The organism is Pseudomonas sp. 58 R 12, assembly GCF_900005865.1.
Classification (GTDB): domain Bacteria; phylum Pseudomonadota; class Gammaproteobacteria; order Pseudomonadales; family Pseudomonadaceae; genus Aquipseudomonas; species Aquipseudomonas tritici.
The window spans coordinates 53,471-284,156 of record NZ_CVTP01000024.1; the positions used below are offsets into that span (position 1 = coordinate 53,471).

Consider the following 230,686-nt stretch of genomic DNA (forward strand, 5'->3'; position numbering starts at 1 on the left):
GTGACCCGCCGTAAGGGCGAAACCAATATCAGCCGTTACCGCAGCAATGGATATGTACCCCAACCAAAAACCCTCTAGCGCCTAACACATAGCCTTCGCAGGCAACCCAGCGCCCACCGCAGACCGAGAAACGCCAAAAAAAAGGGGCGATCATTGATCGCCCCGAACGGTACATCGAGAGGTCCTTTCCAAAGCCTTACAAACTGATCTGCTTGCGCTCCTCATCCGTCAACCGCGCCCGCGCCTGTTCGCTCAGCGGCCCCGCGCCCAGCACTTGCACCGGGCTGTTGGGGTTGTAGGCGGAATTTTTCTGCTGCGGTTCCGGTTCACGCGGCAACGGCTCGCTGCCCAGGCTCAACACTTCCACCGTCATGATCGAAGGCCGGCCCTGCTTGGCCGCCGCCTGCTGGCTGCGCGCCGCGTCTTCCGCCGCCTGGGATGCCGCAGCACCCGCCGCGCTGGCCGAGCTCATGGCCCCCGTGTTGACCGTGGCCGACACCGGCACCCCGGACGACTTGCCCTGACTCTGGATATTCGCCGCGTTCACCACGTGCAACGCGGCGATGTTGACGTTGCCGGATACACGAATCCCCGCCTCCCCTGCGTCGATGGTGCCCAACGGTGCGATCAGGTCGATGTCCCCCGCCGGCACTTCCGGAATCGGGTTCAAGGTCGCGATCCCCGCGCCCGTGCTCGGCACCGACGGCGACAGGCCGACGTTGCCCCAGTTGTCATAGACACGCTTGGGCGGCGTGTACACCACGGTGGTCTTGGAGCCGCGACCGGCGTTGATGTCGCCCTCGCTGGTCCACCCCATGATCGAACCGCCAAAGGTGGTCATGATGCGGCTCTGGCCAAGCAGGATGCTGCCCATGGAGTACAGCTGGATATCACCGGCACCTTGGGTAATCACACCCGCCGTCGACGGTGGCGCCGCGCCTTCGATGCCGAAGGTCTGGCTGCCGCCTGGGGTGAACATCTGAATCGAGCCACCGAAGTTGGTGTGCACGCCAGCGCCGCCGAACATCGTGATGTCGCCTTTGTAGGTGATCGGGTTGCCGGACACGTCCTTGTCCGGGAACAGTGCGGCGATGGCTGAGCGGCCACGCAGGTAACTGCCCTGGCGCACACTGCCGACCTGGTTGTACTCGCGGCCGGCGGCCTTGAGTTCAGCGAAGTACACGTCGCGGGCGAAGACCCGTTGTTGTTCGGCCGGCAGTGCCGCGTAATAGGTGCGGGCCTGGTCGGGGCTGCCGATAAAACCGAAGCGCGCGGCGAGCCAACCGACCAGTTCATTTTCGTAGGTCTTGGCGACCTTGCCGCCCTGGATCGATTCGCCCGGTTGCGCCAGGTTGACGGGGTTCAGGTAGGCCTCGACGAAGCGCAAGTAATCCGGGCCGTTGGGGCCTACACCGGCTTGCATCGTGATGCTTGCGCCGGGGCGGTTGTCGCCTGCGGCCACGGCGCCCAGGCTGGTGATGCCGACCTTGTCATCCATCAGGATATTGCGGCCGGCGGTCACTTCGAGGTTGCCGGGGCCGGCGACGTTGAAGCTGCTGTAGAGGATGTCGCGGCCGGCACTGACAATAGAGATATCGGTGGGGCTGTTGTGGACGAACAGATTGCCGGCGATGGTGTATTCCCCACTCCCACCGTCACCGCCGCTGGCACCACTCAAGGTTGTGCCGCTGCTGACGACATCTCGCCCAGCCAACATCCACACCGCGCCTGCGCCTTCATGATAGGTCTGCCCAAAGCGCGGGTCGGTAGCGGTGGTAATAGTGATCGAACGCCCGCTGTTGACGCCCAGCAGATCGCCGGTTACAGCATAGAAACGCGCGGGGTCCAAGGCATCGCCCCATGACGTGCTGGCGGTATTCGGACCGAAGGCAAACAGGGGAGAGACGCGGCCCAGATCGGCCCGAACGGAATCCGTGGAAGTATTACTGCCAACCAGTTGATAATTTCCGCTCGTGGGGTCTTTGACATACCCTTGGAACGCTGGGCGCAGGATCGTCGCCAGGGTATCCGGTGCTGCGCTGGAGCGGCTGATGGTCAAGTCACCGCCATAGATCGAGTCCGCCGCCAGCAATTGCAACTGACCGTTGGCCGACGGCGCCAGCACCAGCGCTTTGAGCGGCGGTGGCGGGCTGTTGTTAAGTGCCGAAGCACGCCCGTAATACAGACTGCCGTTGGCCGCGACCGCACGTAATGTCGCGGGATATACCGCCGCCATATCCGACTCTGTGGTGTCTGTCAGTGGCGTGAGGTTGCCGCCGGCGGAGAACAGATCGATCGCAGTGCGTTCGGTCCACAAACTGAACCAGCTCTGACCAAAACCAAGATCCGCGCCTTTCACATAGGCCGAGGCATTCATTTGCGGCGCGCGGCCCGGATCGGCCACATCTTGCAATACCAGGTCCCCACGGGTGGCCACACTGAAGGTTGCGTCCCCAGGTAACAGGCTCCAGCCCCCGGCCGCCGTCGCGGAAGTCGAGCGCATCGAATCGTAGGCGCGGACTTCGCCAGGGCTCTGATCCGTTGACCGGTTGCCATAACGCAAGGTCAAGCTACCCAGGGCGCCGCCCGTCAATTGAACATGCCCGCGAAGATCTACCACCGCACCATTAAGGTGACCCGACGTGATTTGACTGCCAGGGTTAACCGCCCCGCCGACCCGCACATTCATATCGCCGCCGCCCGTGAGTTGCAGGCTGCCATCGGCCCCAACCCGACCGGTGCTGCCCACTGCCAACACCAGGCCTTGGCTACGGGCGTTAACGCTCGCAGGTAAGGCCCCGTTCAATGTCAGTGGCCTCAGGATCCCGGCATCCCCGCCGACGTCAACATTCAGGTTACCCCCGCCCAGCGTGCCAAAGCCGGTAAAGCCAACCATCTGGTCAGGTGCATTTTTTATTAAATAGTTAGGGGTATAGGCGCCAAAGTTGATCCACCAACTGGTCGCCTGGGCCTGGCTACCAGACAGGCCATTGCCTTGACGCCACAACCAAGCGCCTACGTTGGCGGAGTCATTACCCACGTCACCCGCGACCGGCCGATCATCAATGTCCGGGGCTTCACTGGTGATGTTCCCAGTCAGGTTGCCACCCGCCTTAACCAGCAAATTACCGCCGCCTTCCGGGAACCATTCGCCAGACGCGCTCGCGGCGGAGCTGCCGGCGGTATAGACGCCATAGAGCGAATCCATGCTCAAGTCGCCCCCGGCCAGCAGCTCGAGGTCTGCCGCACCGGTGCGGATCACGCTGAAACGCGGACTGCCCGCCCTAATATCATTGGCGGAGATAATCTTGACCGAGGAGTGGCTGTCCGCCAAACGGAGATTACCCGCCTCTGGATGCGGCTGCAGCAAGCGACTGTCGGCCGCCTGTGTGTCGGCCCCGGCCACCAAACGCATCGACCAGGACTGCGAGCCCTCGGCCAGCATCGGCGCCACAGCCCAGAGCTTGCCCTCGCCCCCCGTACGCAGGTTCACCCACGGCACGCCACCCTGCAGCTTGACGTCGGTGCCCACCGGCAACAAGGCCCCGCGCAGCAGCAGCTTGGGACCATTGAGGGTCACTATCGCGGTGCTGCCCAGTTTCCCAGGTAACGGCACGCCCGCCGGCCAGGTCATGGCCTTCACACTGGTGAGGCTCACCAACACCGTACCGGCATCCAGGATGCTGTCTTTCGGTAAGCTCACGCGCGCAGTCAATATCGTGCCTGCCGGGTACAACACGGTACCCGAGGCATTACGCACCGCACCCGCCAGGACCGTACCGGCCGGCAATGCCAAGGTCGAATTGAGGGTCACCGCCACCGGCAATCGCGTACCGGCAGTCAGGCTGCGGGCCTTGATCGGCAGGTCGAAATTGAGAATCGTGCCGCCAGGGAACGTGGTGCCGTCCGCCAGGGTCACGCCGTCACCGGGCACCGTTATCGTGCCGCCGGTGTAGTCAATGCCAGCGCGCAGCACCCAGCCGGTATCATCCGGGGTCGCCGCCGGCTCTGCAAAACCATCGTTGATGCTGCCGTAGATATTCAGATCACCACCGGCACGCAGGATCAGGCTGCCGGCCTCGGTCACCGCTTGGGTCGGCGATTTCAGGCTCGCGTAGCGATAGCCGGACAGGTCCAGGTCTCCCTGCACCACCAAGTCGCCATCCGGGGTTTTGCTGATGATTTCCACGCCAGGGCGCAGGTGAAAGGTATCACCGTAGGTCGCGTTGTTCAGGCCGGCCAGCTTGTTCTGCACCAGGTTGGTATTTTTCAAGGCCGCATTGATGAACGTCGTGCTCAGGTCGTGCTTCTCTTTCAGGTAATCCTGGGTGATTTCCTGATACGGCCTGCCGCTGGCCGTCGGGCTGGTCCCGATCGGCGCGTCGTCGTAGGTGATCATCCCGTTCAGGGCGATCGATCGCGCGCCGTCGATGGTCAGGTGCCCACTGGCGTCGATGGCAATGTCATCCGCGCCCAACCGCGGCGCATTCAGCTCCAACGTGCCACGGTTGCGCCCGTCATTGCCAGTCGCAGTATCGGTGCCATGACGCAGGTCGATACGCGCACCGCCAGCCAGGGTCAACTGGCCGGTGCCGGAGCCGAGCACTACCACGGCGCGGTTCGGCGAATCAATGATCTTGCCGTAGCTGTCCACGCGCAATTGCGTGCCATGGGCGTCGAGTACAGCGCTGCCGTCCAGGGTCAGGCCGTTCTTGCCGGCCAGGTTGATACTGCCGACGCGCTCGCCGCTGGCGTCCACCAGGCCGGTCACGCGCAAGCTGCCGTTGTCCACCGAAACATTCACGGTGTTGGCTTTGACACCATTGCCGATGACCAGGTCGCCCTGTTTCAGTTGGAAGCTGCGCGTGCCATACACCTGGCCCTGGTTGAGGCGCTGGTTGAGCGCGGCAAACTGGTCGCTCAAGGTGCCGTTGCCGCCCAAGTGCTGCGCCTGGACCTCCACCGCACCTGCCAGGTACGGCACCAGGGTGCCGCCGGCATCGTAGTAGCCGCTGCTGCCGGCGAGAATCTTGCCCGCCAGGTCGACGGTGCCGGCCGCGCCGCCCACCGCCACGGCGCGCAGCTTGCCCGCCTGGTTGTAGTTGGCCGACAGGTCGATGGTCGAGCCCGCCCCCTGCAGTACATTGCCTGCGCGGCTTTCCAGCAGCACTTCACCGCCCGCGCTGTATTTGGTCAGGTCATTGAACACGATGGCGCGACCGGACACATCAATCGATGCGTTGTCGGTCAGCACCACGTCACCACGGGCGCCCAGGGTCACCTTGCCGCTGGGCAGTACCATCGCGCTGGCCAGGCGAATGCTGTCGCCCTGCAGCGACAACTCGCCGCCCAGGCCCTCCACCTTGCCCACCGGGCCGGCCGACGCACTGATATCAATCGCACCCCCGGCGGTGATTTTGTTCACTGAGCCCGCCGCGCCGGTCATCAACGGTGTCAGGATATTCAGGTTGCCGCCACTGTAGGCAAAACCCTTGACCGGGTCATAGGCGCCCTGGTTCTGGTACACCGAGAGGCTGCCCTTATGGTTGGCGGTGATGCGGTCGCTGGCCTTGAGGTTGACGTTGGCAAAGCCCAGGGCCAGGCGGTTCAAGGTCGCTGTGGTGCTGGCCTGGGCAAACTCGCCGTAGCCGAACTCAATGCGCTCGGCATTGATATCCAGGCGCCCGCCGCCGGTGCCCGCGCCACCCGCCACCACCGTGCCAGGCGCCGCCTCGGCGCCCTGCCAGATCAGGTTGGCGGTGTGGATAGTCGCCACATCATTCGCACCGCCGGAACCGTAGATGGCCGGGGTGGAGAGCATCAGGTTGTTCAACAGAGACTTGCCGGTCACCGCATCGTAGGTGTCCAGGGTCGCGGTGCCGTAGAAGTTGAAGCTGTCGCGTGCCGACAGTTGCAGGGTTTCCAGGGCCGGTGCGCCGAACTGGGTATCGCCGCGCAGCAGGCGGTCGAGCACTGCCTGGGTGAGGGTCAGGCCCGCCGGCAGGCGATTGGCCGCCGCCGCATCGGTCAGGGCTTGCGGGCTGCCGACGTTGATGCTGGCCAGCCCCAGGTTGAGGTGGCGGGTGCCGTAGCGCACCTGATCGCTCATCTGCAAGGTGTTGTCAGTCAAGGCGACGATGCTGCCTTCTGAATACAGAGCAGTTTGCCCACTGCATGGCGCACTGTTGCAGACCCCTATCTGGATACCTTTACCCGCCTGCGGTAGCGTCTGGGCGACCACATTGAGCAAGCCATTAGACACTGCCAATACGTTGGCCAAGTTGTAGACAAAGCCATCGCGCGCATCATAACTGGCCTTGCCGCGCCCGATGGTATTGATGGAGGCGCCCTGTTCAACCACGATGGAGCCGGTCGAGGCCACCAGGAATACTTCCGGCGCGGCCAGAGTCGCGCCATCGCGCAGGGTGAGGACCCCCGTATTACCGCCACTGAGGGTGACGTAGTTGCCACCCTGACCATAATTGACCACCATCGTCCCGCCAATCACCAGGCGTGCAGCGCCCAGTGCATTGAGGTTTTGTGCCCCTACGGTAATACCGGCAAACCCACTGGTGGCGCCCTTGCCCGCCGCAATAATTTCGATGTCTCGCCCGGCGCCTCCACCTGAACTGTTCAGCGAAACGGTGCCGGCGTAACCGCCGTCGGCTGCCTCAAAGCGACCGATACCCTGGAACGAAAAGGAGTCCTCCCCTGCGCCTGCTCGCAGTATCAATTGCAGGGTTTTAGCGTCCACCGGCAGCAATGCGCGTGGCACACCCAGCCTGGCGGCGTCGGCTACGGCGAACTGTGCATAGCCAGTTTCGTTGTACTGCGAATAGCGGCGCAGGGTATCGGCAGAGGTCAGAATCACCTGGCTTGCAATGCTGTTGCCAATCTCGGTATTGGCGATGGACAGGCGCCCCGACGTGGACCACGAGCCATTGCGCATGGCCTGGGTCGTGCTGTCGCTGCCAAGGCCGGCCAGGCCATTGATTTCCACCCGGAAAGCGCCCGGCATCAAGGCATAGGTGGACGGCATCAAGGTATAGGTGCCCGCCGCAAGCCCCGGTACGCCGGCGCCAATCGTGATTTGCTGGCCAATCAACGGATCGACTGCACCCCCTTCCGGCGCCACGGGGGCATAACCCGGTTGCGCACCCGGCACGATCGCATAGATCGGGTTGGTGCCCAGCCCCGGCAGCACAAACCCGCCATTCGCCCCGAATTGTACCAACGGGTTGTAGCGCGCATCCGTAGAACCACCGCGCCCGGAAATAAACCCGGCGCCGAGCAGTTCGCCGCCGCCGGACAGTTCCACCGTAGCGTCAGGCAGCACCGCAACCGACTGCCCCCCTAACGTCAACCCGACACTCAGGCCGTTGTTGTCTCGTCCGCCCAGACCGATAAACGTCACGGTCTTACCGTTGTATTTGTAGACTTGACCATCAACCGTGCCGCCGTATGGCAGCACCAGGCCCTTGCCGCTCACCGAGGTCAGGCTGCCGGGCAGCAACTCGACCCTGTTGCCTCCCATAACGCCAACCTCAATCAGCCCCAGGGGCGCGCGTATCACGCCGCCCTGCTTGATGGTGGCGGCTCCCAGTTGAAAGCGGCCGAACGCCGAGTAGGGCATCTGGGCATTGCTGTTGCCGGTGCGGGCGATAGTCAGGGTGCGGTCTGGATCGTAGTTGAAGCTGGTGCCATCACGTTCGCTCAGAAAGCCAGCCAGTACCCGCGCCCCAACCTCGGTCCCCGGATACAACTGCACCGCACGCAGGGTCATGTCCCCCCGGGTCATCAGTTGCGTACTGATACCCGTGGCGATCGCATCCGCCCCCGCCCCGGCCAGAAAGCGCAGGTCGCCCTGGCTGGTCAGTTGCACATCATCGAACCCTCGGCGGTCGACATTTACCAGGCTGGTGTCGCTCAGCGGCAGGTTGCTGTTATTGCCGAACTGCACGCTGCCGCGCACATCAATCAGGTGAGCGTTGGCTGCAAACAGCGCCTGGCTGGCGCGTTGAGACGTGCCGTTGGTCAATACCGGATGCAGGTACTGGTCCTTGGCTTCCAACGGTTCAAGGATGCCCGCCAGCAGCAGGTACGGCGCCGACAGGTTGATACGTGAATTGTCCGCAGCCTGCTCTGTAAGCCCCATGGCGCCGCTGTACAGGCGCAGGCTTTGGCCCATTTTCAGCGATACGTCACCGTCGAAACCCAGCACGCCGTCGCTCAACAAAGCGAGGTTGTCGAACCCGCCAGCGCTGACCTGGTCCACCCCAAGGCGACCATGACCATATTCCAGGCTGGCGGCCGCCGCGTCGGCGGTGTCCGGCAATGTGCTGCCCTGGTGGGTTTGACTCAGTACCAGTTCGCGAAGGTTGAGTACGCGGTCAGTGACGGCATTCTTGGCGTAGTAAGGACTTTCCAGGGCCACGGACAAACTGCCGCCCGCCGCGCCGACGCCACCGGCCCTGGCGACGAAGCTACCATCCAGGTACAGACCGTTGTTGGACGCGAAGCTGATGCTGCCGCCATTGCTGGCCACCTGCACCCGGCCCTGGCCCGGAATATCCAGGCCCGCCTGGGCGCCGGAAGCATCCAGGCGGGCGCCGTCGCGTACGACCACAAACAGGTCGCTGGCCTTGGCAATGCCGGTGGCCAGGTCGATGTCGCCACCGATGCTGATCTTGCCGCCATTACGCACCTGGCCGTAGACATCGCCACGGCTGCTCACCGCCGTGACCGCACGCGCAGCAACATCGATCAGCGCGTTCTCGCCCACCCAGATCGAGCGGCCATGGCCGGCGGCGTTAGCCTGTTCTGAAACCGTCACTGTCAAACCACCCAGGCTGACATTCCCGCCCCAGGCATTGAGGGTGCCGTTCAGGGTCAACTGACCAACGCTGCGCAGGTTGATGCCCTGGCCAGGGTCGACGTTGATCACTGCGCCCCGGCCTACGGTCAACGCCGTGGTGGCCAGTTCGGCGGCCGTGGACTCCTGGTGGCCGGCGGTCAAGGTCAGGCTGGCGCCACGGCGCTGGGTCAGCACGCCTTTGGTCGCGTCTTCCTGATACAACGCTGGCGTCCAACGCTCCAGGGCCGTGGCCGGGTCGCTGCCACTGGGCGCAGCGGAGGTCTGGTCGCCCAAGCGATAGACCGGCGTGGTGACATTTACCTGGGTGCCGTCCGTGACCAGCAGCCCTTCGTTGCCGGTGACGTCATAGGCCGAGAAGCCCTTGTTGAAGAAATCTGCGGCCAACTGCACGGTGCCCGCGTCAGGCACGGTGGCGCTGTCGCCGATCTGCACCTTGCGTGCCTGCAACGCCAGGGTTCCGCCACCGCTGACGCCATAGCCGCGAATCTCGCCGTCCAGCGCCAGGCTACTGAGGGAAGCCAAGGTCACATCGCCACCCTTGCCGCCGGTGAGTTTGCCATCCAGGCCGAGAATGCCGCCAGAGGAAGCATCCACCACACTGCCGGCCGCCAGGCTCACGTTGCCGGTGCTGCGCAGCGATACCTTGCCGCCGTTCACATAGGCCACGCCGCTGTTGTTCGTCGGTTCCAGCAACAGGTTATTCCAGCGCCCCGTGGTGTCCAGCTTGACCCCGGAGGCAACATTGACACCGCCATTCCCCGGCACAATCGCATCAAGGACTGTGCCTTTAAGCGGATCGACCTGGTAAAGAATGTTGCCTGCATTAATGCTTCCGCCGTGGGCGGTGAGGTTGGCATTAATATTCACACCCGGCCCGAACAGGGTGATATCGCCACCGTCCGCCACCTTGAGCGCGCCGTTGACGGTAATCTGCTGCGTGGCACCGACCTTGATCGCGCCAAGTTGGTAGCCATTGAGCTGATCACTGTCGAGCACCATCTTGCCTTGGCGATCCGCCGGCAAGGCGGTGGTGAGGTCCAGGCCATCGGCGATTTTCTGTGTATTGCTGTCGATCAGTACCTGATCGGTGGTGCCCGTCAGGGCATAGCGCAGGGTGCCGGTGGTCTTGTTGTAGACCGGCGTGTACCCGCCAATGATCAACTGCGCGCGCTGGGCCATCGCCTTCTGCGATTGCTGGTAACCGTCGAGGTTGATGTTCGGCGCCTGGGTCTGGCGATCGCCCTGGAACACGTCGCTGATCACCTGACCTTCGAGCACCGCGCTGGTGGTGCCGATCACCAGCTTTCCGGCATCACGGCCCACGGTATAGCCGCTCTCGTAACGGCGTTGCTTGGCGATCATCGGGTTGTAGTAATAATCGGTCTGGCCCCAGCGCTTGCTGGTGTCCTCATAACCTTTGTAGAACCCGGAATAGAGAATGTCGCCCGGCGCGTTGGAGACCTCATACAAACGCCCATCCGGGCCCTTGAGCCAGGTCTGCTGGATATACCCGGCCTGCACATCCACGGTGCCGCCCGACAGGTTGATCTGCGCGCCCTTTTGGGTCACCACATCCTTGCCGGTAAAGGTCACGGTGCCGCCCTGGGCCATCCATTCGCCTACCGAGTGGCCTTGGGTACCGAGGTAACCGCCCACCTCCAGCAAGCCGCCGGCGGTGTACCAGCGATCCGTCGCGTAACCGTTGGTACCGGCCGGCACAAACACCAGCTCACGCAGGTCGACCCACACATCATTGTTGATCAACTGGCCGCCGTCACGGTTGACCGGCGCATCGCGCTGCTCGTTGCCCTGTACGTTGATCTTGATGTTGTTGGATTCCATCGACACCTTGACGCCGACAGCCCCGGATACATCAATCATCGCCCCATCACGCACCAGGCTGCGGCCGGCCGCGCTGACCGCCACCTGCCCGCCAGTGGCCAGGGTGATCGAGCCTTTCTGGAAGTCCACGGTGCCGCCGCTGACGATCTCGATACGCGACTGGTCGGTGCGGTCAGCCACGGCACTGAGGTTGTTGAACTGGCCGGTGATCAGGTTGGCAGGGGTGCCGTCGAGGTTGACCAGCCCGTTGCCCTTTTGGCTGTTCAGCGCGGTACTGCCGCTGCTGTCCAGCAGGATCGCAGTGGTGCTGCCTTCGCCCAGGGTCACGCTGCCGGTGGCGTCGGTGGCGGAGTTGAGCAAGTGGATGGTGCCGCGGGTGTCCACCGAGGTACTGGCCAGCGCAACACCATTTTGCTGCACCTGATGCCCGGTCAGGGTGATGTCGCCGGTAGAGGCCATGATCAGGCCGCTGTTGGTGACCTTGCCGGCGCTGCTGCCGGCGTTGAGGCTAGTTGCCACTTCGTTACCACGGGTGGTGGAACGATCGTTGCCGGTGGTGCCCACGCCCTTGCGGATGTAGAAGCTGTCGCCGGCTGCGAGGGTGGTCTGGCCCTTGGCGGTGATGATTGTACCGGCGTTCTCGACTTCCGAGCCGAGCAGCAAGGCATAGCCGCCGCCGTCGGTGGAGGTGGCGGGGTTGTGGGTCTGGATCAATGCACCGCGCTGCACCACGACCTTGCCCGCAGCGTCAGTGAAAGTCGGTTGGGAGCCGGTGGAGTCGACGTAGATACCGCGCTGCGTGAACTGCTCGTCGGTGATATTCCCTGCCGCTGCGACCAGGTTGCGCACATTGACCTGGCTGGTGCCACTGAAGACCACACCGTTGCGGTTCACGATCATCACCGTACCGGCGCCATTGATCTGGCCCTGGATCTCACTGGGCCGCGCGTTGGGGTCGTTGACGCGGTTGAGCACGGCCCAGCTGGACTGCTGCTGGAAATCCACCGTGGTGTTGCGCCCGACGTTGAAGGTCTCCCAGTTGAGGATCGCCTTGTCGGCGGTCTGTTCGATGGTCACCGTGGTCTTGCCGCCCGACTGGCTTTGCTTAGGCCCGTTGGCGTTGAGCCAACCCTGGGTGAGGCTGTTATCCACCTGCAGGCCGCCCTTGCCCAGTCCGTCGGGAATGTTCGAAACCTGGCCAAACGCCGCTTGCCGCCCCGCCGCCTGCGCCGCCTGCTGCGCTGCAATCGCCGCGACACTGGTGTTCAGCGTGCTGATGGAGCGCGCCAGTTGCTGATTGACCCGCGCCTGCTGATTCAGCGTCGGAATCCCCGGCACCTGCCCTGCACTGAGCCGTGCAGCAGTCGCCGCCTGGGTCGCGCCTTTGTCGGCAAACCAGCTGGAACTGAACGCTGTAGCCGCCTGCGCATTGCCTGCCACCATCAACAAGGCAATGGCGTGGGCCAGAGGCTTGAGGCGCAGCACGGTATCTTGGGCTTTCAGGTTAACCGGTGATTTGCAGCGGACCATCGGGAATCTTCCTTCTTTGTTATTACGCAGGGAGCAAGACAGGCTCACGTATGAGGGTTAGGCGGTTGGCGAGGGGCGCGACTGAACTTCTGTCATGGAAAGTTCACATGGGGCTGGTACGCAAAAAAAATCAGCAACGGCACAGGCCGTTGCTGATCAGGTGTTGCGGGTCGTTGAAAGCCTGGGTTACAGCGGACGACCTTTGCCGTTACAAATGTTGGTTTTGCCGATGCTCAGATCGCTGCCGGAAGTCACGAACGTTTCGGTGATGGCAGTTTTCCAGCTAGTTGGCAGTGGCACGAAACGGTTGGCCGAAATGGCGGCGTCGTTGTTGGCAGTTGCGCCGAAGTGCTTGGTGAAGAAACCACGTACTTGGTTGGTCTGGTCAGCGTTGATATAGCACTGGCTGAAGATCAGGTTGGTGAAGCCGAGGATTGGGTAGCCCGAGGTTGGGTAAGGTTGAACACCGGCTACACCATTCTTGCCGAATACAGGTACCCAGTTGTCCTGGTTGGCGCGGATGCTGGCAGGGGTGGCTGCAGGAACCGGTACCTGGCCGATAGCAGCGGAAACGTTGCCCGGAGCTGGCGACTTACCTTCAGCACCGGTCTCTTCATTCTTACCTACACGCGCAACCTTGGTAGCGTCGTCCAGACCTTCCAGGGTGGAAGCAGCGAAGTCAGGGCTCATGTAAGTGATGCGGCCGTCGCCAGCTGCCAGGGCAGTCATCACACCTTGGCTGCCAGTGGCCGGTACAGCACCTGCAGGCAGACCACCGGCGAAGCTGGAACCGAACGAAGTGGTGATAGCGAACTCGCCGTTTTCGGTGCACTTGGCGTTGAGGAAACGGGTGAACAGCTCGGTAGTGCCGCTGCTGTCAGTGCGGTAAACCACAGTGATCGGGCCGGTACGGTCGGCGCCAGAGATTTCGCTCCAATCGACGATACGGCCGGAGAACACGCCGCACAGCTCTTGAACGCTCAGGTCAACGTTTGCATCGCCAGCCTTGTTGAACGGAATGGCAACCGAAGTAGCGACTGAAGGCACCTGGATCAGCTTGCCCCAGGCAGGTTGTTTGGCGGAAGCGTAGGTCGACAGTTCAGACGAGCTCAGCTTCGAGTCGCTGCCAGCCCAGTGCACGTTCTTGGTGCCAGTGCCGAACTGGCTGTAGTCGTTGTTCAGGAACGCCAGTTTACCTTTGCCGCTGCCCACGCCGATGTAAGGGGCGAAACCGGTAGTGAGTACGCCGGCAGTCTGATACAGCGGTTGTGGCAGGGTTGCACCGCCGCCGTTTACGTCAGCGAATGCAGCCTGTGCCGAGCACAGTGAAGCGAGGGTCATGGATACCGCGAGAACGTTGCGCTTAAACATGAAGAAGCTCCTTTCGTCGTGTTTGTACGTTGGGTAGATGGCTCTTGCATGACGCCATGGCTTCGGTCCCAAGCCATGTTGCGGGGGTGGCCGGGGGTGAAAACCATGGAGAGAAAGTCGCAGTTTCCGATGACGGTTATGGGAAAAAACCTCGGGAGGAACGCCTTGATTTTAAAAAGATTCTCGGGTGTTTTGGTCATGGTTTTGAGCGGTTTCGGGGCAGGTGACAGCGAGGTTTCAGTGCGGGGTTGCTGGAGGCGGTGTGGCGTGTGTCGAGGGGGGTGGGATGTGACGGAATGAGGAACCCGAGGTTGGGCGTGGCGGCCAGGATGTCGGCAAACCAACTGAATGGGCGCAGTTCAAATGTGGGTTTCGTCAGTCAGGTGACCAACTGGTTGATCTCGATGATCGGCAACAGCACCGCCATGACGATCACCAGTACCACGGCGCCCATCACCACGATCATCAGCGGTTCCAGCAACGCAGTCATGCCCATGGCGCGGCGTTCGATATCCCGCGACAGGGTCTGCGCCGCGCGTTCGAGCATCGGCGGCAGCGAGCCGGTTTTTTCGCCGCTGGCGATCAGGTGGATCAGCACCGGCGGGAACACCTTTTCCACCGCCAGCGCCGGGGCCAGGTTGACGCCTTCGCGCACTTTGGCGGTGGCGTCGTTGACGCACTGGCTCAAGCGGTCATTGGACAGGGTTTGCCGCGCCGCTTCCAAGGCGCGTAGCAGCGGCACACCGGCACCGCCGAGAATCGCCAATGTCGAGGCAAACCGTGCGGTGTTCAGGCCCAGCACAAAACGCCCGATCAGCGGGAGGCGCAAGACACGGCTGTGCCAATTCAAACGCGCCACCGGGTTGCGCAGATACAGGCGCCAGCTCCAGAAACCACCAACGATCCCGGCAAAACACAACCAACCCCAGGCACGGATAAAGTCACTGGCGTTGAGCATCGCCAGGGTCAGCCCGGGCAGGTCCTGGCGCGCCTGGGAAAACGCGCTGACCACCTGGGGCACCACGTAGCTCAGCAAAAAAATCACGATGCCTATGGACACCAACCCCACCACGCCAGGGTAGATGAACGCAGTGAGGATCTTGCCGCGCAGGTTGTTGCGCTCCTCGATGTAATCAGCCAGGCGCTCCATCACCTGGGCCAGGTCGCCGGACTCCTCCCCCGCCGCGATCAACGCGCGGTAGATCGACGGAAAATCCCGTGGCCGCGCCGCCAACGCCTCCGCCAGGCGCATGCCGCCACGCACATCGGCGCGCACACCGGCGAGGGTCTGGGCGATGTGTTTTTTCTCGGCCTGCTCCACCGTGGCGCTCAACGCCGCCTCCAACGGCAGGCTGGCGCCCAACAGGCTTGCCAGTTGCCGCGTGGCCCAGGCCAAATCATTGTCTGAGAGTTTGGCAGTGAACAGGCTGCTGCCTGCCGCTGCTGGTTGACCGCCTTCGATCTGCACCAGCAACGCGGTCAAACCGCGCCCTCGCAAATTGGCAAAGGCCGCACTCTGGCTGTCGGCCTCCACATGCCCGGCCTCGACTTTGCCGCTGGCATCGGCAGCCTCGTAGCGATAGCGATTCATCAGGCGTCCCGTGTCACGCGCAGGATTTCTTCGGGCGCGGTGGCGCCGCTGCGCACCCAACGTTCGCCGTCTTCACGCATGCTGAACATCCCGGCACGGCGCGCGGCCAGGCGCAGGTCCTGTTCGTTGGCGCCCTGGTGGATCAGGCTGCGCACGTCGTCATCGACGCAAAACAATTCATGGATACCGGTGCGGCCGCTGTAGCCGATCTGGTTGCACTGCGCGCAGCCCACCGGGCGCCACGTGCCGGGCGCGGCAAAGTCTTCCTGCTTGCAATGCGGGCACAGGCGCCGCACCAGGCGCTGGGCCAACACGCCGAGCAACGACGACGCCAACAGGAACGGTTCAACCCCCATATCGATCAAACGATTGACCGCCGACACCGCGTCGTTGGTGTGCAAGGTGGCGAGCACCAAGTGGCCGGTAAGCGAAGCCTGCACGGCGATTTGTGCGGTTTCCAGGTCACGAATTTCGCCGATCATGATGATGTCCGGGTCCTGACGCAGAATCGCGCGCAAGGCCAGGCCAAAGGTCATGTCGATCTTGGCGTTGACCTGGATCTGGCTGATGCCCGGCAGGTCATATTCCACCGGATCCTCCACGGTGAGGATATTGCTGGTGCTCGCATCCAGCCGCGCCAGCGCGGCGTACAGGCTGGTGGTCTTGCCGCTGCCGGTGGGCCCGGTGACCAGCACAATGCCATGGGGCTGACGGATCAACGTGTCCAGGCGGGCGAGCAATTGTGGCTCCATGCCCAGGGTTTCCAACTGCAAACGCCCGGCCTGCTTGTCCAACAGCCGCATCACCACCCTCTCGCCATGCCCGGTGGGCACCGTGGACACCCGAATATCAATCGGCCGCCCCGCCACACGCAGCGCGATGCGGCCATCCTGGGGCAGGCGTTTCTCGGCGATATCGAGCTGGGCCATGATCTTGATGCGCGACACCAGCGCGCCATGCAACGCCTTGCGTGGCGACACCACATCACGCAGGGTGCCGTCGACGCGGTAGCGCACCACGGAATGGGTCTCGTAAGGTTCGATATGAATATCACTGGCCTCGTCGCGCGCGGCCTGGGTGAGCAAGGCGTTGATCATGCGAATCACCGGCGCGCCGTCCTGGGTGTCGAGCAGGTCGGTGATTTCGGGCATGTCTTGCATCAGACGGTCGAGGTCGACCTCGTTTTCGGCGGCGCCCACTACAGCGGCGGCGCTGCCGGTGTCGGCGTAGGCGCTGGTGAGCAGGCCGTCGAGTTCGTCGTCGCGCACCTGTTCGAGGAGGGCCTGGCCGAACTGGCGGTGGACTTCGCTGATGGACCAGCCTGGGGTCGAGGGGCACACCGTCAGTAGCATGCCTTGCTCGCCGGGGCGCAGGAGGATGCGTTGGGATTTGGCCCAGGCGTAGGGCAGAAGGCTCATGGGGTTGGCCCTTTTTGAAGGTGTACATATCCGTTGCTGCGGTAACGGCTGATTATGGTTCCGCCCTTACGGCGGCTCACTTTGGAAAAGCCCCAAAGTAAGCAAAGGGCTCTTGCCCCAACACTCGGCACCTCGCCTAGGCTCGGTGTGCCCGTAATCCGACAGGACGCCGGGTTACCCGCGCTGGGCCAAGGATGGCCCAGCGCGGCGGCCCACGCTCCAAAGCCGGAGTGAGGGCACACCGAGCCTAGGCGAGGTGCCGAGTGGTGGGGCGAAGACCTTTTGGTTACTTTTGGGGCGTTTGCCAAAAGTGACCCGCTGTAAGAGCGGAACCCTAAGCGGCCGTGACCGCAGCAACGGATATGTACACTCACTTAGGCACCGCCCGAATCACCGCCCGAGGCCCCTGCTGCCCAGGAATCGCCTTCTCCACCGAAGGCAACTGCGGCGCCTGCACATCCGGCATCGCCCAACTATGCTCCGGCTGCCCCCCCCCCTGCGCCCGGCGCATAAACTCATACCGGTTCAACGTAATACTGCGCCCCGCCCCACTGTCCCGAATAATGTAAGGCCGCAAAAACACCATCAGGTTGGTCTTGTTCACACTGCGTTTCTCATTGCGAAACAACGCCCCCAACCCCGGAATATCCGACAACCACGGCACCGCATCATTGCTCTGGCTATACCCATCCTGCAGCAACCCGCCGAGCACCATGATCTGCCCGTCATCCAACAAAATACTGGTATCGATCGCGCGCTTATTGGTCACCGTCCCCGCCGTCACCGAAGCCCGCTCATCCACGGTGCTGACTTCCTGGTAAATATCCAGCTTCACCGTGCCGCCCTCGGAAATCTGCGGCCGTACATTCAACTTGAGCCCCACCTCTTCACGCTGCACGGTTTGGAACGGGTTGTTGCTGGTGCCCCCACCCCCGGTCACATAACTGCCGGTGACAAACGGAATGGTCTGGCCCACAAAAATGCTCGCGGCTTCGTTATCCAGGGTCAGCAGGTTCGGCGTGGACAGCACATTGGTGCCGCCCTTGCTCTTCAATGCGCGGGCCAACACCTTGAGGTCGAGCACCTTGCCAATGCCGGGGATATCCACAGTACCGTTGACCAACCCGATATTCAGGCCTTTGGGCAGCACATCAATACTGGTCGGGCTGGTGGGCGTGCCAATCACGCCGCTGCCGCCGAGATTCACGCCACCAAAAGCGCCCTTGCCCGCCAGGTTACCGGCCTGCCATTGCACGCCAAACTCAGTGGCGTCGTCCTCGTTCACTTCCACGATCAGGCTTTCGATCACCACCTGGGCGCGGCGCTGGTCGAGCATGTCGATCACTTCGCGCAGGTTGCGGTACAGCGGGTCCGGCGCGGAGATCAGCAAGGTGTTGGTGGTGGCGTCCGCCTGGATGGTCACGCCGCCGGCGCTGAACGCGCTGTCTGCATCGCCGGAGATGCCGCCATTAGCGGTGCTGCTGGTCGAACCGGCCGTTTGGCCATAGCCCGACTGCACACCACTGCCAGTGGGTGTGCCGCTGCTGTTTTGCGCGTTACTCGCACCTTCGGTGTTCTTGCCATTGCCGCCCATGGCGCTGAGCTTGCCACGGGCATCGTCACTGACGCCGGAGTCGCTTTCACCGGTGAGCAACCCGCGCAGCGACTGCGCCAGCTTGCCCGCCTGGGCGTTGCGCAGGTACACCACGTGCATGTTGCTGGGGTTACTTTGTGCATTGTCGAGTTTGTAGATCAGGTTGCGCGCCAGCTCGGTACGCTCCGGGCTGCCGGAGCGGATGATGATCGAGTTGGAGCGCGGGTCACCGATCACGTTGATCTTCTGGGTCTGGTCGGCGCCCTGGGTTTCCAGCAGCTCGGCGACCATGGCGGCGATGTCCACGGCAATGCCGTTCTGCACCTTCACCACGTCGGTGTCGATGGCGCTGGGGGTGTCGATGCCGTTAATGATCTGCGCGACACGCGCGAGGTTTTCCGCGTAGTCGGTGATGACAATGCTGTTGTTGCCGGGGTAGGCATTGATCGGGTTGTTCGGCGACACGATGGGGCGCAGCACAGGGATCAGGTTCACCGCGTTTTCATATTGCAGACGGAAGGTGCGGGTTTGCATGCCGCTGCTGCCGGCCGTGTAGATCGGCCCGCCGAGTAACTTGGCATCGGCCTCGGGCACCACTTGGGCGACGCCGCCCACATCGACCACGCTGAAGCCCTGCATGCGCAGCGCCGCCAATAGCATGTCGTAGGCCTGATGCGCCGGCACCTGGCCTTCGCTGACCAGGGTGAGGTTGCCCTTTACACGTGGGTCGACCAGGAACTGCTGGCCGGTCGCACGGGACAGCGCGCGCACTACCGCCTGGATATCGGCGTCGACAAAGTTCAGCTGCACCGGCTGGTCGCCCAGTGGGTTGCGGGCCTTGACCACCGCCGGGGCGTGGCTGCGAGCGCTGTTGGTAACCCGATGCTGGACGGGCGGTTGGGATGCGGGTTCACGTTGGCGATCCAACACCGTCTCACCGCTGCGGCGGGTGTCGGCCAAGGGTTGGCCAAGTTCACTGTCCACCAGCAATGGCGTGGTTGACTGACTGCTGCACGCACTCAGGGCCAGCACCAGCAGCGGCGCGACCATGCGAAAAGGGGGGACTGACCACTTCATGAAGCTTCCTTAGCGCCAAGCGCCTGATCCATGCGAACGGTCCCGGACACAGTGCCGGCCGAGTTATCGACGGTGTCGAGGGTGCGCTGCAAACGCGCCTCGGACACCTCCAGAGAAAACGCGCGGGCATTGCCCAGCAGCCACCCCACCACCGCATCGGCCGGGGCGTTGTCGAAGGTCAGGCGCCAGCCGCCGGGTTCCAGCGCCTGCAACTGGTAATGACCTTGCAGGCCGGCGCCATCGAGGGCTTGGCGCAACGCGGTTTCATCGCCCTGGCGAGGCGCAGCGACGTCCTGCAACAACACCTGCAAAGCGGCGGCCTGGGCACGTAACTTGGGGGTTTCGGCCTGCCAGTAGTCGATCTTCTTCAACGCGGGCTGCACCAGTACCAGCCAGGTCAGCAGGCTCGCCAGGACCAGGCCGGCGCCGCCGAGCATGCGTTTTTCGCGCAGGGCCAGGCCGCGCCAGAACACCTGGGCCTGGCTGCGCAGTCGCTGTACTTTATTCATCGCTGGCCCCTGGCTTTTCCGCTGCCGGCGCCGGGCCAATGGTCCAGGCATGGTCATCGCGGGTGGCCGTAAAGCCGGCCTGGGCCAACGCCGCCTGCCATTCACCCTCAGCCGTCGGGTTACGACTGTCGGCGAGTAATTCCACGTGCAAGCGGCCTTGTTCAAAGGTCAGGTTGTCGACGCTGCCGACCATGAACGGCAGGCTGCTGCCCGCCAGTTGCAGGAGGCTGGTGAAGCGTTGCCCTGGGTCTGCGGCCGCGCCGGTCTGTCGCGCAGCCAATTGCTGACGGGCCTGTTGCAAGGGGTTGAGCACCACCGGCAATTCGGGAAACGCCTGGCGCACCTGCTGGCTCATCAAGGCCTTGAGTCGCTGACCTTCATCCACTTGGCGCGCGGCGTACAGGTTGAGCCCAACGGTCCAGATGGCCGTCGCCAGCGCCACACACGCCAGCGCCCTGCCCCATCCGGCAGTCGAGGGTTGGCGCAGGCGACCGTGCAACCCCCATGTGGGCACTGGCCCACTCCAACGTTGCTGCGCATCCACCCGCTGCACGCCCAGCGCCTGCAAGCCCAACGGGTGCACCGCGCCTTGTTGCAGGCTGTCACGCGTCAACAGATAACCTTCGTCCAGCGCCGCAGTGCCCACCGGCAAGGCATAGGGCGCCGGGTACACGCCGCGCAGCTTGAGTGGCACCTGCGCCAACCGCTCCAAAGCAGCCTTGGGCACCCAAGCCACCTGCACGCGCCCATCGCTTTCACGCGGGCCGTGGGCCACCTGCATCTGTTCCACCGGGCCCAGGATCAACGCCTGCGCGGCGCAGGCTACGGCGGCCGCCGTTTTCGCGGCCGGCAACGGTGGCAGCTCCAGGCTGGTGAGCAAGCTGTCGCGCGGGTGCAGGAAACACTCCACGGCCTGGCGGGCCTTGCCCAACTGCGCCAGGCTTGCGTAGCCCTCTTCAATGACCACGCCACGGTCCAGCCAGGCAAATTTTACCTGGCTCTCAAGGGTCAGCTGATCCAGCGGCGGCAAGCCAATGCGCAAGCGTTTCATACACCCACCCGCGACCAGATCACCCGTGGCTCGCGGTCTTCGGGGCGATGCAACAACGCATCAATCGTCACGCGCCGCTGTTCACGGCGAGCCTGGCCCTGCAAGCGGAACCACTCACTGGTAATGCCCACCTGCACCGAATCCACCTCGATTTGGGGCAAGCGCAGGCGGTTGACGAAATCCCCGCGGTTGATAAACCAGTGCCCACCGTCACGCTCGGCCACCAGCCCATGGGCCTGGGACACGCTGAGCTGTGGCACCACCGCGCTGAGCACTTCGGCGCTGGCGGTATTGCCGTTGACCCAGGTAGGACCCGGCAACACGCTGATATACGCCTGCATGCGCTGCAACACGATAGGGTCGAGACCTTCGATCCCGCTCAAGTCATCCAGGCTGCGCAGCATCGGGTATTTGGCGGGGGGGACATAAGAGGCGATCACTCGCTGGCTGATACGCCGACTCACCGCCGGGTCGACGCCGATCAGGCGACACAGCCGCTCGAAGCTCTGCAACTGCTCGGTGTCCACCTGCTGGCGATTGACCAGGTTACGCAGGTTGAACTTGCCCTGCTCGTCCACAATCCGCCCCTCAAACACGCCACCTTGGGCACGGGCCCAGGGTTGATCGAGGCGGGTCAGCACGTCTTTTTGGCGCGCGTCCCAGAGCATCTGCCGGCTGCGCTCAAGGCCACCTTGCAACAGCCATTGGCCCTGGATGCGCAACTGCTCGGCTTCCAGGCTGCGGGTGAACACGGTCTGGCGCGTGAGCATGGCGCCGGCCAGTACCGCCACCACCGCGGCGATCAGCAACGCGCTGATAATCGCCATGCCGCGCTGCTTCGCCGCTGCGGGCGAATACCGTTTCATGGCGCGCCTTACAACTGCCAGGAGCCGATATCGGCATTCACGCCGTCACCATCCGGCTGGCCGTCGGCGCCGAGGGAGAACACGTCCACCTCGCCATTGGCGCCCGGGTTGAGGTAGTGATAAGGGTGGCCCCAAGGGTCGTTGGGCAGGCGTTCCAGGTAGGCGCGCCAGTTGTTGTTCTTCGCATCCGCCGGGCGTTCCACCAGAACTTTCAAACCCTGGTTCATGCTCGGATAAGTGCCATGGTCCAGGCGATAGAGTTTCAACGCCTGCATCAACCCGCCGATGTCCTGCTTCGCTGCGGTGGCCCGTGCCTGGTCCGGCCGATCGAGGACCTTGGGCACCACCATCGCGGCCAGGATCCCGAGGATGACCACCACCACCATGATCTCGATCAACGTGAAGCCACGCTGCCCGCGAGGGCCTGGCAATGGGGACGTTAGGCGCGCGATATCCATCTCGACATTCCTTGGCTTGAGTGCAATTCGTGGCGCAGTGTTGCAAGAACACATGTCAGTCGTATTGAAAATCCTCGGGAGGTTCGGTCGCCAATCGGTCAACTGCCGGCGCTAGTCTGCGGGCCTGTTTCCCGGCTTTGAGAGCGCCATGTACGGCCGACGCAAGGAGCAAGGTTTTACCCTGATCGAGGTGCTGGTGGCGCTGGCAATCATCGCCGTGGCCATGGCCGCCGCCGTGCGCGTGGCCGGGCTGATGACCCAGAGCAACGGCTTGTTGCGCGACAAGTCGATCGCGTTGCTGGCGGCGCAAAGTCGCCTGGCGGAGTTGCGCCTGGAGGGGCACCTGCGCAGCGGCAAGAAAAACTTCGAGTGCGACCAGGGCCGCTTGAAACTGCGCTGCGAGCAAACCATCAACGCCGATGGGCGCCTGTTTCAGGTCAACCTGCAGGTGCTCGACGCCAGCCGCGAAGCGCCGCCCCTGGCCCGCCTGGACACCCAGGTCATGGCCGAGTGAGCATGGGCAACGCAGGCCCCTGCGGCAGCTTGTCGAGGTTGACGCGTAGTTTCTCGCCACCGCGCTCTATCTCCACACCATCGCCTTCGATGGCCGTCAGCCGCACGCCGGGGCTGAGGCGCTCACCCAACAGAAAACTGCGCGGCGGGCCGTCATTCAGACTGAGGATCGCCACCGCACCACGGGCGCCCGCCAGCACGCCGGTAACCTTTACCTGCAGCGCCGTCGGCGCATTGGAAAACCATTGCAGCGCCGGGTTATCGCTGCGCGCCGCCAATGCCTGGGGCGTGGCTTGGGGCGTATGGGATTCGGCACTGGTGAGCAGCAGCGGCGTCCAGACCGCCAGGCCAGCCAGTGCGGCCAACACACCCAGCGCCTGCACGCCATGGGCCAGGGTGAAACGATGGGCAAATGCCATGGGGTGGACCTCCTGTTTGTCCGTCGCACCAGCCTACAGGTCAATTCGCACGCTTTTATTTCACACACTCCCCAGTTTTCCAGGAAGCGCGCGATGAAACAGCAAGGCTTCACCCTGATCGAACTGATGGTCGTGCTGGTGATCATCGGCATCGCCAGCGCCGCCATCAGCCTCACGATCAAACCCGACCCACTGCACCTGCTGCGCAAAGACGCCGAGCGCCTGAGCCAACTGCTGCAAGTCGCCCAGGCCGAAGCCCACGCCGACGGCCGCCCCATCACCTGGCGGGCCGATGCCAAGGGCTTTCGCTTCAATCGTCAAAGGGATGATGGGACAGGTATCGAGACGTTTAAAAACGACGACCAACTGCGCCCACGGCTATGGGAAAGCACGCCAATGCAAATCAACATCGAACCCCGGCAAACCCTGGTGCTGAATGCCGAATGGATCAACCCACCGCTGCGGGTGGTGCTGTCCGATGGGCAACACAGCCTCAGCCTGCAACGCGACGCCGCCGGCTTGATGCGCGTGGTGAACCAGCCATGAACAACGCCCAGCAAGGCTTCACCCTGATCGAAGTGATGGTGGCGATCATGCTGATGGCGTTGGTCAGCGTGATCGCCTGGCGCGGCCTCGACAGCGTGACCCGCGCTGATCAGCATTTGCAGGCGAGCACCGAGCAAACAGAGGTGCTGCTGAGAGCGTTGAATCAGATGCAGCGGGATATCAGCTTGCGGGCCAGTGTTGAACTCGCCGTCCCCAGCGCGCCGGAAGATGGGGCGGCTAAAACAGAGGGGCTGGCTGCGGTGACGGTGCGCAGTTCCGACAGCAAGGGCTTTCGCCTGGACGTGATCCGCAGCGCCCCGGTGGCAGGTGACGGGCTGCAACGGGTTCGCTGGTGGCTCAAAGGCGACTCGTTGTATCGGGCAGCGGCGCCCGCGCGGGACCGCTATCCGCTGCCGGCAGCGAAGGATGGCGTGGTGGTGTTGACCGGCGTGAGCGATTTGCAGGTGCGGGTGTGGGAGGCGGATAAGGGATGGCGGCAGTTGAGTGGTAATCGCCGCGAGGACCCGCTGGGGCTGGAAATCAGCCTGGTGCGGCAGACGCCGCTAGGCGTGGAAAAATATCGCCAGGTGGTGGGGCCGTTGAGGTCGTTGAACTAACTCAACAACACCACTCCACCCGGCAATTCCGTACATTTGGCCCCATACGCATCGCGAATCAACAACGCCACCCCTGCCAACTGCTGCAAGCTGAACCGCGCCTGCACCCGGCGTTGGCCGAGTTCTCTGTTCAGCAACACCAGCATCCCCGGTCGATAGCGGTTGATCTCATCCACCACCGTCGCCAGCGTGGCGTTGTTGAACACCAGGACCTGTTCACGCCAGGCAACCACCGCCTGGGTGTCTACCGTGGTCACTTCGCTGACCCCGACGTTGCCATAGGTCAGTTGCCGGCCACCGTCCAGGCGCACGCTGCGCCCGGCGATGTCCACCATGAGCGAGCCCTCGATACAGGTCACGCACACGTTGTGGTCGGTGTTGCGCACATTGAAGCGGGCCTGCGCCGCACTGACCCAGCCTTCGCCGGCCTGGACCTTGAGCGGCTGCGCAATGTGGGCGAGCACCTCGACTTCACCCTCAAGCAATTCAATGCCCTGCCCCACTCGGCTGATGCGCGTCTGGGTATTGAGTTCCAGGCTTATTCCTTCGCTCAACATCACCTGGCGCTGCTCGCCGACTTCGGTGCGGTAGTCCGCCGTGAGTCCGGCGAAACCGCCCGGTACGCCGGCACGGACCATCACCACGGCCGCCGAGGCAGCAATCGCACCGCCCAGGAAGGCACGACGGCCAAAGCTGCGCGGTTGCGACACCTGTTCAAGGGCCGGGGCCAAGTCGCGCCATAACGCCTTGGCCTGTTCGAACGCTTGGGCATGTTCCGTGCTCTGCGCGCACCAGGCCTGCAGGGCCTTGGCGTCGGCCACGGTGGCGCGGCCCGAGGTCAGCAGGAGCAGCCAGTCGCGGGCTTCATCGTGCAGGGGGCTGGCGGCGGATTGCCGGGCAGTGGAGAGGCTAAAAATATTCAAGCGCGCACGTACTCACGGATTTATCAGGGACTCGACACTAAGACGGTTTTCCGGCCCCGGGACCGAACCGCTGAATCACTTTTCTTTCCAGGCGCTTGGCACAGTGGCCCAGGGCTGCCTTGATTTCCTTCTCGACCATGCGCGTGGAGATGCCGAAACGCTGGGAAATTTCCAGGTGCGGGGCTTCTTCCAGTCGCGCGGCGATGAGGATCTTGCGGCGGCGTGCCGGCAGTTCGTAGAGGGCCTTGACCAAGGATTGGATTTCTTTCTGGCCACCCACCACCCGCGACGGGTCCTGGGCTTCGTCGGCGCTTTGCAACAGTTCCTCCACTTCGCTGCCGGTGAGCAGACGCGCGTCGGCCTGGCGGCGGTCGGCGGCGATGTTCAAGGCCATGCGGTACAGGTAGGCGTTGGGTTGTTGCAGGTTCGGCGGCACGTCCATGCGGTCGACCCGCAGGTAGGTTTCGTGCAGCACGTCGTTGGCCAGGTCCTCCGAGCCCAGGCGCTTGCGCAAACGCACCTTGAAGTCTTCGTAGGAGGCCAGGAACAAGCTGACCATCGGACTGTGCCCGGTATTTTTCATCCGCCCCAGGTTCCTTTCGCTACTGTGCATTCCATGCGCGTTCCTGTTGTGTCGGGCATCAAAAGTAAAGTCACCGGTTGGCGCATTGAGCTCGGCGCCGGGCGTTCGACCCGGGCCGCACTCAGGCTGCGCACCAGTGCTTCATCGCGTTGTTCATCGCCGGTGGAACTGACCAGCCGACTGTGTTCAATCACCCCGTCCGGGTTGACCCATACCTGCACCAGCGCGCGAAAACTACCGGGCCGGGTCAGCGGCGAACGGCACAGGCTGGTTTCTATGGCGTGTTGCAACGCCGTCGCGTAGCTGTTGTTGATCCGCGCGACGCTGCGTGCAGCCGCACCCTGGGTGGGCGGCGGCTGGCTGACCTGCGGTGTCTGCAAGGTAAACGCATCGTTGCGTGCATAACGTGCCATCAGGCCACTCCCTGTCAGCAACATCGCCAGTGCCTCTTGCGCCGTAAAGCGCCCGCGCACCCCAATCGAGCGCCGGCCCCGCGTCAACTCGCGGTCCACCAGCACCGCCATCCCGGTGGCGCGGCTGTAGGCTTGCAGTGCGTGCTCCAGGTCCTGCGCCGGCAGGTCCAACGACAGCAGGGGTGACGCTGCCAGTGCCGTACGACCACCGGCCAGCAGCAACAGCAAGACCAGGGCGCACATGACGCGCCTCCAGACTCCCTGTTCACCCCCTGCTCTGCATCGCTGCACGGCCGACGCGCCCTAGAAAACCGTCATCCTGAGGCCAGTTTATGAACCTGATGTTACGGTGATAGCAAAAAAAACATCACAGTGACGTAAGGCCTGCTGCACTAGACTTGCTAGCCATAACGGCCCACCTCCCGGGCCTGCCAGGAGGCCCTGAATGAACGTGTTACCGTCCCTTGTCAGCCTGTTGCTGTGCGTCGCCCTGCCCTTGAGTGCCCATGCCGACAATTGCGCAGAGGTCACGGTGGATGGGTATAAGGCGCCCGACTACGGTTGTTTGAGCCAGCAGATGGGCAATGACACGAATGCGGCACAGGCGGCGAAGAAGAACCAGGAGGCACAGAACATTTCCGTCGAAAAGCGGCAGCCCAATAAAGTGGGTCTAGCCACTCCGGCGGTGACCAGTGTGCGTATGGGCAACACGTTTGGTACGTCGGTGAAGCCGCAGCGGCCTTGAGCCGTTAGAAATTGTCTGAGTACACATGTGACAAATGTGGGAGCGGGCTTGCTCGCGAATGTGGTGGATCAGTCAAATCATCAGTGACTGACACTCTGCATTCGCGAGCAAGTCGAAGCGTCGAACCGCCGCTCCCACAGTTTGGACTTGCAGCGTATCTCAAGCCGCGTGGCTTTCCTTTTTCAAGCTGTCCATATCAATCACAAACCGGTACTTCACATCGCCCTTGAGCATCCGCTCATACGCCTCGTTGATGCCTTGGATATCGATCATTTCCACGTCCGAGACAATCCCGTGCTTAGCGCAGAAGTCCAGCATGTCCTGGGTCTCCTGGATACCACCGATCAACGAACCGGCCAGGCTGCGGCGCTTGAAGATCAGGTTGAACACGGTGGGCGACGGGTGCGGGCTGTCGGGTGCACCGACCAGGGTCATGGTGCCGTCGCGCTTGAGCAGGTTGAGGAAGGCGTCTAGGTCGTGCGGTGCGGCGACGGTGTTGAGGATGAAATCCAGGCTGTTGGCGACCTTGGCCATTTCGTCCGGGTTTTTCGATACCACCACTTGGTCTGCGCCCAGGCGCAGGCCGTCTTCGCGTTTGTTGGGTGAGGTGGTGAACAGCGTGACGTGCGCGCCCATGGCGTGGGCGATCTTCACCGCCATATGGCCCAGGCCACCGAGACCGACTACACCGACCTTCTTGCCGGGGCCAACCTTCCAGTGGTGCAGCGGCGAATAGGTGGTGATGCCCGCGCACAGCAGCGGCGCGACGGCGGCCAGGTTGGAAGCGTCGTGGGAGATGCGCAGCACGAACTTCTCCTTGACCACGATGCTGTCGGAGTAGCCGCCAAAGGTGTTTTCGCCGCCGAATACCGGGCCGTTGTAGGTGCCGGTAAAGCCGCTCTCGCAGTACTGCTCCTCGCCCTCGGCACAGGACGCACAGTGCTGGCAGCTGTCGACCATGCAGCCGACACCCGCCAAATCACCGACGTTGAACTGGCTGACATTGGCGCCTACTGCCGTGACGCGGCCGACGATTTCATGGCCGGGTACGGAGGGGTACAGGGTGTTATTCCATTCGTTGCGCGCGGTGTGCAGGTCGGAGTGGCAGACCCCGCAATAGAGAATGTCGATCTGTACATCATCCGCCCCCGGCGAGCGGCGCTCGAAGGTAAAGGGCTTGAGGGAATCCTTGGCGTTCTGGGCGGCGTAGCTGTAAGTCTTGGCCATTTCGTTCACCTGTGTGATCGGATGCTGGAAGTCAGATGACCCGCATAGACGCTGAATCGTTCAACCGAGCACGTCCATACAATCCGCGTTACTGCGCGGCCCCTAAGCTCCTGACTTTCTCAAGACGCTGGAGAGTGGGCATGTGTAAAAAAGTGAGGACGGTATCGCTGGCTGTCACGTTGCTGGCCGGGGCCATGATGGGCAGTGCCTTTGCGGCAACACCCGCGGTAGCGGTGGCCCCGCAATATGACACCAGCCACGTCTATGTGGCGCCGGCCGATGTCGACCGTTTTGCCCAGAGTTTCCTGGCCACCTTCGGCGGCAAAAGCACGGCCCAGGTGGTGGTGAACGTGCTGCCGGTGCCGAGCAGCACCACCTCGCAATTGCTGCAGACCCCGGCGGGCACGGTGTCGTTGTTTGGCTTCACCACGCCGATCCCGCACCCGTTCGGCCAGGAGCGCAACGGTTACCTGGTCAAGGACATGGACGCAGCGCTCAAGGCCGCCCGGGAAAACGGTGCGGCGGTGATCGTCAGCGACTTCCCCGACCCGATCGGGCGTGACGCCGTGGTGCAGTGGCCAGGCGGCGTGAATATGCAGCTCTATTGGCACACCAAGACCCCGGATTACGCCGCGTTCCAGACCGTGCCGGAAAACCGCGTGTACCTCAGCGCCGACCGTGCCGACAGCTTTATCAAGTCGTTCCTGGGCTTCTCCCACGGCAAAGTCCTGGCCGATGACAGGCACGCACCGGGCGTGGATATCGGTCAAGCCAGCGGCACTTATCGCCGCGTCGACATCGAGTCGCCGTTCGGCCGCATGGCGGTGCTGGTCACCAACGGTCAACTGCCCTACCCGTTCGGCCATGAAACCACCGGCTATCAGGTGGCTGACCTGGCGGCGACCCTGGGCAAGGCCACTGGCTCCGGCGCCACAGTGCTGGTGCCTGCCTTTGACAGCAAAGGCCGTCGCAGCGCTTTGGTCGAGTTCCCGGGCGGCTATGTCGCGGAGATTCACCAACTCAACGCGGCAAAATGAAGCGTCGCACAGGCTGGGGCCTGGCCGTGCTGTGGCCGCTGCTCGCCGGCGGCGTCCACGCCGACGAGCAAGCGACACGCCCGACCATCAAGGCCAACCGCTGGCAGGAAGACTGGTCGGTACTGCAAAACCCGGCGCTGCGCACGCAGCCGTTGGACAATTTGAAGTACATCCCATTGTCAGCTGCCAACCCGTTCACCTACTTGTCCCTGGGCGCCACGTTGCGCGAGCGCTTCGAGATGAACGATGCCAGTGGTTTTGGCGTGCGCGATGTGAAGCGTGATCGCTACCTGATCCAACGCTTCCAGGTGCATGCCGACCTGCACCTGAACGAAAACTGGCGGGTGTTCACCCAGCTTGAAGACGTGCGCGCGTATGACAAGACGACGATCGGCGGCGCCGACCAGAACCGCGTCGACCTGCGCCTGGCCTTTGCCGAATACGTCAATGCCTTCAGCAGCGGCACGCTGAAAGCACGTGTCGGGCGCCAGGATTTCGCTTTCGACTTGCAGCGCTTCATCTCATCGCGGGATGGCCCGAACGTGCGGCAATCCTTCGATGCGCTGTGGGCGGACTGGGAGACGTCGAACTGGCGCTTTATCGGAATTGCCAGCCAGCCGGTGCAGTATCAGGACGGGCGCCACTTCGACGACAAATCCAATAGTGACGCACGCTTCCACATGGTGCGGGTCGAGCGGCTGGTGGGCGGTAAAAACGAACTGTCGGCCTACTACGGCGTGTATGAACGCAGCGCGGCGCACTACCTTGACGCGGACGGCGACGAAACCCGCCACCTGTTCGACGCCCGCCTGGGCGGCGCGGCCATGGGCTTTGACTGGGACATCGAAGCGATGCTGCAAAGTGGCTCGGTGGGCAACAAGGATATCCGCGCCTGGGCCGGTGGCAGTCGCACGGGCTACACCTTTGACAGCCTGGCCTGGAAGCCGCGCCTCGGCCTGCAATTGGACATTGCCTCGGGCGACCGCAAGACCGGGGATGGCACTGTCGGCACATTCAACCCGCTGTTTCCCAACGGCTACTACTTTTCCCTCGCAGGCTACACGGGCTACAGCAACCTGATCCACTTCAAGCCGTCGATCACCGTCAAGCCGATCGACAAGCTCAGCGTGCAAACCGCCATCGGCCTGCTCTGGCGGCAAACCACCAGCGATGCGGTGTACACCCAGCCCAACCTGCCGGTGGCCGGCACCGCTGGCAGCGGTGATCGCTGGACCGGCGCCTACGCACAACTGCGCACTGACTATGTGTTCAACGCCAACCTCACCGGCGCCGTCGAAGCCGTGCACTACGACGTCGGCCAGACCCTGCGCGATGCGGGCGGTGATGACAGCAATTACCTGGGGGTCGAGCTCAAGTTCAGTTGGTAACACCAAGCAAGCACACCCGTACAAGCCCTCGAAACGCTTAAGGGCAATAGTGATCCTGAGTTTTCCAGCCTATTCACCAAGGAGTTTTCCATGAGCACATTCGTTGCCAAAGACGGTACCCAGATCTACTTCAAGGATTGGGGCAGCGGTAAGCCCGTGCTGTTCAGCCACGGCTGGCCACTGGATGCCGACATGTGGGAATACCAGATGGAATACCTGAGCAGCCGTGGTTTTCGCACCATCGCGTTTGACCGCCGTGGCTTCGGGCGCTCGGACCAGCCGTGGACGGGTAACGACTACAACACCTTCGCCGACGATATCGCGCAGTTGATCGAACACCTGGACCTCAAGGACGTGACCCTGGTGGGCTTCTCCATGGGCGGCGGCGACGTGGCGCGCTACATCGCCCGCCACGGCAGCGCCCGCGTCGCCGGCCTGGTACTGCTGGGTGCGGTGACGCCTCTGTTCGGCCAGAAACCGGATTACCCGCAGGGCGTGCCGACTGAAGTGTTCGATGGCATCAAGGCCGGGCTGCTGAAGGATCGCGCGCAATTCATCAGCGATTTCAACACGCCGTTCTTTGGTATCAACAAGGGCCAGACAGTCTCCGAAGGCGTGCTGACGCAGACCCTGCAGGTGGCAATGCTGGCGTCACTGAAATCGACCGTGGATTGCGTCACCGCCTTCTCCGAAACCGACTTCCGCCCGGACATGGCCAAGATTGACGTGCCGACCCTGGTCATCCACGGTGACGGCGACCAGATCGTACCGTTCGAAACCACCGGCAAAGCCGCCGCGGCTTCGATCAAAGGCGCCGAGCTGAAGGTCTACAAGGACGCACCACACGGTTTCGCCGTGACCCATGCCCAGGCCTTGAATGAAGACCTGCTGGCGTTCCTGAACCGCTGAAACACCTGAACCACCCTCTCCTTATTTCGGCCGGGCTTGCCCGGCCTTTTTTTGCTCAGGAGAAACGTTGGCTCACGACCAGACGCCCCGGCCCGGCGACCAACACGCTGCTGAAAATGATCAACAGCAGCCAGCCGAATTGCCCTTCCAGCAACGTCCACTCCGGGTGCACCACCAGCATGGCGATCAACAGCACCGCCAGGATCGGCAGGCACACCAGGCGCACCAGCACCCCGGCAATGATCAGCAGCGGGCACAGCACCTCGGCAAATATCGCCAGCAGCAGCGTGATGTGAGCGCCCAAGTGAAACGGGTCCTCGATCAGCTGCAGCTGTTCGCTGTAGTTCAACAGTTTCGGCAAACCGTGCACCCACAGCAGGAACAGCGCCCCGCTGCCCCGTAGAAACAACAACCCCAGGTCGTGTTGTTTTGATTCGTTCATACGTGCTCTCTGTTGGTCGAGACAAACGTCGATTGTGTCAACGGCGCCATCCGCCTGCTTGCAAGCCTGTGCTGACCTCACTCCCCCGTACCGGCAAATGCCGCGACAATTTCATCAATCACCACCCGCACTCGCGCGGTGTGGCGCAGATCGGCGTGGGTCACCAGCCACACGTCGTACGGCAACGGCCGCGTGCGCTCGGGCCACAGACGTACCAGCCCGTCACGTTCGCCGGTGTACACCGGGATTTCGCCGATGCCGATGCCCGCAGCAATAGAGCGGCGCACCAACAGGCTTGAACTCAGGGCCGCAACAATGCGCCCGCGCCCCAGCGGTTCGGAGACCAGGGTCAGGTCTTTCTGGCTTTGCAGGTAGGGCTGATAAACGACCAAGTCATGGCCTTCGAACAGGCTGCCCGGCTCCGGCACGCCGTGGCGGTCGATGTAGGCCTGCGAGGCAAACAGCCCCAGCGGCCAACGCGCGATGCGCCGGGCGATCAGGTCAGGATTGTCGGGGCGGGTGTTGCGCACAGCGATATCGGCTTCGCGCTTGGCCAGGCTGAGGATCTGGGTGGAGGCGTCCAGCTGCACGCGCACGTCGGGGTGTTTGTCGTGCAGGCAGGCGATGGCCGGAATCAGGAAGTCGATGGCCAGGGAGTCCGTGGTGCTGACCCGCACAGTGCCGGTCAGGCGGTCGTCCAGGCCTTGGATCTGGCGTTCCAGGTCGAGGGCCGAACGCTCCATTTTCTCCACTGAACGCAAGGCGGCCTCGCCCACGGCCGTCAGCGCATAGCCCTCGGACGTGCGCAGGAACAAGGTGGCGCTCAGGGACTTTTCCAGGGCGTTGACTCGTCGACCCACCGTGGCCTGATCCACGCCCAACACCCGTGCGGCGCCGCGCAGCGTTGATTCGCGGCAGACCGCCAGAAAGACCCGTGCATCATCCCAATTCATGCCTGCCCCTTATGATGCATATATGCATCGCTGCGCCGTGTATTCGCAGCATTATTGCATCAACAAACCTGGCTATGCTGGGCGCCAGAGAAAAATACCCAGGACCGCCATCATGCTCGACACTCACGCCCCACCCCGCAGCTCAGTCTGGCTCCCCATCTTCGCCGGCCTCTGCGCCAGCCTGGTCAGCATCGGCTTGGCGCGGTTTGCCTATACGCCTTTGATTCCAAGCCTGATCCAGGCCCAATGGTTTTCCGCCAATGACGTGGTCTACCTCGGCGCCGCCAACCTGGTGGGTTACCTGATTGGCGCGCTGATCGGCCGCCCCCTCGCCCAGCGCACCTCCAACAAGACCGCCCTGCGCATCATGATGGTGGCGGTGACCCTGGCGTTTTTCGCCTGTGGCTTTGCGCTGTCGGTGGTGTGGTTTTTCGCCTGGCGCTTGTTGTCGGGGATTGCCGGTGGCGCAATCATGGTGCTGGTAGCGGCAACCGTATTGCCCCATGTACCGGCGGCACGCCGTGGCTTGGCCAGCGGTGCGATCTTCCTGGGGATCGGCCTGGGCATTGCTGGCTCCGGCACTATCGTGCCGCCGCTGTTGAGCCTGGGTTTGCAGCAGACCTGGTTTGGCCTCGGCCTGTTGGCGCTGGTGTTGACGGTTGCGAGCTGGTTCGCCTGGCCCAGCGGTACGCTGCATGAGGCACCGGCACGAGCAGACACTTGCGCACCGACACCTTCTGGCGTGTACCTGTTGTTCGCCCAGTACGCTTTTATGGCGGCGGGCTTGGTGCCGGCGATGGTGTTCCTGGTGGATTACGTGGCCCGTGGCTTGGGTGACGGCGCCCATATCGGCGCGATGATCTGGGTAATGTACGGCCTGGGCGCGATTGTGGGGCCGGTGACTTACGGGTTCCTCGCCGATAAACTCGGGGCCCGCTTGAGTATTCGCGTGGTGCTGGTGGTGCAGGCGATTGCGGTCGGCCTGTTACCGTTTGCCGGTTCGTTTACCGCCCTGGCGGTGCTGGCAGTGATCCTCGGTTCATTCCCGCCGGGCATCGTGCCGCTGGCACTGGCGCGGGTGCATGAGTTGCTGCCCAACCATCACCAGCAACAAGTGGCATGGAGCCGCGCCACAGTGTCCTTCGCGACGTTCCAGGCGCTGTCCGGGTTTGCTTATTCGGCACTGTTCAACAGCAGTGGCGGGCAACATGCGCTGTTGTTCATGATCGCAGCCGGCGCCATCGTCGTTGCCCTGGCACTGGAACTGGGCATGTTCCTGCTGAACCGTCGGCCGCTCGACACGGTCCCAACCCATACGCTCATCGCTGCAGGTAATCTGAAATGACGCTTCCTCAAGAAATGACCCTGATCGAAATCACCACCCCTGGCGGGCCTGAAGTGCTGCAACCGCGCCGCGCCGAGGTTCCTGTCGCAGGCCCCGGCGAGATCCTGATCCGCGTGCATGCCGCCGGGGTCAACCGGCCTGACGCCCTGCAACGTGCCGGCAAGTACCCGATGAAACCCGGCTTCAGCCCGATCCCCGGGTTGGAAGTAGCCGGTGAAGTGGTGGCGCTGGGTGAAGGCGTGAACGCATACCAGGTGGGCGACAAGGTCTGCGCCTTGACCAATGGCGGTGGTTACGCACAGTTTTGCAGCGTGCCGGCCAGCCAGGCCCTGCCGATCCCTGAGGGCATGGACTGGATTCAAGCCGCCGCCGTGCCGGAAACGTTCTTCACCGTGTGGGCCAACCTGTTCGGCCTTGGCGATGCACACACCGGTCAGCGCGTGTTGATTCACGGCGGTACCAGCGGCATCGGCACAACCGCCTTGATGCTGTGCCGCGAGTTTGGCATCCAGGCGTTTGCCACCGCTGGCAGCGCCGACAAATGTGCCGCAATTGCCAAGCTGGGCGCTGAACCTATCAATTATCGCGAGCAGGATTTTGCCGAAGTCATTGCGCAGCAGACCGACAACCAGGGCGTCGATGTGATCCTCGACATCATGGGAGCCTCCTACCTCAACAACAACCTCAAGGCCTTGGCCATGGACGGTCACTTGGTGATGCTGGGCTTCCTCGGCGGCGCCAAGGCCAATGATGTCGATCTGCTGAGCATTCTCGGCAAACGCGCGGTGATTACCGGCTCACTCCTGCGAGCACGCAGCAAAGACGAAAAAGCCGCCATTGCCGAACAACTGCGCGAATACATTTGGCCGGTACTGGCCGCCGGGCGGTGCTTGCCGATCATCGACAAGGTGTACGCCTACACCGACGCCGCCCAGGCGCATGCGCGGATGGAGGGTGGGGACCATATTGGGAAGATTGTGTTGCGGGTGGAGTGACGCTGATCCAGGCCTTGTGAAGATCCAGTGTGGGAGCTGGCTTGCCTGCGATGCAGACACCTCGGTCATTCAGTTGAACCGAGGTGACGCTATCGCAGGCAAGCCAGCGCCCACATGGATCAGCGTCGCAGGGCTATTTGGCGTACACCGGGTAATCGATGTACCCCGCTTCCGTCCCGCCATACAACCCCTCGGCCTTCAACGGGTTCAACGGCCATCCGTTGAAAATCCGCTGCGGCAGGTCCGGGTTGGCAATGAATGGCCGCCCGAACGCAATCAAGTCCGCCAACCCCGCTTGTACCAGACCAGCGCCGCGTTCAGCGGTATAGCGACCGGCGTAGATGATGCGGCCACTGAAGGTTTCGCGCACCGCGCGGCGGAACGATTCCGGCAAGACTGGGGCGTTGTCCCAGTCGGCTTCAGCGATGGACACATAGGCGATGCCTGACTCTTCCAACACCTTGATCGCTTCGATATAGGTGCGATGCGGGTCTTCTTCTACCAGGCCGATGTACACGCGATCCTGATCAGTGCCACTGAACAAGGGCGAGAATCGCACACCCAGGCGCTCCGGCCCGACCACGGCACTCACGGCCTCAACGATTTCACGCAGAAAGCGCAGGCGATTGTGCAGTGACCCGCCGTACTCATCGTCACGCTGATTGGCATGGGCCGAGATGAACTGGTTGACCAAGTACCCATTCGCCGAATGGATTTCCACCCCGTCAAACCCGGCATCCAGTGCATTGCGTGCGGCCTGGGCGTAGTGCCCGACCAACTCTTCGATCTCAAGAGCGCTCAATGCACGCGGTACCGGCGGCTGCTTGAGCTCGCCCACGCCAGGACCGGTTTCGATAAAGGCCTTGGCCTGCTGCGCCTGGATCGCCGAGGGCGCGACGGGTGCGGCGCCGTCTGGCTGCAACGCGTTATGCGAGACCCGGCCAACGTGCCACAACTGGGCAAAGATCACCCCGCCTTCGGCGTGCACCGCGTCGGTGACTTTGCGCCAGCCGTCGATCTGCGCCGGGGTGTAAATGCCCGGCGTCCACGCATAACCCTGGCCACGCGGCTCGATCTGCGTGCCTTCGCTGACCATGAAACCAGCCGTGGCACGCTGGCGGTAATACTCGGCCATCAGGTCGGTCGCGATATCGCCAGGCTGAGCGCTGCGCTGGCGCGTCAACGGCGGCAGGACGATACGGTTGTTTAACGTGTGGTGACCCAGTTTTACCGGCGTACTCAGAACATTGTCAGTCATGTAAAGTTTTCCAAATTGCGGACGTGCTAAAGCATTGGCGACTTATAAAAGTCGCCAATGAATACAGCGTTTTTTTAGATTAAGCGGTGAGTGTCAGCAGGGCTTTGGCCACATCGCTGGAACTGCCAGGGTTTTGCCCAGTGACCAACAGGCCATCTGTGATGACAAAGGATTGCCAATCGGCGCCCTTCTCGTAATGGCCGCCGAGTTTCTTGAACTCATCTTCAATCAGGAACGGCACCACGTCGGTCAACTCCACCGCCGCTTCTTCCGAGTTGGAGAACCCGGTGACGCGACGGCCCTTGATCAACGGGTCGCCATTGACCGCCTTGACGTGACGCAGTGCGCCCGGTGCGTGGCAGACAAAACCGATCGGTTTGCCAGCGCGTTCGAAGGACTCGATCAGGGCAATCGAGACCGGTGACTCCGCCAGGTCCCACAGCGGGCCGTGGCCGCCTGGGTAAAACACGGTGTCGAAGGCGTCGGCGTTGACGGTTTCCAGTTTCAGTGTGGTGGCCAGGGCCTGCTGTGCAGCCGGGTCGGCGGCGAAGCGGTGGGTCTGTTCGGTCTGGAAGTCCGGCTGGTCGCTCACCGGGTCCAGCGGCGGTTGACCGCCCGCCGGGGAGGCCAGCACCACCTCGGCGCCGGCGTCCTTGAACGCGTAATAGGGTGCGGCAAATTCTTCGAGCCAGAAGCCGGTCTTGCGCCCGGTATCGCCAAGCTGGTCGTGAGAGGTCAGTACCATTAATACTTTCATTTTCCAGTGCCTCGATAGGTGTGAGTGTCAGTGTGTTCAGGGCAGCCCAACAGGTGTCGGGTCAGCCACAGTGCCTCGTCGAACGGCGCGCAAGTACGGGTGATCTTGCTCATGACGCTGGTCCCCAGCCACAACGCATACAGGCGCTGGGCCAGGCTTTCAGGGTGTTGCGCAACCTTCAGCGAGCCGTCTTCGATGCCGCGTTGCAAGGCCACGGCGAGCAACGCGATGGTGCGTGCGGTGCCGCGTTGCAGGGCCAGGCGCATCGGCTCTGAAAGGTCTGACACCTCTGCACCCAGTTTGACGGCAAGGCATTTGCCCGCGTCGGTGCAACTGGTCTGGTTGTCGATCCAGCGGTGCCAATAGCGCATCAACTTGGCGTGCTGGGATAAGCCCGGCTGATTGAACAGCTGTTCCATACCGCTCAAGTAATTGTCGAAATAGGTATCGAGCAATACCACCCCGAACGCATCTTTAGAGTTGAAGTAGTGATAGAACGAGCCTTTAGGCACATCGGCGGCTTGAAGTATTTCGTTCAACCCCACCGCAGAAAATCCCTTGGCGCCCACAATCGGCTGCGCACTTTCCAGAATCGTCTGCCTTGCACTTTTAGTTTCGCGGCTCATTTTTCATCCCATCCGATTAGACCAGTCGTCTAGTTCGTTGAGTGAATGTTAGGGGCCGGGTAAAACGCGCACAATGTCAGATCCGCAAGGATTCCGGACATGCGGCAAAGTCGGTTGCCGTTTTTCCGGCAGCCACCGACAATCCCCCCTCCCACGCTTCTGGAGACATGCGATGCACAGCGTTGCGCTGATGGTTTACCCGAACTTCCAATCCTTGAGCCTCAGCCTGGGCTCGGTGTTCGAGTGTGCAAACCTGCTGCGCGGCGAGCCGGCCTATGAGTTTCACCTGGTGTCGGAAAGTGGCGGCGCGGTGATGACCTCCCAGGGGTTCTCGGTGAACACCATGCCGATACGGCCGCAGGGCTACGACACGCTGATCGTCAGCGGCTACCTGGAGTTTCGCCTGCCGGAAGCGAACCTGCTAGAACTGGTCAAGGCCGCCTCAGCCCAATCGCGACGCGTCGCCTCGTTGTGCATGGGCATCTTCGTGCTGGCAGAAGCCGGCTTGCTGGAGGGCAAGCGCACCACCACCCATTGGATTCACGCGCCGGCCTTTCGCAAGCGCTACCCGGATATCCACCTGGAAGAAGACAAGCTGTTCGTCGTCGACGGCCAGGTATGGACTGGCGCCGGCATGAGCGCCGGGGTGGACTTGGCGTTGGCGATGGTGGAGAACGACCTGGGCAGCGACCTCGCGCGGCGCATTGCACGCAAGCTGGTGATCGCCCAACGTCGGGGCAGTGAACAATCGCAGTTGTCGGCGCTGTTGGAACTGGACCCCAAGTCAGACCGCGTACAACTGGCCCTGGCCTATGCCCGTGAGAACCTGACCCATGATCTCTCGGTGGAAGCCCTGGCCGATGTTGCCCGGCTGAGCCCACGCCAGTTCAGCCGGGTGTTTCGCGAAGAAACCGGGCAAACGCCGGCCAAGGCCATCGAGTCCCTGCGGGTAGAGGCCGCACGGGCGATGATGGAAACCAGTCGTCATCCCGTGGAAGTGGTGGCCCGTGAGACCGGGTTTGGTGACCGCGAACGCATGCGCCAGGCGTTTCTCAGGGCGTTCGGGCAGCCGCCGCAGGCGATGCAGCAGGCGTTGTTCAGGAGCTAGAGCGTCTAGCGGCAGTGGTAAGGGCTTTCGCTGCTGAGTTCTTCCCCGGTGTTCAGGTCGCGGATGGTCACCGTGCCCTTGGGGTAGTTCAGGCAGAACGCGTTACGCACGGAGTAGATGCCGCTGCCACGGGTGGTGAAAACCATTTTGACCGGGGCGCCGTTGGCGTCCACTGCGGTGACCTTGTAATCGCCCGACATCGTCAGGCAACCGCCCAAGGCCAGCAGCACCGCAGCGCCAAGCAGGTGTTTGAACAGAGAAGACGTGTTCATTTCGCATCCTTGTGAAATTCAGGGCCCCAGCGGCCGACAAGCCTCTGAGGCGCCCCCCTGCGTTAAGTTCAACCTCGCGCTTAGTGCAACACCGCGCGTGTCACCAGGTAACTCACCAACTGCGGATCATCCGCCAACTCAATCGCCTGTACCGGGCGCGGCAGGTTGTCCAGCACCGTGCGCCAGAACGCCTGGGACACTTCATCCTGGTCGTAAAAGCGCACCAGCCAATCCGCCTCGCCGCTGCACAGCACCTGGCTGGCGATGGCGCGGCCGATGCCTTTGCGCCGATAGCGCTTGAGGATGAACAGGTCAGCCAGTTCCAGAGCGTCGATACCCGGCAGTTCGCTGCCTTCGATCAGCAGGAAGCCGGCTATGTAGCCATCGACCAGCAGCAGGTTGGCGCTCCATTGCGGGTCTTGCCAATAGCGGGCCAGGTGTTCGTCGTGAATGTAGAAACGGCCGTCCGCCTCGACATCTTCCTGTTCCCAGTCCGAGGACTCATAGGCGTAATACTGGTAGAGATTGCGGATCAGCTCGGCTTCTTCAGGGCCGGTCTGGATCAATTCGACGGTGGTTTCAGGCATGGGACCCTCAGTGAAAAAACGCAGGGCGCCATTGTTCACAAAACCTGGGCACAGGTCCAATAGCGTGGCCAACCTTTCTACTTGCTGAACCGAATGCAAAAAGGTGTTGCCCCTTCCGAAACCTTGAAACATTTCGAATAAACTCCGCGAAATTGCCGCTCTTTTTCAAGGACATGTATTTTGACAAACGTCTGTACCGCCGGCCTGGATGTAGGTTTTGCCTCCCTGGACTACCTGCAGATCTTCATCCTGGGCGTGATCCAGGGCATTACTGAACTGCTGCCGGTGTCGTCCACCGCCCATATGCGCGTAGTACCCGCCCTGCTCGGCTGGCAAGACCCCGGCTCGGCGTTTTCCGCAGCCATGCAGTTGGCGGCACTGGCCGCGGTGGTCAGTTATTTCTGGCGCGATGTACGCCAAGTGACCACCGGCAGCATCAGCGCGGTGCGCCGGGGTGACTACAACGACCGGTGGTTCAAGCTGGCGGTGGCAATAGTGCTGGCGACCCTTCCTATCGGCATCGCCGGCCTGGCGCTGTCTTCGACCTTGAATGCCTGCAACTCGCCGTTGCGTGGGCTGATGGTGATCGGGATTTCCTGTGTGGTCATGGCGATTCTGATGGCGGTGGCGGAAGTCCGTGCACGCCACACCCGGGAGGTGAGTGAAATGCGCCTGCGGGATGCGTTGATCGTGGGAGTGGCGCAGATTGGCGCGTTGATTCCAGGGGTGTCGCGCTCCGGCTCCACGCTGACGGCGGCACTGTTTCTCAACTTCAAACGTGAGGAAGCGGCGCGCTTTTCTTTCCTGTTGGGCCTGCCCGCCATCGCCCTCGCCGGTTTGAAAGAACTGTGGGTGCTGCTGCACGCCGATATGCCGGCCCATGCCTGGCCGCATTTGATCTTTGGTTTGGTGGTGGCGAGCGTCTCGGCGTTTTTTGCGATCTGGGGCCTGATGAAGTTTTTGGAGCGATTCTCCACCTGGCCGTTCGTGATTTATCGCGCGCTGCTGGGGATGTTCCTGATTGTGGCGGTGAGTACCGGGTTGTTGAGTTGAACTGACGCTATCTTAAAACCAACACAAATCTAATCTGGGAGCTGCTTTGTCTTGAACACCGGGTCCAAGGTCATCACTGACAGCTCTGCCACACCTGCCGAATCAGCGCCTGCAGCTTCAGCGCTTCCGCCCAGCGATCACTGATCTCACGCCCATCCGCGCCGGTGATCGCATAGGGCGGCGGGCCCAATTCGCAGGTGAAGCTCAGGCTTTGCGGCGTATCGGGCCGGGCCAGCCAGTCTTCGATCCCGTAGCGCCACCACTGGGTAAAACGCTGTACCCAGCCTTGATGCTGGGGAAAGTCCAGCGACACCTGCACCTGTTCACTGCTGGCCACGCGACCATGGAAGCCCCAGCTGTGGCGCAATATCGTGCGGATCTGTTCATCATCTTCATCGGCCCCTGGCTCCGGCAACTCACGCCCAACCACGTAGTGGGACAGGTCGGCCAGCAGCTTCAAATCGGGCATCTGTGCCAGCAGGTCGAGGGTGAACAACAGATCATTGGTGAGCCGATAACGATGGGTTTCCAGCAGCACAGGAAAGTCCACCTGCTCGGCCAAGCGCTGCCAGCCTTCGACCAACCGCGCGGCCTCGGCTTGGGTGCGCGGGCGCACGTCGGCTTGCAGGGTGAGGTGGTGGCAGCCGTAGCGGCTGATTACGTCCAGTGCCGCCGCCAGATCATCCACCGATTGCGGAAACAGCTGGCCTTCGATCTGCAAGCCCCTGGCCGTGGCGGCGGCGTGCAGGCGTGAGACGTCGGCGGGCTTGAAGTAATGGTCGGTGATGCCGTCGAAACCGGCGGCTTTGATGCGCTCGAGCTGGGCTTCGAGGGGGCCGGGCTCGGTTTGCATGGCCCACAGGGATTGGAACACCAGGAATTGGCGCATATCAGCCTCGCAGGATGTGTTTGAGGGACAGTTCGGGGTCGGCCAGGCTGGTCGTATTGAGCGCAACGCGTGCTGTGATCAGGCGTTCGCACAGCTTGATGTCCTTGGCCACGCTGTTGCCCGGCGCCCAACCGCACGCACCGTGCAGATGATGCTCGGCATCCAGGTAGAACAGCAGCAAGCCGCCGCCCGGCAATGGCCGACTGACCGTAAGCGGTGTGATCACACCCACGGTCTGCACACCCCAATCGTACTGATCGGACCAGAAACCGGGGAGCGCCTCGAACGGCACTTCGCGGCCCAGCAGGTTCAGCGCCGCATGCCGCCCCTGGGCGTCGGCGTTGCGCCAGGTTTCTTGACGCTGATAAAGGCCGTCGCGCTCAAACTCACACACGTCGCCGGCTGCATAAATGTTCGGCGCGCTGGTGCGCAGGTACGCATCGACACGAATGCCCTGCCCTACTTCCAACCCTGCCAATACGGCCAGTTCGATATTGGGCTGCATGCCGATCCCGACCACCACCCAGTCGCAGGGCAACCGCTGCCCGTCCACCAACAGCACGGCGTCGGCCTGGATGGATTCCAGCGCCATGTTCAAACGCACATCCACCCCTTGGCGACGATGCAAATCCAGCAACGCTTGGGAGATAACCGCCGGCAACACCCGGCCCGCCAGGCGCGGTCCGGCTTCCAGCACCGTCACCTCACAACCCAGGCCGCGTGCTGTCGCCGCCACTTCCAGCCCGATAAACCCGCCACCCACCACCACCAGCCGCGTGCCGGGGTTCAGGACACTGCGCAAGGCCAGCGCCTCATCGTGGGTGCGCAGGTAAAGCACATTGGCCTGCGCCTGAGGCAATCGTCGTGCCCTGCCGCCAGTGGCCAACAGCAGACCGGCATACGGCAGCCACTGGCCGTCGGCGAGTTGCAGGCGATGGTGTTGCGGCTCCAAGCGAGTCACCGGATTGCCGGCGATATGCTCAATATCCAGTTCGGCCAGCCGCGCGCTGTCGCACAGGCTGCACCCGGCCAAATCCGCTGTGCCCTGCAACAGGCCTTTGGACAGCGGCGGCCGCTCGTAGGGCACGTGCGGCTCATCGCCGATCAGTATCAGCCGCCCGGTATAACCTTCTTCGCGCAAGGTCAGCGCCGCACGGCCACCGGCATGGCCGGCGCCGACGATAATCAGAGCCTCGTGCATCATCAAGCCGTGACGGCGAGCAATACCCGCCCCGCTTCGACCCGCACCGGGTAGGTCTTGAGGTTGACGCACACCGGCGCGCCCATGGCCTTGCCGGTGCGGTAATCGAAGCGCCCGTTGTGCTTGGGGCACTCGATGATGTGGTCCATCACCAGGCCGTCGGCCAGGTGAATTTTTTCGTGGGTGCACAGACCCGCGGTGGCGAAAAATTCATTGTCGGCCGAGCGGTACACCGCGTAGGTGTGCGGCCCGTGGTCGAAGCGCAGCACGTCTTCTTCGTCTATTTCGCCCACGGCGCAGACGTCGATCCATTGATCGTTCATGGCGTTTTCTCTTGTTCTTGGAGGGAGTTCAGCCGGCAGCGGCTTCTGCATGCACCGGGGCATTGGCCGCCGGTTCGGTTCGCGGGTGTATCGGGCGCTGGATGAAATAGTTTGGATCACTGCGCTGCTTCCAGATGGTCGGCAGGATTTCCTTGTACGCCTCGAAAATATTCGCGTACGCCGGCGGGCAGTCGCCGCGTATTTCTTCGTGCAATTGCGCCAGGGCGTGATACGGCACCATCGGGTACATGTGGTGTTCGAGGTGGTAGTTCATGTCCATGTAGATAAAGCGCAGCACACGGTTCATATAAATGGTGCGGCAGTTGCTGCGGTGGTCGAGCACGTCCTCGGCCAGGCCCACGTGTTGAGTGAGGCCGAAAACATAGCCCAGCCAGGCACCGTAGATACTCGGCAGGCCAATCAGCATCAGCGGCAGCCAGCTGTGCAGGTACAAGGCGGTGCCGATCACCACGGCGTAGATGCCGACCCAGATTCGCGCCGCGCGGAACACCTTGGGCCATTCGGATTCGGGGATAAAGTCTGCCTCCTGGGCACTCATCCGGCCAATGGCATGGCGCGCCACGCCGCTGAATGTCTTCCAGGCCAGGGGCAAATTGAACAGGCTCAAGAACATCATCGAGAAGCGCGGTGGGCGCGGCTCGACAATCTCCGGATCGCGGCCGACGACGATGGTGTCGGTGTGGTGACGGGCATGGCTCCAGCGCCACACATGGGGCTCGAAGATGCACATGAAGCTTGCAACCTGGTACAGCACGTCGTTCATCCAACGGGTTTTGAACGCCGTGCCATGGCCGGTTTCGTGCCAGCGCGGGTTAGACGCGGTGCCGTACAGCACGCCATAGGCCAGGAAAAATGGCACGCAGGCCCAAGTGCCCCAGAACCAATAGCCGCCAAAGCCAGTGGCGAACAGCGCGGTCATCCAGATGGCGGTGTCGAGCAAGGCCGGGCCGTCGCGGCGCTGCATCAGTTCTTTCATGCGTTTACGCGAGACGGGCGACTGGTACCAACTGGCCGAGACCAGGCCTTTATCAAAGGCGCGGGCGGCTTCGGGGCCGGTAAGGCTGTAGTCGCGCCGGGCGGGATGAGCGGTGTGTTCAGGCATTGTTATTGTTCTCCGCAAGCGGGTGGTTTCAGGTGCTTTGTGAAACCCACGATAGAGAACGCCTAAATCACCCTCAAGGCCTTGAATCCATTCCCTATCAAGCTATCATCCAGGCCCAGCGGAGCTTGATAGTTTTCTATCAAGACGCTCAAGGGGCTTGTCATGAACAACAATAAACGCCCAACCATTGCCACCGTCGCCGCCCAGGCCGGGCTGAGTGTGGCCACCGTCGACCGGGTATTGAATGCCCGTGCGCCGGTCAATCCTGACACAGCCGAACAGGTGTTCCAGGCCGCCGAAGCCGTGGGTTACTTTGCCGCGCGGCTGATTGGCCAGCGCATTCGCGAACGGCGCCCGACCTACCGCCTAGGCATCCTGTTGCTGGGCACCGCCCAGGCGTTCTACGCCAACCTGGCCCGTGCCATCAGCGATGCAGCCGAGCAGCACGCCGGCGCCAACCTCACGTGCCAGTTCGAATACATCATCGATCGCACCCCCAGCGCCATCGTCGCGCAAATCGAACAGTTGGCCGTGCAGTGCGACGGCCTCGCGGTGGTCAGTTTTGCCCACCCACTGATCAACGCCTGCCTGGCGCAGATCCGCGCAGCCGGCGTGCCGGTGGTCGCCCTGCTTTCGGATATCCACGAACACGCCGATGAGCCCTATGTGGGCCAGGACAACCACGTGGTCGGCCGCACCATGGGCTGGTTGCTCGCCCGCACCTGCGGCGCACGCAAAGGCAGCGTGGGGATCTTGCTCGGCGGCCATCGTTTTCTCGGCCACCAGGCGCGGGTCGAAGGCCTGCACAGCTACCTGGCCGAGCACGCGCCGGGGCTCAAGCCGTTGGAGCCGCTGATCAACCTGGATAACTGCGACATCACCGAAGAAGCCACCCTCGACCTGATCAGCCGTCACAGTGACCTGCGCGGGCTGTGCGTGGTGGGCGGCGGCGGTGATGGCATCATCAGCGCCCTGGCCCAACTGCCCAAACGGCCGACGTTGTGTTGCATTTTGCAGGAATCGACCGAGCTGTCGCGCCAAGCGCTGAGCCAGGGTTTGATTGATGTGGTGATGGACTCGCAGCCGGGGCGGACGGCCGTGGCATTGGTGGCGTTGATGGTGGAATTGCAGAGCGCCGAGGGGTTCGATCCGGTGCGGCATCGGGTGCATATACCGCCGCAGATTGTGACGTCGGAGAATCTCTAGCGCGCTCGGCACTCGACCTTCAAGCCGCCCGCCTCCAGAATGTGACTCTCGATCACCACGGGCAGGAAGCGCTGGATCACCAGCATGTTGCTGTGCAAATGCTCGCTCATGTGCGACGTGGTGAAATGGCCACCACCCGCCAGTGCCATTGGCAACAGCAACTGATCGGCCAGGTGTTCGCCTACTGCCGTGTCGGTGCCTCGCCACTCACTGGCCTGGTCGATAGCCTGGTCGGCCACCGTTTCGGCGCGCACCTTGGCCATGCCAAAGGCACTGAATAGTTCGGTGACATGCTCGTGGACGAACTCCAGCATCAGCACGTTGCCTGGGCCCTGTTCCGGGTCAATCTCGACCGGGAACAGTTGCGTGTCCGCAAACGATAGACGCTGGCGCACGCGCTTGAACTGGCGCTCGCTCACTTGGGCGGGCAACCCTGCGTTAAGGGTTACCGCGCGGGCTGCGAGCAGTTTTCCGCACTGCATCAACTGCAGCGGCATCAGCTCGCTGGGTTGGATAAACGCCTCTAACTCACCACCGCCAGCCGGTACAAACCCGTAGCGGTTCAGGCTCAATTCGATGCGCGCGCCCATACGCTGCAACAATGGAAGCCAGGCGCGCTGCAGAAAGTCCACCGGCGGTGCCAGCGGGTTATGGGTGCCGCCGCAGATCGTCACGCGGCTGGCCGTGGGGGCACGCAGCAATGCCGGCAACAAGGTCTGCAGCACCAGGGTGCAACTGCCGGCCGTGCCAATGGAAAACCGGTATTCGCCCCCTTGAATCGGCCCGGGTTCGAACACCAGTGTTTGCGAGCCCAGTTCAGCACCTTGCACCTTGGCACCACAGACCTGCGCCGCCGCCAGCACGGCGGTCAGGTGTTGACGCATCAAGCCTGGCCGACTGCGCTTGGCGCGGATGTTTTTGATGCGCAGGGTCAACCCGGTCACCATCGACAGGCTGAGTCCGCTGCGCAGTACCTGGCCACCGCCGATGGCGCCGTCGAGTTCAATGAGGTCCTGTTTCATATCTATCCTTAAGCAAAGCGTTTGACCGTGTCCCGCAGGTAGTGGTCCAGTTGTTGGGAGTCTTCATGGGTGCGTGGCAATACCGGCACTTCGCGTTCCAGTTCACGCTGTATGTAGGCGTGCAATGCCGGGCGCCGTGGCCCGTAGGCCGCTTCCCCGGCATTGCGTTTCAACACCAGCAGGGTTGCGACCTCATCGAGCAGTTGTGCGTCATCCACTGTGCTCAACAAATCGGCGAAGGTCATCGGCGGCCGCCCCAGCCCCAGGTCGATCCAACGCACTGCCAACAACGGTCGCAGTACGTAGAAGTACTTCTTGAACCGCACCGTGTCGCCTTGCAGATAGCCGCGAAAGTTCTTCTTGGCCATCGACAGGTAATGATTGCGCGCCGCCGGCGGGCTGTAGAACGCCTCGGCCAGGGCACGCAATTGCGCCGTGGCCTCGGTCTCCTGGCGATACACCAGCGGCGAATCAAGCCATTCCAGCAGCGTGGGGTTGGATTTGCGCAACAGGCCCAAGGTCTTGCGCAACTCCCAGCCGCTCACGTCCAACTCGTCATCCAACGGCCGTTCGATCACGTCGCGCGGCGTATCCACCTGCATGAACCAATCAGGTTTTTCCACGTAGACAAAACGCACGTCGTAGTCGCTGTCGGTGGAGGCAAAACCCCAGGCCCGGCTGCCGGATTCGCAGGCATACAGCACCGTCACATTGCGCTCGCGCTCTATGCGCTCCAACTCCTGAAGCACCCGCGCGCGCATGGCGTCGCTCAATGGGTGGCGTTCTTCCCTTTCCATCTCTATTCCCCTCTTATCCTTTGACGCACACCACTTGACGCAAGGTGTGCAGCACTTCCACCAGCTCGCGCTGGGCGTGCATGACTTGGTCGATGTCCTTGTAGGCCATCGGAATTTCATCGATCACATCGGCGTCCTTGCGGCACTCCACATGGGCTGTTGCGCGGATCTGGTCGGCCAGGGTGAAGGTGTTCTTCGCCTTGGTACGGCTCATGGTGCGGCCGGCGCCGTGGCTGCACGAGCAGAACGACTCTTCGTTGCCCAGTCCACGCACGATGAAGCTTTTGGCGCCCATGGAGCCCGGAATAATCCCCAGCTCGCCCTTCTTCGCCGACACCGCGCCCTTGCGCGTCACCAGGATGTCTTCGCCAAAATGCCGCTCTTTTTGCACGTAGTTGTGATGACAGTTCACCGCTTCCAGCGCCACTTCAAACGGTTTGCTGATCACTTGGCGTGTGGCCTGGACCACCGCGCGCATCATCAACTCGCGGTTCTGCCGGGCGAAATCCTGAGCCCAGCCCACCGCTTCCACGTAGTCATCGAAGTGCTGGCTGCCCTCTTCGAAATACGCCAGGTCGCGGTCCGGCAAATTCGCCAGGTGTTGCTGCATATCCGCCTGGGCCAACTGGATAAACAGGTTGCCGATGGCGTTACCCACGCCACGCGAACCGCTGTGCAACATGAACCAGACACGGTTGGCTTCATCCAGGCACACCTCGACAAAGTGGTTGCCGCCGCCCAGGGTGCCGAGGTGCTGGCGGTTGTTACTGCGTTCCAGTTGCGGGTACTTGTCAGTGATCGCCTTGAAGCGCGGATGCAACGCCGTCCATGCCTGATCGGCCTGGGCCGGCACGTCTTCCCATGCCCCTTTGTCGCGGCCTTTACGGCTGCGAGTGCGGCCATGGGGTACGGCGGCCTCGATGGCGCAACGCAGGCCGTGGAGGTTGTCGGGCAAGTCGCTGGCGGTCAGCGTGGTACGCGCGGCGATCATGCCGCAGCCAATATCCACGCCCACCGCTGCCGGGATGATTGCGCCCACGGTAGGGATCACGCTGCCGATGGTCGAACCCTTGCCCAAGTGCACATCCGGCATCACCGCGAGGTGCTTGAAGATAAACGGCATCTTGGCGGTATTCATCAGTTGCTGGCGGGCCTCGGGCTCGACGGGCACGCCCTGGGTCCAGAGTTTGATCGGCTTGCCGTCGGCGACTTCCAGCAGTTGGTAGGTTTTCTCTTGCATGATCTCGATTCTTTTTTTGAAAGCCGGCGCTGCGGCGTTGATAGAGACATAGCAGCGGGCGTGCCAGTTTTTTAAAAGCCGCTCTAAAAATACTTATCTAATTGTTTTATATCGTTATTTTTAACAAATGATAACTCACACCTAAAAAAACCATGACAAGCCGATCGTCAACTTCATATCCTCACATATCGTTACTTATATTTTGGTCTACCCATGAAACACAAGCGCACCGTCGCCATCGGGTTTATCGGCTCCAAACTGGATCGCGTCGGCAAAGGTGCCAACCGCTGGAACCACTGGCGCCCCAGCGTCGGCCTGTGCCAGCAGGACACCCTGCAGATTGATCGCCTGGAGCTGATCCACGACATCGACGCCCGGGACGTCAGCCTCGCCGAGCGGCTGCGCGCCGATGTCCAGCAGATCTCGCCCCACACCGAGGTGCGCCTGCACCCCATGCCGCTGAACAACCCCTGGGATTTCGAAGAGGTCTACGGCGCGCTACACGACTTCACCACCGACTACCGCTTCGACACCGAACACGAGGACTACCTGGTCCACATCACGACCGGTACGCACGTGGCGCAGATTTGCTGGTTCCTGCTGACCGAGGCGCGCAACCTGCCCGCTCGGTTGATCCAGACCGCGCCCAGCCGCCGCCTTGACGACACCGCGCCCGCCACGGGCACACACACCCTGATCGATCTCGACCTGTCACGCTACGACCGCATCGCCTCACGCTTCGCCCACCAGCGCCTGGAAGGCCTGGCGTTTCTCAAGTCGGGGATCGCCACACGCAACAGCGCGTTCAATGCCTCCATCGAGCAGATCGAACGCGTGGCCGTGCGCTCCACGGCGCCGATGCTGCTGATCGGCCCCACGGGCGCGGGCAAGTCGTTCCTCGCCCGCCGCATCTACGAACTCAAGCGCAGCCGCCATCAAGTGCAAGGGCGCTTCGTGGAAGTCAACTGCGCCACGCTGCGCGGCGATGGTGCTATGTCGGCGTTGTTCGGGCATACCAAGGGCGCCTTCACCGGCGCACAAAACGCGCGCGACGGCCTGCTGCGCGCGGCGGATGGCGGCATGTTGTTCCTTGATGAAATCGGCGAACTGGGCCCTGATGAACAAGCGATGCTGCTTAAAGCCATCGAAGAAAAGCGCTTCTACCCCATGGGCGCCGACCGCGAAGTGGCCAGTGACTTCCTGATCATCGCCGGCACCCATCGCGACCTGCGCGGGCGCGTGGCCGAAGGGCTGTTCCGCGAAGACCTGTACGCGCGCATCAACCTGTGGACCTTTAATCTGCCGGGCTTGGCGGGGAGGCGCGAAGACATCGAGCCCAATATCGATTTCGAGCTGGAGCGCCACGCCCGCGAGCAAGGCCGCCGCGTGCGCTTCAACCTCGAAGCGCGCCGCCGCTACCTGGCGTTCGCCTGTTCCAGCGAAGCGGCGTGGCTGGGTAACTTTCGCGAGCTGTCTGCGTCGATCACGCGCATGGCGACCCTGGCCGACAGCGGACGTATCGATGAGGCCCAGGCCGAAGAAGAAATCCAACGCCTGCGCTACGCCTGGGGGCTGTCCGAGCCACACACCCTGCTGCCCGCCGACCTGGACCTGTTCGACCAGTTGCAACTCAAGGCCGTCATCGAGGTGTGCCTGCAATCCGATAGCCTATCCGACGCCGGCCGCCGCTTGTTCGGTGTATCCCGCCAGGCCAAGGCCCAGCCCAACGATGCGGATCGCCTGCGTAAATACCTGGCGCGCTTTGCGATTGACTGGAAGCAGTTGAAGCCCTAGCCCTGCGACGCGGTTAGCCGCCACGAAAATCCGTGGCATTCAGGCCGAACCGGCTCATCTTGTTATACAACCCGCCCCGCGACACGTTTAGCTGCCGGGCGGCCAGGCGGATGTTGCCGCGGGTGCTTTCGAGCGCGGCGACGATGGCGTGCATTTCATGGCTGCTCAGGTCCTGGGGCGGTTGCGCTTCGTCAGTGCGCAGCGTTGCGCGCGGCTTGCTTTCCAAGGGCAGGTCGACAGGCTGGATCAGTTCACCCGTCGCCAGGTTGGTTGCCCGTTCAATGCTGTTTTCCAGCTCCCGCACATTGCCCGGCCAGCCGTAGGCCGAGAGCAGCGCCATGGCGTCCGGGGAAAAACCCTGCACCGATTTACGCAGTGAACGCGCGCAGCGGGCAAGAAAGTGCCGCGCCAGCAGCGGTATATCGTCGCGGCGCATGCGCAGTGGCGGCACGGTCAGGTTCAACACGTTGAGGCGGTAGTAGAGGTCTTCTCGAAACGCGCCCTCTGCCACCGCCTGGCTCAAATTGCGATGGGTGGCGGCGATGATGCGCACATTCACTTGGCGCGAACTCTTCGCCCCCACGCGGGTGATTTCACCCTCCTGCAACACCCGCAGCAGGCTGACCTGGGCATCGAAAGACATGTCGCCAATCTCATCCAGGAAGATAGTGCCGCCCTCCGCCAGTTCGAACTTGCCCGCTGAGCCGCCACGGGCTGAGCCGGTGAACGCGCCTTCGACATGCCCGAATAGCTCGCTTTGCACCAGGTCTCGCGGGATGGCGCCGCAGTTGACCGCCACAAAGGGCCCAGTGCAACGGTCGCTGCCGTTATGGATCGCTTGGGCAAACAGCTCTTTGCCGGTACCGCTTTCGCCGAGGATCAAGGTGGTGGACTCACTGCGACTGGCGATGCGGCCCAGGTGCAGCGCGTCCTGGATAGCGCGCGAGTGGCCCTGGATGGTTTCAAAGGTGTAGCGGGCCTGGGTGCCGATAATGCGCCGGGTAATTTCGCGGATACGGCGGTTCTCGCGCACCGATACGATCACCCCGCCCTGCTCCAGCGGGCAGACTGAAACCAGGCAAGCGAGCTGGCTGCGGTCGTGCAGATGAAAGGTGCAATCCAGGTCGCGCACAGGCTCCCCCGTCGCATCACCCAACTCACTGCGGCCCAGGTGCTGGAACGGGCGACCGATCAGCTCCAGCCCCACCCGGAACAATTGCCGGGCATAGCGGTTGAGCGCCTTGATGCAGCCGCGCTCGTCCAGCACCACCAGGCCTTCGTTGAGCACTTCGAGGACGGTTTGCTGTTCTTCCAGCAGGCCTTGCAGGGCCATCTGCCGTGATACGGCTTCGGCCGCCGCCTGCACGGTGCCGAGGGTATGAAAGTGAAACCAGCCGGGCTCGGCGGTGAGTGTCAGCATCGCCAGGGTTTCACCCTGGGCATTCTTGATCGGCGCGGCGGCGCAGTGCATGCGGCGCTGGCGCAGGCCACGACCAAAATTTTCCTCGGCCAGCACATACACCAGGCGATCTTCGGCCAGGGCCAACCCGGTGCAGTTGGTGCCTTGCACGGATTCCAGCAGGCGGCTGCCCACCGGGGTGATGTCCAGCCCGCAGAAATACAGGGTGGTGCCGTCGGCATCAGTGAGGTTGATATGGCCGCGCGGGTTGTAGGCCAGCAAGCCGTGCATGACTTGCGCGGCGGTAGCGATCAGCACGCGGTGAGTTGCCAGGGTGGCATCAAGGTCGCGGGGCGCCACGAAGCGATACCCGCTGTCATCGGGATCGATACCGGCCTCGACGCTGCGCCGCCAGGAATCCCAGATGACTTGCCGGACGTCGCCAGGGCGCTCGACCCGGCCGGCCAGGCACTCCCGCCACGCCTGCTCCAGCGCGGACACAGGTCCGTCATTCAGCGCGGCAGGCCCCAAGGCCGTCAGGTAGTCGAGGTCTTGCACGCTGAACGTCATGGTCATTGGGGGCATCCGTGTTCATGTTTTTGACATGTCAGTATAGACATGTCATCAAAATGAACACTTTTTGTTTATATGTATTTATAAATTCATAAATATCAGCAAGTTATGAATTGGCACAGCCCTTGCTCCTACCTCTTCGCCCATCAGGACTGTCCTGAGGCCAATAATAAAAAGGGGTTTATTTCATGAGTACACAGAACATCCGCCTGGGCTTGATCGGGGCTGGTCGCATGGGCAGCTTCCACGGACTCACGGCTGCGCGACACATCCCCGGTGCCAGCCTGGCCGCCATTGCCGACCCGACTCCGGGCCAAGCCGCCCGCCTTGCCGCTGAACTGGGGGTAGCCAAGGTCTACACCGACCCGCAACAACTGCTCGACGACCCGGATATCGACGGCGTACTCATCGCCGCCCCCGCGCGCAGCCACGCCGAACTGGTGATCAGCGCCGCGCGCGCCGGCAAAGGCATCTTCTGCGAAAAACCGATGGCCATCACCCTGGACGAAGCCGACCGCGCCATCGCCGCCGCAGCCGATGCGCGGGTGCCCTTGCAGGTCGGCTTCAACCGGCGTTTCGCCAAAAGCTTCCGTACTGCCCACCTCGACGTCGTCGCCGGCCGTATCGGCACGCCGCAACTGTTGCGCTCGCTGACCCGCGACCCGGCATTGAACAACCCGGCCGCTTCACCGCAATGGGTGATTTTCCTGGAAACCCTGATCCACGACTTCGACACCCTGCGCTACCTCAACCCCGGCGCCGAAGCGGTACAGGTGTACGTAATGGCCGACGCGCTGATCGCTCCGGAATACAAAAGCAAAGGTTTCCTCGACACCGCCGTGGTCACGATCCGCTTCGACAATGGCGCGATTGCCACCGCCGAGGCCAACTTCCAGGCCGTGTATGGCTACGATGTGCGCGGCGAAGTGTTCGGCAGCGCAGGCATGCTGAGCATGGGCAGCGTCACTGAATCCGACCTGGTGCGCTACCTGGCCCAAGGCATCCAGGCCGACACTCTACGCCTGGACACTGACCTGCTGCGCGACGCCTACATTGCCGAGCTCAACCACTTCGTCGACTGCCTGCGCAGCGGCGCCAAGCCCCTGGCCAGCGGCGAAGATGCGCGCGCGGCCCTGGCGATTGCGCGCGCCTGCATCGAGTCGTTCGAAACGGGCAAGGCCGTCGCCGTGCAGGGAGCCCAGCGATGATCCCGTTCACACTGGCGGTCAGTGCCGAGATGGTGTTTCTCGACCTGCCCTTTATCGAGCGCGTACAGCGTATTCACGCGCTGGGGTTCAGCGCCGAGATCTGGAACTGGACCGACAAGGACATCAATGCCCTCGCCGCCACCGGTGCCGATTTCACCTCGATGACCGGCTACATCACCGGCACCCTCACCGACCCCGACGGCATCCGCCAATTGCTCGACAGCGCCCGCGAATCCTTGAGGGTAGCCGAGCAATTGAACTGCCCCAGCCTCAACCTGCACGGCACCGGCCTGGGTGACGGCGGCCTGCCCGTGCAGCCGGTGTCCCGGACCACCGCGCGCATGTGGCTGAGCGCCTGCAAAACCCTGGAAAAAATCGCCCGCCTGGGCGAAGACGCCGGCCGCGTGTTCCTGCTGGAAAACCTCAACACCGACGTCGATCACCCCGGCACCCCATTCGCCCGCGCCGACGACACCCTGGCGCTGATCGAAGCCGTGGGCAGCCCACACCTGAAGATGAACCTGGACCTGTACCACGCGCAGATCGGCGAAGGAAACCTGATCGAATTGATCCAGCGCGCCGGTAGCGCCATCGGTGAAATCCAGGTCGCCGACGTGCCGGGCCGCCAGGAACCCGGCACGGGAGAAATCCACTACCCGGCCATTGCCAGGGCGTTGCACGCCATGGGCTACAGCGGCGTGGTCGGACTGGAAGGCTGGGCCAGCGGCGACAGCGAACTGGCCTTGGAGCGTTTCCGCCAAGCATTCACCCTATAACAATAAAAGGATCACCCTTATGAACCGCTATTCGTTGTTCGTTGCCACGCTGTTACTGCTGTTCAGCCAATGGACGTTCGCCGCTTACCGTATCGGCGTGAGCATTGCCCGGGTCGACGACAACTTCATGACCTACGTACGCACCGGCCTCGAAACCGCCGCCCAACAGCAGGACGTGCAGATCCAGTTCGAAGACGCCCAGGGCGACGTGGTGCGCCAGCTCAACCAGGTCGAAGGCTTTCTCAACCAGAAAGTCGACGCGGTGATCGTGCTGCCGGTGGATACCGCCGCCACCGCCAACATCACCCGCGCAGCCACCGCCGCGAAGACGCCACTGGTGTACGTCAACCGCCACCCGGATGAACGCACGCTGCCCAAGGGCGTCGTCACCGTGGCCTCCAACGACATCGAGGCCGGGCAATTGCAGATGCGCTACCTCGCGGAAAAACTTGGCGGCAAGGGCAACGTGGCGATTATCATGGGTGACCTTGCGCAAAACGCCACCCATGACCGCACCGAGGGCGCCAAACAGGTGCTCAAGGACTTTCCCGGCATCAAGGTGGTGGAGCAGCAAAGCGCCGAATGGCAACGCAGCAAGGGCATGGACTTGACCAGCAACTGGTTACTGGCGGGTACACAGTTCGATGCGATCGTCGCCAACAACGATGAAATGGCGATTGGCGCGGCCATGGCGTTGCAGCAAGCCGGGAAAGCCAAGGGCGAAGTGGCGATTATCGGCATCGACGGCTTGCCCGATGGCCTGGCGGCGATCAAGCGTGGCTTGCTGACGGCGTCGGTGTTTCAGGACCCGAAAGCCCAGGCAACCCAAGCGGTGCAGGCGGCGGTCCGGATGATCAAGGGCGAGCCGATTGAATCGGAAGTGTGGGTGCCGTTTGAGCTGATCAAGCCGGAACAGGTGGCGGTGTTTGAGCAGCGCTACAAATAAACTTGGGTACACAAATCCAAATGTGGGAGCGGGCTTGCTCGCGAATGCGGTGGATCAGCCAATGAATCTGTTGACTGACACACCGCATTCGCGAGCAAGCCCGCTCCCACAGTTTTAGTCCAGGTCGCTTGCAGAGTGGCGCTCGGCCAATTGCTCCGCAGGCTCGCCGGATACCCGGTTCACCCTACGCCCCCGCTGCACCGCCGGCCGCGCTTCAATCGCATCCGCCCAGCGCAACACATGCGTGTACTCATGCACCGCCAAAAACTCCGCCGCGCCATACAAACGGCCTTTTACCAACCCGCCATACCAAGGCCAGATCGCGATATCGGCGATGGTGTACTCATCCCCGGCAATGTATTCACTCACCGCCAGGCGCTGATCCAATACATCCAGCTGTCGCTTGGTCTCCATGGCAAACCGATTGATCGCGTACTCCATTTTGCTTGGCGCGTACGCATAGAAATGCCCGAAACCACCGCCCAGGTAAGGCGCACTGCCCATCTGCCAGAACAACCACGACAAGCATTCCGCACGCGCCGCAGGCTCAGTCGGGAAGAATGCGCCGAACTTTTCCGCCAGGTACTGCAAAATCGCACCAGATTCAAACACACGAATCGGCGTGGCGCCGCTACGGTCCAGCAATGCCGGGATCTTGGAGTTGGGATTGACCCCGACAAAGCCGCTGCCGAACTGGTCGCCGTCGCCGATCTTGATCAGCCAGGCATCGTATTCTGCCCCGCTGTGCCCCAGGGCCAGTAATTCTTCGAGCAGGATGGTGACCTTCTGACCGTTAGGCGTGGCCAGGGAGTACACCTGCAGCGGGTGCTCTCCCACCGGCAGTTGCTGATCATGGGTCGCGCCGGCGATGGGTCGGTTGATGCTGGCGAAGGTGCCGCCATTTTCGGTGTCCCAGGTCCAGACTTTCGGGGGTACGTAATCGGTCATGCTTACTGCTCCAGAGGCGTTTGCGATCAGCGAAGCGCCCCAGACTAAACCAAAGGTTGATGGCGCGTCACACCGTGAATGCCGGCCAATCTGCAAGGCCGGTTTAAAGATGCAACGGTACGCCAGCGGCGCCATCGCGCGGCACGTGTACCCGCAGCGCAATCAACAAGGCTGCCAACAACATCAGCACACCGGCACCGAGAAACACACCGGCAATGCCGCTGACACTGAACATCGCACCCCCACCGGCCGCCCCCGCCGCGATGGCTGACTGCACCGAAGCCACTACCATGCCACCCGCACTTTCAGCTTGATCCGGCACGGCGCGAGCCACCCAGTTCGACCACGCCACGGGCACCCCGCCAAAGGCCATGCCCCACAGCGCCAGCAGCAGCGCCTGGCCTGGCAGAGAGGCAGGCAACAGCACCAGGGCGAGCGCCGCGACGCCGACCAATACCGGCATCAGCACCAATGTGCCGAGCGGATAGCGCACCAGCAGCCAACCGGCCAGCAGCGTGCCGATGAAGTTTGCGGCGCCGAACCCCAGCAGCATCAAGGCCAGCCCTTGAGTCTGCACGCCCGTGGTGCTTTCCAGGAATGGCCGAATGTAAGTGAACAGCGCGAAGTGCGCGGTGTGTACCAATACGCAGGCAAACATGCCGATGGCGATGCCAGGGCGCAGCAGCACATCCAATACCGTGCGCAGGCGTGCACTGCCAGTGGGGGCCAGGCGTGGCAGCGTGAACAGCTGGAACGCCAGCGTCACCACGCCAACGGCGGCCGCAGCCACAAACGCACTGCGCCAGCCATACACATCGCCGAGGTAGCTGCCCAGCGGCACGGCAACCACCGTGCCCACCGCAATGCCACTGAAGATGATCGACAGCGCACGGGGCAGCAACGCCGCCGGCACCAGGCGCATCGCCACTGCTGCCGCCATACTCCAGAAACCGCCCAGGGCGACGCCCAGCAGGATGCGCATCAACAGCAGCACCGCCAGGCTCGAAGAAAGCGCCACCAACAGGTTGGACGCAATCATCAGCATGGAAAACCCCAGCAGCACCACGCGCCGGTCGATCCCGCGCGTCAGGCCGGGCACCAGCAAGCCAGCGAACAACGCCACCACCGCCGTCACGGTTACTGCCTGACCAGCCAGGGCCTCCGACACCCCAAGGTCCATCGCCATCGGCGTCAACAGGCTGGCCGGCAGGTATTCTGCCGTCAACAACCCGAATACCCCCATGGCCAGGGAAAACACCGCCATCCAGGCCGGGGCAGCGGGCTCCGCCTTGGAACAGATAGAGGCTTGAGCTACACAATCATTCATTACACGACATCCTCAGGAAATTAGCGCGACCGCCAGTCTAGGTTCGCCAACCCGGATGATCTATGATGCAAACCCTTGAGTTTTTGACCGAAACCCCGAACATGACTGCACCGGCCCCGTTCAATCTGTCCTCCGACCTTATCGATGAGCTGCTGCGCGGCATGCGCCTGCGCGGGGTGCAGTACCAGCGCATCCAAGCCGGACCCCGCTTCGGCATGGGCTTCAACGCCAAACCCGGGCACGCCTACTTCCACTTCCTCGCCGCAGGTGTGGCCACCCTGCGCACCGACGACGGCAACCTGTTTGAATTGTCGGCGGGCAATGCCGTGTTCATCTCCCACGGCGGCGCACATGCGCTGTTGTCCACGGCGGATGTCGCTGTGCAGGACATCAATGGATTTGACGCCACCCCGCTGGGCGATACCGTCTGCGCCGTGGATGCATCGCCCGACACGCCCCCCAGCACGTTGCTGTTCAGCGCCTGCATGGAATTCGAACTCGGCAGTATCCAGGGGCTCGGCAGCCTCATGCCGGCCTTGATGCTGATCGACACCAAGGGCCAGCGTTACCCCGGCCTGATGCCGATCCTGGCGGTGATGGAGCGCGAAGTCGCCAGTGCTCGCGTTGGCTATTCGGGCATCCTCGCGCGCCTGGCCGATGTGGTGGCCGCCATGATCGTGCGGGGTTGGGTGGAATGCGCCTGCGGCAATGCATCGGGGCTGGTGGCAGCGTTGCGCGACGCACGGCTGGCCGGTGCCTTGCTTGCCCTGCATCAGCAACCAGGCCGCGATTGGAGCGTGGCCGAGTTGGCCGCGCGCAGTCATACCTCCCGCTCGGTGTTCGCCGAACGCTTCCAGGCCACCCTGGGTCTTCCGCCGCTGCGCTACGTGACGCAATTGCGCATGCGCCTGGCCAGCCAATGGTTGACGCTTGAGCGATTGCCCATCGAAGAAGTGGCGCTGCGCCTGGGCTATACCTCCCAGGCAGCTTTCAGTCGCGCATTCAAGCGCATCACCGGCCAGCCGCCTGGCGCCAGCCGCCAGGGCGCCCGAAGCCCGGCATAAACCAGCGCCAAGCCATTGCGCAGGCTGATCCCGCGCCCTTACTCTCTTGAGCTCACCACCTAGCAAGCAATGGAGGCTTCATGAAACTGATCGGCATGCTGGACTCGCCTTACGTACGCCGCGTGGCGATTTCCCTGGAGCTGTACGGCGTGGATTTCGTGCATGAACCGCTGTCGGTGTTTCGCACCTTCAACGAATTCGCGCAGATCAACCCGGTGGTCAAGGCCCCGACCCTGGTGCTGGACGATGGCACGGTGCTGATGGATTCCAGCCTGATCCTGGACTATCTGGAAACCCTCGCCCCGGCTGACAAGAAGCTGCTGCCCCAGCAGCCCGCCGCGCGCGCCCATGACTTGCATGTACTTGGGCTGGCGCTGGCGGCCTGTGAGAAGAGCGTGCAGATCGTGTATGAGCACAACCTGCGCCCGGCCGAGAAGCTGCATGAGCCTTGGCTTGAGCGTGTCAGCGGGCAATTGCTGGCGGCTTATTCGCTGCTGGACAAGCAACTGGCCGACAGCGAGGCGCTGACTCAGGCTTCGATTACAGCGGCGGTGGCCTGGTCGTTCAGCCAGTTCACCGTGGCGTCGGTGGTTGAGGCGGATGCGTTTCCCAACTTGAAGCGCCACGCCGAGCGCCTGGAGCAGCACCCGGTTTTCAAGAAGTACCCGATCGAATAAACACCGCCGTTCAACTGTGGGAGCTGGCTTGCCTGAGATAGCAGTGTGTCATTCAGCGCTGTAGTCGCTGACACACCGCCTTCGCAGGCAAGCCAGCTCCCACATTGCTCTCCTTCGTCCCCAGGTCCGTGTGCCTAGACCCAGCCGCCATCCACAATAAAGTTCTGTGCCGAACACATCGCCGACGCATCGGAAGCAAGAAACAACGCCATATTGGCGATGTGTTCAGGCAGCACACTGCCCGGCAAGCATTGGCTGCGGCTGATCAGTTCCCTGGCGGCATCGTCGACCCACATCGCCAGTTGTTTCTCTGTCATCACCCAACCCGGCACCAGCGTATTCACGCGGATGCGACTCGGCCCCAGTTCGCGAGCCAACGCGCGGGTCATGCCGTGGGCGGCGGCCTTGCTGGCGGCGTACACCGGGTAGCCGGCGGACGCCATCATCCAGCCGACCGAGCCGAGGTTGATGATCGAGCCGCTACCGGCGCTTTTCATCATGGGCACCACAGCCTTGGCTGCGAAGAAAGCGTGTTTGAGGTTGACGGAGATCAGCCTGTCGAACATTTCCGAGTCGACTTCTTCCAGGGTGTGACGCACGTCATTGGCGGCGTTGTTTACCAGCACGGTGATCGGCCCCAGCGAGTGTTCGAAACGAGCGATGGCGGCTTTGTAGGCAATCTCGTCGGTGATGTCGCAGTTCACGAACTCCACCGTGTGCCCGCGGGAACTGAGCAGCGCCGCGAGGCGTTCGCCCTGGCTTTGCGCGCGGTCGACAAAGCCCACCTTGGCGCCCTGGGCGGCGAAGGCCCGCACCATGAATTCGCCGATCCCTGAGGCCCCTCCGGAGATCAGGACGGTTTTGCCTTCAAGGTCGGGATACACGGCGTGTTGAGTACTCATAACATCTTGCCTCGCTCAATTAGTCTTATTTTATTTTGCAAAAACGGCTTTTAAGGCTATAAATTCGCTGTCCTACCGACAAAATATCGCTATTAGTAGAACTATTCCACTCAAAACAACAAAAGGAAGTTCGACCATGAAGCACCCTCGTTATCTGCTGTCAGGTCTCGCCATGTCCGTATTGATCGCCAGTGGCGGCGCCCACGCCGCAGGCCTCTCCAGTGAACACAAGCCTTTCGGTAAAACCAACGACGGCACCGCCGTCGAGCAGTACATCTTGCGCAACAGCCATGGCATGCAAGCCACGGTGATCACCTACGGCGGCGTGTTGCAGTCGCTGAAAGTGCCGGACAAAACCGGCAAGATCGACGACGTGGTGCTGGGCTTTGACGACGTGCAAGGCTACCAGGCCGGCACGGCGTTTTTCGGCGCGACCATCGGGCGCTTCGGCAACCGCTTGGCCGGCGGTGCCTTTGAGCTCGACGGCAAGCGCTTCCAGGTGCCGCTCAACGATGGTCCCAACTCACTGCATGGCGGCGCCCAGGGCTTCGACAAACAGGTGTGGAAGGCCGCACAGGTCAAGGGCAAGGACTCGGTCGGCGTGACCCTCACCTACCTGTCCAAGGACGGTGAAATGGGCTTTCCCGGCAACCTGAAAACCGAGGTCACCTACAGCCTCAACGAGAAAAACGAACTGCACATCGACTACAAGGCCACCACCGACAAACCCACGGTGCTCAACCTTACCAACCACAGCTATTTCAACCTCGCCGGTGCGGGGAATGGTGACATTCTCAAGCAGGTGGCGACCTTGCATGCCAGCCATTACACGCCGGTGAACGCCACCTTGATTCCAACCGGCGAAGTCGCGCCGGTGAAAGGCACGCCGATGGACTTCCTGAAACCGACGCCGATCGGTCAGCACATCAAGGAGGATCATCCACAGCTCAAATTCGCCGAGCCGAAACAGGGCGGGTTTGACTTCAACTGGGCACTCGATACCAAGGGTGACGTGAAGCAGTTGGCGGCCGAGGTGCATGATCCTGAGTCGGGGCGGCGGTTGCAGCTCTACACCACGGAGCCCGGTGTGCAGTTCTATACCAGCAACTTCCTCGATGGTTCGGTGAAGGGCAAGGCTGGGAAGACGTATCTGCACTGGAGCGGTTTCACGTTGGAGACCCAGCATTTTCCGGATGCGCCTAATCAGCCGAAGTTTGCATCAACCCGCCTGAATCCAGGGCAGACCTACACCCAGAACACCGTCTTCAAGTTCTCCGCCGATTAAAACTGTGGGAGCTGGCTTACCGCTATCGCAGCCAAGCCAGCTCCCACATTTGGATCTTCACATGGCAAGGGTTCAGCGTTGCTTCATGCGGTCGATGACCACGGCCAGCAGCAGGATCGAGCCGCGAATCACGTACTGATAAAACGTGTCGATGTTCTTCAGGTTCATCGCATTCTCAATGATCGCCAAAATCAACACGCCGGCAATCACATGGCGAATCATGCCAACCCCACCACTCAACGACACCCCGCCCAACACACACGCCGAGATCACCGTCAGCTCAAAACCTTGGCCGATCATCGGCTGGCCGGAGGTCATGCGCGACGCCAGGATCACCCCGGCCAGGGCGCCGATCACACCGTGCACGGCAAATATCAGGATCTTGGTGCGATCAACGTTCACACCCGCCAGCAACGCCGCTTCCGGGTTGCCGCCGATGGCCATGGTGTTACGCCCATAGGTGGTGTAATTGAGCAGCCAGCCGAAAAACACGAAGCACAAAATGGTGATCAGGATCGGCACCGGTACGCCCAGCAGTTGGCCGTTACCGAAGATAAAGAACTGCTCCTCGGACACGCCCACCGCCTTGCCGTTGGCGAAGATATACGCCAGCCCGCGCACGATCTGCATGGTCGCCAAGGTGGTAATCAGCGCATTGACCCGCAGCTTGGCGATCACGATGCCATTGATCAGCCCCACCACCAGGCCCATCAGCAAGGCGGCGCCGATACCGAGCATGACGCTGTCGGTGTCGCGCATCACAATCGCCGCCACCACCCCGGCGCAGGCAATCACCGAGCCCACCGACAAGTCGAAGTGCCCCGACGCCAGGCAGAACAGCATGGTGCACGCGGCGATGCCCACGGTGGAAATCGCCAGGCCCAGGCCGCGCATGTTCAGCGGCGAGAGGAAGTTGTCGATGAGCAAGGCGCACAGCAGGAAGATGCTCACCGCGGCCAGCAGCATCGCCCAGTTGTCGAGCAGTGCGCGCATGTCCAGGGGTTTGCGTGCCGAGGGCAACGCGTTGTCTTGGGTTGTCATAGTCGTCTCTCAGTTCGCCAGGCTGCGCGGCAAAGCCAGTTGCAGCAGGTTGGATTCAGTCGCGTGCTCGCGGGTTTGTTCACCCCGCAGTGCGCCTTCGCACAGCACCAGGATGCGGTCGGAGATGCCCATCACTTCCATCAGGTCGCTGGACACCACAATGACTGCAATGCCTTGGGCGGCGAGGTTATGGATGATCTGGTAGATCTCGGCCTTGGCGCCGATGTCGATGCCACGGGTCGGCTCGTCCAGCAGCAGGACTTTCATCGGCATCGACAGCCAGCGACCCAGGATCGCCTTCTGCTGATTGCCGCCGGACAGGTACATGATCTTCTGCGCCGCGTTGGGCGTTTTGACCTTCATCGCCTTGATCTGCTGGTCGGCGTTGCCCTTCTCCCACCCCTCGCGCAACAGCCAGCCGAATCGGGAGTGGGTGCCGCGCGCGCTGATGTTGATGTTCTCGGCGACGCTGGACAGCGGGATGATGCCTTCCTTCTTGCGGTCTTCCGGGCACAGCAGCACGCCCGCGGCGATGGCATCGCGCGGTGAGCGCAGTTGCAGTGCTTGACCGCAGAGCTCCAGTTGACCGGCGCTCGCACGCTCCAAGCCGCTGAGCAAGCGGAACAACTCGGTACGCCCAGCCCCCACCAACCCGAACAGGCCGAGAATCTCGCCCTTGCGCACGTTGAAACTGATCGGCTCACGCAGGCCGGGACCGAGCAGGCTATCGACCTTGAGCGCGACCTCGCCGTGCTCACGCGGGCGGTAGTCGTAAATGTCCTGGATATCGCGCCCGACCATGCAGGTCACCAACTGGTCATGGGTCAGCGCGCTCATGTCCTCGAAGGTGCGCACGTAGCGACCGTCCTTGAATACCGTGACCGCGTTGCAGATGCGGAACACTTCCTCCATGCGGTGCGATACGTAGAGCACCACTTTGCCCTCATCGCGCAGCCGCGTGATGATCGCCATCAAGCGGTCGATCTCGCGCGCCGACAGGCTGCTGGTGGGTTCATCAAACGCGATCACATGGGCGCCACGGGACAGCGCCTTGGCGATTTCCACCAGTTGCCGTTGGCCCAGGGACAGGCGGCCGAGCTTCTCGGCAGGGTCGATTTCATCCGCCAGGCCCTTGAGGCAAGCCAAGGCCTGCTTGCGCAACAGTCCCCGATTGACCACCCCGAAACGCGACGGCAAATGCCCGAGGAACAAGTTCTCGGCCACCGTCATTTCGGGCACCAGGTGCAATTCCTGGTGGATCACCGCCACGCCGCTGGCAATGCTGTCCGCCGCGTTCTTGAACGCCATGGTCTGCTCGCCGATCTGCAGCGTGCCGCTGTTGGGAATGTAGGCGCCGCCGAGGATCTTCAGCAGCGTCGACTTGCCCGCGCCGTTCTCGCCCATCAAGGCGTGCACCTGCCCAGGGTGGGCGGTGAAGCTGATGCCATCCAGCGCCTTGACCCCGGGAAAGGTTTTGCCGATGCCGTCAAAACGCAGACTGGCCCCGGCAGTGTGTTGTTGTTCATTGACTTGCGCGTGCATAACCACCTCATCACACCGATCAGGCAGCCCCGTTGCCGGGGCTGCCGAGGAAAGCGAACTGCCTTATTTCCACAGGCCGATCTTTTCCAGTTCCTGCTTGAAGTTGTCGCGGGTGATCAGGGTCACTTCGTCCATGGCGGTGTACTTCGGCGGCTCGGTGCCTTTGGTGACCCACTCGTACATCATCAGCGCAGTGTTGTAACCCTCGATGTGCGGGCTAGGCAGCATCGAACCGAAGAAGCCGCTGTTGGCTTTCTTCAGTTCACCGATAGCGTCGGTGCCATTGATGCCGATGCCGATTACATTGGCGGCTTTGAAGCCCGCGCTTTCGGTCGCACGTACGCCGCCGAGTACGGTGTTGTCGTTCATGCCACCGATGATCAGGTTTTTCGCGCCGCTGGGCAGCTTGACCAGCGCCGAGTTGGTGGCGTCCATGCTGCCGGGTACGTCGAGGGTTTTAAGCGCAGCGGTGAGAATATGGTCGTCAGGAATGCCGGCCTCTTTCAGGGACTGGATCGATCCGTCGGTGCGTTTTTTACCGGTGTCGAGCTCGTTGAAGGTGTTGATCACCGCATAGGTGTCCTTCCAGTCCCAGCCGCGTTTTTTAGCTTCGGCGGCCATGGCGGCGCCTTGCTTTTGGCCGACTTCAAACGCGGCCATGCCCAGGTACGGCACGTCCTCCATAAAGGCGCCTTTGGCGTCGACGAAGCGGTCATCCACGGCAATCACTTTCAAGCCGTTGGCCTTGGCCTTGGCGACAATGGCCGGGCCCAGGGACACGTCCGGCGGGCAGATCACAAAGCCCTTGGCACCGTTGGCCGCCAGGCTGTCGATGGCCGAAAGGGTTTTTTCGCCGTCGGGCACGGCGATCTTGATCACGGTGAAGCCATGCTCCTTGCCGGCTTTTTCGGCAAAGGCCCATTCGGTCTGGAACCAAGGCTCTTCAGCCTGCTTGACCAGAAAACCGATCTTCACTTCCTCAGCGGCCAGCAGCAGCCCGCTCAGGCTCATGGCCGAGACCGCCACAGCGGCGCAGCACAGGGAACGCAAACCTCGACGACGATTCATACGGGTGACTCCTTGTTGTTGTTTTTAAAATCGGGATTTAGCCGGCAAAGCGGTGACAGGGTTTGCCTGGCACGTCGACCTCAATGGCCAATACCGCGCCGTCCAAAGGGTGATCCAATGGGCTGGCGGCACTGGTGATATAGAGGGTGGTGAGGTTCGGGCCACCAAATACGCAACTGGTGGGGCGGCTCACGGGCAACTCGATGATGCGGTCCACTTCACCTTCGGGCGTGAGGCGCAGCAGGCAACTGCCGTCCCAGCGCGCATTCCAGATACAGCCTTCGACGTCCATGGCCGAGCCGTCCGGCCCGCCACGTTCATGTGGGCCGAACCAGACGTGTGCGGGCTCGAGTTGGCCGTTCGGCAGAATCCCATGCCGGTACAGCGTGCCCTCCATGCTGTCGCCAAAATGCACATGGCGGCCGTCATCACTCCACAGCAAGGTGTTGGGAATGCCCAGGCCACTCAGCAACGGCGTGACCTGCGCATCGGCATCAATGCGAAACAGGCCGCCGGAGCGTCGGGTGATGGGCAGGTCTTCGCCCTGCTCGCCAATGTTGTTCTGCATAGTGCCCAGCCACAGGCGGCCCTGGGCATCGCAGCGCGCTTCATTGCCACGGTTGCCCGATTGCGGGTCGGCCACACACAGCAAGGTCAAGGCTTCGGTGACCAGGTCCAGGCGGTACACGCCGCTGCTCAAGGTCACCACGGCATCGCCGCTTTCACACGGGATAAACGCCGAGACATGCTCGGGCAATTGCCAGACCTGTAACTGCCCGTCCATCAGGCGCAATGCCTGTTTGCCGGCAATGTTGACCCAGTACAGGGCCTGGGTGGGCACGTCCCAGAACGGGCCCTCCCCCAATTGCGCACGGTGCGCGGTGACGGCGCTCAGCGACATGAAACCTCCTGGTTCATTGTTGTTTACAGCGCGTCGCGCGAAGGCGTGCCATCCACGAGCCGCTGGATACGCAACGGGTTAGCGTTTTTCAACGCGTCGGGCAGCAGGCTATCAGGGTAATTCTGGAAGCACACCGGGCGCAGGAAACGGTCGATGGCCAGGGTGCCGACCGAGGTGCCACGCGCATCGGACGTCGCGGGGTACGGTCCGCCGTGCACCATCGAATCGCAGACTTCCACACCGGTCGGGTAGCCGTTGAGCAGGATGCGCCCGACTTTCTGTTCGAGCAGTGGCGTGAGTTCGGCGAACTGTTGCAGGTCTGCCGGCTCGCCAATGATCGTCGCCGTCAATTGACCGTGCAGGCCATGTAAGGCAGCGCTGAGTTGGGCCTGGTCGGCGACCTCGACAAATACCGTGGTGGGACCGAACACTTCTTCTTGCAGCACTTCATCGCCGTCGATCAACAGGCGCACATCGGCCTTGAACAATTGCGGGTGTGCCTGGTTACCGGCCTGGGCACTGCCCGCCAGGTGCTGGATGCCGGGGTGCGCCAGCAGTTTTTCCAGGCCTTTGCCGTAGCTGCCCAGGGTGCCGGCGTTGAGCATGGTCTGCGTCGGTTGTTCACCGATTAGTTGCGCAACCTGTTGAGTAAACGCCGTGAATGCAGGCGAAGCGATACCGATCACCAGGCCTGGGTTGGTGCAGAACTGGCCGCAGCCTTGCACCACCGAGGCGGTCAGGTCACGCGCAACACTTTCAGCCCGTGCTGTGAGAGCCTGGGGCAGCACGATCACCGGGTTGATGCTCGACATCTCGGCAAACACCGGGATCGGCTGCGCACGTGCCGCTGCCATGTCGCACAAGGCGCGCCCGCCCTTGAGCGAACCCGTGAAGCCTACGGCCTGGATCGCCGGGTGCTTGACCAGCGCTTCACCGACGCCACCGCCGAAGATCATATTGAACACGCCGGCCGGCATCTCGGTGGTTTCGGCCGCCCGAATTATCGCATCGGCCACCCGCTCGGCGGTCGCCATATGCCCACTATGCGCCTTGAAGACGACCGGGCAGCCCGCCGCCAGTGCGGCTGCGGTGTCGCCGCCCGCCGTGGAAAAGGCCAGGGGAAAGTTGCTAGCGCCGAACACAGCAACCGGCCCGAGGCCGATGCGGTATTGGCGCAAATCCGGGCGTGGCATCGGCTGGCGATCCGGCAGCGCCTTGTCGATGCGTGCGCCGTAGAAATCACCGCGACGCAGCACGGTCGCGAACAGGCGCATCTGGCCGCTGGTGCGCCCACGCTCGCCCTTGATACGCGCAGCCGGCAGCGCGGTTTCGCGGCAGACCAGCTCGACAAAGTCATCGCCCAACGCATCCAGCTCATCGGCAATCGCATCGAGGAACTGCGCGCGGCGCGCCGCACTCAAGGCACGGTACGCAGGGTAAGCCTGCGCGGCAGCCTTGGCGGCGGCGTCGACTTCTTCCGGGGTCGCCTGGTAGAAATCCTGGGGCAAGGCTTCGCCAGTGGCAGCATCGACGCTTTGCAGTTTGACGCTGCCGTTGGCGCTGCGCTGGCCGCCGATGTAGTTGTGGCCGAGGAACTGGGTCATGGGGTTCTCCATTAAAGGGTGATGACGTGGCCGGGTTCGAATGCCGCATCGCTGCTGCCGACGCTGTTGATCAATGGCGCGCCGAACTCGGCTTGGCTGATCTCAAACACATCGCCCGGTTGAGTACGTATACCGTCGGCGAATGACAAGGTGGCGGTGCCGAAAAAGTGGATATGCACATCGCCGGGCTTGAGGAACTGACGGTATTTGAAGTGGTGATACTCGAGATTTTCCAGGCTGTGGCACATATTGGCCTCGCCGCTGAGGAATTCGTTCCGCCAGATTTCCTCACCGTTACGCAGGAGGCGACTGGTGCCCGCCAGGTGCTGGGGCAACTCGCCCACGCGCAACTCGGGGCCGTAGCTGCAACTGCGCAGCTTGGAGTGGGCCAGGTACAGGTAATTCTTGCGCTCCATGATGTGGTCGGAGAATTCGTTGCCCACCGCAAAACCCACACGGTAGGGCTTGCTGTCCGGACCGATCACGTACAGACCGCCGATCTCCGGTTCTTCGCCGGCATCTTCGGCAAACGGTGGCACCGGGAAGGCGGCGCCTGGGCGCACGACGATGCTGCCGTCACCTTTATAGAACCACTCCGGTTGCACGCCCGCCTGACCCGCTGCTGGCTTGCCGCCCTCCACGCCCCATTTGAAGATGCGCATGGTGTCGGTCAGTGCCGTGTCATCGCCGGCCTGGTGCATTTTGTCCCGCGCCGAGGCGCTGCCCAAGTGGGTCAGGCCGGTACCGCTGATCAACATGTGCGCCGGGTCCTGGTGATCCAGCGGCGGCAGGATTTTCAGCTCGGCCAGCAGTGCGACGTAGTCGTGGCTGTCGCCCAGACCGAGGCTGTTCACCTGTTGTGCCAGGCCGACGCCCGCTTCGATGGCGGCCAGGGCCAATTCGCGCACACTGCGCGCCGTCTGGACTTCGCGCAGGCTGTCGCCCTCTACAACGCCGACCCGACGCTCGCCATTGCTTAACTCGAACTGAACTAAACGCATGAAACTTCTCCCAGATTAAGTACGTGTCGCGCCACGGGCACTGGCGGCGAATTGGTCGGCAGGCAGCACATGCTTGCGCTCCAGCAAGCGGTAGACCACAAAGGTCAAGACCAGCCCGAACAGCATCACCCCGGACAAAAAGTACAGGCCCGATGCCAGGTTGCCGGTGTATTCCTTGAGCGCGCCAATCACGAACGGGCCGATGTAGCCGCCGAGGTTGCCAACCGAGTTGATCAACGCAATGCCCGCCGCTGCACTGGCGCCGGCAAAAAACCGACCCGGCAAGGTCCAGAACACCGCCGTGCAAGAAAACATCGCGAACGCCGCCAGGCACAGCGCCGCCATTTGCAGCACCGGCACACTCAGCCAGGCGCTGAAGAACAGGCCGATGGCACCGAGTACATAAAGCACCGCCAGGTGGCCATAGCGATCGTTCAAACGGTCGGAACTGCGCGGGATGATCAGCAGGCCGATGATGCCGAAGATATACGGCACGGCGGAGATGAAGCCGGTGGTCAAATCACTGCCGCCGAATTGTTTGATCAACGTCGGCAACCACAGGCCCAGGCCATAAATGCTCAGGGTCACCGGCAGATAGAACAGCGCCAGCAGCAACACCCGCTTGTCTTTCAAGGCATGCAGCGGGTTGCCGTGGCGGGTCTGGCCGTAGGCTTGCAAGTCTTTGTTCAACTCGCCGGCGAGCCAGGCTTTTTCCTCGTCACTCATCCATTTGACGTGCTTGGGGCCGTCCGGCAAGTAGCGCAGCACCGGCCAGGTGAGCAGAATCGCCGGGCTGCCGATCACGATAAACAGCCACTGCCAGCCGTGCAGGCCAAGGATGCCGTCCATGCCCAGCAGGCCACCGGACACCGGGCCGGTGATCATCATTGCGATGGGTTGCGACAGAATGAACAGCCCGAGGATCTTGCCGCGATGGCGCACCGGGAACCATTGGGTGATGTAGTAGAGAACGCCCGGAAAGAACCCCGCTTCCGCCGCGCCAAGCAGAAAGCGCATCACATAGAAGCTGTGTGGGCCCTGCACAAAGGCCATGCCGATGGTGATGGCGCCCCAGGTGATCATGATCCGCGCAAACCAGCGCCGCGCGCCGAAGCGGTCGAGCATCAGGTTGCTGGGGATCTCGAAAAGGAAGTAGCCAATAAAGAACAACCCCGCGCCCAGGCCATAGGCGGCGTCGCCAATACCGACGTCGGCGCCCATGTGCAATTTGGCAAAGCCCACGGCGGAGCGGTCTACGTAGGCGATCAGGTACAGCAGGATCAGGAAGGGAATCAGTTTCAGCGTAATGCGCCGAATAAGCCGCAGTTCCTGGCTCATGGGGGTCGATCTCCGATTGTTGTTTTTATAGAAGCTCGGGGGACGCCTCTCGCGAAATTCCGCCAGGGTCATACCTCAGTTAAGCCAAACTATATAGTAGGACTATTTACAAAACAACTCTTCCAAAGCATCGATTTTGCGCTTATGTTTAGGCACAGATAGAACATATAGTCATACAATAAGAGAATCGATCATGTCTGATAAAAAGCCCGGCCTACGCTCCGCCCAGTGGTTTGGTACTGCCGACAAAAACGGCTTTATGTACCGCAGCTGGATGAAGAACCAGGGCATTGCCGACCATCAGTTCCATGGCAAGCCAATCATCGGCATCTGCAACACGTGGTCGGAGCTGACGCCGTGCAACGCGCATTTCCGCCAGATCGCCGACCACGTCAAACGCGGCGTGATCGAGGCCGGTGGCTTCCCCGTGGAATTCCCGGTGTTCTCCAACGGCGAATCCAACCTGCGCCCCACCGCGATGCTCACCCGCAACCTGGCGAGCATGGACGTGGAAGAAGCCATTCGCGGCAACCCGATTGACGGTGTGGTGCTGCTGACCGGCTGCGACAAAACCACCCCAGCCTTGCTGATGGGCGCCGCCAGTTGCGACGTGCCGGCCATCGTGGTCACCGGTGGGCCGATGCTCAATGGCAAGCACAAGGGCCAGGACATTGGCTCGGGCACGGTGGTGTGGCAGCTCAGCGAACAGGTGAAAGCCGGCACCATTACGCTGGATGATTTCCTCGCGGCCGAGGGCGGCATGTCACGTTCGGCGGGCACCTGTAACACCATGGGCACCGCGTCGACCATGGCCTGTATGGCCGAGGCACTCGGTACTTCCCTGCCCCACAACGCGGCAATCCCGGCGGTGGATGCGCGGCGTTATGTATTGGCGCACATGTCGGGCATGCGCGCGGTAGAGATGGTGCGCGAAGACTTGAAGCTGTCGAAGATCCTCACCAAAGAAGCGTTTGAAAATGCGATCCGCGTGAATGCCGCCATCGGCGGTTCGACCAACGCGGTGATTCACTTGAAAGCCATCGCCGGGCGCATCGGCGTTGAATTGGACCTGGATGACTGGACCCGCATGGGCCGTGGCATGCCGACCATCGTCGACCTGCAACCGTCCGGGCGCTTCCTGATGGAAGAGTTCTACTACGCCGGTGGCCTGCCCGCCGTGCTGCGTCGCCTCGGTGAAGCCAACCTGATCCCGCACCCGAACGCCCTGACCGTGAACGGCAAGTCCCTGGGCGAGAACACCAAGGACTCGCCGATCTACGGCCAGGATGAAGTGATCCGCACCCTCGACAACCCGATCCGCGCTGACGGCGGCATCTGCGTATTGCGCGGTAACCTGGCGCCACTCGGCGCGGTCCTCAAGCCGTCCGCCGCCAGCCCGGCGTTGATGCAGCACCGTGGCCGCGCCGTGGTGTTCGAAAACTTCGACATGTACAAGGCACGCATCAACGACCCCGAGCTGGACGTGGACGCCAACTCGATCCTGGTCATGAAAAACTGCGGCCCCAAGGGTTACCCAGGCATGGCCGAGGTCGGCAACATGGGCCTGCCGGCCAAGCTGCTGGCCCAGGGTGTGACGGATATGGTGCGGATTTCCGACGCGCGCATGAGCGGCACGGCCTACGGCACGGTGGTGTTGCACGTGGCCCCGGAAGCCGCTGCCGGCGGACCGTTAGCCACCGTGAAGGAAGGCGACTGGATCGAACTCGACTGCGCCAATGGCCGTTTGCACCTGGACATCCCCGACGCAGAGCTGGCGGCGCGCATGGCAGACCTTGCGCCACCTGAAAAGCTCATCGTCGGCGGCTATCGCCAGCTGTACATCGACCATGTGCTGCAGGCCGACCAGGGTTGCGACTTTGACTTCCTGGTAGGTTGCCGAGGCGCGGAAGTCCCACGGCATTCCCACTAAGTGGGATGCTATGATGCCGCGAATTTAAGTCAGAGCATCTCTCCCGTTATGGATCACCAGCCGCCCAAGCCGCGCAAGAGCCAGCATGCCCAGATCGTTCAAGACTTGGGCATGCACATCGTTTCCGGTCGCTTCAAGCCCGAAGAACGGCTGCCCATGGAGGCCACGCTCTGCGAGGAGTACAAGGTCAGCCGCTCGGTGTTGCGTGAGGCTACGCGGGTACTCAGCGCCAAGGGCCTGGTGTATTCCAAGCCACGGGTGGGCGCGGTGGTGCGACCACGGTTGAAATGGCACCTGCTCGACCCGGACGTGTTGTCCTGGTTGATGCAGTCCACGCCCCACAGCGAGTTCTTCAACACGTTGGCCGGTGTGCGGCGCATCCTTGAACCGGAAATCGCGGCCATGGCCGCGACTACCGCCACCGATGAAGACATCGCCACCATCGAAAAAGCCTACGCAGGCATGGAAACCGCGAAGACCCACGAAGACCTGTTGCAGGCCGACCTGGACTTCCACCGCGCCATTGCCGACGCCACCCGCAACGACCTGCTCGCGTATATGTGCAACATGCTGTCGTTGCCGCTGCGCGAGTCGATCAACATCACCAACCGCCGCCCGGATATCCAGGGTTTGAGCCTGCCCCGGCACAAGGCGATCCTCACCGCGATCCAGAACCGCGACGCCCTTGGGGCGCGGCATGCGTCGCTGGTGCAGTTGGATGACACGCGGGTGGCGTTGGATACGGTGATGAATGTATTGACCCCGCTTTAAAGCGGGGCCGTTGCTCAGGAGTTACAAGGTGTAGGCGATGCCCACCTGCACCGTGCGTGGCGCGCCTGGGTAGGCGTAGAAGTTACCGAACGCACCCTCTTCAAAGTCGCGATTGAACAAGTTCTTCACATCCAGGTTGAGCCGGACTTTTTCGTTGACCTTGTAGTAACCGAGCAGATCGACCACGGTGTAGGCGTCCATCGTAAACGGGGTGTTGGAGGTCTGGCCGACACGCTCATCGACGTATTTCGCTCCCGCGCCCAGCCCAAGTCCTTTGAGACTGCCATCCTGGAATTCGTAGACGTTCAGCAGACTGAAGCTGTTGCGCGGGATGTTGGCCAGGTGCGAGCCAACACGGAGGGTGTTGTCCTTGGTCACTGCTGCGTCCACATAGGCATAGCCACCGATCACGCGCCACTCTGGAGTAAGGTTGCCGGCGACGTTCAAGTCGAAACCACGGCTGCGTACTTGGCCCGCTGCGACCTTGAAGGTGGCGGTGGGGTCCGCAGGATCGGTGGTCAGCACATTCTTTTTGTCGATCTGGTAAATCGCAGCGTCGACACTCAACTGGTGATCCAGCGCTTCCCACTTAATGCCCATTTCATACGACTTGCCTTTCTCCGGTTCAAAGCCTTCACCTGTGCGGGCGGCGCCAGTATTGGGCTTGAATGAACGCGCTGCATCGGCGTACACGGCAAGCGAGTCGGTCAGGTCGTAGATCACTCCAACCCGTGGTGTTACGGCGTTATCGCTGGCTTCCCAGTTTTTTGTACCCGGCACATAGCTCTCGTACTGGTGCTCAAAACGCTCGAAACGCGCGCCAGCCAATACTTTCAGACGCTCGGTCAGGGCGACTTGATCCTGAACAAAGGCTGCGTAGGTCTTGAGGTTTTCCTTGTCATGGGTAGGCGTGCTGGTGAGCGCAGGACGCGGCTTTCCATAGACTGGGTTGAAAATATCACTGGTGTAGGAAGCGGACGAACGCTGGATGATCGACTTGTAGTCGTAATCTTCAAACTCGACGCCCGTGAGCAAAGTGTGATCGAACCCACCCGTGGAAAAATGCCCGGTGAGGTTGAGCTGGGTGTCCTTGTCCGTCCACTCCAGCTTGCGGTAGTTAAAATTGCGGTTGAGCGTGTGCCCGTCAGCAGCCAAGCTATTGGCTTCAATCGCGTTGCCTTGCAACGTACCGTCGAGCCATTGGAAACCGCCGCCCAGGGTCCAGTTTTCATTGAGCAGATGCTCGAAACGCAGCTGTGCCATGCTGTTGTCGTTGTGCAATTTACCAACGTCTTTATCACCCCAGAAGGTATCGCGGGACGCCGTGCCTTTCTGAGTGGCGAAGCGGGTCAAGCCACGATCCAGCGGGTGGTTGTTGCGCATGAAGTCACCTTCGAAGATCAGCTTAGTGTCATCGGTGGCTTGCCAGGTGATCACCGGGGTCACGCCGTAGCGCTCGGTTTCCACATGGTCACGGAAGGTGTCACCGCCCTCACCCACCACGTTCAGGCGATAGGCCAGGCGGCCCTCCTCATCCAACGGGCCGGAGGCATCCAGGGTGCCGCGCTTCATGCCTTGATCATCCAACTGGCTGCCTAATGTGACCGTGCGTTCGGCCAGCGGTTGCTTGGAGACCACGTTGAAGGTGCCGCCAGGATCGCCACGGCCGTAGAGCATGGTCGCCGGACCGCGCAGCACTTCCAGGCGCTCGATGGTGTTGGCGTCTGGCATATTTGGGTAGCCACGGTTGATCGGGAAACCATTGCGGTAGAACTCGCCGGTGGTAAAGCCGCGCACGGTAAACGTGGTCAGGCCCTGCCCGCCGAAGTTGTTGGCGCGGCCGACACCGCCGGCGTAGTCCAGCGCGTCCTGCAAACGGGTGGCGCCGATGTCCTCGACCACATCTTTGGACACCACGGTGATGGACTGCGGCGTTTCATGAATCGAGGTATCCGTACGCGTCGCGCTCGCCGAGCGGGTGGCGTGGTAGCCCTGCACCGGCCCCTGGGCGGTTTCATAGTCGGCAGTGCCGGTGATGCTGGTGGTTTGCAGCTCGATGCCGGTTTTTTCAACCGGCTCGACCGCTGCCCAACTCAACGGGGAAAACGCCTGAAGCACACACATTGAAAGCAGGGTACGACGCATGGGAATGACCTAGTAAATGAGCCAGATGGAGCGGCATATTTGCCAATTATTTTGGCGCGCATGTTATAGCAACCCATTAACGATTGACATGTATTCTCATTCGTTACTTTTCGACAGATGAAAAAAAGCCACTCCTGGGAGTGGCTTTCGATGTTTGACGCTGGGCTATTTCGACTCAGCGATAGCGTTCCAACCAATGCGCATACGGTGCAGGCAAGGTCCAGGACGACTTCTCGACGCCCAGTTCCTTGGCTGCAAAGTACGCCCAATGTGGATCAGCCAGGTGCGCACGACCCACCGAGACCACGTCCAGATGCCCGGCTTGCAACGCACCTTCTGCCAGTTGTGGCGTGCCAAAGCCCCAAGCCGAAGTGACCGGAATGCCGGCTTCGCGACGCACGCGCTCGGCGATAGGCCCCATGAACGCCGGGCCCCACGGAATGTTGGTGTCGGGAATGGTGAAACCAACGCTGACGCTCAGCAGATCCAGGCCGCCACCCTTGAAGCGGCGGGCCAGTTCGATGGATTCGGTGAGGGTCTGCTCGTCACGGCCATCGTATTCGATCACGCCGAAACGTGCGGTCAGTGGCAGGTTTTCCGGCCAGACCTCACGCACAGCGGCCAGGGTTTCCAGGAGGAAGCGGCTACGGTTGTCGAAGCTGCCGCCGTAGGCGTCGGTCCGTTGGTTGGAGTGTTCAGAGAAAAAGCTCTGGCCCAGGTAGCCGTGGGCGAAGTGCAATTCGATCCATTCGAAACCGGCGTCACGCGCACGGCGGGCAGCGTCGACGAAGTCCTGGCGCACCCGAGCGATGTCGTCCAGGGTCATGGCGCGCGGCACTTGCGGCAGGTTGGCACCGAAGGCGATGGCAGACGGTGCGATGGTTTCCCAGCTGCGCGCGTCGGAAGCCGGCATATGATCGTCACCTTCCCACGGGCGGTTGGCGCTGGCTTTGCGGCCAGCGTGACCGATCTGGATGCCCGGCACTGAACCGGCAGCCTTGATGGCCTTGACCATCGGCACGAAGGCCTCGGCGTGGGCATCGCTCCAGAGGCCGGCGCAGCCTGGGGTGATACGGCCTTCCGGCGCGACCGCAGTGGCCTCGACCACCAGGAGGCCGGCACCGCCACGGGCCATGCTGGCCAGGTGCACGAGGTGCCAGTCGTTGACGATGCCGTCCTCGGCCATGTACTGGCACATTGGCGGGATGGCGATGCGATTGCGCAGGGTGACGTCTTTGAGTTTGAACGGTTCGAACAAAGCGGACATTAGAGAGCTCCAGGGAGTGAATGGCTGATTCGATTGTTCGATGGTAATCGAACTATAGTATTCAGCGATACCCCCCTGTTATGATTCGTTTCATGCGAGCCTTTAAACACCCACTTCTTCAAGACCTGACTCTTGAGCGCCTGCTGTACGCGCTGAGTGATCCGGTGCGCCTGGAAATCGTGCGCTGCCTGGCGGGTGTGCCCGAAGCCACCTGTGGCGAGCTGGACGGCGGGCGGCCCAAGTCGAGCATGTCCCATCACTTTCGCGTGTTGCGCGATGCCGGGCTGGTGCAGACGCGCAGTGCCGGCACCACTCATCTGAATTCGTTGCGCGCCGATCTGCTCGAGGAGCGCTTCCCGGGATTGCTGCAAAGCATTCTTGCGCAGCGGTAAGACCCGACTCAGTCCAGCAGCGCAATCAAGCGCGGCTCGATGGACGTCTCCAACACCTCCAGCACCACCAACGTCACCGGCAACTTGAAGCGCCGCCGTCCTGCGCTGCCGGGGTTCACGTACAACGTTGCGCCGCGCCATTCGATCAGGGGCTTGTGCGAATGGCCGGTGATCACCAGCCGCGTAGACGTGTCGATTAATGCAGGTACGTCGGCGATGTCATGCACCAGCAACGTTTGCCATCCGTCCACATCAAGCATCAGATAATCAGGCACCTGCCGTGCCCACGGCGCCTGTAGGTCATTGTTGCCACGCACCGCGTGCAGCGGCGCGATCTGTGACAATTGCTCAAGAATTTCAGAGGTGCCGATATCGCCGGCATGAATGATCTGCTCACATCCCTGCAAAGCTGCGACCGCTTCAGGTCGCAGCAGGCCATGGGTATCGGAAATCACGCCAACTTTCATAGGGCCTCCGGGGTGGAAATCGAACCGTGAGACACTAGCGCGCCATCTAGATACACGCGGTCCTTGCCGTTGCCCTTGGCGGTGTAGAGGTTGCGGTCGGCACGCTTGAGGACCGCCGACATATCGGCCCCGAGCGCAAAATGCGTCATGCCCGCACTGCAGGTGTAGTCATGGGGCGGCGCCACACTGCTGCGGATCGCTTGCAGCAGGCGCAGCGCGTAATCGGTGGCGAGACAAGGGTCATCGCCCACCAGCAGCACCCCGAATTCTTCGCCGCCAATCCTGCCGAAACTGTGGCTGCCTGGGGTGGATTTAAGGCACGCGGCCATGGCGCAGAGAATCCTGTCGCCGACGTCATGACCGAACTGGTCATTCTTTAATTTGAAACTGTCGATATCCAGCATCATGAAGTAGCCGGTATCGCCGGCCGCAATCAGTTTGGCGAAGCTCTCCATGAAGGCCCGCCGGTTCAGGATGGAGGTCAAGTAATCGGTCTCGGCCAACTCTCGAAACTCACTCTCCACCATTAACACCGAACGCAGGTTCTTCAGGTAGTAGACATTCAAGATAAAACCGATCGCCACCGACGCGGCACAAAAGATAAACACGTAGATATCGACGCCTTCGTAAAGGCTCATCTGAATGCTGGGCCACGTCAGTAACCAGACCAAGGCGGCGCAGACCAGAAAATCCTGAACCACGATAAACAGGATTGCACTGCTCAGCACCAAGGTCACGGCCAGCGGCAAGGCAAACACCTGCAGCGCGGGATGGACGTGAACCACATAGGCAAAACCCGCAGACAGCAGCACCATGTAGGCCACCCCCAGCGCCCGCCACAGCACATAATGAGTCACCACTCGGTGAACCCCATACACCCCGCACAGCCCCATCGTGACCAGCGCGACCGGCCAGCCAAACATCGCCCAGCGGTCCACCAGCAACACCGCCAGCCAGGCAAAAATCCCGATCAGTTCAGCCTTGGCGATCGCGGGCGACAACAGTCTTTGCATCCGTGGCCTGAGCTTCACATTAGCCGGCATCCCGTCACTCCCTGTGCATGAGTGGCCGGTGTGCTATCGGCATGACTCAGTTGAAGACTGTGGAGGCAGGTCGCAAACGAGTAAGCCATAAACCGCCTGACCAACACCATAAAAGGTGGCAGGACTTCAAGCAATGTCTTGGAATGAATCTTGAAATAACCCCGGTCGGCCCCCTCTTGAACCAGACGAATAACGTGGGTCTTGGACACCGAGAGTTGCTCAGCGATGGAAAGGTAGGATGAAGACCTGAAACTTGCCCCTTGATTATCGAGCGCACACGCATCGTTATAGATCGCCAGCATCAACATATGCCCGGCATCGCGTTTTACCAGCCAATAACAATCAGGCATCAACAGGTCGATGGTCACGTTATGGGAGAAAAGGACCGAAAACCCTTTGAAATAACGTGCCAGATAGGCGCGATCATCCAACCCGCCCATTGACCCGCACACCGCCGTTTCCGAGCACATCACACCCAGCGGCTCGACCACGGAGGTGAGCATCCGCCGGATCTCCTCGCAGGCTTGGGATGACGGGCTGAATACCCGCAAACGGCTGTCATCCGGATGCCTGGATACCGTCATGAACCCCAGCGCCCTGAACAGCAGGAAGATCGACTCCAGGCTGTTTCTGGAACAGAACCCGCGCGTCACACAAAACGCCTTCACCTCGGACAGTAAGGGAACGGGCTTGGAGAAATACGTGCTCAATAAGGTATAGGACACCATCAAGCGACTGAACTTGAGTGCGGTCTTATAGAAAAACGGTCTTTTTGAATAGGACTCCAACAAAATCGAATAATGGGAACGAATACACGCTTCAAAATCCACATGGCGCTCAAACGCCCGCGCCGACTGTTCCATCGCCAACTTCAACGAACCACCGCACATGAGAAAGAGCCCTGATCAAACAACTTGGATTCACTGATCTCAATTGCAGCACCGATAATGGCGTTTCGCCTTGAGCGCAATCTATCGTGATTAGCGCAGAGGACACCGTCGCTACCAAAATTGTTCCAAAAAGACCTCGATGGCTTAACCGTTTCAGTCGCCGCAGCGAACCTTCCCCGCAAGCCGACGTCCGAGTTAGGCACTGTTGCTTACTGCTCGCCGCGAGGGCCTCGTTTGAAAGCCGCTATCATTAAAAAGTACCGCCTGATCATCAAGACCATGGGCTACGTGGGCTGGGCCCTGTTCTGGCTGTTGCTGTGGGATGTCGCCGTCACCGTGGACTTCATGCTGTTTCTCACCGCCAAGATCAATTTGCCGCTGATGCCCCTCACTCTGTTGGGTTCGGCCCTGGTGGTGCTGATCAGCTTTCGTAACAGCAGCGCCTACAACCGTTGGTGGGAAGCCCGCACGCTGTGGGGCGCGATGGTCAACAACTCACGCAGCTTTGCGCGTCAGGTGCTGACCCTGCTCGACGACCCTGACCATGAAGTGAACCCGGTCAAATCCACCCTGCTGCGCCGCCACGTGGCCTACGTGAACTGCCTGGCCGCTCACCTCAAGGGCGAGCCGTGCCCCGAAGAAGTGCGCGCGTTTATTCCCGCCGAGGAATTCGCCCGCAATGGCGCCACCAATAACTTCGCCAACGACATCCTCACCGGCTCGGCCGCGCTGCTGGCCAAGGAATACAAGGCCGGTCACCTGGACAGCATCCGCCTGGCGCGGCTGGAGTCGACGCTGGTGGACTTGTCCAACGCCCAGGGCGGCATGGAGCGTATCGCCAACACGCCACTGCCCTACCCCTACGTGTATTTCCCGCGCCTGTTTATCTCTTTGTTCTGCCTGATCGTGCCGGTGGGCCTGGTGGAATCCCTTGGCTGGTTCACTCCGCTGGCCTCGACGGTAGTCGGTTTTATGCTACTGGCCATCGAACGGATCGGCACCGACCTGCAAAGCCCGTTCAGCTCCAGCGAGCATCAGATCCAGATGGAAAGCATCTGCGAAACCATCGAGAAAAACCTGCAGTCGATGCAGCGTGATGCGCAGGGTGGCGAGCGCATCGGTTAAACACTCCCTTCGGCCTCAAGTGCGTGCCCCCGCAGTCGATATACAGGGGGTACGCATGGTCCACACCTTCCGTCATAACAACACATGCGACGCTCGACGCTACTGTTTTCTCCTTGCCAAAATTATAAATACCCGCGGGTGAAGTCATGAATATCAAGCAAAAGCTGACCTGGGCGTTTGCCGCCATCGCGTGCGTGCCGGTCATTTTGGTCGCTGTGTTGGTGGTACTGAATCTGCGCGAGGGGGCCCTGGCCAATTTCCTCGACAGCAGCGGCCGCGAGATCCGCCAGATCGACAATGGCATGAAGCAGTTCTTCGACGGCATCAGCCAGAACGTCGATTTTGTGGCCAAGGACCCGCGCGTTGTCGCGGCCAAGGACCTCAAGAGCTACGCCGGTGCCGACGCCGCACAAATCCCGCTGACCCCGACCAACAAAGAGCTGCTGGAGATTTTCGACCAGTTTGCCAAAAGCCATCCGAGCACGGCCTACCTGTCCCTGGGTTTGAAAGACGGCGGCTACGCCAGTTGGCCCGACGACACCAAACTGAATAACTACGACCCGCGCGTACGTCCCTGGTACCAGGCGGCCATCGCCGCGCCGGGTAAAACCGTGCGCACCGGTGCCTACTACTGGGCGCCCGACGATGTGACGCTGATCGGTACCGTACACACCGTCGCCGATGCCAGCGGCAATATCCTCGGCGTGGTGGGCCTGGACGTATCGCTCAAGCAACTCACCGAACTGGTGCGCAACATCAAGCTCGGTGACAGTGGTTACTTGATGCTGGTGGAAGGCAACGGCAACGTGCTGGTCGATCCCAGCGATGCCAAGCACAACTTCAAACCCCTGGCCGACCTGGGCCCCAACTACGCCGAACTGGCCAAGCGCGGCGACGGCGTGACCCAGATCGACATTGATGGCGTGGCCTATATGGCCAACATGGTCAGCTCCAAAGACCTGGGCTGGCGCTTTATCGGCCTGATCAAGCGTGATGAAGTGATGGCTGGCGCTACCCGCCTGACGTGGTTAATCGCGGCCATCGCAGCGGTATTGGCGTTGGTCTTCGCGGTTGTCGGCGCCAGTTTCGCCAGCATGATCGTGCGCCCGATTCGCGGCGTGGCTGATGGCCTGCAAGAAATCGCCGAAGGTGAAGGCGACCTGACCCGCCAGCTCAAGGTACAAGGCAAGGACGAAACCGCCAGTTTGGCCGGTTGGTTCAACCAGTTCCTCGGCATGATCGCCCAGTTGGTGCAGCGCATTGGCAATGCGTCTTCCGACCTGCAGACCGCCGCCGCCGACACTAGCGAAGTCGCCAACAACATGAACCAGGCTGCCGGCCGTCAGCGTGAAGCCGTGGAACTGGTGAGCACCGCGTTCAACGAAATGGTGGCCACTGCCAACGAAGTCGCCCGCTCCTGCAGCGCTGCCGCCACCAGTGCCGACGAAGGCTACCGCGACGTGCACGATGGCCAGCAGCACATCGGCGAAGCCACCGGCAGCGTGCTCAAGTTGAGTGAAGACCTGCAAAAGTCCACCCAGACCATGCAATTGCTGGAGCAGGACAGCAAAAACATCAACACCATCCTCGACACCATCCGCTCGATTGCCGAACAGACCAACCTGCTGGCGCTCAACGCGGCAATCGAGGCCGCACGGGCCGGTGACCAGGGCCGAGGTTTTGCGGTAGTCGCCGACGAAGTCCGCGCCCTGGCGCGCCGCACCGCCGACTCCACCGGCGAAATCGACAGCCTGCTCGGCAACCTCGCCCGCCGCACCCAGGAAGTGACGCAGCAGATGCAAGGCAGCCTGCTGGTGTCCCACACCAGCGTGGAACGCATCCAGCAGGCCCGCGACAGCTTTGACAAGATCCGGGGCTCGGTGGACTCGATCCGCGACCAGAATACCCAGATCGCCACGGCCGCCGAAGAACAGCACCAGGTTGCCGAAGAGATCAACCGGCATATCGCGCAGATCCATGCCGATGCGCAATTGGTCGAAGAGTTTGCCCACTCGGCGCAGACCGGATCAGGGCGACTGACGGATATTTCGGGTCAGCTCAAGGGGTTGGTGGGCCGGTTCAAGTTCTAACAGGCCGGCGAGTGCGCAGAGCAACAATTTATGGCGAGCGGGCGTGCTGTGGTGAGCGGGCTTGCCCCGCGCTGGGCTGCGAAGCAGCCCCCTATAAATCCACCGAGTTAATCAAGATAGATCTCGGTGCCCGGATTGGGGCTGCTTCGCAGCCCAGCGCGGGGCAAGCCCGCTCACTACACGTTGCGTGCACCTTATAAGTATCACATCAGATCCTGGGCGACATTTAGCCACACGCCATCATCGCACCACCTGTAATAGTCTATTGCAGGACTCTAATGTACTAACTAGTTACTTATGTTGCTAAAATCGCGTCTTTGCCCTCTCACATTCGAGTCCTTTCGACATGAAACGAGCATCGCGCGCCGCTGGCGCCTCTAGATTTTTACTGCTGGGCCTGGGCGTAATCATCGCCCTGCTCGGCCTCGCGCTAGCCATCGGCGGCGTCAAACTGGTCAGCCTGGGAGGTTCCTGGTACTTCCTGATCGGCGGCCTGGCCATGGCGATTGCCGGCTTGCTGATTGCCCGGCGCAAACCGGCGGGCGCGTGGCTGTTTGCGGCTTTCCTGGTCGGCACAGCCATCTGGGCGGTGGCGGATGTGGGCCTGGTGTTCTGGCCGCTGTTCTCGCGTGTATTCATGTTTGCGGCCATCGGCATGGTGGTAGCGCTGGTCTACCCGCTGCTCGTCAATAAGCCTGCACGCGGTGCCTATGGCGTTGCCGCGGTATTGGCGGTCGGCGTGGCCGTGGCGGCGGGCAATATGTTTGTCGCCCACCCCAGCGTGGCTCCGACCGGTACCGGCCCTGGCATCACGCCGGTAGCCCCCGCCGATGCTCAGAAAGACTGGGCGCACTACGGCAACACCGAAGGCGGCAGCCGCTTCGCCGCGTTGGACCAGATCAACCGTGACACCGTCAACCAGCTCAAAGTGGCGTGGACCTACCACACCGGCGACGTGGCAATCAGCGACGGCAACGGCGCCGAAGACCAACTGACGCCCTTGCAGATCGGCAACAAAGTGTTCATCTGCACGCCGCACAACAACCTGATCGCCCTCGACGCCGACACCGGCAAAGAGCTGTGGAAGAACGAGGTCAACGCCAAATCCGCGGTGTGGCAACGTTGCCGTGGCATGGCGTATTTCGACGCCACCGCGCCGATTGCCCAGCCAAGCCAGCCCAACAGCTCGCCGATCATCGCCGCCAGCGTTCCGGCCGGTGCGCAATGCCAGCGTCGCTTGCTGACCAACACTATCGATGCGCGCCTGATCGCGGTGGATGCCGACACCGGCAAATTCTGCGAAGACTTCGGCAGCCACGGCCAAGTCGACTTGAAAGCCGGCCTGGGTAACGTGCCGGACAGCTACTACCAACTGTCCTCCGCTCCGTTGATCGCCGGTACCACTGTAGTGGTGGGTGGCCGCGTGGCCGACAACGTACAGACCGACATGCCGGGCGGCGTGATCCGTGGTTTCGACGTGATCACCGGCCAGATGCGCTGGGCTTTCGACCCGGGCAACCCGCAAGACAAGCAGGCCCCGGCCGACGGCAGCACCTATGTGCGCAGCACCCCGAACAGCTGGGCACCCATGTCCTATGACCCGCTGATGAACACGGTTTTCCTGCCGATGGGCAGTTCGTCCACCGACATCTATGGTGTGGAGCGCACCGAGCTTAACCATAAATACGGTGCTTCAGTATTGGCGCTGGACGCCTCCACCGGCGCGGAAAAATGGGTCTACCAGACCGTCCACAATGACCTGTGGGACTTCGACCTGCCGATGCAGCCAAGCCTGATCGACTTCACCCCGCCCGGCAGCGACAAGGCTGTGCCAGCGGTGGTGATCGGCACCAAGGCCGGGCAGATCTACGTGCTCGACCGCGCCACCGGCAAGCCACTGACCGAGGTTAAAGAAGTACCGGTCAAGGCCGCGAACATCCCTAACGAGCCCTACTCGCCCACCCAGCCAAAATCCGTCGGCATGCCGCAGATCGGCGCGCAAACCCTGACCGAATCGGACATGTGGGGTGCCACGCCGTTTGACCAATTGCTGTGCCGCATTGACTTCAAAGGCATGCGCTACGACGGCCTGTACACCGCGCCGGGCACGGACAAATCGCTGAGTTTCCCGGGATCGCTGGGCGGCATGAACTGGGGCAGTCTTTCCACCGACCCGGTACACGGCTTTATCTTCGTCAACGACATGCGCCTGGGCCTGTGGATCCAGATGATACCGTCGCAGAACAAGGCCCTGGCCGCGTCCGGTGGCGAAGCGCTGAACACCGGGATGGGCGCCGTGCCGCTCAAGGGCACGCCGTATGCCGTGAACAAAAACCGCTTCCTGTCGGTGGCCGGCATTCCGTGCCAGGCGCCGCCCTTCGGCACCCTGACCGCGATCGACATGAAGACCCAGAAAGTCGCCTGGCAAGTGCCGGTCGGCACCGTGGAGGACACCGGCCCGCTGGGTATCCGCATGCACCTGCCGATCAAGATCGGCTTGCCGACCCTTGGCGGCACCCTGTCGACCCAGGGCGGCCTGATCTTCATCGCCGGCACCCAGGACTTCTACCTGCGCGCCTTTAACAGCGGCAATGGCGAGGAAGTCTGGAAAGCCCGCCTGCCGGTAGGCAGCCAGGGTGGGCCGATGACCTACGTCTCGCCGAAAACCGGCAAGCAGTACGTGGTCGTCACCGCTGGCGGCGCACGCCAGTCCACTGACCGTGGCGACTACGTGATCGCTTACGCCCTGCCATAACCTCCTTCAAGCGCGGTGCGCTTTGCACCGCGCCTTCTGCTTTGGAAGAACCCGCATGACCCCCGTTTCTCATCTTTCCCTTGGGCGCCTGTTGCTCGGCCTGGCCTTTGGCGCCGCCCTGCCCGTTCAAGCCAGTGATACCACCCTGACCGGCGACTGGGGCGGCCTGCGCCGTGAACTCGACGAACAAGGCATCCGCTTCACCGGCGACTACAGCGGCGAAACCGCCTACAACGCCCACGGCGGCCAACACCGCTCGGCGCGTTATTCGCAAAACCTCAAGCTCGGCGTGCAGTTCGACCTGGGCAAGCTCTACGGTTTCAACCATGGCGACCGCATTCAGGTCACGATCAATGACCGGCGCGGCAACAGTGCTTCCGAGGATTTGGTCGGCAACCGCCTGCCGATCCAGGAAAACTACGGTGGCCTCTACACCCGCCTGACCGAGCTGAGTTACGAACGCACCCTCTTCACCCCGGCACTGAACGTCAAGCTCGGCTACATGGCCATGGGCAATGACCTCGGCGGCCTGGACAGCGGCATCCTGTGCAACTTCATGAACGCCGGTTTCTGCGGGCACCCGCTGAACATGTCCGGCGGCAGCGGCTGGACCAACTACCCGAACGCGCGCCTGGGTGCGCGGGTGAAATATGACTTCTCGCCGTCCTGGCAACTGCGCGTCGCCGCGTTCAATGTGGACCCCGACAGCAATGGCGATTCCAGCCGCGCCTGGCACTTGAGCCCCAAGCACACCACCGGCACCGTGGTGCCGATAGAGCTGGTGTACAAACACGCGGGCACGCTGCCGGGCGAATACAAACTGGGCTATTACTACGACAGCTCCGACGTGAAACGCATCGGCAGCAACAAGGAGGTCAGCGGACGCGGCGGTCACTACCTGCTGATCGACCAGGCGGTGTGGGCGTCGGACTCGTCCGCCGGCCGCGTGCTACACGCCTTCGGCCAATACTCCGCTGCCAGCGCAGCGGCGTCGCCGTTCAGCAAGTGGTACGGCGCAGGCGTGGTGCTGTACAAACCGTTCGAAGGCCGGCCGCGTGACACCCTGGCCCTGGGTTATGGTCGCGCCGTACCGAACCCGCGCAGCCGTGACGTGCAGGAACTGGCCGCCGTCAACGCCGGCACGGATTATCCCAACCTGAACAATGCCGAACAGTTGATCGAACTGAGCTATGGCTACCAGGCTACGCCATGGCTGACTCTGCGCCCGGATGTGCAATACATCATCGAGCCGGGAGCGTTTTCCGGTGACAACATCGACAACGCTTTGGTGCTGGGCCTGCAGGTCAAAGCAGTCTTCTGACCCGGCTCAGTCGTCTGACGGCAACGCCCTGTTCGCCCGTTCGAGCGCAGTGATGCGCTCGACTTTCGCCCCGGAGCGCTCCGCTTCGAATTCTGACTCGAGAAACACCTTCACGATGCTCTTGGCCAGCTCGGGCCCGATCACCCGTGCACCGATCGACAGGATCTGCGCATCGTTGCTTTTGCGCGCCCGCTCGGCGGAATACGTGTCATGGGCTTGGGCCGCTCGTACCCCCTTGATCTTGTTGGCTGAAATCGCCATGCCGATGCCCGTGCCGCAAATCAACACACCCAGGCGCTGCTCACCGGCACCGACCGCCATCGCTACCGCCGCCGCGATATCCGGATAGAGCACCGGGCTGGACGAATGGCAGCCAAAGTCCTCAACCCCGTACCCCAGGCTTTCGATAAAGCGCTTGAGCAATTCCTTGAGCTCGAAGCCCGCCTCGTCGCATCCGACGGCCACCGAAAACGTCGTTTGTGCACCCATTACTGTTTCTCCACCAGACCGATCAAATGATCACTCACTGAAATTATGCACAATCATTAGCGGGCGACTGACAGGCTGCTGTCAAGGCTTATTTTGGTGAGCAAAGCGTTTAAAACTGCCATGCCACCGGAAGACGTTACGCCAGACCATTGACAAAACCGACCCAAGCGGTTTAAACATATGATCACTATCCGATCATATGATCAGGCTACTGGATAAAACACCTAATAAGAAAATCAGCAAGAGGACACACCAATGGCCCCGCCATTACTGCTCCACGCTGAACACGTTTCCAAAGCCTACGCGGGGGTTCCGGCCCTGCGCGACGGGCGCCTCTCCCTGCGTGCCGGCAGCGTGCACGCGCTGTGCGGCGGCAATGGTGCCGGCAAATCGACTTTTCTCAGTATCTTGATGGGCATCACCGGGCGCGACGCCGGCAGCATCCTGCTCAACGGCCAGCCGGTGCAGTTCGATCGCCCCAGCGCGGCACTCGCCGCCGGCGTGGCGATGATCACCCAGGAGCTGGAACCGATTCCCTACATGACCGTCGCCGAGAACATCTGGCTGGGTCGCGAGCCGCGGCGCGCCGGCTGCATTGTCGACAGCAAGGCGCTCAACCGGCGCACCCGCGAACTCCTGCAAAGCCTCGAATTCGACGTGGATGCCACCAGCCCGATGCACCGCTTGAGCGTGGCGCAGATCCAACTGGTGGAAATTGCCAAAGCCTTCAGCCATGACTGCCAGGTGATGATCATGGACGAGCCCACTTCGGCCATCGGCGAACACGAGGCGCAAACCCTGTTCAAGGCCATCCGCCGCCTCACCGAGCGCGGTGCCGGCATCATTTATGTGTCTCACCGCCTCAGCGAACTGGCGCAGATCGCCGACGACTACAGCATCTTTCGCGACGGCGCCTTTGTCGAAAGCGGGCGCATGGCCGATATCGACCGCGCTCATCTGGTACGCGGTATCGTCGGCCAGGAGCTGCAACGCATCGACCACAAAGCCGGCCGCGAATGCGCCGCCGCCACCTGCCTGGACGTCAACGGCCTGAGCCGCAACGGCGAATTCCAGGACATCAGCCTGCAACTGCGCCAAGGCGAAATCCTCGGTATCTACGGGCTGATGGGCTCGGGCCGCAGTGAGTTCCTCAACTGCCTGTATGGCCTCACCGTGCCCGACGCCGGCAGTGCCACCCTGCAAGGCCAACCCCTGCCCACCGGCACCCCGGCCGCGACGATTCGCGCCGGCATGTCACTGGTCACCGAAGACCGCAAAGACAGTGGCCTGGTGCTCAGCGCCAGCATCCTCGCGAATATCGCGCTGTCGGCCTACAAGCAGCTGTCGAGCTGGTCGGTGATCAACGCACGCAAGGAGCAAGCCCTGGCGCAAAGCATGGTCAAGCGCCTGCAGATCAAGGTCTCGTCCCTGGACCTGCCGGTGGAATCCATGAGCGGCGGCAACCAGCAAAAGGTGGTGCTCGCCAAATGCCTGTCGACCCAGCCGATCTGCCTGCTTTGCGATGAACCCACGCGCGGCATCGACGAGGGCGCCAAGCAGGAGATCTATCACCTGCTCGATGAATTTGTGCGTGCCGGCGGCGCGGCCATCGTGGTCTCGTCCGAAGCGCCGGAGCTGCTGCATCTGAGTGATCGCATCGCGGTATTCAAGGGCGGCCGCCTGGTGACCGTCAGCACCGACACCGCCCTCTCCCAGGAAGCCTTGTTGAGTCTTGCCTCATGAATAGCAAAGTCCTTGCTGCACCCGTGACCGCCGCGCCACGCAATCGCCTGCGCCTATCCCTGGACCGCTTCGGCCTGCCGCTGGTGTTTATCCTGTTGTGCGTGGTGATGGCGTTTTCCAGCGAATACTTCATGACCTGGCGCAACTGGATGGACATCCTGCGCCAGACCTCAATCAACGGCATCCTCGCCGTGGGCATGACCTACGTGATCCTGACCAAGGGCATCGACCTGTCGGTGGGTTCGATCCTGGCGTTTGCCGGCTTGTGCAGCGCGCTGGTCGCCACCCAGGGCTATGGCCTGCTGGCAGCGGTGAGTGCGGGGATGTTTGCCGGGGCCATGCTGGGTGTGGTCAATGGCTTTATGGTCGCCAACCTGAGCATCCCGCCGTTTGTCGCCACGCTTGGCATGCTCAGCGTGGCGCGGGGCATGACCTTTATTCTGAACGACGGCAGTCCCGTCACCGACCTGCCCGACAGCTTCCTCGCCCTGGGTATCGGCAAGCTCGGCCCCATTGGCGTACCGATCATTATCTTTGCCGTGGTCGCGCTGATTTTCTGGATGGTGCTGCGCTACACCACCTATGGCCGCTACGTGTACGCCGTGGGCGGCAATGAAAAAAGCGCACGCACCTCCGGCATCGGCGTGCGCAAGGTGACGTTCTCGGTGTATGTGATTTCCGGCCTGCTGGCGGGCCTGGCGGGTGTGGTGCTGGCTGCGCGCACCACCTCGGCGTTGCCCCAGGCAGGCGTGTCGTATGAGCTGGACGCGATTGCCGCCGTGGTGATCGGCGGTACCAGCCTGTCCGGCGGCACCGGCAGTATCGTCGGCACGCTGTTCGGCGCGCTGTTGATCGGCGTGATCAACAACGGCTTGAACCTGCTCGGGGTGTCGTCGTATTACCAACAAGTGGCCAAGGGGTTGATCATCGTGCTCGCCGTGTTGATCGATGTCTGGCGCAAGAAAAAACGCTAAGGGGAGTGTGTGCAATGTCCAATTTCTGGAACCAGGCGTTCGACCTCACCGGCCGTTGCGCCGTGATCACCGGGGGCGCGGCCGGTATCGGCCTGGCCTGTGCCAACTTATTGGTGGAACGAGGTGCCAGGGTGGCCCTGCTGGATCGCGACCCGGCGGTGGTGGATGTCGCCGCCAGCCTCGGCGCCGGCCACCTGGGCCTGGTGGTCGACCTGCGCCAGCTCGACTCGGTACAGGCCACCGTCGACCAGGCTGCCGCCGCGCTCGGGCGTATCGATTACCTGGTCAACAGCGCCGGCGTTGCGCTGCTGGACAAGGCGCTGGAGGTCAGCGAAAACGCCTGGGACACCACCCTCGATATCAACCTCAAGGCCAGCTTCTTCGTGGCCCAGGCCTGTGCCCGGCATATGATCGAAAGCGGCGGCGGGCGCATCGTCAACCTCGCTTCACAGGCCGCCGTGATCGGGCTGGATCGCCATGTGGCCTACTGCGCCAGCAAGGCCGCCGTGGTCGGCATGACCAAGGTGTTAGCCATGGAATGGGCGCCCCACGGCATCAACGTCAACGCCGTGTCGCCAACCATCGTCGAAACAGCCTTGGGCAAGAAGGCCTGGGCCGGTGAACTGGGCGAGCGCGCCAAATTGCAGATCCCGGTGGGGCGCTTCGCTCAGCCGGAAGAAATCGCCGGCCTGGTGCTCTACCTGGTCAGCGACGCAGCCAAGATGATCACCGGCGAGAACGTGGTGATCGACGGCGGCTACAGCATTCAGTAATCCGCTTGCTCACGAATAAGAATAAGGAAACAGCGCATGAATCGAGTGATAAACGACCCAGACCTGGTGGTCGAGGACATGCTCGCGGGCATTCTCGTGGCGCACCCGGAGCTGGTGCAGTACGAGAGCAATCCACGGGTCATCCGCAAACGTAAAACGTCACCGGCCGGCCAGGTGGGCATTGTTACCGGCGGCGGCTCGGGCCATGAGCCGGCGTTTCTCGGCTATGTCGGCCCTGGCCTGGTGGATGCGGTGGCGGTCGGCGAGATTTTCTCCTCACCCACCGCCAAAAGCTTCTTCGATGCCTTCCGCGCCGCGGACCAGGGCGCGGGCGTGGCCTGCCTGTACGGCAACTATGCCGGCGACAATATGAACGTGAAGCTGGCGATGAAAATGGCCGCCAGCAAAGAGATGAACATCCGCACCGTGGTCGCCAACGATGACGTGGCCTCTGCCCCTGCGGCGGATATCGCCAAGCGGCGCGGCGTGGCCGGTGAGATTTTCATGTGGAAGATCGGCGGAGCCGCCGCTGCCCAGGGCTACGACCTCGACGGCGTGATCCGCGTGGCCCAGAAAGCCGTGGACCGGTGCCGCTCCATCGGCGTGGGCCTTACGCCCTGCACCATTGCGGCAGTCGGCAAACCCAACTTCCAGATCGAAAGCGGCAAAATGGAACTGGGCATAGGCCACCACGGCGAACCCGGCATCGAAGTGGTGCCGGTGGAATCCGCGGCCGCCATGGCTAAACGCATGCTCGCGCCGATCCTGGCCGACCGCGACTTCAGCGCAGACGACAGCGTCGTGGTGCTGGTCTCGGGCCTGGGCGCCACGCCAGTGATGGAGTTGTACATTTTCTACGCCGAGGTCGCGCAGCAACTGCGTGCCAAAGGCCTGCGCATTCACCGCTGCTACGTGGGCAATTACTTCACGTCGCTGGAAATGATGGGCGTGACCCTGACCCTGCTCGGCCTCGATGCCGAGCTGACCACCCTGATCGACCAACCCTGCCGCTCCATCGGCATGACACAGTCGGAGTGAAGCATGAGCGAGCATTTCCCGAGCAACACCGGTAGCGCCATCGTCTCCAACCTGGTGTCGATCATCGTTGCCAACCGCGAATACCTCAGCGAAGTGGACGGCGCCATCGGCGACGGCGACCACGGCATCAACATGGCCAAGGGGTTCTCGCGCTGCGGCAAGACCCTGGAAGGGCGCGAGCTGTCGCTGGCCGAGGCGCTGGACGAACTGACTTTGGCGCTGATGGAGGGCATCGGCGGCTCCATGGGCCCGCTCTACGGCAGCCTGTTTATCGGCATGGCCGACGAAGTGCGCGGCCGCGACAGCATTGACGCGGCGAGTTTCGCCAGGCTGCTGCGCGGCGGCCTCACGTCACTGCAAGACATCAGCGATGCGGGGGTGGGCGACAAGTGTTTGATGGACACGTTGATTCCGGCCGTGGAGGCCTTTGAACGGGCCGAAGCCAGCGGCGCTTCGTTTGCCGAAGCCTTGCGCCAGATGAAAAATGCGGCCTCCCAGGGCCGCGATTCTACCCGCGACCTGGTGGCAAAAATCGGCCGCGCCAGCCGTCTGGGCGAACGTTCGCTGGGAGTATTGGACGCAGGCGCGGTGTCTTGCTGCCTGATCCTCACCAACCTCGCCGATTCGGTGGAGGCGCGACTGGTGGTGTAATTGTGGGAGCGGGCTTGCTCGCGAAGGCGGTGTGTCAGTTGGCATAAATGCTGGCTGCCCCATCGCTATCGCAGGCAAGCCAGATCCCACATTGGGTTCTGCGCCTGGCCGGTCAACTGAGCACACCCCCCATCCTTGTGGGAGCGAAGATCCGACGCACCCGCCAAGGCTGCGCTCCTATGCACCTAACGGCGCGTCGCATCATCCAGGGCGAGGATCGTGTAGGCATTCGACACGGTCGTCGCCAGGGTGTTGATCACCCCGGAACGCAACGCGCCGAGGGTCGCCGCCGCCTTGGTGTTCTCGCTGGCAATCGCCACTACATCCGGAATACGCACCAGTTCCTGCACCGACAAGCCAATCACCCTGCCCTGCATGGCGTTGACCGCCGGCTGGCCGTGGATGTCGATGAAGTCGTAGCCCATCATGTCGCCGACCGTACCGGATACGCGGGCCTGGGCAATTTCCTGGGGCGAGAACCAGCCCATGCGCACCATGTTGCTGTTCTCGCTCATGTCACCGATGCCAATCAAGGCGATATCGGCGCGGCGCGCGCGGTCGAGGGTCGAGCGTACGGTGTCGTTGTTGATCAGCGCACTGCGCAGTTCCGGGTTGGCCACCAGGGCCGGTGCGTACAGGGTTTCGCTCTCGGCGCCGAAGCGCAGGGCCAGGCGCCGGCAGATATGGTCGGGGTTCATGTATTCGCCGGCCTTGAGCGAGCCGCCAATCGCACACACAAAGGTGCAGTTGCGCGTCACCGGCAGGAACACATTGTCGGCCACCGCGCCGACATTGCGGCCCATGCCGACGGCGATGATCATGCCGTCACTGAGGGTTTTATTCAGGTAGTTGGCGACCAGGCTGGCGACGGCCGAACGCTGGGTGTCGGGGTCGCCGTGGTCGACCGCGATCAACGCGCGGTCCAGCTGGAAGCGCTCGACCAGCGCCTGCTCCAGCTCAGTGTTCAGCGCCGGGTGTTGCAACACCCGCACCTCCACCACCCCTTCATCACGGGCGCGCTTGAGCAACCGGCTGACCTTGACCCGAGACAGGTCGAAGCGCTTGGCAATGGCTTCCTGAGTGATGTTGTCGAGGTAATAAAGCATGGCCACTTCGGTCATCAGGTCGATGTCGCTGGCGGCACGCTGGGCACTGTCGGTCATGGGAGCTTCCATTTACGCCACAAAAAACCATTCTCCCTAGTCTGTACGGTGCAAGTCCAGCAGCGAATAGGCCTGGCCGGCAAAGTTTCTAATGACTCTGCTGGTATTCGCGTGGCGTACAGCCGAACTCGCGACGGAACACGGTGTGCAGGTACTGCGCGGATTTGAAGCCGCATTGCTGGGCGATATCGGCAATCGCCAGGTGGTTGCCCTGCAGGCCCTTGGCGGCGTTGGCGAGCTTGAAGCGCAGGATCTCGTCATGCACGCTGCAGCCGCGCGCCTTGCGAAAGTGCGACTCCAACGATGAACGCGACACGCCGACATAGGCCGCTACCTGGGCAGTCTTGATGCCCTGGCAGGCGTATTGGCGGATAAACAGCAGCGCCTGCATCACGTAGGGATTCCCCAACGGCTGATGCAGGCTGGATGCCTGCACGTTGATCGCATCCGGCGGCACCAGCACCTGCGTGCCCTCGCAGGGCTTGCCGTGCAGCATCTGATGCAACAGGGCAGCGGCGGTGCGGCCCATGGTTTCGGTGCCCTGGATCACCGAACTCAATGGTACGCGTGTGAGGGTGCGGGTCAGCGGGTCGTTGTCGATGCCGATCAGTGCCACTTCTTCCGGCACCGCGATGCCGGCGGTGAGACAGGCTTGCAGCAGTTGCCGGGCGCGGGCGTCGGTGACAGCGATGATACCGATGGGCTTGGGCAGGCTTTGCAGCCAGGCGATTTGCTGCTCAACCGCGCTGTCCCACAGTGGCGCGCTGGTGCCCAGGCCGCGATAGATCTGCACCGGCAAACCATCCCGTTGCATCAAACGCTTGAAAGCTTTTTCCCGTTCCTGGGCCCAGCGATTGGCCTGGGCTTCGGGCAGGCTGAAACAGGCAAAGCGGGTCAGGCCAGCCTCGATCAGGTGCGCGTACGCCATCTTCATCAAGGCATCGTTGTCCGTGGCCACGTAGGGAATGCCCTTGGGGTAGGCGCGCGCATCCTCATAGGAGCCTCCCACCGCCACCACCGGCACCTTGCTCCCGGCCAGCGCTTCGCCGATCAGCGGGTCGTCGAAGTCGGCAATGATGCCGTCGCCCTGCCAGCGCTCAATGCCTTTGAGGCGGCACAGAAAGTCTTCTTCGAGGAACAAATCCCAGGACGCGCGGGTGCTGCTCAGGTAGTTGCCAATGCCGGCGATGATGCCGCGGTCATAGATTTTGCTGCCGTTGAAGAGCAAGGCGATGCGGTGCACGGGCGGTAGGGTTTTCATTGTTTTTATCCTGGGGCCGGTGGACACAGACTAGCCCCTGCCACTCAAAATCGCACCCTCCCTTGGTGATTTTCATAATCGGCAGCCCCACCGCCGTTGCTAGTATCGGGACACCGCCAAGAACAATAAGGAAAACGCCATGCCGTACTTCCCCGGTGTCGAGAAGGTTCGCTTCGAAGGCCCCAGCAGCGATGCCCCCCTCGCCTTTCGCCATTACGACGCCAACAAAATCATCCTCGGTAAACCCATGCGCGAGCACCTGCGCATGGCTGCGTGCTATTGGCACACCTTCGTGTGGCCAGGGGCGGACATGTTTGGCGTCGGCACCTTCAAACGGCCATGGCAGCGCAACGGCGACCCAATGGAACTGGCCATCGGCAAGGCGGACGCAGCGTTTGAGTTTTTCTCCAAGCTGGGCATCGACTACTACAGCTTTCACGACACGGACGTCGCCCCCGAAGGCAGTTCGCTCAAGGAATACCGCCACCACTTTGCGCAGATGGTCGATCACTTGGAGCGTCACCAGGAACAGACAGGGATCAAGCTGCTGTGGGGCACCGCCAATTGCTTCAGCAACCCACGCTTTGCCGCCGGCGCTGCCAGTAACCCGGATCCGGAGGTGTTTGCCTACGCCGCCGCCCAAGTGTTCAGCGCCATGAATGCGACCTTGCGGCTCAAGGGTTCCAACTATGTGCTGTGGGGCGGCCGTGAAGGTTACGAAACACTGCTCAATACCGACCTGAAACGTGAGCGCGAGCAGCTTGGACGCTTTATGCGCATGGTCGTGGAGCACAAGCACAAGATCGGCTTCAAAGGCGACCTGCTGATCGAGCCCAAGCCCCAGGAGCCAACCAAGCACCAATACGATTACGACAGCGCCACCGTGTTCGGCTTCCTGCATGAATACGGGCTGGAGCATGAGATCAAGGTGAATATCGAGGCCAACCACGCGACCCTGGCCGGGCACAGCTTTCACCATGAAATTGCCACCGCCGTGTCCCTGGGCATCTTCGGCAGCATCGACGCCAACCGCGGCGACCCGCAGAACGGCTGGGACACCGACCAGTTCCCCAACAGCGTCGAGGAGATGACCCTCGCCACCTATGAAATCCTCAAGGCTGGCGGGTTCAAGAACGGCGGCTATAACTTTGACTCCAAAGTGCGCCGCCAGAGCCTGGACGATGTGGACCTGTTCCATGGGCATGTAGCCGCCATAGATGTATTGGCCCTGGCCCTGGAACGCGCGGCGGCTATGGTCGAGAACGATCGATTGCAGCAGTTCAAGGACCAGCGCTACGCCGGTTGGCAGCAACCGTTGGGCCAGGCCGTGCTGGCGGGAGAATTCAGCCTGGAGTCGCTGGCTGAACATGCGTTTGCCCATGAACTGAACCCACAGGCCGTGAGTGGTCGCCAGGAGATGCTTGAAGGTGTCGTGAATCGCTTTATCTACCGGTGACATTTGCGCGACAAATCTCTGCACAGAGCGTCGAAGGACGCTCTACAGTTTTACCCGCATCACGCTGTGTCTTTCCAACAACAATAAAAGGACGCACCACCATGAAGTCATTCAAACGTACCCTGCTCGCCACTGCCCTGGCCCTGCTCGCCCTGCCGGTCATGGCCGACTCGGCCCACCCGAAAATCGGTTTTTCCATCGATGACCTGCGCCTGGAGCGCTGGTCCCGTGACCGTGATTACTTCGTCGCGGCGGCAGAAAAACTCGATGCCAAGGTCTTCGTCCAGTCCGCCGATGCCAACGAGCAGAAGCAGATTTCCCAGATCGAAAACCTGATCTCCCGGGGTGTCGACGTGATCGTCATCGTGCCCTTCAACGCTACCGTCCTCACCAACGCCGTCGCCGAAGCCAAGAAGGCCGGGATCAAAGTGGTGTCGTATGACCGCCTGATCCTTAACGCTGACATCGACGCCTACATCTCCTTCGATAACGAAAAGGTCGGCGAAATGCAGGCCAGCGGCGTGTTGCAAGCGGCGCCCAAGGGCAACTACTTCCTGCTCGGCGGAGCGCCCACCGACAACAACGCCAAAGTGCTGCGCGAAGGCCAGATGAAGGTGCTGCAACCGGCCATCGACAAGGGCGACATCAAGATTGTCGGGCAGCAGTGGGTGAAAGAATGGAACCCCACTGAAGCCCTGAGCATCGTCGAAAACGCCCTGACCCGGAACAACAACAAGATCGACGCCATCGTGGCTTCCAACGACGCCACCGCCGGCGGTGCAATCCAGGCCCTGGCCGCGCAGAAACTGGCAGGCAAGGTGCCGATCTCCGGGCAAGACGCCGACCTGGCCGCGATCAAGCGTGTGATCGACGGCACCCAAACCATGACTGTGTACAAGCCGCTCAAGCTGATCGCCACCGAAGCCGCCAAGCTCTCGGTGCAACTGGCGCGTAACGAGAAGCCGACCTACAGCTCGCAGTACGACAACGGCAGCAAGAAGGTCGACACCATCCTGCTCACGCCTACCCCGCTGACCAAAGCCAATATCGATCTGTTGGAGAAAGACGGGTTCTATACCAAAGAGCAGATTGCCGGGCAGTGACCGCCATGTCCGACTACCTGCTGCAAATGAACGGCATCGTCAAAACCTTTGGCGGTGTCAACGCCCTCAACGGCATCGACATCAAGGTACGGCCGGGGGAATGCGTCGGCCTGTGCGGCGAGAACGGCGCCGGTAAATCAACCCTGATGAAGGTGCTGTCGGCGGTTTATCCGTACGGCACCTGGGACGGTGAAATCCTCTGGGACGGGCAGCCGCTCGAGGCTCAGTCAATCAGCGAGACCGAGGCGGCGGGGATCGTGATCATTCACCAGGAACTGACCCTGGTGCCTGACTTGTCGGTGGCCGAAAACATCTTCATGGGCCACGAAATGACCTTGCCGGGTGGGCGCATGAACTACCCGGCGATGATCCACCGCGCCGAAGCCTTGATGCGTGAGCTCAAGGTACCGGACATGAACGTCGCGCTGCCGGTATCGCAGTACGGCGGCGGCTACCAGCAACTGGTGGAAATCGCCAAGGCCCTGAATAAACAGGCGCGCCTGTTGATTCTCGATGAGCCCTCCTCGGCCCTGACGCGCTCTGAAATCGAAGTACTGCTGGACATCATCCGCGGCCTCAAGGCCAAGGGCGTGGCCTGCGTGTACATCTCCCACAAGCTCGATGAAGTGGCGGCGGTGTGCGACACCATTGCGGTGATCCGCGATGGCAAGCACATCGCGACCACGGCCATGGCCGACATGGACATCGCGCAGATCATCACCCAGATGGTCGGCCGCGAGATGAGCAACCTCTACCCCACCGAGCCGCATGACGTAGGCGAGGTGATTTTCGAGGCGCGCAACGTCACCTGCTATGACGTCGACAACCCCAAGCGCAAGCGTGTGGACGACATTTCCTTCGTGCTCAAACGCGGGGAAATCCTCGGCATTGCCGGGTTGGTGGGCGCCGGGCGTACGGAACTGGTGTCGGCACTGTTCGGCGCCTACCCAGGGCGCTATAGCGCCGAGGTGTGGTTGGACGGCCAGGTGATCGACACACGCACGCCGCTCAAATCCATCCGCGCCGGGCTGTGCATGGTGCCCGAGGACCGTAAGCGCCAGGGCATCATTCCCGACCTGGGCGTGGGCCAGAACATCACCCTGGCGGTGCTCGATACCTATGCGCACATGACGCGTATCGATGCCGAAGCCGAACTGGGCAGCATCGACCAGCAGATCGCACGCATGCACCTGAAGACCTCCAGCCCGTTTTTGCCGATCACCAGCCTGTCCGGGGGTAATCAGCAAAAGGCCGTGCTGGCGAAAATGCTGATGGCCAAGCCCAAGGTGTTGATCCTCGACGAACCCACGCGCGGCGTGGACGTGGGCGCCAAATATGAGATCTACAAGTTGATGAACTCCCTGGCGGCCGAAGGGGTGTCAATCATCATGGTGTCCTCGGAGCTGGCCGAAGTACTCGGGGTCTCCGACCGCGTGCTGGTGATCGGCGAAGGCCAGCTGCGCGGTGACTTCGTCAACAACGGCCTCACCCAGGAACAGGTGCTCGCGGCTGCGCTCAGCCATAACAATAATGATCGGAAGACCGCGTAGATGAATCAGCTCAAACAGCTGTTTACCCGCTACAAAATGCTCGCCCTGGTGATCGCCGTGGCGGTGATCTGGCTGTTTTTCAGCTGGCAGACCGAGGGCGGGTTTCTCACACCACGTAACCTGTCCAACCTGCTGCGGCAGATGTCGATCACCGGGATATTGGCGTGCGGCATGGTGCTGGTGATCATCAGCGGCGAGATCGATTTGTCAGTGGGGTCATTGCTCGGGTTGCTGGGCGGGTTGGCGGCGATCCTCGATGTGGTTTATCACGTGCCGCTGCTGGCCAACCTGAGCCTGGTGGCGTTGTGTGGGCTGATGATCGGCCTGGCGAACGGCTACATGACCGCGTACCTGCGGATTCCTTCGTTTATCGTTGGCTTGGGTGGGATGCTGGCATTTCGCGGGATTCTGCTGGGGATCACGGGCGGTACCACCATTGCGCCGGTTTCGCCGTCGCTGGTGTATGTGGGCCAGGGGTATCTGCCGCATTCGGTGGGTATTGGGCTCGGCGTCTTGTTGTTTGCACTGACGCTGTTCCTCACGTGGAAACAACGACGCAATCGCGCGCTGCATGGTCTTGCGGCACATTCCCTCGTGCGTGATCTGGTGCGCGTGGTACTTATCGGCGCCGTGCTGGCCGGGTTTGTCACCACGCTCAACAGTTACGACGGCATTCCCGTCCCCGTCTTGCTTCTGCTCGTGCTTCTGGGCGTATTCAGCTACGTCACCAGCCAGACCGTGTTCGGCCGCCGCGTCTACGCGGTGGGCAGCAACATGGAAGCCACGCGCCTGTCGGGCATCAACGTACAGGCGGTGAAGCTGTGGATCTTCGGCATCATGGGCGTGATGTGCGCCCTCGCCGGCCTGGTCAACACCGCCCGCCTCGCTGCCGGTTCGCCGTCGGCGGGGAATATGGGCGAGCTGGATGCCATCGCTGCGTGCTTTATCGGCGGCACGTCCATGCGTGGCGGCTCGGGCACGGTGTACGGCGCGTTGTTGGGCGCGCTGGTGATTACCAGCCTGGACAATGGCATGTCGATGCTGGATGTGGACAGTTACTGGCAGATGATTGTGAAGGGCAGCATTCTGGTGTTGGCGGTGTGGGTGGATGTGAGTACGCGGACAGGTCGTCGGTAACGGTCCGGAAAAACACCGAAGCTCCCACATTTGAGAGGTGGCGTTAGCGGCATTTGGTCATGGTTTGAGAAGCGCCAGCAAGGCGTGTCGCGTTTAATTGCAGGACGTTTCCTAGACAATCTTTGTCGCCTTGTGCCTGCAGGAATCAATGGCGAGCCTGCGATCCACCCTCGCGCGCCTGAAGCCATCAACAGCGCAGGCATAAAAAACAGGCGTAAAAAAGCCACTCCGAAGAGTGGCTTTTTAGTCAGTTACTGGCTCAACACAACATCGCGCATCGCCGGGATGTAACCGTAGTCGTAAGCCTCCTGCACAAACGAGCGATCGCCTTTCAATACAATCCTCACGGTGGGTGCTTCGGTGCCGCCGATGCGGTAGTCATCGCCGCTGGTGGGCACGCTGTCGATAAACGAGGTCACCAGGCCATTGGGCATCACGCAATGGGAATACGTCTGGAATGGCTGCGAAGGCGGATTGCCAAGCACCAGACCGGAAGCGTTCATCAGCGTATAGGGACCAAACAGGTGATCACTGACAAACCCATAAACGCCATCCGGGCCGGTCACGCCGTCCGCGTAAGTGAATTTGTGGCTGATGGTGAACAGGTAATACTTGTCGTCCTGGAACACATAGTGCGGACGCTCGGTCTGGTCGTTGACCCCCACGGCAGTGACCAGGGGCGGCAGAATTTCCCACTCGTCACCGTTAAGGTCTTTGGCCACGGCGATGCCGATGCAGCCAACCTGATAACGTGCCCCGCCGACATCTTCATGCCCTGGCGGCACCAGGCCTATTTCATTCGGGCCCACTTCGTGAGTCCCGCGCTCGCCGGCAACGTTGCCTTCAAACACCATGTACAACTTGCCATCTTTGGGATCGATAAAGGGGCTGGGATCGCGAAAGTTCCAGGTCGAATTTTGCGCTTCGGTTTGGTAATAGGTGCCGTCGGCATCAAACAGTGATTTGACCTGATCAAAGCCCTGCAAGGTGACACCGTTGTCGGAAGTGACCACCTGGCCCCTGACTTTAGCAATGGTGGCACCCGGCGTTACACAGGTGTAATACAAATCAATGTCACCGTTATTGTTGAGCAGGATAGGTGTGCCCGCCCATTCACGCGTGGTCGGCGAAACCCCTTCGGCCATGACCCGGCCGCCGAAGATCCAGTCCTTGCCGGTGCGCGAGTACCAATAGCAGATACGCGCATGGCCATGGCGGTCTTCCCAATCGCGCTTGATGTCGTAGCGGCCATCGGCGTTGATGAATTGTGGATCATGGGGGCGACGGTCGGCGGTCAGGGTGAAGATCACCGACCAGCCATTGACCGATACCACCGTGCCATCCAGTTCACGCAAGGGCATGGTGTCCCAGATAAAGACCGTGTCACTCATGACAGGAAAGTCAGGACTCACTAACGGCTGTGTCGTCGTCGGGTCATTCTCATTAACTTTCAGCGCATCGGCCCGTGTCCAGCGAGTGGGTGTGTGATTCGCGTGTTTCATGATGATGTCCTTTTGCTGACGCTTAAGTGACAAGCGAAGATTAAATAGCACATGACAACCAACAACTTAATAGTGGCTGAAAGAGCAAGAGATAGTTGGCTCTGCAAGTGCGAAATAAGGTTTAACATGGAAGCCTACCTGTCGCAACATGAAGAATTATTTAGATTACAAAGGCCATCACTGTATTTATATCCTTGATATAAATACAGTGGCACCCGTATTAAATGATCGTTAAGTAGAAAGCTAGCTAATCAACTACCAAAGATCAGGGCTACCGACTGGGCGCCGGCATTCTTCTGGGTAAAGTCCTTGGCTTGTGCGGCGGTCTTCAAGGTATAGCCATAGTTGGAAAGGGCCGTCCATTGCGCTTTAGGCGACTTCTGGTTGGTGATCGGCGGGACACTGTTGGTATCGGTGAACGTGCCAGTGCCTTTGTCGTCCAACATGCCTTTATTTTGGCTGCCTTCGCCAAAGTAGTTACTTTCAGAAAGGATATTGGCGTTTTGTGCCAGGGTAAAACCGAGGTGGAAGTTATTGATGTAGTTGTTGTACACATGAAAATAACCGTAACGCATCAAGCCAGGCGCACGCACTTCCATGTTGTCGAAGCGGTTATGGCACAGCGTCAGGCGCGGATAACCATTGAACTCTGCTTTATTATCATCCGCCGGGTGGCCGAAGATCAGGCCATACTTGTGGCTGCCAAAGAAGCAGTTGCTGATGGTGGCATAATCGGCCTTTTCACCGATATACAGCAGTTTATCTTCACTGCCGTCAGTGGTGGACCAGCTGTGCCCGACGAAAGAGCAATGGTCAATCCAATACTTGCTGCCGTAGTTCAAGTAGACCTGAATATCGTCATTGGCCTTGATATTTGCCGAATGCTTGAAGATAAGATTCTGCAGAATAATGTTCTGCGACTGCGCCGTTGCACGCAGGTGAATATTCTCCAGCGTGCGGTTCTGGAACGAGCCAATCAGGGTCTTGTTGGCGCCCATGTTGACTTTGGTCAGGCTCGACGCCGAGATATTACTGTTGATCACCAGTACCCGTGGGGTGGTATCGCCGATATTAGCCTTGAGTTGATCGAGTGTGGTGATACTGACCACAGGGCCGGACCAGCCACCTGTCACTTTTGCCGCTTGGGCGAAACCGGTCAAACCGGTGAGTTTGCTTTCTGGATAGGACATGAGTTCCCTCTCTATCAATAAAATGGCTCGGTAAGACGAGCTTGTGCATCAAGTTAATCCGTTAACTTGCACACAGTGTTTGGCAGGACTGAGGTTGCCGGGTGTTGGTCGATCAGCGCTTAAACACTGTGTTTATGTACAGTATTCTCGATTCACTGGATCGTCAACCCTTACGCAGCCAAAAAATGTGGGAGGGGGCAAGCCCCCTCCCACATTTGCCCTGCTGTGTTCTTTTGGCCGTCACTTGGACACAGGCATCGCAAACTCCGCGCCCTGCTCGATGCTCTCCGACCAGCGCTGCATGATCGACTTCTGCTTGGTGTAGAAGCGCACGCCCTCAGTGCCGTAGGCATGCATGTCGCCGAACAGACTCTTCTTCCAGCCGCCGAACCCGTGCCATGCCATCGGCACCGGGATCGGTACGTTGATGCCGACCATGCCCACTTCAATCCGTCGTGCAAACTCGCGGGCGATATTGCCGTCGCGGGTGAAGCAGCTCACGCCATTGCCGAACTCGTGGTCGTTGACCAGTTTGATCGCTTCGGCGAAGTCATTTACGCGCACGCACGCCAGCACCGGGCCGAAGATTTCTTCGCGGTAGATGCTCATCTCTTTGGTCACGTGGTCGAACAAGGTCGCGCCGAGCCAGAAGCCATTTTCCAGGCCCGCTTCGGTGGGCACGTAGTCGCGCCCGTCGAGCAGCAGTTGCGCGCCGGCCTGTACGCCTTGTTCGATGTAGCCGCTGATACGCTCCAGCGCCGCGCGGGATACGATCGGGCCCATTTCGGCCTTGAGGTCGCGTCCGTCGGTGATGCGCAGTTGCTTGGCACGCTCGGTCAAGGCGGCGATGACTTTGTCACCCACATCACCCACCAGCACGGCGACGGAGATGGCCATGCAGCGTTCGCCGGCACTGCCGTAGGCGGCACCCATCAGGGCGTCGACGGTTTTTTCGATATCCGCGTCGGGCATCACCACCATGTGGTTTTTGGCGCCGCCCAGGCCTTGCACGCGCTTGCCATTACGCGCGCCGGTCTCGTAGATGTATTGGGCAATCGGGGTAGAGCCAACGAAGCTCACGGCCTTGACGTCCGGGTGTTCGATCAGCGCATCAACCGATTCCTTGTCACCCTGCACCACGTTGAACACGCCTTTGGGCAAGCCGGCTTCGCGCAGCAGTTCGGCCATGAAAAGCGACGCGCTTGGGTCGGTCGGGCTTGGCTTGAGGATGAAGGTATTGCCCGCCGCGATGGCGATCGGGTACATCCACATTGGCACCATCACCGGGAAGTTGAACGGTGTAACACCGGCCACAACGCCGAGCGGTTGGCGCATCGTCCAGTTGTCCATGCCACGGGAAACCTGGTCGGAGTGTTCGCCCTTGAGCAGGTTGGGAATGCCGCAGGCAAATTCGAGAATGTCGATGCCACGGTCGACTTCACCCTGGGCGTCGGTAAAGACCTTGCCGTGCTCGGCGACGATGATGCGCGCCAGGTCATCCTTGCGTGCACGCAGCAGGTGCAGGTATTCGAACAACACGCGGGCGCGGCGGATGGGCGGAGTGTCGGCCCAATCGGCGAAGGCAGCCTGGGCAGCGGCAACGGCTTCGGAGACAGTTTGGCGGCTGGCCAAGGCGACGCGGCCAGTCTTTTCGCCGGTGGCCGGGTTGTAGACGTCCTGATAGCGATCATCGCGGCTCACGCGCTGGTCGTTGATGTAGTGCTCGATTGTGGTTGTCATGGCAGTAAATCCCAGGTGGGTAGCGTTGGGACACACGATAGGCTTCCGATTTGTTCCAAACCAGAGCAGAATCCAGAACTTATTGTCCATTAATGCGAACAATACAATTATGGAAAAAGCTGAGATCGAAGGGCTGTGGACCCATATTCACTGGCTGTCGGTGCTGGAAGAACAAGGCACCTACACCGCCGCTGCCGCGCGTCTGGGCGTCAGTAAGTCCGCCGTGAGCCAGCGCATTTCTGACCTGGAAAAGGCTACCGGGACGCGGCTGGTAACGCGGACCACACGCAGCGTCAGGCTGACCGATGCGGGGTTGTCGCTGACCCGTGAAGTGCGCAGCGCCTACGAGCAAATCGCCCGCAGCTTCTCGTCTGTGCGCGACTCGGTCGGAGAGATTCGCGGGCTGGTGCGGCTGACGGCGCCCGTGGCGTTTGCCCGTCAGCAATTGGTGCCGCATCTGTCGGAGTTTTTGCAGCAGTACCCGCAGGTGCGCATCCAACTGGATGTGTCGGACGCCCTGAGTTCTCTGGCCGCCGAAGGGTACGACCTGGCCGTGCGCCACGGTTTCCAGGTGCCGGAAACCCATGTGGCATGGAAATTGTGCGATACCGGCTCGGTGCTGGTGGCCACCCAGGATTACCTGCAACGCCACGGTGAACCCCGCGAGCCCGGCGACCTGTCCGCGCACAACTGCCTGTTCTACCCGCGCGGCACCGACCAGCCCGCCTGGACCTTCGAGCGCGGCACTAAAAACGTCGAACGCCTCACCGTGCCGATCTCCGGCAGCTTCGCCACCAATAACAGCGAAGCCTTGCGCGACTCGGCGCTCAACCACCTGGGCATCGCCCTGCTCCCGGATTTCAGCGCTCACGCCGCGCTGGCCAGCGGCAAATTGGTGCAGGTGCTCAAAGGCTGGGTGCTCAAGGGCGCGTTTGCTGATGAGATCTACCTGATCCGGCCGTATTCGCCGCATGTGCCGAAGGCGGTGAGTGTGTTGGTCGGCTACCTGAAGGACAAACTGTCGAGTGGATTTCGATTTACGAGGTGAGGTTTACCTCTTGCTCAGCAGAACCAAAAGTCCATAATGGACAAATTAGTTTACCTGCGGAGACACTCATGCCCAGCACACCTCACGTGATCCACCAGGCCCAGGCCCGCGAACTGCTCGCCCAAGTCGATGTGCCGCAGATCCTGCGCAAGCTGTTCCATGACCTGGCGGCCGGGCAAGCAGTACAGCCGGCGCAGCAACTGGTGGAGTTCCCGCAAGCGGCTGGCGACTTCATCAATTACCTGGGCGTGCTGGCCGAGGATGGGGTGTACGGGGTCAAGACCTCGCCGTATATCGTGCGTGAGCAGGGGCCACTGGTGACCGCATGGACCTTGTTGATGTCAATGCAGACCGGCCAGCCACTGCTGCTGTGCGATGCCGCCGAGCTGACCACGGCACGTACGGCCGCTACGACTGCACTGGCGGTGGATGCGTTGGCGCCTTTAGCCGCGCGGCGTTTGGCGATTATTGGCAGTGGCAAGGTGGCGCAAGCGCATTTGCACTATGTGAAGGATTTCAGGGATTGGCAGACCATCAGCGTGTATTCGCCAAGCCTGGCCAAGGCGCCCGCCGAGACCATCGAGCAGCTCAAAAGCCTGGACCCACGTGTGGTCATCGCCAAGAGCTGTGATGAGGCGGTAGAAGACGCCGACGTGATCCTGCTGTGCACCTCGTCAGCCGGGCCGGTGCTCGACCCGACGCGCCTGAGCAAACCGGCGTTGATTACTTCCATCAGCACCAACGCCCCGCGCGCCCATGAAGTACCGCCGCAGTCCCTCAATGGCATGCAGGTTTTCTGCGATTATCGCCAGACCACCCCAGGCTCAGCCGGTGAAATGCTGATCGCCGCTGAACAACACGGTTGGGACCCGCGCGCTGTGGTCGGCGACCTGCCCGAACTGCTCAGCGACCACGTCCAGCGCCCGTCCTACGACCGCCACGTATTTTTCCGTTCCATCGGCCTGGGCCTGGAAGACATCGCACTGGCCAATGCCCTCTGGAGACACCTATGAGCCACGCAGACTTCATCATCATCGGCGGCGGCATTGCCGGAGCTTCCACGGGGTTCTGGCTGTCGCAGCACGGCAAGGTGATTGTGCTGGAACGCGAAAGCCACCCGGCCTATCACTCCACCGGGCGTTCTGCAGCCCTGTATACCGCCGCTTATGGCACACCGCAGGTGCGCGCGTTGACCCTGGCCAGCCGCGAGTTTTTCGACAACCCGCCGCCGGGCTTTTGCGAACATCCATTGCTTACGCCACGCGGCGAAATGACGGTGGATTTCATTGGCGATGCAGCCGAGTTGAACGCCCAGTACCTCAGCGCCAAGGCCACCGTGTCGCAGGTTGAACTGCTCAGCGCCGACGAAGCCTGCGCGAAGCTGCCGATCCTGCGCCGCGAAAAAGTCCGCGGTGCGCTGTATGACCCGACTGCCAGCGACATCGACACCGACGCCCTGCACCAGGGCTACCTGCGCGGTATCCGCCGCAACGGCGGCGAAGTGCGCACCGACAGCCACGTGCTCGGTTTGAGTCGCGACGCCGCCGGCGTTTGGCAGGTGCAGACCCAGGACACGACCTATACCGCGCCGATCATCATCAACGCCGCCGGCGCCTGGGCTGATCACATCGGCGGGCTTGCCGGGGCCGCGTCCATCGGGCTGCAACCCAAGCGCCGCTCGGCGTTTATCTTCGCCGGCCCCGAAGGCGTCGACAGCCATCACTGGCCGATGCTGGTGGCGCTGGACGAGTCGTTCTATATGAAACCCGACGCTGGCATGTTCCTCGGTTCACCGGCCAACGCCGACCCGGTCGAACCCCAGGATATCCAGCCCGAAGAGCTCGACATCGCCATGGGCATCTACCAGATCGAGGAAGCCACCACGCTGACCATTCGCCGCCCGACGCGCACTTGGGCCGGTCTGCGCAGTTTTGTGCACGACGGTGATTTGATTTCGGGTTATGACCCTCGGATAGCGGGCTTGTTTTGGGTGGCGGCACAGGGCGGCTATGGCATCCAGACCTCTCCCGCCATGGGCCAGGCCAGTGCGGCACTGGTGCGCGGCGCACCGCTGCCAGAGGGATTGACGCGGTTCGGCCTCGACGCTGGTATGCTCTCCCCCGCCCGCCTGGAGCCGCATTGATGAACACCGCTGAACAAGACACGGTCATGCAGAACTTCCGTGCGATGGCCGACGCCATCGCCACCCTGTTCTTCCCCCACGCCGAAGCGGTGTTGCATGACCTGCGCTCGCAAAAAGTCGATTACATCGCCAACAACCTGTCCAAGCGCAGCATCGGCGATGACTCGGCGCTGGAGGACATGCTCAGTGATGACGTCAGCGAAGTGAACATCGGCCCGTACGAAAAGCTCAACTGGGACGGTCAGAAAATCCGCAGCCTGAGCACGGTGCTGCATGACCATAAAGGTCGTCGGCTGGCGGTACTGTGCATCAATCTGAATATTTCACTGTTTGAAAACGCCAAGGCGGCGCTGGACCTGTTCCTGTCGCCGAGCAAACTGATCCCGCAACCGGACTCGCTGTTTCGCGATGACTGGCAGGAGCGCATCAATACCTTTCTGCATGCCTGGATGCGCGAGCGTCAGTTGAGCCTGAACCTGCTGAACCGTGACCACAAGCGTGAGCTGGTGCTGGCGCTGCATGCCGAAGGGGCGTTCAAGGGCAAGAGCGCGTCGAACTATGTGGCCAATGTGCTGGGCATGGGGCGGGCGACGGTCTACAAGCATTTGAAGGAATTGAAGGGCTGAACAAAGTAACTGGGGGGCTGGTTTGCTGCCTGTAGTGAGCGGGCTTGCCCCGCGCTGGGTGGCGGAGCCGCCCCAATAAAGACAACGCCGAGCTCCAGATAAAACCAAGTCGCCTGATTTGGGGCGGCTTCGCCACCCAGCGCGGGGCAAGCCCGCTCACTACAGTTGCCCCGTGCCCTCGGAAGATTCCGTGCTCACAATCAATCGCCGTAGATATCGGATTTGAAGTACTGCTGCGAAAGCTTCTGGTACTCGCCACTGGCCCGAATGCCATCGATGGCCGCGTTCAACTCGCTGACCAACGCGCTGTTACCCTTGCGCACCGCAATCCCGGCGCCCTCGCCCACGTATTTCGGGTCCTTGAGTTCGGGTCCGACAAACGCGTAGCCCTTGCCACGCGGCATCTGCAGGAAGTCGTTCAACGGGATGGTGTCGGCGAAAATCGCATCCAGCCGCCCTGCCGCCAAGTCCATGTAGATCTCTTCGTTATTGCTGTAGCGCTTGACGTTGATGCCCTTGGGTTCAAATACCTCGGTGGCATAACGATCAGTGGTGGTAGCGCGCTGCACACCCACCGTCTTGCCTTTAAGGCTGGCGTACTGGTCATCCACCACCGCCCCCTCCTTCATCACCAGCCGAGACGAGGTGAAGTAGTACTTGTGGGTGAAATCCACCGACTTCTTGCGGTCTTCGTTGATAGTCATGGACGACAGGGCCATGTCGATTTTCTTCACCTTGAGGGAAGGAATCAGACCGTCGAACTCACCTTCAACCCACACACACTTGACCTTCATCTGCGCGCACAGCGCATTGCCGATGTCGTAGTCGAACCCGACGATCTTGCCTTCCTCGGTCTTGGACGCGAACGGCGGGTAAGCCGCCTCGATGCCAATGCGCAGGGTTTTCTCGGCGGCCAGTAGATGGCTGGAGGCGATCAGGCCGAGGGCCAGGGCGGTGATGAGGGGAAGTTTCTTCATGAGGGTTTCTCGCAAGTTGTTGTTGGTTTGGCAAGATTGAAGAAAAAGATGAGTCACTTTTTTGTACTTATAATTCCATACTGGACTTTTATGTATTAATCGTCAATCACATCGACTCCCAGGCTGTCAGGCAAATCTTCTCCCGAATCAAATAAAAAATGTCCACGCCCTGCAAAGGGCGTGGACATTTTTGCTCAAGCGTTTATTGCTTGGCGTGTTTCGCCTGGGCTTCAGGCATCGCCGAAGAATGATGATTGAGAATCTTCCACTGGCCACCGACCTGCTCGTAGACAAAGGTGTAGCGCGCTTGCACATGACGGACCTTGCCGCCCGCTTCAGTCAGGGTGAAGGTGTAGACCCCACTGTCCATGGCCACGTTGCTGCCCAGTTGGCGGATCTCACGGTAGTTGATCTGGCCGACGGGCTTGAGCGCCAGGAAGTGATCAAAGTAGTCCTTGATCTGATCCGGGGTGGTGCGCACTTGGTTGGACACAGTGGGCTGCAACACCGCGCCCGGCGCATACAAGTCGACCACCGTTTGCACGTTACCGGTCTGCAAAGCGCTGTTCCAACGGTCAAACAAACCGGCAATCTCGCGGTCTTTGACATTGGCCGGTGCCTGAGCCACGTCGCGGTACACGTACGGGACTGTTTGAGCCGCTTGGACAAACGGGGCGCTCAAGGCGAACATCAGGGCAAGCGTGGCGGTGTTGAACTTCATGGCGATACTCCAGTGGTGGTCCGTGAGCACACTTTGCCAACCCGCCGGCCACCGGACATCGGCCAACCGGGGCCGTTTATCTATGCCATTTGGCAGATGGCGCCCCGTGCGGTTAACGCGGTTTAATAACCGCGCCTGCGCCCGCAGCGTGTGCCCGTACCGGAGCCGAAACATGCAAAACCCGCCACACGACGCCACGCCCCCTGATCCCAACAGCGCCTTGGCTATTCGCGCGCACTATCGGCAATCCGAGAGCCGCACTGCGCGCCTGCGACTGTTGGTCGAGACCGGCCAGGAATTAACCCAACTGAGCCCACACGCCATGCGCGAGAGGGTGCTGGCGCGGGCGTGCGCATTTCTCGCGATGGACCATGGCGTGCTGCAGGAGTGGGACGCCGAGGGCAACGTCAGCACCACCGCCAGCCACGGCAGCCAGGCGCGCTTGGGCAGCCTGACCGGCATTGCTGACCGCCGCTTACGCACGCCCTGCTGGCAGGAGTTGCCGGACGGCGCCCTGCCCAGTGTGTTGCAAGTGCCGTTGCGCGGGGGTGACGGCAATGCCTTCGGCGCCTTGATCCTGGCCAACAGCGTCAGCCTGCGGGCGCCGGATAATGAAGACAGCGAGTCCCTGCAATTGCTCGCCACGCTGCTGGCCGCGCACCTGGAAAACGACCGGCTGCTGACCACCCTCAAGACCCGCGACCGGACCCTATCGGACCTGGTCAACCAACTGCTGCGTGCCCAGGAAGACGAGCGCAAGCGCGTGGCCTACGACCTGCACGACGGCCTGGCGCAAACCCTCGCCGGCTTGCATCAGCGCCTGCAAGGGTTTGCCGGCCGTTGTCCGACACTGCCAGGCACCTTGGACGCGGACCTGCAGGCGATCCTGGCCCTGGCCCAGCACTCGGTCGGTGAAGGCCGGCAACTGATCGCCGGCCTGCGCCCCACCGTGCTGGATGACTTCGGCTTGTTCAAAGCGCTCGACAAAGAGGCCGACCGCCTGCGCGACGCCGCCATCAGCGTGCAGTGGAGCGCAGGTTACACGGGGCGCTTGCCCAGCCAGGTGGAAATCGCCTTGTTCAGGATCGGCCAGGAAGCGATTAACAACGTCCTCAAGCATTCGCAGGCAAGCCACGTGCAACTGGCCCTGGGACTGCACGAGCACGCTGTCTCATTGCGCGTGAGCGATAACGGCAAAGGCTTTGCCTTCGACCAACCGCTCGACACCCAGGACGCTCAGCATCTGGGCCTGGCCACCATGCAGGAACGCGCGAGCCTGCTGGGTGGCCAGCTCACGTGCACCAGTGCAATCGACTGCGGTACCCAACTGCACGCCCGCGTGCCGGCTCAACTGAATGGAGCGCCGCAATGACCCACGTATTACGCCTGGTACTGGCGGACGATCATGAAGTCACGCGCACGGGGTTCGTCGCGCTGCTGGCCGGTCATCCGCAATTCGAAGTGGTCGGCCAGGCGCGTGACGGCCAGCAAGCGGTAGACCTGTGCGAGCAGTTGCTGCCCGACATCGTCATCCTCGATATTCGTATGCCGGTGCTCAATGGCCTCGGTGCCGCGCGCCTGCTGCAACAACGGCTGCCGGCGCTGAAGGTGGTGATGTTTACCATGGACGACAGCGTTGATCACTTGGAAGCGGCGATGAACGCCGGCGCCGTGGGCTACCTGCTCAAAGACGCCAGCCGTGATGAAGTGATCCATGCACTGCAACAGGTCGCAGCGGGCGAAGAAGCGCTCAATAGCGCCGTCAGCGCACGCTTGCTGCGGCGCATGACCGAGCGCAGCGCAGCAGGCGCCACCCCCACGGAAAACCTCACGCCACGCGAACGCCAGGTGCTGGGGCTGGTGGCGAACGGCAAGAGCAACCGCGAGATAGGTGAACAGCTGGGCATTACCACCGGCACCGCCAAAGCCCATGTGGAACGGGTCATCGGCAAGCTCGGTGCGGCAGATCGCACCCAGGCGGCCGTGCGGGGCATCGCGTTGGGCCTGGTGACACACGCATGAAGGTCTTCTACGCCAGGCGTTGGGCTGACCTGCCGCTACGGGGCAAGGCCCTCGTGGTGATTTCGCTGCCCTTGGTGGTGTTGCTGTTGTCGCTGGTACTGATCTACATCACCGAGCGCCAGACCGCCCGCGCCGAAGAAGACGTGCGCCGTGTACTGCGGGTGCAAGGCGACATCCGCGCCGTGCATACCCTGCTGGCAGAAGCGGCCGCCAGCGTGCGAGGTTACCTGCTGACCCGCCGCGAGGATTTCCTGCCGAGTTACCGCAACGCCAAGCCGCAGATCGAATCGGCCCTGCGCCGGCTCGACGGCAACGTTCGTGATCAACGGGTGCGTGAACAGCTCGCGGCGATCACGCCGCTGATCAACAGCAAAATCGACGGCCTGGAGGACATGCTCGGCGACCCGACCACCAACCAGGCATCGATCACCACGATTCTGGTCAGCAACAAGCACATCCTGGATGCCTTGCGTCAGCACATCGGCACCATGCTCACCCTTGAGGACTCGTTGCTCGCCGAGCGCACCGCAGCCGCGGCCGAAACGCGCCAGCGGCTACTGCTGTCGACCTGGCTGGCCGCCATCTGTGGGCTGTTCGGGGCCATCGTTGCGGTGCTGTTTCTGTCCAAGGGCATTGTCGCGCGGGTGCAGAATGTTCAAGGCAATGCGCAACGCCTGGCATTGGGTCAGCCCCTGCTGCCGCAACCCCCGGAAAACGATGAAATTGGCCAACTGGGCACGCGCCTGGTGGAAGCCGGGATGCTGCTGGCCGAGCGCGAACGCGCGTTGCGCGAGAACGAAGAGCGCCTGCGGCTGATCATCGACGGGGTCAAGGACTACGGGATTTTCGCCCTCGACACGGCGGGCCACGTCACCAGTTGGAATGCCGGTGCCGAGCGGATCAAGGGCTACACCGAGGAGGAAATCCTCGGCCAGCACTTCTCGGTGTTCTACCTGCCGCAGGAATGCCCGCAACACCCGGCGATGGCGTTGGCCGAAGCCACTCGCAACGGCGACTACATGGAAGAAGGCTGGCGCTGCCGCCAGGATGGCACGCGCTTCTGGGCCAGCGTGGTGATCACTGCGCAGTTCGACGCGACCGGCGCCTTGCGCGGTTTCTCGAAGATCACCCGCGACATTACCGACCGCCGCGCGGCCGAGATTGCGCTGGGCACCGCCCGTGAGGAAGCCGAACGCGCCAGCCGGGCCAAAAGCGAGTTTCTGTCGCGTATGAGCCACGAGCTGCGCACCCCGCTCAACGCGATCCTGGGCTTTGCGCAACTGCTGGACATGGACGCACCGAGCGGCCAGAAGGCACAGATCGGCCACATCCTGCGTGCCGGTCAACACCTGCTGACGCTGATCAACGAAGTGTTGGACATTGCCAAGATCGAAGCCGGGCGCTTGCCGTTGAACATCGAATCGATCCCGTTGGCGATCACACTGCACGAGGCGCTGACACTGGTCTCGCCCATGGCCGCTGACGCGGGAATCCAGTTGAAAGCGGTACCCGCCCTTGCTGCCGACCTCGGGATTGTTGCTGATCGGCAGCGCCTGACCCAGGTGCTGCTGAACCTGCTGTCCAACGCGATCAAGTACAACCGGCCGCAGGGCCAGGTCAGCATTGAGGTAGAGGTTGAGCCGCCGCACATCCGCGTATCGGTGTGCGACACGGGCAACGGCATTGCCGTGGATCGCCAGGGCCAGTTGTTCAAGCCGTTCGAACGCCTGGGGGCCGACCCCAATGTGGAAGGCAGCGGCCTTGGCCTGGCGCTGAGTAAAAGCTTGCTGGAGATGATGCAAGGCAGCCTGAGCGTGCAAAGCCAGGTTGGTAGCGGCTCGCGCTTTACCCTGGCGTTACCGTATGCGCGGTTGCCGGAGCCTCAAGGCATGACCGTCGCCGTCATCGAGAGCCAGACACCGGCGCCGGCCCTCGCCTCCCCGCCCATCCAGGGCAAGGTGCTGTGTATCGAAGACAACCTCTCCAGCCTGGCGCTGATCGAAACCTTGCTGCAACGTCGTCCGGGGATAAAGCTGCTCTCCAGCATGCAAGGCCAACTGGGGCTGGACCTGGCTGCGCAGCACGCGCCGCAGTTGATCGTGCTGGACGTGTCGCTGCCGGACATCGATGGTTTGAGCGTGCTCAGGCGCCTGCGTCAGTCCGCGATCACACGCAACACGCCAGTACTGATGATTACCGCCGACGCCAGCACCCTCACCCGCCTGGCCTTGCACGACGCTGGCGCGACGGCGGTGCTGAGCAAGCCGATCAACGTGCCGTCGTTTCTCGCCCACCTTGACCACTGCTTCCCGGAGCCCGTGTGACCACCGACCTGCGTATCCTGATCATAGACGACCAACGCCCCAATCTCGACCTGGTCGAGCAACTGCTCGCGCGCGAGGGTTTGACCAACGTGCTGAGCAGCACCGAGCCGCTGCGCACCCTGGACCTGTTCAACAGCTTCGAGCCGGACCTGGTGATTCTCGACCTGCACATGCCGCAGTTCGACGGGTTCGCGGTGCTGGAACAGCTCAACCGGCGCATCCCGAGCGGCGAATACCTGCCGATCCTAGTGTTGACCGCCGACGCTACCCGCGACACGCGCCTGCGCGCCTTGGCGTTGGGCGCCAGGGACTTCATCAGTAAACCGTTGGACGCGCTGGAAACCATGCTGCGGGTGTGGAACCTGCTGGAAACCCGCATGCTCTACAAGCGGCTGCGCACCTTGGTGCCGGCGGACCAGATTGAATTGCTGCAACGGCGCGACTCGACATCTACCGCACCGAACATCCGCCGCTGCTAGGTCACAAGGTCAGGTCTACAACTGGTCACGCGAGACACCGTTGCTCACGCGAACGATATCCGACATGACCGCAAGGGCAATCTCTGCCGGGGTCTTGCTGCCAAGTTTCAGGCCAATCGGTGCATGAATGCGGTCAAGGTCCTGCTGCCCTATTCCACCAATACGCTGGACACGCTCCATACGCTTTTCGCTAGTGCGCCTGGAACCCATGGCGCCGATGTAAAACGCCGGAGTCCTGACCGCCACCAACAACGTCAGATCGTCCATGCGCGGGTCATGCGTCAGGGCCACGATGGCCGTGGCGGCGTGGCAACCCCCTTGAGCAATATAGGTGGCTGGAAACAGCTTGACCAACTCAACGCCCGCCATCGTGAAACCGTCCGTCAACTCGGGTCGCGGGTCGCACACAATCACTTCAAAACCCAACGCCGCTGCAAAACCGGCACAGAACTCCGCCACTGGCGACAGACCGGCAATCAGCAGGCGCAGGGCAGCGCCAATGACGGCGCGAGCCCTCCCTCGCCATACGCTATGGCCTTGCTCGAACCATGCCAGTGCTTGCTGGATTACCTGAAGGTCTAGATTTTTCATGCGTTGCGAACCGGCCCTCTCAACTCGGACTGTATTGACTTGAGTATGTGGGGTGAAGCGCTGGGGCAATTGCCTGATCGAGGGATTTTGTTGCCCAATCCAACGACAAGCGTGAACACGCGGCCTCATATGAGGAATGCCACAGGCATGACTTTTTTGCACAACGCTCTGGTGTTTTTGGGCGTTCTGCTCTGATTTATGCGTGCCTATACTCGGCCCAGCCTCTCGGTTCGGCCGAGGGCCAGTCCCACAACAATAATTAAGGACAGCCACCATGACCCAGCCCTTCCTGGCCGCTCGGGATTTTCTACTCGCTCACCGCACCGACTACGCCACCGCCGTACGGGATTTCCGCTGGCCGCAACTGGGCGAATTCAACTGGGCCCTGGACTATTTCGACGCCATGGCGGAGGGCAATGCGGCCAATGCGCTGTGGATCGTCGAGGAAGACGGCAGCGAGCAGCGCTACAGCTTCGAGCAACTGGCCGCACGTTCGAACCAAGTGGCCAACCACCTGCGCGCCCACGGGGTTGGGCGCGGTGATCGCGTACTGCTGATGCTCGGCAATGATGTGGCGCTTTGGGAAACCATGCTCGCCGCCTTCAAGCTCGGTGCAGTGGTCATCCCCGCCACCGCCCTGCTGAATGCCGACGACCTGCGTGACCGTATTGAGCGCGGGCAGGTTCGTCACTTGGTGGTCGGCGAGGCACATGTGAGCAAATTCGCCGGGCTGGCTGAAGGCTGCAGCCGCATCTGCGTGGGTTCGGCGCCTGCCGGCTGGGTCGCACACAGCGCCGCCTATGAATATCCCGAGCAGTTCGAAGCCGAAGGCCGCACCCTGGCCACCGACCCGATGCTGCTGTATTTCACCTCGGGCACCACATCAAAACCGAAGATGGTGTTGCACAGCCACCAGAGCTACCCGGTGGGCCATCTGTCGACGATGTACTGGATCGGCCTGCAGCCGGGCGACCTGCACCTAAATATTTCCTCACCGGGGTGGGCCAAGCATGCTTGGAGCTGCCTGTTTGCGCCGTGGAACGCCGGCGCCTGCATTTTTATCCATAACGTCGCGCGGTTTAGCGCGCCGGCCTTGCTCAGTGCATTGGAACGTTACGGCGTAACCAGCCTGTGCGCGCCGCCCACCGTGTGGCGCATGCTGATCCAGGAAGATCTGGCCAGCTACAAATCGCGCCTGAACCTGCGCGAACTGGTCGGCGCCGGTGAGCCACTGAACCCGGAAATCATCGAGCAGATCCAGCAGGCCTGGGGGTTGCCGCTGCGTGATGGTTTCGGTCAGTCGGAAACCACGGCGCTGGTGGGCAACACTCCTGGGCAGTTGCTCAAGCCAGGCTCCATGGGCCGCCCGCTGCCGGGCTATCACGTGGCCCTGCTCGACCCGGATGGCAACCCCGCCAATGAAGGCGAAGTCGCCCTGCCCCTGGACGTGCGCCCGCTCGGGCTGATGCTGGGCTACGAAGACAGCCCGGAAAAAACTGCAGAAGTCATGCGTGACGGCTATTACCGCACCGGCGACACCGCGCAAATCGACGCCGACGGCTACATCACCTTTGTCGGTCGCGCCGACGATGTGTTCAAGGCCTCCGACTACCGCATCAGCCCATTCGAGCTGGAAAGCGCGCTGATCGAGCACCCGGCAGTGATGGAGGTGGCCGTGGTGCCCAGCCCCGATCCATTGCGCCTGGCCGTGCCCAAGGCATTCCTGATCCTGGCCCATGATGCCCCCGGCAGCGCCGAGCTGGCCCGGCATATCCTTGCCTTTGCCCGCGAACACCTAGCGCCCTACAAGCGGGTGCGACGTATCGAGTTCGTCACCGAGCTGCCCAAGACCATTTCCGGCAAGATCCGCCGCGTTGAACTGCGCCAGATGGAGGTACTGCGTCGTCAGAGCGATACACGCGGCGAGCAGGAACACTTCGAGGAAGATTTCGCATAAAAAAGCCCGGTGACACACGCGGATGTGTCACCGGGAAAAGCGAAGCGACCAAGCTTCAGAAACGCGGTTTCACAGTCTTCCAATCCGGCTGGTAACGCTGCATCTGTTTTACGTCGTCGCGCTGGCGAATGCCGCAACTGAGGTACTGGTCATGCAGCTTGCCCAGTTGGTCATGGTCAAGTTCCAGGCCCAGCCCCGGTGCACGGGTAATCGTCACGCAGCCATCGACAATCGGCACCTTGCCGCCCTTGATGACTTCCTCGTCCGGCTCCTGCCAGGGGTAATGGGTGTCGCAAGCGTAATCAAGGTTGGGCACCGACGCGGCCACATGGGCCATCGCCATCAGGCTGATGCCCAGGTGTGAATTGGAGTGCATCGACACGCCCAGGCCGAAGGTCTGGCACATCTTGGCCAACACCTGGGTGTCGCGCAGGCCGCCCCAGTAGTGGTGATCGGCGAGGACGATCTGCACGCTGTTCAGTGCTACGCTGCGGCGGAACTCGTCGAAATCGGTGACCACCATATTGGTCGCCAGCGGGAGGCCGGTGCGTTTGTGCAGCTCGGCCATGCCGTCCAGGCCCGGGGTCGGGTCTTCGTAATACTGCAGGTCATCGCCCAGCAGTTCAGCCATGCGAATCGAGGTTTCCAGCGACCAATTGCCATTCGGGTCGATGCGCAGCGGCACGCCGGGGAAAGCTTTTTTCAGCGCCTTGATGCAGCGCACCTCATGTTCCGGTTCCAGCGCGCCGGCCTTGAGCTTGATGCTTTTGAAGCCGTAGGCTTCGATCATCCGCCGGGCCTGGGCGACGATCTGCTCTTCGTTGAGTGCTTCGCCCCAGCTGTCGGGCTTGTAGGGCGAATCGATGTGTTCGGCGTACTTGAAAAACAAGTAGGCACTGAACGGGATCCGGTCGCGGATCGCCCCACCGAGCAAGTCCACCAGCGGCACGTTCAAGGCGTGGGCCTGGAGGTCGAGCAAGGCCACTTCGAACGCCGAATAGGCATTGCTCACGGCCTTGCTGGCGTGGGAGCCCGGCGCCAGTTCTGCGCCGCTGAGGCTCACGGGCTTGTGCGCGGCCACCGTGGCCTGGACGATTGCACGCAGCCCGTTCAGGTTGAAGGGATCGAGGCCGATCAGTTGCGGCTGCACCTGTTGCTGGATCGCCAGCGCCGGGGCATCGCCGTAGCTTTCGCCAAGGCCGATGTAGCCGGTGTCGCTCTCGACCTCGATGATCGAGCGCAGCGCGAAGGCTTCGTGGATACCGCTGGCGTTAAGCAGCGGCGGGTCGCGAAAGGCAATGGGCGTGACGGTAACGCGGACGATTTTCAAGAGGCTGCTCCCTGTGGGCCTGGACGCGAAGCGTGCTGATGTGTAGTCGGTGTGGGGGGCACGGTGCCCCTTGGTGCGGTGCGCACAAAAAACACCACCACCGCCGCCACCAGGGAGGTAGCGGCCAGGCCATACAGCCCGCCTTCGATGGAGCCGGTGGTCTGTTCCAGCAAACCAAAGGTGGTGGGGGCGACAAAGCCTCCCAGGTTGCCGACCGAATTGATCAAGGCAATCACCGCCGCGGCGATCCGGGCATCCAGATAACCCTGGGGAATTGGCCAGAACAAGGCAGAGGCGGCCTTGAAGCCAATCGCGGCAAAACAGATGGCGACAAAGGCGAACACCGGCCCGCCGGTGGTAGACATGAACATACCGAACGCGGCAATCACCAGCATCAGCGCAACCCATGCCTGCTGGTGCTTCCATTTGCTGGCGAGGGCGGCGAAACCGTACATGGCGACGATGGAAATCAACCAGGGAATCGAATTGAACAAGCCCACCTGGAAGTCGCCCAGGTTGCCCATTTTCTTGATCATGCTGGGCAGCCAGAAGGTGGCGCCATAGATGGTCAGGGCGATGGAAAAGTAAATAAAGCAAAACAGCGCGATTTGTCTGTCGGCGAGCAGCTTGAACATCGAGGGTCGGACAGTCCGGACGGCTTCACGCGCTAGCTGTTCCGCCTCGATGGCACTCACCAACGCGTGTTTTTCCTCTGCACTGAGCCATGTCGCCTGATCGGGACGGGACTGCAACCAGAACCATACAAAGCCACAGAGCACGATCGAGGCAAACCCTTCAATCAGAAACATCCACTGCCAGCCATGCAGGCTAAAACCATTGATGTGCAGCAAGGCCCCCGACACCGGGCCGGAAATCACCGAGGCAATGGCAGAGCCGCTGAGGAAAATCGCCATGGCCTTGCCGCGCTCGGAGGCTGGCAGCCACTGCGTGAAGTAGTAGATGACACCGGGAAAAAAACCCGCCTCGGCGGCGCCGAGGACAAAACGCAGGACATAAAAACTGGTTTCACCTTTGACGAAGGCCATGGCCATCGCGGCCGCGCCCCAGGTGAACATGATGCGCGTCAGCCAGGCCCTTGCGCCGTAGCGCTGCAGGAGCAGGTTGGACGGCACTTCAAAGATCGCGTAGCCAATGAAGAACAAACCGGCACCGAGGCCGTAGGCGGCCGCGCCAATGCCCAGGTCGATCTCCAAATGGCTGCGCACAAAGCCAATGTTGACCCGGTCGATGTAGTTGACGATGAACATCACCACAAATAATGGCAGTACATGACGCTTGACCTTGGTGGCCGCACGGGCGAGCACGGTCGGGTCTGGCGGATTCTGAACAGTGTCCAAGGGCAACTCCCAATCATTGTTTTTTTAGGGACGCGTTGATCATGGACGTCGGGCATTGATCCCGTCTAATCTAACTTGGCATCCGATTGATACCTGGATTAGATCAATGTTCGAGCTCACTCAACTGCGTTGCTTCACCACTGTGGCCACCGAGCTGAATTTTCGGCGCGCGGCCGAACGGCTGAACATGACCCAGCCGCCGCTCAGCCGACAGATCCAATTGCTGGAACATCACTTGGGGGTCGAACTGTTTGCCCGCACCACCCGCAGCGTTGCCCTCACCGCCGCCGGCCGCGCCTTTTTTATCGAGGCGCAGAACTTGCTGGAACGTGCCCAGCAAGCGGCGGTGACGGCGCGTCGCTTCGCTGAGGGCGATATCGGCACGGTCAATATCAGCTTCGTCGGCAGCGCGGTGTACGAGTTTTTGCCACGCGTGATCGCCGAGGCGCGGCTCCGGCAGCCCCAGGTGAAGATCGACCTGTCAGAGATGAACACCTACCAGCAATATGAAGCGCTGCGCGCCCGCCGGATCGACCTGGGGATTGTCCGCGCGCCGCTGCTGGAGCCGGGCTACGCCACCGAATGCCTGGTGCGCGAGCCCTTCGTGCTGGCAGTTCCCAGCAGCCATCGGTTGGCCAATGCCGAGACGGTCAGCGTGCACGACTTGGACGCCCAGCCCTTCCTGATGTACGCCCACTCGGCCTACCCGCCGTTCAACGAACTGCTCACCGGCCTGCTGCGCTCAGCGCGCGTTGCTCCGGAGTTTGTGCAGTGGCTGGGGTCATCCCTGACCATCCTGGCGCTGGTCAATGCCGGTATGGGCCTGGCACTGGTGCCGCGTTGCGCCAGCAGTGTGGTGTTCAAGAACGTGGTGTTCCGCGATATCGACTTGGGCGAAGGGGCGCAAAGTGAGCTGCATTTGATCTGGCGCGAGAACAACGACAACCCGGCGTTTGCAATGTTGCTGGACGGGATTCGCAGTGCGGTACGTCAAGAATGGGATCAGGCACGCTAGCTCAATCCTCTTGAATACTTGCCTGATCCTCCGACTTCTCGGATTTCGGATAGATAGCCCTTGCACCGTGGTCTAGAGTTCGACAATGAGCGGCCGCCGCAACCTCATACTAAAAATGGCCGCATACACCGATGATCAGCAGGTGAGCCATGGAATTACGAATCAACCAGAAAACCTATCAGGTCGAAGCCGACGCCGACACGCCACTGCTGTGGGTGATCCGCGACGACCTGGGCCTGACCGGCACCAAATACGGCTGCGGCCTGGCCCAGTGCGGGGCCTGCTCGGTGCTGGTGGACGGTAATGTGGTGCGCTCGTGTGTCACGCCAGTGGCCGGCGTGGTCGGGCGTGAAATCACCACCATCGAAGCGATTGAAGACGATGAGGTGGGCAAGCGTGTGGTCGCGACCTGGGTCGAGCATCAGGTGGCGCAATGCGGGTATTGCCAGTCCGGGCAGGTAATGGCCGCGACTGCGCTGCTCAAGCACACCCCCGCCCCTAGCAAGGCGCAGATCGACGCGGCGATGATCAACCTGTGTCGCTGCGGCACCTATAACGCCATCCATGCGGCGGTCGACGCACTGGCCAAGCAGGAGAGCGTCTGATGAGCATCCTCAATGAACTGCTCGAAGCACCGGTAAACCTGTCGCGCCGCCGCTTCCTGGCGAGCACGGCGGTGGGCGCGCTGGTGATCGGTTTCGGCCTGCCGCTTGGCGCGTCGAGGGTGCAGGCGGCCACGGCCAACGCGGCAGAACGTGGCACTCAGGTGCCGGCGTTTCTTGAAATTCGCCCGGACGGCACGGTGCGCCTGCTCAGTCCGTTCATGGAAGGCGGACAAGGCACCCACACCGCCATGGCGCAGATTGTCGGCGAAGAGCTGGATGCCGACCCCGCTACGTTTATCGTCGAAGCCGCGCCACCCGGCGAAGCGTATGTGGTGATGGACAACGGCCTGCGCATCACCGGCGGCAGCATGTCGGTGCGCATGAGCTACCCGACCATGCGCCGCCTGGGCGCCCTCGCCCGCGCGATGCTGCTGCAAGCCGGTGCCGCGCAGTTGGGTGTACCGGTTGCCGAACTGACCACCCAGCCTGGCCGGGTGGTACATACGGCTTCCGGCCGTTCGTTGGGCTACGGCGAATTGGCCAGTCGCGCCCTGGACATGCCGGTGCCCGACCCGGCCAGCATCACGCTGCGCGACCCAAGCCAGTTCCGCTGGATCGGCAAGCCGGTCAAACGCCTGGATGCCTACGACAAATCCACCGGCAAGGCGCAATACAGCATCGACCTGAAAGTCGACGGCATGCTTCACGCGGCTGTGCAGCATGCGCCACGCCTGGGCATGACCGTGGGCAGCCTGCGTAACCAGTCACACGTGCAAGCCATGAAAGGCGTGCATTCGGTGCACGTGCTCCCCGGCGCAGTGGCGGTGGTGGCTGAACGTTGGTGGCACGCCAAGCGTGCGGTTGAAGCGGTCCAGGTCGACTGGCAAGAAGCGGCTGCCGACTCGACACTGCGCGTCATGCCGGCGGACTTCTCCAGCGACAAGCACCGCGACTTCCTCGCCGCTCAGCAAGGCCCGGCCCGTGACGACGAAAATGAAGGTGACGTGGCGGCCGCACTGTCAGGCGCCAAGACCAAAATCGAAGCGACGTATCACAACCAGTACCTCAACCACGCCCAGTTGGAACCGCCATCCGCCCTCGCACGCTTCAACCCCGATGGCACCCTGGAGATCTGGCTGCCTAACCAGGCGCCGGACATGTTCCGCGCCGACATCGCCAAGCGCACCGGCCTCGACCTCGACAAAATCACCCTGCACTCGCCATTGCTGGGGGGCTTTTTTGGGCGGCACTTCTTGTATGACTCGGCCAACCCCTACCCGCAGGCCATTGCGCTGGCCAAGGCAGTGGGGCGTCCGATCAAGCTGATCTGGAGCCGTGAAGAAGAATTCCTGCGCGACGTGCTGCGCCCGGTGGCCGTGGTCAAGTTCCGTGCCGCACTGGATGACAAAGGCTTCCCGGTGGCCATCGAAGCGGTCAGCGCGACCGAAGGCCCGACCGAAGCGCTTGCCGGCAAACAGGGCGATAAAATCGACCCCACGGCCCTCGAAGGGTTGTCGGGCAAGTCCTACACCATTCCCAACAAACGCATCGCGCAGATCTACGTCAAAGGCGCGCCCATGCTCGGCTATTGGCGTTCGGTGGGCAACTCGCTCAACGACTTCTTCTATGAGTCGTTTCTCGACGAGCTGGCGGACAAAGGCGGACATGATCCCTATGAGCTGCGCTTGCATTTGCTGCGCGACAACCCACGGCTGACCACGTTGCTGCAAGTGGCGGGTGAATTGTCCGGTGGCTGGAAGCGTGGCCCCTTCACCGCCGAGGACGGCACCCGACGCGCTCGCGGCGTGGCCATGGCCTCGCCGTTCGGCTCCCACACGGCAGCGATCGCCGAAGTGTCCATCGAGAATGGGAAGGTCAAGGTGCACGATATCTGGCAGGCCATCGACCCGGGCAGCATCGTCAACCCGGCGATTGTCGAGGCGCAGGTCAATGGTGCCGTGGCGTTGGGCTTGTCCCAGACCTTGCTGGAAGAAGCGGTGTACGTGGATGGAAAACCACGGGCGCGCAACTACGACCTGTACCCGATCCTGGCGCCCGCACAGATGGCGCGGGTGCATGTACGGGTGGTCGAGAGTGGCGAAAAAATGGGCGGTATCGGCGAGCCGCCGTTGCCCGCCGTGGCACCGGCCGTGGCCAATGCGGTGGCGCAGTTGACGGGCCAGCGCGTGCGCAGCCTGCCTTTGAGCCGACACACTTTCAGCTGACCCTCAGGAAACGCCCATGAACAACCGTCGATTCGCAAGAACCGCAGGCTGGCTGGCGCTGCCCTGCCTGGTCGCCGCAGGCCTGCTGGCCTGGTATGTCACCCGTGAACCTGCTACTGCGTTCGAACAGGAACAGGCGGGTGCCAGCTTCGAACCCGCCTTGGTCAGCCGTGGCGAGTATGTCGCCCGCCTCAGCGATTGCGTGGCCTGCCACAGTTTGGCAGGCAAGGCGCCGTTCGCCGGAGGGCTGGAAATGGCCACGCCGTTGGGGGCGATTCACGCCACCAACATCACGCCGGACAAAAACACCGGGATCGGCACTTACAGCCTGGCTGACTTCGACCGCGCAGTGCGCCATGGCGTGGCGCCGGGTGGGCGACGGCTGTACCCGGCCATGCCCTACCCGTCCTACGTAAAACTCAGCGATGACGACATAAAAGCGCTGTACGCGTTCTTCATGCAGGGCATACAGCCGGCCAACCAACCGAATATCCCCAGCGATATTCCCTGGCCGTTGAATATGCGCTGGCCCATCGCACTGTGGAACGGCGTGTTCGCCCCAACCGCTACCTATGCAGCCAAGCCAGACCAGGACGCGCTGTGGAACCGCGGCGCCTATATCGTCCAGGGCCCCGGCCACTGCGGCAGCTGCCACACACCACGCGGCCTGGCCTTTAACGAAAAAGCCCTGGATGAATCCGGCAAGCCGTTCCTCGCCGGCGCCCTGCTCGACGGCTGGTACGCACCGAGCCTGCGCCAGGACCCCAACACCGGGCTGGGACGCTGGACTGAGCCGCAGATCGTGCAGTTCCTCAAGACCGGGCGTAACGCGCATGCAGTGGTCTATGGCTCAATGACCGAAGCCTTCAACAATTCCACGCAGTTCATGCAGGACGACGACTTGGCCGCCATCGCGCGCTATCTCAAGTCGCTGCCTGGCGACCCGCAGCGCGACGGCACGCCCTGGCAGTATCAGGCGGTGAGCACGAACCAGGACGTCCCCGGCGCCCGCACTTACGCGACCCGTTGCGCCTCGTGCCATGGCCTGGACGGCAAGGGCCAGCCCGAGTGGATGCCGCCCCTGGCCGGCGCCACGTCGGCACTGGCCAAGGAAAGCGCCTCCGCGATCAACATCACCCTCAACGGCTCGCAACGCGTGGTCGCCGCCGGCGTACCCGACGCCTACCGCATGCCGGCGTTTCGCGAGCAATTGTCCGACCAGGAAATTGCTGAGGTGCTGAGCTACGTGCGCGGCACCTGGGGTAATAACGGCGGTGCGGTTGAGGCGAAGGCGGTGGGCAAGTTGCGCGGGCATACCGACCCGGCGAGCAGCAGCCCGATCATCCTGCATATGCGCTGAATTCAGGACTTCAGGTTCTTCACGCTGGCAAACGTTGCCTCGCCCCGCGCCTGCTCCAACACGTTCATGGGCGCGGGCGCAGGCAACGCGTGCAGCACCGGCTTGAGCACGACGGATCGCTCGCTGTCCGTGACTGAACGCTCATCGCTGGGCGGTACGCCGAAGTATTCGCGGTAGCACTTGGAAAAGTGCGGCGTGGACACAAAGCCACAAAGCACGGCCAATTCCACGATTGAAATGGGTGTCTGCTTGAGCAACTGCCGCGCACGGATCAGCCGCAGCCTGAGGTAATAGCGCGAAGGCGAACAGTGCAGGTACTTCTGGAACATGCGCTCAAGTTGGCGACGCGACAACGCGACATACGCGGCCAGCTCGTCCAAGTTGATCGGTTCCTCCAAGTTCGCCTCCATCAAGGCCACGATTTCCTGCAACTTGGGTTGCTGGGTGCCCAGCATATGCTTGAGGGGCACGCGCTGATGGTCCTGCTCGTTGCGGATCCGCTCGTACACAAACATGTCGGAAATGGCCGCCGACAGCTCATGCCCGTGATCCCGACCGATCAAGTGCAGCATCATGTCCAAGGGCGCGGTACCGCCCGAGCTGGTGAGACGGTCCCGGTCGAGGCTGAACAGGCTGGAACTGACAGTCACCCGTGGGAAGGCCTCCTGCATGGCGGCCAACCACTCCCAATGCACGCTGCATTCATAGCCATCCAGCAAGCCGGCCCGCGCCAACACAAAGCTACCGGTACAAATACCGCCCAGTCGCTTGGCGTAACGCGCCTGGCTGCGCAACCACTTGACCAGCTCGCCAGTCACGGTGCCCTGGATGCCGATGCCGCCACAGACAATCACAATGTCGGCGGGCGGCACGCCGAGTATCGAACCGTCAGGCGTGATGGGCACGCCGTCACTGGCCCACACAGGGTTGCCGTCCGGGCTCGCGGTATGCCACTTGTAAAGCTCCTGGCCGGACAGCTGATTGGCCATGCGCAACGGCTCGACTGCAGCCGCCAGTGACATCAAGGTGAACTGGTCCAGCAACACGAAAACGATGCTGCTGACAGGACGGGCACTCATGGCTGCGAAGCTGCGGCCACTGTTTTTTGCGCGCGTTCAGGCTGCCGCGCGGTGAGCAAGCCGATCAGGGAAATTATCAAGGCCAGGCCGATTGTCGAGGACACTTCAGAACGGTGCTCGGGGGTCACCAGCATCACCGTCAATGCGGTACAGATGAACGCAATGACCAACCAGGTCAGCCACGGAAACAGCCACATCTGGAAGGTCAGCGTGACGTTGCGCTGCCGTAGGATCTTGCGCATGCGCAACTGGGAAATGGCGATCACCAGGTACACCAGCAAGGCGATGGCGCCCGAACTGGCCAGCAGGAACTGGAACAGCCCGGCCGGCGCGAAGTAGCTGAACAGAGTCACTCCCGCGCCCAGGATCGTGCTGGCAATCACCGCCGCCCTCGGCACGCTCGCCGCCGAAGTCTTCCTCATCAGCTTGGGTGCGTCGCCCCGCTTGCCCAGGGAAAACAGCATGCGCGAGGCGATGTAGATCGAGGAATTCATGCAACTGGCCACGGCGATCAACACCACCCCATCCACCAGCAGTTTGGCGTGGGGAATGTTCATCAGCTCCAGCGCCCGTTGATACGAGCCTACAGACGCCAACAGCGGGTCATTCCATGGCACCACGGAAATCACCACGAAAATCGACAACAGGTAGAACACGCCGATGCGCCACATCACCGAGCGCGTGGCCCGGGCGATGTTCTGCGCCGGGTTGCTGGATTCGGCCGCTGCGATGGTGACCGCTTCGGTGCCGATGAAACTGAACATGATCGTGATGAAAGCCCCGACCACTGCCGACAGCCCGTTAGGCGCAAAACCGCCATGGTCCTCCATCAATCGGCTCAAGCCACTGGCCTCCCGCTCGGGAATCCAGCCCATCAACACCGCGAAGCCCAGACCGATGAAGCCGATGATCGCAATCACTTTCGCCATGGCGAACCAAAACTCGAACTCACCGTACTTGGACACGCTGAACAGATTGGTGACCACCAACAAAAAGATCGACAGCAAGGCAAACAGCCAAGCGTCGATCTGTGGGAACCACTGGTTGAGAATATGCCCGGCGGCCAGGGCTTCGATGGGGATCACCAGCACCCAGAACCACCAGTACAACCAACCGATGGTGAACCCGGCCCAGCGGCCGATGGCCTGGTCGGCATAGGTCGAGAATGACCCTGTATCGGGGTTGGCCACCGCCATCTCCCCCAACATGCGCATGACCAGCACCACCAGCGTGCCGGAGAACAGATAGGCCAGCAGCACTGCCGGCCCAGCCGCGGCGATCGCGTGTCCGGAACCGACGAACAACCCCGCGCCGATGATGCCCGCAATGGAAAGCATGGTGACATGACGCGGCTTGAAGCCCTGCGCCAACTGGCCGTTCGAATCGTTGGAATTCAGGCTATTCATTGTTTTTGTTGTTCTCGGTGATCGACGTCAGGGCGTACTGACTGAAGGGTCAGGCGATCATCATTTCTTAATGATGGGTCACCTTACGCGGCCTGACTTTCCTGAAAACAGCCTGAAAGCGGCAGGGATTGGTCTGATATCGACATCGGTGCGGGGCCTGCGTTTATACCGCTCTGTTATGGGCAGACTCTCGCGGAGCCCCGGCGTGTTCGCCTTGCTGATTGTCGACAACGTTCATGACCACGTGGTGCTCCCTGCTCCACACCACTCACCTTGATGAGCAGACGTTTACACCCCGCCACAAAAAGTCATCTCTTGGACCTTTCATCGCATCACTGCGTCCTCGGTTTATTTCTGACTCTTGCGCTTCTGGTATTATGGTATACCATCATACGCAAACCAATCGCATCCCGTTGGAGCAGCCATGAGTTTCGAAATCCGCAAGATCGTCAGCTACGTAGAAGAAACCTTCATCGAAGGCGGCAAAGCCTCCGACACCCCCGTGAAAATGGTCGGCCTGGCCGTTGTGCTGAAAAACCCCTGGCTGGGCCGTGGTTTTGTCGAAGACCTGAAGCCGGAGATCCGTGCCAATTGCTCCGACCTCGGCGCGTTGATGGTCGAGCGCCTGGTGGGCATCATCGGCGGTGCCGAGAACATTGAGGCCTACGGTAAAGCGGCTGTGGTCGGTGCCGACGGCGAGATCGAACATGCCAGCGCGATCATCCATACCCTGCGTTTCGGCAACCACTACCGCGAAGCGGTCAAAGCCAAAAGCTACCTGAGCTTCACCAACAAGCGCGGCGGCCCGGGCACCTCGATCCAGATCCCGATGATGCACAAGGACGACGAAGGCCTGCGCTCGCACTACATCACCCTGGAAATGCAGATCGAAGACGCGCCGCGGGCCGACGAAATCGTCGTGGTGCTGGGTTGCGCCGATGGCGGCCGCCTGCACCCGCGCATCGGCAACCGGTATATCGACCTGGAAGAACTGGCCGCCGAAAAGGCCCAGTAAGCCAGGCAAGCCCCCCAATAAAAAAAGGCATGCAGGAGCGCTCCATGATTCGGCTCACCGCTGAACGCACCCCGGCTGGCACCAGTTATCTGGCGACCGGCCAAGGCCAGCCTGTGGTTTTGATCCACGGCGTGGGCCTGAACAAAGAAATGTGGGGCGGGCAAGTCGTTGGCCTGGCCACACACTACCGCGTGATCACCTACGACATGCTCGGCCATGGCGCCAGCCCGCGCCCGGCCGCCGGCACGCCGCTGCTGGGTTATGCCGACCAACTGCTGGAGCTGCTCGACCACCTGCAACTGCCCCAGGCCACTGTGATCGGGTTTTCCATGGGCGGTTTGGTGGCGCGAGCGTTTGCCCTGCACTACCCCGACCGCCTCAAAAGCCTGGTGGTGCTCAACAGTGTGTTCAACCGCAGCCCCGAGCAGCGTGCCGGCGTGATCGAACGCACCGCCCAGGCCGCCGAACACGGGCCGGATGCGAATGCCGAAGCGGCGCTGTCGCGTTGGTTCAGCCGCGAATACCAGGCGGCCAACCCGGCGCAGATCGCCGCGCTGCGTCAGACCCTGGCGGGCAACGACCCCCAAGGCTACCTGACCACGTATGAGCTGTTTGCAACCCAGGACATGTACCGCGCCGATGACCTCAAGGGTCTGCGCGCCCCCACCCTGGTCGCCACCGGCGAACTGGACCCCGGCTCGACGCCGGAAATGGCCCGGCAACTCGCCGATCGTATTCCGGGGGCCACGGTTGCGGTGCTGGCTGAGCAACGGCATATGATGCCGGTGGAATCGCCGCGCCTGGTCAATCAGTTGCTGCTGGGGTTTCTTGACACCGTATACGCCCAAAATAATCCAATAAAGGGGATCGTTGCATGACGCTTGAACGCTTCCAGATGTGCATCGGCGGTGAATGGGTCGATGCCCTTTCCGGCAAGACCTTCGACAGCCTTAACCCGGCCCTGGCCGAGCCCTGGGCGCAACTGCCCGACGCCGACGAAGCGGATGTGGAGCGCGCCGTACAGGCGGCCCAAACGGCCTTTGACAGCCCGGCCTGGCGTGGCCTCACCGCCACCGCGCGGGGTAAACTGCTGCGCCGCCTCGGTGACCTGATCGCCGAGAACAAAGAGCAACTGGCCCAGCTGGAAAGCCGCGACAACGGCAAGCTGATCCGCGAAACCCGTGGCCAGGTCACCTACCTGCCGGAGTTCTTCCACTACACCGCAGGCCTGGCCGACAAGCTCGAAGGCGGCACCCTGCCCCTCGACAAGCCCGACCTCTTCGCCTACACCGTGCACGAAGCCATGGGCGTGGTCGCCGCGATCATTCCATGGAACAGCCCGCTGTACCTGACCGCGATCAAACTCGCGCCGGCCCTGGCAGCAGGCAATACCATCGTAATCAAACCCTCCGAGCATGCCTCGGCGACCATCCTCGAACTGGCGCGCCTGGCCCTGGAAGCGGGCATCCCACCTGGCGTGGTCAACGTGGTCACAGGGTATGGCCCCAGTACCGGCGCCGCCCTCACCCGCCACCCGCTGGTGCGCAAGATCGCCTTTACCGGCGGCGCGGCCACGGCGCGGCATGTGGTGCGCAGCAGCGCGGAGAACTTCGCCAAGTTATCCCTGGAATTGGGCGGCAAGTCACCGAATATCATCTTTGCCGACGCGGACCTGGACAGCGCCATCAATGGTGCGATTGCCGGCATTTATGCTGCGTCCGGCCAGAGTTGCGTCTCCGGTTCGCGCCTGCTGGTGCAGGATGAAATCTACGACGAGTTCGTCGAGCGCCTGGTGGCGCGCGCCCAGCGTATCCGCATCGGCAACCCTCAGGACGACGCCAGTGAAATGGGCCCCATGGCCACCGCACAGCAACTGGCCGTGGTCGAAGGCCTGGTGGCGGATGCCATCGCTGAAGGTGCACGCCTGCGTACCGGCGGCAAGCGCCCGCAGAACCTTGGCGAAGGCTGGTTCTACGAACCGACGTTGTTCGAGTGCGACCGCAACTCGATGAAGATCATGCAGGAAGAAGTGTTCGGTCCGGTGGCGTCGGTCATCCGTTTCAAGGACGAGGCCGAAGCGCTGGCCATCGCCAACGACTCGCAGTTCGGCCTTGCCGCCGGCATCTGGACCCGTGACCTGGGCCGCGCCCATCGCCTGGCCCGCGACGTGCGTTCGGGCATCATCTGGGTCAACACCTACCGTGCCGTCTCGGCCATGGCGCCCATCGGCGGCTTCAAGAACAGCGGCTACGGACGTGAAAGCGGCATCGATTCGGTGCTGGCCTACACCGAGCTGAAGACGGTGTGGATCAACCTCTCCCAGGCGCCCATGCCTGATCCTTTTGTGATGCGTTAAGAGTCCACCACCATGATCGAACCCGGCATTTACAAAGACGTCATGAGCTCCTTCCCTTCCGGCGTCACGGTGGTTACCACCCTTGACCCGGACGGCGGCATCGTCGGCATTACCGCCAGTGCGTTCAGCGCGCTGTCGATCGACCCGGCGCTGGTGCTGTTCTGCCCCAACTACGCCTCCGACACCTACCCGATCCTGCGCGACAGCAAGCGCTTTGCGATTCACTTACTGTCAGCCGACCAGACCGCCGAAGCCTATGCCTTTGCCAGCAAGGGCAAGGAAAAAGCCAAAGGTATCGAGTGGCACTTGAGCGAACTGGGCAACCCGCTGCTGGCCAAGGCCACCGCGATCATCGAGTGCGAACTGTGGCGCGAATACGACGGCGGCGATCACGCGATCATCGTCGGCGCGGTGAAGAACCTGATCCTGCCCGAGCAGCCGGTCACACCGATGATCTATCACAAAGGCAAGCTGGGCCCGCTGCCCACCCTGGCCTGAGGAGTGCTGAAGCATGCGTAACGACAAATATGAGCAGGGCCTGAAGATTCGTACTCAGGTCCTGGGTGAAGCCTACGTGCAGCGCTCGATCGAGAATGCCGACGACTTTACCCGGCCGCTGCAGGAGATGGTCACCGAGTACTGCTGGGGCCACGTGTGGGGCCGGGAGGGCTTGTCGCTTAAAGAACGCAGCATGATAAACTTGGCAATGATTTCGGCCCTCAATCGGCCCCACGAACTCAAGCTGCATGTACGCGGCGCCTTGCGTAACGGGCTGAGTCGTGAACAAATACGCGAAATTTTGCTTCAAGTCGGTATTTATTGCGGGGTTCCCGCCGCCGTGGACAGCTTCCGGCTGGCCCGAGAAGCCTTCGCCGAAGCCGATGCCGAGGCCTCCAGTTAACCGTTACATTCAGAGCAGACCCCATGAAACGCGCGCCCCTCGACGACAGCTTCAAGGTCAATCACAACCCGGTCACCCTGCGCGAAATCGTGCTGGAGAAACTGCGCAGCGCCATCATGAACTTCCAACTGCTGCCCGGTGACCGCCTGGTGGAACGCGACCTGTGCGACCGCCTCGGCGTCAGCCGCACCTCGGTGCGCGAAGCCTTGCGCCATCTGGAGTCGGAAGGTCTGGTGGAGTTCGCCGATGCCAAGGGTCCGCAGGTGGCGATCATTACCCTCGCCGATGCCGTCGATATTTATGAACTGCGTTGCGTGCTTGAAGGCTTGATCGTGCAGTTATTCACCCTGCGCGCCAAGGCCAAGGACATCAAGGCCCTGGAAAAAGCCCTCGAGGAAAACCGCAAGGCCCTCAAGGAAGGCGAATTGCAGCAAGTGATCGATTCGGTGCAGGGTTTCTACGACGTGCTGCTCGAAGGCTCCGGCAACCATGTGGCCGCCACCCAGCTGCGCCAGTTGCAGGCGCGTATCAGCTACTTGCGAGCGACCTCGGTGTCCCAGGAAAACCGCCGTGGCGCCAGCAACCAGGAAATGGAACGCATGGTCCAGGCGATCAAGAGCGGTGACCCCCTCGCCGCCCACCAGGCCTGTGTCGATCACGTGCGCGCCGCCGCCGCCGTGGCCCTGGATTACCTCAAGCGTAAACAGGAAGAGACCGGCAAACTCCCCGAGATCACCCTGCCCATCGCGCTCAAAGAACCGCGCATAGGTCACTGACCATGCCCAGCCCCAGCTTTTGCCCGACATGCGGCGGCAGTGACCTCGGTCACCAGCTGCCACCGGGCGATACCCATGAGCGCCTGATGTGCCGGGGCTGCGGCTATATCCATTACATCAACCCCAAGATCATCGCTGGCTGCATCATTGAGCAGGACGGCAAATACCTGCTGTGCCAACGCGCGATTCCACCGCGCCCCGGCACCTGGACCCTGCCCGCCGGCTTCATGGAAGGTGGCGAAACCACCGAACAGGCCGCATTGCGCGAAGTCTGGGAAGAAAGCGGTGTACGCGCGGAGATCCTCTCGCCCTACTCGATCTTCAGCGTGCCCAGGATCAGCGAGGTGTACATCATCTTCCGCGCCATTGCGCTGGAGATCACCGGGGAGTTCGGGCCGGAGACCATGGACTATAAGTTCTTCGCGCCTGAGGATATTCCCTGGGACAGTATCTACTACCCGGCGATCAGGCAGATTCTCGAGCGGTATATCGAAGAGCGGCAGGCTGGGGTGTATGGCATTTATATCGGGAATGACGACAGCGGAAAAATCCACTTCATCCGCTAACCTCCAGGCCGAACCGGTTACAAATGTGGGAGCGGCGGTTCGACTTGCTCGCGAAGGCGGAGTTTCAGTCGATTCATTCGGTATCTGACATACCGCTTTCGCGAGCAAGCCCGCTCCCACATTTAAATCGGCTTACACCCGAAAAATCTAAGGTGCCAGGCCTTCCACAATAATAATCTGCGCCTGTCCCACGCCCTCTCGGTGCGCCTTCGCCGCCTGATACTCCGCCGACTCATAACAAGCCACCGCCTGCTCGTAGCTGTCGAACTCGATCACCACATTCCGCTGGCGTGCCGGCCCGCCTTCCAGCGCCTCGCTGCGCCCGCCCCTGGCCAGGAATCGTCCGCCATACAAGGCAAACGCCGCCGGCGCGCGTTGGGTGTATTGCGTGTACTGCTCTGCATCAGACACATCCACATGAGCAATCCAGTAGGCCTTCATCGTGACATCCTCTTGCTGTATTTTTGTGGTATACCATAATACATACAACCAACTGACCGAGCATCCTACATGTCCTTCAACAGCATCGAAGACATCATTGAAGACTACCGCCAGGGCAAGATGGTGCTCCTGGTGGACGACGAAGACCGAGAAAACGAAGGCGACCTGTTGCTGCCCGCAGCGTGCTGCACCGCCGAGACTATCAGCTTCATGGCCTGCGAAGCCCGTGGCCTGATCTGCCTGACCCTCACCGATGAACATTGCCAGCGCCTGGGCCTGGAACAGATGGTGCCGAGCAACGGCAGCGTGTTCAGCACGGCGTTTACCGTGTCCATCGAGGCCGCCACCGGCGTGACGACCGGCATCTCAGCCGCCGATCGCGCGCGCACCGTCGCGGCCGCAGTCGATATTAATGCCGGGCCTGCCGATATCGTGCAGCCGGGGCATATCTTCCCGTTGCGCGCTAAAGACGGCGGTGTACTGACCCGCGCCGGCCATACCGAGGCCGGTTGCGACCTGGCGCGCCTGGCCGGGCACACGCCCGCCTCAGTGATCGTAGAAGTCATGAATGACGACGGCACCATGGCGCGGCGTCCCGAACTGGAAATTTTCGCGCGCAAACACGGGATCAAGATCGGCACCATCGCCGACCTGATCCACTACCGCCTCAGCACCGAACGCACCGTGGTGCGCATCGGCGAACGCGACCTACCCACGGTGCACGGCACGTTCCGCCTGATCACCTTTGAAGACCGCATCGACGGCGGCGTGCACATGGCGATGGTGATGGGCCAGTTGCGCCGCGATGAACCTGCGCTGGTGCGCGTGCACGTGATCGACCCGCTGCGCGACCTGGTCGGCGCCGACTACAGCGGCCCGTCCAACTGGACGCTGTGGGCGGCTTTGCAACGTGTCGCCGCTGAAGGCAGCGGCGTGGTGGTGGTGCTGGCTAACCATGAGTCGTCCCAGGCGCTGCTGGAACGCGTGCCGCAACTGACCCAGGCGCCGCGCCAGTTCAACCGTTCGCAGTCGCGCATCTATTCTGAAGTGGGCACCGGGGCGCAGATCTTGCAGGACCTCGGCGTCGGCAAGCTGCGTCACCTCGGCCCGCCCCTCAAATACGCCGGGCTGACCGGCTACGACCTGGAGGTGATCGAGAGCATTCCCTTCACCGAATGACGGATAACCGGTAAGGCAAAATGCTTGCACAAAGTTTGGAATACCATAATATGATATTCCATAGGCCGAACGCTTCTGCCAAGTGCGCCCGCCAGGGAGAGCACCAATAAAAGCCCTTGGCACGGTCGCCTTTTGGGGTCTCGATTAGAGGCTCCCGATGGACCTACTGCTCCCGATAGGCGGGCATTACCAAGCCCGCTCAATAACAAAACAAATGAGGGCGTGAAAATGGTGTTGAACAAACGTGCAACCGCGGTGCTGTTCGCGGGTTTATTGGCTACGGCCACTCACGCGGCCCTGGCAGCCGAAAGCGTCAATTTCGTGAGCTGGGGCGGTAGCACCCAGGATGCGCAGAAGCAGGCCTGGGCCGACCCGTTCAGCAAGGCCAGCGGCATTACCGTGGTCCAGGATGGCCCCACCGACTACGGCAAACTCAAGGCCATGGTCGAAAGCGGCAACGTGCAGTGGGACGTGGTGGATGTCGAAGCCGACTTCGCCTTGCGCGCCGCTGCCGAAGGCCTGCTCGAACCCCTCGACTTCTCGGTGATCCAGCGCGACAAGATCGACCCGCGGTTTGTCTCCGACCATGGTGTGGGCTCGTTCTTCTTCTCCTTCGTGCTCGGCTACAACGAAGGCAAGCTCGGCGCTGGCAAGCCTCAGGATTGGTCCGCGCTGTTTGACACCAAGACCTACCCTGGCAAACGCGCCCTCTACAAATGGCCAAGCCCTGGCGTGCTTGAACTGGCGCTGCTGGCCGACGGCGTAGCCGCCGACAAGCTCTACCCGCTGGACCTGGACCGCGCCTTCAAGAAACTCGACACCATCAAGAAAGACATCGTCTGGTGGGGCGGCGGCGCGCAATCGCAACAGCTGCTGGCCTCCGGCGAAGTCAGCATGGGCCAGTTCTGGAACGGCCGCATTCACGCCCTGCAGGAAGACGGCGCGCCGGTTGGCGTGAGCTGGAAGCAGAACCTGGTGATGGCCGACATCCTCGTCGTGCCTAAAGGCAGCAAGAACAAAGCCGCCGCGATGAAATTCCTGGCCAACGCCAGCAGCGCCAAGGGCCAGGCTGACTTCTCCAACCTGACCGCCTACGCACCGGTGAATATCGACAGTGTGCAGCGCCTGGATTCGGTACTCGCGCCGAACCTGCCGACCGCCTACGTCAAGGATCAGATCACCCTCGATTTCGCCTACTGGGCCAAGAACGGCCCGGCCATTGCGACACGGTGGAATGAATGGCTAGTCAAATGAAAATGACGGCAACCACACCGACCGGGAGCGCCCTCGGCGCTGCCGGCGCGGTTTCGGCCAAGGCCGGGGCGCCGTCCCTGGCGCAGCGCTGGCGGGGGTCGAGCAACCTGATCCCGGCCCTGCTGTTCCTCGGCCTGTTCTTCCTGGCGCCGCTGATCGGCCTGTTGCTGCGCGGCGTGCTGGAGCCGGTGCCGGGCCTGGGCAACTATGAACAACTGTTCGCCAACTCGGCCTACGCCCGAGTGCTGCTCAACACGTTCTCGGTGGCGGGCCTGGTGACCTTGTTCAGCCTGCTGCTGGGCTTTCCGCTGGCCTGGGCGATCACCCTGGTGCCACGCGGCTGGGGACGCTGGATCCTCAACATCGTGCTGCTGTCGATGTGGACCAGCCTGCTCGCCCGCACCTACTCCTGGCTGGTCTTGCTGCAAGCCTCCGGGGTGATCAACAAGGCGCTGATGGCCATGGGCATCATCGATGTGCCCCTGGAGATGGTGCACAACCTCACGGGCGTAGTGATCGGCATGAGCTACATCATGATCCCGTTCATCGTGCTGCCGTTGCAGGCGACCATGCAGGCCATCGACCCGATGATCCTGCAGGCCGGCTCGATCTGCGGCGCCAGCCCGTGGACCAACTTCTTCCGCGTCTTCCTGCCGCTGTGCCGGCCGGGCTTGTTTTCCGGCGGCCTGATGGTGTTCGTGATGTCCCTCGGTTACTACGTCACCCCGGCGCTACTCGGCGGTGCGCAGAACATGATGCTGCCGGAGTTCATCATCCAGCAGGTGCAATCGTTCCTTAATTGGGGCCTGGCCAGTGCCGGCGCCGCGTTGCTGATCTTCATCACGCTGGTGCTGTTCTACTTCTACCTGAAGCTCCAGCCGGAATCCCCGGTTGGCGCCAGCAACGCGAGGTAAGCCGTCATGCTTCTGACCCCCAATGCCATGAGTCGCAGGATGCGCTTGGGCCTCTACACCACCACCGGGTTGATTGGCCTGTTCCTGCTGCTGCCGATTGTGTTTATCGTGCTGCTGTCGTTCGGTTCATCGCAATGGCTGGTGTTCCCGCCGCCCGGCTGGACGCTCAAATGGTACGGCCAGTTCTTCTCCAACGCGGATTGGATGAACGCTGCGATGGCCAGTCTCAAGGTGGCGGTGCTGACCACGATCTTCGCGGTGGCGCTGGGTTTGCCCACCGCCTTTGCCCTGGTGCGTGGCCGTTTCCCCGGCCGCGAGCTGCTCTACGGCCTGTTCACCCTGCCGATGATCGTGCCCTTGGTGATCATCGCCGTGGCGGTGTACGCGCTGTTCCTCAAGCTCGGCTACACCGGCACGATGTTCGCGTTTGTGGTCAGCCATGTGATCGTTGCGCTGCCGTTCACCATCATCTCGATCATCAACTCGCTGAAGCTGTTCGACCAGTCGATTGAAGACGCGGCGGTGATCTGCGGCGCCTCGCGCTTGCAGGCGGTGTTCAAGGTGACCTTCCCGGCGATCCGCCCGGGGATGGTGGCCGGCGCATTGTTCGCCTTTCTGGTCTCGTGGGACGAAGTGGTGCTCAGCGTGATGATGGCCAGCCCGACCCTGCAAACCCTTCCCGTAAAAATGTGGACCACCCTGCGCCAGGACCTGACGCCTGTGATCGCCGTCGCGTCGACGCTGCTGATCGGCCTGTCGGTACTGGTCATGGTGATTGCCGCCGCCGTTCGCCGGCGTACCGAAACCCGCGCCTGAGCGCCGAGGAGAAGAACATGAGTGCAGTGATCAACGATGTCGCACAGAGCCACGGCCACCCCCTGGTCAGCCTGCGCAACCTGAACAAGCACTACGGTGAATTCGCTGCCGTGGACAACATCTCGCTGGACATCCAGGACGGCGAATTCCTCACCTTCCTCGGCTCCAGCGGCTCGGGCAAAAGCACCACGCTGTCGATGCTGGCCGGCTTCGAAACGCCGAGCAGCGGCGAGATCCTGGTCAGCGGTCAATCCCTGGTCAACGTGCCGCCGCACAAGCGCGACATCGGCATGGTGTTCCAGCGTTACTCGCTGTTCCCGCATTTGTCGGTGCGCGACAACATCGCCTTCCCCCTGGCGATTCGCAAACTGGCCAGCGCCGAACGCGAAAAGCGCGTCGACGCCATGCTCAAGCTGGTGCAGCTGGAACAGTTCGCCCATCGCCGCCCATCGCAACTGTCCGGCGGCCAGCAGCAACGGGTCGCCATCGCCCGCGCGCTGGTGTACGAGCCACGCATCCTGCTGATGGACGAACCCCTCGGCGCCCTCGACAAGAAGCTGCGTGAAGACCTGCAAGACGAACTGCGCCAACTGCACCGGCGCCTGGGCATCACCATCGTCTACGTGACCCACGACCAGGAAGAAGCCATGCGCCTGTCCCAGCGCATCGCGATTTTCAGCCACGGCAAGATCGTCGGCCTGGGCAGCGGCTTCGACCTCTACCAGAACCCGCCGAACGCGTTTGTCGCCTCGTTCCTCGGCAACTCCAACTTCCTCAAGCTCAAGGCCCAGGGCAACGCAGTGGCGTCGTTCGAAGGCCAGGCGCTGTCGATCCGCCTGACCATCGGGCTGCACACCGAGCAGGATGTGCTGTTGATGGTGCGCCCGGAAAAAGCCCTGGCGCTGAATGTCGAACAGGCCGCCGAGCAGCCGTTGGCGGCGGGCTGGAATGAAGTATCGGCGATCGTGGGTGAAGTGCTGTTCCTCGGTGAAAGCCAGACCTGCACGGTGAAAACCCTCGGTGGCACGTCGATGACGGTCAAGGCGTTGTCCGCTGCGGGCATGCCGCTCAAGGCCGGCGACCCGGTACGTGTGCGCTGGGCGACGGCGGATGCGTGTGTGTATACGGAGTGGGCCGAAAGCGACCTGAACAAGGCGGCTGGCGCGCATTGAGTCACCCTTGGGTCCCTCTTTTAAAGTTGCACGGGGCGGTTGATACACCTCGATCCAAAATGTGGGAGCAAGCCCGCTCCCACATTTTGAACTGCGTTTGCCCGTTAAAGCGTGCGTTCGAAAATCGCCCCCTCGATCCCCAGCACCTCACGGGTATCGGCATAAATCCCCACGCCTTTCTCCCACACCTGCTTGATCGACTGATCAGCACAGCGAATCCGGTAACTGAGTTCGAACGGCTCCTGACGCGACAACGCATTTTGCACCTCACGCCAGACGTAGTCGGCATCCTGCGCGAGAATCAGGCTGTTGTAGGTGAACTCATGGTTGTCCACCAGGCGCTCGGCGGGGTAGCCGGTGAGTTGCAGGCAGCCGGCGCTGACGAATTCCATAGTCCAGTCGCGGTTGTTGCGGCCGCGATAGATCAGGCCCGGCATGCTGTCGAGCAAGCTCATGCTGCTGCGCTGGCTGGCCTGCAAGGCGGTTTCGCGGCGTTTGTGGGCCGTAACGTCCCCGGCCACCAGGTAGAAGCCTTGGGGGCCGCGCTTGAGGCTGATCTCGAACCAGCGCAATTCGCCGCTGGGGTGCACAAAACGCAGGCGCTGGTTGAATGAGGTGTCGGGGCGGCGGCGCAGTTCATTCAAGGCCTGGCGCCATAGCGGGCGGTCTTCCTGGTGCACGTAGTCCATCAGGTTACGCTCCGCGCCGTGCGGGCCCATCAACGCGGCCCAGGCCAGGTTGGAGTGGGCGATCTGGCCGTTGTCGCGCAGTTGCACTAAGGCGGCGGGAAAGCAATCCATCACGTCCATGGGCGGCGGCGCAAACGCTTCGGGGCTGTCCCTCATCTAGTGGCGCTCCTCGTGTTTCATCAAGGCGCCGCTGTGCACCCAGGCCGCCAGCTCCAGGCGCGAATGCAGGCCGAGTTTCTGCAGCAGGCTGCGCACGTAGATCTTCACCGTGCCGTCGCTGATTCCCAGTTCGCGGCCGATCTGTTTATTGCTCATGCCGGCGGCGATCAGCGCCAGGGTCTGGCCTTCGCGCTCGGTGAGGTTGCCGCTGTCGATGGGGTCGCACGACGGCGACGGCTCAGCCTGGTCGGCGAGCAAGGCAATCAGGGTCGAGTCCAGTACGATCGCGCCCTTGTGACAGTTGCGCATATACGCCAGCAATGCATCCGGCTCGGTTTCCTTGAGCACATAACCGCTGGCGCCCAGGCGCAAGGCCGTGAGCAACTCGGCGCGGTCCATGGAGGCGGTGAGCACCACCACCTGGCAATCCAGGCGCAACTGGCGCAGTTCGTCCAGTACCTGCAAACCGCTGAGGCCGGGCATGTGCAAATCCAGCAGCACCTGTTGCGGCGTCAGGCTCACGGCTAGGTTGATGCCCTCTCGGCCGCTGGCCGCCTGCCCCACCACTTCGAAGTCGCCGCTGGCATCGAATAACTGCGCCAGGCCCTTGCGAAACAACGGGTGATCATCGATCAGTAATAAGGTCGTGCAGTCCATCGAGACTCCCCTGTGGCAGATCGTGATGGCGACGCAGGCCAAGGTGCACACGCACCCCGTGCGGACGGATCGCCTCTATGCTCAGCCGTGCGCCGATGCTGGCGGCGCGCTCGCGGATAATCGCCAGGCCGAAATGGTTGTGCTCGTCGCAGGCCGGGATCAAGCCGATGCCATCGTCTTCCACCGACACCGAGGCGTCGCCCTCCTGGGTCTGGCGCAGTTCGATCCGCACGTGGCGCGCGTGGGAATGCCGCACTGCGTTGGTCAGGGCCTCGCGGATGATCTGCAGGATCTGCAATTCGGTTTCCGGGCTCAGGGCGTCGTCGGCCAGGCGGTTGTCGAGTTCGAAGACAATGATGCAACGCCGCGAGAACTCCGCGACCGAATCGGCCAGGGCCTGGCGCAGCGAGCGCCCGTCCATGGTCAGGCGCGCACTGGTGATCAGCTCGCGCACCTGGCGTTGCAGTTGGCTCAGGCCGGTGCACAGGTCCTGCAGGGCCGGCTCGCCCAGTTGCGACTGCAAGCCATGGGCCTGGAACGACAGGTAGCCCAACTGCTGCGCCACCGAATCGTGCAGCTCACGGGCCAGGGCGCCGTGGCGGGAAGTCGCCTGTTTGCGCTGCTGCTCACGGTTGTGGCAGCGCAGGCGTACGGTCACGCCCACCGCCTGCGCCGCCTCTTCCAGTATCCGGCGCCAACTGGCACCGGCCCGCCGAGGGGTGTCGAGCAGCAATGCGCCCTTTTCACCCTCGGGCAAGGCGCACACCAGACGGTGCACGCCCCTTTGCCGGCAAGGTCCGCAGGCTTGGGGAGCGTCCGTCACGCTGGCGTCGCGCCAGGGGCAGCGCGCGACGGCCTGGCAGCCGTCGACCGCCCCTCGCCGCGTCGGGCCCAGGTCTTCGCCGCCGAGGATCAGGTTAAGCCTGGCAGGCGGCAGCAGTGCGTCGAAACGGTCCAGGAAACCCGACAAGGCACCGTCAGCGTGCAGGGGCAACCCGGCCAACAACCTGCGCACGCTGCGCGCCTGTTCGGGTCGTACAGGCCCCAACCAGAGCGGCCAGCCTTTTGGTCGTGTCAGCACTCTTTGATAACTCCCCGTCCGGTTGCTCTGCGTGGTCAAGAAGCCCAGCAACTTCCATGCCCCGAATGGCCGGCGCACAAGGCTTATCTCCAAAGGCATAGCCCTTTTTCCAGATTGAGAACATTTTCCCCATAGGAAAGTATCTCTCCCAACAGGAAACAAAAACGCACCGTGGAGAGCCCGCATGACGTTCACCCGCAGCCGCCCCATCGTGGTGATGCAATCCGCCACCGCCCGCGCAGCGTTCATCAGTGAACTGCACATGCCCGTGTTGTTGAACGGCGAACACCCTGACTTTGCGCGGCGCCTGCAACACGCGTTGGCCAGCGCCACCGTGGGGTGCCGGCTCTACCTGTTGGGCGACGAAGCCTTTATCTGGCGTGTGCACGGCGAGGCCCGCGCCGCGGGCCTGGAAGACGACGAGATCGACATGACCTGCACCACGCCGGGCCTGCGCCAAGTGTATTGCGCGCACTGCGGCCTGACCCAGGCGGCCGGGCCGGCCCCGCTGTTGAACTGCATTGGCTGCCACGTCGGGCTGGAGGTCCGCACGCATTTTTCCCGGCGCCTGGGGGCGTACCTCGGCGTGTGCATCAACCCTGACCAGCCCTACGCGGGGTTCCAGCCATGAGCGCGGCCCTCAACGTCCAAGTCAGCGCAGCACGCATGCTCACGCCCGTAGTTCGCGAATTCACCCTGACGCCCGCCACGGGCAGCCTGCCCGGCTTCTCGCCCGGCAGCCATGTGCAGGTGCATCTGCCGCTGGCCGAAGGCACGGTGCGCAACGCCTATTCACTCACCAGCGACCCGGCGTACCCCCAGCACTACCGCATCGCAGTGCGCCTGCAAGACGCCTCGCGCGGTGGCTCGCAGTACCTGCACAGGCAGGTGCAGGTCGGCGACACCTTGCAAATTTCGCCGCCGGCCAATCTGTTCGCGCCCTATGGCACCGCGCGCCTGCATATCCTCATCGCCGCCGGGATCGGGATCACGCCGTTCATGGCCTATATCGCCGCAATGGAACAACAGCAGGCCGACTTCGAACTGCATTACCTGTTCCGCCGGGGCCTCAGCGACGCCTATCTCGACGAGCTGCAACAGCGCCTCGGCCCGCGCCTGCACACCTACGACCGGCGCCCGGACCTGAACCCAATCCTCGACAACCGGCCGCTGGGCAGCCACGTCTACACCTGTGGTCCGCAGCCCTTGCTCGAGGCGGTTGAGCAACACGCCGCACGCCTCGGTTGGCCGAGTAAGCGTGTGCATTCGGAAGCCTTCAAGGGCGCACAACCCGGCCAGCCGTTCGACCTGCAGCTGCTGCGCAGCGGCCGACGACTGCGGGTCGAAGCCGAGCAAAGCCTGCTCGAAGCCTTGGAGCAGGCCGGCCTGCAAGTGCCCAACCTGTGCCGTGGCGGGGTCTGCGGGCAATGCATCACGCGCCACCAAGGCGGCGCCATCGAACACCGTGACAGCTTCCTCAGCCCGGCCGAGCAGGCCGACTTTCTGATGCCCTGCGTCTCGCGCGGCAGCGGCCCCTGCGTTTCGCTGGACCTATAGGAGTGAGTGCCATGCCTCTGCAAACGAGCCCCGTGCTGAGCTATCGCGACGATTTCAGTTTTCGCAACAGCCCGGCAGCGATCCGCCGTTTTCCCTTTCCCTTTATCGAGGACAGCTACCTGTACTCGGTGAACATCGAACCGGCCATCTCCCGCGACCCCGGCTCGATCTATGAGCACGCCTTCGACATCGACGAGCACTACCGCTCGGAAATGGCCGAGCGCGCCCTGGTGCTGGACAAGGACCCGCGCCGCTACCTGGTGATGCCACACATGCAAGTGGCCGCCTGGGATGCACTGCAGATGATCATGGAGCACCTGGCTACCGACTACCCGCAGTGGTTCAGCCTGGTGCAAGACGGCGAGCGCTGGCAGTGGCGCAACCACCTGCTGGACATCGACCAGCCGTTCATCTTCGGCGATACCACCAGCCTGCCCTGCGCGCCGCTGGAGTACATCGGCCGCCAGGTGCAGGGGGATTTCGCCCTGCTCGACCAGCGCGACGGCGACCTGTACATGGACGCCGGCCTGGTCACCAGCCCGGCCGACTGGTCGTTGGCGTTCGACGCCGGCATGAGTTTCAAGCAATGGCACGCACCGGTGCCCATGGCCCATCAGATGGGTGTGTTCGAGCGGGCACTGAAGTACCTGCTCAACTTGCAGGTCGGCCAACCGGTACGGCGCTTGAACTGGACCCTGACCATCAACCCGCGCCTGGATTCGTCGCCGGAAACCTTCCATGAATGGGGCGCCGATCGCGGCCAGATCACCGCGCAAAACGTCGGGCAGCAGGTACACCTGCGGGTCGAGCTGCAAGTGATGGCGCGCCTGCCGCGCAGCCACGCGGTGATGTTCAGCATCCGTACCTACCTGATCAGCCTGGACGAGTTGGTCACGCAACCCGGCTGGGGCTGCCGCCTGCACCGTGTGCTGCGCGACCTGCCCGACCCCATCGCCGACTACAAGGGCATGACCCGCTACCGCCACACGCTGGTCGAGTGGCTGAGCCAGTTCGACCCACAGGCCTGACGCCCCCTCTTCTACGACAAGGAACCTCACATGACCCACTCATGGCGTATTTCTGCATTGGCCGAACGGCACCGCGCCCTCGGCTCGAATCTCGAAGACTGGAACGGCATGGGCACTGCCTGGACCTACAGCAGCGACCTCGCCGACCACCACCAGGCGATCCGCACCCGCGCCGGACTGATGGACGTGTCGGGGCTGAAAAAAGTCCACTACGTGGGACCCCACGCCGAGAGCCTGTTGCAGTGGGCCACCACCCGCGACATTGCCAAGCTCTACCCCGGCAAATCGGTGTATGCCTCGATGCTCGACGAGGACGGCAAGTTCGTCGATGACTGCATCGTCTATCGCACCGGTCCGAATGCGTTCATGGTGGTGCATGGCGCTGGCACCGGGCATGAAATGCTCGTGCGCTCGGCCCAGGGCCGGCAAGTGGCGGTGCTGTTCGATGACGACCTGCACGACCTGTCGCTGCAAGGTCCTTTGGCGGTGGATTTCCTCGCCGAACACGTGCCCGGCATCCGCCAACTGGCGTACTTCCATCACCTGCAAACCCGCCTGTTCGACCGCCCGGTGATGATCTCCCGCACCGGCTACACCGGCGAGCGCGGCTACGAGATTTTCTGCAAGGCCGCCGATGCGCCGTTCCTGTGGGACAGCATTCTTGAACAAGGGGCGAGCCTGGGGATCATCCCCTGCGCCTTCACCGCCCTGGACTGGCTGCGGGTGGAAAGCTCGCTGATGTTCTTCCCTTACGACAACTCGCAGATGTACCCCTTCGCCGACCAGAAGGCCGGCGACACCCTCTGGGAAATGGGCCTGGACTTCACCGTTTCCCCTGGCAAGCACGCCTTCCGTGGTGCCGAAGAACACCTGCGCCTGCGCGGCCAGGAGCGTTTCAAGATCACCGGCGTGCTGCTTGAGGGCGTCCGCGCCGCCGAGGCTGGCGACACCTTGTGGCAAGGCAACCAGCAAGTCGGCGTGATCACCTGCGGCATGTATTCGCGCCTGAGCAAACGCTCGATGGCCATCGCGCGCATGAGCGTCGCCTGTTCCGAACCCGGTATTGCCTTGCAGGTTCGCGGCAGCCTTGAGGCCAGCGCCAGCACCCACGCCCTGCCCTTCGACGACCCGCAAAAAACCAAGCGCACGGCCAAGGGCTGAGCCTTCCTTCACCGAATTCAGGAGCCTTCGATGGACGCCTCACGCGAACATTACATCCTCAAGATCACCTGCCCGGCGGCGTCCGGGATTGTCGCCGCGATCAGCGCGTGCCTGGCCCAACAGCAGTGCTACATCAGCGAGCTGGCGCAGTTCGACGACGAGTTCACCGGGCAGTTTTTCATGCGCGCGGTGTTCCGTTTCAACACCGGCGTGAGCGGCGACATCGGTGCCCTGCGCAACGGCCTCGGCGACCTCGCCGGTGGCTTCGACATGCACTGGCAGTTGTTCAGCTCACGCCAACCGACCCGCGTGCTGCTGATGGTCAGCAAGTTCGACCACTGCCTCACCGACCTGCTCTACCGCCACAGCAAGGGCGAGATGGACATGCACATCACCGCCGTGGTCTCCAACCACCTGGACCTGCGGGCGATGGCCGAGCGCGAAGGCATTCGTTTCATCTACCTGCCGATCACCCAGGACACCAAGGCCAGCCAGGAAGCCGAGCTGATGCGCATCGTCGAAGACACCCAGACCGACCTGGTGGTGCTCGCGCGCTACATGCAGATCCTGTCCGACGGCCTCTGCCAGCAACTGTCGGGCCGGGCGATCAATATCCACCACTCGTTCCTGCCCGGTTTCAAGGGCGCCAAGCCCTACCACCAGGCCTATGACCGAGGCGTCAAGCTGATCGGCGCCACCGCCCACTACGTCACCAGCGACTTGGATGAGGGCCCGATCATCGAGCAGGAAATCCAGCGCGTCGACCATACCCACTTGCCCGACTCGCTGGTCGCCATCGGCCGTGACACTGAAACCGTAGCCCTTTCCAAAGCCCTGAAATACCACCTGGAACACCGGGTGTTCATCAACCAGGACAAGACAGTGATCTTTCGCTGAACCCTTCAGGAGGCACGCTCATGACCCTACGTGTTGCAATCATCGGCGCCGGCCCGTGCGGCCTGGCGCAACTTCGCGCCTTCCAGTCGGCCCGCGACAAAGGCGCCGCCATCCCCGAACTGGTGTGCTTCGAGAAACAGCAGGACTGGGGCGGTATGTGGAACTACACCTGGCGCACCGGCCTCGACGAGAACGGCGAGCCGGTGCACGGCAGCATGTACCGCTACCTGTGGTCCAACGGCCCCAAGGAATGCCTGGAGTTTGCCGACTACACCTTCGAAGAGCACTTCGGCCGGCCCATCGGTTCCTACCCGCCGCGTGAAGTGCTGTGGGACTACATTAAGGGCCGCGTGGAAAAGGCCGGCGTGCGCGACTACATCCGCTTCAACAACGTGGTGCGCCAAGTCACCTTCGACGAACAGAGCCAGCGCTTCACCGTCTACGCCCACGACTACACCAGCGACACCTTGACCTGCGAAGCATTCGACTACGTGATCAACGCCTGCGGCCACTTCTCCACGCCCAAGGTGCCGTACTTCGAAGGCTTCGAACAGTTCGCCGGGCGCATCCTGCATGCCCACGATTTTCGCGAGGCGCTGGAGTTCAAGGACAAGGACCTGCTGATTATCGGCAGCAGCTATTCGGCCGAGGACATCGGCTCGCAATGCTACAAGTACGGCGCGCGCAGCATCACCAGTTGCTACCGCAGCGCGCCCATGGGCTATGCCTGGCCGGATAACTGGGAAGAAAAACCGCTGCTCCAGCGCCTGGAAAACAACCGCGCCTACTTTGTGGATGGCAGCAGCAAGCACATCGACGCGGTGATCCTGTGCACCGGCTACAAGCACCACTTCCCGTTCCTGCCGGACGAACTGAGCCTCAAGACCGACAACCGCCTGTGGCCGATGAACCTCTACAAGGGCGTGTTCTGGGAACCCAACCCCCGCCTGATCTACTTGGGCATGCAGGACCAGTGGTACTCCTTCAACATGTTCGACGCCCAGGCCTGGTATGCCCGCGATGTGATCCTCGGGCGCATACCACTGCCCGGCCACGCTGACATGGTCGCCGACAGCCAAGCGTGGCACGCACGGGAACAGGCCCTGGAAACCAACCAGCAGATGTTCGAGTACCAGGGCGCCTACATCCAGCAACTGGTGGACGCCACCGACTACCCGAGTTTCGACATCGCCGCCGTCAACGAAACCTTTCTGCACTGGAAGCACGACAAGGCGGAAAACATCATGGGCTATCGCGACAAGTCCTATCGCTCGCTGATGACCGGCACCCAGTCGCCGCCGCACCACACGCCGTGGTTGCAGGCCCTGGATGACTCGATGGCGGCCTACTTGGGAGAGCCCACGACCCCCATCAAGTCGGTCGGCTGATGATGAATGCACCCCGTGTTTCCCATCCCCGAGAGCCCGGGCTGTTTGCCCGCGCGCCGAACCTGGAACGCTACCGCGTGGCCGCCGGCGGTGTGACCCTGGTCGACTTGCAACCCGGCGACGGCCTGCAAGTGATCGACGTCGAAGGCCGGCAAACCTGCACACTGCTGGCCCTCGACGCTGGCGGTCGCAGCGCCCTGGCAAGCTGGGGGCTGAACGCGTCAACGGCTTGCCGTGTGCCTGGGCGTATCGGCCAGGCGCTCCAGCGGCGCGGCATCGACGCACAGGCATTGCCGCTGGCCGCCTCGCTATGGGACGCCAACAGCCCGCCCGGCCACAGCCGACAGTTTGTCGCCGAGGACGCGCTGCTGGTGATTGTCGCCGCACCCGCCGAGGCTACGGCCGTCGACCGGCAATACCGGCCCAGCGAGCTGCGCCTGATAGTGACGCGGGCCAACCCGTCGCCGCTGCTGGTGCCCGCCCTGCCCGAGCCGTTGGGCGATGTACTCGACGAATTCACCCTGTGCGCGGGCACGGCCCACAGCTACACCGTCGCCAAGGGGCAGTACATCCAGGTGCTGGACGTCGCGGGCCGCCAGTGTTCGGACTTCGTCGCCCTCGACCGTCGCGCCCTGGATCGCGGCGTGGAGCTGGACCTGGACCAGACCGTCACACGTACGCTCAACGGCAGCGCCTACCCGGCACCGGGGCTGTTCTCGAAGTTTTTCGACCGCCATATGCAACCGATGCTGGAGGTGGTGCAAGACACAGTCGGGCGCCACGATTCATTCGCCCTGGCCTGCGCGGCGCGCTACTACGAAACCCATGGCTATTTCGGGCACGACAACTGCAGCGACAACCTCAGCCGCGTCCTTGCGCCCCATGGCGTGCAGGCGCGCAACGGCTGGCCGGCGATCAATTTCTTCTTCAACACCGGCATCGATGCGCACCAGCAGATGACCCTGGATGAGCCCTGGTCGCGGCCCGGCGATTACGTGCTGCTGCGGGCAATGAACGACCTGCTGTGCGGCAGTACCTCGTGCCCGGATGACATTGACCCGGCCAACGGCTGGAACCCGACCGATATCCATGTCCGCATCTACAGCGAGAAGGAGCGTTTTTCCATCGCCATGAGCACTCGAAGCACGGCGGATGCCGACCCGATCCTCACCCGTGAGTCCGCGTTCCACTCACGCACCCGCGCCCTCACCGGCAGCTTCACCGACTACCGCAATTGGTGGCTGCCGCTGCGCTACGACGGTTACGGCGTGACTGAGGAATACCTCGGTTGCCGCGAACGGGTGGCGGTGATGGACCTGACCGCCCTGCGCAAATTCGAAATCATCGGCCCCGACGCAGAAGCCCTGTTGCAGTACTGCCTGACCCGCGACGTACGGCGCCTGGCGGTGGGCCAGGTGGTGTATTCGGCGATGTGTCACGCCCACGGCGGCATGCTCGACGACGGCACCCTGCTGCGCCTGGGCCCGGACAACTTCCGCTGGATCTGCGGCGAAGACTACGCCGGCGTGTGGTTGCGCGAGCAGGCACAGAAACTGGGCATGAAGGTGTGGGTCAAGTCGGCCAGTGAGCACATTCACAACCTGGCGGTGCAAGGGCCGCTGAGTCGCGAGCTGCTCAAGCAGATGGTCTGGACGCCGCCCACGCAACCGAGTGTGGAGACCCTCGGCTGGTTTCGCTTCCTGGTCGGTCGGCTGGACGGTTTCGACGGCTGCCCGTTGATGATTTCGCGCACCGGCTACACCGGCGAACTGGGCTTTGAGGTGTGGTGCCAGCCCGAAGACGCCGTACAGGTCTGGGACCGCATCTGGCAACTAGGCCAACCCTTGGGCCTGGTGCCCCTGGGCCTGGAAGCGCTGGACCTGCTGCGCATCGAAGCCGGGCTGATTTTCGCCGGCTACGAGTTCAGCGACCAGACCGATCCGTTCGAGGCCGGTATCGGTTTCAGCGTGCCGCTCAAGAGCAAGACGGATGACTTTATCGGTCGCGACGCCCTGCTACGGCGCAGCGCCCACCCCAGCCACAAACTGGTCGGCCTGCAGCTGAGCGGCAATGAGGTCGCCCACCACGGCGACCCGGTGTACCAGGGCCGCGCCCAGGTCGGGGTAATCACCAGTGCCTGCCGCTCACCGCTGCTGGCCAGCAATATCGCGCTGTGCCGGGTCGACGTGAGCTGCGCCGAACCCGGCACTGAACTTGAGATCGGCAAAGTCGATGGCCTGCAGAAGCGCATCAGCGCCACGGTCAGCGCCGCGATTTTCTACGACCCGGACAAAAGCCGGGTGCGCAGCTGATCGTCCCGAAACGGGAGTGCCAGCGCATTTTGACTGCCCCAACCTAACCGCTATTCAGACATGGGAATACGAAGATGGAAGCGACGACGTTCGAGGCTGTACCGCAGGCTGCCGGCTCGGTGGGCAGCCTGCACCGCAAGATCGATTGGCGCGGGGCATTCTGGGTCGCCAGTGGCGTACCCGCGCTGGTGCTGTTCTCCATCGGTGCGATTGCCGCCACGGTGGGCAAACCGGCGTGGATCGTGTGGATCGTGTCGATCCTGTTCGGGTTTATCCAGGCCTTCACCTACGCCGAGATCGCGGGGCTGTTCCCGCACAAATCCGGCGGCGCCTCGGTGTACGGCGCGGTGGCGTGGGTGCGCTACAGCAAGCTGATCGCCCCGGTGTCGGTGTGGTGCAACTGGCTGGCTTGGTCACCGGTGCTGTCCATCGGTTCGGGGCTGGCGGCGGGGTATATCCTCACGGCGCTGTTTCCCGCCGATGCGTTGATCAACACCTGGCAACTGACCCTGCTGGACCTGGGCTGGGTGAAAAGCGGTCTGTCGTTGCGCATCAACGCGACGTTCGGTATTGGCCTGCTGATTCTGCTCACGGTGTTTGCCGTGCAGCATGGCGGCATCCTGCGCTCGGCGCGCCTGACCTTGGTGCTCGGCGTGACCTCGCTGATTCCGCTGCTGCTGGTGGGCGTGGTGCCGTTGTTCACCGGGGATGCGACCCAGGCCAACTTCCTGCCGCTGTTCCCCTTGGCCCATGACGCAGCCGGGCAAGTCATCGATGGGCCATGGGATATGTCCGGCTGGTCATTGATGGCCGGCGGGCTGTTCATGGCGGCGTGGTCCACCTACGGGTTTGAAACGGCGGTGTGCTACACCCGCGAATTCAAGGACCCCAAGCGCGACACCTTCAAGGCGATCTTCTACGCCGGCCTGCTGTGCATCCTGGTGTTCACCCTGGTGCCGCTGGCGTTTCAAGGCAGCCTCGGGCTGGGGCAACTGGTGACGCCAGCGGTGCTCGATGGCAGCGGCGCAGTCGTCACGCCCGCGGTGTACAGCGGCCTGCTTTCGCCGGCGATCTACAGCGGCATGGGCGTTGGCCAGGTGATGGCCGACAGCATTGGCGGCGGCAAGGTGGTGGCCAATATCGTATTGATCATGCTGGTGCTGGCGACGTTGCTGGCGATCATGACCTCGATGTCCGGCTCGTCGCGAACGTTGTACCAGGCGTCGGTGGACGGTTGGCTGCCCAAGTACCTGGGGCGCACCAACGAACATGGCGCGCCGACGGCGGCGATGTGGACCGACCTGTCGTTCAACCTGCTGCTGTTGCTGATGTCGGACTATGTATTCGTGCTTGCGGCTTCAAACGTCAGCTACATCATCTTCAACTTCCTCAACCTCAATGCCGGCTGGATCCACCGCCTTGACCGTCCCGACTGGGTGCGCCCGTACAAGGCCCCCACCGTGCTGCTGGCGGCCGGCGGCGTGCTGAGTTTCGTCAACCTGGCCTGCATGGGCCTGGGCGCGGACATCTGGGGCGCGGGCACGCTGGTCACCGGTTTGTTGCTGGCGCTGCTGATCCTGCCGGTGTTCTGCTACCGCCACTATGTGCAGGACAAGGGCCGCTTCCCCGCCGCCATGCTCACTGACCTGTATATCCAGGCCGATGACGGGCAACGCCGCGCCGGCTGGCTGCCCTATGCCACGCTGGTCGCCGGTGTGCTGGTGGTGTATGCCTGCCATCAACTGGTAGCCTGAGCCTTCTGGCCTGCCTATGGCTGAGGGATTCTTATCCCTCAGCGCCTTGATTCCCCAGACAACGGTGACGCTTTTGACCAGTTCTCTCCCCACGCTTGCCCGCGATATTGACGGCAAGGCCATCTCTGCCCTGGTGCTCGACGAGGTTCGCGAAGAGGTCCTGCTGCTTGCCTCACAGCAGATCTACCCGGCCCTGGCAGTATTGCTGGTGGGCGACGACCCGGCCAGCCACGTCTACGTGCGCAATAAACTGCTGCGGGCCAAGGACGTCGGGATTCGCTCCCTGGAATACCGGCTGCCGGAGGATGCCAGCCACGCGCAGGTGCTGGACCTGCTTGCCCAGTTGAATGCCGACACATCGGTCAACGGCATCCTGGTGCAATTGCCGCTGCCGGCGCAGATCGACGAAGCGGCGGTGATCCACGCGATCGACCCGATCAAGGATGTGGATGGCTTCCACCGCGAAAACGTCGGCGGCCTGGTGCAAGGCATCGAGGTGCTCACGCCCTGCACACCCAGCGGCTGCATGCGCCTGCTGCACGAAACCTGCGGCGACTTGAGCGGCTTGCACGCGGTGGTGATCGGTCGTTCGAACATTGTCGGCAAGCCCATGGCGACCTTGCTGTTGCAAGCCAACTGCTCGGTCAGCGTGGTGCACTCGCGCAGCGTCGATGCACCGGCGTTGTGCCGCTTGGCCGACATCGTCGTCGCCGCCGTGGGCCGACCGCAGTTGATCAATGCCCGTTGGCTCAAGCCCGGCGCGGTGGTGATCGACGTGGGGATCAACCGCATCACGACCGAGACCGGCACGCGGTTGGTGGGAGATGTGGATTACGCCAGCGCACGCACCATTGCCAGCGCGATCACGCCGGTGCCCGGCGGTGTGGGGCCGATGACGATTGCCTACTTGCTGAAGAACACCCTGGTGGCGAGCCAGCTGCAACGCAGCAAGGCAAATGCGGGAGGGGACTTGCCCCCGATGGCCGTGGCTCAGCTACAACCAAGCTGACTGACAGACCGCTGTCGGCGCATAGGTATCCACAACGGTAACCACGATGCGAAGCGAGCCGCTCTTGATCTTGCTTTAGATCTTGATCTTGATCTCAGGCGCCCCGTCAACCACGCTGGCCGGAATTCGACATTGATTTGGGGGGTAAACCGGCAGGGATGCCGGTTTAGCCGCCCCGCGCCATGGATGGCGCGTGGCGGCGGCCCCCCAAATCAATGTCGGATTACGGGCACACCGAGCCTGGGCGAGGTGCCGAGTGGTGGGGCGAGGACCTTTTGGTTACTTTTGGGTCCGTCCAAAAGTGACCCGCTGTAAGAGCGGAACCCTAAGTCGCCGTTACCGCAGCAATGGATATGTACTCATTCCACTCCAACATCCTGGTCGGCTGTCAGGCCGCCATCGGCGGCAAGTCGAATCGTCGCACCGCCCCCCACGTTTAGGTAGCGGGGCATCAGTTAGATAGTCGTCGGCTCCTGAGCCGTCACGGGAGCAAGCTCCCTCGCCACAGGTACAGTGCTCGCCCTTAACTGACTGGCATAAGGGCAAGCCCCCTCCCACATTTTGAGCTGCGTTAACTCTGGGGGAATGATCAGTGGTTGTAAGCCCGCTCGTTATGCTCGGCGAGGTCCAGCCCCATCTCTTCCACCGATTCATGGGCACGCAGACCGACCAGCGCATTGACCACCTTGAGGATGATCCAACTGATCACAAAGCAGTACACCGTGGTCAGCAGCACGCCCTTGAGCTGGGCGACTACCTGGCCGCCCATGGTCACGCCTTCCACCAGGCCGCCCATGGACGGTACGCAGAACACCCCGGTCAACACCGCGCCGATCATGCCGCCGATGCCGTGCAGGCCGAACACATCGAGGCTGTCGTCGTAGCCGAAGCGGCGCTTCAACACGGTCACGCTCAGGTAGCAGAACACCCCGCACAGCAAGCCGATGGCCAATGCACCGCCGACACCGACATAAGCGCACGCCGGGGTAATCCCCACCAACCCCGCCAATGCACCGCTGGCCAGGCCAAGGGCGCTGGGCTTGCCGACCTTGAACCACTCAGTGAACATCCAGCCGAGAATCCCGGCGCAGGCGCCCAACTGAGTGTTGAGCATGACGATGCCCGAGGTGCCGCTGAGGCCGCCACCGGAGCCGATATTGAAGCCGAACCAACCGACCCAGAGCATCGCCGCGCCGGCCATGGTCAGGCTGAGGTTATGCGCAGGCATCGGCGTGTTCTGGTAGCCCTTGCGCTTGCCGAGGATCAGGCACGCGGCCAGCGCGGCCACACCCGCATTGATGTGCACGGCAGTACCGCCGGCAAAATCAAGCACGCCCCAGTTATGCATCAAGGCCCCCGAACCGCCCCAGACCATATGCGCCACCGGGGCATAGACCAGGGTGAACCAGATGGCCATGAACAGCAGCGCCGCCGAGAACTTCATGCGTTCGGCAAAGGCGCCGGCGATCAGGGCCGGGGTGATGATGGCGAACGTCATCTGGAAGGTCACGAACACCCCTTCCGGGATATCCCCCACCAGGCTCTCCGGGGTCATGCCTGCCAGGAAGGCCCGGCTGAGGCCGCCGACAAAACTGTTAAAGGTCACCTGCCCTTCGACCATGCCGGTGGTGTCGACCACCATGCTATAGCCGTAGATCACCCACAGCACGCCCACCAACCCAGCGATGCCGAAGCACTGGGTGAACAGCGAAAGCATGTTTTTCGCACGGACGAGGCCACCGTAGAACAGCGCAAGCCCCGGCAAGCACATGAACAGCACCAGCACGGCGGCGGTGACCATCCAGGCGGTGCTGCCGGTGTTCAAAGTGGGTGCATCAGCGGCGTACGCCAAGGGTGCAAAGGCACCGGCCACTAATAAACCGAAGAGGGATTTGCCGAGAAGACGATTGACCATGTTCAAAGCTCCTGCAAAAGAAATGTGTAGGAGCGACCGTGCTCGCGAAAAACGCGCAGGCAACGTGGGCATCCAGAATGCCTGCGTTATCGTTGACGACCTTCGCGAGCAAGCTCGCTCCTACAGGGGGGTAAACTCAGTAGCCGGAACCGGGTACCCAACGGGTCCCCGCCAGCGGTACCCGGGCCATGGCGGCCGACTCCACGGTCAGCGCCACCAGGTCCTCGGGGTCGAGGTTGTGCAGGTGCGATTTGCCGCACGCACGCGCCATGGTCTGTGCCTCCAACACCATCACCCGAAGGTAGTTGGCCAACCGCCGCCCGCCTTCCACCGGGTCAAGGCGCTTGGACAGCTCCGGGTCCTGAGTGGTGATGCCCGCCGGATCGCGGCCGTTCTGCCAGTCGTCGTAGAAGCCGGCGGCCGAGCCGATCTTTTTCAGCTCCGCGTCCAGCCGTGGGTGGTTGTCGCCCAGGGCAATCAGCGCCGCCGTGCCGATGGCCACCGCGTCCGCGCCCATCGCCATGGCCTTGGCCACATCGGCACCATTACGAATCCCGCCCGACACGATCAACTGGACCTTGCGGTGCATGCCCATCTCTTGCAAAGCCTGTACCGCTTGCGGGATGGCCGACAAAATCGGGATGCCCACATGCTCGATAAACACTTCCTGCGTCGCGGCGGTGCCGCCTTGCATGCCGTCGAGCACGATCACATCGGCACCGGCCTTGACCGCCAGCTTCACGTCGTAATACGGCCGGCTCGCGCCGATTTTCACGTAGATCGGTTTTTCCCAATCGGTGATTTCACGCAGCTCGGCAATCTTGATCGCCAGGTCATCCGGGCCGGTCCAGTCCGGGTGGCGGCAGGCGCTGCGCTGGTCCACGCCGATGGGCAAGGTGCGCATGCCGGCCACACGCTCGGTGACCTTCATGCCGAGCAACATGCCGCCGCCGCCGGGCTTGGCGCCCTGGCCGAGGACGATCTCGATGGCGTCGGCCTTGCGCAGATCATCCGGGTTCATGCCGTAGCGCGACGGCAGGTACTGATACACCAAGTGCTGGGACTGGCCGCGCTCTTCCGGGGTCATGCCGCCGTCACCGGTGGTGGTGCTGGTGCCGGCGATGGTCGCGCCACGGCCCAGGGCTTCCTTGGCGTTGGCCGACAACGCACCGAAACTCATGCCAGCGATGGTCACCGGGATCTTCAGGTGGATAGGCTTCTTGGCGAAGCGATTGCCGAGGATCACATCGGTGCCGCACTTCTCGCGATAGCCTTCCAGCGGGTAGCGCGACACGCTGGCGCCGAGCAGCAGCAAGTCATCGAAGTGCGGCAGCTTGCGCTTGGTGCCGCCGCCGCGAATATCGTAGATGCCAGTTTCGGCGGCACGCTGGATTTCCTGGATGGTCAGGCGGTCGAAGGTGGCCGACTCGCGCAGGACCGGAGGGGTTTGTTCAGTCATGGTGGAGCTCCTGATCAGTACGCGGAGGCGTTATCGACTTTGAAGTTGTAGAGTTGACGGGCCGAGCCGTAGCGCTTGAAATCTGCCGCCTGGTGGGCGAAACCGGCGCGGTCGAGCAGTTCCTGCAGCTCGTGCAGGTGTTCGCTGCGCATCTCTTTTTCGACGCAGTCCGAGCCCAGGGACTCCACCGTGCCTTTCACGTAGATGTGGGTTTCGTAGAGCGAATCGCCCAGCGCATCGCCGGCGTCGCCGCACACCACCAGACGCCCGGCCTGGCCCATGAAGCAGCTCATATGGCCGATGCTGCCGCCGACGACGATGTCGATGCCCTTCATGGAAATCCCGCAACGCGCGCCCGCGTCGCCCTCGATCACCAGCAGACCGCCATGGGCCGTGGCCCCGGCAGCCTGGGACGCGCTGCCTTTGACGCGCACAAAGCCGGACATCATGTTCTCGGCGCAGCCCACGCCGACATTGCCGTGCACGGTGATCGAGGCCTGTTGGTTCATGCCTGCGCAGTAATAACCGGCGTGGCCCTCGATATCGATGGACACGGCCTGGTTCACGCCCACGGCGAGATTGTGCTTGCCGTTGGAATGGGTCACGCGCCACTCGTTGTCGATGGCCTGGGCGTGCAACGCCTGGTTGAGGTCACGCACGGTGGCGGTGGAAAGATCGATGGTTTTCATGTGTGCGCTCCTTAAGCTGCTGACTCGCGTTCCCAGATGTACAACGTGGCCGGTGCCGGCTCCCAGATCCGCGCGTTCTCGATGCCCGGCAGGCTCGACAGCGCCTGGTACTCGGAGGCCATGGCGACGTAATCGTCGGTCTCGGCGAGGATCGCCGGCTTGCACGCAATCGGGTCGCGGATCACCGCAAAGCCGTTGCGCGTGCCGATGGCGAAGGTGAAGAAGCCGTCGAGGTCTTCCAGGGAATGGTCCAGCGCCTCTTTGAGCGAATCACCCTGTTGCAGACGCCAGGTCAGGTAGCCGGCGGCGACTTCGGTGTCGTTGTCGGTTTCAAAATGGATGCCTTCGCGCTTGAGTTCCTGGCGCAGGCGGAAGTGGTTGGACAGCGAGCCGTTGTGCACCAGGCACAGGTCGGCGCCGGTGGAAAACGGGTGGCTGCCTTCCATGGTCACCGCGCTTTCCGTGGCCATGCGCGTATGGCCGATGATGTGGCTGCCCTGCATGTTTGCCAGGCCGAAGCGCTGGGAAATCTCCTGGGGCAGGCCCATGCCCTTGAGGATCTCGATACTCTGCCCGGCGCTCATGATGCGCACGCTCGGCGCCAGTTCGGCCAGGGCCAGGCGTACCGGGGCTTCGTCGGCGTGGATCTTAAGTACAGCGGCGCTGGCGTTCTGGAACCAATCCAGGGAACAGCCGAGGCGCCCTTCCAGCTCGCCCATCAAGCCTTTCCAGTCGAAGGCTTCGGTGGTGGCTTGCAGGGTCAGCTTGACCCAGCCATCGGCGACTTCATCGCCGTAGATGGCGAAACCGGCGCTGTCCGGGCCACGGTCGGTCATGGCTTGCAGCATGGGTTCAAACAGCTTGCCGAGCTGGGGTTCCAGCTGCGGATTCTTCAGGTACAGGCCTACGATTCCACACATAACAAGTCTCCGTCACACGGTGTCAGAAAAATTCGGTGTAGCGCTGGATTTCCCAGTCGCTCACATGGCGGCTGTACTCCACCCACTCCATACGCTTGAGCTTGATGAACTCACCCACAATCTGCGGGCCGAGCACTTCGGCGAACAGCGCGTCGGCTTCCAGCGCGTCGCAGGCTTCCTTGAGGGACTGCGGCAGGGTATTGATGCCGCGCTCGGCGATCTGCTCGAGGCTCAGGCTGTAGAGGTTTTCGTTGCAGACGTGGTCGATTTCCAGCTGGCGATCGATACCGTCCAGGCCCGCGGCGATGATCGCGGCGCTGACCAGATAGGGGTTGCAGCCGGCATCCGGCAGGCGAAATTCCAGGCGACCGTACGGCACGCGCACCATGGCCGAGCGATTGTTGGCGCCAAACGCGATAAAGGCCGGGGCCCAGGTGGCGCCGGACAACGAGTTGCCGACCACCAGGCGCTTGTACGAGTTGACGGTGGGCGCAGCGAACGCACACAGCGCCGGGCCGTGGGCGAGCAAGCCGGCGGCGAAGTGATAGGCGAGTTTCGACAAGCCCATGCCGCTCGGGTCGCTGGCGTCATGGAACAGGTTTTTGTTCTCGGCGCTGCTGATCGACAGGTGAAAGTGCATACCATTGCCGGCGCGTTTCGGGTCGGGCTTGGGCATGAAGGAGCAGATCATGCCCAGGTCATTGGCGATCTCGCCGGCGGCCATGCGGAAGAAGGTGAAACGGTCGGCGGACGTCAGGGCGTCGCTGTAGGTGTAGTTGATCTCGAACTGGCCGTTGGCGTCTTCGTGGTCGATTTGATAGACCTCGAAATCCACCGCCTGCAAGGCTTCGGTCAGGCGCTCGAGGAACACCCGCGAACGCGACAGGCCCTTGTAGTCGTAGCAAGGCTTGTCGAGGTTGTCGCTGGGGTCGACCAATTGCAACGTGCCCTGCTCGTCACGGCGCATCAGATTGAACTCGGGTTCGAGGCCGGTGTTCAGCGTCCAGCCCTTGTCCTGCAGGCGCTGCACTTGTTGCTGCAACACGTAGCGGCTGTCGTAGGGGTGGGGTTTGCCGTCGACATGGCCGACGCACACCACGCGCCCATAACCTGGCTGCCAGGGTACCGGGGTCAATGTCGACAGATCGCCGCGCGCCATGAAGTCCGGACCGTGGGGCTCCATGCCCATGCCGCTGATGGCAAACCCGGCAAACCCCGCGCCCTCTTCGGCCACCGTCTTGAGCCCGCAGATGGGCACCGACTTGGTCTTGGCCGCACCGTGTATATCCACAAACTGCGCAAGCACGTACTTGATCCCGTGCTTGTCGATGATGCGCTGGGTTTCTGCTGGCAACATTGCGTGTCACTCCTCGCGAAAGGCAAAACCGTGTGGGTGGGCCTAGGCTGTCTTTTTATTCCTAAAAAGAAAGTTAGTTTCCCTACAGGAATGCAATACCCTTGCCAGATTCGCGGACGGCTGTTTGACGTGCCGGTGAAAGCGCTTTTGTGCTGTATATATGGGAAAATTCTTTTCCCTGCAGGAATACGTACAGCAGGGTGGCCTTTAAGCGCCAGACGTTGCACTTTCCCAGTGCGAAAATAATATTACTGAACGGAAACCGTGCAGGAGCCGATGATCATGTCCACCGAAACCGCCCCGCGCCTCAAGCTCGAGCAATACCTGGGGCTGCAGATCAAACGCCAGCGCCAGGCCCAAGACCTGAAGCTGTCTGACGTGGCAAAAATTGCCGATATCAGCCAGGGCATGTTGAGCAAGATCGAGAACGCCCAGGTCTCCACCAGCCTCGATACCTTGAGCCGCCTGTGCGATGTGCTCGGGCTGCCGCTCTCGAAATTATTCAGCGAATACGACCAGCAGGATGGCAGCGCCTTGCTGGTCAAGGCCGACCAAGGCATGGAAGTGGTGCGCCGGGGGACCGAGAAGGGGCATACCTATCACCTGCTCAACCATACGCGCGGGCCGAAGAAGAGCTTCGAGGCGTACATGGTCAGCATGGATGACGCCAGTGAGGAGTTTCCTACGTTTGCGCACCCAGGGACCGAGTTTCTGCACCTGCTTGAAGGGGAGCTGATTTATCGCCACGGCAACCAGTTGTATCGCATGGAGGCCGGGGACAGCCTGACGTTTGAGGGCGAGATTCCCCATGGGCCTGAGGAGTTGGTGCGGGTGCCGATTCGGTTGTTGTCGATCATGAACTACGGTAACGACAAAGAGTGATGAACGAACCGAGAGCGGCTCTGCTGTGGGAGCCTGATGGGTATCTGCACATCTTTTAAAGGCACATGAGCACCTTGTAGTGAGCGGGCTTGCCCCGCGCTGGGCGGCGAAGCCGCCCCAGTAAAAACATCGCCGAGTTCCAGATAAGACCAAGTCGCCTGGTTTGGGGCGGCTTCGCCGCCCAGCGCGGGGCAAGCCCGCTCACTACAGTTTTTGCAGAGACCTATGACCATCGCAGGCAAGCCAGCGCCCACCTTTGATCGCATTGGACCTCCCAGTCGCCCCGCAAAAAATTCCCCCCAGTTAAAAATCTTTCCCAAAACCCCTGGACGCCCCGCCTTCATTCCCCTATAAAGCCACTTCAGGAATATTTTATTCCCCACAAGAAAACGCGCTCAAGGAATGAGCCTGCTGTCCTCAGACATTTTTTCGCTATGCGATGAGCTGCCGCCATCATCCCGAGGACGTGTCATGCAACACGAAAAAAACCATTTCATCATCAAGGTGACGTGCCCCGCCGTGTCCGGCATCGTTGCGGCCGTCACCACTTACCTGGCGGACAACGCGTGCTACATCGGGGAAATGGCGCAGTTCGATGACGATTTCAGCGGCCGCTTCTTCATGCGCGCCGTGTTCCGCTTCAACGATGGCCACGAAGGCAACCTGCAAGAGATCAGAGACGGTTTCGCCGATGTCGCCCAGGCCTTCGACATGCAGTGGGAGCTGCACGACACCCGCGAGCCGATGCGCGTGATGCTGATGGTGAGCAAGTTCGACCACTGCCTCACCGACCTGCTCTACCGATACCACAAGGGCGAGATGGACATGACCATCACCGCCATCGTCTCCAACCACCTCGATCTGCGGCCGATGGCCGAGCGCGAGGGCATTCGCTTTATCTACCTGCCGGTGTCCAAGGACAACAAGGCCGCGCAGGAAGCCGAGTTGATGAAGATCGTCGACGACACCCGCACCGAACTGGTGGTGTTGGCGCGCTACATGCAGATCCTCTCCGACGACCTGTGCCGGCAACTGTCGGGGCGGGCGATCAATATCCACCATTCGTTCCTGCCCGGTTTCAAGGGTGCCAAGCCCTATCACCAGGCCTATCAACGCGGCGTGAAGTTGATCGGTGCCACCGCGCACTACGTGACCAGCGACCTGGATGAGGGCCCGATCATCGAGCAGGAAGTGCAGCGTGTCGACCACGTGTACAAGCCCGACGACCTGGTCGCCATCGGTCGCGACACCGAAACCGTGGCCCTGTCCAAGGCGGTCAAGTACCACCTGGAGCACCGGGTCTTCCTCAATCAGGACAGAACGGTGGTGTTCCGGTGAACGCGCATAAAATGATCGACGGCAAAGCCGCCGCCGCACAGGTGCTGCTGCAAGTGCGCGAGGACGTGGCGCGTCTGCATGGGCAGGCTATTCAACCGGCGCTGGCAGTGATCCTAGTGGGCAACGACCCGGCCAGCCAGGTGTATGTGCGCAACAAGATCCTGCGCGCCGAAGAGGTGGGCATCCGCTCCGTGGAGCATCGCCTGCCGAGCGATACCAGCACCGAACAATTGTTGATCCTGATCGGCCAATTGAATGCCGACCCGGCGATCCACGGCATCCTCCTGCAATTGCCGTTGCCGGCGCAGATGGACGAACTGCGCGCTCTGGAGGCCATCGCGCCGGACAAGGACGTCGACGGTTTTCACAGCCAGAACGTCGGCGGCCTCAGCCAAGGGCGCGCGGTGCTCACGCCGTGCACCCCAAGCGGTTGCCTGTACCTGTTGGAGCAAACCTGCGGCGACCTGCGCGGGAAGCACGCGGTGGTGATCGGCCGTTCGAACATCGTCGGCAAGCCCATGGCCGCGCTGCTGCTCAAGGCGGATTGCTCGGTGACCGTGCTGCATTCGCGCAGCCACGACGCCCAGGCCCTGTGCCGCCAGGCCGATATCGTGATCGCTGCCGTGGGCCGCGCCCGCTTGATTGACGCGAGCTGGTTGAAACCCGGCGCGGTGGTGATCGATGTCGGCATCAACCGCATCGACGACGACGGCCGCAGCCGCCTGGTGGGTGATGTCGACTTCGACAGCGCCCTGCCCCATGTCGCCGCCATCACCCCGGTGCCCGGCGGTGTCGGGCCGATGACGATTGCCTTCCTGATGAAAAACACCGTGGCCGCCGCCCTGGCGCAACACCACGCCCTACGCAGCCAATCGGAGGCCGTATGCCATTCAATCTATTGAAATACGGGCTGAGTTCGGAGTACCCGGTGGAAGTGGATCTGCCAGCGCCCAAGGAACTCAAGTCGAGTTACGACGTGGTGATCATCGGCGCCGGCGGCCATGGCCTGGCGACGGCCTACTACCTGGCCAAGTACCACGGCATCACCAATATCGCGGTGCTGGAAAAGGCCTACCTGGGCGGCGGCAATACCGCGCGCAATACGGCGGTGATCCGCTCCAATTACCTCACCAGCGAAGGCGTTCGTTTCTACGCCGAGTCGGTGAAGATGTTCCAGTCGCTGTCCAACGAATTCGATTTCAACATCATGTACTCCGAGCGCGGCCAACTGACCCTGGCCCACACCGACGCCACCGTGCGTTCGTTCCGCCAGCGTGCCGAGGTCAACAAGCACTTCGGCGGGCGTACCGAGATGATCGATCGCCAGCAGATCCGCGAGCTGGTGCCCAGTCTCAACCTCGACCCCGGCCACTTGCCGGTAATCGCCGGGCTCTGGCATATCGACGGCGCCACCGCGCGTCACGATGCCGTGGCCTGGGGCTACGCCAAGCAGGCAGCCAAGCGCGGCGTGGAAATCCATCAGCTCACCGAAGTGCAGGACCTGGTGATCGAAAACGGCGCCATCACTGCGGTGAAAACCAATCGCGGCACCATTAAGTGCGGCTGCGCGGTGCAGGCGATTGCCGGGCACAGCTCGCTGCTGATGGCCAAGGCCGGTATCCGTTCGCCGATCCAGACGTTCCCGCTGCAGGCCATGGTCACCCAGCCGTTCAAGCCGTTCCTCGATCCGCTGGTAAGTTCCTCGGCGCTGCACTGCTACGTGCAGCAAACCAGCCGTGGCGAAGTGGTGTTCGGTGGCGGTTCCGACCCGTACCCGCTGTTCAACACGCGCTCGACCCTGGACCTCAAGGAAAGCCTGTTGGCCCATGCCATCGAGATGTTCCCGTTCCTGGCTAACGCCAAGTTGATGCGCCAGTGGGCCGGGATCACCGACATGACCCCCGACTACAGCCCGATCATGGGCCTGTCGCCGGTGAAGAATTACTACCTCGACGCCGGCTGGGGCACCTGGGGCTTCAAGGCCACGCCGATCTGCGGCAAGACCATGGCCGAGCTGGTCGCCAGCGGCGGCAAGGTGCCGGACTTGATCAAACCCTTCGGCCTCGAGCGCTTTTCAACCTTCCAGCAAGTCAACGAAATGGGCGCCACAGCGGCCAGCCACTGACGGAGAGCAGACGATGAAAATCATGATTTGCCCGCTCAACGGGCCGCGCAATATCAGCGAGTTCACCTACGGCGGTGAATTCAAACCGATGCCCGACCCGCTGACCTGCAGCGATGCCGAATGGGCCGACTACGTGTTCAACACCGACAACCTTGCCGGCGTGGTGCGCGAATGGTGGATGCACACGCCGTCCAGCTACTGGTTCCTCGCCGAGCGCCACACGGTCACCGACGAGATAGTGCGCACCTTCGATCCGCGCGAAGTGTTCACCACCCGCGTCGACTTCACCACCGCCAAGGAGATCGCCGGATGAACCGCCTCCCCGCCCCCATGGGCCTGCTGATCCAGCGTGACCAGCCACTCGACTTCAGCTTCGACGGCCTGCCCTACCAAGGTTTGCAGGGCGACAGCATCGCCAGCGCCCTGCTCGCCAACGGGCGCTTCCTGATGTCGCGCTCGTTCAAATACCACCGCCCACGCGGCCCGTTGACCATGGCCGGCCAGGACGCCAACAGCCTGGTGCAACTGCCTCGCGAACCCAACGTATTAGCCGACGCCCACGCGCTGTCCGCCGGCTTGGCGGTGACGGCGCAGAACGTCAACGGCTCGCTGGACAACGACAAGGACGCCTACCTGGGCAAGTTCTCCAAGTTCATGCCGGTGGGCTTCTACTACCGTTCGTTCTACAAACCCAAGGGCATGTGGAAAGTCTGGGAGCCGATCATCCGCAAAAAGGCCGGCCTGGGCGTGCTCGACCTGACGTTCCAACCCGAGTACTACGACAAGGCCTACCTGTTTACCGACCTCGCCGTGATCGGCGCCGGCCCCGCTGGCCTGCAGGCCGCGCTGACCGCCGCGAATGCCGGCGCCAAGGTGCTGCTGATCGAGCAGCAACCGATCCTCGGCGGGTCGCTGACCTACGCGCGCTTCGATATTGCCGGCACCCGTGCCGACACCTTGCGCCGCGAGTTGCTGGGCGCGGTGCAGCAACACGCGAATATCCAGGTGCTCACCGACGCCACCTGCAATGCCTGGTTCACCGACAACTACCTGCCGGTGATCCAGGGCAAGCGCCTGTACAAAGTGCGCGCAAAACAGTGCCTGGTGTGCAGCGGTTCATTCGACCAACCGGTGGTCTTCCGCAACAACGACCTGCCGGGCGTGATGCTCACCAGCGCCGCGCAACGCCTGATGAAGCTGTATGCGGTCAAGCCCGGCAAGCGCGCAGTGGTACTCACCGGCAACGATGACGGCTACCTCGCCGCCCTCGACCTGCATGACCAGGGCGTGGACGTGGCCGCCGTGATCGACCTGCGTCACGCCCCGGCGGACAAAGCCCTGCCGGGCGCCCTGGCCCAGCGCAAGATCGCGTGCCTGAGCAACAGCACGGTGTTCGAGGCCCTGCATGAAAAAGGCCTGCGCCATGTGAAGGGTGTCGACGTGCGCCAGATCACTGGCCAGGGCCAGGTCAGCGCCAGCGGGCAAGTGATCGACTGCGACCTGCTGTGCATGTCGGCCGGTTATATGCCGGTCTATCAGTTGCTGTGCCAGGCCGGTGGCAAGCTGGCCTATGAAGACTCGCGGGCGGAGTTCAGCCTCAGTGGCCTGCCGCGCAATCTGGGCGTGGCCGGTTCCGTACACGGTCGGCATCAACTGGACAATGTGCTGACGGATGCGACCAACGCCGCCGCCGACAGCCTGCTCGCCCTCGGATTGAACAGCTCCAGCCCGCCTGCAGCGCTGCGCCCTGAAGCTCAGGTCAACTTCCCCTGGCCGATCTTCCCGCACCCCAAGGGCAAGGATTTCGTCGACTTCGACGAAGACCTGCAGGTGGCGGACATCGTAAACGCCACCCGCATTGGCTACCGCGATGTGCAGTTGGTGAAGCGCTATTCCACGGTCGGCATGGGCCCGTCCCAGGGGCGCCACTCAGCGCTGCCGACCGCACGGCTGGTGGCCTGGGCGACCCAGCGCACTATCAGCGAAACCGGGGTCACCACCGCACGGCCGCCGTTCGTGGCGGAGAAACTCGCGCATGTCGCCGGACGCGCCTTCGACCCCTACCGCCAAACACCGATGCACGCGCGCCATGTGCAAGCCGGGGCGAAGATGATGCCCGCCGGGATCTGGCAGCGCCCGGCCTATTACGGCAAGGCCCAGGACCGCGAAGCGTGCATGCAGGCCGAAGCGCTGCACGTGCGCAACAAGGTCGGGCTGATCGATGTGTCCACACTCGGCGGTCTCGACGTGCGCGGCCCGGACGCCGCCGAATTGCTTAACCGCCTCTACACTTTCGCGTTCCTCAAGCAGCCGGTGGGCCGTTCGCGTTATGCGCTGATGACCAACGAACACGGCGTGGTGATCGATGATGGCGTGTGCGCGCGGCTGGCCGACAACCATTTCTACGTCACCGCCACCACCAGCGGCGTCGATCGTATTTACCAGCAGATGCTCAAGTGGAACGCGCAGTGGCGCCTGGATGTGGACGTGACCAACGTCACCGCCGCGATCTGTGCGGTCAACGTGGCCGGGCCGGACTCGCGCAAGGTGCTGGCGCAGGTGTGCAGCGATCTCGACCTCAGTGCCGAAGGTTTTCCCTATCTGGGCGTGCGCCAGGGCACGGTGGCCGGGATCAAGGCACGCCTGCTGCGGGTCGGGTTCGTCGGCGAACTGGGCTATGAAATCCACGTACCGGCACGCCACGGCCTGGCGTTGTGGGACGCGTTGATGGCGGCCGGCAAGGCCTTTGACATTCGCCCCTTCGGCGTCGAGACCCAGCGCCTGCTACGCCTGGAAAAAGGCCACGTGATCATCAGCCAGGACACCGATGGCATGACCCACCCGGCGGAAATCGACATGGGCTGGGCAGTCAGCCGCAACAAGCCGTTCTTCGTCGGCCGCCGCTCGGTGGACATCCTCGAAGCCCAGCCGCTGAAACGCAAACTGGTGGGCTTCAGCCTGCCCAAGGGCAGCGTGCAACCGCTGGAAGGTCACCTGGTGCTCAACGGCGCGGACATCAGCGGCAACGTCACCTCCTGCGAATACTCCACCAGCCTGGGCCGCATCATCGGGCTGGCCTACGCCGGGATCGACCAAAGCACACCGGGGCAGCGCATTCCGATTCGCGTCGAAGGCGGCATCGTCGTCCAGGCCGAGGTGGTGCAACTGCCGTTCTTCGACCCCACTAACCAACGCCAGGAGGGTTAAGCCATGACCAGTCTGAAGGCCCACGAATTGTTCACGCCGGCCTGCCAACTGCAGGACCAGACCGACCTGCCCCGGGTCGGTTTTCGCGGCGCACAAAGCGCCGAGTACCTCACGGCGCGCGGCTTCACGTTGCCAGGCGCGCCTAACCAAGCCTGCGCGCAAGCGGACGGCAGTTGGGTGGCGCGCCTGTCGCAGAACGAATACCTGGTGCTGGGCAGCCCACGGGATCAGGGGCAACGGATTGCCGATGAAGAAGCGCGTTGGGAACTAGACCACCGCGCCAACTACCTGCTGCCGCGCCAGGACAGCCATGCCTGTGTGCGGCTCAGCGGGGAGGTGATTGCGCAGGTGATGGCGAAGCTGTGCGGGGTGGATCTCAGTTTCCCGGCCTTCAAGCCGGGGATGGTGGCGCAGACCTCGGTGGCGCGGGTCAATGCGATTGTCATCCACACAGGCAGTGTGGAGCTGCCGGCGTTTCATATCCTCTGGGATCGCGCCTCGAAGGCATACTTCGAGGGCGCGTTGCGGGATGCGCTGGAGGAATTCGGTGGCGTGGGTCAGTCGGTGTAGCCCAACCGCGCCGCCCTGACCTTTTGGGTGTGTTGACGTGTCGCCAGGCAGTAGTACAACGGGCACGTCACCACCAACCCCACCAACCACGACAAGTCCGCGCCTTCCACCAGGTTGGCCCACGGCCCCACATACAGCGACGTATTGGCAAACGGCAGTTGCACGATGATGCCGATGAAGTACGCCACGATCGCATGCAGGTTGAAACGCCCATACACCCCGCCATCGGCCTGGAAGATCGAGGCAATGTCATAGACCCCTCGCTTGATGATGTAGAAGTCGATCAGGTTGATTGACGCCCACGGCACCAACACCAGCAACAGCGCGAGGATCAGGCCGATAAATTGCGAGATGAAGTCCGCCGACGCGCCCAACGCCACCACGCAGCAACCGGCCAGGACCACGCCCGACAGCGCCACGCGCACCTTGATGCTCGGTGTCCAGTGGCTGGCGAAGGTCTGGACCGAGGTGATGATCGACAGCACCGCGCCGTACAGATTCAGGGCGTTGTGGCTGATGATATTGAGCAGGAACAGCACCATCAGGATCGGCCCCAGCCAGCCGGTGGCTTGCTTGACCGCGACCATGGCTTCGGTGCCTTCGGGCGTAGCCAGTGCAGCTACCAGGCCAAAGGCGAAGGACAGGATGGTGCCGAGGGTCGCGCCCAGGTAGGTGGCGAGGAACGGCCGGGTGATGCCAATGTCCGCCGGCAGGTAGCGCGAGTAGTCGCTGGTGTAGGGCGAAAAGCTGATCTGCCAGATCACCCCCAGCGACACGGTAGCCAACCAGCCCGCCGCGTTGAAGCCGCCACGGGTAAGGAAATCTGCCGGCAGGTCATGGGCAAAAATGTAGATAAAACCGGCCAGCAAAGCGCTGCCCATCACCCAGGTGCCGATGCGGTTGAGGGTATGGATAAAGCGATAGCCGATCACGCCGATGGCGGTAGCGCTGAGGGCGCCGATCAGGATGCTCGCCGGCACCGGCACCGACGGCACGATGCCGACGATGGACTTGCCAGCCAGGACGATATTGGAGATGAAAAAGCCGATGTAGATCAGCGCGGCGAAGAACACGATCAGCAGCGCGCCGTAACGGCCGAACTGGCCACGGCTCTGCACCATCTGCGGGATGCCCATGCGCGGGCCTTGGGCCGATGCGAGGGCAATCACGATGCCGCCGAGCAGGTGCCCGAGGGCAATCGCCAGCAGCCCCCACACCAGATTGAGATGGAACACCTGGGCGACCATGGCACCCGTGACGATCGGCAACGGCGCGATGTTGGTGCTGAACCATAACGTGAACAGGTCGCGGGCCTTTCCATGGCGCTCTGCGAGGGGGACGTAATCGACCGTGTGATGCTCGATCAGGGGGTCTTGCCGGGACATCTGGGGCATGGAAATGAACTCGCGTTTGTCTGATCTTATAGTTGTTTGACGCCAAACCGGGGGAGCTCTCTGGCTGCCCCTCAGATGAACACCATATTATGGTATTCCAACATTTTCACAAGACTGATCCGTAGTCTTAGCGCGCATCTGATCCGCAATTGTGCCACAGCGCACCCTGTTATTTCCCGCCATAGCTCCCGTATTTATTGGTGATAAGCCCCAGAATTGACGTTCATCGGGCGATTGAAAAAGCGGTTGCATCGATTGTATTACGGTATACCATCAGACCTACAAACTCATAAAAACCACATTACCCGCAGAGGACCGTCCCATGATTGATGCCGCTATCTACAAACAAGTGATGGGTTCGTTTCCGTCCGGTGTCACCGTGATCACCACGCTCGATGACGAGGGGCAAATCGTCGGGTTGACCGCCAGTGCCTTCAGTTCACTGTCCATGGACCCGGCCCTGGTGCTGTTCTGCCCCAACTACAGCTCCGACTCGTACCCGGTGTTGATCAAGAACAAGCGCTTTGCCATTCACGTGCTTTCCGGGGGGCAGCAAACCGAAGCCTATGCCTTTGCGCGCAAAGGCAAGGACAAGGCCCAGGGCATCGAATGGACGCTCAGTGAGTTGGGCAACCCGATCCTGGCCAATGCCACGGCGGTGATCGAGTGCGAGTTGTGGCGCGAATATGAAGGCGGCGACCACGCAATCATGGTCGGCTCGGTGAAAAACCTGATCGTGCCCCAGCAGAACGCCGGGCCACTGGTGTATTGCCACGGCAAGATGGGCGCCCTGCCCTTGGTTGCCTGATCCCCGACCCTTTCTGAAAACACCGAAGATCAAATGTGGGAGCGGGCTTGCTCGCGAAGGCGGTATTTCAGTCGTTGGATTCAGTGACTGATGCACCGCCTTCGCGAGCAAGCCCGCTCCCACAGTTTTGACTGCATTCCAAAGCGTGTCTGCCGGTGTCCATGTTTGCGCTAGGGTGCCAGTCAGGTGCGGAAGCGGCTGACCAATTGATTCAACGTCTGCGACAACGCCGTCAATTGCTGCGCATCCTGGCGCGTGGAGTCGGCCAGGCTTGCCACTAACTGCGCATCCCCATGAATCTGGCTGATGTGCCGATTGATGTCCTCGGCCACCTGGTGCTGCTCTTCGGCGGCGGTGGCGATTTGCGTGTTCATGTCGCGGATCACGTCGACCGACTCGCGGATCAGGCCAAAGCTGGCCCGCGCGTCGTTGATCGACACCACCGTTTCCTGGGACACCTCCAAGCTCGCATGCATCTGCTTGCCCATCTGATGAGTGCGGCGTGCCAGGTTGCCGAGCAGTCCGTCGATTTCACCGGTGGAGTCGGAGGTGCGCTTGGCCAGTGCGCGCACCTCGTCCGCCACTACCGCAAAACCGCGACCCTGCTCACCCGCCCGCGCGGCTTCGATAGCGGCGTTCAGCGCCAACAGGTTGGTCTGCTCGGCGATGGAGCGGATGGTGCCGAGGATCGACTGTATGTCATTGCTGTCTTTTTCCAGCTGCTCCATGGCCTGGGCGGAGTGGCCGATTTCCTGGCTCAAGCGCCCGACACTGCTCACCGCCGCGTCGATCTGCTGCTGCCCGGTATGGGCCTGACGCTGACCGTTGTCGGCCGAGTCGGCCGCCTGGCTGCAGGAGCGCGCGACTTCGTTGGAGGTGGCGACCATTTCATGAAACGCCGTCGAAACCATATCCACCGCTTCACGCTGTCGCTCGGCGACTTCGGCCATCTCCACCGAGACTTCAGTGGCACTGCCTGAGCTGGTGTGGATCTGCGCGGCGGCCTGGCCGATACGTTGGATCAGCGTGCGGATGGCTTCGAGGAACTGGTTGAACCAACCGGCAAGCTGCGCCGTTTCATCGCGACCTTTCACATCCAGGCGCGCGGTCAAGTCGCCCTCACCTTGGGCAATGCCTTCCAGGCCGCTGGCCACGCCGCGAATCGGCTTGACGATCAGCCCGGCAAACCAGGCGCCGGCCACCGCGAATAACGCACCGCACACCAGCGCAATGGCCGCAATCAGCCAGGTCAGGCGTGCTGCGCCGGCCATCACTTCACTCTCGCGCACCAGCCCGACAAACCGCCAGCCCAAGGCCTTTGATGGCCATACCAAGGCCATATAGCGCTCACCCGCCAATTCGACTTGCACAAGCCCCTGGCCGGCTTCGCTCAACTGCCGATAGCCTTCCCCCAGCTCGCCAAGCTTCTTGAAATTGTGGGACGGGTCATTCGGGTCCACCAGCACGGTGTTATTGGCTTCCATCAGCATCAGGTAGCCGCTCTCGCCCAGCTTGATCTGCTTGACCAGGTCGGTCAGTTGCTTGAGGGACACGTCGATGTTGACCACCCCACTCGCCTTGCCCTGGCGATCGTTGAAGCTTTGCACGGTGCTGACCAGCACCACATCGTCGGCGGCCCAGTAATAGGCCTCGGTGCGCAGGGTCTTGCCCGGCTGGGCCATGGCCGTTTTATACCAAGGCCGTGTGCGTGGGTCGTAGTTGGCTAGCTTGGGGTCGCCGGGCCAGAACACATAACCGCCGTCCTCGGTGCCCAGGGACAGATAGGTGTAGGCCGAGTGACTCTTGGCCAGGCCCTCGAACAACGTGAAAAGTTGCCCGTCACGCGCGCCGGGAGCGATCTGCGCCGCATCACTGGCCAAGTAGCGTTTCACATCACCATTGATACTCTGCAACTGCGGGTGTCCGGCCAGATAGGCGACGTTCTGGCTGATGCCTTCAAAAAACAGCTGCATCGCGTTGTCCACCTGGCGGATCTCGCGCCCACTGCTGTCGACAAAGCCGTCCCTGGCCTCATGGCGCACATTGAGGATGATCAGCACAGCCACCAGAATCACCGGCAGGCTGGCGATCACCGCAAAGGCCAGGATTAATTTTTGTTTTATGTTCATCGAGCTCGCCTTCCTTGTGAGGTGAGGGTGCAACCGTTGGAGAGAAAAGTTTTGCGGATATTCCGTATTATGGTATACCAACAATCAATCCGCCGAACAGCCGTTATCACCGGCACGCTTCACAGTGGCGAGAGCACTTAAGGGCCCGCAGTCGACAGGCCGATCACAATAGATCCGAGGTAAGCGTCATGAAGTTTTCCCTGTTCGTACACATGGAACGTTGGGATGAGAGTGTCAGCCATCGCCAGCTGTTCGAAGACTTGACCGAACTGACCCTGATGGCCGAGGCCGGTGGCTTCAGCACCGTATGGATTGGCGAGCACCACGCCATGGAATACACCATCTCGCCAAGCCCGATGCCGCTGCTGGCTTACCTCGCGGCCAAGACCACCACCATTCACTTGGGCGCTGGCACCATCATTGCGCCGTTCTGGCATCCATTGCGGGTGGCAGGCGAATGCGCCCTGCTCGACGTGATCAGCAACGGGCGTATGGAAGTCGGCCTGGCCCGGGGTGCCTATCAGGTCGAGTTTGACCGCATGGCTGGCGGCATGCCCGCCTCAAGCGGCGGTCAGGCCCTGCGCGAGATGGTGCCGGTGGTACGTGCACTGTGGAAAGGCGACTACGCCCACGACGGCGATATCTGGAAATTCCCCACCTCCACCAGCGTGCCCAAACCAATCCAACAGCCCAACCCGCCGATGTGGATCGCCGCCCGCGACCCGGACTCCCACAACTTCGCCGTCGCCAACGGCTGCAATGTAATGGTCACGCCGCTGATGAAGGGTGATGAAGAAGTCCTCGACCTGAAAAACAAATTCCAGGCCGCCCTGGACAACAACCCTGACGTACCACGCCCGCAACTGATGGTGCTGCGCCACACCCATGTGCATACGGCTGACGACCCGGAAGGCTGGAAAGTCGGGGCCAAGGCAATCTCGAAGTTCTACCGCACCTTCGATGCCTGGTTTGGTAACAAGAGCGTGCCGGTCAACGGCTTCCTCGACCCTAGCCCGGAAGAAAAATTCGCCGGTCGCCCTGAGTTTGAACTGGAAAGCCTGCATAAGACCGCGATGATCGGAACGCCGGAAGAGATCATTCCGCGCATCCAGTACTACCAGGAACTGGGTGTCGACGAGTTCAGCTTCTGGTGTGACAACAGCCTGCCCCACGCAGAGAAGAAAAAATCCCTGGAATTGTTTATCAAGCATGTGGTGCCGGCGTTTCGTTGAGTACGCGGTGAACTGCGTAGATTGAAAAGCTGCGGACACTGGGTGAAGCCGGGGTGCAACGCTTGTCCCCCGCTCCTCACCGCTCTTACGGGTTCGGGCAGGATCCATCTGCTTGGGGATAAACGCCTGCACAGCAGGCTACTGACGGTTTTTACAAAATAGACATTTAAGCGTACATTTCATAAATCGCAGGCAAAAAAAAGCCACTCACCAGAGTGGCTTTTTCTTGTATTTGGAGCGAGAAACGAGGCTCGCATCTGGCGTCCGAGTCATTGAAATCAAACGGCCCCCGTCAAAAATCGACGGTAGCCGATAATTGTAACGTGCGCGGATACCCCGGGGAAAACGCACTATAAGAGGCCACGCCCGACCAATACTCACGGTCGAATACGTTCTGCACCGTGGCGCGGAAAGTCGTCGGCCGCCCTTCAATTTTGGTGGCATAGCGCGCGCCTGCATCGATACGGGTCCAGGCGTCCAGCGCTTGGGTGTTGGCCTGGTTGACGTATTGGCTGTCGGTGTAGATCGCGCCACCGGTAAGGGTCAAACCTTCCAGCCAGGGGGTGTCGTATTCCGCCCACAGGTTGGCCTGGATGTCGGGCACGCCGACCGGCTTGTTGCCCTGGTTAGCGGCAGTCGCAGATTTGGTCAGCTCGCCATCAAGGAAGGTCACTCCCCCCATCAAACGGGTGCCGGTGGCCACTTCGCCGAACACGCTGAGTTCCAGGCCACGGTTGCGCTGTTCGGCCTGCACCGAATACACGCCATTGGCGCCCAGTTCACCGGCTGGTTTCTCGATCTGAAACAACGCCAGCGTGGTCATGAAGGTGCCGTGTTCATACTTCACCCCCAGTTCGTGTTGCTTGGACTCGTACGGCGCAAAGGTTTCCCCGGCGTTGCTCGCCGTGCCCGGTGCCGCATCGCCTTTGCTCAGCCCTTCGACGTAGTTGTAGTAGAGGGAGACGTCCTCCCAGGGCTTGACCACCACACCCAGCAACGGCGTGGTGGCGTTGGCGTTGTAACGAGAGCTGACGGAGCCGGCAGCATTATAGTTACGTGACTCGATAAACTGCCGGCGCACGCCCAGGGTCAGTTGGAAACGGTCATCCAGCATCCCCAAGGTGTCGGTCAACGCCACGCCGGACAACTCCGACTCGGAGACTCGCAGCACCTTGGGCGTATTGATGTATTGCTTGGGCGTGTCCACCGGGTGGTAGATATTGGAGAGGATTGTCGTGCCGTTGTTGATGCCCCGCGACAGCTCATCCTGGTAACGGGTCGCCATCAACGTGGTGGTATGGGTGACCGGGCCGGTGGCGAAGAGCCCGCGCATCCCCATATCGGCGGTAGAACGGTCGACGTTGAATTTGTAATAACCCGGGACGTTGCTGGTGTCACCGGCATCATTGAGGATGCGCGGCACCTGGTCAGACAGGCGCTTCACATCCGACTTGCCGCCCCCTGCATGCGCGAACACGGTGAGGTTGTCGCTCAGATCATATTCACCGCCGAGCAACGCGGACTGTTCCTTGGTATCCGACCAACCCCATTTCTGCGGCAGGCTGGTGCGGCCATTCGGGGCGGATGGCACGTCAACGCCCGGTGCGATGGTAAACGGGCGTGATGCGCCGTCGAAGCTTTCTTTCTGGCTGATGTAGTCGAGATTCAGGCGCAGCCGCTCGCCGCGATAATCCAGGGCAATCGCACCGATCCCCACGTCGCGATGCTGGTCGTTCACGGCCGTGTCGCCGCCCTGCAGGCTGCCGTTGAAGCGCACGCCGAACTGGTTTTCCTCACCGAAACGCCGGCTGATATCCAGGTGTCCGCCCGTTTGGGAGTCCGACGCGTAGCTGCCGGTAAAACGGGTCAGGTCCTGCTCCAGCGGCCGCTTGGGCACGATGTTGATGACCCCCCCGACACCGCTGTTGGGCGAGATGCCGTACATCAAGGCGCCCGGCCCCTTGAGCACTTCGACACGTTCGGCGTACTCGGTAAAGGCCCGGTAGTTGGGGGCTACGCCATACACGCCGTCGTAGGCCAGCTCACCCAGGTTGCCTTCGCCAATCGCAAAGCCGCGAATGAAAAACGAATCGACGATCCCGCCCGTCTGCCCCGTGGAGCGCACCGAGGGGTCACGTTCCAGCGCATCGGCAACGGTGACGGTTTGCAGGTCGGCGAGGGTTTTGGCGGTGTAGCTGGTGACGCTGAAGGGTGTATCCATCACGTCTTTGTTGCCCATCATGCCCAGCCGCGCGCCGCGCGCTACCTGCCCACCGGGGAGAACGTCGGGCAGCGCCGTCGGGCCGTTGTAGCGACCGTCGATGGTGGTGGTGTCGAGTGTCAGGCTGGGCGTGCTGTCATCCGTGGCGGCAGGCGTTGGTGTCTCAGCCCAGGCATTGGCGCCCGCTGCGACCATGACGAAATTCAACAGGGCGGTTCGAATGGCGAGTGTTAACACGCGCTCACCGCAGGGCCGACTGGCAACAGGCATGACGAGAGGATCCTTTCAACGAGGGAAAATGGGAATCACTCCTAATGCCAGTCGACGTGCGAAAAAGTATCACCCTCCCCCATGATTTTTTTTGCACGGCTCATTCGTACAGGCGATCCAGCGGTATCGCGATGACCGGCAACGCCGGATCAAACACATGCCGCGTGGTCTTGTACGGAAAGATCTCGCCGCGAGCGATGGTGTTGAAAATCCGCGCGACCTCGAACGCCTGCCCCGTGCGCCAGTGCCTTACGCACACCCGTGGGTCCGTATAGTCGAGCTGGATGCACGGTACTCGACACAGACCCAACTGCAACGCTGCATTCAGGCGGTGGTTACCGTCCATCACGATGCCATGCGAGCGCTCGACGATGATCGGTTCCAGCCAATGCCCTGCGCGGATAATCGAGTCGCATAGCCACTGAACATTGGCCGGGTCCACCTGTTCCGATTGCCGTACTTCGCACACCGGCCGCAGCGCAATCTGATAGGTCTGCCCCATGGTTCCCCCCTGCCCTGGCAGCATGTTCAGCAGGTCCCGGTCTTGGCGACCGCTGCGTATCGATGGGCCAGATCCAGCAGACGTTGCGCCTGCTCGATCAGCGGCAGATCGACCATTTCGCCGTCAACTTGCACCGCGTGGCTACCGCCGGCCACGGCACTCATCACCCGATCCGCCCAGGCCAATTGGTGGGCATCGGGCAAGAACGCGCGCTGCACCGTCGACAGCTGCGCGGGATGGATGCACAGCTTGGCCCCGAACCCGAGGGAGCGCGCGTAAAGCGAGTCCTGGGCGACCACCGCCAGGTCGTTGATCGCAGGCGTTACCCCGTCGATTGGCGCCGGCAAACCCGCAGTGCGAGAGGTCAGCACGATGCGGTTGCGTGCGTACAGAAACGCCTCGGGCACCTGGCCGCAATTGATATCCAGGGAAAAATCCAGCGAGCCAAAGGCCAGGCGCGCCAGGCCGGGAATCGCGGCAATCGCCTCCACCTGCTGCAAGCCTTTGGCCGTCTCGATGATCGCGACAATGTGCAACTGGGGTTGCCATGCCAGCAGCTGCTCGACCACCCGCGCCAACGCCTGGGGAGCCTCGGCCTTGGGCAGGAATACCCCGGTGCAACGCTCGGGGTAACGCATGTCGCCCAACCACGTCAGGTCCTGGCGGAACAACGCGCTGCCGACACTGTTGAGCCGGATAAACCGCTGGCACGCAACGCTCGACGTACTTTCCTGCCACGCCCACACGGCAGCTCGGGCAGCGGCTTTGCTCTCGGGATGAACCGCATCCTCGAGGTCCAGGATGATTGCATCCGCCCCGGCCTCAACGGCTTTGGCAAAGCGCTCCGGACGGTTCCCCGGAACGAACAGGTAGCTGATGGGAAGCAGCGTGGTCGTGCTCTGACGATCAGTGTTCATGGCATCTCTCCTTGGCGTGCATCAGTCGTGGTTTTTGAAAAAATTTTCAGGGGCTCCGAGGGGGTAAATTGCGCCTCTGGCGCCACCCTCGCCGATCAACGTTTAACCCCTTATTGATCAATGAATTAACAACGCTTTCAAACTAGGGACGAACGCCCGAAAGAGCATGCCAATACGGGTTCGCGCACTGATCTTCAGCGGGCATTAATGTGAAATATTTGAAAACCTTACTTGATAATCATTCTCGGTAGCAATATTGTTCACGCCGCCAAGAGAAACTTTTCTTGTGCACATGCAAATCCTAATGTTCACCGAAAGTATGGCCTCGCGACATCATTTACCCATCACTCACCGGTGAATTAGATCAAGAAAATCAGCAGTTAGTGGCTGATCGCTACACTCGTATAAACCTTATGAAATGGGGTTCTTATGCAATTGTTTTGTGAACCGACTATGACTGTCAAAGCCACAGTTTCGCCTGCAGGATTCGTGTGGCATCCACCGCCAAACACATAAGCGTAAAAACACGACGAGCGACAAGACCACATTCATCGATCTCTTTTAGAGATTAAAATATGAATGACGACGCTATAAGCGCCAGGGAATAGTTATGTCCATTGCAACAACGCACCCAAATAAAGTGCGCACTGAAGTTCATCTTTCGAAAATGCTTAATCCATTATTGGATGTAAGCATCGCACAGCTGTTACATAGCCAGCCCGACACCCTGCTTGAACTCGTCGCACAATACGGTTCGCCCCTGAATCTTGTATGGCCACATGCTTTTGCACTGAACACCTGCGCATTGCGATCAGTGCTGGAACAGCATGAAGTCCAGCATGCGGTCTTCTATGGCGCCAAAGCCAACAAGTCGCAATGTTTGCTGGGCGCGGCCAAGGCGTCCGGTATCGGCGTCGACGTTTCCAGCCTTTACGAGATGCAGGCAGCACTGCGCGCCGGTGTGCCAGCCGATCAGTTGTGTGCCACCGGTCCTGCCAAAACCGAGGATTTTCATCGGCAGCTCGTCCAGGCCGGCGCACTGATCTGCGTGGATTCACTGGAAGAATTCGACCATTTGAAAACACTGCTCGAAGCCCGCAGCAAGGCCATCAAAGCCCGGGTTTTATTGCGTTACAGGCCCAAAAACTGTGCGACCAGCCGCTTCGGAATGGGGGCCTCGGACGTGTTGGTGTGTTTGCACTTACTGACCGGGCTTCGGGCTTTTTTTGACTTCGAGGGTTTCCATTTCCACCTGGGTAGCTATGGGTTCGAATCCCGAGCACAGGCCTTTCGTGAAGTGACGGATTTCGTCGATGAGGCTCGAAAGATGGGATTGAACCCGACCATGATCGATATCGGGGGAGGCTTGCCCATCCGCTATATTGAGCCACACGCCTACGATCGTTTTATACACAACGACAATACACCCAGTCACTATTACAACCAATCCGTGCCCAACTCTTACTACCCTTACGGCAGCAACTTGACGGCGAGCCAGTGGCTGCATTCATTTCTGGAAAGTGCCTACTCGCCGCACCAGAACATTGCCCAGTATTTGAAAGCCAACAACATCACACTGGGATTGGAGCCAGGCCGAAGCCTGGTGGACCAAGCCGCCATTTCAGTGTTCCGCATTACACGCTGCAAAAAACTGGCAAATAACAAAACTGTGTTGTTTGTCGAAGGCAGTAGTTTCAGCGCGTGCGAAACATGGTTCGCGTCGGAATACCTGGTCGACCCGATATTAATCAGCGCGGCACCAACATCGGCCACGCCGATGCAAGCCTATATTGCCGGGCATAGTTGTCTGGATGATGACGTCATCACCCAGCGCCTGATCAACTTTACTACGTCCCCCAAGGCCGGCGACTTATTGATTTATGCCAATACCGCCGGCTACCAAATGGACTTGCTGGAGAACGAGTTTCATCGTCACCCCTTACCTCGGCGAATGGTGGCGACCTGTTGCACGCACGGTAACTACGCGTTTTCACCTGACTACTAGAGGGAGTACTTCCTATGATACTGAACAAAGTTTCCGAACTGATTGGTAATACGCCAATGTTGGGTATTTATATCCCGGGAACTGACGCCCGGCTGTTATTAAAGATAGAGAAAAATAACCCCGGTGGCAGTATCAAAGACCGCATGGCGCGCAACATGGTACTCGCCGCGCTCAAATCCGGACGCCTGAAACCGGGCGGTGTGGTGGTCGAGTCGTCGTCGGGCAATACCGGCATCGGCCTGGCCATGGCCGCCGTTGAATTCGGCCTGCAGTTTATCGCGGTGGTTGACCATCACGCGGCGCAGGACAAGATCGCGGTGATGAAGGCACTGGGCGCGGATATTCGGTTTGTCGCGGGGACCTATCGCGAAGATGAAGTCGCGGTGGTAGAGCGCCAGCGCCTGGCGGCCGAACTCGCCGAGCAGATCCCGGGCGCCGTGTTCATGAACCAGTCCGATAACGCGGCCAACGCCGGCGGCTACAGCGACTTTGTGCGGGAAACCATCGTTCAGGCCGAAGGTGTTATCGGCGCGTATGTCGGTTGCGTCGGTACCGGCGGGTCGATGACCGGAATTGCCCGGGGCCTTAAACAGCACAACCCCGACATCGTCACAGTGGCAGTGGAACCCGCAGGCTCCATCGTCTTCGGGCACCCCGGCTATCCGTATTATCAGTCCGGTACCGGCACGCCTGCCGGGGACACAGTGGGGCTGGTGCTCGATTACAGCTGCATCGACCTGGGCGTGCAGGTTACCGACTCACAAGCCTTCGAGACCTCCCGCTATATCGCCCGCCACCTCGCCCTGCTCGTAGGCGGCTCAACCGGTGGTGCGATTTTCAAGGCCCTGGAACTGATTCACAAAGGTGTACTGAGCGGCAACGTAGTGGTGCCGATTGCCGATGGCGGCGAAAAATACCTGCACACGGTCTTCGATGATAAGTGGCTGGACGAACGTGACCTGCTCGACCCCGGCGTCGCGTCGCAGCTGGATGCCTGGTTGGGCAAGAACCATTGGCAGGAGTCCAGCTCCGCCCCGCTGCAACTCAGCGTTGCATGACCCTCTTTCGACTAAGGAACGCCTCATGAAACCGCTGAAAGTCGCCATTTGCGGCGGTGGCCGGACCGGTCATCTCAACGCCATCCTGTTCAAACAACTGCCCGACGTCCAGGTTGCGCTGCTGACCAGCAATCTGGACGTCATCGACCACCACGCCCGGCAGGTGCCGCTCCAGGCTGTGCTGCCGGACGGATCCACGCTGACCGCCCGGCTGGACCGGGTGACCGCCGAGGCCAGGCCCGCCGTCGAAGACGCCGATATCGTCATCATCACGGTGCCAGCCCATGCCCGCGCCAAAATCCTGCAAGCCATCGCGCCGCATTTGAGCACGAGTAAACCGGTGTACATCGGGGCGATTCCGGGCTTCTGCGGGTTCGACTGGCTGGCCGAGGCCACACTGGCAAATCACCCGAACCTGGTGATATGGGGCATGAAGGACGTGCCCCATACCGCCTTCGAACTCAAACCCGGCCGGTCGATAAAAATGGGCGGCGGCAAAAGCCAGTTGTATGTCGCGACCCATTCGCGAGAATCCCAGACGTCGCGCCAGCACCTGCACGACATCCTCAAACGGCTCTACGGCCCTTGCGTCACGCTGCTCGATCACTACCTGGAAATCACCCTGACGCCCGGCAACCCGATCATGCACAGCTCGGTGATCTACGGGTTGATCGGCCCCTACGGCCAATGGCACCGCAAGATCTTTCCGCAGCGCCTGTGCTGGTGGACGGAGTGCCCCGAACTGGGCGCTTACTTCCTGGAACGCATGGATCAGGAAAGCCAGGAACTGTGCGCGGTCATCAGTGAGCGCATGGGCGTCGATCTGTCGTCCGTCAAATCCTTGAAACAGGAAATCGTCGAGGCGTACGGCGATCAGATTCGCGACCAGAGCAGCATGTTGTCGATTCTGCGCACCAACCAGGCCTACAACGACATCCTCGCCCCCATGGTGCCGGCCGGCGATAACCGCGCCGGGTATGTGATCGAGCGTGAGAGCCGCGCGTTCAACGAAGACGTCGCCTATGGGCTGGTGTTGCTGGTGGAAATGGCCAGGCGGTTTGAACTGAAAGTGCCCTATATCGAAGAAGTCCTCCACTGGAGCGTTGCCTACATGCAAGGCCTGCGCGACTCGGCGCTGGATTACTTCCCGAGCCAATGGCCTCGCACGGCATAACCCTTTTAATGAATGACTCAACGAGCAGATAGCTGATATGGATGACCTCAACACCTTGATCGCCTACTCCCGCAAAAACGCCCTGCGCCGGCTGATTCGTTGCTTGTTTGCGGAAAATATCCTGGATCGTTCGGCGCTGGCGTTTACCCCTGACGGCCGCCAGGCCACCTACCCGCTCAAGCAGCGCGGCGCGCAGCTGTTTTTCTCCGAGATTGCACTGGGGCCGGCCGACACGCTGGTCAATGACGGCGACGTGGTGCTGCTGACGGCCGAAGGCGTGCGCCAGGCGATCACCCGCCATCAAGACTTGCTGGATGTACTGCGCGACAGTTTCGACTTTGAGCCCAGCGACGAAGGCGTGGCCGGTCTCAAGTCGGATATGGAAAACAGCCTGCTGAACGACGCCCATGCACGCCAGTATCGCCAACACTGGAACGCGCGCCTGGCCCAGGCCGCTCAACGCCAGGGCCTCATCAGCCTTACCGATTACTTGCGCCGGCATTCGAGCACCAAGGACGCCGCCATCCTGCTGGACCAGTGGGGCTCATTGGAAGGTCACCCCTACTACCCGACCTGGAAAGCCCGCCCCGGACTGAATGACTCTGAGGTCGAGCAACTGTCTCCGGAGTTCAACGCCCAGGTGCCCCTGCGAATTGCCGCCTTGCGTGCTGACATGGCCAAAAGCGAAAGCATGCCCCACGTGACCAGCTACCCCGCCTGGTTCGCCAGCAACTTCCCGGCACACTGGGAGCAATGGAAGGCGGCGCTGAACGCTAAGGGACTGGATGAAACACAATGGCTGCCACTGCCGATTCATGGCTGGCATTTGCAGGCCTATGTGCTCAAGACGTTTGCCGCAGAAATCGAAGAAGGTCTCCTGATCACCGAGGGGCCGGATATTCAGACGTTGCCGACCATGTCATACCGCACGATGATGCCGGTACTGGACCACGCTGCGCCGCTGATCAAATTGCCCATCGCGTTGTGGATGACCAGCGAGTTGCGCAGCCTGCAAGCCAAGTCGATCCATATGGGGCCGCGCATCAGCACGGTGATCACGCAAATCCTGGAAGCCGAAAACGGTTTCGACCAGCAACTGGAAATCTTCCCTGAAGAAATCGGCGTGCGCTATCGACACGCGATCACCCAGGACGACGTACCGGGAAAACACCTGTCCGTGGTATTTCGTGCCAGCCGGCAAGCGTTCGAACGCAACGATGATCGCCTGCCGATCACTGTAGCTTCGTTGTTCACCCGTTTGCCGGGCAGCGGTCGGCCGCTGTTTACCGACCTGATCGAACGCGACGGGGAGCGCGCCGACGCCGCCAGCGTAGAACGGTGGTTTCGCCACTATGCCAAAGTCGTCACCCACCCCGTGGTGGCAATCTACCTGCTGTACGGTATCGGGCTCGAAGCGCACCAGCAGAACACCATGGTGCTGTTCTCACCCGATGGCTTGCCGCGCAGCCTGCTGATCCGCGACTTTGGCGATGGCAGGACCTACGCCCCGCTGCTGGAGGAACGCGGTTATACGTTACAGCCACACGTGCAGCCTGGCATTCTGCCTACGGTCTTTACCGGTGATATCGAACCGGTGCGCATGTTTGTACTGGACGCCGCGTTCCTCACGCACCTGCATGAAATGGCCCTATGGCTGACCAAGGAATACGGCATGGACAACACGCGCTTGTGGGCAGTATTGCGCGAGGAAACCGAAAACGCCTTCGCCGCCGTACGCGATCGGGTTTCGCCGCAGGTGTGGGAAGTGGAACGCCAGGCCTTTGTCGAGGATCCTTGGCCTACCCGTTCATTGCTGCGCATGCATCTGATGCAGTATTCCAACTACCGTTTGCAGCACACCCTGACCAACCCGCTAGCTGCCGTTTAACGATCGAGGCCGTCTCATGTCCCAAGCAGGTGCCATCCAGGGTTCAAGTGTGAGAATCCTTATTTATCTTCTGTTCGCGATCCAACTGGTCTCCATGGGCGCGATGGAAATGAGCGGGCCGTTCTGGCCCGTGCACCTGCGCGGGCTGGCCTCTTCGGAGTCGATATTCAGCTTCGCCAGCATCGCCGTGTACGTCGGGCCGATGCTGGGCATCATGCTGACCAGTGCATTCTGGGGCCGCATCGGCGATCGCTACGGCCACAAATTAATGATGATCCGCGCACTCGCGGGGTTGTCCCTGACCCAGCTCGGGCTGGCGTTTTTCAGTGACATCTGGGTCATCCTGGTCCTGCGTTTTCTGCAGGGCGCCTTTGCTGGCTATATAGCCCCGGCGCAGGCTTACGGGGTCAGTATCGAAGCCCCGTCGCGACGGGCCCGGTTATTTGCGATCCTGCAGATATCGACCAATGTCGGCTCACTGCTGGGCGCGGTCGTAGGCGGCCTGATCCTCGATTTCGCGACGTTTTTCTGGATCAATATCGTCGCCTCAGTGCTCTGTGCACTCTGTACCGTCATCGCCGCCGTGACGTTGCCGGATGTGCCTCCCGTACCGAAAAAACCGGCGGTGGCCACCCGCGCGCCGGCCGCAGGCACCGACAGCGTATGGCGCAGCTCTCCCCTGCTGTCGCTGCTGTGTGTCATGGGGATCCTGCTGCTGGCGCGCATGTTGCCGCAGACATCCTTTTCGCTGTACGTGAGCTCGACGTTCGAGGTCAGCAACTCAGTCGTCGGCCTGTGCTATGGGTTGCTGGCCCTGGGCTTTATCCTGTCGGCAACGGCGTGGTCGCGCTACTTCGAGCATCGTTCCCAGGCAGAAACCCTGCAACGCATCACGTATATCGTCATGGGCTGCATTGCCTTGACTGCCGTGGCAGGCGTAACGCGCAGCCCCGTGGTATTTATCGTTGCCTACTTCATTTGGGGGGTGCTGCTGGGGGCGACCACCCCTGTGCTGATGGCATTGGTCTCGAAAACCGCCGACAGCTCGCGACAAGGCTACGTACTGGGTATTGCTCAAAGTACGGCGCAGTTCGCCTCGATTGCCGGCATCTCCATTGGTGGCTTGCTGAGCCAGGTCTATGGCCTGCAATACACCTATCTTTTCGTGTGCCTGGCCTATGCAGTGGCGCTGATTCCCATGATCGCGTTGCGGTACTGGTCGGTGTCCGCGCCTTCCAATCGCGTTGCGGACGGCGACTGAACAAGGAGTGAGGGTGTGAACGTTGAACAACTGCGTGCCGACACACCGGGTGTCGAGCATTTGATCCATTTCAATAATGCCGGTGCGGCGCTGATGCCTGAGCCGGTGGTCCAGGTCATCACTGGGCACTTGCAACAGGAAGCGCGCCTCGGCGGGTACGAAGCGGCCGCCCAATGCGCGGCTGAACTGGAAAATGTCTACGCCGCCATCGGGCGCCTGATCAATGCGCGCCCCAATGAAATCGCGGTGGTCGAAAACGCCACCCGGGCCTGGGACATGGCCTTCTATTCACTGGCGCTCAAGCCCGGCGATACCGTGCTGACATCAATGACCGAATACGCCGGCAACTACATCCCATACCTGCAATTGAGGCAGCAGCGCGGGATCGAGATCCGGATCATCCCCAACGATGAACACGGCCAGGTGTGCCTCGCGGCCTTGGCGACCCTGCTTGAAGACGAGCGCGTCGCCCTGGTATCGCTGCCGATGATCGCCACCAATGGCGGGCCTGTGCAACCCGTCGAGCAGATCGGTGCCCTCGCCCGGGCGGCGGGCGTATTGTTCCTGCTGGACGCTTGCCAGGGGGTGGGGCAGGTACCGATCGATGTGCAAAAGATCGGCTGGCATATGCTCACCGCCACCAGTCGAAAATATCTGCGCGGGCCCAGGGGCATGGGGTTCCTGTACATCGAGCCGTCCCTGTGCCAGCGCTTGGAGCCGGTTTTTCTTGACCTGCACGCGGCCTCGTTGCTCACGGCGGATAGCTTTAAAATTCGCACTGATGCCCGACGTTTTGAAAATTGGGAATGCAACGTCGCGGCCAAGCTGGGCCTGGGGGCAGCGACGGAGTATGCGCTGGCGCAGGGCATCGAACCGATGTGGCAGCGCATCCAGCACCTGGCAGGCTACTTACGCCATCGACTGACGGAAGTGACGGCTATCACTCCCCAGGACCTGGGACCTGTAAAGTCCGGCATCGTAACGTTCAGTCATCGGTACAGCAGCGCCCCACAGGTGCAGCAGTGGCTCGCCACGCACCCCAAACGTATCAACGTGAGCACCTCTAACGCAGGCTCCACCCTGCTCGACATGCAACATCGGGGCTTGCGTGAGGTCAGCCGTGCGTCAGTTCATGCCTACAACACCGAAGCCGAAATCGATTCATTGATTGACGCCTTGATACGCCTGTCACATGCCTGATCACGGGAGACAATCGCGCTTGCGCTCAAGTCGGGTTGTCAACTAGCATTGGGAATACTTCTCAATTACAAACAAATCTGCCGCCATGAGCGAAACCTCTTCCGCGAATCATCTCAATCACCTGCGTGCCATCGAGGCCCTATACAGCGGGCATCACGGCTGGCTGTACGCCACGCTGAAGAGAAAACTGGGTAACGCCATGGATGCGGCGGATCTGGCCCAGGACACCTTCACCCGGATCCTCGCCTCACAAGTCACGGTGATTGACCAGCCACGGGCGTACTTGAGCTGCGTGGCCAAGGGCATTCTGGTCAACTGGTACCAGCGCAAGGCACTGGAGCGCGCCTACCTGGATGCACTGGCGAACGTGCCCACCCACGAAGCGCCGTCGCCCGAGGCGCACTTCATGGTGCTGGAAACCCTGCACGAAATCGACGTCATGCTCGATAGCCTTGCGCCGCTGGTCAAGCGGGCCTTCCTGCTGTCGCAGATCAACGGCCTCAAGTACGACGACATCGCCGAGCAGCTGGGTGTATCGCTGATCACCGTCAAGCGCTACATGAAACAGGCCTTCGTACAATGCCTGATGCTGGTGGAATGAATGCTCGGTCTGCGCAGGGAGCCACCGCTGGACCCGCAGGTACTCGAAGAAGCCGCCGAGTGGCTGATGCGCTTGAACGAACGCGAACTGAGCGAGCACGAGCGCGCCGAATGGGAGCGCTGGAAGGTCAGCAGCCCGGAGCGTGATCGTGCCTGGTCGCGTGCTCAATTGCTGCAGAGCAAGTTCGGCGGCCTGCCACCCTCCCTGGCGATGTCGGCGCTGGACCGGCCAAACAGCCCGGAACGTCGTGCAGCACTGGGCAAGCTGGCGATCCTGCTGGCGGTGATGCCTGTGGGTTGGGGAAGCTGGAAGCTGGCGCAATCGCAGCAATGGTCAGCAGACTACCGCTCCGACGTTGGCCAGCGCCGCGAACTGACCCTGGCCGATGGCTCGCGTATCACCCTGAACACCGATACCGCTATCGACGTCGTATTCGACGACCGCCAACGCCTTATTCACCTGCGCGAAGGCGAAATCCTGGTGCAGACCGCCGTGGACAACGCCCCCCAGCCCCGGCCGTTCCTGATCAGCACCCGCCAGGGGCGCATGCAGGCGCTGGGCACACGTTTTACCGTACGAGAAGTGAGCCCACGCACGCACCTCGCCGTGATCGACGGCGCGGTGAGCGTGATATTGGCCGATAACCGCCAGACCCCACCGTTGATCGTCAACGCCGGGCAGCGCACCGACTTCTCCTCACAGACCTTTGGTGAGCTGGCGCCGACCGATCGCTATATCGGCTCATGGACCCAAGGCATGTTGATGGTCGACAAGATGCGCCTGGCGGATTTCGTCGCGGAACTGACGCGCTACCGCCGAGGCTTCCTGCGCTGTGATCCGGCCATCGCCGACCTGCGCATTTCCGGGGCCTTTCCGGTCGGTGATACCGATCGCACTTTGAGTATGCTGGTGCACACCTACCCCGTGCTGGCGAACAGTCATTTGCGCGGTTATTGGGTCACCCTGTCGCCCGCCTGATTTCACGCAAAAATAAACGGCGGTCGGGGTGATACTTTTTTCGATCTCGGCTGGCAAAGACAGGAACAGCCTTTTCCTCTCGTCCATTGGGTCCTCCTTTCATGCCTGTAGCACGGCCCCTGCGTCCGGCTCGTCCGCTCAAACCGATGGTGCACGGCGTCGTGCTCAGCCTGCTGCTGGCCGGTGCCGTCTGCCCGGCAGCATTGGCGGGCGAACCGGCCCAATTGGACGCGGTCGCTTTGCAGGCCTACCACATTGCCCCCGGCCCGCTCGGCGCAACGCTCTCAAGCTTTGCCGTGGACGCCGGCATTGCCCTGTCGTTCCAGCCGTCGCTCACGGAGGGGCTGATCAGCCCCGAACTGCGCGGGACCTACTCCACCCAGGAGGCTGTCACGCGTTTGCTCGAAGGCAGCGGCCTGGAGATGGTGTTGCGCAGCGATGGCAGCTACACCCTGGTACCGCGCCGGCTAACGTTGTCGGCGACCACGGTGGAGGCGGCGCAAAAACATACCGATAGCCTGCCGCCGGTGTACCCGGGCGGCCAGGTAGCCGAGGGCGGGCGTCTCGGCCTGCTGGGCAATACGGATGTGATGGACGCGCCCTTCAGCATCAGCACCTATACCGCGTCATTGATCAAAGACCAGCAGGCGACAACCGTAGGCGACGTGCTGGAGCGCGACTCCTCGGTCCGCTCCACCGGCCAGACGGGGGGTATCGTCGATTCATTCTTTATTCGTGGTTTTCCGGTGGGCGAAGGCAACCTTGGGGAACTGGCGTTCGACGGCGTGTACGGCGTGGCCTCCAATTACCGGGTCTTCACCGACTATGCCGAACGCATCGAAGTGGTCAAAGGCCCCGGCGCCCTCCTCTACGGCATGTCCCCCAACAGCGCCGTCGGTGGCGTGATCAACGTGGTCCCCAAGCGCTCCCTGGACGAGGACCTGACCCGCGTCACGGCCACCTATGGCCAAGACCTGCAACTGGGCACCCACATCGACCTGAGTCGGCGGTTTGGCGAGGACCGGCGATTCGGCGTGCGCGTCAACGGCCGCGCGCAGCAGGGTGACACCGTCATCGACAAGCAATCGCGAGACGTCGGGGTGAGTGCCATCTCCCTGGATTACCAGGGTGATCGCCTGCGCACCAGCCTGGACCTGATCGCCCAGCAAGAGCAATTTGACGCGGCTTCACGGCCATTTCTGATCGCTCCCGGTGTGCCGATTCCCCACGCCGCCAACGGGCGTACCAACGTCAGCCAGGCGTGGGGCTGGTCCAAAACCCGCGACGAGTCGGCATTGCTGGGTGGCGAGTATGACGTGAACGACGTACTGACCCTGTTCGCCCATGCCGGCGGTGGGAAGTCGAACGTGGCACGCCTTTCCGACCAGACCCCGACCATCGTCAACACCGCCGGGGACACCTCGTCGATTCCCGGCTATTACAAATTCAAGGTCCGGCGCTACACGGTCGACACCGGCGCCAGACTGCGCTTCGACACCGGGCCGATCAGCCACAGCACCACGCTGCAAGTCACGCGCTATCGCGATGAGTTGTCGCGCGGCATTATTTCCGGCCCGCCGATCCTGTCGAACATTTACCACCCTATCTCCCGGCCGGAGGTAGACATTCCAACGCCTGCCACGCCGAAAGTCTCGGCGACCGAATTGTCCGGCGTCGCGGTTGCCGACACCTTGTCGATGCTCGATCAGCGCCTGCAGGTGACTGTCGGCCTGCGCAAACAGACCATCCGCTCCAACAACTATGACGCGGCAGGTGCGGTGACCACGGCTTACGACGATGGCAAGACGACGCCGCTGTTCGGGGCGGTCGTCCGCCCCTGGGATCACGTGTCGTTCTACTACAACTACCTGGAAGGCTTGAGCAAAGGCGATATCGCTCCCGCCACAGCCTCGAATGCGGGCCAGATCTTTGCCCCCTACGTCTCACGCCAGCATGAGGTCGGGGTCAAGCTCGACTACGGCACGGTTATGTCCACACTCGCGCTGTTCCAGATCACCAAACCCAGCGGCGAACTGTCAGGCACAACCTTTGCGGTACAGGGTGAACAGCGCAACCGGGGCCTCGAACTCAACGTATCCGGCGAGGCCGGCCGAGGTACACGCCTGCTCGGCGGGGTGACGCTGCTGGATGCACAACTGACCAAAAGCGCGGTTGCCGCCAACCGGGGCAATACCCCGGTGGGGGTGCCCAAGGTGCAAGCCAATCTCTGGGCCGAGTGGGACGTGCCCTGGGTCGAGGGGCTGACGCTGACCAGCGGGGCGCTGTACACCGCCAGCCAATATGTGAACCAGGCCAACACCCAGCAGTTGGCCCCCTGGACTCGCTTCGACATGGGCGTGCGCTACAGCACGCGTATCGCCCAGCGGCCGACGACCTTCCGCGCCACGGTACAGAACGTGTTCGACCGTGAGTATTGGTCGGGCGTCGCTTCCTATGGTGCGTTCTCTCAAGGCTCGCCACGCACCCTTCTACTGTCGACCACGGTCGATTTCTGAAACCTTCGGCCCGGCACGGCTAGCTGCACCGCCATCCGGCCCGACCACTGCAAAGGCTTTAACCATGGTTACCATTGTTCGACGCAGCCACGCCTTCGCCGGGTTGCTGTTTGCTGGTTTGTTGGGGTGGGCACTGCCGTCAGCGGCGGCCGAGCCGCAGGCAACACGCAGCACCGTCACCGACTTGCTCGGACGTCAGGTCAAGGTGCACCTGCCGGTCAGGCGCGTCATTCTGGGGGAAGGTCGTCAGTTGTACCTGGTTGCCGCGCTGGATACGCAAAACCCGATCGAGCGAATCGTCGGCTGGCGCAAGGACCTGATCCAGTCCGACCCGGACACCTATGGCGCTTACCTGCGTAAATTTCCCGACATCGCCAAAATCCCCACCTTCGGCGGCTTTGAAGATGGCACCTTCGATATCGAGCAGGCCATCTCCCAGCATCCCGATGTGATCATCCTCAATATCGAGGCCCAACATGCTACCGAGGATGCGCGATACATCGAGAAGCTCGACGCCCTGGGGATTCCGGTGGTGTACGTCGACTTTCGCAACCACCCGATGCAAAACACCGAACCGACCATGCGCCTGTTCGGCCAGTTATTCGGCAAAGAAGCACGTGCAGAAGCCTTTATCGACTTTCGTAACCAGCAGATCCGTCGTGTCACCGACGTGATCAAAGCGCAGCACCCTTCGCGCCCCGCCGTATTCATCGAGCGCATCGGCGGCTACACCGACGATTGCTGCCTGAGTTTCGGCAATGAAAACTTTGGGCTTTTCGTCGATATGGCAGGCGGCAACAATATCGCCAGAGACATAATTCCCACCACCTTCGGCCAGTTGAACCCCGAGCAAGTGATCGTCGCCAACCCGGAGCAGGTGGTGGTCACCAGTGCCAACTGGGAAGCCTTTGCCCCCGGTGGCCATTGGGTCGGTGTGGGCCCCGGTGCCGACATGGCGCAAGCCCGGCGCAAATTGGCCTGGTACACCCAGCGCCCGGCCTATGCCGGGATCAAGGCGCAGGATGACCAGGCGTTCCATGCGATCTGGCATCAGTTCTACAACAGCCCTTATCAGTTCGTGGCCATCCAGCAGTTGGCCAAGTGGTTTCATCCGACATTGTTTACCGACCTGGACCCTGAAGCCTCGTTTCGCGAATTGCACGAGCGATTCCTGCCGGTGCCCTATGAGCCTGGGTACTTCGTGAGCCTCAAGCCATGAGCGCCGTGATTCAACGCGACACCTACCGGCGCCTGGTGCTGCGCAAGCGCCTGATCCTCGCGGGCCTGGCCCTGCTGCTGTCGTGCAGTGTGCTGCTTGACCTGGCTCTGGGGCCGGCGAGCTACAGCTTCAATGAGGTGCTCGGTGCACTCTTTGCGCCGGACAGTGCGCCGGCACAGGTTCGCGTGGTGATGTGGGACATCCGCCTACCGATCGCCCTGATGGCGGTTGCCGTGGGTGCGGCGTTGTCACTGGCCGGCGCGCAGATGCAGACCATCCTCAATAACCCGCTGGCCAGCCCCTTCACCCTGGGCATTTCCGCCGCCGCCAGTTTTGGTGCGGCCATGGGGCTGGCGTTTGGTGTGGCGCTGTTTCCATTAGCGGCGCAGTACATGGTGCCGGTCAACGCGTTCATCATGGCCATGCTTTCGGCGCTGCTGATTCACTTTCTGAGCATGCGTCGCGGAGTCACCGCAGAAACCATCGTGCTGCTGGGTATCGCCCTGGTGTTCACGTTTAACGCGTTATTGGCCCTGGTGCAGTTTTTCGCCACCGAGCAAGCCGTAGCGGCCGTGGTGTTCTGGACCATGGGCAGCCTGACCAAAGCCACCTGGCCCAAACTGGGGGTGATCTGCCTGGTGATCGTGATCACCCTGCCGATCTTTGCCAAACGAGCCTGGGCCCTGACCGCGCTGCGACTGGGCGACGACAAGGCCGCCAGTTTCGGGATCAACGTGCGCAGCCTGCGCTTCCAGACGCTGATCATGGTCAGCCTGCTCGCCTCGTTCCCCGTGGCCTTTGTTGGCACCATCGGCTTTATCGGGCTGGTCGGCCCGCATATTGCGCGGATGTTGATCGGCGAGGACCAGCGCTTCTTCCTGCCGGCCTCGCTGCTGACCGGCGCACTGATTCTGTCCGCCAGTTCAGTGGTGAGCAAAACCCTGATCCCCGGCGCCATCTTCCCGATCGGGGTGGTCACTTCACTGATCGGCGTGCCGTTCTTCATATCTCTGATCCTCAGCGGGAAGAAAAACTCATGGTGAAGATTCAGCTGCAAGACCTGGGTGCCCGCTATGGCCAGCGCACGATCATCCGCGGCGTTACCACTGCCGCGTTCAACGGCGGCCAGGTGGTCGCCGTGGTGGGCCCCAATGCCGCGGGCAAATCCACCTTGTTTAAACGCATGGCCGGGCTGATCGATGGGCCTGGACAGGTGATCCTGCAGGACTCGAAAAAGGGCCAGCAAGGCATCTGCTACATGCCCCAGGGCTTGAATGCCAGTGCACGGTTGACGGTCTATGAATCGGTGCTCCTGGCCCGCAAGCAACTGTCGCCGCAATGGACCGTCCACGATGACGAACTGAATCTGGTGGACGAAATGCTCGAGGCCCTTGGCATCAGTGACTTGTCCTTTCGCAACCTCGGCGAACTCAGCGGCGGCCAGCAGCAACTGGTGTCAATCGCCCAGACCTTGGTGCGCGAGCCGGAAATCCTGCTGATGGACGAGCCCACCAGCGCCCTCGATATGCATCGTCAGGTGCAAGTGTTGAACTTCATGAGCGCACTGGCCCGCAAACAGAAGGTGATCGTGTTTATTGCCCTGCATGACCTGAACCAGGCGTTGCGCTTTGCCGACCAGGTATTGGTGATTGCCGACGGCACCGCGCAGGGCAGCGGCGCGAGTCATGAGGTGATCACCGAACACATGCTTCGCGAGGTGTACCAGGTTGAGGCGCGGATTGAGCAATGCAGCCGTGGGCAACGACATATTTTGATCGATGGGATAACTTGACAGCAACCCAACGCGCGCCAGCAAGCGCGACAGACGACTCGCAAGTATCGCTAGAGCGGCGAGCTCCGGCCCCAGCAACATGCGGATTATGGGCGCGGCAATGCATCAAGGTCGTAAGCCTGCACCCCTGCTGGAGGCCGGCGTGATCAGCGGTTGTTTTTTCTGGGGAGCTACAGCAGCGATAGGCGTTTTAGCCGTCTTGGCACGGGAGGATATCGCAGGAGTCGTCGATGGACACTCGTCTGAAGACCTGAGAGGACCCAGCAACAATACAAATTTGAGCCTGTCCGTTAGACAGTACTTAAAACGATACTTAAACGTACCGGATTGGATTGCCCTGGATTTCAGTGTTTTCCCGCAGAAACGAAAAAAGACGCCTAAGCGTCTATTTCGTGGATCCCAGTGCCCAATGGACATCCGCAGATCAAATTTTGGAGCGGGAAACGAGACTCGAACTCGCGACCCCGACCTTGGCAAGGTCGTGCTCTACCAACTGAGCTATTCCCGCGTCTTGGTGGTGCGCATTCTATAGAAATATCAGAACCCGTCAACCCCTTGATTCAAAAAAGTTTTATTTCTTTTCAACAGTGGTACGCAGATGCGGCCAGGCGGCGCGCAAATACTGGAGCATGGACCACAAGGTCAGGCCGGCGGCGATGAGCAGCAAGGCATAGCCGGTCAGGACCCAGAAAGAGAAATCCGACGGGTTGGCCAGCAGAATCACCAATGCGAGCATTTGCGCGGCGGTTTTCCATTTGCCCATGTTGGAGACGGCCACGTGGGCGCGGGCGCCGATTTCAGCCATCCATTCGCGTAGGGCCGACACCACGATCTCGCGGCCGATGATCACCGCAGCCGGCAGGGTCAGCCACAGGTTGCCGTGTTCCTGCACCAGCAGGACCAGGGCGACGGCCACCATGAGCTTGTCGGCCACGGGGTCGAGGAACGCGCCGAACGGGGTGCTCTGCTCCAGGCGACGTGCCAGGTAGCCGTCGAGCCAGTCGGTGGCGGCGGCAAACGCAAACACCGAGCTGGAGGCCATATAGCTCCATTCGTACGGCAAATAGAACAACAGAATGAAAATAGGGATAAGCAGGACGCGTAGAACGGTGATCAGATTAGGGATATTCATCGGCACAACTGGCTACGAGGTGGAAAGGGCATTCTATTCGCTATGCAGGTTCGCATAAATCAACTCAGCGAGCTTTTTACTGATACCGGGTGCTTTGGCTATTTCGTCAATGCTGGCACGGGACAGCTCCTGCAAGCCACCAAAATGTTTTAGCAAGTCGCGACGCCGTGTCGGCCCAACCCCCGCCACCCCTTCCAGGGTTGACGTTCGCCGGGTTTTACCTCGGCGGGCACGGTGGCCGGTAATGGCGAAACGGTGGGCTTCGTCGCGGATCTGCTGAATCAAATGCAACGCAGGCGAGTCGCCTTTCAAGGTGAACTCGTGGGCGGCATCATTCAAGTACAACGTTTCGAAACCGGCTTTGCGTGTGGCGCCCTTGGCCACGCCGAGCAGGATCAGGTCGGGCACGGCCAGTTCGTTGAGCACGTCGCGAGCCATGGACAGCTGGCCTTTGCCACCGTCCACCAGCAGGATATCGGGCAGTTTGCCCTCGCCGTCCTTCAGCTTGCTGAACCGTCGCGTGAGGGCCTGGTGCATGGCCGCATAGTCATCGCCAGCGGTGACACCTTCAATGTTATAGCGCCGGTAATCGGATTTGATCGGCCCTTCCGGCCCGAACACCACGCAGGACGCCACGGTGGCCTCGCCGCTGGAGTGGCTGATGTCGTAGCACTCAAGACGCTGTGGCGGCTCGTCCAGGTTGAGGACTTCGGCCAGGGCATCGAAGCGTGCTGCGACATGCTGTCGATTGGCCAGGCGCGCTCCCAGGGCCTGTTCGGCATTGGTCACGGCCAATTGCTGCCAGCGCGCGCGGGTGCCGCGTACGCGGTGGCTGATATCCAGCTCGCGGCCGCGCAGTTCGTGGATCGCCTCGATCAACGTGGGGAAGTCTTCATGCACCACGTTGACGATCAGCTCCGCTGGCAGGTCGCGCTCGGGGCTGCTGACGTAGTACTGGCCAAGGAACGCCGCCATGACTTCGGCGACCTCCTCGTCGATACCGGTCTGCGGGAAGAAATTCTTACTGCCCAACACCCGCCCGCCACGCACGCTGATCAGGTGCACACACGCACCACCCGGGTTAACGAAGGCTGCGATCACGTCGACGTCGCCGGTGCCGCCTTCCATGCTCTGCTGGTCCTGCACGCGACGCAGCAGGGAGATCTGATCGCGCAGTTCGGCGGCCTTCTCGAAATCCAGGGTGCTGGCAGCTTGCTCCATGGCGCTGGAGAGTTCGTCGGTGAGCGCATTGCTGCGTCCTTCGAGGAACATCACCGAATGGCGCACATCCTCGGCGTACTCGGCCGGCTCAACCAGTCCCACGCAGGGTGCCTTGCAGCGTTTGATCTGGTACTGCAGACACGGCCGGGTGCGGTTCTTGTAGAAGCTGTCTTCGCACTGGCGCACAAAAAAGGTCTTTTGCAGCAGGCTCAGGCTTTCGCGGATCGCGCCGGCGCTGGGATAGGGTCCGAAATACTTGCCCTTCGACTTCTTCGCGCCACGATGAATGCTCAGGCGTGGGAAATTACCGTCGGATAAATACACGTAGGGGTAGGATTTATCGTCACGCAGCAGAATGTTGTACGGCGGCCGCCATTCCTTGATCAGCGTCTGCTCGAGCAGCAACGCCTCGGTTTCATTGGCGGTGATGGTGGTTTCGACCTGGGCGATACGCGCCACCAGCGCAGCGGTCTTGGGCGCAAGACCGCTCTTGCGAAAGTAGCTCGCCAGACGGTTCTTCAGGTTCTTGGCTTTGCCGACATACAGCAGGCGCGCCTCACTGTCGAACATGCGGTACACGCCGGGGCGGCCACTGCAGGTCGAGAGGAAAGCACTTGGATCAAACAATGTGGTCATGTCAGGCGCTGGCGTCCACCATGCCGTGGCGCACCGCGAGCAGGGTCAATTCAACATCACTGCTGATGGCGAGCTTCTCGAAAATGCGATAGCGGTAGGTGTTGACGGTCTTGGGCGACAGGCACAGCTTGTCTGAAATCGTCTGCACCTTCTGGCAACCGACAATCATCAAGGCGATCTGGATTTCCCGTTCCGACAGCGCATCAAATGGCGAGTCGCTGGTGGGCTGGAAGGATTTGATGGCCAGTTGCTGGGCAATCTGCGGACTGATGTAACGCTGGCCCGCAAATACCAGGCGAATCGCTTGCACCATCTCCGCCAGGCCTGCGCCCTTGGTCAGGTAACCGGCCGCACCCGCCTGCAACAGGCGTGTCGGGAACGGGTCCTCTTCACACACGGTCACCACCACGACTTTGATGTCCGGGTGGCTGCGCAACAACTTGGTCGTGGCGCCAAGACCACCGATACCAGGCATCTTGACGTCCATCAGCACCACATCGGGTTTCAACTCCCGGGCCTTGATCAGGGACTCTTCCCCGGACTCGGCCTGGCCGACTACTTGCAGGCCATCGATGTCAGCCAGCATTCGTGTAATGCCTGTACGAACGAGATCATGGTCATCGACTACTAGCACCCTAATCAAGCAGACACCTCGCGATATGGTCTTATAGGTTGCTGAACACCTTAGCAAAAAACCTAGGCGCAGACCTAGCTGCAAGCGTCATATATATAGCGTTAGCACACACAGTAGCCGCCCAGCGTGGGCCGGACGGCTCAATTTTCTGGGCAACAGGTCAGGAATCCCGGGGCTACGGCGTGGTTTTACCGTTATGCGTCACACAATGCTCGGCAAGGCTAGACGTCAAACGACGGATTGCAGCCTGGTCTTCCTTGAACATCGCGCGGTAGTCCCCCAGTACTTTTTCTTCAATCTGGCTGAGATTCTCCAGTTGAAGCGGCGTGGTTTCACCGGTCAGCACGTACAACACGTCTACACCTCTTTCGGCGACACGCGACAAGTAGTCGGCCTTGGGCGCTCGCCCTCCGCTTTCGTACTTACCCTGTGCGTTGGCTTCAACACCGCCAATTTCACCAAACACTTTTTGCGACAGGCCAAGTCGCTCCCTTTCTTGTCTCAAACGCGAACCAATTCCACTCATTTGAATGCATATTCCTGTTTGACACGTTGAAGCGACAACAAGAAAGTCGCCTGCTGTACCCAGTATGCGCTTATTAGAATGGACCACAGGGATTAGCTCGATTGACAGGCACGCTCCATGCGCCAGAAGCAATCCTCTTCACCCACAACGTTCAGCCCACTGCGCTGATAGAGCTGCCTGGCAGGATTACCCTTGAACACCGTCAAGCGTAACAAACCCAAGGCTTGAGCCTTGATTGCCATCTGCTCCAATACCCAACTGCCCGCGCCCAGCCCGCGACACGCCTCGAGCATATGCAACTCACGGATATAGAGCGCGCGACTGTCGCGGCTCAGGCTGATAAAACCCAGCACGACGTCATCATTGCAGATCAGCCAGTTTTCACGGCCCGCCCAGGCAACATCAAAGCCATCGTTGGACCACACCAGGCCGTATTGCACGTAGTAGCGGCTCATGGCTTCAAAAGTCAACGTCCGCGCGAACGCCAGGTCGTGGTCCGTCGCCGCGCGCAAGTGGAACGCCATTTAGAGAGCAACCACTTGGCCAGCCCACACGTCGTCAACACGACGGGCAATCACCAGCGCGTCGCCAACACCGGGAGCGGCGGCCAGCAAACCGCCATCAGCCGCCCAGATGGCGCTGCGACCGGCGCAAACATAGCCACCGGACGGACCGCCATGGTTGGCCATCAACACCAGCAGGCCATGCTCAGCCGCATAGCCCTGGAGTAACGCGCTGTCCGTTGCGTAGCCGCCCTCGCTCACCAGCACGCCAGCGGCGTAGACAGTGGCGCCCGCCTCCGCCGCCAGGCGCGGATGACTGGCGTGGGAGAAGTCCGCGCACACGGCCAATGCTATCTGCTCATCCTCCCACTCGAGGGCCGCACCGCCCTGGCCCGGGACGAACGCAACCTCTTCGCCTGGGTGCAAATGCTGCTTGGTATAGAGCGCCAGGGAGCCATCCGCGCCCAGTACCAGCGCGCCAATCAACACACCGGCATCGGGTGCGAGGCGGACAGGCATTCCCACTACCGCCGTCAATCGCAACGCCCGGGCTATTTCACGCAGCGGCGCCAAGACTGGGTCATCTGGCGTAATCGCCAAACCGGCAGCCAATGACGGCTCGTACCCGGTCAACGACAGCTCGGGAAATACAAGTAATTGCACATTATGTTCGGCCGCCACGTGCATGAACGCCACGTGCCGTTCGATATTGGCCGGCACATCACCCGCAATGGAAATGGATTGAGCCGCAGCAAGGGTCAGGGCAGTCATGGTCGCGTCCAAGCAAATTATTGAAGTGTTACAAGCATATCCCGGCCGATAGCAGTAAGTACCCCGGCACGATAGAAATTTCTGATTGAATCCCCCCGCGTGCCTCTAGTAAGCTGCCCCCATTATTTGGAGACATACCGTGTTGCAACTCACCCACACTCAGGTTTGCCCTGCTGCCAGCGCCCCGCGCCTGGTATCGGCTACCCGCGTGAACGGTTCGAGCGCAGCGGTATGCTTTTATTTTGGGTATTGGTTTAGCCACTGGCGCGCCTGATACCTGAAATCGGCGCCCACTACTCAAGGGGTCGCCTACCAGAGAAATCTAACCCCCGGTCGGCTCCCCGACCGGGGGTTTTGTTTTTTCAGGCCTCCATCAATTTTGCAAGAACACTTAAAGGACTCATGACATGAACTACGCCACCTATTACCGCTACGACACTTCCACTGCATGGCGATTTAGCAAGCTCCGCTCGGGACAGCCTGCCGCCTCCGATCGGTCACCTATTGGTGGCACACCAGCGCACGTAGCCGATACGGCCAATTGTCGAACACCCCAGTAGGGCAGAGCGCGCGGGAATAGCCCGCCGCTTGCCCAGGAAGCCTTGAATATGAACACTGCCACCGCCGCCCTGCCCCTCTCTGCCCTGACCAGCGCCAATGAAGCCCTGACCCAGCGCCTGCCCAGTGCGCTTGAGTTGAAACACAAGCTGCCGCTCAGCCCGTTCCTCAACGAGCAAGTCCACGCCCATCGCCAAGCTGTGCGCGCCATCCTCAATGGCGACGATTCACGGTTGCTGGTGATTGTCGGCCCGTGCTCGATCCACGATCCGAAATCGGCCATGGAATACGCGCGCAACCTGAAGAAGCTCGCGCTTGAAGTCAGCGACCAGATGCTGCTGGTGATCCGCGCCTACGTCGAAAAACCGCGCACCACCATCGGCTGGAAAGGACTGGCCTACGACCCCCATTTGGATGGCAGCGATGACATGGCTGCCGGCCTCACGCTGTCGCGCGAACTGATGCGCGAAATGCTGCGCCTGGGCCTGCCGGTAGCCACCGAGTTGCTGCAACCCATGGCCGCCGGCTACTTCGATGACCTGCTCAGTTGGGTCGCGATTGGCGCGCGCACCACCGAATCGCAGATCCACCGCGAAATGGCCAGTGGCCTGGGCATGCCCGTGGGTTTCAAGAACGGCACCGACGGCGGTGTGGCGATTGCCTGTGACGCGATGCGCTCGGCTTCACACCCGCACCGCCATTTCGGCGTCGACAGCCAGGGCCACCCGGCGATCATCCAGACCCCGGGCAACCCCGATACTCATTTGGTACTGCGCGGCGGTCACCGTGGGCCGAACTACGATGCGCAAAGCGTGGCGCAGGTGAAGCACGACTTGGCCAAATCCAAGGTGGCGGCGCGGATCATGGTCGACTGCAGCCATGCCAACAGCGGCAAGGACCCGTTGCGTCAACCGGCCGTATTCAACGACGTACTGGAGCAACGCCTGCAGGGCGACACCGCGCTGATCGGCATGATGCTCGAAAGTCATCTGTTCGAAGGTTGCCAGCCGTTGAGCGCGTCGATGAAGTACGGTGTGTCGGTGACCGATGGTTGCCTGGGCTGGAGCGGCACCGAGCAACTGCTGCGCAGTGCGGCGGAGCGGTTGCGCGAACAACACAAAGCCAACTGACGGATGGAGATAAAAATGTGGGAGCTGGCTTGCCTGCGATCGCGGTACATCAGCTACAGACTTTTAGCCTGACACGCAGCCATCGCAGGCAAGCCAGCTCCCAGGCGCTATTCGTGACGTGGGGTAAAAAGTCCTTTTCGGATTCGGCGGTTTTTCCAGAGGAACGACGAGCGGATACTCGACTCCATTGTTTACACCCCTTCTGGAGTTACTGATGTCTATCCCAACGCAAAACGTTCCGGCCTTCGGCCTAGGCACCTTCCGCTTGCAAGGCCAGGTGGTGATCGATTCTGTCAGCACCGGCCTGGAACTGGGCTACCGCGTCATCGACACCGCGCAGATCTATGAGAACGAAGCAGACGTCGGCCAAGCCATTGCCGCCAGCGGCATCCCGCGCGATGAGCTGTTTATCACCAGCAAAATCTGGATCGCCAATTTCGCCAGAGGCCAGTTGATCCCAAGCCTGCGCGAAAGCCTGAGCAAACTGAAAACCGACTATCTGGACCTCACCCTGATCCACTGGCCATCGCCGGAAGACCAGGTATCTGTCACCGAATTCATGGGCCAACTGCTGGAAGCCAAACGCCTGGGCCTGACCCGCCAGATCGGCATCTCCAACTTCACCGTCGACCTGATGAAGCAAGCGATTGCTGCCGTTGGTGCCGAGAACATCGCCACTAACCAGATCGAACTGCACCCCTACCTGCAAAATCGCAAGGTCGTGGATTTTGCCACCGCTCACGGTATCCAGATCACCTCCTACATGACCCTGGCCTACGGCGAAGTGCTCAAAGACCCGGTGATCGAGCAAATCGCCGAGCGCCATCAGGCTACCCCGGCGCAAGTGACGCTGGCTTGGGCCATGCAACTGGGCTACGCGGTCATCCCATCGTCGACCAAACGTGCCAATCTGGAAAGCAACCTCAGGGCCCTGCAACTGACCTTGAGTGCTGCCGACATGGCGCAGATTGCCGAGCTGGAGCGCGGCCACCGCCTGACCAGCCCGAAAGGTATCGCACCAGAGTGGGACTAGGCCCCGGCCACGGGCGCGCGCGATAACTCCCGCAGCCACGGTAACACCCGCAGGCCGGTGGTGGCTGCGGGTGGGTCGATGATGTCCATGAAGTGTTCGAGGTTGACGCTATCCGGCACGCCGGGCAGCCGCACCAGCACCGCCGGCGTTGCGTCGGCGGTGGCGTCCATATCCAGGCTCAGGTCCTGGTGATCGTAGACCAGCACATGATGCGCCTGAGGTTGAAGCCCGCAAGCGTGGACCGCCAGCCCCGCATTGATGATCAGCACGTCAAAGGGTTGGGCCGGGATAGCAGTGAGTAGCTGGACCTCTTCGAAGGTTTGCACCGGTACGATCCGGTGATACCCCAGCTTGTTGAGCATTTTCTCGATGTACAGGCGTTGCAGGTGTTGCTCATCGGCAATCAGGATAGTCAGTGCTTTGTTTGGCATGGCAAACCCCTGGGCAGGCAGTGCTCGTCAGTGAGCGAGGCCCATTTTCCAGACATATGCCGAAGACAAAATCAGGCTTGTTCCCCTTCCATGTAGGAGTTCTCCCAAATCCGCCGAATGGCTATCCACCTCAGTCAAGCCTGCTTGCTGTGCCGGCTCAGGCTGTGATGCAAACCATCGATGGCCGCGTCCAGCGCCTGTATCGCGGCCGCCAATGCCTGGTGGTCATGTCTTTCACACACCCCTTCCAAGGTTTCGCAACAGGCGACCAACCTGTGGGCCTTGACCATGCGAGCGCCCCCTTTCACGCGATGAGCCAGGTCATGCAACTTGGCGATATCCGCGTGATTTTGCAGCGTCGGCAGCAGCAGGCGATCTTCTGCAAGACTGATGAGCAATGGCACGAGTAACTCGTTAAGCGCGGCAGTGTCACCGCCTGTCAGCGTAGTCAGCGTACTGAGGTCGTACGCCGGCTCGACCTCACCCGTCACGGCTGCTGCGCTGCGAGGTGCCAGCGCCGCACGCAAATCATCAAGGCCGGTCGGTTTGAACAGGCAACCATCCATGCCCGCCTGCCTGCAGCGTTCGGTTTCCTCCGGCTGGGCGTTGGCAGTGAACCCCAGCAGCAGGCACGGCACCAGACCACGCTGACGCTCTTGGGCACGGATATTACGTGCCAGCGTGTAACCGTCCATAACCGGCATGTTGCTATCCGTGATGACGCCATCAAAATGCCCGGCCTGCCACAGTGCAAAGCCCTCGGCGCCATCTTCGGCCGTGACGATGTGATGCCCAAGGAAGCTCAGCTGACGAGTCAGCAACAAGCGGTTGGCCGGGTAGTCGTCGACCACCAGGAGGTTCAACGCCTGCGTCGGTGGAACACGTGCGACGGGAGTCGAAACCTGTGCTGCGCTGGTCAACGCCAGCGCCAACGTCACGTCCACCCGCGTCCCCTTGCCCAGCACACTGCTCAAGCGCAGTTGACCGCCCATCATCTCGCACAGGTTGCGACTGATCACTAACCCGAGGCCGGAACCACTGCGCGCCGACTGTTCGTTATTACTCCCTTGGATAAATGGGTTGAACAAACGCTGCTGATCTTCAGCACTGATGCCAACCCCCGTGTCTTCGACATACAACCGTAGGTTCAAGTGGTCACCGGCCAACGCCGGGGCGCACTGTGCACCCAGGCGAACCTGACCGGTGGCGGTAAACTTGATGGCATTCCCCAGCAGATTGGACACCACTTGCTTGAAGCGCAAAGGGTCGATGAGCACCGAGCGGGCAGTCATCGGATCGAGCTCCACTTGCAGCTGCAAGCCTTTGTCCCGCGCCAGCCCCTCAAACACACGCGCCACAGATGCCAACAACTCGTGGAGATTGGCCGGCGCCAAGGTCAGGGATAGGTGGCCGGATTCTATCTTCGCAATGTCCAGAATATCGCCGATCAATTCCAGCATGCTTCGCGAGGCCATCGACGCCACCTCCAGCGCATCCTGATCGACGCGGCCCTGCTCGGCGTTTTTCTGGGCCAATTCGATCATGCCGATCACGGCATTCATCGGCGTGCGGATCTCATGGCTCATGGTCGCGAGGAATGTGGTCTTGGCGCGGTTTGCCGAGTCTGCGTCCTCCTTGGCTGCCTGCAACTGGCTCAACAGCCGCTGGCGCTCGCTCACATCCACCCAACCCGCAATCATGCCTACAACGTGGCTATTGCTATCTCGGTACGGCAGCATCCATTGGTAGATGGTTAGCACACTGCCATCGGGAACCTTGAGTACGCGATCCTGGATCTGCGGCTCACCCCGCGCCATCAAGCTCAAGTATTCGGCGTGGAACGACTGTGCCTGGGGCGGGTTGCCCGTATCGGTTTGCACCACGGTCTTGCCGATCACATCCTCCAACTTAAAGCCAAATACATCGAGGTAAGCGTTATTGCAGGCCATTAACCGGCCCTGGCGATCGCGCACGTAAATTGGGTGCGGAGTGCCGTCGATCAGAACGCTCATGAACCGCATCTGGTCGCTCAGGGCCCGTTCGGCCTGTGTTCGCTTGTGAATCAGGTTGCGCAGGTAGAGCACCCAGCCCAGGGTGATCAGCAGCAGCAACGCGGCCACGCCAAATCCTTGGATAATCACGTTGCGATGACTGATCCAATAGCTGTCTTCGATGATGATCTCACTGCGCCAACGGTTGGTCAGCTCGTCCATTTCTTCAGGCGTGATACTCAACAGCGCCTTCTCGAGGATCGAATACAGCTCCAGTTGGCTGCGATTGACACCGAAAGCAATCCGCGCTGGCTCCGTACCGACGGTGCTGGTGATACGCAAGCGATCACGGTAATGGCGCGCAATCATGTAGCGTGCACTGATCAGCGAAATAACGGTCGCATCGACACTGCCCTTGGCGACCAAATCCATGGCGTCCTCCGGGTTTGCGACGTCGACAAATTCGATACCTGGATAGTCGCGGGCAATTTGCGCGGCGAGGCTGTTGCCGCCAATAAACGCCAGGCGTTTTCCGGGCATGTCTTCGAGCGTAACCAAACGTTCGTCGCCGGCGCGCGCCACCAATACATAAGGATTGGACAGATAGGGTCGGGTAAAGCGCAGCTTTTCGGCACGCTCGACGCTGGGCGTGATCACCGCCAGCATGTCCACTTTGCCGGTGCTGACGTCGTCAACTTGCTGAGGCAACGAGCTGCCTTGCACCACTTCGAACTTCAAACCCGTACGCAAGCTGATCCGCGACAACACCTCGTCGCTCAAACCCACCGGTTGGCCTTGCTCATTGAAAAATGACAGCGGCATGAACTTGTCGAGCACAGCCACTGTTACGCGTGGGTGCTTTATCAGCCAGCGCTGCTCACTCTCACTCAAACGCAACCGGTCAGCGGCCAGGGAACCGCTGTCGCCTGCACTCCAGCGGCGCAGGATTTCCATCTGCTGGCTGGGCGTGATAATGCCCAGCGCTGCATTGATGATGTTCAGCAGACGGATGTTGTCCTGGTTGAAAGCGAACCCGAACGGGTTGACCTCCAGTGCGGAAAAATCTGCCATGCGGACGTTATTGAGGTGGTTCTTGTTGATCAGATAGCGAGTGCTGATGGCGTCGCCCAAGTAGACATCCGCCTGACCGAACGCCACGGCACCGATCGCCTGGTGAGTCGAGCCGTACAGCTGCAGTTGCGCCTGGGGATAAAAGGCCTGGACAGCGTCAGGCTGCATATAGTGGTAAAGCATCGCTACGCGCTTGCCAGCCAGGTCGACGCTCAATGAATGGCTGTCACCCGTGCGAGTCACCAACACGGGTTGATCATTGGCGTAGGAACGCGACAGTATCAGTTCCTTATCGGCCGCTTCGTAACCGTTGGCAGACCCGACTAAATCCACCTCGCCCCGTTTGAGCGCTTCGATGACTTCATCACGGGTGTCGTAGCGTCGAACCTCGATAGGTATGTTTAAAATAAGGCTGATCAGCCACGTATAGTCAGCCGTGATGCCTTCAAAGTCGTTTTCGTTGGATTGGTCGAAAGGTATGTAGTCGGGCGCTGACACTCCCATCACCAACACCCGTCGCTCGCGCAGCCAACGCCAGTCACTTTCCTCAAGTTCCAGGCGTGGGTTTTCAAGCGTGGAATGGCCGAACAGTCGCAGTGTATGTGGCTCATCCAGGGCCATCGCCGCGCAGGGCAACAGCCCCATCAGCAGGAAGGCCGTGAATATCAACAGCCGGGAGATGGTCATTTCAGATCAGATGATTGCGCTGGGCGAACTTGGACAGGTGCACCACCGAGGACATACGCAGCTTCTCCTTGAGTCGCGTCTTATAGGTGCTGATGGTCTTGTGGCTCAACAACATGTCCTCAGCGATTTCCTTGTTGCCCAGGCCCAGCGCCAGTTTTTGCAATACCGTCAATTCGCGATCCGACAGCGCGTCCACCAGTTCTTGCTCGGTGGTCTGCAAATCATCACGGCGCACCGAACTGGTGGCCACGCTGGGGAAGCAGCTGTAACCGGACCTGATCGCCCTGATAGCCTTTTGCAACTCGTCGAGTTCACCCGTCTTGGCAACAAAGCCCATGGCTCCGGCGCGCATGCAGCGGGTAGAGAAGAACACTGCCAAGTACGAAGTCAGCACCAGAATTTTGCAAGGCAGTTCCAGTGCCTTGATCCGGCTGATCACCTCCAGGCCGCCGAGCTTGGGCATTGCCAAGTCGAGGATGACCAGATCGGGGCGTTCCTCACGCGCAATCTGCATGGCGTCAGCACCGTTGCCTGCTTCAAATATTTTGTCGAAGCCTTCCTGCTTCAACAGAAACTTCACGGTTGAGCGTATGAAAGGGTGATCATCCACAATTAAAGCTTTGCTCATAAGACTCCCCGAGGGATCGGTACGCTTACATATCACACGGGACCTATCTACCTGTGAAAAGTAACAGTTCCGACAAACGGTGCTGATTACTCTGCATGACACTTCAGGCAGTACAGACCCCCTCCTTTTGATAAAGCACAGTAAACACGTCGAACCGCGCCCTTGTTCCTGAGGCGCAAGCGCGCAACCTTAGCAACGTGGCGCCTTATCAAATGAAGGGATAGTCCTGATTGCTTGTGGGACTTTTCCTAGCATAGTCAACTTTGCGCGGGATAAATCCCTACAGCTGGAGATTACTCGGTGGTACTCGGACTCCAGAACGCCTGCACCACCAGAGTCGACATCGATATCCTTGCCACCAGGGCGTCCAACTCGTCACCGTCGACCGATGTCACGGCCAGGGTAGCTTCGATTTCTACTTCCTCCGTGCCAAAGGGGCGCACGTCAACATCGCTGGCTGGGTAATTGCAACGCGCCAGCTCGGCCTCCAGCAACGCCAGCACGGCTTTCTGCTGGGTACGCCGGGCGATCACATACAAGATATTGGTCACCTCTGCCGACACCACATCCAGCGGCTGGCGGTTGATATTGTTGACGATCGGCCGCAGCAAGGTGTTGGCCGCCAGCACGAACAGCGTGCCCAGCAGCGCTTCGAGGATCAGGTCGGCACCCGCGCAAGCCCCCACCGCCGCCGACGCCCAGAGCGTGGCGGCGGTGTTGAGCCCGCGCACATTGCCCTCTTCACGCATGATCACACCGGCGCCGAGAAAGCCGATACCCGACACGACATACGCCACTACGCGCACCGCGCCTTCTGCACCGCCGAGACGGTTGGCCATGTCGACGAAAATCGCCGCGCCCACCGCCACCAGCACGTTGGTGCGCAGACCTGCGGTGCGCTGGCGGTATTGACGTTCGAAACCGATCAGGCCACCGAGGATGAATGCCGCAGTGAGGCTGACCAGGGTGTCGATCAGGGAATTGAGGTTGATATTATTGATTGCTTGCATAGGAAATCGTCCCTGTTTATTGCCAGCCAAACTTACGGATGTAGTAACCCTTCACCGCCTGGGTCAGGGCCATGTACGCCAGCAGGATCACGGGCAGGAACACAAAGTACAGCGATGGCAGCGCCTGCAATTTAAAGTAATGCGCCAACGGTCCCATCGGCAGGAAAATCCCCACGGCCATGATCACGCCGGTCATCACCATCAACGGCATCGCCGCACGGCTTTGCAGGAAGGGGATTTTCGGGGTGCGGATCATGTGCACGATCAGCGTCTGGGTCAGCAGCCCCACCACAAACCAGCCGGACTGGAACAGGGTCTGGTGGTCGGGGGTGTTGGCATCGAAGACATACCACATGAGTGCAAACGTGGTGATGTCAAAGATCGAACTGATCGGCCCGAAAAACAGCATGAAACGGCCGACATCGCCCGGTTGCCAGCGTTGTGGCTTGGCGAGCATTTCTTCATCGACGTTATCGAACGGAATCGCGATCTGCGAAATGTCATACAGCAGGTTCTGCACCAGCAAATGCATCGGCAGCATCGGCAGGAACGGGATAAATGCACTGGCCACCAGCACCGAGAACACGTTGCCAAAGTTGGAACTGGCGGTCATCTTGATGTACTTGAGCATGTTGGCGAAGGTACGCCGCCCCTCCAGCACGCCCTCCTCCAGGATCATCAGGCTCTTTTCCAGCAGGATGATGTCGGCGGCTTCCTTGGCAATATCCACCGCGCTGTCCACCGAAATACCGATGTCAGCGGTACGCAACGCCGGCGCATCGTTGATGCCATCGCCCATAAAGCCCACCACATGTCCGTTAGCCTTGAGCAGGCGCACGATGCGCTCCTTGTGGCTCGGCGTCAGCTTGGCGAACACGTTGGTGGTTTCCACAGCCTCTGCCAGCTCGGCGTCGGTCATGTCCTCGATGTCGTTGCCCATCAGCAGGCCTTGTTGCTCCAGGCCCACTTCGCGGCAGATTTTGGCGGTGACCAGCTCGTTGTCACCGGTCAGCACTTTTACCGCGACGCCATGGGCTTTGAGCGCCTTGAGGGCGGGTGCGGTGCTTTCCTTCGGTGGGTCGAGGAAAGCCACGTAGCCGATCAGCGTGAGGTTTTGCTCATCCGCCAGGCTGTAGGTGTCGCGCCCCGGTGCCATCGGTTGCGCGGCCACGGCCACCACGCGCAAGCCTTCTTCGTTGAACGCAGCGGTGACCTGGCGAATACGTGCCAGCAGTTCATCGGTCAGCGCCTCGTTGGTGTCGCCATGGCGCACGTTGTTGCACACCGAGAGGATTTCCTCCACGGCACCCTTGCAAATTAACAGGTGCGGCAAGCCTTCCTCGGCCACTACCACCGACATGCGGCGACGATTGAAATCGAACGGGATCTCATCGACCTTGTGGAACGCGGTGCCGACTTTCAGCTCGCGATGCACCTCCACGTGCTCCAGCACCGCCACGTCCAGCAGGTTTTTCAGACCCGTCTGGTAGTAGCTGTTGAGGTAGGCCATTTCCAGCACATCGTCGGACTCTTCGCCCCACACGTCCACATGGCGCGCCAGGAAAATCCTGTCCTGGGTCAGCGTGCCGGTCTTGTCGGTGCACAGCACATCCATGGCGCCGAAATTCTGGATCGCGTCCAGGCGCTTGACGATGACCTTTTTGCGCGACAGAAACACCGCGCCCTTGGCCAGGGTGGAGGTGACGATCATCGGCAACATTTCCGGGGTGAGGCCCACGGCAATCGACAATGCAAACAGCAGCGCCTCAGTCCAGTCACCCTTGGTGAAACCGTTGATGAACAGCACCAGTGGCGCCATCACGAACATGAACCGAATGAGCAACCAGCTGACTTTGTTAACGCCGTGCTGGAACGACGTGGTCGCGCGGTCGGTGGCCGTCACACGCTGGGCCAACGCGCCGAAATAGGTGCTGTTACCGGTGGTCAGGATCACCGCCGTCGCCGCGCCGGACACCACGTTGGTGCCCATGAACAGAATATTCTCCAGGTCCAGCGGGTTGCGGGTGTTGGCGTCCTGCTGCTGGGCGAACTTCTCCACCGGCATCGATTCCCCGGTCATCGCCGCTTGGCTGACGAACAGGTCCTTTGCGCTGAGCACACGGCAGTCGGCCGGGATCATGTCGCCGGCCGAAAGCACAATGAGGTCGCCGGGCACCAACTGCTTGATCGGTAACTCGATGCGCTTGGCCTCATCGCGACGCAGCACCGTGGCGGTGTTGCTCACCATGGCCTTCAGTGCATCGGCGGCCTTGTTGGATTTGGCCTCCTGCCAGAAACGCAGCAGCGTCGACAGCACTACCATGGAGAAAATCACCGTGGCGGCCTTCATGTCTTCGGTCAGCCAGGAGATGACTGCCAACAGGGTCAGCAAGAGGTTGAACGGGTTCTTGTAGCAGTGCCACAGGTGCACCCACCAGGGCAGCGGCTGCTCATGCTCGACTTCGTTGAAGCCGTATTGCACGCGCAGGGCATCGGCCTCTTGGGTGTTCAAACCTTCGGAATGACTGCCTAGCGTGCCTAGCAATTGCACGGCGCTGTTGTTGGCCGAGACCACCAGGGTTTGTGCCAGGGTCGGTGGTACTTCGCGGCTGACACTGGCGTCGGTCACGGTTTCGAGCATCGCCAGGCGGCGGAAATGCCGGGCAATATGCCGGGTCCGCAGGAAGCCGGCGAAGAACTCTTTGAGCAGCGTGAAGTTCATGGTGTTACTCCTGCGCGAGGAAACACTCGTGCAGGTACGGCCGTCTGCCCCGCGCCATTTTACAGGCACAGTCAGCTTGGCCCGCCCACCGTAAAGGCAGGCGCGTCCGTAGCATCCCGAGGTGAGTCAGGTGCTGGTCAGCGTCGATGAGAGGGATTCGGGCAGGCGCCAGGACTGGCTACTGCCGGGATGCCGCTTCTCGCTTTTATTGGCGAGACAACGGCATCGGAAGAATGCGCGTTACCTTGCCAAGCCTGTGCCGGTTACCAGAACCGGCCGACTACTGTCACTCGAACAAGTACCCACTGAGGGTCTCCGCTATTGATGAAAACGCGCGAAGCTTACGCCCCGACTTCAGGAGAGTAAACCGTAGGAAAGTTTCCCGATGGGGAATGAGAAGATTCTTCAGGGTGGGTTCAGGAAAGCCGTTTTCCCGGATACGCTGAAGATCAAATGTGGGAGCTGGCTTGCCTGCGATGGCGCAGTGTCAGGCAATGGGGCTATGCTGAAAGGCCGCCATCGCAGGCAAGCCAGCTCCCACACCGATTGGCGTACATCCGTTGCTATGGCGTACCCGGTCGATCCCTCGCCACCCGCCTCAAGTAATCCTCAACCGCCCCACCCGCCAGCGCCTTGACCTGAATCGACACCCGGTTCACCTGCCGTCCCATCGTCACGCCCTCCCGCGTACGTACCTGCACATACCCAAGCCTGGGCCAGAAACGCTCGGCTTTGATATTGCCGATAACCACCGTCAACCGCAGCCATTGGGCGCCCTTCTTCGCAGCCCATACTTCAAGGTCCGCATGCAGTCGTTGCGCAAGGCCAGTGCCATGCAGGCACGAATCGACCAGCAGCAGCCCGATATGCCACACCCCGCTCGCCAGCAAGTCAGCGGCAATGTTCACCACCGCGACCAATCGGTCGTCAGCATCGCGATAACCCAGCCAATACATCCGGCGGCAGGTCCATCCTGTGGGCAGTTGCCCGTGCAACTCCTCGCACGCCTCAGTCGGCGTGGCCGGCTCGCCGTTCACCGCAATGAAATAATCCGGCGCTCGCTCGAAAAACCGTTGCAGATCGGCCTCGTCGCTAGCGCACAGCTCAACCACCCGAATACCTGCAACAGAGCAAGCGGGCAACACGTGCTCATCAACATCCATGTTCATCCGCCCTCAATCATCTCGCGTCAGCACTTCCAACAACTCAATCTCAAAACGCAGGTTGCTGTTGGGCTTGATATGCGCGCCCATCGACCGTTCGCCATACGCCAGATGCGCCGGCACGAACAAGGTGCGAACACCGCCCACCTGCATACCCATCAAACCCTGGTCCCAGCCCTTGATCACCCGCCCGGTGCCGATCACACACTGGAACGGCTTGCCGCGCTCCCAGGACGAATCGAATACCGTGCCGTCCTCCAGGGTGCCGGTGTATTGGGTGTTAATCAACGCGCCCTTGACCACGGCTTTGCCGGTGCCGAGGCGGATGTCGGTGATCTGGAGTTCGTCGTGGCTCATGGGGGGTCTCATTAGGACGCAAAGGATGGCGTTTTTCCCAGAATCAAACGGGTTTGGCAAGCTTCAAACGCAACACTGATAGTTGCGACACGCCGCAGCGCCTTTCAGGGGGAGAGGGTTCTCTCTGCGCTTGCTGCTTGAAATGCACTTACAAAAAAACACGACGCTCCCTCCCCCAAAAACACCTTCAGACTATTTCTCGCGTCCAGTGCCAACGCTCAACCTATGAAGCGTTCATTACTCTGAATAGGGAATATCAGAATGACCATCGGTTCCGGCTTCAACTACCCCGCAGACATTGCCCAGCGGCAGCATCGAGAAAAGCGCTCTACCGAGAACAAATGGAGGGCAACATTCCCCAATCCACCCGACCTGTGCTTTGACTATCGCGCGTTGGTTGAACAGGTAAACGGGATTGCCCACGCCACTGAACCCGATCATAAAATCTGCGTTATTGGCGCTGGCATTACCGGCCTGACGACTGCGCGCGAGCTTTACAGGTGCGGGTTCACAAACATTACCTTACTTGAAAAATCCAAGCGTATTGGCGGCCGACACCTTACCGCCCTTGGGAGCAATCACACCAACACGCCAGGCAGGCCCCCTTTCGAGATGGGTGCAATGAGGATGCCGTTCTTCAACAAGACAAATGAGCCGCCCAAAGACGGTCGTTCACTGATGGCCTATTACGCTAACGAATTCGATTTGCGCCATTCAGACTTTCCAAACCCGGGCAGCCCGGCAGTCCGCTCAACCGGTATATTCCTAAGAGAAGGGAGCATAGATAACAGCAGTGAACCCACCCTACTGATATGGAAAAACGCCGATGGAAAAACAGCCCCGCCAGGGCAAACGCTGGGTAACGTTTTCGCGAAATGGAAGACATTTGCCGAGCGTATGACGCTGTGCGTCTCCGAATATTACGGCTCCGAACGCTGGGAGGACATGTGGGCATCGATAGTAAGAAAATACGAAGGTATGTCCTTTCGGGACCTGGTCAAGCTGCCAAGTATTGATACGTGGCACCACAGTGATCCTGGAAACTTTGGCGGCCTGGGTATGAGTGCCCAGGAATCTGCGGTTTTCTACGCCATCGGAATTGGTGATGGTAGTTGGGGCGCCTTCTATGACGTATGCGCGCTTTACCCTCTGCGCACGGCGATATTTGGATTCAGCAGTCATCTGCAGTTGATTCACGGTCGGGTTGACGCAGACGGTACCCCCATGGACGCACCGTACCTGGATGCTAAAGAGACCCTGGACTCCAGAGGGCTTAAATTTAACAAACCACACTATATTGGCCTTGGATCGCTGGCGGAATCGCTGCTATTCATAAAGCCCGACGAGACTGATGAATCTTTGTACGAACACCTTTTAAAGAGCCCATCCGGTTTACTGACCCGCAGTGCAGTGACAAAACTAAAAAAACTCAAGGACGGAAAAATACGCGTGTATTACAGCTGGAACGCCACACAAAAAGATCAAACGGAAAACGTATTTATCGATTGTGACTCTGTCGTAATGACACTCCCCTCCTGGCTGATCGAGACACAAATACCAATTGAAAACTTCAACCAGAAAACACTCCCATTCGACATTATAGAAGCCTATAAAACCGCCCACTGGGAAACCAGCTGCAAAGTCTACGCCCCACTGAAAAAGTCGTTTCTTTCAGATAACAAAAACATACCTCAAGCGATCATTACGGACAGCTGGCTACATGATGTATATACCTACCGCTACCACAATAATAATACCTATGACTGCATCCTGCTCAGCTACACGTGGGAAGACGACGCTACCAAGCTATCGGTATTTGACGACGAACAACTGGTCGATAAATGCATAAAGGAGCTAGACCGAATCCTCTTGAAGTCCACAAACATCAAAGAAAAAATCTCACCGTATATAGGCCGTAAACAGGCAGTCGTTCAACGCTGGATGAACGACAAACACTCGCTGGGTTGTGCAAAGCTCTATCGCGCAGGCACCTACTACCACGCGGTGTCCTTAATGAAATACAACAGGGACTTCTCTCATAAGTCGGGACTTTATCTCTGCGGCGAGTCGTTTTCCGTTGATGCTGGCTGGACTGAGCCTTGCTTCAGAGGCGCCGTCGACACAGTGATAAACATCTGCAATAAAACACGCGCCAACTTCAACGGCGGCTTTGATATGCAGGACTACCCAGAATACAAAACCGAGCAATAAAGGAAATAGACTACGTAGCAACGAGAACCGTCTGACTTTTAATTAAACATATTGTCGCCTCTTATAAACATCCAACCATCTTCCGGTTGTATAACAATAAGAGGTCACCTCAATGAGCGAACCAGTAAGCCCTGCACGCGTAGCGGTCATTCAACTTGATCCACAGGTCGGCATGGCCAACCGCGCCAATAACCTGAGTCAGAGCCTCGCACTGGCGGCCGAAGCCGCGAGCGGCGGAGCCAACCTGATCGTGTTGCCCGAGCTCACCAATTGCGGGTATTTCTTCAGCAGCCGCCAGGATGCTTTTGATCACGCAGAGCGAGTGCCAGACGGTACCAGCGTGCAAGCGTGGATAGAGTTTGCCTGCAGGCACCAGGTGTATCTGGTAGCAGGCCTGTGTGAAATAGACGGTATGCAGCTATTCAATACGGCCGTGCTGTTAGGGCCCGAAGGCTACATCGGAAAATACCGCAAAGCGCATTTGTGGAACCTGGAAAAGCTTTGGTTCACCCCCGGCGATACAGGCTTTCCGGTATTTGAAACGCCGATCGGCCGTATTGGCTTGCTGATTTGCTGGGACATCTGGTTCCCGGAGGTGCCACGCATTCTCAGCCAACAAGGCGCAGATATTATTTGTAGCCTGAACAACTGGGTGTGGACACCACCGCCGCTATTCGATGAAGCGGGCAAATGCATGGCGTCATACCTGACGATGACCGCCGCCCACGTCAACAACGTGTTTATCGCTGCCGCCAGCCGCATTGGCGAGGAGCGAAACGCCCGTTACCTCGGATGCTCATTGATTGCCGGAACCAATGGCTGGCCGATTGGCGCTGTCGCTTCGGCCAATCGCCAGGAGATTTTGTTCGCCGACATTGATATCACCAGCGCCCGCAGTGCACCGATCTGGAACAGCCTCAACGACCTGCAACGCGATCGACGCAATGATCTCTACGATCAAATGCTCGGTTACGCCCAACACCCTGCCCTGCCGCGCTGATTGGAGGGTTGACTATGGGTAACCTCTTAGAAAAACCACGAACCCCCTGGCCCAACATTGACAGGACTGTTGTTGTGATTGCGCTGACCAGCGCTCTGATCATTGTGTGGTTAGCGTTCACCGAGCCCTGGCCTGGCTACACCGATATGGTGCAAAGCCTTCCACACCCCGTTGCCTGGCTGCGCTGGGTACTTGGCGATATCAGCGAGGTCGCTTTCTACAAACATGAACTGGCGTCGCTCGGCCTGCTGGGAGGTGCCTACCTGGCCTGGTGGGCCAGCCGGAAGGGGAAGGCCTGGCAAGGTTTCTCCATTTCCTATGGGACCGGATTATGGCCTTGGCTGATAACCAGCTCGTTGCTCGGCCTGCTACTCAGCAACTTGCTGTGGGGATGGGCTGTCACCGCTGAGACATGGCAACCGACGTTCGCGGCGTTCGTCTCGTTGCCGGCAGCCATGGTGCTGATGTTTGGCGGCGGGTGGAAGGTCACCCTCACTGGCGCAGCACTTGGCGCAGTGCTGGTTACGCCGATGTGCCTGTTGATCGTCAACGTCGTCTGCGTGCCGCTGGGGTTGCCGGCGGTGATTGGCAACGTGATGGGCATGGCTATCGGTAGCGTGATCGCGTTTATGCTATGTCGTTGGATGCCCTCTATGGTGCGCTCGGACTTTACCCCACCGGCCAAACCGAAGCCTGCCGCTCTTCCCACTTATGGCGTGACTTGGAGCCTGCGCCGGGTGCTGGCAGATTTCTCCGAAGCCCCTTTTTTCGGCAACGAGCTAGCCAGTCTGGGTCTGTTGGCGGGAGTCCTATTGGCGTACGCCCTGAATCCCGTGAGCCCGGCGTACGGCTCAGGCCTCATATTGCACCTGATAGGCGCGCAAGCATTGACGTCTGCGCTGGGCGTGGTCATCTGGCGACATGAGTGGATCAAGCGAGGATGGTATCCCACCTATGTTCCCTTGGTGTCAGTGGTACCGGCTGCCGTGTTGACCCATGGAGGAAGTTGGATGGTGATGGGTTCAAGTGCGCTGCTCGGTGCATTGATTGCTCCGCCTTTAGCGTGCGCCATCGCGGGAAAGTTGCCGGCTCACTTCCACCCCTACATCGGTAACGTGCTTTCTATGGCGTTGAGTACGCTGATCATCGTGCCAGTCGTGGGAGGGTTAGTGGTTTAGCAAAAGCGTGGTGAGAGGTCCCCCTCTCACCACCCTCATCACAAGAAGTCAGGCCAACGGCACACGACGATTAGTCAGCGCCATACGCCCCACAAAGAAGCTCAGCGCCGCACCCAACAGCAGCATCGCCAAGGCGCTCCAGGCCGCACGGGAAATCTGCTTGGCAGCCACTTCAGACGCTTCACGGGCTTTCTGTTCAGCCTGTTGCTTCAGCTCTTCGACCTTCTGCATGGCTTGCTGATAAGCCTGGGCGTAGTTATCGACGATCTGCGTGGCCTCTTCCTTGCTCTTGCCGGTACGCGCCGCCACGATGTTGACCAGTGCTTCTTTATCCGCCGCGTTCAGCGCAGGTTCACCGGACGCTTTCACGCGTTCAAACCACTGCTTCAACTGGTCGCCAGCCTGTGCGGGATTGGTCGCTGCATCCGTCGCGGCTTGCTTGCCATCAGCGCTGGCTTGGTCAGCTTTTTGCTCGACGTTCGCAGGGTCCAATTCTGGTTTTCCGCTCTGCTTGAGCAACGTATCGAGTTCGCCCTGCAGGCTGTTCCAGTCCAGTTGAATACCTTGTTCGTTCAGTTGCTGCTTGACGCTGTCGCCAATGCCAGGCGCCGCCGCGGCAATACCGCTACCGGCAGCCGACAAGCCTTTACCCACCATGTTGCCGGCGGTGCCAACCACACTGGCAGCCAGACCCGCGAGTAGCCAAGTGGTGAGCAAGGTGGTGACGGTCCAGGTCAACACGCCGTGCAGGCCACCGCGATCCGGTGCAGTACGGCCGGCGACAAAGGCGCCGACGCCGATCGCTACAAGGGTGGAGACAAACAGCCAGATGCCCGCGCCCGTGCCGAAACCGCTCAATGGGTTGCCCGCTTCCATTGGTTCAACTGCACTGGCGCCAATGGCAGTGCCGAGCACGCTGAGGACCAGGTAGGTCACCAGGGCAATTGCACTACCGGCCAATACCGAGCTCCAGGACACGCGAAACAGCGAGCGATTGGTTTCATAGACAGTGGTCATACAGAGGTCCTTCACAAGTTATGGGAGCAAGGCAATGTGCCTTGTTGAGTGGGAGTGTGGCGAAACGACATCCGTTCGGTCGTGGCGCAAATGCACCAGATCGCCTGATGCATTCGCACTTGGGCCCCCTCACATTCTCTGCACTATCCTGAAGCGTGGATGTCGGAGTTTTTATACGCTTTTATCCGGAGAAATCATGAGCCAGGACGTCCTCGCCAAAGAAACCAACCGCCGCCAACTGCAGCAGATCATTTCCGGACTATCCGATGGGATCATTCTCGCCGAGGTCGACCAGACCATCCTGTGGGCCAACGAAGCCGCACTGAACATGCACGGCGTGGGCGACGTGATGGGGCTAGGCGCGAATGCGCAGGAGTATGCCGAGCGCTTCACGCTGCGCTATCGCAACAATCACCCACTGACGCTGGAAAACTATCCCCTGGCCCGTGCTGCTGCTGGCGACGAATTCAGCGACGTCGTGGTGGAGGTGATTCCAAACGCCGATTCGGACAAAACCTGGGTGCACCGCCTGCGCAGTCTGGTGATCACCGACTCGCGTGGCGAACCGGAGCTGCTGGTACTGATCCTCAGCGACGCCACCGAATGGGCCAGTGCCGAGCAGCGCTTCGAGAAAACCTTCAATGCCAACCCGGCGCCTGCGGTGATCTGCCGTCTGAGCGACTTGCGCTATATCAAGGTCAACCAAGGCTTTCTGGAGATGACCGGTTACAACCGCGACCAAGTCATCGGCAAGTCCGTCTATGAGCTGGACGTGCTGGAGCAGGCCGAGCGCAAGGACCTGGCGATCCAGCGCCTGGGCGATGGCGCGACCATACCGCAGATGCAGGCCGAACTGAGATTGCCCGAAGGCGGCAGCAAACTGGTGATCGTCGCCGGCCAGCCGCTGGACATGAACGAAGAGGCCTGCATGCTGTTCTCCTTCACGGACCTGGAGCCTCGGCGCAAGGCCGAAACCGCGCTGCGCCAGAGTGAAGAACGGTTTGCCAAATCATTTCGCCTGACCCCGGTGCCGACGTTGGTCTGCAGCGCCGCGAACCGTCAAGTGGTGGATGTGAATGAGGCGTTCATGACGATCACGGGGTACACCAGCGAAGAATTGATCGGCAAGGCCATCGAAGAAATTGGCTTTATCGACAGCGCACCGGCTGGCGCCCTGTTGTTCACCACCCTGGAAAAAGCCGGAAGCTTTGACGGCCAGGATTTGAAGGTGCGCAAGAAAGGCGATGAGGTTATCGACTGTGTCGTGTCCGCGGACACCGTGATCATTCAGGATGTGCCCTGCTACCTGCTGGTGCTGATGAACATCACCGAACGCAAGCGCTCGGAGCTGGAACTGGTGGCCGCCATCGAGGAAGTCATGCAAGACGCTTCATGGTTCAGCCAGACACTGATCGAGAAACTGGCGAACGCCAAAAGCGTCAACAGCCCGAACCTGCCGAATGTCGCGTTCACCGACCTCACGGCCCGCGAACGGGATGTTTTGGGGTTGATCTGCGAAGGGCTGGCTGACAAGGAAATTGCCTCGCGCCTCAAACTGGCGCCCAACACGGTGCGTAACCATGTGGCCACGGTGTACTCCAAGCTGGGGGTGCATAGTCGTAGTGCAGCGATCGTTTGGGCCCGCGAACGCGGACTGTTTGCCGGCGAGTTGCGGCTCAAGAACAAGTGAACGCGGTGCAAATGCACTAGTGCGGCTAGTGCGAATTCAACTTATGACGCGGGCAAGTAAACCCTAACCTTCAGGGCGTGGGCACAAGGCTTTGATCGTGTGCCACCGCATTTACACCCTGAAGGAACCCCCATGTTTACCCTCTCTCAACTGCGCAATTGCATCGAAGAAGGTCTGTCGCCACTGACGTGCGAATTCACCCTGTGCCGGGACGCTTCGCTGACCCTCAAGGTCTACGACGCGGAGACCGGCCGGGTTGATCTGGTCGTCACCGGGATCAGCACGAACCGGCTGCAGACCCCGCAAGAAGTTGAAAAAATGGTGGAAGAGCTGCGTTACGAACTGCAATGCAACACCGTCGGCAAGCTCACGCTGGATGACTTGCCTTCAGCGACGCACCAATGAAATAGAACACCCCGCCCCCAACGATAAACGCCCCCAGCATGTAAAACATGTAGTGGGCCGGCAGGCTGGCCAGCACCAGCCCACACAACACCGGCCCCAGGGCGGCCCCCAGATTGGACAGGTTCTGCGCCCCGTAGTACATGCCGCGCAGGTGGTCCGGAGCGATGCGGTCGATAAACATGTACTCGGCCGGAAACACGATGATCTCCCCCACCGTGAACACCGCCATTGCCAATACCCACCACAGCACGCTGGTGGACAGCGCAAAACCAATGATCCCCAGCATGAACATGCCCAGTCCTGCGATCAGCCACTGGCCCAAGTAGCGATGCGAGATGCGCCGACCAATCACATACTGCAGGGCAATCACCAACACGGCGTTGGTGGTCAGCACGGCGCTGACCACGGTGTAGGTGTATTCGGCGGTGGTGGTGGTGACCAAATATTGTGACAGCCATGCGGTGAACTGACCAAATACCACGGCACTGAGCACGCCGCCAACGGTGAAGCAGACCAGGCGACGATCGCGCAACAGCACGCGGCCAACGGCAAGAAAGGGCACCGGCTTTTGCGTGGCATCGACGGTCGCCAGCGTACGGTCACCCCAACGCCAATACAGCAGGAAAAACCCTACCCCCAATAGCGCCGAAAGGATAAACGGCAAGCTGATGTCCAGCTTGGCAATCATCGCCCCGAAAAAAGGCCCTACGGCATAACCGATATTGGTCAGGGTGTACTTGATGGAAAACACTTCGCTGCGTGCCTCTTCGGGCAACAAGCTGGCAAAACCGGCTTTGACCGCAATATCGATCACCGCGTAAGCCAGGTTGATCAGGATCAGGCAGCTGTAGAACGTCCAGATATCCTGCGCGAGCAGCGTGCCGATAAAGCCCAGTACAAACAGCACGCTCATGCCGAGCAACAGTCGGTAGCTGTTGATACGGTCGACCAGGAAGCCGCCATACACACTGAGCAGCGAGCCGACAATCAGCGAACTGCCGATCACCAGGCCGACCTGAGTGATATCGAGGGCAAAGTGGCTGGTGAGGTAGATCACCAGGTACGGAAATGTGATCGCCTTGGCCAACGTGAGCATCAACGTGGCGGACAGCAACAGGTTAACGGTGCGGGGGTAATTTCTTATTGTGGCAAGCATCCTGCTCTCTTTCCTGGAAGGTAACGCGGCCATTACGGCCGGCTACCTTAACTCAGGAACAGGGCAAAAATGCAAGGTCATTTCTTGACGGGAGTGATCTCAAGGATGGTGCCGTTGGTGGTCTTGAGCAGGACGAATTTATCGCCCACCCGCGCCCACTGGCTGTCTTCTTCAGGCTGCTTGAGGCCGTGTTTTTTCCAGTCGCTGACGGCTGATTCCTTGCGCATCAACATATCCGGCGCGCGGTCGCCCTCTTTCAAGTCACGGGCGTTGATAGTCGAAGGCTGCACGGTTTCCTGGGGGGTATCACCGGCTTGCACGACAAAGCTGGCGGTGGACAGGCTGGCGGCAACCAACAGGCAGGCGATTAGGGACTTGGACTTCATGGGTGCTCCTTCAATTAATGGCGCTTACCCAGGTTCGGACCGCTGGCGCGTCTGATCATTCAATCAAGCCTTGCCTCGGAGTGAGCTAGGCAACTGCCACAGGTGTGCCTTGATGGAACACCATCCGCCACTGCCCTTCTTCTACTCGCCATACCGAGCTGCGCAGCGAAGCCCCACCTGCGTCCCGATGAGAGCGATAGGTCACAAGAGCCACACCTTCAGTCAGCCTTTTCACCGTGAAATCAGTTATACGGCGCGCAGAAAACACCTCATCCTGCAGTCCGGAAATCACCTCTGCCTTACTGCCCCATACATTTCCACTGGCACCAAACTCAACAAAATCATCCGCCAACAGCTGCGCCAACCGGGCCGCATTCGAACGGGTAGCCGTTTGCTGTAGCTCCTGTTCAAGCTCAAACAAGTGCGCGCCTAAATCCATTTCATTGCCTCCATGAAATAAATCCTGTAATTTTTCATGAAATTTATCGAAATAAATTTCATGACTCCACAAGAAGAACTCGCCACCCTGGCCGCACTGATCCACGACCTGCGCAAGCACAAGAAGCTCACCCTCGCCCAGCTCGCGCAAAAAATCGAGCGTTCCGTGGGTTTCCTGTCCCAGGTCGAACGCGGTCTGTCACGCCCGACCGTGGCCGATTTGACCGCCATCAGCCATGCCCTCGACGTCCCCACCACGTACTTCTACAGCCAACCTAAACCCAAGGCGGTGGACTGGATCACCCGGCCCAACGAGCGGCGCACGGTGTATTACGCCAATGGCATCACCGACATCCTCGTCTCGCCAAGCATGAATGGCGCCTTTTCGATGCTCGACAGTCTGTTGGCTCCCGGCGCCAACAGCGGTGAACAAACCATGAGCGACCGCGCCGAGCAGGCGGGTTTTGTACTGGAGGGCGAATTGACGCTGTGGGTCGAAGGTGAGACCGATCCGGTCACCCTCGGCCCCGGCGACAGCTTCCACCTGGCCAGCTTCGCCCATTGCCGCTACGCCAATCTGACCGACCTGCCCGCCCGCGTGTTGTGGGTTTACAACTAGGAGCTGCACCCGTGAAAAGCCATGCCACCACGTTACTGGCCGAAGTACGGACCTTTCGCCAAAACCATCCCGACGTGCGGTACGTAGACCTGATCGCCTTGGACATTCCAGGGCACTTCTACGGCAAGCGTTACCCCATCGAGATGCTGGAAAAAGTCGCCGCCGGCAGCCCGCTGAAGCTGCCGCAGAACGCCGTGCTGCTGGGGGTTCAGGGAGGGCTGTTCAAGATTGGTGACTATTGCTTCAACGACGGCGACCCGGATGCCAACCGCCGTCTGGTGCCGGGCACGCTCAAGCCGGTGAGCTGGGAGTCGCAGCCGCTGGGCCAGATGCTGATCACCTCAGACGGCACCGAAGCCCCCATCGAATTCGAACCCCGTGAAGTGCTGGCGAGGGTGCTGGAACGCCTGCAAGACAAGGGCATTCACCCGGTGGTAGCGTTCGAGTTGGAGTTCTACCTGTTCGATAAGAAACTCGACAATGGCCTGCCGCAATGCGCCCGCGACCCACTGAGTGATGACCCTGACGACCAACCCAACCTGCATATCGAACGGCTGTCACGCTTCAGCGAAGTGCTCGACGACATGGCGCAATCCGCCAAGGACCAAGGCATCGACATCACAGTGATCACCGCCGAAATCGGCCCCGGCCAGTTCGAAATCAACTTCGGTCACCTCGACGACGGTATGCGCGCCGCCGACTGGGCCGCCCTGTTCTGTCGCAGCACCCGCGGCGTAGCGCTCAAGCACGGTTACCGTGCGAGCTTCATGGCCAAACCCTATCTTCAATTCCCCGGTAGCGGCATGCACGTGCATGTCAGCCTGTATGACGGCGCGGGCAATAATTTGCTGGCGGCGCACCAGCAACAACCGCTGCGCCACGCCGTGGCGGGTTGCCTGGAATTGCTGCCGCACTGCATGCCGATCTTTTCGCCCAACCACAACGCCTTTCGCCGCCTGGGCGGCGCGGTCAACGCGGCAACGCGCGCCAGTTGGGGCTTTGAAGACCGTGATGCGTGCGTGCGCATTCCCGAGTCCGACCCGCGCAACCTGCGCATTGAGCACCGCCTGGCCAGTGCGGATGCCAACCCGTACCTGGTGCTGGCGGCGATTTTGGTGGGCTTGGAGCACGGCCTGGAAGCCAAGCGCGAACCCATCGCCCCATTGAACGAGGACCGCAACAGCGGCACCGACTTCCCCGTGGAAATGCTCGACGCCGTGCGCGCCATGCAGCATCAACCGGTATTGCGCGATAAGCTGGGCGCCGAATTTATCGACGTGTACTGCGAGAACAAACGCCAGGACCACTTGGCTTTCCAGCAGGAGATCCCTGCGCGGGAATACCGCTGGTTTCTCTGAATCTGCCCATACACCTGCATGGAATCACCGATGACCGAACAAAGCGCCCCGGCGCTCAAGGAAATCTTCAACCTCGAACGCCTGCACCACATCGCCACGGAAATGACGGCGGTGTACCCGGCGTTCGACGCCAAGGGCTTCCTCCAGCACGCCAAGTCCGGGCTGACGGAGTTGTCGGTGATGCAGCGCATGGCGCGGGTCAGCGAGAGCCTGCATGCAGTGATCCCGCTGGATTATGCGCAAACCCTCAAGCTGCTTTACGCCCTCGCCCCGCGCCTGAACAGCGCGTTCGTCAGCCTGTTCCTGCCGCACTTCGTGGCGAATTACGGGCGGGATGACTTCAAGCGCTCCATGGCTGCACTCAAATACTTCACCACCTTTGGCTCCGCCGAATTCGCCATCCGCCACTTCCTGCTGGATGACTTCCAACGCACGTTGGCGGTGATGCAGGCATGGTCGCTGGATGACAACGAACACGTGCGCCGCCTCGCCAGCGAAGGCTCGCGGCCGCGTCTGCCGTGGTCGTTCCGCCTGGCCGAAGTCCAGGCGAACCCCGAACTGTGCGCGTCCATCCTCGACAACCTCAAGGCTGACGGCAGCCTTTATGTGCGCAAGTCCGTGGCCAACCACCTCAACGACATCACCAAGGACCACCCGGAGTGGGTGCTCAGCCTGATCGAGGGCTGGAACCTGGACAACCCGCACACCGCCTGGATCGCCCGCCACGCCTTGCGCAGCCTGATCAAGCAAGGCAATACCCGGGCGCTGACGATCATGGGCGCCGGGGCCAGGGCCGAGGTGACGATCCATGACCTTAAGGTGACGCCGGCGGTGATCAACCTGGGGGAACGGATCGAGTTGTCCTTCAGCCTGGAATCTACCGCCGACACTGCGCAAAAACTGGTGGTGGATTACGCCATCGACTATGTGAAAAGTGCCGGGCACAGCGCGGCAAAGGTGTTCAAGCTCAAGGCGTTTACTCTCGACGCGGGGGAACATCTCAGCATCCGGCGCGAGCAACATATCCGCGAGCTGACCACGCGCAGGCATTACCCCGGCAGGCATAGCGTGCACGTGTTGGTGAATGGAGAGCGGTTGGGCAGCGCGGAGTTCGAATTGCGCGCCTGACTTGGTTTCAGAAATACCGTAGATCCAATGTGGGAGCTGGCTTGCCTCTCCCGCCTAGTTAATCCGGTTTCAGCTGGATTCACCGAGGAGTAACCCCTGCTCCCGCGCGCACAACTCCACCACGTAATCCCACAACACCCGCAGCCGCACTGACTTGTGCAACTCCCGCCGCGAACTGATCCAGTAGCTGCGCTGAATCCCCTCCCCCGGCAGCAACGCCACCAGCTCCGGATCAGCCGAGGCCATGAAACACGGCAACACCGCAATGCCCAACCCTGAGCGTGCCGCCTGGTGCTGGGCGATCACGCTGGTGCTGTGGAACACCACTTTGGGGTTGCGGCAGAAGCTGCTGAGGAATTTCAGCTCCTGGCTGAACAGCAGGTCGTCGACGTAATCGATCCACGCATGCACCGCGAGGTCTTCGCGCTTTTCGACCGGCGGGTTACGGTCCAGGTAGGCGCGGCTGGCGTAGAGGGCCAGGCGGTAGTCGGTGAGTTTGCGCGTGACCAATTGATCGACGCTGGGCCGTTCAAGGTGGATGCTGATTTCCGCCTCGCGGTTGAGGATGCTGACAAAGCGCGGCACGGCCACCAGCTCCACTTCCAGCCCGGGGTAGCGTTCGAACAGCCCGCCCATGCGGCTGGCCAGGAACATCACGCCCAACCCTTCGGCGACGCCCAGGCGGATCTTGCCCAAGGGCGCGGCGGAGTGGGTCAGTTCGTCCTCGGCCAGCAGCGCGACGTTTTCCATGGCTTCGGCGTGTTTGAGCAAGGCTTCGCCGGCAGGGGTCAGTTCGTAGCCCTGGGCATGCTGCACAAACAGCGCGGTGCCGAGGCTTTTCTCGATCGCCTCGATATGCCGGGCCACAGTAGCGTGCGTGGTTTTCAGGCGTTGCGCGGCGGTGAGCAGGCGGCCGCTACGCTGCAACTCGAGAAAGTACCGCAGGTCATTCCAATCGAACATGACGCCTCCATTCCGTGCCCCTGGGTCGTGCTGTTTAAAAACGCACAGCAGCTGGGTAAAAACTAACATTTTTAAGACGAAAACTAACAACTAGGATGGAACCAATAAGAAAAACAAGCGAGACCTTCAGATGCCCATTGCAACTGCTGAATACGATTACATCGTCGTAGGCGCCGGCCCCGCGGGCTGTCTGCTCGCCAATCGTCTGTCCGCCAACCCCGCTCACCGCGTGCTGCTGCTTGAAGCCGGCGGCCGCGACAATTACCCCTGGATCCATATCCCCGTCGGCTACCTGTTCTGCATCGGCAACCCGCGCACCGACTGGTGCTTCAAGACCGAAGCCCAGGAAGGCCTGCAAGGCCGTGCACTGAGCTATCCACGCGGCAAGGTGCTGGGCGGCTGCTCATCGATCAACGGCATGATCTACATGCGCGGCCAGGCCCAGGATTACGACGGCTGGGCGGCAGAAGGCAACGCCGGCTGGGCCTGGAAAGACGTGCTGCCGTTGTTCAAGCAGAGCGAAAATCATTTTGCCGGTGGCTCCGAATTCCATAGCAATGGGGGCGAGTGGCGAGTCGAACAACAGCGCCTGCACTGGCCGATCCTAGACGCCTTCCGTGACGCGGCGGCGCAAAGTGGCATCGCGCCGATCAGCGACTTCAATCAGGGCGACAACGAAGGCTGCGGCTATTTCCAGGTCAACCAGAAGGCCGGTGTGCGCTGGAACGCGGCCAAGGCATTTCTCAAGCCGATCCGTCAGCGCCCCAATCTCACCGTGCTGACCGAAGTGGAAGTGGACCGCGTGCTGCTGGAAAACGGCCGTGCCTCCCAGGTGGTGGGCCGTCAGCAGGGCCAGCAGGTGAGCTGGAAGGCGCGCAAAGAGATCGTGCTGTGCGCCGGCTCCGTCGGCTCGCCGGGGATTTTGCAGCGCTCGGGAATAGGGCCTTCCAGCGTGCTCAAGCCGCTGGGCATCGACGTGCTGCATGAACTGCCGGGCGTGGGCGGTAACCTGCAGGATCACCTGCAATTACGGCTGATCTACAAGCTGGAAAACGCCCGCACCCTCAACCAGATCGCTGGCACCGTATGGGGCAAGATGGGCATGGGCCTGCGCTACCTGTACGACCGCAGCGGCCCACTGTCGATGGCGCCCAGCCAGCTCGGCGCATTTGCCCGCTCGGGGCCGGAGCAAACCTCGGCTAACCTTGAATACCATGTGCAACCGCTGTCGCTTGAGCGCTTTGGCGAACCGCTGCACGCGTTCCCGGCGTTTACCGCGTCGGTCTGCGACCTGCGCCCGCAAAGTCGCGGACGTATCGACATTCGCTCGGCCAACCCGGCGGACGCACCGCTGATCCGCCCTAACTACCTCAGCCATCCGCAAGATTTGCGCGTGGCCGCCGATGCCATCCGCCTGACGCGCCGCATCGTCGCAGCCCCGGCCCTGAGCCAATTCAAGCCAGTGGAATACCTGCCGGGCGATTCACTGCAAACCGAGGACGAACTGCACGAAGCCGCCGCGCGCATCGGCACGACTATCTTCCACCCGGTTGGCACCTGTCGCATGGGCAGCGATAAAGACGCGGTGGTCGATGCCCAGCTGCGCGTGCATGGCGTGCCTGGATTGCGCATTGCCGATGCGTCGATCATGCCGCGCATTACGTCCGGCAACACCTGTTCACCTACGCTGATGATCGCGGAGAAGGCCGCTCAGCTGATCCTTTCGCCGAATACAAGGAGTCTCGCCCCGGAGAAAGAACTGGTTCATGCAATCTGAATAGCGGCGCTGAAACTGGCGCCGACAGTGGAACAACAATAAATAATCACTGTGAGGGCTACCCGATGTCAGAACGTGCTCAACCCCTGGGCTCGGCGGTCACCACCGCCAGCACCAGCAACGACTCAAAGAAAGTCATCTTCGCCTCGTCCCTTGGGACGGTGTTCGAGTGGTATGACTTTTTCCTCTACGGCGCCCTGGCGGCGGTGATCAGCAAGCAGTTCTTTGCCGGGGTCAACGACACCACGGCGTTCATCTTTGCCTTGATGGCCTTTGCGGCCGGCTTTGTGGTGCGGCCGTTTGGTGCGTTGGTATTTGGCCGGTTGGGCGACATGATCGGGCGTAAATATACCTTCCTCGTCACCATTATTTTGATGGGCGTGGCGACCTTCTGCGTCGGGCTGCTGCCGACTTACGCCAGCATTGGCATTGCGGCACCGATCATTCTGATCGTGCTGCGCATGCTGCAAGGCCTGGCACTGGGCGGCGAATACGGCGGCGCGGCGACTTATGTGGCCGAGCATGCACCCGCCGGCAAACGTGGCTTCCACACCAGTTGGATTCAATCCACCGCGACCATCGGCTTGCTGCTGTCGCTGCTGGTGGTGCTGGCCTGCCGTTACTTTACCGGTGACCAGTTCGAAGTGTGGGGCTGGCGGATTCCGTTCCTGTTTTCCATTGTGCTGCTGGGTATTTCCACTTGGATCCGCATGAGCCTGCATGAGTCGCCGGCGTTCCTGAAAATGAAAGAGGAAGGCAAGGTCAGCAAGGCGCCGATCCGCGAGTCCTTCGGCAAATGGGAGAACCTCAAGATCGTGCTGATCGCCCTGTTCAGCATCAACGGCGGCCAGGCGGTGACCTTCTACGCGGCGCAATTCTATGTGCTGTTCTTCCTCACGCAGTTCCTGAAAATGGACCCTGCCCTGGCCAACATGCTGTTGATCATCAGCGTGGTGATCGGCGCACCGTTCTTTATCTTCTTTGGCTGGCTCTCGGACAAAGTGGGCCGCAAGCCGGTGCTGATGCTCGGCCTGCTGCTGGCCACCGTGCTGTACTTCCCGATCTTCAAGAGCCTGGCGCACTACACCAACCCGGCGATGGACCAGGCCAGTCGCCAGGCACCGATCACCGTACTGGCCGATCCGGCGACCTGCACCTTCCAGTTCGACCCGGTGGGCAAGGCGAAATTTGACAGCCCATGCGACAAGGTCAAGACCTTCCTGGTCAAGCAAGGCCTGCCCTACAGCAGCGCCGTGGCACCTGCCGGCAGCCCGGTGCAGGTAAGCGTGGGTGACGTGCGTATCGACGGGTTTGACGAAAAAGCCCTGCGTGGCGCCGTGACCCTGGCCGGCTACCCGTCTTCGGCGGATGTGGCCCAGGTCAACAAGACCATGGTGGTGGTGCTGATCGTGGCGCTGATCCTGATCGCCGCCATGTGCTACGGCCCGCTGGCAGCGCTGATGGTGGAACTGTTCCCGACGCGTATCCGCTACACCTCGATGTCGCTGCCCTACCACATCGGTAACGGCTGGTTTGGCGGGTTCCTGCCGACCGTGTCGTTTGCCCTGGTGGTGTACACCGGCGATATCTTCTACGGCCTGTGGTACCCGGTGGTGGTGACCGGGGTGAGCCTGATTGTGGGGATGATCTGCCTCAAGGAAACGCGGCACGTGGATATCGATAACAACTGATCTACAACACGCCGAAGATCCCCTGTGGGAGCGGGCTTGCTCGCGAATGCGGTGGATCAGTCACAGTTGAATTGACTGATCCACCGTCTTCGCGAGCAAGCCCACATTTGTTTTGTGCTGCCCACACAATTTGCTGTACATCCATACAGATAATGGTTGCCTGAACGCCGCTGACTAAGCATCCTGCACAGCATCAACCCGATCTGATGTGACGACCATGCGGCTGTACCTCTGTGAAAAACCCTCCCAGGCCAAGGATATTGCGGCTGTGCTCGGCGCCAGCCGGCGCGGCGATGGGTGCTGGCTGGGCAATGGGGTCACCGTCACCTGGTGCATCGGCCACCTTCTGGAAACCGCCCCGCCGGATGCCTACGACGCCAAGTACAAGCGCTGGGTGCTGGCCGACCTGCCGATCGTCCCGGAAAAATGGAAGATGCGGGTCAAGCCCAAGACCGCCAGCCAATTCAAGGCGGTCAAGCGTCTACTGGGGGAAGCGCAGGAGTTGGTAATTGCGACCGACGCCGACCGTGAAGGCGAGATGATTGCGCGCGAGCTGGTGGAGCATTGCCGCTATCGCGGGCCGATCCAGCGGCTGTGGCTGTCGGCGCTGGATGATGCCTCCATTCGCAAGGCCCTGGCGGCACTCAAGCCAGGCGCCGAGACTTTCAGCCTGTATCACTCGGCCCTGGGCCGTTCCCGCGCCGACTGGCTGATCGGCATGAACATGAGCCGTCTGTTTACATTGCTTGGGCGCCAGTCGGGTTATCAAGGCGTGCTGCCAGTTGGCCGCGTGCAAACACCGACCTTGCGCCTGGTGGTGGACCGCGACCGCAGCATCGCTGACTTCGTGCCGGTGGCTTATTGGGCCATCGATGTCGACCTGCACCATGAGCGCATGACCTTCACCGCCCAATGGCGCGCGGCCGAGGACGCCTGTGATGACCACGGCCGCTGCCTCAACCCGCAACTGGCGCGGGACGCGGCTGATGCCATGCGCAATGCCGCCACCGCACGGTTGGTGAAGTTGCGTACCGAGCGCATGCGCGAAGTGGCACCCCTGCCCTTCGACCTCGGCACCCTGCAGGAAATCTGCTCCAAGAAACTCGGGCTCGGCGCGCAGGAAACCCTGGATATCGCTCAGTCACTGTATGAGACGCACAAAGTCATCACTTATCCGCGCAGCGATTGCGGCTACCTGCCGGTGAGTCAGCACAGTGAAGCACCGAAGATCCTTGCGGCACTGGGGCGCGCCGATGCAGCGGTGGACGAGTTGATGCCGCATATCGATGCCCAGCGGCGCTCGCGGGCCTGGAACGACGCCAAGGTGAGCGCCCACCACGGCATCATTCCTACCGGCGCCGGCAAGGATGTCGGGCAACTCACCGGCAAGCATCGTGCGGTCTACACCTTGATTCGCGCACGTTACCTGGCGCAGTTTCTGCCCAACCATGAATACGATCGTACCCAGGCGGATTTTGAATGTGCCGGCCAAGCGTTGCGCGCAGTGGGCAAAGTGGTGATCGAACCGGGCTGGAAACGCGCCTTGCCCGAAGCGCTCGCGCCAGCCAAGGGGCGTGAGGCGCCAGTCCCCCAAGCGCTGCCGACATTGGTGCAGGGCCAGGATTACGCGGTGGCCAAGGTCAACCTCAAGGACTTGTGGACCCAACCGCCCAAGCCCTTTACCGAAGGCGACCTGATCAAGGCAATGAAAAACGTCGCCAAGCTGGTGGAGGACCCGCTGCTCAAGCAAAAGCTCAAGGACACTACCGGTATTGGCACCGAAGCCACCCGCGCCGGGATTATCCAGGGGCTGCTGGACCGTGGTTACCTGGTGAAGAATGGCAAGTCGCTGTCGGCTACCCCGGCGGCATTCAGCCTGATTGACGCGGTGCCACGTGCCATCGCAGATCCGGGCACCACCGCAATCTGGGAGCAGGCCCTGGATATGGTGCAAAGCGGCGAGATGAGCCTGGAGGAATTCGTCGCCAAACAAGCAGCCTGGATGAGCAAGCAAGTGGCGCGCTGCAATGGTATGCGCATGACCATCACCGGCCCGGCCAGCCCGGCGGGTCAAGGCGCCGCGCCGTGGAAAAAGAAACGCAAGAGCGCGCCACGCAAGACAACCGCCAGCCCCAAGCGAGCTAAAAAGCCGACAAATGCCGGGTAAACACTGAAAAAATCCAGCGGATGACGTTTTTCGACGGTTTTAACGCCGCTTTGGTCCTTGCTCCGGCGCGGGCCGTCTAGGATTCTGTAGGGGAGCTCGACTACCTAACAACAACACCGGAGTGGCCGTCATGAAAACCGTTGCACAACTGCTCAAAGCCAAGGACCAGAAAAACCAGGACGTCCATACCATCAAACATGACCATACCGTGTTTGAAGCACTGGTCCGGATGTCGGAGAAAAACGTCGGGGCCTTGCCGGTCGTCCAGGATGGCGCGGTGGTAGGCATCATCAGTGAACGTGATTACGCACGCAAAATCATGCTTAAGGGACTATCGTCGGTCACCACAAAAGTCCATGAGGTGATGAGCTCTCCGGTGATAACCGTCGACACCCACAAGAGCGTCGATGAATGCATGAACATCATGACCGACAGTCACCTGCGCCACTTGCCTGTAGTGGAAGAAGGCAAACTGCTGGGCCTGCTGTCCATCGGTGACTTGGTGAAAGAGGCCATTGCCGAACAGGCTGACCTGATCAAGCAGCTGGAGCAATACATCCGCGGCGAATAGGGGAACCCATGCTCGACACGCTGGAACATCAAGAGGATCACCTCGACACCCTGCACCGAGCCATGGCCGAACGGCGCTTTGTGGTGCTGACCGGTGCGGGGATCAGCACGTCGTCGGGCATCCCCGACTACCGCGACAGCGAAGGCGTGCGTCGAGGTAAAGCGCCAATGATGTATCAAGAGTTCCTTGCTACCCCGCAGGCGCGGCGCCGTTATTGGGCGCGGGCGATGCTCGGGTGGCCGAGGGTACGCATTGCGCAACCGAACAAGGCCCACCTGGCGCTGGCGACACTGCAGCATCGCGAGCGCATCAGCGGGCTGATCACACAAAACGTCGATACGCTGCATGATCAAGCCGGAAGCGATGAAGTGATCGAACTGCACGGCAGCCTGCACCGGGTGCTGTGCCTGGATTGCCTGCAGCGCAGCGAGCGTGACGTGATCCAGCACGTGATGGAAATCGAAAACCCCTACCTGGCCGGCGTCGATGCCGTGCAAGCGCCCGATGGCGACACCTTGCTGGACCCGGCGTTCGAAGAGCGCTTCCAGGTCCCCCGCTGCCCCCATTGCAACGGCGAACGCCTGAAGCCGGACGTGGTGTTTTTTGGCGAAAACGTAGCCCCGCCGACAGCGTCCAAGGCAATGGCTGCGGTGGAGCATGCGGAAGGTTTGCTGGTAGTGGGTTCGTCGCTCA

Annotated in this window: 193 protein-coding genes, 1 tRNA gene and 3 pseudogenes (1 of these 197 only partly in view); 106 read left to right on the plus strand and 91 right to left on the minus strand. The window is 61.5% G+C overall.

What is annotated here, in order from left to right; all coding sequences use genetic code 11:
* Window positions 1-196 precede the first annotated feature (196 nt).
* The 9 genes from BFP95_RS21110 to gspG all read right to left on the minus strand — a co-directional run bounded on the left by BFP95_RS21110 (window position 197) and on the right by gspG (window position 22,182).
* The gene (locus tag BFP95_RS21110; RefSeq protein ID WP_065910651.1) at window positions 197-12,247 is read right to left on the minus strand and encodes a filamentous haemagglutinin family protein; all 12,051 of its coding nucleotides are present in this window, start codon (window positions 12,245-12,247) and stop codon (window positions 197-199) included.
* Window positions 12,248-12,433: 186 nt separating this feature from the next.
* The gene (locus BFP95_RS21115) at window positions 12,434-13,618 is read right to left on the minus strand and encodes a substrate-binding domain-containing protein (protein WP_065876194.1); all 1,185 of its coding nucleotides are present in this window, start codon (window positions 13,616-13,618) and stop codon (window positions 12,434-12,436) included.
* A 379-nt stretch (window positions 13,619-13,997) separates the two neighbouring features.
* Window positions 13,998-15,209, minus strand: a complete 1,212-nt coding sequence (gene gspF, locus BFP95_RS21120) for a type II secretion system inner membrane protein GspF (protein ID WP_065881386.1) — start codon at window positions 15,207-15,209, stop codon at window positions 13,998-14,000.
* On the minus strand, window positions 15,209-16,627 hold the full coding sequence (gene gspE, locus BFP95_RS21125) for a type II secretion system ATPase GspE (protein WP_065910652.1): 1,419 nt from the start codon (window positions 16,625-16,627) through the stop codon (window positions 15,209-15,211). The genes gspF and gspE overlap by 1 nt, the downstream gene beginning before the upstream one ends.
* Before the next feature lie 370 nt (window positions 16,628-16,997).
* Entirely contained in the window at window positions 16,998-19,298 is a 2,301-nt protein-coding gene (gene gspD / locus BFP95_RS21130; protein WP_065876197.1) for a type II secretion system secretin GspD, read from the minus strand.
* The gene (gene gspM, locus BFP95_RS21135; RefSeq protein ID WP_049708802.1) at window positions 19,295-19,807 is read right to left on the minus strand and encodes a type II secretion system protein GspM; all 513 of its coding nucleotides are present in this window, start codon (window positions 19,805-19,807) and stop codon (window positions 19,295-19,297) included. Before gspM ends, gspD begins: the two co-directional genes overlap by 4 nt.
* Window positions 19,800-20,858, minus strand: a complete 1,059-nt coding sequence (gene gspL, locus BFP95_RS21140) for a type II secretion system protein GspL (protein WP_065876198.1) — start codon at window positions 20,856-20,858, stop codon at window positions 19,800-19,802. The genes gspM and gspL overlap by 8 nt, the downstream gene beginning before the upstream one ends.
* A complete protein-coding gene (gene gspK / locus BFP95_RS21145) occupies window positions 20,855-21,724 on the minus strand; it encodes a type II secretion system minor pseudopilin GspK (RefSeq protein ID WP_175405990.1) in 870 nt (289 codons plus the stop codon). The genes gspL and gspK overlap by 4 nt, the downstream gene beginning before the upstream one ends.
* Before the next feature lie 8 nt (window positions 21,725-21,732).
* Window positions 21,733-22,182: a type II secretion system major pseudopilin GspG gene (gene gspG / locus BFP95_RS21150; protein ID WP_049708805.1), complete on the minus strand. Its 450-nt coding sequence runs from the start codon at window positions 22,180-22,182 to the stop codon at window positions 21,733-21,735.
* Window positions 22,183-22,330: 148 nt separating this feature from the next.
* Here gspG and gspI point away from each other — a divergent pair, with 148 nt between their 5' ends.
* Entirely contained in the window at window positions 22,331-22,696 is a 366-nt protein-coding gene (gene gspI / locus BFP95_RS21155) for a type II secretion system minor pseudopilin GspI (protein WP_065876199.1), read from the plus strand.
* Here the strand turns inward: gspI and BFP95_RS21160 are convergent.
* Complete coding sequence (locus tag BFP95_RS21160; RefSeq protein WP_049708807.1) at window positions 22,683-23,114, minus strand: type II secretion system protein N; 432 nt, start codon at window positions 23,112-23,114, stop codon at window positions 22,683-22,685. The two genes, gspI and BFP95_RS21160, sit on opposite strands and share 14 nt — an antisense overlap.
* Window positions 23,115-23,207: 93 nt before the next feature.
* Here BFP95_RS21160 and gspH point away from each other — a divergent pair, with 93 nt between their 5' ends.
* A complete protein-coding gene (gene gspH, locus BFP95_RS21165; RefSeq protein ID WP_049708808.1) occupies window positions 23,208-23,660 on the plus strand; it encodes a type II secretion system minor pseudopilin GspH in 453 nt (150 codons plus the stop codon).
* Complete coding sequence (locus BFP95_RS21170) at window positions 23,657-24,277, plus strand: type II secretion system protein GspJ (protein ID WP_065876200.1); 621 nt, start codon at window positions 23,657-23,659, stop codon at window positions 24,275-24,277. The genes gspH and BFP95_RS21170 overlap by 4 nt, the downstream gene beginning before the upstream one ends.
* On the opposite strand, the gene BFP95_RS21175 is transcribed toward BFP95_RS21170, so the two are convergent.
* From BFP95_RS21175 to BFP95_RS21185, 3 genes are read right to left on the minus strand one after another with little or no spacing between them, the layout of a single operon-like run.
* Window positions 24,274-25,200, minus strand: a complete 927-nt coding sequence (locus BFP95_RS21175; protein ID WP_065910653.1) for a FecR family protein — start codon at window positions 25,198-25,200, stop codon at window positions 24,274-24,276. The genes BFP95_RS21170 and BFP95_RS21175 overlap by 4 nt on opposite strands.
* Window positions 25,201-25,237: 37 nt before the next feature.
* Window positions 25,238-25,783: an RNA polymerase sigma factor gene (locus BFP95_RS21180; protein WP_065876202.1), complete on the minus strand. Its 546-nt coding sequence runs from the start codon at window positions 25,781-25,783 to the stop codon at window positions 25,238-25,240.
* Window positions 25,780-26,439: a TonB family protein gene (locus BFP95_RS21185; protein WP_175405991.1), complete on the minus strand. Its 660-nt coding sequence runs from the start codon at window positions 26,437-26,439 to the stop codon at window positions 25,780-25,782. The genes BFP95_RS21180 and BFP95_RS21185 overlap by 4 nt, the downstream gene beginning before the upstream one ends.
* A 202-nt stretch (window positions 26,440-26,641) precedes the next feature.
* On the opposite strand from BFP95_RS21185, the gene BFP95_RS21190 reads away from it, so the two are divergent.
* Entirely contained in the window at window positions 26,642-26,941 is a 300-nt protein-coding gene (locus BFP95_RS21190) for a hypothetical protein (RefSeq protein ID WP_065910654.1), read from the plus strand.
* Between the two features lie 159 nt (window positions 26,942-27,100).
* Here the strand turns inward: BFP95_RS21190 and BFP95_RS21195 are convergent, their stop codons facing one another.
* Window positions 27,101-28,168, minus strand: a complete 1,068-nt coding sequence (locus BFP95_RS21195) for an NAD(P)-dependent alcohol dehydrogenase (RefSeq protein WP_065876204.1) — start codon at window positions 28,166-28,168, stop codon at window positions 27,101-27,103.
* A gap of 140 nt (window positions 28,169-28,308) precedes the next feature.
* Between BFP95_RS21195 and BFP95_RS21200 the strand changes: the two genes are divergently transcribed.
* From BFP95_RS21200 to BFP95_RS21210, 3 genes are all read left to right on the plus strand, one after another.
* Window positions 28,309-29,205 (plus strand): VOC family protein, encoded by an 897-nt coding sequence (locus BFP95_RS21200; protein ID WP_065876205.1) that lies wholly within the window; start codon window positions 28,309-28,311, stop codon window positions 29,203-29,205.
* The gene (locus BFP95_RS21205; RefSeq protein WP_065876206.1) at window positions 29,202-30,593 is read left to right on the plus strand and encodes an alginate export family protein; all 1,392 of its coding nucleotides are present in this window, start codon (window positions 29,202-29,204) and stop codon (window positions 30,591-30,593) included. The genes BFP95_RS21200 and BFP95_RS21205 overlap by 4 nt, the downstream gene beginning before the upstream one ends.
* A gap of 90 nt (window positions 30,594-30,683) precedes the next feature.
* Window positions 30,684-31,502, plus strand: a complete 819-nt coding sequence (locus BFP95_RS21210) for an alpha/beta fold hydrolase (protein WP_049708817.1) — start codon at window positions 30,684-30,686, stop codon at window positions 31,500-31,502.
* A gap of 55 nt (window positions 31,503-31,557) precedes the next feature.
* On the opposite strand, the gene BFP95_RS21215 is transcribed toward BFP95_RS21210, so the two are convergent.
* Window positions 31,558-31,944 (minus strand): DoxX family protein, encoded by a 387-nt coding sequence (locus BFP95_RS21215; RefSeq protein ID WP_065910655.1) that lies wholly within the window; start codon window positions 31,942-31,944, stop codon window positions 31,558-31,560.
* A gap of 77 nt (window positions 31,945-32,021) precedes the next feature.
* On the minus strand, window positions 32,022-32,897 hold the full coding sequence (locus BFP95_RS21220) for a LysR family transcriptional regulator (RefSeq protein ID WP_065876208.1): 876 nt from the start codon (window positions 32,895-32,897) through the stop codon (window positions 32,022-32,024).
* A gap of 112 nt (window positions 32,898-33,009) precedes the next feature.
* On the opposite strand from BFP95_RS21220, the gene BFP95_RS21225 reads away from it, so the two are divergent.
* Both BFP95_RS21225 and BFP95_RS21230 read left to right on the plus strand, forming a co-directional pair.
* Window positions 33,010-34,242: a YbfB/YjiJ family MFS transporter gene (locus BFP95_RS21225; RefSeq protein ID WP_065876209.1), complete on the plus strand. Its 1,233-nt coding sequence runs from the start codon at window positions 33,010-33,012 to the stop codon at window positions 34,240-34,242.
* On the plus strand, window positions 34,239-35,237 hold the full coding sequence (locus BFP95_RS21230; RefSeq protein ID WP_065876210.1) for an NAD(P)H-quinone oxidoreductase: 999 nt from the start codon (window positions 34,239-34,241) through the stop codon (window positions 35,235-35,237). Before BFP95_RS21225 ends, BFP95_RS21230 begins: the two co-directional genes overlap by 4 nt.
* Window positions 35,238-35,370: 133 nt before the next feature.
* Here the strand turns inward: BFP95_RS21230 and BFP95_RS21235 are convergent, their stop codons facing one another.
* From BFP95_RS21235 to BFP95_RS21245, 3 genes are all read right to left on the minus strand, one after another.
* Entirely contained in the window at window positions 35,371-36,495 is a 1,125-nt protein-coding gene (locus BFP95_RS21235) for an alkene reductase (protein WP_065876211.1), read from the minus strand.
* A 79-nt stretch (window positions 36,496-36,574) separates the two neighbouring features.
* A complete protein-coding gene (locus BFP95_RS21240; protein WP_065876212.1) occupies window positions 36,575-37,252 on the minus strand; it encodes a type 1 glutamine amidotransferase domain-containing protein in 678 nt (225 codons plus the stop codon).
* Window positions 37,249-37,878 carry a TetR/AcrR family transcriptional regulator gene (locus BFP95_RS21245; protein WP_065876213.1) on the minus strand — a complete coding sequence of 210 codons (630 nt, stop codon included), beginning with the start codon at window positions 37,876-37,878 and terminating at the stop codon, window positions 37,249-37,251. The genes BFP95_RS21240 and BFP95_RS21245 overlap by 4 nt, the downstream gene beginning before the upstream one ends.
* A gap of 172 nt (window positions 37,879-38,050) precedes the next feature.
* Here BFP95_RS21245 and BFP95_RS21250 point away from each other — a divergent pair, with 172 nt between their 5' ends.
* Window positions 38,051-38,986, plus strand: coding sequence for a GlxA family transcriptional regulator (locus BFP95_RS21250; protein WP_065876214.1), 936 nt, complete (start codon window positions 38,051-38,053; stop codon window positions 38,984-38,986).
* A 5-nt stretch (window positions 38,987-38,991) separates the two neighbouring features.
* Here BFP95_RS21250 and BFP95_RS21255 read toward each other — a convergent pair whose 3' ends face one another.
* Both BFP95_RS21255 and BFP95_RS21260 read right to left on the minus strand, forming a co-directional pair.
* Complete coding sequence (locus BFP95_RS21255; RefSeq protein WP_065876215.1) at window positions 38,992-39,258, minus strand: hypothetical protein; 267 nt, start codon at window positions 39,256-39,258, stop codon at window positions 38,992-38,994.
* An 80-nt stretch (window positions 39,259-39,338) separates the two neighbouring features.
* The gene (locus BFP95_RS21260) at window positions 39,339-39,845 is read right to left on the minus strand and encodes a GNAT family N-acetyltransferase (RefSeq protein ID WP_065881414.1); all 507 of its coding nucleotides are present in this window, start codon (window positions 39,843-39,845) and stop codon (window positions 39,339-39,341) included.
* A 180-nt stretch (window positions 39,846-40,025) separates the two neighbouring features.
* Here BFP95_RS21260 and BFP95_RS21265 point away from each other — a divergent pair, with 180 nt between their 5' ends.
* Window positions 40,026-40,898, plus strand: coding sequence for an undecaprenyl-diphosphate phosphatase (locus tag BFP95_RS21265; protein WP_065876217.1), 873 nt, complete (start codon window positions 40,026-40,028; stop codon window positions 40,896-40,898).
* A 73-nt stretch (window positions 40,899-40,971) separates the two neighbouring features.
* On the opposite strand, the gene BFP95_RS21270 is transcribed toward BFP95_RS21265, so the two are convergent.
* Genes BFP95_RS21270 through BFP95_RS21285 form a run of 4 tightly spaced genes read right to left on the minus strand, consistent with a single transcriptional unit; the run spans window position 40,972 to window position 44,434 of the window.
* Window positions 40,972-41,787 carry a sugar phosphate isomerase/epimerase family protein gene (locus BFP95_RS21270; RefSeq protein ID WP_065881418.1) on the minus strand — a complete coding sequence of 272 codons (816 nt, stop codon included), beginning with the start codon at window positions 41,785-41,787 and terminating at the stop codon, window positions 40,972-40,974.
* 1 nt (window position 41,788) lies between these two features.
* Complete coding sequence (locus BFP95_RS21275) at window positions 41,789-42,988, minus strand: NAD(P)/FAD-dependent oxidoreductase (RefSeq protein WP_065910656.1); 1,200 nt, start codon at window positions 42,986-42,988, stop codon at window positions 41,789-41,791.
* A gap of 2 nt (window positions 42,989-42,990) precedes the next feature.
* Entirely contained in the window at window positions 42,991-43,311 is a 321-nt protein-coding gene (locus tag BFP95_RS21280) for a MocE family 2Fe-2S type ferredoxin (protein ID WP_032888397.1), read from the minus strand.
* A gap of 28 nt (window positions 43,312-43,339) precedes the next feature.
* Entirely contained in the window at window positions 43,340-44,434 is a 1,095-nt protein-coding gene (locus BFP95_RS21285; protein ID WP_065910657.1) for a fatty acid desaturase family protein, read from the minus strand.
* 162 nt (window positions 44,435-44,596) lie between these two features.
* Between BFP95_RS21285 and BFP95_RS21290 the strand changes: the two genes are divergently transcribed.
* Complete coding sequence (locus tag BFP95_RS21290) at window positions 44,597-45,640, plus strand: LacI family DNA-binding transcriptional regulator (RefSeq protein WP_065910658.1); 1,044 nt, start codon at window positions 44,597-44,599, stop codon at window positions 45,638-45,640.
* Here the strand turns inward: BFP95_RS21290 and rtcA are convergent.
* The 3 genes from rtcA to BFP95_RS21305 are packed head-to-tail and all read right to left on the minus strand — an operon-like array spanning window position 45,637 to window position 48,699.
* Entirely contained in the window at window positions 45,637-46,662 is a 1,026-nt protein-coding gene (gene rtcA, locus BFP95_RS21295; protein ID WP_065910659.1) for an RNA 3'-terminal phosphate cyclase, read from the minus strand. The two genes, BFP95_RS21290 and rtcA, sit on opposite strands and share 4 nt — an antisense overlap.
* Window positions 46,663-46,670: 8 nt before the next feature.
* Window positions 46,671-47,459, minus strand: coding sequence for a nucleotidyltransferase domain-containing protein (locus tag BFP95_RS21300; protein ID WP_065876223.1), 789 nt, complete (start codon window positions 47,457-47,459; stop codon window positions 46,671-46,673).
* Window positions 47,460-47,472: 13 nt separating this feature from the next.
* Window positions 47,473-48,699, minus strand: coding sequence for an RtcB family protein (locus tag BFP95_RS21305; protein WP_065876224.1), 1,227 nt, complete (start codon window positions 48,697-48,699; stop codon window positions 47,473-47,475).
* Between the two features lie 213 nt (window positions 48,700-48,912).
* Here BFP95_RS21305 and rtcR point away from each other — a divergent pair, with 213 nt between their 5' ends.
* On the plus strand, window positions 48,913-50,493 hold the full coding sequence (gene rtcR, locus BFP95_RS21310; protein WP_065910660.1) for an RNA repair transcriptional activator RtcR: 1,581 nt from the start codon (window positions 48,913-48,915) through the stop codon (window positions 50,491-50,493).
* Window positions 50,494-50,506: 13 nt separating this feature from the next.
* On the opposite strand, the gene BFP95_RS21315 is transcribed toward rtcR, so the two are convergent.
* Window positions 50,507-52,468, minus strand: coding sequence for a sigma-54 interaction domain-containing protein (locus BFP95_RS21315; protein ID WP_065889384.1), 1,962 nt, complete (start codon window positions 52,466-52,468; stop codon window positions 50,507-50,509).
* A gap of 185 nt (window positions 52,469-52,653) precedes the next feature.
* Between BFP95_RS21315 and BFP95_RS21320 the strand changes: the two genes are divergently transcribed.
* Genes BFP95_RS21320 through BFP95_RS21330 form a run of 3 tightly spaced genes read left to right on the plus strand, consistent with a single transcriptional unit; the run spans window position 52,654 to window position 55,395 of the window.
* Entirely contained in the window at window positions 52,654-53,673 is a 1,020-nt protein-coding gene (locus BFP95_RS21320) for a Gfo/Idh/MocA family oxidoreductase (RefSeq protein WP_065889382.1), read from the plus strand.
* Entirely contained in the window at window positions 53,670-54,449 is a 780-nt protein-coding gene (locus BFP95_RS21325; protein WP_065876228.1) for a TIM barrel protein, read from the plus strand. Before BFP95_RS21320 ends, BFP95_RS21325 begins: the two co-directional genes overlap by 4 nt.
* 19 nt (window positions 54,450-54,468) lie before the next feature.
* Complete coding sequence (locus BFP95_RS21330; protein ID WP_065876229.1) at window positions 54,469-55,395, plus strand: sugar ABC transporter substrate-binding protein; 927 nt, start codon at window positions 54,469-54,471, stop codon at window positions 55,393-55,395.
* Between the two features lie 114 nt (window positions 55,396-55,509).
* On the opposite strand, the gene yghU is transcribed toward BFP95_RS21330, so the two are convergent.
* Both yghU and BFP95_RS21340 read right to left on the minus strand, forming a co-directional pair.
* Window positions 55,510-56,343 carry a glutathione-dependent disulfide-bond oxidoreductase gene (gene yghU, locus BFP95_RS21335; RefSeq protein WP_065876230.1) on the minus strand — a complete coding sequence of 278 codons (834 nt, stop codon included), beginning with the start codon at window positions 56,341-56,343 and terminating at the stop codon, window positions 55,510-55,512.
* A 103-nt stretch (window positions 56,344-56,446) separates the two neighbouring features.
* Window positions 56,447-57,670, minus strand: a complete 1,224-nt coding sequence (locus tag BFP95_RS21340) for an MFS transporter (protein WP_065876231.1) — start codon at window positions 57,668-57,670, stop codon at window positions 56,447-56,449.
* A 65-nt stretch (window positions 57,671-57,735) separates the two neighbouring features.
* Here BFP95_RS21340 and BFP95_RS21345 point away from each other — a divergent pair, with 65 nt between their 5' ends.
* On the plus strand, window positions 57,736-58,734 hold the full coding sequence (locus BFP95_RS21345) for an AraC family transcriptional regulator (protein WP_065910740.1): 999 nt from the start codon (window positions 57,736-57,738) through the stop codon (window positions 58,732-58,734).
* Window positions 58,735-58,814: 80 nt separating this feature from the next.
* Entirely contained in the window at window positions 58,815-59,411 is a 597-nt protein-coding gene (locus BFP95_RS21350; protein WP_065876232.1) for a glutathione S-transferase family protein, read from the plus strand.
* A gap of 134 nt (window positions 59,412-59,545) precedes the next feature.
* Here BFP95_RS21350 and BFP95_RS21355 read toward each other — a convergent pair whose 3' ends face one another.
* Window positions 59,546-60,313 carry an SDR family NAD(P)-dependent oxidoreductase gene (locus tag BFP95_RS21355; RefSeq protein WP_065876233.1) on the minus strand — a complete coding sequence of 256 codons (768 nt, stop codon included), beginning with the start codon at window positions 60,311-60,313 and terminating at the stop codon, window positions 59,546-59,548.
* A gap of 136 nt (window positions 60,314-60,449) precedes the next feature.
* Between BFP95_RS21355 and BFP95_RS21360 the strand changes: the two genes are divergently transcribed.
* Window positions 60,450-61,598 (plus strand): aldose epimerase family protein, encoded by a 1,149-nt coding sequence (locus BFP95_RS21360; protein ID WP_065876234.1) that lies wholly within the window; start codon window positions 60,450-60,452, stop codon window positions 61,596-61,598.
* 72 nt (window positions 61,599-61,670) lie between these two features.
* Here BFP95_RS21360 and araH read toward each other — a convergent pair whose 3' ends face one another.
* The 7 genes from araH to BFP95_RS21395 form a co-directional block, all read right to left on the minus strand.
* Complete coding sequence (gene araH / locus BFP95_RS21365) at window positions 61,671-62,639, minus strand: L-arabinose ABC transporter permease AraH (protein ID WP_065876235.1); 969 nt, start codon at window positions 62,637-62,639, stop codon at window positions 61,671-61,673.
* A 9-nt stretch (window positions 62,640-62,648) separates the two neighbouring features.
* Window positions 62,649-64,181 (minus strand): L-arabinose ABC transporter ATP-binding protein AraG, encoded by a 1,533-nt coding sequence (araG, locus tag BFP95_RS21370; RefSeq protein ID WP_065876236.1) that lies wholly within the window; start codon window positions 64,179-64,181, stop codon window positions 62,649-62,651.
* 63 nt (window positions 64,182-64,244) lie between these two features.
* A complete protein-coding gene (locus BFP95_RS21375; protein ID WP_049708850.1) occupies window positions 64,245-65,249 on the minus strand; it encodes a substrate-binding domain-containing protein in 1,005 nt (334 codons plus the stop codon).
* A 37-nt stretch (window positions 65,250-65,286) separates the two neighbouring features.
* Window positions 65,287-66,150, minus strand: a complete 864-nt coding sequence (locus BFP95_RS21380) for an SMP-30/gluconolactonase/LRE family protein (RefSeq protein WP_065876237.1) — start codon at window positions 66,148-66,150, stop codon at window positions 65,287-65,289.
* Window positions 66,151-66,173: 23 nt separating this feature from the next.
* Window positions 66,174-67,754 carry an aldehyde dehydrogenase (NADP(+)) gene (locus tag BFP95_RS21385; RefSeq protein WP_065889372.1) on the minus strand — a complete coding sequence of 527 codons (1,581 nt, stop codon included), beginning with the start codon at window positions 67,752-67,754 and terminating at the stop codon, window positions 66,174-66,176.
* Window positions 67,755-67,765: 11 nt separating this feature from the next.
* Window positions 67,766-68,755 (minus strand): AraD1 family protein, encoded by a 990-nt coding sequence (gene araD1, locus BFP95_RS21390; protein ID WP_065910661.1) that lies wholly within the window; start codon window positions 68,753-68,755, stop codon window positions 67,766-67,768.
* Between the two features lie 15 nt (window positions 68,756-68,770).
* A complete protein-coding gene (locus tag BFP95_RS21395) occupies window positions 68,771-70,093 on the minus strand; it encodes an MFS transporter (protein ID WP_049708854.1) in 1,323 nt (440 codons plus the stop codon).
* Between the two features lie 193 nt (window positions 70,094-70,286).
* On the opposite strand from BFP95_RS21395, the gene BFP95_RS21400 reads away from it, so the two are divergent.
* Window positions 70,287-72,023 (plus strand): IlvD/Edd family dehydratase, encoded by a 1,737-nt coding sequence (locus BFP95_RS21400; protein WP_065881437.1) that lies wholly within the window; start codon window positions 70,287-70,289, stop codon window positions 72,021-72,023.
* Between the two features lie 48 nt (window positions 72,024-72,071).
* Window positions 72,072-72,794 carry a FadR/GntR family transcriptional regulator gene (locus BFP95_RS21405; protein ID WP_049708856.1) on the plus strand — a complete coding sequence of 241 codons (723 nt, stop codon included), beginning with the start codon at window positions 72,072-72,074 and terminating at the stop codon, window positions 72,792-72,794.
* A gap of 21 nt (window positions 72,795-72,815) precedes the next feature.
* Here BFP95_RS21405 and BFP95_RS21410 read toward each other — a convergent pair whose 3' ends face one another.
* Both BFP95_RS21410 and BFP95_RS21415 read right to left on the minus strand, forming a co-directional pair.
* On the minus strand, window positions 72,816-74,939 hold the full coding sequence (locus BFP95_RS21410; RefSeq protein WP_065876242.1) for a TonB-dependent siderophore receptor: 2,124 nt from the start codon (window positions 74,937-74,939) through the stop codon (window positions 72,816-72,818).
* Between the two features lie 175 nt (window positions 74,940-75,114).
* On the minus strand, window positions 75,115-76,206 hold the full coding sequence (locus tag BFP95_RS21415; protein ID WP_065910662.1) for an NADH:flavin oxidoreductase/NADH oxidase: 1,092 nt from the start codon (window positions 76,204-76,206) through the stop codon (window positions 75,115-75,117).
* 92 nt (window positions 76,207-76,298) lie between these two features.
* On the opposite strand from BFP95_RS21415, the gene BFP95_RS21420 reads away from it, so the two are divergent.
* A complete protein-coding gene (locus BFP95_RS21420; RefSeq protein WP_065876294.1) occupies window positions 76,299-76,598 on the plus strand; it encodes an ArsR/SmtB family transcription factor in 300 nt (99 codons plus the stop codon).
* Between the two features lie 8 nt (window positions 76,599-76,606).
* On the opposite strand, the gene BFP95_RS21425 is transcribed toward BFP95_RS21420, so the two are convergent.
* The 3 genes from BFP95_RS21425 to BFP95_RS21435 are packed head-to-tail and all read right to left on the minus strand — an operon-like array spanning window position 76,607 to window position 78,971.
* Window positions 76,607-77,065, minus strand: coding sequence for a metallophosphoesterase family protein (locus BFP95_RS21425; protein ID WP_065889366.1), 459 nt, complete (start codon window positions 77,063-77,065; stop codon window positions 76,607-76,609).
* Window positions 77,062-78,108 carry a GGDEF domain-containing protein gene (locus BFP95_RS21430; RefSeq protein ID WP_065876245.1) on the minus strand — a complete coding sequence of 349 codons (1,047 nt, stop codon included), beginning with the start codon at window positions 78,106-78,108 and terminating at the stop codon, window positions 77,062-77,064. Before BFP95_RS21430 ends, BFP95_RS21425 begins: the two co-directional genes overlap by 4 nt.
* A complete protein-coding gene (locus tag BFP95_RS21435) occupies window positions 78,093-78,971 on the minus strand; it encodes a hypothetical protein (protein WP_225930685.1) in 879 nt (292 codons plus the stop codon). The genes BFP95_RS21430 and BFP95_RS21435 overlap by 16 nt, the downstream gene beginning before the upstream one ends.
* Before the next feature lie 261 nt (window positions 78,972-79,232).
* Here BFP95_RS21435 and BFP95_RS21440 point away from each other — a divergent pair, with 261 nt between their 5' ends.
* The 5 genes and pseudogenes from BFP95_RS21440 to BFP95_RS21455 all read left to right on the plus strand — a co-directional run bounded on the left by BFP95_RS21440 (window position 79,233) and on the right by BFP95_RS21455 (window position 86,289).
* Entirely contained in the window at window positions 79,233-80,123 is an 891-nt protein-coding gene (locus BFP95_RS21440; protein WP_065876247.1) for a bestrophin family protein, read from the plus strand.
* 146 nt (window positions 80,124-80,269) lie between these two features.
* Window positions 80,270-81,352 (plus strand): annotated as a pseudogene (locus tag BFP95_RS30415) (cache domain-containing protein); the annotation flags it as partial.
* Between the two features lie 93 nt (window positions 81,353-81,445).
* Window positions 81,446-82,213, plus strand: coding sequence for a methyl-accepting chemotaxis protein (locus BFP95_RS30420; protein ID WP_371905503.1), 768 nt, complete (start codon window positions 81,446-81,448; stop codon window positions 82,211-82,213).
* Window positions 82,214-82,559: 346 nt separating this feature from the next.
* On the plus strand, window positions 82,560-84,968 hold the full coding sequence (locus BFP95_RS21450; protein WP_065910665.1) for a glucose/quinate/shikimate family membrane-bound PQQ-dependent dehydrogenase: 2,409 nt from the start codon (window positions 82,560-82,562) through the stop codon (window positions 84,966-84,968).
* 55 nt (window positions 84,969-85,023) lie between these two features.
* The gene (locus tag BFP95_RS21455) at window positions 85,024-86,289 is read left to right on the plus strand and encodes a carbohydrate porin (protein ID WP_065881445.1); all 1,266 of its coding nucleotides are present in this window, start codon (window positions 85,024-85,026) and stop codon (window positions 86,287-86,289) included.
* 6 nt (window positions 86,290-86,295) lie between these two features.
* On the opposite strand, the gene rpiB is transcribed toward BFP95_RS21455, so the two are convergent.
* On the minus strand, window positions 86,296-86,778 hold the full coding sequence (rpiB, locus tag BFP95_RS21460; RefSeq protein ID WP_049708865.1) for a ribose 5-phosphate isomerase B: 483 nt from the start codon (window positions 86,776-86,778) through the stop codon (window positions 86,296-86,298).
* 255 nt (window positions 86,779-87,033) lie between these two features.
* On the opposite strand from rpiB, the gene BFP95_RS21465 reads away from it, so the two are divergent.
* Genes BFP95_RS21465 through dhaL form a run of 5 tightly spaced genes read left to right on the plus strand, consistent with a single transcriptional unit; the run spans window position 87,034 to window position 91,957 of the window.
* Window positions 87,034-88,521 (plus strand): sugar ABC transporter ATP-binding protein, encoded by a 1,488-nt coding sequence (locus tag BFP95_RS21465; RefSeq protein WP_065881446.1) that lies wholly within the window; start codon window positions 87,034-87,036, stop codon window positions 88,519-88,521.
* The gene (locus BFP95_RS21470) at window positions 88,518-89,495 is read left to right on the plus strand and encodes an ABC transporter permease (protein ID WP_065876252.1); all 978 of its coding nucleotides are present in this window, start codon (window positions 88,518-88,520) and stop codon (window positions 89,493-89,495) included. Before BFP95_RS21465 ends, BFP95_RS21470 begins: the two co-directional genes overlap by 4 nt.
* Window positions 89,496-89,509: 14 nt before the next feature.
* Window positions 89,510-90,268 carry an SDR family oxidoreductase gene (locus BFP95_RS21475; RefSeq protein ID WP_065876253.1) on the plus strand — a complete coding sequence of 253 codons (759 nt, stop codon included), beginning with the start codon at window positions 89,510-89,512 and terminating at the stop codon, window positions 90,266-90,268.
* A 36-nt stretch (window positions 90,269-90,304) separates the two neighbouring features.
* The gene (locus BFP95_RS21480; RefSeq protein ID WP_065910666.1) at window positions 90,305-91,306 is read left to right on the plus strand and encodes a dihydroxyacetone kinase subunit DhaK; all 1,002 of its coding nucleotides are present in this window, start codon (window positions 90,305-90,307) and stop codon (window positions 91,304-91,306) included.
* Between the two features lie 3 nt (window positions 91,307-91,309).
* A complete protein-coding gene (gene dhaL / locus BFP95_RS21485; protein ID WP_065910667.1) occupies window positions 91,310-91,957 on the plus strand; it encodes a dihydroxyacetone kinase subunit DhaL in 648 nt (215 codons plus the stop codon).
* 185 nt (window positions 91,958-92,142) lie between these two features.
* On the opposite strand, the gene BFP95_RS21490 is transcribed toward dhaL, so the two are convergent.
* Window positions 92,143-93,120 carry a sugar-binding transcriptional regulator gene (locus tag BFP95_RS21490; RefSeq protein WP_065876256.1) on the minus strand — a complete coding sequence of 326 codons (978 nt, stop codon included), beginning with the start codon at window positions 93,118-93,120 and terminating at the stop codon, window positions 92,143-92,145.
* A gap of 88 nt (window positions 93,121-93,208) precedes the next feature.
* Complete coding sequence (locus BFP95_RS21495; protein ID WP_065876257.1) at window positions 93,209-94,381, minus strand: XylR family transcriptional regulator; 1,173 nt, start codon at window positions 94,379-94,381, stop codon at window positions 93,209-93,211.
* Window positions 94,382-94,520: 139 nt separating this feature from the next.
* On the opposite strand from BFP95_RS21495, the gene xylA reads away from it, so the two are divergent.
* The 4 genes from xylA to BFP95_RS21515 all read left to right on the plus strand — a co-directional run bounded on the left by xylA (window position 94,521) and on the right by BFP95_RS21515 (window position 99,627).
* Complete coding sequence (xylA, locus tag BFP95_RS21500; RefSeq protein ID WP_065876258.1) at window positions 94,521-95,837, plus strand: xylose isomerase; 1,317 nt, start codon at window positions 94,521-94,523, stop codon at window positions 95,835-95,837.
* 101 nt (window positions 95,838-95,938) lie between these two features.
* Window positions 95,939-96,940, plus strand: a complete 1,002-nt coding sequence (xylF, locus tag BFP95_RS21505) for a D-xylose ABC transporter substrate-binding protein (RefSeq protein ID WP_065876259.1) — start codon at window positions 95,939-95,941, stop codon at window positions 96,938-96,940.
* 5 nt (window positions 96,941-96,945) lie between these two features.
* Window positions 96,946-98,490 carry a D-xylose ABC transporter ATP-binding protein gene (gene xylG, locus BFP95_RS21510; RefSeq protein WP_175405992.1) on the plus strand — a complete coding sequence of 515 codons (1,545 nt, stop codon included), beginning with the start codon at window positions 96,946-96,948 and terminating at the stop codon, window positions 98,488-98,490.
* Window positions 98,491-99,627 carry a sugar ABC transporter permease gene (locus BFP95_RS21515; protein ID WP_065881450.1) on the plus strand — a complete coding sequence of 379 codons (1,137 nt, stop codon included), beginning with the start codon at window positions 98,491-98,493 and terminating at the stop codon, window positions 99,625-99,627.
* Between the two features lie 251 nt (window positions 99,628-99,878).
* Here the strand turns inward: BFP95_RS21515 and BFP95_RS21520 are convergent, their stop codons facing one another.
* The 3 genes from BFP95_RS21520 to BFP95_RS21530 all read right to left on the minus strand — a co-directional run bounded on the left by BFP95_RS21520 (window position 99,879) and on the right by BFP95_RS21530 (window position 104,059).
* Window positions 99,879-101,129 (minus strand): glycoside hydrolase family 68 protein, encoded by a 1,251-nt coding sequence (locus BFP95_RS21520; RefSeq protein ID WP_065889352.1) that lies wholly within the window; start codon window positions 101,127-101,129, stop codon window positions 99,879-99,881.
* A gap of 251 nt (window positions 101,130-101,380) precedes the next feature.
* Window positions 101,381-102,319 carry a pectate lyase family protein gene (locus tag BFP95_RS21525; RefSeq protein ID WP_028619690.1) on the minus strand — a complete coding sequence of 313 codons (939 nt, stop codon included), beginning with the start codon at window positions 102,317-102,319 and terminating at the stop codon, window positions 101,381-101,383.
* 240 nt (window positions 102,320-102,559) lie between these two features.
* Entirely contained in the window at window positions 102,560-104,059 is a 1,500-nt protein-coding gene (locus BFP95_RS21530) for a CoA-acylating methylmalonate-semialdehyde dehydrogenase (protein ID WP_065910669.1), read from the minus strand.
* A 109-nt stretch (window positions 104,060-104,168) separates the two neighbouring features.
* Between BFP95_RS21530 and BFP95_RS21535 the strand changes: the two genes are divergently transcribed.
* The 4 genes from BFP95_RS21535 (at window position 104,169) to BFP95_RS21550 (ending at window position 107,876) form a co-directional block, all read left to right on the plus strand.
* Window positions 104,169-105,107 carry a LysR family transcriptional regulator gene (locus BFP95_RS21535; protein ID WP_065876265.1) on the plus strand — a complete coding sequence of 313 codons (939 nt, stop codon included), beginning with the start codon at window positions 104,169-104,171 and terminating at the stop codon, window positions 105,105-105,107.
* Between the two features lie 68 nt (window positions 105,108-105,175).
* Complete coding sequence (locus BFP95_RS21540) at window positions 105,176-106,120, plus strand: ornithine cyclodeaminase family protein (protein ID WP_065876266.1); 945 nt, start codon at window positions 105,176-105,178, stop codon at window positions 106,118-106,120.
* Complete coding sequence (locus BFP95_RS21545) at window positions 106,117-107,250, plus strand: NAD(P)/FAD-dependent oxidoreductase (protein ID WP_065910670.1); 1,134 nt, start codon at window positions 106,117-106,119, stop codon at window positions 107,248-107,250. Before BFP95_RS21540 ends, BFP95_RS21545 begins: the two co-directional genes overlap by 4 nt.
* Window positions 107,250-107,876 (plus strand): helix-turn-helix transcriptional regulator, encoded by a 627-nt coding sequence (locus BFP95_RS21550; protein WP_065881464.1) that lies wholly within the window; start codon window positions 107,250-107,252, stop codon window positions 107,874-107,876. The genes BFP95_RS21545 and BFP95_RS21550 overlap by 1 nt, the downstream gene beginning before the upstream one ends.
* A 200-nt stretch (window positions 107,877-108,076) precedes the next feature.
* Here BFP95_RS21550 and BFP95_RS21555 read toward each other — a convergent pair whose 3' ends face one another.
* Both BFP95_RS21555 and BFP95_RS21560 read right to left on the minus strand, forming a co-directional pair.
* Complete coding sequence (locus BFP95_RS21555) at window positions 108,077-108,853, minus strand: ABC transporter substrate-binding protein (protein WP_065889343.1); 777 nt, start codon at window positions 108,851-108,853, stop codon at window positions 108,077-108,079.
* Window positions 108,854-109,055: 202 nt separating this feature from the next.
* The gene (locus BFP95_RS21560) at window positions 109,056-109,574 is read right to left on the minus strand and encodes an SgcJ/EcaC family oxidoreductase (RefSeq protein ID WP_065876270.1); all 519 of its coding nucleotides are present in this window, start codon (window positions 109,572-109,574) and stop codon (window positions 109,056-109,058) included.
* Between the two features lie 172 nt (window positions 109,575-109,746).
* Between BFP95_RS21560 and BFP95_RS21565 the strand changes: the two genes are divergently transcribed.
* Genes BFP95_RS21565 through BFP95_RS21580 form a run of 4 tightly spaced genes read left to right on the plus strand, consistent with a single transcriptional unit; the run spans window position 109,747 to window position 114,399 of the window.
* Entirely contained in the window at window positions 109,747-110,946 is a 1,200-nt protein-coding gene (locus tag BFP95_RS21565) for a sensor histidine kinase (protein ID WP_065876271.1), read from the plus strand.
* Complete coding sequence (locus tag BFP95_RS21570) at window positions 110,943-111,596, plus strand: response regulator (RefSeq protein ID WP_049708890.1); 654 nt, start codon at window positions 110,943-110,945, stop codon at window positions 111,594-111,596. The genes BFP95_RS21565 and BFP95_RS21570 overlap by 4 nt, the downstream gene beginning before the upstream one ends.
* Window positions 111,593-113,920 carry an ATP-binding protein gene (locus BFP95_RS21575; RefSeq protein WP_065910671.1) on the plus strand — a complete coding sequence of 776 codons (2,328 nt, stop codon included), beginning with the start codon at window positions 111,593-111,595 and terminating at the stop codon, window positions 113,918-113,920. The genes BFP95_RS21570 and BFP95_RS21575 overlap by 4 nt, the downstream gene beginning before the upstream one ends.
* Entirely contained in the window at window positions 113,917-114,399 is a 483-nt protein-coding gene (locus BFP95_RS21580; protein ID WP_049708892.1) for a response regulator, read from the plus strand. The genes BFP95_RS21575 and BFP95_RS21580 overlap by 4 nt, the downstream gene beginning before the upstream one ends.
* Window positions 114,400-114,414: 15 nt before the next feature.
* On the opposite strand, the pseudogene BFP95_RS30075 reads toward BFP95_RS21580, so the two are convergent.
* A pseudogene (locus BFP95_RS30075) lies at window positions 114,415-114,900 on the minus strand (XdhC family protein); the annotation flags it as partial.
* Between the two features lie 364 nt (window positions 114,901-115,264).
* On the opposite strand from BFP95_RS30075, the gene BFP95_RS21590 reads away from it, so the two are divergent.
* Window positions 115,265-116,947 (plus strand): AMP-binding protein, encoded by a 1,683-nt coding sequence (locus BFP95_RS21590; RefSeq protein ID WP_065881468.1) that lies wholly within the window; start codon window positions 115,265-115,267, stop codon window positions 116,945-116,947.
* A gap of 55 nt (window positions 116,948-117,002) precedes the next feature.
* Here the strand turns inward: BFP95_RS21590 and BFP95_RS21595 are convergent, their stop codons facing one another.
* Together BFP95_RS21595 and BFP95_RS21600 are read right to left on the minus strand one after the other, a co-directional pair.
* Complete coding sequence (locus BFP95_RS21595) at window positions 117,003-118,277, minus strand: glucarate dehydratase family protein (protein ID WP_065876274.1); 1,275 nt, start codon at window positions 118,275-118,277, stop codon at window positions 117,003-117,005.
* Complete coding sequence (locus tag BFP95_RS21600; RefSeq protein WP_065910741.1) at window positions 118,274-119,635, minus strand: MFS transporter; 1,362 nt, start codon at window positions 119,633-119,635, stop codon at window positions 118,274-118,276. Before BFP95_RS21600 ends, BFP95_RS21595 begins: the two co-directional genes overlap by 4 nt.
* A gap of 106 nt (window positions 119,636-119,741) precedes the next feature.
* Between BFP95_RS21600 and BFP95_RS21605 the strand changes: the two genes are divergently transcribed.
* From BFP95_RS21605 to BFP95_RS21620, 4 genes are all read left to right on the plus strand, one after another.
* Window positions 119,742-120,650: a LysR family transcriptional regulator gene (locus tag BFP95_RS21605; protein WP_065876275.1), complete on the plus strand. Its 909-nt coding sequence runs from the start codon at window positions 119,742-119,744 to the stop codon at window positions 120,648-120,650.
* Window positions 120,651-120,799: 149 nt separating this feature from the next.
* Window positions 120,800-121,255 (plus strand): (2Fe-2S)-binding protein, encoded by a 456-nt coding sequence (locus tag BFP95_RS21610; protein ID WP_065876276.1) that lies wholly within the window; start codon window positions 120,800-120,802, stop codon window positions 121,253-121,255.
* Entirely contained in the window at window positions 121,255-123,480 is a 2,226-nt protein-coding gene (locus BFP95_RS21615; RefSeq protein ID WP_065876277.1) for a xanthine dehydrogenase family protein molybdopterin-binding subunit, read from the plus strand. Before BFP95_RS21610 ends, BFP95_RS21615 begins: the two co-directional genes overlap by 1 nt.
* A gap of 16 nt (window positions 123,481-123,496) precedes the next feature.
* The gene (locus BFP95_RS21620; RefSeq protein WP_065876278.1) at window positions 123,497-124,840 is read left to right on the plus strand and encodes a c-type cytochrome; all 1,344 of its coding nucleotides are present in this window, start codon (window positions 123,497-123,499) and stop codon (window positions 124,838-124,840) included.
* A 2-nt stretch (window positions 124,841-124,842) separates the two neighbouring features.
* On the opposite strand, the gene BFP95_RS21625 is transcribed toward BFP95_RS21620, so the two are convergent.
* Together BFP95_RS21625 and gabP are read right to left on the minus strand one after the other, a co-directional pair.
* The gene (locus BFP95_RS21625; protein ID WP_065876279.1) at window positions 124,843-125,919 is read right to left on the minus strand and encodes a choline metabolism transcriptional regulator GbdR; all 1,077 of its coding nucleotides are present in this window, start codon (window positions 125,917-125,919) and stop codon (window positions 124,843-124,845) included.
* The gene (gabP, locus tag BFP95_RS21630; RefSeq protein ID WP_065876280.1) at window positions 125,916-127,325 is read right to left on the minus strand and encodes a GABA permease; all 1,410 of its coding nucleotides are present in this window, start codon (window positions 127,323-127,325) and stop codon (window positions 125,916-125,918) included. Before gabP ends, BFP95_RS21625 begins: the two co-directional genes overlap by 4 nt.
* 424 nt (window positions 127,326-127,749) lie before the next feature.
* Here gabP and BFP95_RS21635 point away from each other — a divergent pair, with 424 nt between their 5' ends.
* From BFP95_RS21635 to BFP95_RS21665, 7 genes are read left to right on the plus strand one after another with little or no spacing between them, the layout of a single operon-like run.
* A complete protein-coding gene (locus BFP95_RS21635) occupies window positions 127,750-128,340 on the plus strand; it encodes an amino acid synthesis family protein (protein WP_049708911.1) in 591 nt (196 codons plus the stop codon).
* Window positions 128,341-128,384: 44 nt separating this feature from the next.
* Window positions 128,385-129,218 carry an alpha/beta fold hydrolase gene (locus BFP95_RS21640; RefSeq protein ID WP_049708912.1) on the plus strand — a complete coding sequence of 278 codons (834 nt, stop codon included), beginning with the start codon at window positions 128,385-128,387 and terminating at the stop codon, window positions 129,216-129,218.
* Complete coding sequence (locus tag BFP95_RS21645; protein WP_065876281.1) at window positions 129,215-130,696, plus strand: aldehyde dehydrogenase; 1,482 nt, start codon at window positions 129,215-129,217, stop codon at window positions 130,694-130,696. The genes BFP95_RS21640 and BFP95_RS21645 overlap by 4 nt, the downstream gene beginning before the upstream one ends.
* Before the next feature lie 12 nt (window positions 130,697-130,708).
* Window positions 130,709-131,194 carry a flavin reductase family protein gene (locus BFP95_RS21650; RefSeq protein WP_010567340.1) on the plus strand — a complete coding sequence of 162 codons (486 nt, stop codon included), beginning with the start codon at window positions 130,709-130,711 and terminating at the stop codon, window positions 131,192-131,194.
* Between the two features lie 13 nt (window positions 131,195-131,207).
* A complete protein-coding gene (locus BFP95_RS21655; RefSeq protein WP_065876282.1) occupies window positions 131,208-131,597 on the plus strand; it encodes a carboxymuconolactone decarboxylase family protein in 390 nt (129 codons plus the stop codon).
* A 23-nt stretch (window positions 131,598-131,620) separates the two neighbouring features.
* Window positions 131,621-132,373, plus strand: a complete 753-nt coding sequence (locus tag BFP95_RS21660) for a GntR family transcriptional regulator (RefSeq protein ID WP_049708916.1) — start codon at window positions 131,621-131,623, stop codon at window positions 132,371-132,373.
* A 2-nt stretch (window positions 132,374-132,375) separates the two neighbouring features.
* Window positions 132,376-132,939 (plus strand): NUDIX hydrolase, encoded by a 564-nt coding sequence (locus tag BFP95_RS21665; RefSeq protein ID WP_065876283.1) that lies wholly within the window; start codon window positions 132,376-132,378, stop codon window positions 132,937-132,939.
* 147 nt (window positions 132,940-133,086) lie between these two features.
* Here the strand turns inward: BFP95_RS21665 and BFP95_RS21670 are convergent, their stop codons facing one another.
* Window positions 133,087-133,380 carry a DUF1330 domain-containing protein gene (locus BFP95_RS21670; protein WP_065876284.1) on the minus strand — a complete coding sequence of 98 codons (294 nt, stop codon included), beginning with the start codon at window positions 133,378-133,380 and terminating at the stop codon, window positions 133,087-133,089.
* 69 nt (window positions 133,381-133,449) lie between these two features.
* On the opposite strand from BFP95_RS21670, the gene ribBA reads away from it, so the two are divergent.
* The 5 genes from ribBA to BFP95_RS21695 all read left to right on the plus strand — a co-directional run bounded on the left by ribBA (window position 133,450) and on the right by BFP95_RS21695 (window position 138,715).
* Window positions 133,450-134,559, plus strand: a complete 1,110-nt coding sequence (gene ribBA / locus BFP95_RS21675; RefSeq protein WP_065910672.1) for a bifunctional 3,4-dihydroxy-2-butanone-4-phosphate synthase/GTP cyclohydrolase II — start codon at window positions 133,450-133,452, stop codon at window positions 134,557-134,559.
* A 228-nt stretch (window positions 134,560-134,787) separates the two neighbouring features.
* Window positions 134,788-135,813, plus strand: a complete 1,026-nt coding sequence (locus tag BFP95_RS21680) for an ABC transporter substrate-binding protein (protein WP_065876286.1) — start codon at window positions 134,788-134,790, stop codon at window positions 135,811-135,813.
* Window positions 135,810-136,727: an ABC transporter permease gene (locus BFP95_RS21685; RefSeq protein WP_064052598.1), complete on the plus strand. Its 918-nt coding sequence runs from the start codon at window positions 135,810-135,812 to the stop codon at window positions 136,725-136,727. The genes BFP95_RS21680 and BFP95_RS21685 overlap by 4 nt, the downstream gene beginning before the upstream one ends.
* A gap of 6 nt (window positions 136,728-136,733) precedes the next feature.
* Window positions 136,734-137,543 carry an ABC transporter permease gene (locus tag BFP95_RS21690; protein WP_065871982.1) on the plus strand — a complete coding sequence of 270 codons (810 nt, stop codon included), beginning with the start codon at window positions 136,734-136,736 and terminating at the stop codon, window positions 137,541-137,543.
* Window positions 137,544-137,560: 17 nt separating this feature from the next.
* Window positions 137,561-138,715: an ABC transporter ATP-binding protein gene (locus tag BFP95_RS21695; RefSeq protein ID WP_065881483.1), complete on the plus strand. Its 1,155-nt coding sequence runs from the start codon at window positions 137,561-137,563 to the stop codon at window positions 138,713-138,715.
* Between the two features lie 104 nt (window positions 138,716-138,819).
* Here the strand turns inward: BFP95_RS21695 and BFP95_RS21700 are convergent, their stop codons facing one another.
* Genes BFP95_RS21700 through BFP95_RS21710 form a run of 3 tightly spaced genes read right to left on the minus strand, consistent with a single transcriptional unit; the run spans window position 138,820 to window position 141,235 of the window.
* Complete coding sequence (locus tag BFP95_RS21700; protein ID WP_065881486.1) at window positions 138,820-139,560, minus strand: PAS domain-containing protein; 741 nt, start codon at window positions 139,558-139,560, stop codon at window positions 138,820-138,822.
* The gene (locus BFP95_RS21705) at window positions 139,561-140,220 is read right to left on the minus strand and encodes a response regulator (RefSeq protein WP_046035758.1); all 660 of its coding nucleotides are present in this window, start codon (window positions 140,218-140,220) and stop codon (window positions 139,561-139,563) included.
* Window positions 140,189-141,235 (minus strand): ATP-binding protein, encoded by a 1,047-nt coding sequence (locus tag BFP95_RS21710; RefSeq protein ID WP_046035770.1) that lies wholly within the window; start codon window positions 141,233-141,235, stop codon window positions 140,189-140,191. The genes BFP95_RS21705 and BFP95_RS21710 overlap by 32 nt, the downstream gene beginning before the upstream one ends.
* 250 nt (window positions 141,236-141,485) lie before the next feature.
* Between BFP95_RS21710 and BFP95_RS21715 the strand changes: the two genes are divergently transcribed.
* The 9 genes from BFP95_RS21715 (at window position 141,486) to BFP95_RS21755 (ending at window position 152,407) form a co-directional block, all read left to right on the plus strand.
* Window positions 141,486-141,932 carry a dimethylamine monooxygenase subunit DmmA family protein gene (locus BFP95_RS21715; RefSeq protein ID WP_065910673.1) on the plus strand — a complete coding sequence of 149 codons (447 nt, stop codon included), beginning with the start codon at window positions 141,486-141,488 and terminating at the stop codon, window positions 141,930-141,932.
* The gene (locus BFP95_RS21720; protein WP_065872243.1) at window positions 141,929-142,858 is read left to right on the plus strand and encodes a PDR/VanB family oxidoreductase; all 930 of its coding nucleotides are present in this window, start codon (window positions 141,929-141,931) and stop codon (window positions 142,856-142,858) included. Before BFP95_RS21715 ends, BFP95_RS21720 begins: the two co-directional genes overlap by 4 nt.
* Before the next feature lie 11 nt (window positions 142,859-142,869).
* Window positions 142,870-143,886, plus strand: a complete 1,017-nt coding sequence (locus BFP95_RS21725; protein ID WP_065872247.1) for a heme-dependent oxidative N-demethylase family protein — start codon at window positions 142,870-142,872, stop codon at window positions 143,884-143,886.
* Between the two features lie 30 nt (window positions 143,887-143,916).
* Window positions 143,917-145,047: an aminomethyltransferase family protein gene (locus tag BFP95_RS21730; protein WP_065872249.1), complete on the plus strand. Its 1,131-nt coding sequence runs from the start codon at window positions 143,917-143,919 to the stop codon at window positions 145,045-145,047.
* Between the two features lie 30 nt (window positions 145,048-145,077).
* Window positions 145,078-145,944 carry a formyltetrahydrofolate deformylase gene (gene purU, locus BFP95_RS21735; protein ID WP_065910674.1) on the plus strand — a complete coding sequence of 289 codons (867 nt, stop codon included), beginning with the start codon at window positions 145,078-145,080 and terminating at the stop codon, window positions 145,942-145,944.
* A gap of 20 nt (window positions 145,945-145,964) precedes the next feature.
* On the plus strand, window positions 145,965-147,332 hold the full coding sequence (locus BFP95_RS21740) for an NAD(P)-binding domain-containing protein (RefSeq protein WP_065910675.1): 1,368 nt from the start codon (window positions 145,965-145,967) through the stop codon (window positions 147,330-147,332).
* A gap of 2 nt (window positions 147,333-147,334) precedes the next feature.
* Window positions 147,335-149,644 (plus strand): DUF1989 domain-containing protein, encoded by a 2,310-nt coding sequence (locus BFP95_RS21745; RefSeq protein ID WP_065910676.1) that lies wholly within the window; start codon window positions 147,335-147,337, stop codon window positions 149,642-149,644.
* A 74-nt stretch (window positions 149,645-149,718) separates the two neighbouring features.
* Window positions 149,719-151,398: an APC family permease gene (locus tag BFP95_RS21750; RefSeq protein WP_065872257.1), complete on the plus strand. Its 1,680-nt coding sequence runs from the start codon at window positions 149,719-149,721 to the stop codon at window positions 151,396-151,398.
* A gap of 73 nt (window positions 151,399-151,471) precedes the next feature.
* A complete protein-coding gene (locus tag BFP95_RS21755; protein WP_175405993.1) occupies window positions 151,472-152,407 on the plus strand; it encodes a bifunctional 5,10-methylenetetrahydrofolate dehydrogenase/5,10-methenyltetrahydrofolate cyclohydrolase in 936 nt (311 codons plus the stop codon).
* A 589-nt stretch (window positions 152,408-152,996) separates the two neighbouring features.
* Here the strand turns inward: BFP95_RS21755 and BFP95_RS21760 are convergent.
* The 5 genes from BFP95_RS21760 to glnT form a co-directional block, all read right to left on the minus strand.
* On the minus strand, window positions 152,997-154,322 hold the full coding sequence (locus BFP95_RS21760) for an ammonium transporter (protein WP_043205169.1): 1,326 nt from the start codon (window positions 154,320-154,322) through the stop codon (window positions 152,997-152,999).
* A 136-nt stretch (window positions 154,323-154,458) separates the two neighbouring features.
* Window positions 154,459-155,781 carry an FMN-binding glutamate synthase family protein gene (locus BFP95_RS21765; protein WP_012723552.1) on the minus strand — a complete coding sequence of 441 codons (1,323 nt, stop codon included), beginning with the start codon at window positions 155,779-155,781 and terminating at the stop codon, window positions 154,459-154,461.
* A gap of 14 nt (window positions 155,782-155,795) precedes the next feature.
* Window positions 155,796-156,470, minus strand: coding sequence for a GltB/FmdC/FwdC-like GXGXG domain-containing protein (locus BFP95_RS21770; RefSeq protein ID WP_065872261.1), 675 nt, complete (start codon window positions 156,468-156,470; stop codon window positions 155,796-155,798).
* An 11-nt stretch (window positions 156,471-156,481) separates the two neighbouring features.
* On the minus strand, window positions 156,482-157,390 hold the full coding sequence (locus BFP95_RS21775) for a class II glutamine amidotransferase (protein ID WP_012723550.1): 909 nt from the start codon (window positions 157,388-157,390) through the stop codon (window positions 156,482-156,484).
* Window positions 157,391-157,412: 22 nt separating this feature from the next.
* A complete protein-coding gene (glnT, locus tag BFP95_RS21780) occupies window positions 157,413-158,747 on the minus strand; it encodes a type III glutamate--ammonia ligase (protein WP_065910678.1) in 1,335 nt (444 codons plus the stop codon).
* 282 nt (window positions 158,748-159,029) lie between these two features.
* Here glnT and BFP95_RS21785 point away from each other — a divergent pair, with 282 nt between their 5' ends.
* The 7 genes from BFP95_RS21785 (at window position 159,030) to BFP95_RS21815 (ending at window position 166,869) form a co-directional block, all read left to right on the plus strand.
* A complete protein-coding gene (locus tag BFP95_RS21785; RefSeq protein WP_027603577.1) occupies window positions 159,030-159,629 on the plus strand; it encodes a helix-turn-helix domain-containing protein in 600 nt (199 codons plus the stop codon).
* A gap of 471 nt (window positions 159,630-160,100) precedes the next feature.
* Window positions 160,101-160,967 (plus strand): formyltetrahydrofolate deformylase, encoded by an 867-nt coding sequence (gene purU, locus BFP95_RS21790; RefSeq protein ID WP_065872263.1) that lies wholly within the window; start codon window positions 160,101-160,103, stop codon window positions 160,965-160,967.
* A gap of 11 nt (window positions 160,968-160,978) precedes the next feature.
* Window positions 160,979-161,869: a bifunctional methylenetetrahydrofolate dehydrogenase/methenyltetrahydrofolate cyclohydrolase FolD gene (folD, locus tag BFP95_RS21795; protein WP_139115324.1), complete on the plus strand. Its 891-nt coding sequence runs from the start codon at window positions 160,979-160,981 to the stop codon at window positions 161,867-161,869.
* Window positions 161,851-163,092, plus strand: coding sequence for an FAD-dependent oxidoreductase (locus tag BFP95_RS21800; RefSeq protein WP_065872266.1), 1,242 nt, complete (start codon window positions 161,851-161,853; stop codon window positions 163,090-163,092). Before folD ends, BFP95_RS21800 begins: the two co-directional genes overlap by 19 nt.
* Window positions 163,093-163,105: 13 nt before the next feature.
* Window positions 163,106-163,405, plus strand: a complete 300-nt coding sequence (locus BFP95_RS21805; protein WP_012723544.1) for a sarcosine oxidase subunit delta — start codon at window positions 163,106-163,108, stop codon at window positions 163,403-163,405.
* The gene (locus BFP95_RS21810; RefSeq protein WP_065910680.1) at window positions 163,402-166,299 is read left to right on the plus strand and encodes a 2Fe-2S iron-sulfur cluster-binding protein; all 2,898 of its coding nucleotides are present in this window, start codon (window positions 163,402-163,404) and stop codon (window positions 166,297-166,299) included. Before BFP95_RS21805 ends, BFP95_RS21810 begins: the two co-directional genes overlap by 4 nt.
* A gap of 3 nt (window positions 166,300-166,302) precedes the next feature.
* Window positions 166,303-166,869 carry a sarcosine oxidase subunit gamma gene (locus BFP95_RS21815; RefSeq protein ID WP_065910681.1) on the plus strand — a complete coding sequence of 189 codons (567 nt, stop codon included), beginning with the start codon at window positions 166,303-166,305 and terminating at the stop codon, window positions 166,867-166,869.
* Here BFP95_RS21815 and BFP95_RS21820 read toward each other — a convergent pair.
* The gene (locus BFP95_RS21820; RefSeq protein WP_065872271.1) at window positions 166,857-168,263 is read right to left on the minus strand and encodes a purine-cytosine permease family protein; all 1,407 of its coding nucleotides are present in this window, start codon (window positions 168,261-168,263) and stop codon (window positions 166,857-166,859) included. The two genes, BFP95_RS21815 and BFP95_RS21820, sit on opposite strands and share 13 nt — an antisense overlap.
* A gap of 322 nt (window positions 168,264-168,585) precedes the next feature.
* On the opposite strand from BFP95_RS21820, the gene BFP95_RS21825 reads away from it, so the two are divergent.
* The gene (locus BFP95_RS21825; protein WP_065872272.1) at window positions 168,586-169,071 is read left to right on the plus strand and encodes a flavin reductase family protein; all 486 of its coding nucleotides are present in this window, start codon (window positions 168,586-168,588) and stop codon (window positions 169,069-169,071) included.
* A 182-nt stretch (window positions 169,072-169,253) separates the two neighbouring features.
* Here the strand turns inward: BFP95_RS21825 and BFP95_RS30425 are convergent, their stop codons facing one another.
* Complete coding sequence (locus BFP95_RS30425; protein ID WP_371905331.1) at window positions 169,254-170,021, minus strand: methyl-accepting chemotaxis protein; 768 nt, start codon at window positions 170,019-170,021, stop codon at window positions 169,254-169,256.
* 138 nt (window positions 170,022-170,159) lie between these two features.
* Window positions 170,160-171,200: pseudogene (locus tag BFP95_RS30430) on the minus strand (cache domain-containing protein); the annotation flags it as partial.
* 188 nt (window positions 171,201-171,388) lie between these two features.
* On the opposite strand from BFP95_RS30430, the gene BFP95_RS21835 reads away from it, so the two are divergent.
* On the plus strand, window positions 171,389-172,432 hold the full coding sequence (locus tag BFP95_RS21835) for an LLM class flavin-dependent oxidoreductase (protein ID WP_065872274.1): 1,044 nt from the start codon (window positions 171,389-171,391) through the stop codon (window positions 172,430-172,432).
* Between the two features lie 292 nt (window positions 172,433-172,724).
* Here BFP95_RS21835 and BFP95_RS21840 read toward each other — a convergent pair whose 3' ends face one another.
* The 3 genes from BFP95_RS21840 to BFP95_RS21850 all read right to left on the minus strand — a co-directional run bounded on the left by BFP95_RS21840 (window position 172,725) and on the right by BFP95_RS21850 (window position 176,342).
* Entirely contained in the window at window positions 172,725-174,923 is a 2,199-nt protein-coding gene (locus BFP95_RS21840; protein ID WP_065910683.1) for a TonB-dependent receptor, read from the minus strand.
* A gap of 100 nt (window positions 174,924-175,023) precedes the next feature.
* Window positions 175,024-175,425: a ParB N-terminal domain-containing protein gene (locus BFP95_RS21845; RefSeq protein WP_065910684.1), complete on the minus strand. Its 402-nt coding sequence runs from the start codon at window positions 175,423-175,425 to the stop codon at window positions 175,024-175,026.
* A gap of 26 nt (window positions 175,426-175,451) precedes the next feature.
* Complete coding sequence (locus BFP95_RS21850) at window positions 175,452-176,342, minus strand: HpcH/HpaI aldolase/citrate lyase family protein (RefSeq protein ID WP_065879966.1); 891 nt, start codon at window positions 176,340-176,342, stop codon at window positions 175,452-175,454.
* Between the two features lie 610 nt (window positions 176,343-176,952).
* Between BFP95_RS21850 and BFP95_RS21855 the strand changes: the two genes are divergently transcribed.
* The 12 genes from BFP95_RS21855 to BFP95_RS21910 all read left to right on the plus strand — a co-directional run bounded on the left by BFP95_RS21855 (window position 176,953) and on the right by BFP95_RS21910 (window position 192,034).
* Window positions 176,953-178,347: a Y4yA family PLP-dependent enzyme gene (locus tag BFP95_RS21855; RefSeq protein WP_065910685.1), complete on the plus strand. Its 1,395-nt coding sequence runs from the start codon at window positions 176,953-176,955 to the stop codon at window positions 178,345-178,347.
* Between the two features lie 14 nt (window positions 178,348-178,361).
* Window positions 178,362-179,405 (plus strand): PLP-dependent cysteine synthase family protein, encoded by a 1,044-nt coding sequence (locus BFP95_RS21860; protein ID WP_065872282.1) that lies wholly within the window; start codon window positions 178,362-178,364, stop codon window positions 179,403-179,405.
* A 25-nt stretch (window positions 179,406-179,430) separates the two neighbouring features.
* A complete protein-coding gene (locus BFP95_RS21865) occupies window positions 179,431-180,579 on the plus strand; it encodes an NAD/NADP-dependent octopine/nopaline dehydrogenase family protein (RefSeq protein WP_065879967.1) in 1,149 nt (382 codons plus the stop codon).
* A 37-nt stretch (window positions 180,580-180,616) separates the two neighbouring features.
* A complete protein-coding gene (locus tag BFP95_RS21870; RefSeq protein ID WP_065889287.1) occupies window positions 180,617-182,467 on the plus strand; it encodes an IucA/IucC family protein in 1,851 nt (616 codons plus the stop codon).
* Between the two features lie 16 nt (window positions 182,468-182,483).
* The gene (locus BFP95_RS21875; protein WP_065872285.1) at window positions 182,484-183,728 is read left to right on the plus strand and encodes an MFS transporter; all 1,245 of its coding nucleotides are present in this window, start codon (window positions 182,484-182,486) and stop codon (window positions 183,726-183,728) included.
* A 15-nt stretch (window positions 183,729-183,743) separates the two neighbouring features.
* The gene (locus BFP95_RS21880; protein WP_065910686.1) at window positions 183,744-184,928 is read left to right on the plus strand and encodes an aminotransferase class V-fold PLP-dependent enzyme; all 1,185 of its coding nucleotides are present in this window, start codon (window positions 183,744-183,746) and stop codon (window positions 184,926-184,928) included.
* A gap of 85 nt (window positions 184,929-185,013) precedes the next feature.
* A complete protein-coding gene (locus BFP95_RS21885) occupies window positions 185,014-185,529 on the plus strand; it encodes a sigma-70 family RNA polymerase sigma factor (protein ID WP_065872287.1) in 516 nt (171 codons plus the stop codon).
* The gene (locus BFP95_RS21890; protein ID WP_065910687.1) at window positions 185,530-186,507 is read left to right on the plus strand and encodes a FecR domain-containing protein; all 978 of its coding nucleotides are present in this window, start codon (window positions 185,530-185,532) and stop codon (window positions 186,505-186,507) included.
* Between the two features lie 101 nt (window positions 186,508-186,608).
* Window positions 186,609-189,023, plus strand: a complete 2,415-nt coding sequence (locus BFP95_RS21895) for a TonB-dependent receptor (RefSeq protein ID WP_065910688.1) — start codon at window positions 186,609-186,611, stop codon at window positions 189,021-189,023.
* Window positions 189,024-189,087: 64 nt separating this feature from the next.
* Window positions 189,088-190,242 (plus strand): ABC transporter substrate-binding protein, encoded by a 1,155-nt coding sequence (locus BFP95_RS21900; protein WP_065872290.1) that lies wholly within the window; start codon window positions 189,088-189,090, stop codon window positions 190,240-190,242.
* Entirely contained in the window at window positions 190,239-191,285 is a 1,047-nt protein-coding gene (locus BFP95_RS21905) for a FecCD family ABC transporter permease (RefSeq protein ID WP_065872291.1), read from the plus strand. Before BFP95_RS21900 ends, BFP95_RS21905 begins: the two co-directional genes overlap by 4 nt.
* Complete coding sequence (locus BFP95_RS21910; protein WP_065872292.1) at window positions 191,279-192,034, plus strand: ABC transporter ATP-binding protein; 756 nt, start codon at window positions 191,279-191,281, stop codon at window positions 192,032-192,034. The genes BFP95_RS21905 and BFP95_RS21910 overlap by 7 nt, the downstream gene beginning before the upstream one ends.
* Before the next feature lie 432 nt (window positions 192,035-192,466).
* Here the strand turns inward: BFP95_RS21910 and BFP95_RS21915 are convergent.
* The 7 genes from BFP95_RS21915 to BFP95_RS21945 form a co-directional block, all read right to left on the minus strand.
* Window positions 192,467-192,542, minus strand: a tRNA-Gly gene (locus BFP95_RS21915).
* A 63-nt stretch (window positions 192,543-192,605) separates the two neighbouring features.
* Entirely contained in the window at window positions 192,606-193,166 is a 561-nt protein-coding gene (pgsA, locus tag BFP95_RS21920; RefSeq protein WP_049708976.1) for a CDP-diacylglycerol--glycerol-3-phosphate 3-phosphatidyltransferase, read from the minus strand.
* A 33-nt stretch (window positions 193,167-193,199) separates the two neighbouring features.
* Window positions 193,200-195,023 (minus strand): excinuclease ABC subunit UvrC, encoded by a 1,824-nt coding sequence (gene uvrC, locus BFP95_RS21925; RefSeq protein WP_065872297.1) that lies wholly within the window; start codon window positions 195,021-195,023, stop codon window positions 193,200-193,202.
* Between the two features lies 1 nt (window position 195,024).
* Window positions 195,025-195,666, minus strand: coding sequence for a response regulator transcription factor GacA (uvrY, locus tag BFP95_RS21930; RefSeq protein ID WP_003190387.1), 642 nt, complete (start codon window positions 195,664-195,666; stop codon window positions 195,025-195,027).
* A gap of 166 nt (window positions 195,667-195,832) precedes the next feature.
* Window positions 195,833-196,183: a helix-turn-helix domain-containing protein gene (locus BFP95_RS21935; protein WP_065872298.1), complete on the minus strand. Its 351-nt coding sequence runs from the start codon at window positions 196,181-196,183 to the stop codon at window positions 195,833-195,835.
* 92 nt (window positions 196,184-196,275) lie between these two features.
* A complete protein-coding gene (locus tag BFP95_RS21940; RefSeq protein ID WP_065872299.1) occupies window positions 196,276-196,707 on the minus strand; it encodes a GNAT family N-acetyltransferase in 432 nt (143 codons plus the stop codon).
* Window positions 196,708-197,457 carry a carbon-nitrogen hydrolase family protein gene (locus BFP95_RS21945; RefSeq protein ID WP_065872300.1) on the minus strand — a complete coding sequence of 250 codons (750 nt, stop codon included), beginning with the start codon at window positions 197,455-197,457 and terminating at the stop codon, window positions 196,708-196,710.
* A gap of 608 nt (window positions 197,458-198,065) precedes the next feature.
* Here BFP95_RS21945 and BFP95_RS21950 point away from each other — a divergent pair.
* Both BFP95_RS21950 and dkgB read left to right on the plus strand, forming a co-directional pair.
* Complete coding sequence (locus BFP95_RS21950) at window positions 198,066-199,145, plus strand: 3-deoxy-7-phosphoheptulonate synthase (RefSeq protein WP_065872301.1); 1,080 nt, start codon at window positions 198,066-198,068, stop codon at window positions 199,143-199,145.
* Between the two features lie 214 nt (window positions 199,146-199,359).
* Complete coding sequence (dkgB, locus tag BFP95_RS21955; protein ID WP_065872302.1) at window positions 199,360-200,178, plus strand: 2,5-didehydrogluconate reductase DkgB; 819 nt, start codon at window positions 199,360-199,362, stop codon at window positions 200,176-200,178.
* Here dkgB and BFP95_RS21960 read toward each other — a convergent pair.
* From BFP95_RS21960 to BFP95_RS21990, 7 genes are all read right to left on the minus strand, one after another.
* Entirely contained in the window at window positions 200,175-200,609 is a 435-nt protein-coding gene (locus BFP95_RS21960) for a chemotaxis protein CheY (RefSeq protein ID WP_065872303.1), read from the minus strand. The genes dkgB and BFP95_RS21960 overlap by 4 nt on opposite strands.
* Window positions 200,610-200,743: 134 nt before the next feature.
* On the minus strand, window positions 200,744-204,358 hold the full coding sequence (locus BFP95_RS21965; protein ID WP_065872304.1) for a transporter substrate-binding domain-containing protein: 3,615 nt from the start codon (window positions 204,356-204,358) through the stop codon (window positions 200,744-200,746).
* 1 nt (window position 204,359) lies between these two features.
* A complete protein-coding gene (locus tag BFP95_RS21970) occupies window positions 204,360-204,986 on the minus strand; it encodes a response regulator transcription factor (RefSeq protein ID WP_065872305.1) in 627 nt (208 codons plus the stop codon).
* Between the two features lie 293 nt (window positions 204,987-205,279).
* Window positions 205,280-205,996, minus strand: a complete 717-nt coding sequence (locus tag BFP95_RS21975) for an MgtC/SapB family protein (protein WP_025854501.1) — start codon at window positions 205,994-205,996, stop codon at window positions 205,280-205,282.
* A gap of 16 nt (window positions 205,997-206,012) precedes the next feature.
* Entirely contained in the window at window positions 206,013-208,718 is a 2,706-nt protein-coding gene (mgtA, locus tag BFP95_RS21980) for a magnesium-translocating P-type ATPase (RefSeq protein ID WP_065879974.1), read from the minus strand.
* A gap of 563 nt (window positions 208,719-209,281) precedes the next feature.
* Entirely contained in the window at window positions 209,282-209,881 is a 600-nt protein-coding gene (locus BFP95_RS21985) for a GNAT family N-acetyltransferase (protein WP_065872390.1), read from the minus strand.
* Between the two features lie 12 nt (window positions 209,882-209,893).
* A complete protein-coding gene (locus BFP95_RS21990) occupies window positions 209,894-210,238 on the minus strand; it encodes an FKBP-type peptidyl-prolyl cis-trans isomerase (protein ID WP_065872307.1) in 345 nt (114 codons plus the stop codon).
* Between the two features lie 261 nt (window positions 210,239-210,499).
* Between BFP95_RS21990 and BFP95_RS21995 the strand changes: the two genes are divergently transcribed.
* From BFP95_RS21995 to BFP95_RS22005, 3 genes are all read left to right on the plus strand, one after another.
* Complete coding sequence (locus BFP95_RS21995; RefSeq protein ID WP_065872308.1) at window positions 210,500-212,449, plus strand: flavin monoamine oxidase family protein; 1,950 nt, start codon at window positions 210,500-210,502, stop codon at window positions 212,447-212,449.
* Between the two features lie 112 nt (window positions 212,450-212,561).
* Window positions 212,562-213,449 carry a nitrilase family protein gene (locus BFP95_RS22000; RefSeq protein ID WP_065872309.1) on the plus strand — a complete coding sequence of 296 codons (888 nt, stop codon included), beginning with the start codon at window positions 212,562-212,564 and terminating at the stop codon, window positions 213,447-213,449.
* A gap of 14 nt (window positions 213,450-213,463) precedes the next feature.
* Complete coding sequence (locus tag BFP95_RS22005; RefSeq protein WP_175403024.1) at window positions 213,464-214,627, plus strand: hypothetical protein; 1,164 nt, start codon at window positions 213,464-213,466, stop codon at window positions 214,625-214,627.
* 48 nt (window positions 214,628-214,675) lie between these two features.
* Here BFP95_RS22005 and BFP95_RS22010 read toward each other — a convergent pair whose 3' ends face one another.
* Window positions 214,676-215,644: a hypothetical protein gene (locus tag BFP95_RS22010; RefSeq protein WP_065872310.1), complete on the minus strand. Its 969-nt coding sequence runs from the start codon at window positions 215,642-215,644 to the stop codon at window positions 214,676-214,678.
* Between the two features lie 196 nt (window positions 215,645-215,840).
* On the opposite strand from BFP95_RS22010, the gene BFP95_RS22015 reads away from it, so the two are divergent.
* Both BFP95_RS22015 and BFP95_RS22020 read left to right on the plus strand, forming a co-directional pair.
* On the plus strand, window positions 215,841-217,334 hold the full coding sequence (locus BFP95_RS22015; RefSeq protein WP_065872311.1) for a PAS domain S-box protein: 1,494 nt from the start codon (window positions 215,841-215,843) through the stop codon (window positions 217,332-217,334).
* Window positions 217,335-217,466: 132 nt separating this feature from the next.
* Window positions 217,467-217,739: a DUF1652 domain-containing protein gene (locus BFP95_RS22020; protein WP_065872312.1), complete on the plus strand. Its 273-nt coding sequence runs from the start codon at window positions 217,467-217,469 to the stop codon at window positions 217,737-217,739.
* Here BFP95_RS22020 and BFP95_RS22025 read toward each other — a convergent pair.
* The 3 genes from BFP95_RS22025 to BFP95_RS22035 all read right to left on the minus strand — a co-directional run bounded on the left by BFP95_RS22025 (window position 217,702) and on the right by BFP95_RS22035 (window position 219,792).
* The gene (locus BFP95_RS22025) at window positions 217,702-218,895 is read right to left on the minus strand and encodes an MFS transporter (RefSeq protein WP_065872313.1); all 1,194 of its coding nucleotides are present in this window, start codon (window positions 218,893-218,895) and stop codon (window positions 217,702-217,704) included. The two genes, BFP95_RS22020 and BFP95_RS22025, sit on opposite strands and share 38 nt — an antisense overlap.
* A gap of 77 nt (window positions 218,896-218,972) precedes the next feature.
* Window positions 218,973-219,281, minus strand: a complete 309-nt coding sequence (locus BFP95_RS22030; RefSeq protein ID WP_065872314.1) for an RcnB family protein — start codon at window positions 219,279-219,281, stop codon at window positions 218,973-218,975.
* Between the two features lie 85 nt (window positions 219,282-219,366).
* On the minus strand, window positions 219,367-219,792 hold the full coding sequence (locus tag BFP95_RS22035) for a nuclear transport factor 2 family protein (protein ID WP_225930683.1): 426 nt from the start codon (window positions 219,790-219,792) through the stop codon (window positions 219,367-219,369).
* Here BFP95_RS22035 and BFP95_RS22040 point away from each other — a divergent pair.
* Genes BFP95_RS22040 through BFP95_RS22050 form a run of 3 tightly spaced genes read left to right on the plus strand, consistent with a single transcriptional unit; the run spans window position 219,781 to window position 222,824 of the window.
* On the plus strand, window positions 219,781-220,338 hold the full coding sequence (locus BFP95_RS22040; RefSeq protein ID WP_065872392.1) for a helix-turn-helix domain-containing protein: 558 nt from the start codon (window positions 219,781-219,783) through the stop codon (window positions 220,336-220,338). The two genes, BFP95_RS22035 and BFP95_RS22040, sit on opposite strands and share 12 nt — an antisense overlap.
* 11 nt (window positions 220,339-220,349) lie before the next feature.
* Window positions 220,350-221,696: a glutamine synthetase family protein gene (locus BFP95_RS22045; protein WP_065872316.1), complete on the plus strand. Its 1,347-nt coding sequence runs from the start codon at window positions 220,350-220,352 to the stop codon at window positions 221,694-221,696.
* A 30-nt stretch (window positions 221,697-221,726) separates the two neighbouring features.
* Window positions 221,727-222,824: a DNA alkylation repair protein gene (locus tag BFP95_RS22050; protein ID WP_065872317.1), complete on the plus strand. Its 1,098-nt coding sequence runs from the start codon at window positions 221,727-221,729 to the stop codon at window positions 222,822-222,824.
* A 69-nt stretch (window positions 222,825-222,893) separates the two neighbouring features.
* On the opposite strand, the gene BFP95_RS22055 is transcribed toward BFP95_RS22050, so the two are convergent.
* The gene (locus BFP95_RS22055) at window positions 222,894-223,787 is read right to left on the minus strand and encodes a LysR family transcriptional regulator (protein ID WP_065872318.1); all 894 of its coding nucleotides are present in this window, start codon (window positions 223,785-223,787) and stop codon (window positions 222,894-222,896) included.
* Window positions 223,788-223,917: 130 nt separating this feature from the next.
* Between BFP95_RS22055 and BFP95_RS22060 the strand changes: the two genes are divergently transcribed.
* The 5 genes from BFP95_RS22060 to BFP95_RS22080 all read left to right on the plus strand — a co-directional run.
* Window positions 223,918-225,564 (plus strand): GMC family oxidoreductase, encoded by a 1,647-nt coding sequence (locus BFP95_RS22060; protein WP_065872319.1) that lies wholly within the window; start codon window positions 223,918-223,920, stop codon window positions 225,562-225,564.
* A 65-nt stretch (window positions 225,565-225,629) separates the two neighbouring features.
* The gene (locus tag BFP95_RS22065) at window positions 225,630-227,255 is read left to right on the plus strand and encodes an MFS transporter (RefSeq protein WP_065872320.1); all 1,626 of its coding nucleotides are present in this window, start codon (window positions 225,630-225,632) and stop codon (window positions 227,253-227,255) included.
* A 217-nt stretch (window positions 227,256-227,472) separates the two neighbouring features.
* On the plus strand, window positions 227,473-229,422 hold the full coding sequence (locus tag BFP95_RS22070; RefSeq protein WP_065910689.1) for a DNA topoisomerase III: 1,950 nt from the start codon (window positions 227,473-227,475) through the stop codon (window positions 229,420-229,422).
* Between the two features lie 130 nt (window positions 229,423-229,552).
* Complete coding sequence (locus tag BFP95_RS22075) at window positions 229,553-229,993, plus strand: CBS domain-containing protein (protein WP_065872322.1); 441 nt, start codon at window positions 229,553-229,555, stop codon at window positions 229,991-229,993.
* An 8-nt stretch (window positions 229,994-230,001) separates the two neighbouring features.
* On the plus strand, window positions 230,002-230,686 hold the 5' portion of the coding sequence (locus BFP95_RS22080; RefSeq protein ID WP_065872323.1) for an NAD-dependent protein deacetylase. The gene runs 161 nt beyond the window's last position; the window shows 685 of its 846 coding nt (coding positions 1-685); it begins with the start codon at window positions 230,002-230,004; the stop codon falls past the right edge of the window.

What these genes read in the sequence shown, in the direction of transcription:
- BFP95_RS21525 (WP_028619690.1), bottom strand. Translation starts at nt 102,319, where the DNA reads ATGTCCTATCCAGAAAGCAAACTCACCGGTTTGACCGGTTTCGCCCAA.
- BFP95_RS21700 (WP_065881486.1), bottom strand. Translation starts at nt 139,560, where the DNA reads ATGAGGGACAGCCCCGAAGCGTTTGCGCCGCCGCCCATGGACGTGATG.
- BFP95_RS21720 (WP_065872243.1), top strand. Translation starts at nt 141,929, where the DNA reads ATGAGCGCGGCCCTCAACGTCCAAGTCAGCGCAGCACGCATGCTCACG.
- BFP95_RS21360 (WP_065876234.1), top strand. Translation starts at nt 60,450, where the DNA reads ATGAAGCACCCTCGTTATCTGCTGTCAGGTCTCGCCATGTCCGTATTG.
- BFP95_RS21945 (WP_065872300.1), bottom strand. Translation starts at nt 197,457, where the DNA reads ATGACTGCCCTGACCCTTGCTGCGGCTCAATCCATTTCCATTGCGGGT.
- BFP95_RS21685 (WP_064052598.1), top strand. Translation starts at nt 135,810, where the DNA reads ATGAAAATGACGGCAACCACACCGACCGGGAGCGCCCTCGGCGCTGCC.
- BFP95_RS21330 (WP_065876229.1), top strand. Translation starts at nt 54,469, where the DNA reads ATGAACCGCTATTCGTTGTTCGTTGCCACGCTGTTACTGCTGTTCAGC.
- BFP95_RS21425 (WP_065889366.1), bottom strand. Translation starts at nt 77,065, where the DNA reads ATGAAAGTTGGCGTGATTTCCGATACCCATGGCCTGCTGCGACCTGAA.
- rtcR (WP_065910660.1), top strand. Translation starts at nt 48,913, where the DNA reads ATGAAACACAAGCGCACCGTCGCCATCGGGTTTATCGGCTCCAAACTG.
- BFP95_RS21205 (WP_065876206.1), top strand. Translation starts at nt 29,202, where the DNA reads ATGAAGCGTCGCACAGGCTGGGGCCTGGCCGTGCTGTGGCCGCTGCTC.
- BFP95_RS21875 (WP_065872285.1), top strand. Translation starts at nt 182,484, where the DNA reads ATGTCCCAAGCAGGTGCCATCCAGGGTTCAAGTGTGAGAATCCTTATT.
- BFP95_RS21825 (WP_065872272.1), top strand. Translation starts at nt 168,586, where the DNA reads ATGATTGATGCCGCTATCTACAAACAAGTGATGGGTTCGTTTCCGTCC.
- BFP95_RS21480 (WP_065910666.1), top strand. Translation starts at nt 90,305, where the DNA reads ATGAATCGAGTGATAAACGACCCAGACCTGGTGGTCGAGGACATGCTC.
- dhaL (WP_065910667.1), top strand. Translation starts at nt 91,310, where the DNA reads ATGAGCGAGCATTTCCCGAGCAACACCGGTAGCGCCATCGTCTCCAAC.
- BFP95_RS21730 (WP_065872249.1), top strand. Translation starts at nt 143,917, where the DNA reads ATGACCCACTCATGGCGTATTTCTGCATTGGCCGAACGGCACCGCGCC.
- BFP95_RS21750 (WP_065872257.1), top strand. Translation starts at nt 149,719, where the DNA reads ATGGAAGCGACGACGTTCGAGGCTGTACCGCAGGCTGCCGGCTCGGTG.
- BFP95_RS21840 (WP_065910683.1), bottom strand. Translation starts at nt 174,923, where the DNA reads ATGCCTGTTGCCAGTCGGCCCTGCGGTGAGCGCGTGTTAACACTCGCC.
- BFP95_RS21435 (WP_225930685.1), bottom strand. Translation starts at nt 78,971, where the DNA reads ATGGAACAGTCGGCGCGGGCGTTTGAGCGCCATGTGGATTTTGAAGCG.
- BFP95_RS21300 (WP_065876223.1), bottom strand. Translation starts at nt 47,459, where the DNA reads ATGGAAAGGGAAGAACGCCACCCATTGAGCGACGCCATGCGCGCGCGG.
- BFP95_RS21725 (WP_065872247.1), top strand. Translation starts at nt 142,870, where the DNA reads ATGCCTCTGCAAACGAGCCCCGTGCTGAGCTATCGCGACGATTTCAGT.
- BFP95_RS22060 (WP_065872319.1), top strand. Translation starts at nt 223,918, where the DNA reads ATGCCCATTGCAACTGCTGAATACGATTACATCGTCGTAGGCGCCGGC.
- BFP95_RS21255 (WP_065876215.1), bottom strand. Translation starts at nt 39,258, where the DNA reads ATGAACACGTCTTCTCTGTTCAAACACCTGCTTGGCGCTGCGGTGCTG.
- xylG (WP_175405992.1), top strand. Translation starts at nt 96,946, where the DNA reads ATGTCCGACTACCTGCTGCAAATGAACGGCATCGTCAAAACCTTTGGC.
- BFP95_RS21900 (WP_065872290.1), top strand. Translation starts at nt 189,088, where the DNA reads ATGGTTACCATTGTTCGACGCAGCCACGCCTTCGCCGGGTTGCTGTTT.
- BFP95_RS21320 (WP_065889382.1), top strand. Translation starts at nt 52,654, where the DNA reads ATGAGTACACAGAACATCCGCCTGGGCTTGATCGGGGCTGGTCGCATG.
- BFP95_RS21395 (WP_049708854.1), bottom strand. Translation starts at nt 70,093, where the DNA reads ATGAGCCAGGAACTGCGGCTTATTCGGCGCATTACGCTGAAACTGATT.
- BFP95_RS21745 (WP_065910676.1), top strand. Translation starts at nt 147,335, where the DNA reads ATGAATGCACCCCGTGTTTCCCATCCCCGAGAGCCCGGGCTGTTTGCC.
- BFP95_RS22040 (WP_065872392.1), top strand. Translation starts at nt 219,781, where the DNA reads ATGACTCCACAAGAAGAACTCGCCACCCTGGCCGCACTGATCCACGAC.
- BFP95_RS21345 (WP_065910740.1), top strand. Translation starts at nt 57,736, where the DNA reads ATGCAAACCCTTGAGTTTTTGACCGAAACCCCGAACATGACTGCACCG.
- BFP95_RS21200 (WP_065876205.1), top strand. Translation starts at nt 28,309, where the DNA reads ATGTGTAAAAAAGTGAGGACGGTATCGCTGGCTGTCACGTTGCTGGCC.
- gspH (WP_049708808.1), top strand. Translation starts at nt 23,208, where the DNA reads ATGAAACAGCAAGGCTTCACCCTGATCGAACTGATGGTCGTGCTGGTG.
- purU (WP_065910674.1), top strand. Translation starts at nt 145,078, where the DNA reads ATGGACGCCTCACGCGAACATTACATCCTCAAGATCACCTGCCCGGCG.
- BFP95_RS21835 (WP_065872274.1), top strand. Translation starts at nt 171,389, where the DNA reads ATGAAGTTTTCCCTGTTCGTACACATGGAACGTTGGGATGAGAGTGTC.
- purU (WP_065872263.1), top strand. Translation starts at nt 160,101, where the DNA reads ATGCAACACGAAAAAAACCATTTCATCATCAAGGTGACGTGCCCCGCC.
- BFP95_RS21545 (WP_065910670.1), top strand. Translation starts at nt 106,117, where the DNA reads ATGAGCCACGCAGACTTCATCATCATCGGCGGCGGCATTGCCGGAGCT.
- BFP95_RS21660 (WP_049708916.1), top strand. Translation starts at nt 131,621, where the DNA reads ATGAAACGCGCGCCCCTCGACGACAGCTTCAAGGTCAATCACAACCCG.
- BFP95_RS22025 (WP_065872313.1), bottom strand. Translation starts at nt 218,895, where the DNA reads ATGCTTGCCACAATAAGAAATTACCCCCGCACCGTTAACCTGTTGCTG.
- BFP95_RS22065 (WP_065872320.1), top strand. Translation starts at nt 225,630, where the DNA reads ATGTCAGAACGTGCTCAACCCCTGGGCTCGGCGGTCACCACCGCCAGC.
- mgtA (WP_065879974.1), bottom strand. Translation starts at nt 208,718, where the DNA reads ATGAACTTCACGCTGCTCAAAGAGTTCTTCGCCGGCTTCCTGCGGACC.
- BFP95_RS21990 (WP_065872307.1), bottom strand. Translation starts at nt 210,238, where the DNA reads ATGAGCCACGACGAACTCCAGATCACCGACATCCGCCTCGGCACCGGC.
- gspD (WP_065876197.1), bottom strand. Translation starts at nt 19,298, where the DNA reads ATGAAGTGGTCAGTCCCCCCTTTTCGCATGGTCGCGCCGCTGCTGGTG.
- BFP95_RS21495 (WP_065876257.1), bottom strand. Translation starts at nt 94,381, where the DNA reads ATGAAAACCCTACCGCCCGTGCACCGCATCGCCTTGCTCTTCAACGGC.
- BFP95_RS21640 (WP_049708912.1), top strand. Translation starts at nt 128,385, where the DNA reads ATGATTCGGCTCACCGCTGAACGCACCCCGGCTGGCACCAGTTATCTG.
- BFP95_RS21850 (WP_065879966.1), bottom strand. Translation starts at nt 176,342, where the DNA reads ATGAACACTGATCGTCAGAGCACGACCACGCTGCTTCCCATCAGCTAC.
- BFP95_RS21620 (WP_065876278.1), top strand. Translation starts at nt 123,497, where the DNA reads ATGAACAACCGTCGATTCGCAAGAACCGCAGGCTGGCTGGCGCTGCCC.
- BFP95_RS21450 (WP_065910665.1), top strand. Translation starts at nt 82,560, where the DNA reads ATGAAACGAGCATCGCGCGCCGCTGGCGCCTCTAGATTTTTACTGCTG.
- BFP95_RS21180 (WP_065876202.1), bottom strand. Translation starts at nt 25,783, where the DNA reads ATGAAAAATACCGGGCACAGTCCGATGGTCAGCTTGTTCCTGGCCTCC.
- BFP95_RS21910 (WP_065872292.1), top strand. Translation starts at nt 191,279, where the DNA reads ATGGTGAAGATTCAGCTGCAAGACCTGGGTGCCCGCTATGGCCAGCGC.
- BFP95_RS21605 (WP_065876275.1), top strand. Translation starts at nt 119,742, where the DNA reads ATGTTCGAGCTCACTCAACTGCGTTGCTTCACCACTGTGGCCACCGAG.
- BFP95_RS21185 (WP_175405991.1), bottom strand. Translation starts at nt 26,439, where the DNA reads ATGTGCGCCCTGGTCTTGCTGTTGCTGCTGGCCGGTGGTCGTACGGCA.
- BFP95_RS21230 (WP_065876210.1), top strand. Translation starts at nt 34,239, where the DNA reads ATGACGCTTCCTCAAGAAATGACCCTGATCGAAATCACCACCCCTGGC.
- pgsA (WP_049708976.1), bottom strand. Translation starts at nt 193,166, where the DNA reads ATGAATATCCCTAATCTGATCACCGTTCTACGCGTCCTGCTTATCCCT.
- BFP95_RS21350 (WP_065876232.1), top strand. Translation starts at nt 58,815, where the DNA reads ATGAAACTGATCGGCATGCTGGACTCGCCTTACGTACGCCGCGTGGCG.
- BFP95_RS21895 (WP_065910688.1), top strand. Translation starts at nt 186,609, where the DNA reads ATGCCTGTAGCACGGCCCCTGCGTCCGGCTCGTCCGCTCAAACCGATG.
- BFP95_RS21995 (WP_065872308.1), top strand. Translation starts at nt 210,500, where the DNA reads ATGACCATCGGTTCCGGCTTCAACTACCCCGCAGACATTGCCCAGCGG.
- BFP95_RS21615 (WP_065876277.1), top strand. Translation starts at nt 121,255, where the DNA reads ATGAGCATCCTCAATGAACTGCTCGAAGCACCGGTAAACCTGTCGCGC.
- BFP95_RS21770 (WP_065872261.1), bottom strand. Translation starts at nt 156,470, where the DNA reads ATGAAAACCATCGATCTTTCCACCGCCACCGTGCGTGACCTCAACCAG.
- BFP95_RS21260 (WP_065881414.1), bottom strand. Translation starts at nt 39,845, where the DNA reads ATGCCTGAAACCACCGTCGAATTGATCCAGACCGGCCCTGAAGAAGCC.
- BFP95_RS21215 (WP_065910655.1), bottom strand. Translation starts at nt 31,944, where the DNA reads ATGAACGAATCAAAACAACACGACCTGGGGTTGTTGTTTCTACGGGGC.
- BFP95_RS21375 (WP_049708850.1), bottom strand. Translation starts at nt 65,249, where the DNA reads ATGAATCGTCGTCGAGGTTTGCGTTCCCTGTGCTGCGCCGCTGTGGCG.
- BFP95_RS21765 (WP_012723552.1), bottom strand. Translation starts at nt 155,781, where the DNA reads ATGACTGAACAAACCCCTCCGGTCCTGCGCGAGTCGGCCACCTTCGAC.
- BFP95_RS21645 (WP_065876281.1), top strand. Translation starts at nt 129,215, where the DNA reads ATGACGCTTGAACGCTTCCAGATGTGCATCGGCGGTGAATGGGTCGAT.
- BFP95_RS30420 (WP_371905503.1), top strand. Translation starts at nt 81,446, where the DNA reads ATGAACCAGGCTGCCGGCCGTCAGCGTGAAGCCGTGGAACTGGTGAGC.
- gspF (WP_065881386.1), bottom strand. Translation starts at nt 15,209, where the DNA reads ATGAATCGCTATCGCTACGAGGCTGCCGATGCCAGCGGCAAAGTCGAG.
- BFP95_RS21535 (WP_065876265.1), top strand. Translation starts at nt 104,169, where the DNA reads ATGGAAAAAGCTGAGATCGAAGGGCTGTGGACCCATATTCACTGGCTG.
- BFP95_RS21160 (WP_049708807.1), bottom strand. Translation starts at nt 23,114, where the DNA reads ATGGCATTTGCCCATCGTTTCACCCTGGCCCATGGCGTGCAGGCGCTG.
- BFP95_RS22050 (WP_065872317.1), top strand. Translation starts at nt 221,727, where the DNA reads ATGACCGAACAAAGCGCCCCGGCGCTCAAGGAAATCTTCAACCTCGAA.
- BFP95_RS21810 (WP_065910680.1), top strand. Translation starts at nt 163,402, where the DNA reads ATGAACCGCCTCCCCGCCCCCATGGGCCTGCTGATCCAGCGTGACCAG.
- BFP95_RS21815 (WP_065910681.1), top strand. Translation starts at nt 166,303, where the DNA reads ATGACCAGTCTGAAGGCCCACGAATTGTTCACGCCGGCCTGCCAACTG.
- BFP95_RS21250 (WP_065876214.1), top strand. Translation starts at nt 38,051, where the DNA reads ATGCACAGCGTTGCGCTGATGGTTTACCCGAACTTCCAATCCTTGAGC.
- BFP95_RS21420 (WP_065876294.1), top strand. Translation starts at nt 76,299, where the DNA reads ATGCGAGCCTTTAAACACCCACTTCTTCAAGACCTGACTCTTGAGCGC.
- BFP95_RS21565 (WP_065876271.1), top strand. Translation starts at nt 109,747, where the DNA reads ATGCAAAACCCGCCACACGACGCCACGCCCCCTGATCCCAACAGCGCC.
- BFP95_RS22020 (WP_065872312.1), top strand. Translation starts at nt 217,467, where the DNA reads ATGTTTACCCTCTCTCAACTGCGCAATTGCATCGAAGAAGGTCTGTCG.
- BFP95_RS21270 (WP_065881418.1), bottom strand. Translation starts at nt 41,787, where the DNA reads ATGCGCCAATTCCTGGTGTTCCAATCCCTGTGGGCCATGCAAACCGAG.
- BFP95_RS21235 (WP_065876211.1), bottom strand. Translation starts at nt 36,495, where the DNA reads ATGACTGACAATGTTCTGAGTACGCCGGTAAAACTGGGTCACCACACG.
- BFP95_RS21490 (WP_065876256.1), bottom strand. Translation starts at nt 93,120, where the DNA reads ATGACCGACAGTGCCCAGCGTGCCGCCAGCGACATCGACCTGATGACC.
- glnT (WP_065910678.1), bottom strand. Translation starts at nt 158,747, where the DNA reads ATGTTGCCAGCAGAAACCCAGCGCATCATCGACAAGCACGGGATCAAG.
- BFP95_RS21560 (WP_065876270.1), bottom strand. Translation starts at nt 109,574, where the DNA reads ATGAAGTTCAACACCGCCACGCTTGCCCTGATGTTCGCCTTGAGCGCC.
- rtcA (WP_065910659.1), bottom strand. Translation starts at nt 46,662, where the DNA reads ATGAAACAGGACCTCATTGAACTCGACGGCGCCATCGGCGGTGGCCAG.
- araH (WP_065876235.1), bottom strand. Translation starts at nt 62,639, where the DNA reads ATGACAACCCAAGACAACGCGTTGCCCTCGGCACGCAAACCCCTGGAC.
- BFP95_RS21190 (WP_065910654.1), top strand. Translation starts at nt 26,642, where the DNA reads ATGAACGTGTTACCGTCCCTTGTCAGCCTGTTGCTGTGCGTCGCCCTG.
- BFP95_RS21965 (WP_065872304.1), bottom strand. Translation starts at nt 204,358, where the DNA reads ATGACCATCTCCCGGCTGTTGATATTCACGGCCTTCCTGCTGATGGGG.
- gspL (WP_065876198.1), bottom strand. Translation starts at nt 20,858, where the DNA reads ATGAAACGCTTGCGCATTGGCTTGCCGCCGCTGGATCAGCTGACCCTT.
- BFP95_RS21380 (WP_065876237.1), bottom strand. Translation starts at nt 66,150, where the DNA reads ATGTCGCTGAGCGCCGTCACCGCGCACCGTGCGCAATTGGGGGAGGGC.
- BFP95_RS21195 (WP_065876204.1), bottom strand. Translation starts at nt 28,168, where the DNA reads ATGGCCAAGACTTACAGCTACGCCGCCCAGAACGCCAAGGATTCCCTC.
- BFP95_RS21665 (WP_065876283.1), top strand. Translation starts at nt 132,376, where the DNA reads ATGCCCAGCCCCAGCTTTTGCCCGACATGCGGCGGCAGTGACCTCGGT.
- BFP95_RS21385 (WP_065889372.1), bottom strand. Translation starts at nt 67,754, where the DNA reads ATGACCCAGTTCCTCGGCCACAACTACATCGGCGGCCAGCGCAGCGCC.
- BFP95_RS21715 (WP_065910673.1), top strand. Translation starts at nt 141,486, where the DNA reads ATGACGTTCACCCGCAGCCGCCCCATCGTGGTGATGCAATCCGCCACC.
- BFP95_RS21245 (WP_065876213.1), bottom strand. Translation starts at nt 37,878, where the DNA reads ATGAGCCGCGAAACTAAAAGTGCAAGGCAGACGATTCTGGAAAGTGCG.
- BFP95_RS21455 (WP_065881445.1), top strand. Translation starts at nt 85,024, where the DNA reads ATGACCCCCGTTTCTCATCTTTCCCTTGGGCGCCTGTTGCTCGGCCTG.
- BFP95_RS21975 (WP_025854501.1), bottom strand. Translation starts at nt 205,996, where the DNA reads ATGCAAGCAATCAATAATATCAACCTCAATTCCCTGATCGACACCCTG.
- BFP95_RS22010 (WP_065872310.1), bottom strand. Translation starts at nt 215,644, where the DNA reads ATGACCACTGTCTATGAAACCAATCGCTCGCTGTTTCGCGTGTCCTGG.
- BFP95_RS22015 (WP_065872311.1), top strand. Translation starts at nt 215,841, where the DNA reads ATGAGCCAGGACGTCCTCGCCAAAGAAACCAACCGCCGCCAACTGCAG.
- araD1 (WP_065910661.1), bottom strand. Translation starts at nt 68,755, where the DNA reads ATGCGTTTAGTTCAGTTCGAGTTAAGCAATGGCGAGCGTCGGGTCGGC.
- BFP95_RS21465 (WP_065881446.1), top strand. Translation starts at nt 87,034, where the DNA reads ATGGCCCCGCCATTACTGCTCCACGCTGAACACGTTTCCAAAGCCTAC.
- BFP95_RS21905 (WP_065872291.1), top strand. Translation starts at nt 190,239, where the DNA reads ATGAGCGCCGTGATTCAACGCGACACCTACCGGCGCCTGGTGCTGCGC.
- BFP95_RS21470 (WP_065876252.1), top strand. Translation starts at nt 88,518, where the DNA reads ATGAATAGCAAAGTCCTTGCTGCACCCGTGACCGCCGCGCCACGCAAT.
- BFP95_RS21635 (WP_049708911.1), top strand. Translation starts at nt 127,750, where the DNA reads ATGAGTTTCGAAATCCGCAAGATCGTCAGCTACGTAGAAGAAACCTTC.
- BFP95_RS21355 (WP_065876233.1), bottom strand. Translation starts at nt 60,313, where the DNA reads ATGAGTACTCAACACGCCGTGTATCCCGACCTTGAAGGCAAAACCGTC.
- gabP (WP_065876280.1), bottom strand. Translation starts at nt 127,325, where the DNA reads ATGAATAGCCTGAATTCCAACGATTCGAACGGCCAGTTGGCGCAGGGC.
- BFP95_RS21785 (WP_027603577.1), top strand. Translation starts at nt 159,030, where the DNA reads ATGTCCACCGAAACCGCCCCGCGCCTCAAGCTCGAGCAATACCTGGGG.
- gspI (WP_065876199.1), top strand. Translation starts at nt 22,331, where the DNA reads ATGTACGGCCGACGCAAGGAGCAAGGTTTTACCCTGATCGAGGTGCTG.
- BFP95_RS21315 (WP_065889384.1), bottom strand. Translation starts at nt 52,468, where the DNA reads ATGACCATGACGTTCAGCGTGCAAGACCTCGACTACCTGACGGCCTTG.
- rpiB (WP_049708865.1), bottom strand. Translation starts at nt 86,778, where the DNA reads ATGGGTGCACAAACGACGTTTTCGGTGGCCGTCGGATGCGACGAGGCG.
- BFP95_RS21855 (WP_065910685.1), top strand. Translation starts at nt 176,953, where the DNA reads ATGTCCATTGCAACAACGCACCCAAATAAAGTGCGCACTGAAGTTCAT.
- BFP95_RS21695 (WP_065881483.1), top strand. Translation starts at nt 137,561, where the DNA reads ATGAGTGCAGTGATCAACGATGTCGCACAGAGCCACGGCCACCCCCTG.
- BFP95_RS22005 (WP_175403024.1), top strand. Translation starts at nt 213,464, where the DNA reads ATGGGTAACCTCTTAGAAAAACCACGAACCCCCTGGCCCAACATTGAC.
- BFP95_RS21475 (WP_065876253.1), top strand. Translation starts at nt 89,510, where the DNA reads ATGTCCAATTTCTGGAACCAGGCGTTCGACCTCACCGGCCGTTGCGCC.
- araG (WP_065876236.1), bottom strand. Translation starts at nt 64,181, where the DNA reads ATGCACGCGCAAGTCAATGAACAACAACACACTGCCGGGGCCAGTCTG.
- BFP95_RS21950 (WP_065872301.1), top strand. Translation starts at nt 198,066, where the DNA reads ATGAACACTGCCACCGCCGCCCTGCCCCTCTCTGCCCTGACCAGCGCC.
- BFP95_RS21570 (WP_049708890.1), top strand. Translation starts at nt 110,943, where the DNA reads ATGACCCACGTATTACGCCTGGTACTGGCGGACGATCATGAAGTCACG.
- BFP95_RS21800 (WP_065872266.1), top strand. Translation starts at nt 161,851, where the DNA reads ATGCCATTCAATCTATTGAAATACGGGCTGAGTTCGGAGTACCCGGTG.
- BFP95_RS21590 (WP_065881468.1), top strand. Translation starts at nt 115,265, where the DNA reads ATGACCCAGCCCTTCCTGGCCGCTCGGGATTTTCTACTCGCTCACCGC.
- BFP95_RS21805 (WP_012723544.1), top strand. Translation starts at nt 163,106, where the DNA reads ATGAAAATCATGATTTGCCCGCTCAACGGGCCGCGCAATATCAGCGAG.
- BFP95_RS21610 (WP_065876276.1), top strand. Translation starts at nt 120,800, where the DNA reads ATGGAATTACGAATCAACCAGAAAACCTATCAGGTCGAAGCCGACGCC.
- BFP95_RS21960 (WP_065872303.1), bottom strand. Translation starts at nt 200,609, where the DNA reads ATGCCAAACAAAGCACTGACTATCCTGATTGCCGATGAGCAACACCTG.
- dkgB (WP_065872302.1), top strand. Translation starts at nt 199,360, where the DNA reads ATGTCTATCCCAACGCAAAACGTTCCGGCCTTCGGCCTAGGCACCTTC.
- BFP95_RS21870 (WP_065889287.1), top strand. Translation starts at nt 180,617, where the DNA reads ATGGATGACCTCAACACCTTGATCGCCTACTCCCGCAAAAACGCCCTG.
- yghU (WP_065876230.1), bottom strand. Translation starts at nt 56,343, where the DNA reads ATGACCGATTACGTACCCCCGAAAGTCTGGACCTGGGACACCGAAAAT.
- gspK (WP_175405990.1), bottom strand. Translation starts at nt 21,724, where the DNA reads ATGAAACGGTATTCGCCCGCAGCGGCGAAGCAGCGCGGCATGGCGATT.
- BFP95_RS21170 (WP_065876200.1), top strand. Translation starts at nt 23,657, where the DNA reads ATGAACAACGCCCAGCAAGGCTTCACCCTGATCGAAGTGATGGTGGCG.
- xylA (WP_065876258.1), top strand. Translation starts at nt 94,521, where the DNA reads ATGCCGTACTTCCCCGGTGTCGAGAAGGTTCGCTTCGAAGGCCCCAGC.
- BFP95_RS21690 (WP_065871982.1), top strand. Translation starts at nt 136,734, where the DNA reads ATGCTTCTGACCCCCAATGCCATGAGTCGCAGGATGCGCTTGGGCCTC.
- BFP95_RS22030 (WP_065872314.1), bottom strand. Translation starts at nt 219,281, where the DNA reads ATGAAGTCCAAGTCCCTAATCGCCTGCCTGTTGGTTGCCGCCAGCCTG.
- BFP95_RS21625 (WP_065876279.1), bottom strand. Translation starts at nt 125,919, where the DNA reads ATGAGTGCCCGTCCTGTCAGCAGCATCGTTTTCGTGTTGCTGGACCAG.
- BFP95_RS21550 (WP_065881464.1), top strand. Translation starts at nt 107,250, where the DNA reads ATGAACACCGCTGAACAAGACACGGTCATGCAGAACTTCCGTGCGATG.
- BFP95_RS21885 (WP_065872287.1), top strand. Translation starts at nt 185,014, where the DNA reads ATGAGCGAAACCTCTTCCGCGAATCATCTCAATCACCTGCGTGCCATC.
- BFP95_RS21775 (WP_012723550.1), bottom strand. Translation starts at nt 157,390, where the DNA reads ATGTGTGGAATCGTAGGCCTGTACCTGAAGAATCCGCAGCTGGAACCC.
- BFP95_RS21430 (WP_065876245.1), bottom strand. Translation starts at nt 78,108, where the DNA reads ATGCCGGCTAATGTGAAGCTCAGGCCACGGATGCAAAGACTGTTGTCG.
- BFP95_RS30425 (WP_371905331.1), bottom strand. Translation starts at nt 170,021, where the DNA reads ATGGCCGAAGTCGCCGAGCGACAGCGTGAAGCGGTGGATATGGTTTCG.
- BFP95_RS21760 (WP_043205169.1), bottom strand. Translation starts at nt 154,322, where the DNA reads ATGGTCAATCGTCTTCTCGGCAAATCCCTCTTCGGTTTATTAGTGGCC.
- BFP95_RS21820 (WP_065872271.1), bottom strand. Translation starts at nt 168,263, where the DNA reads ATGCCCCAGATGTCCCGGCAAGACCCCCTGATCGAGCATCACACGGTC.
- BFP95_RS21705 (WP_046035758.1), bottom strand. Translation starts at nt 140,220, where the DNA reads ATGGACTGCACGACCTTATTACTGATCGATGATCACCCGTTGTTTCGC.
- BFP95_RS22075 (WP_065872322.1), top strand. Translation starts at nt 229,553, where the DNA reads ATGAAAACCGTTGCACAACTGCTCAAAGCCAAGGACCAGAAAAACCAG.
- BFP95_RS21415 (WP_065910662.1), bottom strand. Translation starts at nt 76,206, where the DNA reads ATGTCCGCTTTGTTCGAACCGTTCAAACTCAAAGACGTCACCCTGCGC.
- BFP95_RS21410 (WP_065876242.1), bottom strand. Translation starts at nt 74,939, where the DNA reads ATGCGTCGTACCCTGCTTTCAATGTGTGTGCTTCAGGCGTTTTCCCCG.
- BFP95_RS21860 (WP_065872282.1), top strand. Translation starts at nt 178,362, where the DNA reads ATGATACTGAACAAAGTTTCCGAACTGATTGGTAATACGCCAATGTTG.
- BFP95_RS22055 (WP_065872318.1), bottom strand. Translation starts at nt 223,787, where the DNA reads ATGTTCGATTGGAATGACCTGCGGTACTTTCTCGAGTTGCAGCGTAGC.
- BFP95_RS21865 (WP_065879967.1), top strand. Translation starts at nt 179,431, where the DNA reads ATGAAACCGCTGAAAGTCGCCATTTGCGGCGGTGGCCGGACCGGTCAT.
- BFP95_RS21240 (WP_065876212.1), bottom strand. Translation starts at nt 37,252, where the DNA reads ATGAAAGTATTAATGGTACTGACCTCTCACGACCAGCTTGGCGATACC.
- xylF (WP_065876259.1), top strand. Translation starts at nt 95,939, where the DNA reads ATGAAGTCATTCAAACGTACCCTGCTCGCCACTGCCCTGGCCCTGCTC.
- BFP95_RS21225 (WP_065876209.1), top strand. Translation starts at nt 33,010, where the DNA reads ATGCTCGACACTCACGCCCCACCCCGCAGCTCAGTCTGGCTCCCCATC.
- BFP95_RS21340 (WP_065876231.1), bottom strand. Translation starts at nt 57,670, where the DNA reads ATGAATGATTGTGTAGCTCAAGCCTCTATCTGTTCCAAGGCGGAGCCC.
- BFP95_RS21845 (WP_065910684.1), bottom strand. Translation starts at nt 175,425, where the DNA reads ATGGGGCAGACCTATCAGATTGCGCTGCGGCCGGTGTGCGAAGTACGG.
- BFP95_RS21515 (WP_065881450.1), top strand. Translation starts at nt 98,491, where the DNA reads ATGAATCAGCTCAAACAGCTGTTTACCCGCTACAAAATGCTCGCCCTG.
- BFP95_RS21670 (WP_065876284.1), bottom strand. Translation starts at nt 133,380, where the DNA reads ATGAAGGCCTACTGGATTGCTCATGTGGATGTGTCTGATGCAGAGCAG.
- BFP95_RS21555 (WP_065889343.1), bottom strand. Translation starts at nt 108,853, where the DNA reads ATGAAGAAACTTCCCCTCATCACCGCCCTGGCCCTCGGCCTGATCGCC.
- BFP95_RS21520 (WP_065889352.1), bottom strand. Translation starts at nt 101,129, where the DNA reads ATGAAACACGCGAATCACACACCCACTCGCTGGACACGGGCCGATGCG.
- BFP95_RS22070 (WP_065910689.1), top strand. Translation starts at nt 227,473, where the DNA reads ATGCGGCTGTACCTCTGTGAAAAACCCTCCCAGGCCAAGGATATTGCG.
- gspM (WP_049708802.1), bottom strand. Translation starts at nt 19,807, where the DNA reads ATGAATAAAGTACAGCGACTGCGCAGCCAGGCCCAGGTGTTCTGGCGC.
- BFP95_RS21540 (WP_065876266.1), top strand. Translation starts at nt 105,176, where the DNA reads ATGCCCAGCACACCTCACGTGATCCACCAGGCCCAGGCCCGCGAACTG.
- BFP95_RS22000 (WP_065872309.1), top strand. Translation starts at nt 212,562, where the DNA reads ATGAGCGAACCAGTAAGCCCTGCACGCGTAGCGGTCATTCAACTTGAT.
- BFP95_RS21305 (WP_065876224.1), bottom strand. Translation starts at nt 48,699, where the DNA reads ATGCAAGAGAAAACCTACCAACTGCTGGAAGTCGCCGACGGCAAGCCG.
- BFP95_RS21985 (WP_065872390.1), bottom strand. Translation starts at nt 209,881, where the DNA reads ATGGATGTTGATGAGCACGTGTTGCCCGCTTGCTCTGTTGCAGGTATT.
- gspG (WP_049708805.1), bottom strand. Translation starts at nt 22,182, where the DNA reads ATGGATATCGCGCGCCTAACGTCCCCATTGCCAGGCCCTCGCGGGCAG.
- BFP95_RS21115 (WP_065876194.1), bottom strand. Translation starts at nt 13,618, where the DNA reads ATGTTTAAGCGCAACGTTCTCGCGGTATCCATGACCCTCGCTTCACTG.
- BFP95_RS21740 (WP_065910675.1), top strand. Translation starts at nt 145,965, where the DNA reads ATGACCCTACGTGTTGCAATCATCGGCGCCGGCCCGTGCGGCCTGGCG.
- BFP95_RS21970 (WP_065872305.1), bottom strand. Translation starts at nt 204,986, where the DNA reads ATGAGCAAAGCTTTAATTGTGGATGATCACCCTTTCATACGCTCAACC.
- gspE (WP_065910652.1), bottom strand. Translation starts at nt 16,627, where the DNA reads ATGAGCCTTCTGCCCTACGCCTGGGCCAAATCCCAACGCATCCTCCTG.
- BFP95_RS21110 (WP_065910651.1), bottom strand. Translation starts at nt 12,247, where the DNA reads ATGGTCCGCTGCAAATCACCGGTTAACCTGAAAGCCCAAGATACCGTG.
- BFP95_RS21400 (WP_065881437.1), top strand. Translation starts at nt 70,287, where the DNA reads ATGTCTGATAAAAAGCCCGGCCTACGCTCCGCCCAGTGGTTTGGTACT.
- BFP95_RS21935 (WP_065872298.1), bottom strand. Translation starts at nt 196,183, where the DNA reads ATGAGTGGAATTGGTTCGCGTTTGAGACAAGAAAGGGAGCGACTTGGC.
- BFP95_RS21650 (WP_010567340.1), top strand. Translation starts at nt 130,709, where the DNA reads ATGATCGAACCCGGCATTTACAAAGACGTCATGAGCTCCTTCCCTTCC.
- BFP95_RS21220 (WP_065876208.1), bottom strand. Translation starts at nt 32,897, where the DNA reads ATGAATTGGGATGATGCACGGGTCTTTCTGGCGGTCTGCCGCGAATCA.
- BFP95_RS21890 (WP_065910687.1), top strand. Translation starts at nt 185,530, where the DNA reads ATGCTCGGTCTGCGCAGGGAGCCACCGCTGGACCCGCAGGTACTCGAA.
- BFP95_RS21325 (WP_065876228.1), top strand. Translation starts at nt 53,670, where the DNA reads ATGATCCCGTTCACACTGGCGGTCAGTGCCGAGATGGTGTTTCTCGAC.
- BFP95_RS21405 (WP_049708856.1), top strand. Translation starts at nt 72,072, where the DNA reads ATGGATCACCAGCCGCCCAAGCCGCGCAAGAGCCAGCATGCCCAGATC.
- BFP95_RS21530 (WP_065910669.1), bottom strand. Translation starts at nt 104,059, where the DNA reads ATGACAACCACAATCGAGCACTACATCAACGACCAGCGCGTGAGCCGC.
- ribBA (WP_065910672.1), top strand. Translation starts at nt 133,450, where the DNA reads ATGTCCTTCAACAGCATCGAAGACATCATTGAAGACTACCGCCAGGGC.
- BFP95_RS21655 (WP_065876282.1), top strand. Translation starts at nt 131,208, where the DNA reads ATGCGTAACGACAAATATGAGCAGGGCCTGAAGATTCGTACTCAGGTC.
- BFP95_RS21290 (WP_065910658.1), top strand. Translation starts at nt 44,597, where the DNA reads ATGAACAACAATAAACGCCCAACCATTGCCACCGTCGCCGCCCAGGCC.
- BFP95_RS21275 (WP_065910656.1), bottom strand. Translation starts at nt 42,988, where the DNA reads ATGCACGAGGCTCTGATTATCGTCGGCGCCGGCCATGCCGGTGGCCGT.
- BFP95_RS21940 (WP_065872299.1), bottom strand. Translation starts at nt 196,707, where the DNA reads ATGGCGTTCCACTTGCGCGCGGCGACGGACCACGACCTGGCGTTCGCG.
- BFP95_RS21210 (WP_049708817.1), top strand. Translation starts at nt 30,684, where the DNA reads ATGAGCACATTCGTTGCCAAAGACGGTACCCAGATCTACTTCAAGGAT.
- BFP95_RS21280 (WP_032888397.1), bottom strand. Translation starts at nt 43,311, where the DNA reads ATGAACGATCAATGGATCGACGTCTGCGCCGTGGGCGAAATAGACGAA.
- BFP95_RS21285 (WP_065910657.1), bottom strand. Translation starts at nt 44,434, where the DNA reads ATGCCTGAACACACCGCTCATCCCGCCCGGCGCGACTACAGCCTTACC.
- BFP95_RS21680 (WP_065876286.1), top strand. Translation starts at nt 134,788, where the DNA reads ATGGTGTTGAACAAACGTGCAACCGCGGTGCTGTTCGCGGGTTTATTG.
- BFP95_RS21575 (WP_065910671.1), top strand. Translation starts at nt 111,593, where the DNA reads ATGAAGGTCTTCTACGCCAGGCGTTGGGCTGACCTGCCGCTACGGGGC.
- uvrC (WP_065872297.1), bottom strand. Translation starts at nt 195,023, where the DNA reads ATGACCACATTGTTTGATCCAAGTGCTTTCCTCTCGACCTGCAGTGGC.
- folD (WP_139115324.1), top strand. Translation starts at nt 160,979, where the DNA reads ATGATCGACGGCAAAGCCGCCGCCGCACAGGTGCTGCTGCAAGTGCGC.